Below are 230,686 nucleotides of genomic sequence, written 5' to 3' on the forward strand. Positions count from 1 at the left end.
GTTGATAGGCCAGATGTGGAAGCCCGGTAACGGGTGGAGCTGACTGGTACTAATAGGCCGAGGGCTTGTCCTCAGTTGCTCGCGTCCACTGTGTTAGTTCTGAAATAACGAACGGCCGTGTTTTGTTCCGGTGTTGGTTAATTTCATAGTGTTTCGGTGGTCATTGCGTTAGGGAAACGCCCGGTTACATTTCGAACCCGGAAGCTAAGCCTTTCAGCGCCGATGGTACTGCAGGGGGGACCCTGTGGGAGAGTAGGACGCCGCCGAACTCCTTTTAATAGTTAAGCCCCGTGCCCTTGTGGCACGGGGCTTTTCTGCGTTCCCGAACGGGCACCCGGTACCTGGTGTGCCTGCCGGCCAAGGCCCGTCCGGGCCCGGACGGGCCTTGGCGAGGGCCGGGTGATGGCATGTCAGGCAGTTTTGCGCACCCTCCGATTCAGGGTATGCTTTAGCTCGTTGCCGCAGGGCAGCAAGGCCCCAATAGCTCAGTCGGTAGAGCGTCTCCATGGTAAGGAGAAGGTCTGCGGTTCGATTCCGCATTGGGGCTCGTACAGACGAAAGGCCCCCACCGTGTGGTGGGGGCCTTTCGCGTATCAGGTAGGCCCAGAATTCTGAGTGCGCGCCGCAGCCGGAGATGACATGCTCCACGCATGTCGCTCATTGACGTGTCTTCCGAGGTCTCCATCGCGTACGAGAGCTTCGGGGACCCCGAAGACCCCCCGGTTCTGCTCGTGATGGGTTTCGGGGCACAGATGCTCGCCTGGCACGAGGACTTCTGCCGGGCGCTCGCAGACCGTGGCCGCTACGTGATCCGGTACGACAACCGCGACTGCGGGCTGTCCACCAAGTTCGACGATTACCCCGTGGACATGGGCGCGTTCATCGCGGCCGTCACCTCGGGCGACATCCCCGCCGCCCTGGCGATGGTTCCCTACCGGCTACGCGACATGGCCGATGACGGTCTCGGTCTGCTCACCGCGCTCGGCATCGAACGCGCGCACGTGGTCGGTGCCTCGATGGGCGGGATGATCGCGCAGACAATGGCAATCGCTTGCCCGGAGCGGGTGCTCTCCCTGACGTCGATGATGTCCTCGACCGGCGAGAGCGAATACGGGACAGCCGGCCCGGAGGCCCAGGCGGTCCTGTTCAGCCCGAAGCCCGCAGACCGTGAGCGATATGTCGCGGCGGCGGAGAAGGAGCTCGTGTGGGCCTCCAAGCGGTACGGCGATGCCGTGGCGCTGCGGGAGCTGGCGGCCGACAGTTACGACCGCTCCTACTACCCCGCGGGAATCGGGCGACAGCTCGGCGCGATGGTCCTCAGCGGTTCACGCGCGGACGCGCTCCGAGAACTGCGCACGCCGACGCTGGTGATCCACGGACTGGACGACACCCTGATCGACCCCGGCGGCGGGAGGCGCACCGCAGAGCTGGTACCGGGCGCCGAACTGCTGATGATCCCCGACATGGGCCACGACCGCCCCCGTGAGCTCTGGCCCCGCCTCATCGACGCCTTGGTGGCGCACACCGGCTGAGCAGGCCGTTACCGGCACCCGTTGCCCCGCGCGCCGTACCGGTCCTACCGGTCCGCAGAACCGCCCGGCAGAGCCCGACCCGCCTGGGGCTCCGGGACGCGCATCGCCAGGATGGCCATGTCGTCCGAGGCCGGGTCCGCGGCGAACCGCTCGACCGCCCGCAGAATACGTGCCGCCACCGCGCCGGCCGTCAGGCCGGTACAGGTGGCCAGTACGTCCGCCAGACCGTCGTCGCCGAGCATCCGGGTGCCCTCACGGCGTTCGGTGACGCCGTCGGTCACGCACAGCAGGACATCGCCCGGATCGAGAGTCACCGTCTGCTCGTACAGCTCCAGGTCCTCGATGACGCCCAGCAGCGGCTGCGGGTCGGCCGCTGCCTCGACCGACCCGTCCTGGCGCAGCCGCAACGGCAGCGGGTGGCCCGCGCAGACCACCTTCAGCAGCGCGCTGCCGTCCTCCTGGGGCCACAGCTCCCCGTACAGCAGGGTCAGGAAGCGGCTGCGGGCTCCCTCGTCGAGGATGGCGGCGTTGAGCCGCTCCAGGACGGCGGGGCCGCCGAAGCCCTCACGTGCGAGCAGGCGCAGGGCGTGGCGGGCCAGGCCCGTCACCGCTGCGGCCTCGGGACCCGTTCCGCAGACGTCACCGATGGCGAACCCGTAGGCGCCGTCCTGGATCGGGAAGACGTCGTAGAAGTCGCCGCCGACCTCGTTGCCCTCGCCGGCTGCCCGGTAGATGACCTCGATCTCGACATTGGGCACGTCCGGCAGGCCCGGCGGCAGCAGGCTGCGCTGCAGGGACTGGCTGATCGCCATGCGCTCCGAGTAGAGGCGGGCGTTGTCGAGTGCCAGGGCCGCCCGGCGGGACAGGTCCTCGGCCAGTTCCAGGATCTCCTGGCGGAAATGGTCGTCGGACGGTTTGCCCAGCGTGAGCATGCCGATGACGCGGTTGCGGGCGACCAGCGGAAGGACCACCGTCTCCCCGCCGACCGCGGCCGCGGTCGCGAGCGTCGTACGGATGCCCGCGCCCAGGCTGCCCGCGTCACCGAGGCCGATGCTGCGCATGGAGGTGCGCAGGGCCGCCTGATGGGCCGCCTCGGAAGGGGCCGACCAGGAACGGGCGCCGGGAGCCGGCACCGGGTCGGGCGGGGCGATCTTGGAGAGCAGGGCCTTGAGGCCGTCGATGAGCTCCTCGTCCTCGTGCAGCACGTACGAGAGGTACGGGTCCGAGGACTGGTCGGCGATCGTGTAGACGGCGCACCAGGTGGCCAGGGTGGGGACCGTCATCTGGGCCATCAGGGCCAGGGTCTGGTCGCGGTCGAGCGTGCCCGCCAGGAGGTCCGATGCCTCGACGAGGAAGGAGAGGGAACCGCGCCGCAGCCGTTCCAGTTCGCCCAGGCGGGCCGACTCGACGGCCAGCGCGATCCGGTCCGCCGCGAACTGGAGGCGCAGGGCCTCCTCGTTCGAGTACCGGCCCGCCGCCTCCGCCGCGACGCCCAGGGAGCCCGTCAGACGGCCCTCGACCTTCAGTGGGACGGTGACCACCGAACGCATACCGGTGTTACCGAGGAGCGGGACGGCGCCCGGGACGGCGTCGAGGTCCTCGTGGACCGCGGGCATGCGGGCCGAGCCGTACCGCCCGGTGCCGGCCTCCACGGGGACGCGGGCGAAGCGCTGGCGGGCTGAGGGCAGGCCGGTCGTGGCCCGTACCTCCAGCTCGGTCTCGTCGTCGGTGGCCAGCAGCAGGAACGCCGCGTCTGCGTCGAGCATGTCGCGGGCCCGCTCCACGGTGCGCTGGAGCAGGCCGTCGAGGTCGTCGGGGGCTGGGGAGCCGATGAAGACCTCGAAGGGGTCCGTCTTGCGGCTCTCCGTGCCGGCGTCGGTGACGGGCGTGCGCACCGGTGACTGGAGCACCGCCCGCTCGTAGTCGCGGACCAGGAGGCAGACCGTCGACGGTTCGCCCTGGGTGTCCCGTACGCGCAGGTGGGAGCCGTAGACCGGGATCGTGCGGCCGTCGGCGCCCCGGATGCCGTAGCTGCCCTCCCAGCGGGAGAGACGGAGCGCGTCGGCGATGCCGGTGTTGGTTCCGGGGGTCTGCGGCCAGGCGGTGAGGTCGGTGAGCTGCTTGCCGACGACCTGGTCCGCCGCGTAACCGAACAGGTACGCGGCGTCGTCGTTCCACGCGGCGATGGCGCCGAGGCTGTCGATCTGGACGACGGCGACCCGAACACGTTCGTCGGTGACCGGGAGCAGGCCGACGGGGAGCAGTGGGCCCGCGGAACGGATGCCCACCGGGCGGTCGGGGAGGTCGAGCTGGAACCAGACGTGCTTGTGCGCGGGGGAGTACTCGACGCCCCAGCGCGAGGCGAGCGCGGCGCACAGCAGCAGACCGCGGCCGCCCTCCCGGTCCGGGCTGCCGAAATCGGGACCGGTCGACTGGAGCGGGATCTCCCGTTCCGGATAGTGGTCCGAGATCTCGACCCGGACGCCGTCCTCCGTACGAAGGCACAACACATCTGCGGCGGTGCCCGCGTGGACCACCGCATTGGTGACCAGCTCGCTGGTGAGGACGACGGCATCGTCGACGACGTCCGTGTATCCCCATCCCTGGAGGGTGTCGCGGACAAAGGCGCGGGCGGTCGCGACGGAGCGCCCGACCGGGTCGAAGGTGGCAGCCGCGCGCGCCGTGATCACAGCACTCCCCATATGGTGTCTCGTCGCTTCCCCGAGTCCTGTGCCCGTTTTTAGTTGCTTCGATTCGCTTGCCAGGCTAGACGCTCCGTTCGCGTACCGGGTACACGAGGGCGGACTTCTGGCAAGGACGGACGGATACGGGCCTGTGACCGGACAAGTGTGGGCTTCCCAACAGAGGTATGTGGGGCAACCATTGGACGTTCCACCCCGACCGGGTCCGGCCTGGTAGGTTTCAACGATTTGACGTCCGCATAGTCACCCGTCAACGGTGGGCTGTGGCGGTGAGCCATTGAGGATCTGGGCAAGCTCCCAGAGAAGCACCGAGCGATACGGTCAACCCTGCGGGAGGGACACGGTGGAGTCTGGCGTGGCGGCGCGGGGAACAGGCACGCGCACTAAAGGCGGACAGTCCGTGAAGAAGCAGCGCAATGGAACCATCGAAGTCGACGCGGCAGCGCTCAACAGACTGCTGGCCGGTCTGGTGGCCATGCGTGACGGGAATTTCCGCAGGCGCCTGACAGTCTCCGGCGACGGTGTGATGGCGGAGGTCGCCGCCGTCTTCAACGAGGTCGCCGACCGCAACGTCCATCTCACGGGTGAGCTCGCCCGGGTACGACGGGTGGTCGGGCGCGAGGGCAAGCTCACCGAGCGGCTGGAGACCGGCGCCTGCGAAGGGGCCTGGGCCGCCGCGATCGACGCTTCCAACGAGCTGGTCGACGATCTCGCGCGACCGGTGTCGGAGGTCGGGCGGGTGCTGTCGGCGGTGGCCGACGGTGACCTGGAGCAGCGGATGGAGCTCCGCTCGCACACCACCGACGAGACGGTACGGCCGCTGCGCGGCGAGTTCCTGAAGGTCGCCCGTACGGTCAACAACCTCGTCGACCAGCTGGCGGCGTTCACCGAGCAGGTGACGCGGGTCGCGGTCGAGGTGGGGACCGAGGGCAAGCTGGGCGGGCAGGCCCAGGTGCGCGGCATGTCCGGGTCCTGGAAGGACCTCACGGACTCCGTGAACACCATGGCGTACCGGCTGACCGCGCAGGTGCGGGACATCGCCCTGGTGACGACGGCGGTCGCCAAGGGCGACCTGTCGCGGAAGGTCACCGTCCATGTGGCCGGCGAGATGCTTCAGCTGAAGAACACCGTGAACACCATGGTCGACCAGCTGTCGTCGTTCTCCTCCGAGGTGACCCGCGTCGCCCGCGAGGTGGGCACCGAGGGCGAGCTGGGCGGGCAGGCGACCGTGCCGGGCGTGGCCGGTGTGTGGAAGGACCTGACCGACTCCGTCAACACGATGGCGGGCAACCTCACCTCCCAGGTGCGCGGCATCGCCGAGGTGACGACGGCGGTCGCCAACGGCGACCTGTCGCAGAAGGTCCGGGTGAGCGCGCGCGGCGAGGTCGCCCAGCTCGCCGAGACCATCAACCAGATGACCGAGACGCTGCGCACCTTCGCCGACGAGGTCACGCGAGTGGCGAGCGAGGTCGGCGGCGGGGGTGTGCTCGGCGGCCAGGCGCAGGTACCGGGTGCCGCCGGGACGTGGAAGGACCTCACCGACTCGGTGAACACCGTCTTCCGCAACCTGACGACCCAGGTGCGGGACATCGCGCAGGTGACCACGGCGGTGGCCAGCGGTGACATGACGCAGAAGGTCACGGTCGACGTGGCCGGCGAGATGCTCGAACTCAAGAACACCGTCAACACGATGGTCGACCAGCTCCAGTCATTCGGTTCCGAAGTGACCCGGGTGGCCCGGGAGGTCGGCGTCGAGGGCCGGCTGGGCGGCCAGGCGGAGGTGCCCGGTGCGGCCGGTACCTGGAAGGACCTCACGGACTCCGTGAACACGGCGTTCCGGAACCTGACGGGCCAGGTGCGGGACATCGCGCAGGTGACGACGGCGGTCGCCAACGGCGACCTGTCGCAGAAGGTCACCGTCGATGTCGCGGGCGAGATGCTCGAACTGAAGAACACCGTGAACACGATGGTGGCGCAGCTGTCGTCGTTCGCGGATCAGGTGACGCGGATGGCGCGGGACGTGGGCACGGAGGGCCGCCTCGGCGGCCAGGCGCGCGTCGACGGCGTCTCCGGTACGTGGAAGGAGCTCACCGACTCCGTCAACTTCATGGCGGGGAACCTGACCTCCCAGGTGCGCCAGATCGCCCAGGTGACCACCGCGGTCGCGCGGGGCGACCTGTCGCAGAAGATCGACGTGGACGCGCGCGGCGAGATCCTGGAGCTGAAGAACACCATCAACACGATGGTCGACCAGCTCTCCGCCTTCGCCGAGCAGGTGACCCGGGTGGCCCGCGAGGTGGGCACGGACGGGCGGCTCGGCGGCCAGGCGCAGGTGCCCGGCGTGGCCGGGGTGTGGCGGGACCTGACCGACTCGGTGAACGGCATGGCGGGGAACCTCACCGCTCAGGTCCGTAACATCGCGCAGGTCGCCACGGCGGTGGCGCGCGGTGACCTGTCGCAGAAGATCGACGTGGACGCGCGCGGCGAGATCCTGGAGCTGAAGAACACCCTCAACACGATGGTCGACCAGCTCTCGAACTTCGCGGAGCAGGTGACCAGGGTCGCCCGCGAGGTGGGCACGGAGGGCATTCTCGGCGGTCAGGCCGAGGTGCAGGGCGTGTCCGGTACGTGGAAGGACCTCACGCAGTCCGTCAACGGCATGGCCAACAACCTGACCCTCCAGGTCCGCAACATCGCCGAGGTCACCACCGCGGTCGCCAAGGGCGATCTCTCCAAGAAGATCACCGTCGACGCCAAGGGCGAGATCCTCGAACTGGTCACGACCGTCAACACGATGGTCGACCAGCTGATGAACTTCGGTGACGAGGTGACGCGGGTCGCCCGGGAGGTGGGTACCGAGGGCATCCTCGGCGGCCAGGCCCGGGTGCGCGGGGCCACGGGCATCTGGAAGGACCTCAGCGAGAACGTCAACCTGATGGCCAACAACCTGACCAGCCAGGTGCGGAACATCTCCCGGGTCTCCTCCGCCGTCGCCAACGGCGATCTGACGAAGAAGGTCACCGTCGAGGCTCGCGGTGAGGTGGCCGAACTGGCGGACACCGTCAACACGATGGTGACGACCCTGTCCTCGTTCGCGGACGAGGTGACGCGAGTCGCCCGCGAGGTGGGTACCGAGGGCGAACTGGGCGGCCAGGCACGCGTCCCCGGGGTCGCCGGTACCTGGAAGGATCTCACCGAGTCCGTGAACTCGATGGCGTCCAACCTGACCGGTCAGGTGCGCCAGATCGCCACCGTCACCACGGCCATCGCGAAGGGCGATCTCACCAAGAAGATCGACATCGATGCCCGCGGTGAGATCCAGGAGCTGAAGAACACCATCAACACGATGGTCGACCAGCTGTCCTCGTTCGCCGAGCAGGTCACCCGGGTGGCCCGCGAAGTGGGTACCGAGGGGCAGCTGGGCGGCCAGGCACGGGTCCGGGGCGTCGACGGCACCTGGCGCGACCTCACCGAGTCCGTGAACGAGATGGCAGGCAACCTGACCCGTCAGGTGCGCGCCATCGCGGCCGTCGCCACCGCGGTGACCCGCGGCGACCTCAACCTGAAGATCGACGTGGACGCCGCCGGCGAGATCCAGGCCCTTCAGGGCAACATCAACACGATGATCGCCAACCTGCGCGACACCACGGCGACCAACAAGGAGCAGGACTGGCTCAAGGGCAACCTCGCCCGGATCTCCGGCCTGATGCAGGGGCGGCGCGATCTCGACGACGTGGCCTCACTGATCATGAGCGAGCTGACCCCGGTCGTTTCCGCGCAGCACGGCGCGTTCTTCCTGGCCATGGCCACCGGCGACACCGACGCGCTGGGTGCCGAGGGCGACAAGGAGGGCGCGTACGTGCTCCGGATGCGGGGCAGCTACGGCTACTCCGCCGGCTCCATGCCGACGTCCTTCCGGCCCGGTGAGACGCTCATCGGCACGGCCGCGGAGGAGAAGCGGACGATCCAGGTGGACAACGTCCCGCCGGGCTACCTGAAGATCTCCTCCGGCCTCGGTGAGGCGCCGCCCGCGCATGTGATCGTGCTGCCGGTGCTCTTCGAGGGGAAGGTGCTCGGAGTGATCGAACTGGCCTCGTTCCAGCCGTTCACCCATATCCAGCGGGACTTCCTCAACCAGCTCGCCGAGATGATCGCCACGAGCGTCAACACCATCAGCGTCAACACGACGACCGAGAAGCTGCTGGAGCAGTCCCAGGAACTGACCGAGCAATTGCGCGACCGTTCCCAGGAGTTGGAGAACCGGCAGAAAGCCCTCCAGGCGTCCAACGCGGAACTGGAGGAGAAGGCCGAGCTGCTCGCCCAGCAGAACCGCGACATCGAGGTCAAGAACACCGAGATCGAGGAGGCGCGACAGGTCCTGGAGGAGCGCGCCGAGCAGCTCGCGGTCTCGATGCGCTACAAGTCGGAGTTCCTCGCCAACATGTCGCACGAGCTGCGTACGCCGCTCAACTCGCTGCTCATTCTGGCCAAATTGCTGGCGGACAACGCCGAGGGCAACCTGTCACCGAAGCAGGTGGAATTCGCCGAGACGATCCACGGCGCGGGGTCCGATCTGCTGCAGCTGATCAACGACATCCTCGATCTGTCGAAGGTCGAGGCGGGCAAGATGGACGTCAGCCCCACCCGGATCGCGCTGGTTCAGCTGGTCGATTACGTGGAGGCGACATTCCGGCCGCTCACCGCGGAAAAGGGCCTCGATTTCTCCGTCCGGGTGTCGCCGGAACTGCCGGCGACGCTGCACACCGACGAACAGCGGCTGCTCCAGGTGCTGCGCAACCTCCTGTCCAACGCGGTGAAGTTCACCGACAGCGGTGCTGTCGAGCTGGTGATCCGGCACGCGGGGGCGGAGGTGCCGAACGCCATCCGCGAACAGCTGCTGGAGGCCGGTTCACTGCGTGACGCCGACGCCGACCTGATCGCGTTCTCGGTGACCGACACCGGAATCGGGATCGCATCCAGCAAGATGCTGGTGATCTTCGAGGCATTCAAGCAGGCGGACGGCACGACCAGCCGCAAGTACGGCGGTACGGGCCTCGGCCTCTCCATCAGCCGGGAGATCGCCCGCCTGCTGGGCGGCGAGATCCACGCGGCGAGCGAGCCCGGCCGGGGCTCGACGTTCACGCTGTACCTGCCGCTGCACCCGAGCGAACTCCCGCCGCAGGGCTACCCGCAGATCGGCCCCGGGCCCATCGAGATGCACGGTGCCCCGGTCGGGGGCGGGCGGCTGCCCGAGGCCGGTCAGGGGCTCGGAGAGAGCTTCCAGGACTTCGGACGGGAGATGGACCGCCAGGGGGGCGGCCACGATCAGAGCGGCGCGGCAGGGCTGTTCAGGCGCCGCCGCAAGGCTCTGGACGGCTCCGGGCAGCAGCCCGCGCTGCCGGCGGCCCCCGCGGCCTCCCAGGCCGCCCAGAGCGCCCCGCAGGAGCCTTGGACGCCTGCGGTCCAGGAGGAGCCCGAGGTCCGCAGGACCTACCGGTTCAGCGGCGAGAAGGTGCTGATCGTCGACGACGACATCCGGAACGTCTTCGCGCTCACCAGCGTGCTGGAGCAGCACGGGCTGGCGGTTCTGTACGCGGAGAACGGGCGCGAGGGGATCGAAGTCCTCGAACAGCACGACGATGTGACGGTCGTGCTGATGGACATCATGATGCCGGAGATGGACGGCTACGCGACGACATCCGCCATCCGCAGGATGCCGCAGTTCGCGGGGCTGCCGATCGTCGCGCTGACGGCCAAGGCGATGAAGGGCGACCGGGAGAAGGCGATCGAGTCCGGAGCCTCCGACTACGTCACCAAGCCGGTCGACCCTGATCATCTTCTTTCCGTCATGGAGGGATGGATGCGCGGAGAGTGATCGCCGATTGAGCGAATCAATGATGATTTGTTGATCGAGTCTGTCCGAAGTGGTGTGGGAGCGCGGTTTCCGGGGAACCTTTTGGTCTCTCGCCGCGTTTCTGGTATGTGCACAGTGACATCGCGGTGACAGGGTGTGGTGACGGGCGGGGTGCGGCTACCATGACCGGCACAAGGACGGACGGCGTAAGGGAGTCGTCCCTTGGGGCGGCGCCCGGTGCAATTCCGGGGCGAGGAGGACGGGCCATGGTGCCGAAGGCCAAGATCCTCCTGGTCGATGACCGGCCGGAGAATCTGCTGGCGCTGGAGGCCATCCTCTCTGCGCTCGATCAGACACTGGTGCGGGCATCGTCAGGGGAGGAAGCGCTCAAAGCGCTGCTCACGGACGACTTTGCGGTCATTCTGCTGGATGTGCAGATGCCGGGCATGGACGGTTTCGAAACCGCCGCGCACATCAAGCGGCGGGAACGGACCCGGGACATCCCGATCATCTTCCTCACCGCGATCAATCACGGTCCGCATCACACCTTCCGGGGTTATGCGGCCGGCGCGGTGGACTACATCTCGAAGCCGTTCGACCCGTGGGTGCTGCGTGCGAAGGTCTCGGTCTTCGTCGAGCTGTACATGAAGAACTGCCAGCTCCGGGAGCAGGCGGCGCTGCTGCGGCTCCAGCTCGAAGGCGGCGTGCCCGCCGGTGCGAACCACGAGAAGGAGCCCGCCGGCCTGCTGGCCGAACTCTCCGCACGGCTCGCGGCCGTCGAGGAGCAGGCCGAGGCGCTGTCCAAGCAGCTCGACGACGAGTCGGCGGACGCCGGAGCGGTGGCCACCGCCGCCCATCTCGAACGGAAGCTGACCGGGCTGCGCCGGGCGCTGGACGCCCTGGAGCCCGGCACCAACGGCGGACCGGCCCCACTTCCCTCGTAACGCGTCGGGTCCCCGCCCGTACCGCCCTTTCCCGTCCGGTGTCTTCACGCCCCGACGGTGGCAACTGGCCTCCGGGGTGGGCCGGTCGGTGGTCCGGGTGCGGTGCGGGACGGATGAGGGCGCGTCAGTTCGGGTCCTCCGCAGGGCGACACGGTCGGGTGAACGGGCACGCGCACGTGTTCACGGCCGCGGACACCGGTAACCTCGGCCCATGGCCTCACGTACGTCCGGCAAGGGTTCCCAGGGCACGGCGGGCACCGCGAAGCGCGTCGGCGGTGGCCCGGGTCCGGCGAAGAAAGCCGCGCCCGCGAAGAAGGCAGCTGCCAGGAAGGGCGCGCCCCCGAAGAAGGCGGTGGCCAAGAAGGCGGCCGCTCCCAGACCGGCGCCCTCGCCCACCGGCGGTGTGTACCGCCTGGTGCGCGCTGTGTGGCTCGGTGCGGCACACGCCATCGGCGCGATGTTCCGCGGCATAGGGCGCGGCGCCAAGGGGCTCGACCCCGCGCACCGCAAGGACGGTGTCGCACTGCTGCTGCTCGGCCTCGCGCTGATCGTCGCCGCCGGCACCTGGTCGAATCTGCGCGGTCCCGTCGGCGACCTCGTCGAGATGCTCGTCACCGGGGCCTTCGGCCGGCTCGACCTGCTCGTACCGATACTGCTGGGCGCCATCGCCGTACGGCTGATCCTCTATCCCGAGAAGCCCGAGGCCAACGGCCGGATCGTCATCGGACTGTCCGCGCTGGTCATCGGGATCCTCGGTCAGGTCCACATCGCCTGCGGATCACCCGGGCGCGAGGACGGCACCGAGGCCATGCAGGACGCGGGAGGGCTGATCGGCTGGGCCGCGTCCAAACCGCTGATCTTCACCATGGGCGAGGTGCTCGCCGTCCCGCTGCTCCTGCTGCTCACGGTCTTCGGGCTGCTCGTTGTCACGGCGACCCCGGTGAACGCCATTCCGCAGCGGCTGCGGCAGCTCGGTGTCTGGCTGGGCATCGTCGACCCCGTGTACGACCCCGACGCGCAGGACGAGAGCGACGACGAGCGGTACGACGAGCAGTGGCGCGAGGCGCTGCCGGCCGGCTCCCGGCGCTCCCCCCGGCGTTCCGCTGCGCCCGAGCCGTCCGAGGTGTACGACACCGATCAGGTCGAGGCCGAAGCCCTCGCCAAGCGCCGCAGCCGGCCGCGCCGGCCCTCCGCGCAGCCCGCGATGAACCGCACCATGGACGCGGTGGACGTCGCCGCCGCCGCTGCCGCCGCGCTGGACGGCGCCGTGCTCAACGGCATGCCGCCCTCGCCCGTCGTCGCGGACCTCACCCAGGGCGTCTCCGTGGACCGTGAGCGCACCGGCACCCCGGTGCCGGGGGCCAGGGAGGCCGAGCCCGCCCGGAGGCCCGGGGAGAAGGCGTCCTCGCCCTCCGGTGGCGTACCCGACCTGACCAAGCCGGCGCCCGAGCGGTCGGAGTCGCAGCCGCTGCCGTCCCGCGCCGAGCAGCTCCAGCTCTCCGGCGACATCACGTACTCACTGCCCTCGCTCGACCTGCTGGAGCGCGGCGGCCCCGGCAAGACCCGCAGCGCCGCCAACGACGCGATCGTCGCGTCGCTGACCACCGTCTTCACCGAGTTCAAGGTCGACGCGGCCGTCACCGGTTTCACCCGCGGGCCCACGGTGACGCGGTACGAGGTGGAGCTCGGCCCGGCCGTGAAGGTCGAGCGGATCACGGCGCTCGCCAAGAACATCGCGTACGCCGTCGCCAGCCCGGACGTCCGGATCATCTCCCCGATCCCGGGGAAGTCCGCGGTCGGCATCGAGATCCCCAACAGCGACCGCGAGATGGTCAACCTCGGTGATGTGCTGCGCCTCGCGGACGCCGCCGAGGACGACCACCCCATGCTGGTCGCACTCGGCAAGAACGTCGAGGGCGGCTACGAGATGGCCAACCTGGCGAAGATGCCGCACGTCCTGGTGGCCGGTGCGACCGGCTCCGGAAAGTCCTCCTGCATCAACTGCCTGATCACCTCCGTGATGATAAGGGCGACCCCGGAGGACGTCCGGATGGTGCTGGTCGACCCCAAGCGCGTCGAGCTGACCGCGTACGAGGGCATCCCGCACCTGATCACGCCGATCATCACCAACCCCAAGAAGGCCGCCGAGGCCCTCCAGTGGGTCGTGCGCGAGATGGACCTGCGCTACGACGACCTCGCCGCGTTCGGGTACCGGCACATCGACGACTTCAACCACGCCGTGCGCACCGGAAAGCTCAAGACTCCGGAGGGCAGCGAACGGGAGCTGTCGCCGTATCCGTACCTGCTGGTGATCGTCGACGAGCTGGCCGACCTGATGATGGTGGCTCCGCGTGACGTCGAGGACTCGATCGTCCGCATCACCCAGCTGGCCCGGGCCGCCGGTATCCATCTGGTCCTCGCCACCCAGCGGCCGTCGGTGGATGTCGTCACCGGTCTGATCAAGGCGAACGTGCCCTCCCGGCTCGCCTTCGCGACCTCCTCGCTCGCGGACAGCCGGGTCATCCTCGACCAGCCCGGAGCCGAGAAGCTCATCGGAAAGGGCGACGGGCTGTTCCTCCCGATGGGGGCGAACAAGCCGACCCGTATGCAGGGCGCCTTCGTCACCGAGGACGAGGTCTCCGCGGTGGTCCAGCACTGCAAGGACCAGATGGCCCCGGTGTTCCGCGAGGACGTGGTCGTCGGCACCAAGCAGAAGAAGGAGATCGACGAGGACATCGGCGACGACCTGGATCTGCTCTGCCAGGCCGTCGAGCTGGTCGTCTCGACCCAGTTCGGATCCACCTCGATGCTCCAGCGCAAGCTGCGGGTGGGGTTCGCCAAGGCAGGCCGGCTGATGGACCTCATGGAGTCCCGGAACATCGTCGGACCCAGCGAGGGATCCAAGGCGCGCGACGTCATGGTGAAGCCGGACGAGCTCGACGGGGTGTTGGCGCTGGTTCGCGGGGAAACCGGTTCGTGAGGGTTTTGCGGGCAACCGTTTCGCCGGGTCGTACGTCAAGTTGAAGGGAGGGACAGCAGGATGTCCTTCCGCGGGGCTGTCCGGCGAATCAGGCTCTGTTCGAATCTGATGGCGTACAAAGTGCTCCCTCCCGGTTGCCCCACCCTTTCTCACCCCCCCTAGACTGAACATCCAGCAGGTGGCTCACGCTCGAAAGGCGCCCCCGTGTCCATCGGCAACTCCCCCGAAGACGACCGGCCTTCGATCGGTCGAGTGCTCCAGCAGGCTCGTATCGCCGCAGGTCTCACGGTCGAAGAGGTCAGCACGTCCACCCGGGTGCGCATCCCCATCGTGCACGCGATCGAGGACGACGACTTCTCCCGCTGCGGCGGTGACGTGTATGCGCGCGGCCACATCCGTACGCTGGCACGTGCCGTCGCCATCGATCCGGAACCGCTGGTCTCGCAGTACGACGGCGAGCACGGCGGCCGTCCCTCGCCCACGCCGGCGGCTCCGCTGTTCGAGGCCGAGCGGATCCGTTCCGAACCCCGGCGGCCCAACTGGACCGCCGCCATGGTCGCGGCGATCGTCGCCGTGGTCGGGTTCGTCGGCTTCACGTTCTTCAAGGGCGGCGACGACTCCCCGACGGCCGGCCAGGTCGCCGAGGGCCCGACGTCGGCCAAGACCAGCCCCAAACCGGCGAGCAGCAAGCCCGCCGACCCCAAGCCGGCCCCGTCCGACAGCGCCATCGCCGCGGCGCCGCAGGACAAGGTGACGGTCAGGCTCAGCGCCACTCAGGGCAAGAGCTGGATCTCCGCCAAGGACCACAACGGCCGGCTGCTCTTCGACGGGCTGCTCCAGCAGGGCCAGTCGAAGACGTTCCAGGACAAGGAGCGGGTCGACCTCGTCCTCGGTGACGCCGGGTCGGTCGAGCTCTTCGTCAACGGCAAGAAGGTCGAGGACCAGTTCCAGCCCGGTCAGGTGGAGCGGCTCTCGTACACCAAGGGTGACCCCGAGGTCGGCTGACCTCGCTGCTCCACGGTGCACGCCCTGCGGCGAGCGCCCGGCCATCACGCCGGGTGCTCGCCGCTTTGTCACTCCCTGTAACCGTGGAACCTGCACGCGGGGGCCAGTGCCGGGACAAAGTAGTCTTGAGCCCATGCCCGAACGCCGTACCGTCGCCCTTGTCACTCTTGGCTGCGCCCGTAACGAGGTGGACTCGGAGGAGCTCGCAGGCCGCTTGGCAGCGGACGGCTGGGAGCTCGTCGAGGATGCCTCCGATGCCGATGTCGCCGTGGTCAACACCTGTGGATTCGTCGAGGCCGCCAAGAAGGACTCCGTCGATGCCCTGCTCGAAGCCAATGATCTGAAGGACCACGGCCGAACCCAGGCCGTCGTCGCCGTCGGCTGCATGGCCGAGCGCTACGGCAAGGACCTCGCCGAGGCCCTGCCGGAAGCGGACGGAGTCCTCGGATTCGACGACTACGCAGACATCTCGGACCGCCTCCAGACCATCCTCAACGGCGGAATCCACGCCTCGCACACCCCGCGCGACCGCCGCAAGCTGCTCCCGATCAGCCCGGCCGAGCGCCAGGACGCCACCGTGGCCCTGCCCGGCCACGCCCAGGAGGCCGTACCGGCCCCCGCCGACCTCCCGGAGGGCGTCGCCCCCGTCTCCGGCCCCAGGGCACCCCTGCGCCGCCGACTGGGCACCAGCCCCGTCGCCTCGGTGAAGCTGGCCTCCGGCTGCGACCGCCGCTGCTCCTTCTGCGCCATCCCGTCCTTCCGCGGCTCCTTCATCTCGCGCCGCCCCTCGGACGTCCTGGGTGAGACCAGGTGGCTGGCCGAGCAGGGCGTCAAGGAGGTCATGCTCGTCTCCGAGAACAACACCTCCTACGGCAAGGACCTCGGTGACATCCGGCTGCTGGAGACGCTGCTCCCGGAGCTCGCCGACGTCGACGGGATCGAGCGCATCCGGGTCAGCTACCTGCAGCCCGCCGAGATGCGGCCCGGCCTCATCGACGTACTGACCTCGACGCCGAAGGTCGCGCCCTACTTCGACCTCTCCTTCCAGCACTCGGCCCCCGGCGTGCTGCGCGCGATGCGCAGGTTCGGTGACACGGACAGCTTCCTGGAGCTGCTGGACACCATCCGGAGCAAGGCGCCGCAGGCCGGTGCCCGCTCCAACTTCATCGTCGGCTTCCCCGGCGAGACCGAGGCGGACCTGGCGGAGCTGGAACGGTTCCTCACCGGTGCGCGTCTCGACGCCATCGGCGTCTTCGGCTACTCCGACGAGGACGGCACCGAGGCGGTCGGATACGGCAACAAGCTGGACGCCGACACCATCGCGGAACGGCTGGCGCACATCTCGCAGCTGGCCGAGGAGCTGACCTCCCAGCGCGCCGAGGAGCGCGTCGGAGACACGCTCCAGGTGCTCGTCGAATCGGTCGAGGCGACCGAGGACGAGTCGCGTGCCGTGGGCCGCGCCGCCCACCAGGCTCCCGAAACGGACGGCCAGGTGCTCTTCACCGCACGCGAGGGACTCGTCCCGGGCCGTATGGTCGAGGCAAAGGCAGTGGGCACCGAGGGAGTCGACCTGGTGGCCGAATGCCGTGAGCTTGCGGAGGTGGCCAGATGACCGGAGCGCCGGCATCCGCGACAGGGGGCTCCGGCGCTACGCCGGTCCGCGGCGGGAAGCTGGGCACTGCGGCCGTCAACCAGGCCAGCCTGTGGAACATCGCCAACCTGCTCACCATGGCGAGGCTGGTGCTGGTCCCAGGCTTCGTCATGCTGCTGCTCCACAACGGCGGATACGACCCTGCGTGGCGCTCCTTCGCCTGGGCGGCCTTCGCCATCGCGATGATCACCGACCTGTTCGACGGGCATCTGGCTCGCACCTACAACCTGGTCACCGACTTCGGGAAGATCGCCGACCCGATCGCCGACAAGGCGATCATGGGCGCCGCGCTGATCTGCCTGTCGTACCTGGGCGATCTGCCCTGGTGGGTCACGGGCGTGATCCTCTTCCGCGAGCTCGGCATCACCGTGCTGCGGTTCTGGGTGATCCGGCACGGGGTGATCCCGGCCAGCCGCGGCGGGAAGATGAAGACGCTGTCGCAGGGCATCGCCGTCGGGATGTACGTCCTGGCGCTCACCGGACCGCTGGCGACGCTGCGGTTCTGGGTGATGGCGGTGGCTGTCGTGCTGACGGTCGTCACCGGTCTGGACTACGTGCGCCAGGCCATCGTGCTGCGCCGCCAGGGGCTCGCGGCGGAGCGGTCGGCCGCGGCGCAGGAGGCCGTCGAGGCGGCTGCGGAGGCGCCCGGGGGCGCGGACAGGGTCTCCGGAGCCCCGGGGACCCGTGGAGCGGCGGAGGCCGAGCGGTGACAGTCGCGGCCCGGGTGCTGCGACTGCTCGTCGAGCGGGGGGAGACCCTGGCAGTGGCGGAGTCCCTGACCGGCGGCCTGGTGGCCGCCGAGTTGACGTCCGTACCCGGTGCCTCGCACTCCTTCCGCGGGTCGGTGACGGCCTATGCGACCCCCCTCAAGAGTGAAGTCCTGGGTGTGGATCCGGCCCTTCTCGCGTCGCGCGGCGCGGTGGACCCCGAGGTGGCCCGCCAGATGGCCGCAGGCGTACGCCGGGCCCTCGGATCCGACTGGGGGCTGGCCACGACCGGAGTAGCCGGCCCCGAGCCGCAGGACGGCCGGCCGGTGGGAACGGTCTTCGTCGCAGCCTGTGGGCCTGATGGTGAGGCGAAAGTGGCCACACTGCGGTTGAACGGCGGACGAGCGGACATCCGTAATGAGAGCGTACGGAGCGTGCTCGATCTGCTCTGCGGCGAACTCTGCGGGTACGCGAGCGCACAGCATACGGAACAGATCGGGGGGAATTGATGTTTGCAGCCCTGAGTGAACACGACATCGCTCCCCGCACGGCCGCGGCGCTAGGCGGTACGGTGGGGCGTGAAGGATGCGGCTACGCGGTCCGAGGAGGGAGCCACCGATGATTCTGCTCCGTCGCCTGCTTGGTGACGTGCTGCGTCGGCAGCGCCAGCGCCAAGGCCGTACTCTGCGCGAAGTCTCCTCGTCCGCCCGAGTTTCGCTCGGCTATCTCTCCGAGGTGGAGCGGGGGCAGAAGGAGGCATCCTCCGAACTGCTCTCCGCCATTTGCGACGCGCTTGACGTACGGATGTCCGAGCTCATGCGTGAAGTGAGCGATGATCTGTCGCTGGCTGAACTGGCCGAGTCGGCAGCAGCCGGCGACCCGGTACCCGTACCGGTGCGCCCCAGGCTCAATTCCGTCTCTGTTTCTTCGGTGGCGGGTGTGCCGACGGGACGGGTGACCATCAAGGCGCCTGCGGAAGCGGTGGATGTCGTCGCCGCCTGACCCGCTCGGTTCGGTCTGAAACCGGAGCCCCGGTCCGCCCCTCGGGGGGAGGCCCGGGGCTTCTGCGTGTGTTGTCCGCGTAATGGCGGGCAGGCGGTCTGTGTGAGACCGGGGAACGATCTCGACCAGAGACTCCCCGGATGACCGTTTTGCTTCGTTTGTGCCATCGTGGGTGGTGCTGAACGGAACGGATACAGATCGGAGACGTGCATGTCTGTGGTGAAGAGCCCGCTGTCCGAGGCCGACCTCAAGTCTGTCGGCGGTGCGCTCCAGGGCGCCCTGGTGGATCTCGTCGACCTCTCGCTGGTCGCGAAGCAGGTCCACTGGAACGTGGTGGGGCCACGCTTCAGGTCCGTGCACCTTCAGCTCGACGAAGTCGTCGACACCGCCCGCCAGCACTCCGACACGGTGGCCGAACGGGCCTCCGCGCTCGGCGTCAATCCGGACGGGCGGTCGGGGACGATCGCCAGGACCACGGCCATCGACTCCGTGCCCGAGGGCTGGGTCAAGGACGTGGACGCGGTACGGACGCTGGTCGACGCCCTCGGTGTGGTGATCGGCCGGATGCGGGAGCGGATCGAGGTGACCGGCGACCCGGATCCGGTCAGCCAGGACATTCTGATCACGCTGACCGCTGATCTCGAGAAGCACGCGTGGATGTTCCAGGCCGAGAGCGCCTGAGCCCGCCCCCTGCCCCCCATCCGAGTTTCCCCTTCATTCGAGGAGTCACCATGACCGACGGAAGCCAGAAGGACAAGATCACCGGCAAGGCCAAGGAGGCCATGGGCAAGATGACCGGTGACCGCCGCAAGGAGGCCGAAGGCAAGGCGGACCAGGCGAAGGGCAAGACCAAGGACGCCATGGGCGGCGCCAAGGAGCGTGCCGAGGGCGTCAAGGACTCCCTGACCGACGACGACAAGAGCTGAGTCCCGGACGCGGAGCCCCCACCGGAAACGGTGGGGGCTCCGCTCTGGATGCGGCCCCGGCGGAGCCGGGTGAGACTGCGAGGGTGTGCGACTGCGCCGTGCGCGCCGGTACTGCACCGGTGCGCTCTCCCGTTGGGTGATCAGACCGGACATATTGCCGGGAGGTACTGGGCTCGGCCGGAGGAGGCAGCCATGGTACGGCGATGGGTACCGGCGCTCGTTCTCAGCGGTGTGTGGTGGTGGGCCGTGCTGCGGCTGCTGCTGGAGCCGGCGCACGCCGGAGTGGTCGAGGGAGCGGTGGCGGCGGGCGGCTGGGGGCTGAGTCTCCTGCCGGTGCACGTGGCCGCGACCGCCAGGCCGATCGGCATATTCGACGCGGGAACCGGCCTGCTGCGACGGTGCGCCGCGGGGGTGCGGTCCTGGTGGGCCGGCGCGGTGGCTACCAGGGCATGGCGACGCCGCCGTTCGGGCGGAGGATCTGACCCGTCATGAAGGCCGACGCGTCGGACGCCAGATGCAGCACCGTGTGCGCCACGTCCATGGGCTCGCCGACCCGGCCCAGCGGCGAGATCCGGACCATGGTGGCCTCCGCGCGCCGCTGCTGCTCCGCGTCGTGGCGGGCGGTCATGGGAGTGCGGACCCAGCCCGGCGCGACGGCGTTGACCCGAATGGCGTGCGGCCCCAGTTCGGTCGCCAGGGTCTTGGTCAGCTGGACCACCGCCGCCTTGGCCGTGCTGTAGCAGAGCAGTCCGGGGCTCGCGGAGTCGACCGCACCCGAGGCCATGGTGATCAGCGACCCGGGGGCCCCGCGCGCGAGCATGGTGCGGGCCACTTCCTGGCAGGCGTACAGGACGCCCTTGAAGTTGACCGAGAGCACCCGGTCGAGGTCCTCGTCGGCGGTCTCCAGGACGCTGCTCGTGTGCATGATCCCGGCGACGGCGGCCAGGATGTCGAGATCCCCGGCGGCCGCGACGGCGGCCCGGACCTGATCGCGGTCGGTGACATCCAGCGGGTGCGTGTGGGCTTCGCCACCTGCCGCGTTGATCAGCTCCAGGGTCTCCCGCAGGCCCTTGGCCTCGAGATCCGCGCAGTGGACGGCTGCACCCGCCTCCGCGAGCAGAACGGCGCAGGCGCGGCCGATGCCGCCCGCCGCGCCGGTGACGAACGCGGATCGGCCGGTGAGGTCGTACGCGGCAAGGGACATGACCGGACCGTACGACTGAATCTGACGGCCCGTCAACTATGGGGTGGGGCCGGATTGACAGCGTGGACACCAGTAGGCGGGGCGGGCGTCCTGCTCCGCCGTACGGATGGGCGTTCCGCAGCGCAGGCAGGGGCGGTGGGTCCTGCCGTAGACCCAGAGGTTCTCGCCCGTGCGGCCGGTGCGGAACGGCTGCCCCGTGGTGGTGCGGGGGCGTGCGCCGGTGGTGGTGATCCGGACCGGGCGGGCGCGGTTGGCTTCGAGGAGCTGGTGGGCGGTGCTCACCAGGAGCGCGGCCGTGGCGGCGGGCAGATCGCCGATGGGGAGCCAGGGGGTGGCACGGGCCAGGAAGCACAGCTCGGTCTTGTAGATGTTGCCGATGCCGGCCAGGTTGCGCTGGTCCAGGAGAGCCTCGCCGAGCGGCCGGGCGGGGTCGGCCAGGAGATTGCGCAGCGCCTTTGCGGCGTCCCAGTCGGGGCCCAGGAGGTCGGGGCCGAGATGGCCCACCGCCTGCTCCTCGTCGGCGGTGCGCAGGAGTTCCAGGACCGGGAGGCGGTAGCCGATGGCCGTGTGGGCGGTGTTGGCGAGGACGGCGCGGATCTGGTGTGCGGGGCCGCCGCGCCAGCGTTCGCCGGGGCCGTAGATCCGCCAGGCGCCGTCCATCCGCAGGTGGCTGTGGAGGGTGAGACCGCCCTCGAAACGGGTCAGCAGATGCTTGCCGCGTGAGAGGGCGCCGAGCACGGTCCGGCCGGTGAGGTCGGCGGTGGCGAACCGGGGGACGCGGAGGTCGGACCTGGTGAGGACCTGACCGGCGAGCGCCTGGTGCAGACGCCTGGCGGTCTGCAGGACGGTGTCTCCTTCGGGCATGCCTCCATGATGCGCGGGATTCGCGGCAGTGGGCGGGATGGGAAGGTCCGTGGTGTGCGCGGTGGGTGTGGGCTTTCGTGGGAGCGGGAGCGGGAGACGGTGGTCGGGCTCGGGCTCGGAGGCCGGCTCAGGCGCGTAGGCGCAGGCCTCTCGGGGTGGCGAGGAAGCCGGCCGACTCCAGTGTGCGGCCCAGCGGCGAGGTCAGTGCCGAGGCGCCGTTGGTGCGCTCCACCGTCACCGTGCCGAGTGCCCCGGCGCGGGCGGCCTCGGCCAGAGCGGCGGCGGCCGCCCGCAGCGCGGGGTCCTCCGGATCGGTCGGCCAGGCCAGCAGCGTCTTCCCGCCGCGCTCCATGTACAGCGTCAGCTCGCCGTCGACCAGGACCACGAGGGAGCCCGCCTTTCGGCCGGGTTTGTGCCCGGCCCCGTCCGGTGGCTCGGGCCAGGGCAGCGCCGCTCCATAAGCATTGGCCGGATCGGCCGCCGCGAGGACCAGGGCGGTGGGAGCCAGGCCCGGTTCCTTGCGGTCGCGGGCGGTGGAGGCCGCGCGGAGGCGGTCGACCGCGCCGTCCATCGCGAACTGTGCGGCCCCCAGCCCCTCCACGACGTAACCTCGGCGCGCCTGCCCGTTGTCCTCGAAGACCGACAGCACGCGGTACGCGGCGGAGAAACCGCCCTCGACGCCCTCGGCCTGGACCGCGCCGCGCGTCACCACACCGTGCCGGTCCAGCAGGGTGCGGGCCAGTGCGTGGGCCCGGTGCGTGGGTTCGGGTTCGACGGCGGGCAGCAGCGACCAGCGGCCCGAGACCGTGGGCGGGCCGTTGCGGGAGGTTGGACGGGCCGAGGCCGTCAGCGAGCCGTAACGGCCGCGCGGCACGTTCCTCCGGGCGCGGTGCGCGGTCGATCCGGCGGTGCGGCCCGAGCCCAGCAGGGAGCGCAGCGGTGCGAGGGTGTCGTTGGTGAGCCGGCCCGACCAGGTGAGGTCCCAGAGGGCGTCCGCGAGCTGCGGATCGGTGCAGTCCGGGTGCGTGGTGGCCCGGACCTGATCGGCGATCTGGCGGAAGAAGAGCCCATATCCGCCGTTGAGGGTGGTGAGTACGGATTCGTGCAGCGCGCTGAGTTCGAGCGGACGCGGGGGAGCCAGCAGCAGGGGGGCGCTGTCGGCCGGATACAGGGAGAGCCAGCCGTCCTTGCCGGGGAGGGCGCCCGCACCGGCCCAGACGACCTCGCCGGTGGTGGTGAGTTCGTCCAGCAGCGCGGGGGAGTAGCCGGAGACGCGGCCGGGCAGCACCAGCTTCTCCAGGGCCGACGCGGGCACCGGAGCACCCTGCAACTGCTCGATGGCGCGGGCCAGTCCGTCGATTCCGCGCAGGCTGTTGCTGCCGAGGTGCTGCCACTGGGGCAGGAAGCCCGCCAGGGCGGCGGGCGGGACCGGCTCCAGCTCATGCCGGAGCGCGGCGAGCGAGCGGCGCCGCAGCCGGCGCAGCACCGTGGCGTCGCACCACTCCTGGCCGATGCCGGCGGGGTGGAACTCCCCCTGGACGATCCGGCCGGAGGCAGCCAGGCGCTGCAGCGCGCCGTCGGTGACCGCCGTGCCGAGACCGAAGCGGGCGGCCGCAGCGGTGGAGGTGAACGGGCCGTGCGTACGGGCGTAGCGGGCGAGGAGGTCGCCGAGGGGGTCCTTCACCGGTTCGGTGAACGCCTCGGGGACGCCGACGGGGAGGGCCGTGCCCAGCGCGTCGCGCAGCCGGCCGGCGTCCTCGATCGCCGCCCAGTGCTCGTCACCGCCGATCCGGACCCGGATGGCCCGGCGGGCCGATGACAGCTCCCGCGCCCACGGCTCCTGCGCCCCGCGCTCGGCCAGCTCGGCTGCGGTGAGCGGGCCCAGGACCCTCAGCAGGTCGGCGACGCCCTCGATGTCCTTGATCCGGCGGTCCTCGGCCAGCCACTGGAGCTCCCGCTCCAGCTCGGTCAGGACGTCCGCGTCCAGCAGCTCGCGCAGCTCGGCCTGGCCCAGCAGCTCGGCCAGAAGGTGCGAGTCGAGGGAGAGCGCGGCCGCCCGCCGTTCGGCGAGGGGCGAGTCGCCCTCGTACAGGAACTGTGCGACGTAGCCGAACAGCAGCGAGCGCGCGAAGGGTGAGGGCTCCTGGGTCGTCACCTCGACCAGGCGGATCCGGCGTGCTTCCAGATCGCCCATCACTTCGGTGAGCCCGGGGACGTCGAAGACGTCCTGGAGGCATTCGCGGACCGCTTCCAGGACGATGGGGAACGAGCCGAACTCGGAGGCGACCTGGAGGAGCTGTGAGGCCCGCTGGCGCTGCTGCCACAGAGGGGTGCGCTTGCCGGGGCTGCGGCGGGGCAGCAGCAGTGCGCGGGCCGCGCACTCGCGGAACCGGGAGGCGAACAGGGCGGAACCGCCCACCTGGTCGGTGACGATCTGCCCGATCTCGCCCTGGTCGAAGGCGACGTCGGCGGCGCCGACCGGGGGCTGATCGCTGTCGAGGGCGAGGTTCGGCGGGGCGGCTGCCCCGCCGCCGGATTCGGGTGACCGGTCCTGGTCCACCGGATCGAAGTCCAGGAGATCCAGGCCCATCATGTCGGCGTCCGGCAGCCTGAGGACGATGCCGTCGTCGGCATGCATGACCTGGGCGTCCATCCCGTACCGCTCGGCGAGACGGGCGCTGAGCGCCAGCGCCCAGGGGGCGTGCACCTGGGCGCCGAAGGGTGAGTGCACCACGACGCGCCAGTCACCGAGCTCGTCCCGGAAGCGCTCGACGAGGATCGTCCGGTCGTCCGGCACATGACCGCAGGCCCGGCGCTGCTCGTCGATGTAGGCCAGCACGTTGTCCACGGCCCAGGTGTCCAGGCCGGCGGCCAGCAGTCTTTCCCGCGCGGCCCCGGGGGACAGCCCGCCGAGCTCGCGGAGGAAGGCGCCGAGGGCCCGGCCCAGCTCCAGCGGGCGGCCCAGCTGGTCGCCCTTCCAGAACGGCAGCCGTCCCGGAACGCCGGGCGCGGGCGAGACCAGGACCCGGTCGCGGGTGATGTCCTCGATCCGCCAGGACGTGGTGCCCAGCGTGAAGACGTCCCCGACCCGGGACTCGTAGACCATCTCCTCGTCCAGCTCACCGACCCGGCCGCCGCCCTTCTTCGGGTCGGCGCCCGCGAGGAAGACCCCGAAGAGCCCTCGGTCGGGGATGGTGCCACCGGAGGTGACGGCGAGCCGCTGGGCGCCCGGGCGGCCCGTGACCGTGCCGGCGACGCGGTCCCAGACCACGCGCGGGCGCAGTTCCGCGAAGGCGTCGGACGGATAGCGGCCGGCCAGCATGTCGAGCACGGAGGTGAACGCCGACTCGGGGAGCGAGGCGAAGGGTGCCGCCCGGCGGGTCACGGCCAGCAGGTCGTCCGCCTGCCAGCTGTCCAGAGCGACCATCGCGACCAGTTGCTGGGCCAGCACGTCCAGCGGATTGGACGGGATCCGCAGCGCTTCGATGGCCCCCTCGCGCATCCGCTCGGTGACCACCGCGGCCTGCACCAGGTCACCCCGGTACTTCGGGAAGACGACACCGGTGGACACCGCCCCCACCTGGTGTCCGGCCCGGCCCACCCGTTGCAGCCCGGAGGCGACCGACGGTGGTGACTCCACCTGGATCACCAGGTCGACCGCGCCCATGTCGATACCCAGCTCCAGGCTCGAGGTGGCGACCACCGCGGGCAGCCTGCCCGCTTTGAGGTCTTCCTCGACCTGGGCCCGCTGCTCCTTGGAGACGGAACCGTGGTGTGCCCGCGCGAGCAGGGCGGGCGCACCCTTCGCGGCACCCGACTCGGCCATGATCTCGGCAGGTGAGTGGGCATCGGGCATCGTCTCGCCGGTGGCCCGCTCGTACGCGATCTCATTGAGCCGGTTGCAGAGCCGCTCGGCCAGCCGGCGGGAGTTGGCGAACACGATGGTGGAGCGGTGTGCCTGGACGAGATCGGCGATCCGCTCCTCCACATGCGGCCAGATCGACGGCTTGTCCGCCTGGTCCGCGGTGTCCGGGCCGGCGGCGGGGGAGCCGCCGAGCTCGCCCAGATCCTCGACCGGCACGACCACCGACAGATCGAACTGCTTGGTGGAGACCGGCTGGACGATCTCCACCCTCCGCTGCGGGGAGAGGAACCGCGCCACTTCGTCGACCGGGCGGACCGTGGCGGACAGGCCGATCCGGCGGGCGGGCCGGGGCAGCAGCTCGTCGAGACGCTCGAGCGACAGGGCGAGATGGGCGCCACGCTTGGTGCCCGCGACGGCGTGCACCTCGTCCAGGATCACCGTCTCGATCCCGGCCAGTGCCTCCCGGGCCGACGAGGTCAGCATCAGGAACAGGGACTCGGGCGTCGTGATCAGGATGTCCGGCGGCCTGGTCGCCATCGAGCGGCGCTCGGCGGGCGGGGTGTCGCCCGAGCGGATCCCCACCCGCACCTCGGGCTCCGGCAGCCCGAGGCGCACCGACTCCTGGCGGATCCCGGTGAGCGGGGAGCGGAGGTTGCGCTCCACGTCGACCGCGAGGGCCTTGAGGGGTGATACGTACAGCACCCGGCAGCGCTTCTTCGCCTCGGCGGGCGGCGGGACCGCCGTCAGCTGGTCCAGGGCGGCGAGAAAGGCCGCCAGGGTCTTGCCCGATCCGGTCGGTGCGACGACCAGTACGTCCGACCCCTCACCGATCGCCCGCCAGGCGCCCTCCTGCGCGGCCGTCGGCGCGCTGAAGGCGCCGGTGAACCAGCTTCGGGTCGCGGCGGAGAAGGAATCGAGTGCGGAGCCGGTCATGCCCCCATCGTGCACCCCGCCACTGACAACGGCCGCGAGCTGCGAGAATTCGGGTATGGCGGCAACCGCGGGACCGGGGGAGTGGGCGAGGCACTGGCAGTACCCGGAACTGCCCGACCTCGACCTGCTGAGGGCCCGCTACGTCCGCCATACCTTCCCGCGCCACAGCCACGAGGGCTATGTCCTCGGTGCCGTCACCCAGGGTGTCGAGGACGTGGCGCTGCCCGGCGGCATCGTCCACGCGGGCCCCGGCTCCGTCGTGATGATCAACCCCGAGGTGCCGCACACCGCCACGGCCGGCGTTCCCGAGGGGTGGGTGTACGCCACGATCTACCCGTCCGCACAGGTGATCAACGACATCGCGGCCGAGACGACGAGCCTGCGGGGCACGGTCGGCTTCACGGAGACCGACGTGAGCGATCCGTACGCGGCCCGCCTCATCGGTGAGGTGCACCGCGCGGCGGAGGAGGGCAACGCACTCGCCGCGGACAGCGTTCTGCGGATCATGGTCACGCGCCTGCTCACCCGCCACGGCAGCGCCCTTCCCGCCCTCGAACCCAGGGCGGCGGGGGTGCGGGACGCCGAGCGGGCCCGCGCCGTACTGGAGAGCAGGATGGCCGGGCCGCCCACTCTGGAGGCCCTCGCCACCGAGCTGGGCACCAGCCCGTTCGCCCTGCTGAGAGCCTTCAGGAAGCAGTACGGGATGCCGCCGCACACCTGGCTCACCGACGCCCGGGTCCGCCGTGCGCGCCGGATGCTCGACGCGGGCACACCGCCCGCGGTGGCGGCCGCCGAGGTCGGCTTCACCGATCAGCCGCATCTCAACCGTCACTTCACCCGGATCGTTGGCGTGCCGCCCGGCGCCTACCAGCGCGAACGTGCAAGAACGTACAAGACCCATCCTGAATCGCGCGGGTAGCGTTCCGGACGTGGCAGAACAGACAACACCTCAGCGAGCCGGTGAGCCGGCCGGCGGCAGCGTGATCACCGCCGGTGCCAAGCCGGACGCGGCCGTCGTACGGGACGCGCTCGGCGTCGGAATAGCCGTCGGACTCTCCGGCTTCGCCTTCGGCGTCACCTCGGCCGGCTCCGGGCTGAGCCTGCTGCAGACCTGCGCGCTCAGCCTGCTGGTCTTCACCGGCGCCTCCCAGTTCGCCCTGGTCGGCGCCCTCGCCGCAGGCGGGAATCCGTACACCGCGGCAGCAGGCGCCTTCTTCCTCGGCGTGCGCAACTCGTTCTACGGCCTGCGGTTGTCGCAACTGCTGGCCCTTCCGCGCGCCGTGCGCCCCTTCGCCGCCCACTGGGTCATCGACGAGACGACGGCCGTGACGCTGCCCCAGCCCACCCGGCGGGCTGCCCGGATCGGCTTCACCGTCACCGGGCTCACGCTCTACGTGCTGTGGAACCTCACCACACTGGTCGGTGCGCTGGGCGCCGAGGCGCTCGGCGACACCGACGCCTGGGGGCTGGACGCGGCCAGCCCCGCAGTCTTCCTCGCCCTGCTCGCGCCGATGCTGAAGACCACGACGGAGCGCGTCACCGCGGGGCTCGCGGTCGTCCTTGCCCTCGGTCTGCTGCCGATGCTCCCCGCCGGGGTGCCGGTACTGGTGTCCGCGCTCGCGGCGCCCGTCGTCCTCTTTGTGAAGGGACGCGGCAAGGGGCCGGGCCCGCAACACCCCGAGCACCCCGAGAACGCGCCGAGCGCGAAGGGCCTGCGCACGACCACGCCGGAGGACGGCCGATGAACGTCTGGATCGCCATCGCACTGACAATCGTCGGCTGCTACCTCGCCAAACTCCTCGGCCTCCTGGTGCCCGCCGGAGCCCTGGAACGCCCCGTCGTGCAGCGCCTCGCCGCACTGCTGCCGGTGGCGCTCCTGGCCGCCCTGACCGCGCAGCAGACCTTCGGCGACGGACAGCATCTGGTGCTCGACGCCCGGGGCGCGGGTCTCGCCGCGGCGGCGCTCGCGCTCGTCCTGCGCGCCCCCTTCCTTGTGGTGGTGGGCGCCGCCGTGGCCGTCACCGCCGCAGTGCGCGCCCTCGGGTGAACGCGCGCGGCGGGCGGGCCCGGGTCAGCCCAGGTGCCGCCCGTGCGCGCGCAGCGTCTGCAACGCCCTGAGCGTCACCAGGGGCCGCCCCTCCAGTGCGGTCCCCGGCGCCCATTGCCGCCAGGTCACCGGCCAGCCGCCGTCCGCCTCCTGCCCGGCCGCGAGATGGTCCAGCGACAGTTCCATCTCCGCATCGGTGAACCACCGGCGGGCGAGCGACTCCGGGGCGCGGGCGTAGTCGTACGGGAAGTGCTGCTCGCCCGGTGCGTAACCGGCCGCCACCGGGTACTGCGCCCGCTGCTCCGGATCCAGCACGGCGAGCCGCTGGTCGCGCACCAGGCGCCCCAGCCGATCGGCCGCCGCCTCGGCCCGTGACCGGTCCGGGGCGCCGTCGAGAAAGGCGACGGCCGCCTCGATCTCGTACGGATGCGACACCTGAAGGGCGTCGACGGCGGCCCAGCAGAAGTCGGTGGCCCGGAACAGCCAGGCATGCCACACCGCGTTGCGGTGCAGCAGCCCGACAACGGGACCGGTGGCCAGCAGCTCGGCCGGCGGGTCGTCGACGATCGGAATGAAGGGCGCGGCCGGATAGCCGCGTTGCGAGGGGAGCAGGGCGGGCAGCGCCCCCTCCTTCGTGGACACGTCCGTAAGGAAGCGGCAGATCCGCTCCACCCGGATCCCGTTGCAGCGGCCGATGGAGTCGAGGACGCTCAGCGCGTGGGCCGTGTGCAGCGGCTGGCTGACGGGCCCGCGCAGATCGGGTTCGAGCGCGTGACCGTACCCGCCGTCCTCGTTGAGATAGGCGGCCAGCGCCGTTTCCACGGCGTCGGCGCTTCCGTTCAGGAAGTGATGGGCGAACCGCCGCTGTTCGAGGACACGGGCCGTGAGCCAGATGAACTGCTCGGCACGGTTGAGGGGATTTTCTCCGGTTCCAGCCATGGACCGACCGTAAGCCGGTACGAGCTCCCGGCAAGGGCAGGCGGCCCGGCTGCACTCTCAGGAGCGGGATACTGATGGCATGCGGTTGACGATTTTCTGGGAACGGATGGCTGACCACTTCGGCGAGGGCTACGCCGACTCCTTCGCGCGCGACCATGTGATGGCCGAGCTCGGCGGCCGCACGGTCCATGAGGCACTGGCCGCCGGCTGGGAGACCAAGGACGTCTGGCGCGGAGTCTGCACGGCTGTCGGCATCCCCGCGGACAAGCGCTGAGGCGCAGTTCAGCGCCCTCCTCCGGAGGCCGGTTGTCCGGGGTGCGCGCCGGGGTGTCGCAGCCGTAGGCGAGACTGGTTCCGTGGCACCGACAGACGAGACCGCTCAGACCCAGCCGCCCCTCACCCCGCCCGTCCCGCCGGTCGAGCCACCGGCCCCGCCGTCGGGTGCCGGGCCGGTCCGCATGCCTGCCTGGCTGCCGCGTGCGATGGTGCTGGCCCTGGCGCTCTACGCCTGCTTCCGGCTCGGCAGCTGGGCGTTCGACCAGCTCATCGGGCTGCTGATCAATGTGCTGATCGCCTTCTTCCTGGCGCTCGCCATCGAGCCCGCGGTGAGCCGCATGTCTGCCGCCGGTATGCGCCGGGGCCTCGCCACCTTCCTGGTCTTCCTCGCCGTCCTGATCGCGAGCGTCGGCTTCGTCGTGATGCTCGGCTCGATGCTCGCGGGGCAGATCGTCGACATGGTCGACGAGTTCCCCAAGTACCTCGACTCGGTGATCAACTGGGTCAACCAGACCTTCCACACGGAGCTCTCCCGGGTCGAGGTGCAGGACAGCCTGCTGCACTCCGACTGGTTGCAGAAGTACGTCCAGAACAGCGCGACCGGTGTGCTCGACGTGTCGACCACGGTGCTCGGCGGTCTGTTCCGGCTGCTGACGATCTTCCTGTTCTCCTTCTACTTCGCGGCCGACGGGCCCCGGCTGCGCCGAGGACTGTGCTCCGTCCTCCCGCCCTCCCGCCAGGCCGAGGTACTGCGGGCCTGGGAGATCGCGGTCGCCAAGACCGGCGGATACCTCTACTCGCGCGGCCTGATGGCGCTCATCTCCGGAATCGCGCACTACATCCTGCTGGCGGCACTCGGAGTGCCGTACGCTCCGGCGCTCGCGGTCTGGGTCGGGCTCGTGTCGCAGTTCATCCCCACGATCGGCACCTATCTGGCGGGTGCCCTGCCGATGCTGATCGCCTTCACCGTCGACCCCTGGTACGCCCTCTGGGTCCTCGGGTTCGTGGTGGTGTACCAGCAGTTCGAGAACTACGTGCTGCAGCCCAAGCTGACCGCCAGGACCGTGGACATCCACCCGGCGGTCGCCTTCGGCTCGGTGATCGCGGGCACGGCGCTGATGGGCGCCGTCGGCGCGCTGATCGCCATCCCGGCGGTGGCCACGCTGCAGGCCTTCCTCGGCGCCTACGTGAAGCGGTACGACGTCACGGACGACCCGAGGGTGCACGGTCGGCACCAGTGGCGGCTCGGCGAACCGCTGGCGGCGCGGCTGCGCCGCTTCCGGCATGCCCCGGAGAACGGCGGCGGGCAGGGGCCGGACGCGGGCGAAGGGCCGGAAGAGGGCGAGGGGCCGGACGCGGGCCAGGGGCGGGGGCGGCCGCGATCCTGAGGCCGGCCCGAGGGGGTGCGGGTACCGATTCCGGTCCGCTGCGCCCGTATAGCGGCGGCTTGGGTGCGATGCCTGATGTGCGGCATTGTTCCGCCATTGCCCGATGTCGCAGCGCTATCCTGAGGGCGAGTCGGTGTGGCGTGGCGCGCTTGACACCAAAATCGAACATCCGTTCTCATGTGATTCCGGCCGGCTTTTGCCGGGCTCGACCGTGGAGTTGTCCACAGGCCGGGAGGACGTCGAGGCCCATTGTCAGTGGCAGGGGTTAGCGTCTGAGACGTGAAGCGATCGACTCAAGTAAATCGGGTGGAACCCATGGCAGGAAACGACCGCGAGAAGGCGCTGGACGCCGCACTCGCACAGATCGAGCGGCAATTCGGCAAGGGCGCGGTAATGCGCCTCGGCGAGCGGCCGAACGAGCCCATCGAAGTGATCCCCACCGGCTCGACGGCACTGGACGTCGCGCTCGGCGTCGGCGGCCTGCCGCGCGGCCGTGTGGTGGAGGTGTACGGGCCGGAGTCCTCCGGTAAGACCACGCTGACGCTGCACGCCGTGGCGAACGCGCAGAAGCTCGGCGGCACGGTGGCCTTCATCGATGCCGAACACGCCCTCGACCCCGAGTACGCGAAGAAGCTCGGTGTCGACATCGACAACCTCATCCTGTCCCAGCCGGACAACGGTGAGCAGGCCCTCGAGATCGTGGACATGCTGATCCGCTCGGGCGCCCTCGACCTGATCGTCATCGACTCCGTGGCGGCCCTGGTGCCCCGTGCGGAGATCGAGGGCGAGATGGGTGACTCGCACGTGGGTCTGCAGGCCCGGCTGATGAGCCAGGCGCTCCGGAAGATCACCAGCGCGCTCAACCAGTCCAAGACCACCGCGATCTTCATCAACCAGCTCCGCGAGAAGATCGGCGTGATGTTCGGCTCGCCGGAGACCACCACCGGTGGCCGCGCGCTGAAGTTCTACGCCTCGGTGCGCCTCGACATCCGACGGATCGAGACGCTCAAGGACGGCACCGACGCCGTCGGTAACCGCACCCGTGTCAAGGTCGTCAAGAACAAGGTCGCGCCGCCGTTCAAGCAGGCCGAGTTCGACATCCTCTACGGCCAGGGCATCAGCCGCGAGGGCGGTCTGATCGACATGGGCGTGGACCACGGCTTCGTGCGCAAGGCCGGCGCCTGGTACACGTACGAGGGCGACCAGCTCGGCCAGGGCAAGGAGAACGCCCGTAACTTCCTCAAGGACAATCCCGATCTCGCCAACGAGATCGAGAAGAAGATCCTGGAGAAGCTGGGCGTCGGTGTGCGGCCCGACGCGGCCCCCGCCGAGCCCGGAGCGGACGCGGCCGGCGCTGCCGCGGCTCCGGCCGACGCTGCCGCCAAGCCGGTGACCGCCGCGGCCGGCAAGACCAAGCCGGCCAAGACGGCGGCGGCCAAGAGCTAGACCGTGACGCGTCGTACGGAGTGGCCGGGCACCGCCGCCGAGTCCGGCGAGGGCCCCGGCCCCGAATCCGCCGCCGGACACACCACCGGATCCGGGTCGGAATCCGATCTCCCTCACGAACCGGCAGCGGGGGCCGGCCGGGGCAGGGGATCGGGCTCGGGCTCCGGGTTCGGTGAAGGGGGCGGGCGCCGTTCCCGGTCCCGTTCCAGAAGCAGCGGCTCCCCCTCCTCGTCGAGGGCCGAGAAGGGGGAGCCGCGAGACCCGGTCGAGCAGGCGCGGGACGTCTGTCTGCGGCTGCTCACCGGGACTCCCCGCACCCGCAAGCAGCTCGCGGACGCCCTGCGCAAACGGGAGATCCCGGACGAGGCCGCAGAAGCGGTGCTGTCGCGCTTCGAGGATGTCGGGCTGATCAACGATGCCGCGTTCGCCGATGCCTGGGTGGAGTCCAGGCATCGCGGCCGGGGGCTCGCCCGTCGCGCCCTCGTCCGTGAGCTGCGGACCAAGGGTGTGGACACGACGGTCATCGACGAGGCCGTCGGCCGGCTCGACCCGGATCAGGAGGAGGCGACGGCGCGCGAACTCGTATCCCGCAAACTCCGCTCCACACGGGGGCTGGACCGGGACAAGCGGCTGCGCAGGCTTGCGGGCATGCTCGCCCGCAAGGGATACGGGGAGGGAATGGCCCTGCGCGTGGTGCGCAGGGCGCTCGAAGAAGAGGGCGAGGACACGGAAGGGCTGGACGAGCCCTTCTGAGCGGCCGGGCCGACCGGCCCACAGCTCACCGGCCCAGTGTTTCCGCCGGGCCCGCCCGGGGGCCGGGTTCCTCTTTACTGCCCGGCGCGGGCCGCGCGGCTGATGGTGGCGTCGATCAGTGCGACGGCGTCCGCGGCGGTGCGTCCGGGGTACCGGTTCCAGGGCCCGATCAGCCCGGTCCAGCCCTGCGAGCGGAGCTCGGTGATCAGCCAGGCGCCGGCCCGGTCGACGGTGGCCGCCGAACCGTAGCCGAGGCGGTGCGCGGTGAGCATGGCACCGCACACACAGCGGGCGCCTCTCGCGTTGCGCAGCCGGTACGGGGTGTTCTGCCAGCCCCACTCGGTAAGGATCTGCCGTGCGTGGGCGAGATGGGTGGAGGGCCGGACCTCGGGCTGTCCGATGCGGCGCCAGGAGTGGAGCCGGTCGGGCAGTACCGCACCGAGCCGCCCGGGGAGCGGACGCTCGCGCGGCGCGGCGGCGGGCAGGGCACGGACGGTGTCCGCGATCAGCTGATCGACCGGCACGGACAGCAGGTCGCGCCAGTCGGCCGGGGCCGGGCCTGACGCTGTGGCTGGAGCGGGCCGGCCCGGATCAGGCTCCGCCGGGGCGGGATGCCCGGGGTCGGGGGCCGTGCGGTCCCAGCCCGTGACGATCTGCCGCCACGCGTCCGTGTCATGGAGACGAGCGACCTGAACGTCGAGCTCGTCAGGGGTCAGGGCAGGGGGCAGAGCTGTGGTCGGCATCGGTGCGGGCTCCCCGTCGTAGCGGCCTTGTCGTTGAGCCGAATGTCCGTCCCGTACGGAGATCGCTCCACCGGAGCGAGGCCATCCGGGTGTGTCGCGACGCATTCGGGCCGAAGAGGCCCCGGGGCGCGGGCCGGAGCAGGTTCCCCGCTGCGGGGGAAAGCCCCCGCACCAAGACGGCGGGACGCTCCAGTGCGCCGGCATCCATGCACGGAGCAGTGTGTGACGCACGCCCAAACAGCACGACACGGTCTGGGAAGTGGACCCGGACACGGCCTGGTCAATGGGCCCGGAAACGACGGCGGCTTGGGCAACGACACCGCGGACGACAACGGAAAAGAGACGGTCGCGTCATGATGCTGCGCTACGCACTGCGGACGATCGGACACCGCAAGGGGGGATTCCTCGGCGCGCTGCTGGCCCTCATGTGCGCCGCCGCCCTCGTCACCGCCTGCGGCACCCTGCTGGAGACCGGCCTGCGCGGACGTATCGCCACCGAGCGTTATGCCGGGACACCGCTCGTCGTCTCCGCCGATCAGAACGTCCATCAGACCACCGTCAAGCACAAGGGCAACGGAAAGACCAAGGTCAAGCACAAGGCGAAGCCCGTCGCCGAACGTGCCTGGCTTCCCGCAGGCGACGGCGACCGGCTGCGCGCACTGGAAGGCGTCCGCGCGGTCGTCCCCGAACTGACCTTCCTCGCCCGGCCGCTCGGCCTCCCCGGGGGCGACGGAGCGGCCGGGCCCGTCTCCTACGGCCACGCCTGGAGCTCCGCCCCGCTCACCCCGTTCGCCCTCACCGCGGGCCGCGCCCCGGCGGCATCCGACGACGTGGTGATCGACCGTGGCCTCGCCCGGCGGGCGGGCCTGACCACCGGTGACCGGCTCACCGTGCAGTCCACCCGGGCCCCTCGCACATACCGTGTCAGCGGCGTCGCGGCCCCGGAAGGCGGCGACCGGCTGCGGGAACAGACCTCCCTGTTCTTCTCCACGGCGGAGGCCGAACGCCTCGCGGCCCGGCCTGGCCAGGTCACCGCGTTCGGGGTACTGCCCGCATCCGGCACGGACATCGGCCGGCTGAAGCAGCAGGTCGCGCGGGCGCTCAAGGGAACGACAGCTCAGGTCGCCACAGGCGCCGACCGGGGGCCGGTCGAATTCCTGGACGCGGCGGGCGCCCGGGTCAAGCTCGTCTCCATGGGGGCGGCCATGGGCGGCACCTCGCTGCTGGTCGCCGTGCTCGTCGTCGTCGGCACCTTCGCGCTCTCCATCCAGCAACGCCACCGTGAACTGGCCCTGCTGCGCACCATCGCCGCCACCTCACGGCAGATCCGCCGCCTGCTCGGCCGTGAGGCGCTGGTGGTCGGTGCCGTCGCCGGTGTCCTGGGCGCGCTGGCGGGACTGCCGCTCGCCGCGTGGCTGCGGAGCCGATTCATCGACATGGGGGCGATCCCGGCGACCTTGGAGCGTACGGCGGGCATCTTCCCGGCCTGTGCCGCGCTGGCCGTCACCCTCGTCGGCGCCTGGGCCGCCGCCCGGATCTCGGGCCGTCGCATCGCCCGGCTCCGGCCGGCCGAGGCCATGGCCGAAGCCGCGGTCGAGCGCGCCCGCCCCGCCCGCGCGCGGACCGTCGCCGGTCTGGTCCTGCTCGTCGGCGGCGGCGTGCTGGTCGCCGTACTGAGCATTCTGCGCACCGAGGCCGCCTCGACACCCGTCACCTTCCTCGCCGTGGTGGTGCTGGCCACGTCGGTCTCGCTCCTGGGTCCCCACCTGGTCCGGGCGGCCTCCGTCGTGCTGGGGCTGGTGCTCCGGCCTGCCGGGCCCATCGGGAAGCTGGCCAACGCGAACATCCGCGGGAACTCCACCCGGATGGCCTCCGTCGTCACCCCGCTCACCCTGCTCATCGGCATGACGTGCACGGTGCTGTTCATCCAGCCGACGCTCGGGGACGCCGCCCTGGCCCAGGCCCGGGAGGGCACCCGCGCGACCTGGGTGCTGGGCGCGCAGGGCTCCGGTGTCCCGGCCGCCGCCGTCGACGCGGTGCGCGCGACGCCCGGTGTCACCGCAGCCACGGAGGTCGTCCGGACCACGGTCCGGGTCGGGCTCGACAAGTACCCGGCCCAGGGCGTCACCTCGGCCGGACTCGCCCGCACCTGGGACCCCGGGGTGACAAGCGGTTCGATCGCCGCGTTCACCGCGGATCCGCGCGCCGCGGCGATCAGCGAACTCGCCGCCGACCGGCTCGGCCTCCACACCGGCAGCAAGCTGGACCTGCACCTCGGCGACGGAACGCCCGTCGCCCTCACCGTCGCCGCCGTCTACCAACGAGGCCTGGGATTCGGTGATCTGACGCTGCCGCACGACCTGGTCGCCCAGCACATGGACAACCCCCTGGCCGCCACCGTCCTGGTCTCCGGAGACCCCTCCCGCAGCGAACTGACAGCATCCGTAAAGAAGTTCCCCGGAATCGCGGTGCTGGCCCCGACGGCCGCCGACCGGCTCCAGGCGGACCGGCAGCAGAGCAACGCCGAGGTCAACTACCTCGCCATGGGTCTCGTCCTGGCCTTCACCGCCATCGCGGTGGTCAACACGCTCGCCATGTCGGTGTCCGAGCGGCTCAAGGAGTTCGCGCTGCTCCGGCTGGCCGGGGCGACGCGCCGCCAGGTGCTGCGGATGCTCCGTATCGAGACCCTGTCGGTGCTGCTGATCGCCGCCGTTCTCGGTTCCGGGATCGCGCTCGCCGTGCTGACCGCGTTCAGCATCGGCATGACGGGCAGTGCGGCGCCCGCCGTTCTGCCGCTGGTGTACGCGACAGTGGTGGGCGCCGCGGCGCTGCTGGCCCTGACCGCCACGGCACTGCCGGGCCGCATCGCGCTGAAGGCCCGCCCGGTGGAGGCGGTCACGGCGGGTCAGTGACCGGGGGCGGACCCACCCAGTTCCGGCGCCCCGGGCGGGGCTCCCGGTCACACGTCGACCGGGAGCCCCGCCGCGCGCCAGGCCTGGAAGCCGCCGGCCAGATCGGTTGCCCGGTACAGCCCGAGCCGGTGCAGGGACTCGACGGCGAGGCTCGACGCGTAGCCCTCGTTACAGATCACCACGACCTGCAGTCCGTGGCTCACCGCCTCCGCCGCGCGGTGGCTCCCCTGCGGGTCCAGCCGCCACTCCAGCTCGTTGCGCTCGACGACCAGCGCCCCCGGGATCAGCCCGTCCCGCGCGCGCAGCTCCGCGTAGCGGATGTCGACGAGCAGGGCCCCGCCGGCGGCCGCCGCGCGGGCCTCCTCGGGCCCGAGCCGCTCGTATCCGGACCTGACCCGTTCCAGCAGCTCGTCGATCCCCACCCGCTGCGTACTGTCCGGCTGTGTGCCGTGTGCTCCCGTGGCTTCGTGCGGTGTATGGCTCACTGCCAGTCCTCCGGGCTTTCGGTCTGTTCGAGGCGGAGTACCGCGCCCGTGCGGCTGTAGCGCCGGATCTGCGGAAGCGGCGGGTAGTACGCGTGGACGGAGACGGCGTGTTCGGCGGTGGACTCGTTCAGCACCTCGTGCACATGGTGCCTGCCGAACGCCCTGCCCTGACCCGCAGTCAGCTCCCTCGACCGGTCGATGTCCTCGGTCAGTTCGAGGGTCTTCCACCCGTCCGTCGGCAGCCGTGCCGCGAGCGAGTGTTCCTTGAGCGTGCCGCTCGCGGAGAGGAAGGCGCCGATCGAGTCGGCGTGGTCGTGCCAGCCGGTGCCGGTACCGGGCGGCCAGCCGATCAGCCAGGCCTCACTGCCGCCCGGTCCGTCGAGCCGGATCCAGGTGCGGCCCTCGGGGTCCAGAGGGAGCGAGGCGATGAGGGCGGCGTCCGCGGCGGTGCGGCGGACGAAGTCGAGCAGTTCCGCAGCCGTCGGGCCGGAGGCCGGAGTGCGTACGGAAACCGGGAGCTCGGAGGCGGGAGTTGCGGGCACGGGGACAGGAGAAACAGACACAATGGGCCGTCCTGAGAGTTCGCGTGGATGTCCTGCCATACGTCATGACGCACGGCGGAGCAGAAGAAGGCGATTCAGCAGGACGGGCGACACACGCAGCCCGCATAGCGGAGCAGGTCCATATGGACCCTCCGCCACAGGCGCACATCGGTGTCGGTCATGTTCCGGAGTAGACCATGTGCGCCCGCGGGGGTCAATTGATGTCTGCGGTGCGGTCGGAGCGTTCGGACGTGCGGGCCGCACCGCCGCGCGCCGCATCGGCCGCCGCGCGGAGCTCCGCGGGCCGTACCCCGCTGAACGACTCCGCCAGGTGACCGTCCGGCCTGACCAGCAGGACGGTGTGCGCGGACGCCCCCGGATAGCTCTCCGCCACCAGCAGCTCACCCTTCACCGGCAGGGCGTCCACCGCCTCGACGAGCCGGGGCATCACTCCGGCCCCCATCCAGTGCCGCCGGTCCCATACTCCAGTACCGGGGGCCACCAGGACGACCAGTAGCCGCCCCTGCCCCAGCCGTTCGCGGAGCCGCACACGGGTGCCGTCCGGAGCCGTCACCCGCACATCGGCCACCGGCGCACCGGGGGGCGTACCCACGGACGCATGCGCCTCGGCGCGCGGGGGCGCAAGGGGGGACAGCGCGTAGGAAGGGGGCGCACCCAGGGGGCCGCCGCCCAGATGCCCGTCGGTGAGCAGCGAATCGTGCCCCCGTGCGCTCCCCGGGACCAGGGTCCGCAGCCCTCCGCCGCCCCGCAGTATCGGCAGCGACTGGTCGGCGGCGCGCAGCCGTGCGGCGACCGCGGCCCGGCGCTCGGCCTGGTAGCTGTCGAGGAGCACGTCGGACGCGCCGTGGTGCCAGGCCAGCGCCAGCTTCCAGGCGAGGTTCTCGGCGTCCCGCAGCCCCTCGTCCAGCCCCTGGGTGCCGAGCGCGCCCAGCAGATGTGCGGCGTCCCCGGCGAGGAAGGCCCGCTTCACCCGCCAACGCCGGGCGAGCCGGTGGTGCAGCGTGTAGACGCCGGTGTCCAGCAGCTCGTACGGGGGTGTCTCGCCGCACCAGCCCGCCAGGGTGTCCCGGACCCGGGCGACCAGGACGTCGGGCGTGACGAGCTCGCCACGTGGCGGCAGCAGCCAGTCCAGCCGCCAGACGTCGTCCGGCAACGGCCGCGCGGTCACCTCGGCGCCGCCCGAGCGCCACGGCGGCAGCCGGTGCAGCACGGCCTCGCCCGGCCAGGGCAGTTCGGTGCGCAGGGCGGCGACGGCATGCCGCTCCACCGCCGTACGCCCCGGGAAGCGGATGTCGAGGAGCTTGCGCACGGTGGACCGCGCCCCGTCGCAGCCGACCAGGTAACTCCCGCGCCACCAGGTCGAACCGGGCTCCCTGGTGTGCACGGTGACCCCGGCCGGGTCCTGCTCCAGCGTGTCGACGCGGCTGTGCCGTGCCGTCCGTACGAGGCTCTGCGAGGCCACCGCGTCCCGCAGTCCGCGCACCAGGGCGTGCTGCGGGACATGGACCGGGGCGGCCGGCGGATCCCCGGACGGCGTGCCCTCACCGAGCGGCAGTTCACGTACCAGCTGCTTGCGCCGCAGGGACCGCCAGCCGGACCAGCGCAGGCCCTCGTCCTGGAGCGTCTTGCAGCCGAGCCGTTCCAGCAGGGCCGCGGTGTCCTCGCGGAGCACCACCGTGCGGGCAGGCCGCGTCTCCTCCTTGCCGGGGTCCTCGTCGAGGAGCACGGAAGGCACTCCCTGCGCGGCGAGGGCGAGCGACAGCACCAGGCCGACCGGCCCGGCACCGACGATGATCACCGGGTCCACGGCGCGGCCCCCGGAACGTGTGCGGTCGGACGCGTGGCGGCGCACGGGCGGAGCGGGCGGGCCGGGGCGGCCCCGGAGGTCGGGGACGGCGGCGACGGAGATGCGGCGGCGTAGGGGGCTCGGGGCGCGATCACAGAACGTATGCAACCTACTGCCGGTGCTTGCGTCAAGTGACGCCGGAACGCGGCGAGGGGGGGGGGGGGGGGGGGCCCCCCCCCCCCCCGGGCCCCCCCGGGGGGGGGGGGGGCCCCCCCGGCCCCCCCCCCCCCCCCCCCCCCCCCCCCCCACGTGGGCGGTGCGGGGGGGGGGGGGGGGGGGGGGGGCCCTACCCCCGCCCGCCCCCCCCCCGCGGGGGGGGCGGGGGGGGGGGGCGGGGGGCCGGGGGGGGGGGGGGGGGCCCCCCCCCCCCCCGCCCCTCGGGGACCTCTGTTGATCAGCCGTCAGGCAGCGTGTCCGTCATCAACGTTGAGCGACGGCGCACCGATCGTCTCCAGGTCGCCCCCCGGGCCGGTGCCCACGACCGCGCCCGTGCTCTTCTTCGCGCGCCGGAGCCGCTGCTCCAGCCAGCTCGCGAACGAGGTGAGGGTGAAGTTCAGCGCGATGTAGATCACCGCGATGATCGTGAAACACGCGATGGTGTTCGCACCGTAGTTCGCGGCCATCGGCCGGGCCGAGGCGAGCAGCTCGGGGAAGGTGAGCACCGCGCCACCGAGGGCGGTGTCCTTCACGATCACCACGATCTGGCTGACGATCGCGGGCAGCATGGCCGTGACCGCCTGCGGCACCAGAACGAAGACCATGGTCTGGCCCTTGCGCATGCCGATCGCCTTGGCCGCGTCCGTCTGCCCCGAGGGGAGCGTCAGGATGCCGGCCCGCACGATTTCGGCGAGCACCGATGCGTTGTAGAGCACCAGACCGGTGACCACCGCGTACAGCGGGCGGGTCTCCGTGTCGATGTCGGTGTACTCGGAGTACACCTGGTTCGCGATGATCATCAGGATCAGTACCGGGATGGCGCGGAAGAACTCCACGACCACGCCGGACGGCGCCCGCATCCACCGGTGGTCCGAGAGCCGGCCGATCCCGAACAGCGCACCCAGTGGCAGCGCGATGATCAGGGCGAAGAACGCCGCCTTGATCGTGTTCTGGAAGCCCGGCCATATGTACGTCTGCCACGGCTGGGAGCTGGTGAAGAACGGCTTCCACTTGATCCAGTCGAGCTGGTGCTTGGAGGCGAGACCGTCGTACACCCACCACACCACGGCCGCGGCGACGAGCACGAACAGGACGGTGTAGAGGATGTTGCGCCGCTTGGCGCGTGGCCCCTGGGCGTCGTAGAGGACGGAGCTCATCGCTTCACCGCCACCTTCTTGCTCACCCAGCCGAGGATGAGGCCGGTCGGGAGGGTCAGGACGACGAAGCCGAAAGCGAAGACGGCCGCGATCGAGATCAGCTGGGCCTCGTTCTCGATCATGCTCTTCATCAGGTACGAGGCCTCCGCGACACCGATCGCCGAGGCGATGGTGGTGTTCTTCGTCAGCGCGATCAGCACGTTGGAGAGCGGATTCACGACCGACCGGAATGCCTGCGGAAGGATGACCAGCCGCAGTACCTGGGTGAAGCTCAGACCGAGAGCGCGTGCCGCCTCGGCCTGGCCGACCGGCACCGTGTTGATGCCGGACCGCAGTGCTTCGCACACGAAGGCGGCCGTGTAGAGGCTCAGGGACAGCACCGCGAGCCGGAAGTTGATGTCCTTGAAGTCGCTGGCTCCCAGACTGGTGCCGAGTGTCTGGAAGAGGCCCAGCGAGGAGAAGAGAATGATCACGGTCAACGGAATGTTCCGGATCACGTTCACATAGCCGGTCGCGAAACCGCGCATCAGGGGGACCGGGCTGACCTTCATGCCGGCCAACAGCGTTCCCCATATGAGGGAGCCGAGGGCGGAGTAGACGGTGAGCTGCACCGTTGTCCAGAACGCCCCAAGCAGGTCGTAACCATCAAGAAAGTCGAACACGATCTCCCGCGCTTCCGCGTGTAGGAGGGCACGGCGCGCCGCCGTCAGTGGCGGCGCGCCCGGTCAGCCCTGCTTCACTTGACGACGTTGCCGATCTTGGGGGCGGGCTCGTTCTTGTAGTTCGCCGGGCCGAAGTTGGCCTTCACGGCCTTCTCCCACGAACCGTCCGAGACCATCTTGGTCAGCGCGTCGTTGATCTTCTTCTTCAGGTCGGCGTCGCCCTTCTTCAGGCCGATGCCGTAGTTCTCGTTGGTCATCTTGAAGCCGGCCAGCTTGAACTTGCCCTTGTTGGCGTCCTGCGAGGCGTAGCCGGCCAGGATGCTGTCGTCCGTGGTCAGCGCGTCAACGGCCTTGTTCTCCAGGCCGGTCAGGCACTCCGAGTAGCCGCCGTACTCCTGGAGCTGAGCCTTCGGGGCCAGCGTGTCGTGGACGTTCTGCGCCGAGGTCGAGCCGGCGACGGAACACAGCTTCTTGTTGTTCAGGTCCTTGGGCGACTTGATGGTGCTGTCGTCCGCGCGGACCAGGATGTCCTGGTGGGCGAGGAGGTACGGACCCGCGAAGTCGACCTTCTTCAGCCGCTCGTCGTTGATCGAGTACGAGGCGGCGATGAACTTCACGTCACCGCGGTCGATCGACGTCTCGCGGTCGGCGCTCTTGGTCTCCTTGAACTCGATGTTCTTCGCGTCGTAGCCGAGTTCCTTGGCGACGTACGTGGCGACATCGACGTCGAAGCCCGTGAACTTGCCGTCCGGGGTCTTCAGTCCGATACCCGGCTGGTCGATCTTGATACCGATGGTGATCTTCTTGCCGCCGCCCGAACCGGACTCGTCGTCCTTCTTGTCGGAGCCACAGGCGGTGGCGGCCATGGCGAGGGCGAGCACGGCGGCCGAGGCGGCGGTGACCTTACGAAGCTGCATGGTGAAATTCCCTAGAGTTGACGCGATGTGCGTGATCAGCCGGCCCGGAAACCGGCGCTGAAGGCTCCATCAGTGGTGAAGGATCTTCGACAGGAAGTCCTTGGCCCGGTCACTGCGCGGGTTGCTGAAGAACTGGTCGGGCACGGCCTCTTCGACGATCTTTCCGTCCGCCATGAAGATGACCCGGTTCGCCGCGGAACGGGCGAAACCCATCTCATGGGTGACGACGACCATGGTCATTCCCTCGCGGGCGAGCTGCTGCATGACCTCCAGCACCTCGTTGATCATCTCCGGGTCGAGCGCGGAGGTCGGTTCGTCGAACAGCATGACCTTGGGGTCCATCGCCAACGCCCGTGCGATCGCCACACGTTGCTGCTGGCCACCGGAGAGCTGTGAGGGGTACTTGTCGGCCTGCGTTCCGACACCCACCCGGTCCAGCAGCGAACGCGCCTTGTCCTCGGCCGCCTTCTTCTCCGTCTTGCGGACCTTGACCTGGCCCAGCATCACGTTCTCGAGCACCGTCTTGTGGGCGAAGAGATTGAACGACTGGAAGACCATGCCGACATCGGCACGCAGCCGCGCCAGCTCCTTGCCCTCCTCGGGCAGGGGCTTCCCGTCGATCGTGATCGCGCCCGAGTCGATCGTCTCCAAGCGGTTGATCGTGCGGCACAGCGTGGACTTCCCGGACCCCGAAGGCCCGATGACGACCACGACCTCGCCGGAGGCGATCGTCAGGTCGATGTCCTGGAGCACATGCAGCGCGCCGAAGTGCTTGTTGACGTTGCTCAGCACGACCAGGTCGCCGCCGGCCGCGGGTGCAGCGTCCTCGGCGCCCTTGGTCACTGAAACTCCGCTCATCGGCTTTTTGCTCCGTCCTCCTCGGTTGGCAAGGACCTTAGTGACGCAGTGCGACCAGCGTCATTACATCTGAGCGGAAATTGAGCATAACGATCCGGCCGCAACCGGACACTCCGCGTGAACGGGACGTCACGCGGGCCGTCCGGGCGTACCGGGTGCATAACGGAAACATCGATGCAACCGGCAGGCACTTGACTGGCGCACCGGTCATCGGAGTGGATGCCTTGGTACACCCCGACGTGAAACGCCTCGATACGGGGAAGTGACCAGGGGCGTACGCGACCGCACCGAACCCGCGACCCCGGAGAGGGGGCCCATGAGACTGCTGCTCGTCGAGGACGACAACCACGTCGCCGCCGCCCTGTCCGCCATCCTCGGCCGGCACGGCTTCAAGGTGGTGCACGCCCGCAGCGGCGAGGAGGCCCTCCAGGCGCTCCTCCCCACGGACGCGGAACCCTTCGGCGTCGTGCTCCTCGATCTCGGGCTGCCCGACCAGGACGGCTACGAGGTGTGCGGGAAGATCCGCAAGCGCAGCTCCGTACCGGTGATCATGGTGACGGCGCGGGCCGACGTCCGCTCGCGCATCCACGGGCTGAACCTCGGCGCGGACGACTACGTGACCAAGCCGTACGACACCGGCGAGCTCCTCGCCCGTATCCACGCCGTCAGCCGGCGCAAGCCCGCCGCCGAGGACACCGGGCCCACGCCCGTCGCCGCGCTGCGCCTGGGGCATGTGCACATCGAGCTGCCCACCCGGCGGGTCAGCGTCGACGGCAGCGAAGTCCAGCTCACCCGCAAGGAGTTCGACCTGCTCGCGCTCCTCGCCCAGCGGCCCGGGGTGGTGTTCCGCCGGGAGCAGATCATCAGCGAGGTCTGGCGCACGAGCTGGGAGGGGACGGGGCGCACGCTCGAGGTGCACGTCGCATCCCTGCGCGCCAAGCTGCGCCTGCCCGCACTGATCGAGACGGTGCGCGGGGTCGGCTACCGCCTCGTCGCCCCGTCCGCGTAGAGGCGTACGTCTCCGGTGCGCACCAGGCTGCTTCCGCTGCTCATCGTCCTCATGGCGAGTGTCCTGCTCGCACTGGGCTTCCCGCTGGCCGTCAGTGTGGCCGCCGCCCAGCAGCAGGGCGTCGTCATCGACCGCATCGACGACACGGCACGCTTCGCCGCACTCGCCCAGTTCATCACCGAACGCACCCACGGCTACGACGAGCGGCAGCGCACCCTCCAGACCGAACTGGAGACGTACGACTCGGTCTACGGCATCCGGGCGGGGGTCTTCTACCGTGACGACTCAGCGATGGCGAAGGCCCCGGCGACCTGGCGGCTGCCCGTCGAGGGGGAGGGCCGTGAGGCGTTCAACGAGGCGCTGCTCGGCCGTCGCAGCCACGATCCGCCGCAGGTCTGGCCCTGGCAGGACGGCCGGGTGGTCGTCGCCTCGCCCGTCGTGCGCGACGGTGACGTGGTGGCCGTCGTCGTCATCGACTCGCCCACCGCGCAGATGCGTTCCGACACCCTGCGCGGCTGGCTGCTGATCGCGGCGGGCGAGGCGGTCGCGATGCTGGTGGCCGTCGGCGCGGCGATCCGGCTCACCGGCTGGGTCCTGCTCCCGGTGCGGACCCTGGACGTGGCCGCCCACGACATCGCCAGCGGCCGGATGCGATCCCGGGTGGCGGCCTCCGGAGGGCCGCCGGAACTCAGGCGGCTGGCCCGCTCGTTCAACGAGATGGCCGACAACGTCGAGGACGTGCTGGAACAGCAGCGCGCCTTCGTGGCGGACGCCTCGCACCAGTTGCGCAATCCGCTGGCCGCGCTGCTGCTGCGGATCGAGCTGCTCGCCCTCGAACTTCCGGAGGGCAACGAGGAGATCGCCTCCGTGCGCACCGAGGGAAAGCGGCTCGGCCAGGTCCTCGACGATCTCCTCGACCTGGCCCTGGCCGAACACGCGGCGGCCGATCTCCAGCTCACCGACATCGGCGCCCTCACCGCCGAACGCGTCATGTCCTGGCGGCCGGTGGCCGAGGAGAAGGGCGTACGGCTCCGGGCGGACGGCACCCCCGCCGTCACCGCCTGGACGGACCCCATCGCCCTGTCCAGCGCACTCGACGCCATCATCGACAACGCGCTCAAGTTCACGCCCGCCGACGAGGAGGTCCGGGTCACGGTCGCCTCCGGCGGCGAAAGCGTCACGGTCGTCGTCGCGGACCGGGGGCCCGGCCTCACCGAGCAGGAGCTGGAGCGCGTCGGAGACCGCTTCTGGCGCAGCTCCCAGCACCAGAACGTACGGGGATCGGGCCTCGGCCTCTCCATCTCGAAGGCGCTCCTGGCCGCCGGCCGGGGCACCATCGCCTACGAACGCCACGAACCGCACGGCCTGCGGGTGACGGTGTCCGTGCCCCGCAACGCCCCGCACGGCTGATCCGGTCCGGCCGGACCCTGCGCGCAAGGTTCGGCAGGGCGGTGGAGCAGGCCGCTCAGGGCTTCACCGAGCGGTAGTAGCGCCTGGCCCCTTCGTGCAGCGGCAGCGGATCGGTGTAGATCGCGGTCCGCAGGTCCACCAGCTGCGCGGCGTGCACCTCGCGCCCGATCCGGTCCCGGCTGTCGATCACGGTCCGGGTGAAGGCCTCGGTCATCGCCGCGTCCGTACGGTCGGTGGTCACCAGCACGTTGGCGACCGCCACGGTGGGCACGGCCTGGCCCTGCTGCGCGTTGCGGTAGGCGTCGGCGGGCATCACGGCCGAGCGGTAGTAGCGGGTGGAGCCGCCGGCCGCCTGGAGCTGCTTGATCAGCTTGTCCTCAAGCGGGACCAGCCGGATCGCGAGCCGGTCCGAGAGATCCGCCACCGCGGTGGTCGGCAGCCCGCCGGACCAGAAGAACGCGTCGATTTTGCCGTCCTCCAGCAGCTTGGGGACGGTGTCGATGCCGGCCGGTATCGCCGAGACGTCGTTGACGGGGTCCAGACCCGCGGCGGTGATCAGCCGATCGGCGACCAGACGCACCCCCGACCCCGGCTGCCCGACCGCGACCTTCTTGCCGCGCAGGTCAGAGGCCTTCCGGATGTCCGAGCCCCGGGCCACGACCAGCTGCACGTAATCGTCGTACAGCCGGACACAGCCACGCAGCCGCTCGGCGCCCGGTTTCCCGTCCCGCAGGTACGTGGCCACGGCGTCCGTGGTCGCGATCGTGAAGTCGGCCTTACCGGTCGCCACCCTGGCGAGGTTCTGCTGAGATCCCTCGCTGGTCTGCAGCTCTATCGACACATCGGGCAGATCCTTGGCCAGCGCGCCCTTCAGCCGCTCCCCGTAGCGCTGGTAGACGCCGCTGCGCACGCCGGTGCTGAACGACAGGCTCCCGGTCGGTGCGGGGTCCCCGAGCGGGAGCAGCCACCACAGGAGCAGCCCGAGCACGACGACGAGGGCGGCGCCCGCCCGCAGGGAGCGACGCCGGCCGATTCGGGACAGTGCCGCCGGGAGCATGGCGGCGATCCTGCCAGGTCATTCCCGGCCATGGCCAGGGGTGCCGGTGGATCTCCGGCCGTCGCGGCGGCCGGGAGATCCGTGCGGGAGCCGTCCGGGAACCATCCGGAAACCGCCCGCGACGGGAGGTGTCCGGGCAGCGCCTACCCTTGTCGCATGAGCAGCGGCAACCGGAGCGAAGCAGTGGACGTCAGAAAAAGCTACGAGGTGCGTACCTACGGGTGCCAGATGAACGTCCACGACTCCGAGCGGCTGTCGGGGCTGCTTGAGGACGCCGGCTACGTACGGGCCCCCGAGGGCTCCGACGGGGATGCCGACGTCGTCGTCTTCAACACCTGCGCGGTGCGGGAGAACGCCGACAACAAGCTCTACGGCAACCTCGGCCGGCTCGCCCCGATGAAGACGAAGCGCCCCGGGATGCAGATCGCGGTCGGCGGCTGCCTCGCGCAGAAGGACCGCGACACCATCGTCGCGCGCGCCCCCTGGGTCGACGTCGTCTTCGGTACGCACAACATCGGCAAGCTGCCCGTGCTGCTGGAGCGTGCCCGTATCCAGGAGGAGGCGCAGATCGAGATCGCCGAGTCCCTGGAGGCGTTCCCCTCGACGCTGCCCACCCGCCGTGAGTCCGCCTACGCGGCCTGGGTCTCCATCTCCGTCGGCTGCAACAACACCTGCACCTTCTGCATCGTCCCGGCGCTGCGCGGCAAGGAGAAGGACCGCCGGACCGGCGACATCCTGGCCGAGATCGAGGCCCTGGTCGCGGAGGGCGTCTCCGAGATCACCCTGCTCGGCCAGAACGTGAACGCCTACGGCTCCGACATCGGCGACCGCGAGGCGTTCTCGAAGCTGCTGCGCGCCTGCGGGCGGATCGAGGGCCTGGAGCGGGTCCGCTTCACCTCGCCGCACCCGCGCGACTTCACCGACGACGTGATCGCCGCGATGGCCGAGACGCCGAACGTGATGCCGCAGCTGCACATGCCGATGCAGTCCGGCTCGGACACGGTCCTGAAGGCGATGCGCCGCTCGTACCGGCAGGAACGCTTCCTCGGCATCATCGACAAGGTGCGCGCCGCGATGCCCGACGCCGCGATCTCCACCGACATCATCGTCGGCTTCCCCGGTGAGACCGAGGAGGACTTCCAGCAGACGATGCACGCCGTACGGGAGGCGCGCTTCGCCAACGCGTTCACCTTCCAGTACTCCAAGCGCCCCGGCACCCCGGCCGCCGACATGGAGGGCCAGATCCCCAAGGAGGTCGTCCAGGAGCGGTACATGCGCCTGTCCGTCCTCCAGGAGGAGATCTCCTGGTCGGAGAACAAGAAGCAGGTCGGCCGCACGCTGGACGTCATGGTCGCGGAGGGCGAGGGCCGCAAGGACGGTGCGACACACCGCCTGTCCGGCCGCGCCCCCGACAACCGCCTCGTGCACTTCACCAAGCCGGACCAGGACGTACGGCCCGGCGACGTGGTGACCGTCGAGATCAGCTACGCGGCCCCGCACCACCTGCTCGCGGAGGGCGCACCCGTCGGGGTCCGGCGGACCCGGTCGGGCGACGCCTGGGAGAAGCGCAACGCCGCCTCCGCCGCCAAGCCCGCCGGCGTGATGCTGGGCCTGCCCGGCATCGGCGCCCCGGCACCGCTGCCCGCCGCCTCGGCCCCGGGCTGCGGCTGCGACTGACAGCGGTGGCGGGCGGCTGCGGCCGACGGCCGGGCGGCGCCCAGCCAGTACGCTGCCCACCATGCTTGTCGCCGCCGCTGTCTGCCCCTGTCCGCCCCTGCTGGTTCCCGACGTCGCCGCCGGTGCCGCGCCCGAGCTCGACGCCGCGCGGACCGCGTGCACCGACGCGCTGGGTGTGCTGGCCGCCTCCCGGCCGGATCTGCTGATCGTGATCGGCCCGGCGGACCTCGCGGGCCGCGGGCCCCATCCCGAAGGCGCCACGGGCTCCTTCAAGGAGTTCGGCGTCGATCTCCGGGTACGGCTCGGGCGGGACCTGGACCCGGTCGCCGACCGGCCGCTCCCGGCGTCGCTCGCCGTCGGTGCCTGGCTGCTGGCCCGTACCGGGTGGGCGGACGCGCCGGTCGAGGCGCTGGGCGTGGGGGAGCCGCTGGAGACGGCACGCTGCACGGACACCGGGCGGGCGCTGGCCGCGCGGGCGGACAGGGTGGCGCTGCTGGTGATGGGTGACGGCAGTGCCTGCCGCACGCTCAAGGCCCCGGGCTATCTGGACGAGCGCGCCACCGAGTTCGACGCGGCGGCCGCGCGGGCCCTGGGGGCGGCGGACACCGGTGCGCTGATCGCGCTGGACGAGGCGTTGGCATGCGAACTGAAGGCCGCCGGCCGCGCCCCCTGGCAGGTGCTCGCGGGGGCCGCGCAGGGTGCCGGACTCGACGGCCGCCTGCTGTACGACGACGCGCCGTACGGCGTGGGCTACCTGGTCGCCGCCTGGTCCTGACCCCCGGCGCCCCGGCGGGGTGCCGGGGCCGCGACGAGACCCGGCCGGCCCGCGGTCTCCCGTCCACGACACCCGACACACGACGGCCGCGGAGCTGCGCGCTCCGCGGCCGTCACGGTGTCCTGCCGGACCGGGGTCAGGAAGCGGGCGGGGTGGTGCCCCCGTCCTTGTGGGACAGCTTCTCCACCGCGTCCTTGGCCTTCTGGGTACCGGACACGATCTTGTCGCTGTACTTGCCCTTGGTCTTCTCGTCCACCGTCCGCGCGGCCTTGTCGAGCCCCTGGTCGATCTTGCCCCCGTGCTGCTGCGCGAGGTCGCTGACCTTGTCCTTCGCCGGGCTCAGCTTCGCCTTCAAATTGTCCATGAAGCCCATCGGACACCTTCTCTGCTGGGGGAGTGCGTGCGCGCCTTCTCTGAGGCCCGGGTACCCACCGTGCTGCCGCACACTCCCCGAACCATGAGAAAACGCCCATATGTGCTGGTTATTTTACTTGACGGGCCGTCCGGACGCGTCGCTGTCCCCGCCGCCGCGTCCGCCGTTCGGGAACGGGCCTCCGGGTTTGCGAGACTGTGCCAGTGAGAAGCCCAGCTCCCGCACCGCGGGTCATCGCCGTCGTCGGTCCCACCGCAGCCGGAAAGTCCGACCTGGGGGTGTTCCTCGCCCAGCAGCTCGGGGGCGAAGTGGTCAATGCCGACTCCATGCAGCTCTACCGGGGGATGGATATCGGCACCGCGAAACTGACGATCGAGGAGCGCGGGTCCGTCCCGCACCTGCTGCTGGACATCTGGGACGTCACCGAGGCCGCCAGCGTCGCCGAGTACCAGCGGCTGGCCCGCACCGAGATCGACCGGCTGCTCGCCGAGGGCCGCACCCCGGTCCTGGTCGGCGGCTCCGGGCTCTACGTGAAGGGCGCGATCGACGCCCTGGAGTTCCCCGGTACGGACCCCGGCATCCGGGCCGCGCTGGAGGCGGAGCTCGCGGAACGGGGCTCGGGCGCGCTGCACGCCCGGCTCGTCGCGGCCGACCCGGAGGCGGGCCGCGCCATTCTGCCGAGCAACGGGCGGCGCATCGTCCGGGCCCTCGAAGTCATCGAGATCACAGGCAAGCCCTTCACCGCCAACCTCCCCGGTAACGATGCGGTCTACGACACCGTCCAGATCGGCGTCGACGTGGCCCGCCCCGAACTCGACGAGCGCATCGCCCTGAGGGTCGACCGGATGTGGGACGCGGGACTGGTCGACGAGGTGCGCGCGCTGGAGGGACGGGGGCTGCGGGAGGGGCGCACCGCCTCCCGGGCACTCGGCTATCAGCAGGTGCTCGCCGCGCTGGCCGGGGAGTGCACCGAGGAGGAGGCGCGCGGCGAGACGGTGCGCGCCACCAAACGCTTCGCGCGCCGTCAGGACTCCTGGTTCCGCCGCGACCCGCGCGTCCACTGGCTGAGCGGCGCCGCCGAGCACCGCCGGGAACTCCCGGGCCAGGCGCTGGCGTTGGTCGAACGAGCGGTTACAGCCTGATCACGTGATGGCATCGGGAAGCCCTGCCCGTCAGTTCGGCGAGCTGCGGCGTGCCATCATCGAGCATCGATCGACCAGTGGAGTCCGAGTTGGGAGGGCGCGTGGCGATGGAGGCCGGCCCTCGCGACACAGAACAAGACGCACCGGACACGCAGCACGAGGCAGGAAGCTTGAGCCCCGACGGGCCCGATGAGCTCGATGTGACCCCCGAGGTCCAGGTCGAGCTGCGCCCCGCCCGCCGGCTGCGTATCTGGCAGCTCGCGCCGATCGTCACGCTCGCCGCGATGGGATCGCTCATGTTCGCCTTCCCGCTCGCCTTCGAGTTCGGCGACGGCGGCGCGGTCGTCGCCATGCTAGGGCTGCTGATCAGCTGCTGCGCCGCCGGCTGGGGAATGATGGCGGCCCGCCGCGTCGGACACACCTGGCCCGGCCTGCCGTCCAGGGGCTCGGGCGAGCGACCCGACTGGCGCGTGATCGTGCTGTACGTCGCGGTGTGCGCGGCACTGGTCGCGCTGGCCGTGTGGCGCGTGGCGCGGCTGCGTTCCTGAACGGCGACGGCCGGCCGCGTTCCTGATGGCTGCGGGCCGGCCGCTTGGGCCGGCGCCGCCGGGCCGGGCGGTTTGCGGCGCTGTCGGCGTCTCCTCGTACAGTTGTCCCGTGACCACCTCGCAGATCGACTTCCTCAAGGGCCACGGCACCGAGAACGACTTCGTGATCGTTCCGGACCCGGACAACGCCCTCGACCTGCCCGCCTCCGTTGTGGCCGGGCTCTGCGACCGCCGGGCCGGCATCGGCGGGGACGGGCTGCTGCACGTCGTGCGGTCCGCCGCCCACCCCGAGGCGCGGGCGATGGCGGACGAGGCCGAGTGGTTCATGGACTACCGCAACGCGGACGGCTCGATCGCCGAGATGTGCGGCAACGGCGTACGGGTCTTCGCCCACTACCTCCAGCGCTCCGGCTCGGTCGAGGAGGGCGATCTCGCGGTCGCCACCCGCGGCGGCGTGAAGAAGGTGCACCTCGCCAAGGACGGCGACATCACCGTCGCCATGGGGCGCGCGCAGCTCCCGGCTGCCGGGGTCACGGTGACGGTCGGCGGACGGGGCTGGGACGCCCGCAACGTGAACATGGGCAACCCGCACGCGGTCGCCTTCGTTGAGGACCTGGCCCACGCCGGTGACCTGTTCTCCGAGCCGTCCTTCGGCCCGGCCGAGGTCTACCCCGACGGGGTCAACATCGAGTTCGTCGTGGACCGGGGCCCGCGCCATGTCGCGATGCGCGTCCATGAGCGCGGCTCGGGCGAGACCCGGTCCTGCGGCACCGGCGCCTGCGCCGTCGCCGTCGCCGCCGCCCGCCGGGACGCGGCCGATCCGGCGGTGACCGGCACCCCGGTCACGTACACCGTCGACCTCCCCGGCGGCACGCTGGTGATCACCGAGCACCCGGACGGCGAGATCGAGATGACCGGACCCGCCGTGATCGTCGCAGCGGGCAAGATCGATCCGGCCTGGCTCGAAACGCTGAACGGATAGCGCTTCGCTCGAATGGGTGATCCGTTTCACGCTGGGCGAGAGCTGGACTCCGCCACGTGGTGGGGTCGGTAGCATCAAGCACCGGCCCGGAGGCGCGACCGCACCTTTCCACCGCCGGTCGACGTCGCCGGAGGTGCCCCATGAGCGCAGAGGCCACCAACCCAGGTGCTCCCATCCGCAGGCGGGGCCGTCCCCGGATCGACCTCCGCAGACTCGGGCGGGTCGCCCTGCTCGGCCCGGTCTCCCGGGACCGGCTGCCGGACGCCATCGGCCATGTGGCCGAGGCGCACCGGGCCCACCATCCCGACGCCGACCTCACCGTCCTGCGCCGGGCCTACGTCCTCGCGGAGACCTCGCACCGCGGACAGATGCGCAAGAGCGGCGAGCCGTACATCACACACCCCCTGGCGGTGACGCTGATCCTGGCGGAACTCGGCGCCGAGACCACCACGCTGACGGCCTCCCTGCTGCACGACACGGTCGAGGACACCGAGGTGACCCTCGACCAGGTGGGGGAGCAGTTCGGTGACGAGGTCCGCTATCTGGTCGACGGCGTCACCAAGCTGGAGAAGGTCGACTACGGCGCGGCGGCCGAGCCCGAGACCTTCCGCAAGATGCTGGTGGCCACCGGCGACGACGTCCGGGTGATGTCGATCAAGCTCGCCGACCGGCTGCACAACATGCGCACGCTCGGCGTGATGCGCCCCGAGAAACAGGCCCGGATCGCCAAGGTCACCCGCGACGTCCTGATCCCCCTCGCGGAACGGCTCGGCGTGCAGGCGCTCAAGACCGAGCTGGAGGACCTCGTCTTCGCGATCCTCCACCCCGAGGAATACGCACGCACGTACGCCGTCATCTCCGCCGCCACCCGAGGGGCGGACCCGCTCACCGCCATCGCCGGCAACGTCGCCTCGGTGCTGCGGGAGGCCGGCATCCCCGCCGAAGTCCTCGTCAGGCCCAGGCACTTCGTCTCCGTGCACCGGGTCAGCATCAAACGCGGCGAACTGCGCGGCACCGACTTCGGCCGGCTGCTGGTCCTCGTCGGGGAGGACGCCGACTGCTACGGCGTCCTCGGTGAACTCCACACCTGCTTCACGCCGGTGATCTCCGAGTTCAAGGACTTCATCGCGGCCCCCAAGTTCAACCTGTACCAGTCGCTGCACACCGCCGTGGTGGGGCCCGAGGGCGAGGTCGCCGAAGTCCTCATCCGCACCCACCGCATGCACAAGGTGGCCGAGGCGGGCGTCATCGCCCTCGGCAATCCGTACGCCGCGGACAGCGGTGCGCAGAGCGCCGAGCCGGCCGACGGCGAACGGGCCGACCCGACCAGGCCCGGCTGGCTGTCCCGGCTCCTGGAGTGGCAGCAGTCCGCCACCGACCCCGACACCTTCTGGACCACGCTCCGCGCCGACCTCGCCCAGGACCGCGAGATCACTGTCTTCCGCACCGACGGCGGCACGCTCGGCCTGCCCGTGGGCGCCAGTTGCGTGGACGCCGCCTACGCCCAGTACGGGGACGCGGCGCACAGTTGTATCGGTGCCCGGGTGAACGGCAGGCTGGCCACGCTCGGCACCGTGCTGGGCGACGGCGACACCGTGCAGCTGCTCCTGGCCGAGGACGCCGCGTCGGGGCCCTCGCCCGGCTGGCTCGACCACGCCAGGACCCCCACCGCCCGGATCGCGATCACCGGCTGGCTGGACGCCCACCCGCAGGACGCCGAGGCCGCGCCCGCCGACCCCAGGCCCGGACCGCAGCCCGCGCCGCCCGGATCCACCGGCCCCGCCGGCCGCGCCGCGAGCGCACTGGTCAACCGGGCGGACGCCACCGTACGGCTGGCCGGCTGCTGCACCCCCGTACCGCCCGACGACGTCACCGGCTTCACCGTGCGCGGCGGCGCCGTAGCCGTCCACCGGCTCACCTGTCCGGCAGCGGCCCGCATGGAGGCCGTCGGCCGGGTACCGGTCGCGGTGAGCTGGGGCGAGGCGTCCGAATGCCGGGTGACGCTGGTCGCGGAGTCCTTCGGACGGCCCCGGCTGCTGGCCGACCTCACCGAGGCCATCGCCGGGGCGGACGCGGCGATCGTCTCCGCCACCGTCGAGCCGCCCAGCGAACAGCGGGTGCGGCACACCTACACCCTGCAACTCCCCGACGCCGCGGGGCTGCCAGCGCTGATGCGCGCGATGCGCGACGTACCGGGGGTGTACGACGTGAGCCGTGCCCAGCACCCGGCCGCCGTTCTCTGACCGAGGCGGCCTCCGGCCGGGGCCGGTGCTGCCCGCCGCGACGGATCTCGTTCGAGTGGTGCGGTGCGCGCCGTCCCGTGGCGGGCGGGGCGACGCTGGTAGCCGTAGTCCATGCCGTTCCTCTCCCGCCGCCTGCGGGCCGCTCTGCTGGCCACCGCGTCGGCCGCACTCGTCGCCGCCACCCTGCCCGCACCGGTGCCGCTCGGCATCGGTGACCCGCTCTTCCCCCACCTCGGCAACCCCGGGTACGACGTACTCGCCTACGACCTCGGCCTCGACTACCGGGGCAGCAACAGCGAACCGCTCGAAGCCGTCACCACGATCGACGCGCGGACGACCGGGCCGCTGGACCGGATCAACCTCGACTTCACCCGCGGCACCGTGCACTCGGTCGCGGTCAACGGCCTGCGCGCCGACTACACGGTCCAGGACGAGGACCTGATCATCGAGACGCCCGGCCGGCTCCCGGCCGGGGTGCCGCTGCGGATCACCGTCCGGCACACCAGCGATCCCCGGGGCGAACGGAACAGCGGCGGCTGGGTGCGGACGGCCGACGGACTCGTCATGGCCAACCAGGCCGACGCCGGGCACCTGGTCTTCCCCAGCAACGACCACCCCGCCGACAAGGCGTACTTCACCTTCCGGATCACCGCCCCCGCGGACCGGACCGTGGTGGCCAACGGGGTGCGCACCGGACGAACCGGGCACGGCGGCCGCACCACCTGGACCTACCGCACCGAACACCCGATGGCCACCGAGCTCGCCCAGGTCAGCATCGGGAAGTCCGCGGTCGTGCGGCGGACCGGACCCCACCGGCTGCCGGTCCGTGACGTCGTGCCGGCCGCCGACCGGAAGCGGCTGGAACCGTGGCTGAGCAAGACTCCCGGCCAGTTGGAATGGATGGAGAAGCAGGTCGGCCGCTACCCGTTCGAGAACTACGGGGTGCTGATCGCGGACGCCGACACCGGCTTCGAGCTGGAGACCCAGACCCTGTCGCTCTTCGAACGCCGCCTGTTCACCGATCCCCGCTTCCCCGAGTGGTACGTGGACTCGGTCATGGTCCACGAGCTGGCCCACCAGTGGTTCGGTGACAGCGTCTCGCCGAAGACCTGGTCCGATCTCTGGCTCAACGAGGGACACGCCAGCTGGTACGAGTCGCGCTACGCGGAGGAGCACGGCGGCAGGACGCTCGAACGCCGGATGCGCGACGCCTACACCTACTCGGACGCCTGGCGCGCCGACGGCGGGCCGCCCGCACGGCCCGACGCACCGGCCCCGGGCAAGAAGATCAGCCTGTTCCGGCCAGTGGTCTACGACGGCAGCGCACTGGTCCTGTACGCGCTCCGCCAGGAGATCGGCCACCACGCCTTCGACCTGCTGGAGAGGCTCTGGGTACGCAAGCACCGCGATTCCAACGCCGCCACCCCGGACTTCATCCGGCTGGCGTCCCAGGTCGCGGGACGCGACCTGGCGGCGTTCTTCGACGGCTGGCTGTACCGGACGAGCACGCCCCCCATGCCCGGCCACCCGGACTGGCACACCGCGGCACCGGCGGGCGGCGGGAAGACGTGACAGGCCGGGAAAACCGGCAGTGACGGGCCGGAAAACCCGGGTGACGGGCCGGGCGCTCCGTGCAACCATCGACAGGTCGCCGCAGCGGCCGGACCGGAGCGTTCCCGTGCGGGAATCATCCGGGAGGGTCACGCGTTGTGACTGTTGCAGACCACTCCTACCGACGTAAGGATCCAATGACCTCCTCTTCTTCCCTTCCCCAGGACGCGCAGGATGCGCAGAGCGCCACGGAGAACGTGACCGAGAGCCTCACCGAGCCCCTTCGGGCCGACGCCCTGATGGAAGAGGACGTCGCCTGGAGCCACGAGATCGACGGAGAGCGCGACGGCGAACAGCTCGACCGCTCCGAGCGTGCCGCGCTGCGGCGAGTGGCGGGCCTCTCCACCGAGCTCGAGGACGTCACCGAGGTCGAGTACCGGCAGTTGCGCCTTGAGCGTGTGGTGCTGGTCGGTGTCTGGACCTCGGGCACCGTGCACGACGCGGAGATTTCGCTCGCCGAGCTGGCGGCTCTGGCCGAGACGGCCGGAGCCCAGGTGCTCGACGCCGTCTTCCAGCGTCGCGACAAGCCCGACGCGGCCACCTACATCGGTTCCGGCAAGGCCCTGGAGCTGCGCGACATCGTCCTCGAGACCGGGGCCGACACCGTCGTCTGCGACGGTGAGCTCAGCCCCGGCCAGCTGATCCACCTGGAGGATGTCGTCAAGGTCAAGGTGGTCGACCGGACCGCCCTGATTCTCGACATCTTCGCCCAGCACGCCAAGTCCCGCGAGGGCAAGGCGCAGGTCTCGCTGGCGCAGATGCAGTACATGCTGCCGAGGCTGCGCGGCTGGGGTGCCTCGCTGTCCCGTCAGATGGGCGGCGGCGGTTCCAGCGGCGGTGGCGGCATGGCGACCCGTGGCCCCGGTGAGACCAAGATCGAGACGGACCGGCGCCGGATCCGCGAGAAGATGGCGAAGATGCGCCGGGAGATCGCGGAGATGAAGACGGGCCGCGAGATCAAGCGCCAGGAGCGCAAGCGCAACAAGGTGCCTTCGGTCGCCATCGCGGGCTACACCAACGCCGGCAAGTCCTCCCTCCTGAACCGGCTGACCGGTGCGGGCGTGCTGGTGGAGAACTCCCTGTTCGCCACCCTCGACCCGACCGTGCGCCGGGCCGAGACGCCGGGCGGCCGGATCTACACGCTGGCCGACACCGTCGGGTTCGTGCGGCATTTGCCGCACCACCTCGTCGAGGCGTTCCGTTCCACCATGGAGGAGGTCGGTGAGTCCGACCTGATCCTGCACGTGGTGGACGGCTCGCACCCGGTGCCGGAGGAGCAGCTGGCCGCAGTGCGCGAAGTGATCCGCGAGGTGGGCGCGGTGGACGTGCCCGAGATCGTGGTGATCAACAAGGCGGACGCCGCGGACCCGCTGGTGCTCCAGCGGCTGCTGCGCATCGAGAAGCACGCGATCGCGGTATCGGCCCGGACCGGCGCCGGCATCGACGAGCTGCTCGCGCTCATCGACGCCGAACTGCCGCGCCCCTCGGTCGAGATCGAGGCGCTCGTTCCGTACACCCAGGGCGCAGTCGTCTCCCGGGTGCACGCCGAGGGCGAGGTGATCTCCGAGGAGCACACGCAGGAGGGCACCCTGCTCAAGGCGCTGGTGCACGAGGAACTGGCTGCGGAGCTCTCCACGTTCGTACCTGCGGTGCACTGACCGCAGCGCGGCACTGCAAAGGCCGACGGCCCGCCCCCTGCGCAGGGGGCGGGCCGTCGGCCTTTGAGTTGCGCGGTCGTTACCGACCGGCGAACTTGTCGCTCATCATCGTGAAGATCTGCTCGGCGCCCTGGCCCAGGTGGGGTCCGGCCAGCCAGCCCGAGGTCACCGGGCCGATGGAGGTGTTGGAGACCAGCGCCAGCTTGCCGTCGTCGCCCTCGCTGAACCAGCCGCCGCCGGACGAACCGCCGGTCATGGTGCAGCCGATGCGGTACATGGTGGGGGTGCTGGGACTGATGGAGAGCCGGCCGGGACGGTCGACGCACTTGTGCATGATCAGGCCGTTGTAGGGCGGGGCCGCCGGGTAGCCCCAGGCGCCCATCGCGCTGATCTGCTTGGCCTCGGGGGCGTCGAAGTTGACCGCGAGGGCGTTGCCCACGGTCTCCTCCAGGGACTTGGTGCCGTTCTCCGGCTTCACGTGCAGCACCGCGTAGTCGTACGGCGCGCCCTCACCGCCGGTGGGGCCGCCGCCGGCCAGCCACTCGCCCGAGGTGGTGGCCCAGTCGGCCCAGTAGGCGCCGTACGGGGCGATCTCCTGGGGCTGTGCGTTCTGCAGCGCGGCGGCGTCCTTGCCCTTGTCGTTGTACGCGGGGACGAAGACGATGTTGCGGTACCAGCCGCCCTTCGAGCCGGCGTGGACGCAGTGCCCGGCGGTCCACACCAGGTTGGACCTGCCCGGATTCTTCGGGTCCTTCACGACCGTGCCCGAGCAGACCATGTGGCCCTCGGGGGAGTCGAAGAAGACCTTGCCGACCGGGGCCGCGTAGTCGTGGTACGGCGTCTTCTCGCGCTCGGCCGTGACCGGCTTCGGCTCGGGGTCGCTGACGCCCTGACCGCCGGAGAGGTCACCGGCGGACATGGTCTTGGCCGGGTCCTTGGCGGACTTCATCCGGTCGGGCTTCCACAGCCCGTCGATGACCGGGTTCACGAAGTCCTTGGCCTCACGCAGCCATGTGGCCTTGTCCCAGTTCTTCCACTCGCCGTTCTTCCACTTCTCCGGGTCGACACCGTGCTTCTTCAGCGTGTCGGCCAGACCGGCGGACAGGCCGCCGTCTGCGGCACTGGCGGACTCGGTGGCGGCGGGCTTGTCGGCAGCCTTGTCCTCGCTCGGACCGCAGGCCGTGGCGGTCAGCGTCAGTGCGGCGACGAGCCCGGTGGCCGCGAGCAGTGGACGTATGGATCGCATGGAAAGAGATTCCCCCTGAAATCTGAAACTGGCATGAACGTGTCATGTGACGTGACCGCGTCATGCGTAACGCCGGTCGACCCGGCTGTCGGAGATGATGCGGACCACCCTATGACGGCCCGGACCGAGGCCCTGCCCCGGTCCGGGAACTGATCGTCGCGAGGGCCGTCACCCGCGCCTGTGCGGGGGACGGCCCGTCGCTACCGACCCGCGTACGTCACTGTCCCGCGTACTTCTTGCTGACCGAGTCGTAGACGCCCTTGGCCTCCTTGCCCAGGCGCGGTCCGGCCAGCCAGCCGGCCGTCACCGGGCCGATGGAGGTGTTCGAGACCAGCGCGGGCTTGCCGTCCTGGCCCGCGGCGACCCAGCCGCCACCGGAGGAGCCACCGGTCATGGAGCAGCCGATGCGGTACATCGTCGGGTCGTCCTTGGTGAGCGAGAGCCGGCCCGGCTTGTCCTTGCACTGGAAAAGCTGCTGACCGCCGTACGGCGGGGCGGCGGGGAAGCCGGTGGCCGTCATGTCAGCGATCTTCGGCACGGCCGGGGCGTTGAAGTCGACCGGCAGCGCCGAACCGACCGTCTCCTCGAGGGACTTTCCGTCCGAGCCCTTCTCCGGCGTCACGTGCAGCACCGCGAAGTCGTACGGAGCGCCCAGCCCGCCGACCGAGGCACCCTGGTCGATCCACTGGTCGGAGGTCTGCGCCCACGCGCCCCACCACACGCCGTACGGGGCGACCTTCTCCTTGGGCGGGTTGTTCCGGAGCTCATCCGTGGACAGGCCGCTGTCGTTGTACGACGGCACGAAGGCGATGTTGCGGTACCAGCCGCCCTTCTTGCCGGCGTGGACACAGTGGCCGGCGGTCCACACCATGTTGGACTTGCCGGGGTGCGCCGGGTCCTTCACCACGGTCGCCGAACAGACCATGGAGCCCTCGGGGCCGTCGAAGAACAGCTTCCCGGACTCGGCGGCGTTGGCGTGGAACGGCGTCTTCACGCCCACGGCCCGGACCGGCGCCGGGGTCGGGTCGGTCACTCCCTCGTCACCGGAGATGTCGTTGTCGACGGGCTTCTCGGGCGACTTGTCGGCGTCCCGCATCCGGTCCGGGTCCCAGAGGCCCGCGATGATCGGATTGACGAAGTCCTTGGCCTCACGCAGCCACTTGTCCTTGTCCCAGTTCTTCCAGTCGCCGTTCTTCCACTGGTCGAGGTCGATCCCGTGCTCCTTGAGCCGGTCCTTCACATCGTCCGGGACGGTGATCTTGTTGTCCGACGTCTGTCCGGCGGAGCTGCCGCTCGGCTCGGCGCTCGCACCGTCGTCGCCCGGCCCGCAGGCGGTCGCGGTGAGTGCGAGTACGGCGGCGACCGCCGCCGTCGCGAGCACGGGAGAGGAGGGGCGGCGGGCGCGCCCCCCACGGCGTGCGGTGGCTGCTGGTCGAATGAGTCGCATCTGGTGATCCCCCTGGGACTTCGTAACTCAACGCTTCTGTACTGCACTGCACTTGCGCACGGTGCGCCGCACTTCGTCACGGCACACCGGTCACTGCCCGGATGGCGCTCCGGGACTGCTTCACAGGCGCCGCGGCCGCCGGGCAGCTGTCCCGGAGGCTCGGCGCGGTCCCCCACTATGCCGGTGCCGGTGTTGACGGTGTACGGCAGGGGCATGGTTCCGCTCCGCAAGGATCTTCGGACTTACCCGTGATCCTCCGCGTCCGGCGTCGTTGGTACGTACGGGGGACACAGGGACAGAGTTCACCCCCGCAGCCCGTCCCTGCGCAATCGTGCTGACGTGCAACGCAACTGTTACAGCGGGAGGATCAAGAGCCGTGGCCGTGACCGAACCAGCTCCGGCGGCACCGCCCGCGGCGTACGAGGGAATCCTGCGCCGCCAGGCAATGCGGGAGTCTGCCGCCCGCACCTACGCCAGGTCGCTGCCGATCGTCCCGGTACGTGCCCGCGGGCTGACCATCGAGGGCGCGGACGGCCGACGCTACCTCGACTGCCTCTCCGGAGCGGGGACGTTGGCCCTCGGGCACAACCACCCGGTCGTCCTGGAAGCGATCAAAAAGGTCCTCGATTCGGGCGCACCCCTGCACGTCCTCGACCTGGCCACCCCGGTCAAGGACGCCTTCACCACGGAGCTGTTCGCCACGCTGCCCCGTGAGTTCGCGGACAACGCGCGGATCCAGTTCTGCGGCCCGGCCGGTACGGACGCCGTGGAGGCGGCGTTCAAACTGGTCCGCGCCGCCACCGGGCGCAGCGGCCTGCTCGCCTTCACCGGCGCGTACCACGGCATGACGGCGGGCGCGCTCGCGGCGTCCGGCGGCGCCGAGGACGTGCGGGTGACCCGCCTCCCGTTCCCGCAGGACTACCGCTGCCCCTTCGGAATCGGCGGCGAGCGCGGCGCACGGATCGCTGCGCGGTGGACCGAGACGGTGCTGGACGACCCCAAGAGCGGAACACCCGCGCCGGCCGGAATGATCCTGGAACCCGTGCAGGGGGAGGGTGGCGTCAACCCCGCCCCGGACGGCTGGCTGCGCCGGATGCGGGACATCACCGCGGCACGGTCCATCCCCCTGATCGCTGATGAGGTCCAGACCGGCGTCGGCAGGACCGGTGCCTTCTGGGGTGTCGAACACAGCGGGGTCGTTCCCGATGTGATGGTGCTCTCCAAGGCCATCGGCGGCTCCCTCCCGCTCGCGGTCATCGTCTACCGCTCCGAACTGGACACCTGGCAGCCCGGCGCGCACGCGGGCACCTTCCGAGGCAACCAGCTCGCCATGGCGGCGGGCACGGCCACCCTCGCCCACGTCCGGGAGAACCGCCTGGCCGAGCGGGCCGGAACCCTCGGCGCCAGGATGCTGGCGAGCCTGCGCGCACTCGCCTCGCACCACCCGTGCATCGGCGACGTCCGGGGCCGGGGCCTGATGATCGGTGTGGAGCTCGTCGACCCCGAGGCCGCCCCGGTGGACGGAGGGAGCGAGGCCCCGCCCGACCCCGTACTCGCCGTCGCCGTACAGCAGGAGTGCCTGCGCCGAGGCCTCATCGTCGAACTCGGCGGTCGTCATTCCACGGTCGTGCGTCTGCTACCTCCCCTCACGCTCACCGACGAACAGGCAACGGCGGTCATCGACCGCCTCGCCGATGCCATGGCAGCAGCGGAGCGCTCACCGCACCGACGGACCCCGACCGGGTCGATCCGCTGACCCCGGACACCATCACAGGAAAGACCGCCGTGAACCCCACCCCCGCGCCCGAGGCCGACGGCCCTCCCTCCGCCCACCGAGGAGAGGCCGCAGCAGCCGGTCACCTCGCCGCCGAGCCGCCCACCGTGCCGCGCCAGAAGGAGAAGCCGCACGGTCACTGGCACGCCTCCAGGGCAACGCCCGCCTGCCCGGCACCGGCCGCCGACCCCCTGGACCACCCGGACCCGCTCCAGGCCGCGGACGCCGCCGGCATCGAGAACCTGCTGCGCTGCTGGGTCCGCGAATGCGACCTGCCCCGGCCCGACGGGGAGACCCTCCGCATCCCGCTGCCCGCAAGCGGCGCCGCCCTCCTCGTCCCCGTCCGCCACTGGTCCGCCACGGGCTGGCACCGCTTCGGCGTACCCGTCCTGGCGCAGGCCCCCGACGCGGCGCCCACCGTCGACGCCGTCACCGTCGCCGCACTCCTCGGCCGCGAGGCCGACCACAACGAGGGCGCGGACATGGTGGGCCGGGTGGCCGACTCGGTGCGGCGAACCGCCGTGTTCATCGAGACACGACGCCGCCGCCCCACCGCACCCGCCGAGGCCGACCTCTTCCTCGGCGCGGAGCAGTCACTGCTCCTGGGACACCCGCTCCACCCCTCTCCCAAGAGCCGCGAAGGCCTCTCCGACTCCGAATCACGCCTCTACTCACCCGAGTTGCACGGCTCCTTCCCCCTCCACTGGATGGCCGTGGACCGGTCCGTACTGGCAGCGGACTCCGCATGGACCGACCAGGGCCGCCCGGTGCCGGCGACTGAACTCGTGGCCCGGCACGCCAAGGGGCTGCGATTCCCCGAGCACACCGCGCCGATCCCACTGCACCCCTGGCAGGCCAGGGAGCTGGCTAACCGGCCCGAGGTCGCCGCCCTCCTCGACGCCGGACTCGTGCACGACCTGGGGCCCTACGGAGAGCGCTGGCACCCCACCTCTTCGGTGCGCACCGTGCAGCGGCCCGGCGTCGACACCATGCTGAAACTCTCCCTCGGCCTGCGCATCACCAACTCCCGCCGTGAGAACCTCCGTAAGGAACTCCACCGGGGTGTGGAGGTCCACCGTCTGCTGCGCAGCGGGCTCGCCACCCAGTTGCACCTGGCCCACCCCGGCTTCGACATCGTCCGGGACCCCGCGTGGCTCGCGGTCGACTCCCCGGACGGCGAGCCCGTCCACGGCTTCGACGTCATGCTGCGCCACAACCCGTTCGGCCGGCACGACGACGCGGTCTGCGTCGCCGGACTCACCGCGCCGCGCCCCTGGCCGGACCGGGCGGGCATGCACTCACGCCTCGCGGACATCGTCTGCCGGCTCGCCGCCGCCACCGGACGGACCACGACCGCCGTCGCCGCCGAGTGGTTCCTGCGCTACCTCGACCGGGTCGTCCGGCCGGTGCTCTGGCTCGACGCGCACGCCGGGGTCGCACTCGAAGCCCATCAGCAGAACACCCTGGTGGTACTCGACGCCGAAGGCTGGCCGGTCGGTGGCCGTTACCGCGACAATCAGGGCTACTACTTCCGTGAGTCACACCGCGCGGCCCTTGAGCGCAGGCTCCCCAGCATCGGATCGGTCAGCGACACCTTCGTCTCCGACCCTGTCACCGACGAGCGCTTCGCGTACTACCTCGGTATCAACAACGTGTTCGGACTGATCGGAGCGTTCGGTGCCCAGCAGCTCGCGGACGAACAGATGCTCCTCGCCGCCTTCCGCCGGTTCCTGGGAGCGGCAACCGGGCTGGGCTCCCCGCTCCCCGCACATCTGCTGGAGACACCGCGGCTGCGCTGCAAGGCCAACATGCTGACCCGGCTGCACGGCCTCGATGAACTCGTCGGCCCGGTCGACACCCAGTCCGTCTACGTCACCATCGCCAACCCCCTCCGCGGCTGAAGGAATCCCGCCGGGTGCCCGAAGGAACCTCGTCGTCCGAAATTGCTGAGAGAGGAGAGCACCACCGTGCCTCCCGCCGATGCGCACGCCGAACCCGGTACCGGCCCAGCTCCCAGGGCCGGTACGGGTGCCGAGGAAACCCTGGATCCGCAGCTCGCCGATGAACTCCTCGCCTTCCTGGCGCAGGACATATCCGGCGCGCCCGGCACACCGCCCGAATGGGGACCCGTCACCACGCCGGCCGGCGTCTTCCAGCTCGTCCCCGTACGACTGGAGCGCGACCTCGCGGTGATCAGCCGCTGGATGAACGACCCCGCCGTCGCGGCCTTCTGGGAACTCGCCGGAGCCGAAACCGTCACGGCGGATCACCTGAGGTCCCAGCTCGACGGTGACGGACGCAGCCTCCCCTGTCTGGGGGTGCTGTCAGGCGTCGCCATGAGCTACTGGGAGATCTACCGCGCCGACCTTGACCCGTTGGCCCGTCACTATCCCGCCCGCTCGCACGACGCCGGCATCCACCTCCTCATCGGTGAAGCCGGCAACCGCGGCCGTGGAGTCGGCGCCCTGCTGCTCCGGGCCGCCTCCGACCTCGTACTCGACAGCCGCCCCCTGTGCACGCGAGTCGTCGCCGAACCGGACCTTCGTAACACCCCTTCTGTCTCCGCCTTCCTCAATGCCGGATTCCGCTTCTCCGCGGAGGTGGAACTCCCGGAGAAGCGGGCCGCGTTGATGATCCGCGACCGAGCCCACCGCGCCCTGCTGTGAGCCAACCGCTGCCTTGTCCGCACCGCTCGAAGCCCATCGGTTCCATCCCGAGGAGTCCCCGTGCCCACATATCCCGCGAGCCATGATTCAGCGGAGTCGCCCGCGCTGCTCAGCACTCCAGAACTGAACCGGGCGGTGTGGGACCGAGCCGCCGCCCGGATGCTTGCGAAGATGCTCGGCGAATTCGCCTACGAGGAAGTCATCGAGCCGGTCGCGCGGTCCGCCGGGGGCGATACGTACACCCTCGTGCTGGACGACGGCGGCAGTCTGATCTTCACCGCCGGCCGCGGGGTCTACGGCAGCTGGCGGGTCGCCCCCGACTCGATCCGTGAGGTGAGTACCGCCGAGACCGAGGCGCACGCCCTCGGCGAACCCCCCGCCGCTCATGCAGCGCCGGCCGCGGCGGAAACCCCCGTCGGCACCCCCTTCCGCGACCCGCTGCTCTTCCTCGCCCGCGCCCGCCGCCTGCTCGGGATCGACGGCGCCACGCTCGGGCACCTGGTCCGCGAGCTCACCACCACGCTCACCGCCGACGCCCGCCTCGATCACAGCGCGCTCACCGTCTCCGAACTGGCCGGCCTCGACTACGCGGAACTCGAAGGACACCAGACCGGCCACCCCTGGATCGTCGCGAACAAAGGACGCCTCGGATTCTCCGCCACCGACGCGTCCCTCTTCACTCCCGAGGCCCGCAAGCCGGTCAGGCTGCCGTGGATCGCGGTCTCCTCCCGGATCGCCGCCTACCGGGGCGTGAACTCGCTCGCCACCGCCGAGCAGCTCTACGCCACCGAGCTCGACCCGGCGGTCCGCGAGTCCTTCGCGGCGGCCCTGCGTGCCCGGGGCCTCGCCCCCGACGACTACTACTGTCTGCCCGTCCATCCCTGGCAGTGGGACGAATGGATCGTGCCGCTGTTCGCCCCGGCCATCGCCGCGGCCGACATCGTCCCCCTGCACGCCGACCCGGACCTGCGGCTGCCCCAGCAGTCCATCCGTACCTTCGCCAACCTGGAACGGCCCGACCGGCACACCGTCAAGCTGCCGTTGTCGATCCTCAACACACTGGTCTGGCGCGGACTCCCGACCGAACGCACCCTCGCCGCCCCCGCAGTCACCGGCTGGGTCCAGGGGCTGCGCGACAACGACCCCTTCCTGCGTGACACCTGCGGTGTCATCCTGCTGGGAGAGGTGGCGTCGGTCACGGTCGAGCACCCGCTGTACGACCACCTTCCCGAGACCCCGTACCAGTTCAAGGAGATCCTCGGCGCGATCTGGCGCGAACCGCTCCTCCCGCGTCTGGTGCCGGGCGAGCGCGCCCGCACCCTCGCCTCGCTGCTGCTCACCGACCCGCAGGGCCGCGCCTTCACCGCCGAGCTGGTCGCCCGCTCGGGGCTGGCCCCCACCGCGTGGCTGAGCCGGCTGTTCGCCGCGCTGCTCCCGCCGCTGCTGCACTTCCTCTACCGCTACGGCACCGTTTTCTCGCCGCACGGAGAGAACGCCATCGTCGTCTTCGACGGCCAGGACGTGCCCGTCCGGCTGGCGATCAAGGACTTCGTGGACGACGTGAACATCAGTGCCAGGCCGCTGCCCGAGCACGACAGCATGCCGGACGACGTGCGCCGTGTCCTGCTGACAGAGGAGCCCGGCTTCCTCACCCAGTTCATCCACTCCGGACTCTTCACCGGAGTCTTCCGGTTCCTCTCTCCGCTCTGCGAGGAGCAGCTGGGCGTCCCGGAGACCGAATTCTGGTCACTCGTCCGGGCGGAGATCCTGCGCCACCACGCCCGCTTTCCCGAGCTGAAGGACAGGTTCGAGATGTTCGACATGCTGACGCCGCGCATCGAACGCCTCTGCCTGAACCGCAACCGCCTGCATCAGGACGGTTACCGGGACCGGCCCGAGCGACCGCACGCGGCGATCCACGGCACCGTGGCCAACCCGCTCCATCCCTCCGCGTGAGGCCGGGAGTGATCGCCGCTGTCAGTGGCGCCCCGTAGGCTGGTCGGGCTATGACGAAGCCATCCCTCCCCGAGCTCCTGCACGCCGCCGTGACCGCCGTCGGCGGTACGGAGCGACCCGGTCAGGCCGCCATGGCCGACGCTGTCGCCACGGCCGTGGACGACCGATCCCATCTGCTCGTCCAGGCCGGCACCGGCACCGGCAAGTCGCTGGGCTACCTGGTGCCCGCCCTGGCGCACGGCGAGCGTGTCGTGGTTGCCACGGCGACCCTGGCCCTCCAACGCCAGCTGGTGGAGCGGGACCTGCCGCGTACGGTCGACGCCCTGCATCCGCTGCTGCGCCGCCGCCCCCAGTTCGCGATGCTCAAGGGCCGGTCGAACTACCTCTGTCTGCACCGCCTCCACGAAGGAGTGCCGCAGGACGAGGAGGAGGGCCTCTTCGACCAGTTCGAGGCCGCGGCACCGTCGAGCAAGCTCGGCCAGGACCTCCTGCGGATGCGGGACTGGTCGGACGAGACGGAGACCGGCGACCGTGACGACCTGACGCCGGGGGTCTCCGACCGGGCCTGGGCGCAGATCTCCGTGTCCTCGCGCGAGTGCCTGGGCGCCACCAAGTGCGCGTACGGGGCGGAGTGCTTCGCGGAGCAGGCCCGTGAGCGGGCGAAGCTCGCCGATGTGGTGGTCACCAATCACGCGCTGCTCGCCATCGACGCCATCGAGGGCGCTCCGGTGCTCCCGCAGCACGAGGTGCTGATCGTCGACGAGGCCCACGAGCTGGTCTCCAGGGTCACCGGTGTGGCCACCGGCGAGCTCACCCCCGGCCAGGTCGGCCGCGCGGTGCGGCGCGCCGCGAAGCTGGTCAACGAGAAGGCCGCGGACGCGCTGCAGAGCGCGTCGGAGGGTTTCGAGCGCGTGATGGAGCTGGCGCCTCCCGGCCGTCTGGAGGAGGTGCCCGAGGATCTGGGCTACGCGCTGATGGCCCTGCGTGACGCCGCGCGCACGGTGATCTCCGCCCTGGGCTCCACCCGGGACAAGTCCGTCCAGGACGAGGACGCCGTGCGCAAGCAGGCGCTGGCCTCGGTGGAGACCATTCACGGCGTAGCCGAGCGCATCACCCAGGGGTCCGAGTACGACGTCGTCTGGTACGAGCGCCATGACCGCTTCGGTGCCTCCGTACGGGTCGCCCCGCTCTCCGTCTCCGGACTGCTGCGCGAGAAGCTCTTCGCGGACCGCTCCGTCGTCCTCACGTCGGCCACGCTGAAGCTCGGCGGCGATTTCAACGGGGTCGGCGCGTCACTCGGGCTCGCCCCCGAGGGCACCGCCGGTGACGACATCCCGCAGTGGAAGGGGCTCGACGTCGGCTCGCCCTTCGACTACCCGAAGCAGGGGATCCTGTACGTCGCCCGGCATCTGGCGACGCCCGGCCGGGAGGGCTCCCGCACCGACATGCTGGACGAGCTGGCTGAGCTCGTGGAGGCCGCGGGCGGCCGGACCCTCGGGCTGTTCTCCTCCATGCGGGCCGCCCAGGCGGCGGCCGAGGAGCTGCGGGGCCGGCTGGACAGGCCGATCCTGCTCCAGGGCGAGGAGACGCTGGGGGAGCTGATCAAGAATTTCGCGGCCTCCCCGGAGACCTGTCTCTTCGGCACCCTCTCGCTCTGGCAGGGGGTGGACGTTCCGGGCGCGAGCTGTCAGCTGGTGGTCATGGACCGGATTCCGTTCCCGCGTCCGGACGACCCGCTGATGAGCGCGCGCCAGAAGGCGGTCGAGGAAGCGGGGGGCAACGGCTTCATGGCGGTCGCGGCGACACACGCCGCACTGCTGATGGCACAGGGCGCCGGCCGGCTCGTCCGTGCCACGGGAGACAAGGGAGTCGTCGCGGTCCTCGATCCGCGTCTCGCCAATGCGCGGTACGGGAGCTATCTGCGCGCCTCGCTCCCCGACTTCTGGTACACGACCGACCGCAATCAGACACGTCGCTCGCTGGCGGCGATCGACGCCGCCGCGAAGGCCGAGGAGAAGTAGTCCCGCACGGGACCCGTCCGAGCCCCGGACACGCGCACGGCCCCCGGACATACGGATGCGCCCCCCTGGACGTACGGATGGGGCTCGGAGATCGGCTGTACCGATCTCCGAGCCCCATCCATGAGCCCCGTCCGTGCGGTGGAGACGTCACACTCGCCGCAGCACCGCCACGACCTTGCCGAGGATGGTCGCCTCGTCGCCGGGAATCGGCTGGTACGCGGAGTTGTGAGGGAGCAGCCAGACATGACCGTCCTCGCGCTTGAAGCGCTTGACCGTGGCCTCGCCCTCCAGCATCGCCGCCACGATGTCGCCGTTCTCCGCGACGGGCTGGCGTCGGACGGTGACCCAGTCCCCGTCGCAGATCGCCGCTTCGATCATCGAGTCACCGACGACCTTGAGAACGAAGAGCTCTCCGTCACCGACCAGCTGGCGGGGGAGCGGAAAGACGTCCTCCACGGATTCCTCGGCGAGGATCGGGCCACCGGCCGCGATCCGGCCGACCAGCGGCACATACGAGGCCGCAGGCTTCCCGGTGGTGTCCGTGGGCTGCGTGCTGGGCTGATCCGAACCGCGCACCTCGTACGCCCGGGGGCGGTGGGGGTCGCGGCGCAGGAAGCCCTTGCGTTCCAGAGCCATCAGCTGGTGCGCGACGGAGGACGTACTGGAAAGGCCCACCGCCTGACCGATCTCCCGCATGGACGGGGGATATCCCCGTCGCTGCACGGAGTCCCGGATGACCTCGATCACTCGCCGCTGGCGGTCCGTGAGCCCCGAGCTGTCCGCCCGGATTCCTGGAGGACGCCCGGGAAGCGAGCGCGCTGGGCGCGCGGGCTCGGGCCCCTCCGTGTTCGTGACTGAGTCATTCATGGCATGCACCGGCTCGAGTCGGCTCTGGGAGCGGTCCTGGGCAGTGATGATGGCACTGTCTGCGGTGGTGGTCACGTCGGCCCCTCTCGAATGGTCTCCCTAGCTGCACAACGGTAGTAGCTTTCGAAAGGTTGCGCCAAACACACGTTCGAGTGAAAAACAAATAAAAGTCTGTTGGGTGTTCGTTGCTGGGTGTATGAGCGAAGCCGGTAGGTGCGTTGCCCGCTGTCGGGTCGAACGGCATTTCGGACTATTACGGTAGCGGCCGCTGTCGCGGAGTTGCCGCGCGGGGTCGCCCCCCGACCCTCCGTGTCCCCCCGGAAGCCGCCGCCCCGCAATCGGTGGCGCCACATGCTTCCCGTACCCTCTTGCTCGGTCGTACGCTGCCTTCCGGCCGCCTTGGACGCGCGACACGCGCTAGGGCCGAATGCGCGGCCAAACCCAAGATCTAGTGGTTGGATTGTCGCGACCACCCAGAAGTTGTGGTCCCCGTCCATCGGGGGTGTGGTCATCGCCTATGCTTGAGACCGCTTCGAGGGCCCGTCACCGGGCCTGAAGAGGCTATTCAGTCGTGCTGTGAAGGAGGGTTGGGAGCCATGCACTGCCCCTTCTGCAGGCACCCCGACAGCCGGGTCGTCGACAGTCGCACCACCGACGACGGGACCTCGATCCGACGGCGTCGCCAGTGCCCCGACTGTTCCCGCCGTTTCACGACGGTGGAGACCTGCTCGCTCATGGTGGTCAAGCGCAGCGGAGTCACCGAGCCCTTCAGTCGCACCAAGGTCATCTCCGGCGTGCGCAAGGCGTGCCAGGGGCGGCCGGTCACCGAGGACGCCCTCGCCAAGCTCGGCCAGCGGGTCGAGGAGGCGGTGCGCGCCACCGGCAGCGCCGAGCTGACCACGCACGATGTGGGCCTGGCCATTCTCGGCCCCCTGCAGGAGCTCGACCTGGTCGCGTACTTGCGGTTCGCGTCCGTGTACCGGGCGTTCAACAGCCTTGAGGACTTCGAGGCCGCCATCGTGGAACTCCGCGAGCGGCAGCCTCCGGTAGAGGAATGCGGGACCGGCGAGACCCTCGAGGTCCCCGTTCCCGCCGTCGCCGCCGACTGAGCGGCGCAGGCCGGCCGCCGCCGGTCCACGGACCGGCGGCCGGGCGGCACACAGACCTGCTCCGGATGCCCCGAGCGGCGTCCGAAGTACCAGACACACACTGTGCCCGGGGAAGTTCTCGGCACTTCAGGGCGTTTTTGCCCACATATGGGAGGCGGCATGACAGAGACGGCGAGCGGCCCGGCACGAGGTTCCCGCAACAAGGGAGCCAAGTCGACTGCGACCAAGCAGGGCCTGCGTATCGAGCGCATCCACACCACCCCCGGCGTGCATCCGTACGACGAGGTCGTGTGGGAGCGCCGTGACGTCGTCATGACCAATTGGCGCGACGGCTCGATCAACTTCGAGCAGCGTGGCGTCGAGTTCCCCGACTTCTGGTCGGTGAACGCGGTCAACATCGTCACCAGTAAGTACTTCCGCGGGGCTGTCGGCACCCCCCAGCGTGAGACCGGTCTGCGACAGCTGATCGACCGGATCGTGAAGACGTACCGCAAGGCCGGCGAGGACTTCGACTACTTCACCTCTCCGGCGGACGCGGAGATCTTCGAGCACGAGCTGGCGTATGCCCTCCTGCACCAGATCTTCAGCTTCAACTCGCCGGTCTGGTTCAACGTGGGCACGCCCCAGCCGCAGCAGGTCTCCGCCTGCTTCATCCTGGCCGTCGACGACTCCATGGAGTCGATCCTCGAGTGGTACAAGGAAGAGGGGATGATCTTCAAGGGCGGTTCCGGCGCAGGCCTGAACCTCTCCCGCATCCGCTCCTCCAAGGAGCTCCTCTCCTCCGGCGGCAACGCCTCCGGCCCGGTCTCCTTCATGCGGGGCGCCGACGCGTCCGCCGGAACGATCAAGTCCGGTGGCGCCACCCGTCGCGCGGCCAAGATGGTCATCCTCGACGTCGACCACCCCGACATCGAGAACTTCATCGAGACCAAGGTGAAGGAGGAGGAGAAGATCCGCGCCCTGCGTGACGCGGGCTTCGACATGGACCTGGGCGGCGACGACATCACGTCCGTCCAGTACCAGAACGCGAACAACTCGGTCCGGGTGAACGACGAGTTCATGAAGGCCGTCGAGGCCGGCGGGAAGTTCGGGCTGCGCGCCCGGATGACCGGTGACGTCATCGAAGAGGTCGAGGCCAAGTCCCTCTTCCGCAAGATGGCCGAGGCCGCCTGGGCCTGTGCCGACCCCGGCATCCAGTACGACGACACGATCAACCAGTGGCACACCTGCCCCGAGTCCGGCCGGATCAACGGCTCGAACCCGTGCAGTGAGTACATGCACCTGGACAACACCTCGTGCAACCTCGCCTCGCTGAACCTGATGAAGTTCCTCAAGGACGACGGCAAGGGCAACCAGTCCTTCGAGTCCGAGCGCTTCGCCAAGGTCGTCGAGCTGGTCATCACCGCGATGGACATCTCCATCTGCTTCGCGGACTTCCCGACCCAGAAGATCGGCGAGAACACCCGCGCCTTCCGTCAGCTGGGCATCGGCTACGCCAACCTCGGCGCCCTGCTGATGGCGACCGGCCACGCGTACGACAGCGACGGCGGCCGCGCGCTCGCCGGCGCCATCACCTCGCTGATGACCGGCACCTCCTACCGTCGCTCCGCGGAGCTGGCGGCGGTCGTCGGCCCGTACGACGGCTACGCCCGTAACGCCGAGCCGCACCAGCGCGTCATGAAGCAGCACTCCGACGCCAACGCGGTGGCCGTCCACGCGGACGACCTCGACAACCAGATCTGGGCCGCCGCCACGGAGGCCTGGCAGGACGTCATCCGCCTCGGCGCGAAGAACGGTTTCCGTAACGCGCAGGCCTCGGTCATCGCGCCCACCGGCACCATCGGTCTCGCGATGTCCTGCGACACCACCGGCCTCGAGCCCGACCTCGCCCTGGTCAAGTTCAAGAAGCTGGTCGGCGGCGGCTCGATGCAGATCGTCAACGGCACCGTGCCGCAGGCGCTGCGCCGCATGGGGTACCAGGAGGAGCAGATCGAGGCGGTCGTCGCCCACATCGCCGAGAACGGCAACGTGATCGACGCGCCCGGCCTGAAGCCCGAGCACTACGAGGTCTTCGACTGCGCGATGGGCGAGCGTTCCATCTCGGCGATGGGCCACGTGCGCATGATGGCGGCCATCCAGCCGTGGATCTCCGGCGCGCTCTCCAAGACGGTGAACCTGCCGGAGACGGCCACCGTCGAGGACGTCGAAGAGGTCTACTTCGAGGCGTGGAAGCTGGGCGTCAAGGCGCTCGCGATCTACCGCGACAACTGCAAGGTCGGCCAGCCCCTCTCCGCGAAGACCAAGGAGAAGGAGAAGGAGGCGGTCACCGCCAAGGCCGAGGACACCATCCGTACCGCGGTCGAGAAGGTCGTCGAGTACCGCCCGGTCCGCAAGCGTCTGCCCAAGGGCCGTCCCGGCATCACCACCTCCTTCACGGTGGGCGGCGCCGAGGGTTACATGACGGCGAACTCCTACCCGGACGACGGTCTCGGTGAGGTCTTCCTGAAGATGTCCAAGCAGGGTTCGACCCTCGCGGGCATGATGGACGCCTTCTCCATCGCCGTCTCGGTCGGTCTGCAGTACGGCGTCCCGCTGGAGACGTACGTCTCGAAGTTCACCAACATGCGCTTCGAGCCGGCCGGTATGACGGACGACCCGGACGTGCGGATGGCGCAGTCGATCGTCGACTACATCTTCCGCCGCCTGGCGCTCGACTTCCTGCCGTTCGAGACCCGCTCGGCGCTCGGCATCCACTCGGCCGACGAGCGTCAGCGCCACCTCGACACCGGTTCGTACGAGGCCTCGATGGACGAGGACGAGCTGGACGTGGAGAGCCTGGCCCAGTCCGCACCCGTGCGGCCGGCCGAACCGCTGAAGGCGGTCGCCCCCGTACGTGAGGCGGAGAAGCCGGACACGAAGACGGCGCACACCTCGGCGGAGCTCGTCGAGATGCAGCTGGGCATCAGCGCCGACGCCCCGCTCTGCTTCTCCTGCGGTACGAAGATGCAGCGCGCCGGATCCTGCTACATCTGCGAGGGCTGCGGCTCGACCAGCGGTTGCAGCTGATCCGGGCGGTATGAGGCACGACGGCTGAGCCGCGGACAGCGGCCGGCCTCGGGGCGGGAAGATCTCTCGGAGGTCTTCCCGCCCCGTCCCGTATCCGGAGGGTTACGCTCCGGACGGGCGGTTCCCCATCGTCGCGGCGAACGAGTCGGCGTCCCCGTCGAAGCCCCGTACCGTGTCGTGGAACTGCCAGGCCCCCGTGGTGTCCCGGACGAACTCGGCGACCACGGCCGCTGTCGCGCCGCCGACCGAGGAGAAGTCGTTCTCGGCCAGAATGTCGTAGCCCTCGCGGACCTGTACGGCGGTGTTCTCAACGGCGTCGAAGGTCTTGTGCCCGTCGCGCTGCTGTATCGCCACACCTACGACGACCCGGGTGTACGACTCCGAGAGCCGGTCCAGCTCCAGGGTCATCACCTCGTCGTACCCCAGCCCCTGACCGGTCCGGCTGTCCCGGTCGAGCGTGATCGTGCCGTCGGGCGCACGGCTGTCGAAGTGGACGAGGTAGGCGGGGCTGCCGAACGGCTCCTCGGTCGAGTAGGTCGCCGCGATGATGTCGAGGTCATTGGGGGAATCGCCCTGAGGGCTGGGATCCCACTTGACCCTCACCTCCACCTTCTCGATGTCCTTGTTGGGCGTGCTCATCGGACTTCCCTCCTTCGCCCGCCGGGCCGTCGCCCCGGCTCTGTCACCAGATCATCTCCGCAACTGTCGGTGAAACCAACCGGCTTGGCCAGGGGCGGCGGAATCGGGCCACCGCGGGAACCGGGCACCCCGGTACGGAATCCGCTGCGGCGGACCGTGCCGACCGCGCCTCGGCCGGTTCCGGCGCACTCCACGAGAGCGTGACCCACGCCACGTCCGGCACCCGTACGATGGGGCTGTGCTGGTCAAGTGGATTCGCTGCAATGTGGTCGACCGTCGCGGTTTCGAGCGGGGGCAGCGCAAATGGGCGGGGCTGCTGGGGGAGCCGGGGTTCAGGGGGCAGGGTGGTGGCTGGAGCCGTGGCCGGCCGGAGGTGGCGCACGTCTTCGCGTTCTGGGAGAACCGGGTCTTCTACGACTCGTTCATGGCACGCGGGCACGACGCCCTGGCCGCCGCGCAGTCGGGTACGTGCAACGACATACAGGTCAAGCTCTTCGAGTACCGCTTCGACGTGAAGACCGGCTTCGAACCCGGTTTCACCGACGCGGACGTGCTCAGGGTGGCGCACAGCAAGGTCCACGAGGACCGGGTCGAGCACTTCGCGCTGATGCAGCAGCGGGTGTGGAATCCGGCGATGGCCGGGTCGCCCGGGATGCTGCGAGGCGTCTTCGGAGAGGCGCCGGGGCACGAGTTCCTGGTGCTCTCCATGTGGCAGTCGAGCGCCGAACGCGGCAAGTACCGCGCGGGCAGTGTCGACCGGCTCGCGCAGCGTGCCCAGACCGAGGACGATGTCGCGGCGCTCTCCGGTGACGTCGTGCAGCTCGAACCGTCGTGGACGGTGTGAGCGGACCCGGCGCCCGAGCGAGCTGCTTCCGTTCCGCGCGACGGTAGTCACCGGTCACTCACGATTCATCCGGCGGCCGGGATCCGGCCGATCGCTCGAACGCGGCGACCGGGGGACAGCGCTTAGGGTCGGTACATGGCAAGACCGCAACGCATTGTCCTCGTCCGCCACGGCGAGTCCGAGGGAAATGCCGATGACACGGTGTACGAACGTGAGCCCGACCATGCGCTCAGGCTCACCTCGACAGGGCTGCGGCAGGCGCGCGAGACCGGGGTGGGGCTGCGCGAGCTCTTCGACGGCGAGCAGGTCAGCGTGTATGTCTCGCCCTACCGCCGGACGCACGAGACGTTCAGGTCCTTCGGCCTCGACCTCGAACGCGTGCGGGTGCGCGAGGAGCCGCGGCTGCGCGAGCAGGACTGGGGAAACTGGCAGGAACGGGACGACGTCAGGCTGCAGAAGGCGTACCGGGATGCCTACGGACACTTCTTCTACCGCTTCGCGCAGGGCGAGTCCGGGGCCGATGTGTACGACCGGGTGGGAGCCTTCCTGGAGAGCCTGCACCGGAGTTTCGAGGCCCCCGACCACCCGCCGAACGTCCTGCTGGTCACACACGGTCTGACCATGCGGCTGTTCTGCATGCGCTGGTTCCACTGGTCCGTGGCCGAATTCGAATCTCTCTCGAATCCCTGCAACGGGGAATCCCGGACGCTGGTGCTGGGAGAGGACGGGCGCTACACACTTGACCGGCCGTTCGAGCGCTGGCGTACCCCTGAGCCGTACGGCATCACCGGATAGAGTGGAACCGATGACCGAATCGGCTTCCGACCAGCGCTTCGAACGCGCCCTTGCCAGCCTGCGCGGCCTCTCCGTGGGAGACGCCCTGGGCTCACAGTTCTTTGTGCCCGCCAACTATCCGCTCCTGAAGGACCGCTCCCTGCCCCCGGGGCCATGGCAGTGGACCGACGACACGGAAATGGCCTGTTCGGTCGTGTCCGTGCTCGCGGAGCACGACCGTATCGATCAGGACGCGCTCGCCAGGTCCTTCGCGGTGCACCACGATTTCGACCGAGGCTACGGTCCCGCCGTGAACCGCCTGCTCAGGCTGGTCCGGGAGGGCGGGGACTGGCGCCGGCTGGCCTCCGCGCTGTTCAACGGCCAGGGTTCCTGGGGCAACGGCTCGTCGATGCGCATCGCCCCGCTCGGTGCCTGGTACGCGGACGACCCCGAGCAGGCCACGCACCAGGCCGAGATCTCCTCGTACCCGACCCACCAGCACCGGGAAGCGGTCGTGGGCGCCATGGCCGTGGCGGCGGCCGCCTCGCTCGCCGCGTCGCCCACCGGCCCGCCGAAGCCGGCCGACCTTCTCGACGGCGTCATCGCGCTCGTACCGCGCAGCGCGGTCGGCGCGGGGCTGCGCCGGGCCCGCGACATGCTCGACTACCGCGACGCCGGCACGGTCGCCGCGGTCCTCGGCAACGGCCGTCGTACCAGCGCGCACGACACCGTCCCCTTCGCCCTCTGGTCCGCGGCCCGCAGCCTCGGCGATTTCGAGGAGGCCTTCTGGGTGACCGCGCAGGCGGGCGGGGACGTGGACACGACCTGCGCGATCGTCGGCGGGGTGGTCGCGGCGGGCGCGGCCGGTGCGCCACCGGCGGACTGGACCGCGAAGACGGAGCGCCTGCCCGACTGGACGGCTCGGTAGCAGCGGCGCGCCGCACCCGACTGTCACGGTACTGCCACAGCGATTCCCCATTCGGCCGACGACGGTAACGGGGGGTTACTCTTTCGGCCACGCCGCCCTCGGTGATCATTACGACGGGCGCGCACCGAAAGAGACGCCGGGGGGCCGCGCGCTGCCCAGGGCTCGCGCGGGCGGACCTCGGTGGGGAGGGGTCCCATGTCCGATCACAGATCTGAATCGTCCCGGCCCGAGCGCGTGCCGGGACCGGCGGAGCCGGCGGATCCGCCCGGACCGGCCGGGGCGAGATCGCCCGAGCCGGTCCCGGCCGGGGTACGGATGTCCAAGCCCGTACCCGCGCCCGCGCAGTCCGGCACGCCGGGCCCCGCCGTGCCGGAGCCGCCCGAGGTGCCGGCCTACGCGCGGCAGCCGCATCCGCGGCAGCCGCCCTCGCCCTCGGGACGTGCCGGGCGGCAGTCGTCCTCGGAACTCACGAAGATCCGCCCGGCCGCACCCGGGGTCATCCCGGCGGCCACGCTCTGGTCCGTGCTGGCCACGGCGCTGCTCAGTGCCCTGCTGCTCGGCGACGGGATCGGACTGAATCTGCTCCTCGTGGCGGTGCCCGCGGCACTCGCGGCGTACTTCGCCGCACAGGCGGCCGGTCGCCGGCTGCGTCCGTGGACCGCCGTCTGGGCCGTCGGCGGCCTCTCGCTCCTCGCGGTCCCGGCCCTCCGCGACGCCGGCTGGCCGGTCTTCCTCGCCGTCGTGTCCGCCGTGGCGGTGAGTTCGCTCGCACTGCACGGCAGCCGGGGCTGGCTCGGGATCTTCCTCGGGTCGCTGGGACTCCTCACCTCCGTCGCCGGATCGCTGGGCTGGGGAGCCCACGGGGTACGCGACCGGATGGCCGACTCCCGTGGGCGCTGGGGCGTCGCGTTCCGCTCCACGGTCGCCGCCGTCGTGCTGCTCATCGTGTTCGGGGCGCTCTTCGCGAGCGCCGATGCCGCGTTCGCCGACGTACTGGGGAGCCTGATCCCCGATGTGTCCCTGGGCGAGGGCCCGTGGCGGCTGTTCCTCGGCGTGATCGGACTCGTGGGTGCGCTCGCGGCCGCCTACACCGCCGCCGCGCCGGTGCGGTGGGACGCGCTGGCCGTACCCCCGGGGCCGGCACGCGGCCGGCTGGAGTGGGCGCTCCCGCTGATCGTCCTGAACCTGCTCTTCGCCGGCTTCCTCGCCATCCAGCTCACGGTGCTGCTCGGCGGCTACGACAAGGTGATGGCCGAGACCCGTCTCAGCTATGCGCAGTACGCCCGTGAGGGCTTCTGGCAACTGCTCTGGGCCACCGTTCTCACACTGCTCGTCATCGCCCTCGCGCTGCGCTGGGCACCGCGCGGCGGAGCACGCGACCGTACGCTCGTGCGGTCCGTGCTCGGCACGTTGTGCCTGCTCACCCTCGTCGTCGTCGCTTCCGCGCTCCGGCGCCTGGATCTGTATGTCGATGCCTACGGTCTGACCCGGCTGCGCATCTCCGTGGCGGCGGTGGAGCTCTGGCTCGGCGTGGTCCTCCTGCTGATCATGGCGGCCGGGGTGTTCGGCGCGAAGATGCTTCCGCGCGGCGTCGCGGTGAGTGCGGCCGTCGGCGTCCTGGCCTTCGGGCTGGCCTCACCGGACGGCTTGATCGCCGAGCAGAACGTCCAGCGGTACCGCGATGACCACTCGATCGACATCCAGTACCTCCGCGGCCTCTCCGCCGACGCGGTGCCGGCCCTGGACACGTTGCCGGAGCCGCTGCGTTCGTGCGCCCTCGACGAGATCCAGCGGACGCTGCGTGACTCGGACGCCCCCTGGTACGCGACGAGCTGGGGCGAGGCGCGGGCCCGGGACATCCTCGGCGACTGGGATCCCGGAGCGCGGGTCCGGAACTGCCAGGAGCTCGGGTCGGGCGATCAGGGGAACGACCGGGGCGGCGACGGCAACGGCGGGGCCGGCGGCGGTGACTCGTACGATCCGTACGACCCCTACTGATCTGACCGCCTGACCGGTTGAAGGGCCGACGGGAGCCGGACACACCGTCCGCACGGACGGTGTGTCCGGTACGTCTGTCCGCACGGCGGCCGCGCGTTACGCGGCCGGCCCTCCCGCCGAGGCCTTCCCGCTCAGCGCGTCCAGGTCGCTCTTGCGTACCCGGATCACCAGGGCCGCGGTCAGCAGGGCGAGGGCCGCCATGGCCACCGCCGCCATGAACGCGGTCGAGATGCCCTGGGCGAGTACCTGGTGCCCCCAGCTCCCCGGCAGCTCCCGGGTCCTGGCGAACTCCGCCTTCTGACCGGGCGAGGCCTTCGCCAGGAACTGCGGAACCTGCTTCTCCGCCTCGTTGCGGCTCGCCGTGCCGAAGACGGTGACCAGGATCGAGAGCCCCAGCGAACCACCCACCTGCTGGCTCGCGTTGAGCAGGCTGGACGCCGCCCCCGCCTCGTGCTGGGCGACGCCGGAGACCGCGGTGAGGGTGAGCGTCACGAAGTTCAGCCCCATGCCGACGCCGAAGAGCAGCATCGGTCCCAGTACCCCGGCCACGTAGGAGCTGTCGGAGGATATGAACGTGAGCCAGCCGAGGCCCAGACCGGTGAGCGCCGCGCCGGTGACCATGAAGGGCTTCGGTCCGAGCACCGGAAGCAGCCGCTGCGAGACCCCGGCCCCGGCGGCGATCGCGACTGCTACGGGCAGGAACGCCAGGCCGGATTCGATCGGGGTGTAGGCCAGGACGTTCTGCACGAACAGCACGATGAAGAAGAACATGCCGAGCATGGCGGCGGCCAGGCTGAGCATGATGACGTACGTTCCGGAGCGGTTGCGGTCGGCGAACATCCGCAGTGGCGTGATCGGCTCCTTCGCGCGCATCTCGATGAGGACGAACGCGGCGAGCAGCACCACCGCGGCGCCGAACGAACCCAGCGTGAGGGAGTCGCTCCAGCCCGCCTCGGACGCCCGGATGAACCCGTACACGAGCGAGGCCATGCCGAGGGTCGAGGTCAGGGCTCCCGAGATGTCGAAGCGGCCCGGGTGCCTGTGCGACTCGTTGATGTACAGCGGGGCCAGTGCGGCGATCAGGATGCCGATCGGCACGTTGACGAAGAAGACCCAGCGCCAGTCCAGCCATTCGGTGAGCATTCCGCCCGCCAGCAGGCCGATCGCGCCGCCACCCGCCGAAACGGCGGCGAACACGCCGAAGGCGCGGTTGCGCTCCGGGCCCTCCGGGAACGTGGTGGTGATGAGGGCGAGCGAGGTCGGTGAGGCGATGGCGCCGCCGACGCCCTGGAGCGCGCGGGCCGCGAGCAACTGCCAGGGCTCCTGGGCGAATCCACCGAGCAGCGAGGCCAGGGTGAAGAGCAGGATGCCCGCCATGAAGACCCGGCGGCGGCCGAGGATGTCCCCGGCACGGCCGCCGAGCAGCAGCAGCCCGCCGAAGGTGAGTGTGTAGGCGCTGAGGACCCAGGAGAGGTCGGTGGTCGAGAAGCTCAGGGCGTTCTGGATGTGTGGGAGTGCGATGTTGACGATCGTGGCATCGAGCACAACCATCAACTGACAGGCGGCGATGACGGTCAGGGCGATCCCCGGGCGGCCCTGCCGGCGTGCCGGGCTCGGTGCGTCCTGAATCTCTAACTGAGAGGTTGTCACTATGGTTCCCCCACAAGTGAATTAGTGAACGGATCCGTTCACTGTCCTGGCAACGGTAGTGAGTCCCCTTCAGTGAACGCAAGCGTTCACTGAACCCACTGTTGCCCGGTCATGTCCGGATCCGCCGTCCCGGCCGGGGACCGCCCGGTCCCGTCCGGCCTGCGTGCCGCCCTGTTCCGCCGTGCCCGTCCGGCCGGTGCGGGTGCGGCGAACCCGTTTCGATGGAGAGAAGCCCATGGACAGTTCGCGATCGGCAGCCGCCGCTCGGCCGCCGGTGGTGTCCCTTCGCCGCCGGGGATCCGTGCTGGAGCGCGCGATTCTCGAAGCCGCCCTGGAGCGGCTGAGCACGGTCGGCTGGAACGGGCTCACGATGGAGGGAGTCGCCGCGGGTGCCCAGACCGGGAAGGCGGCGATCTACCGGCGATGGCCCTCCAAGGAGGATCTGGTCGCCGACGCGTTGCGCCGTGCGCTTCCGGCGATGGGTGAGGCGCCCGACTCCGGCAACATCCGTGACGACCTCTATCAGCTGTGCCGGACGCTGCGGGACGGCATGCTCTCCAAGTCCGGCGCCGCGCTGCGGTCGGTCCTTCACGAATGTGACGCGAGTACGGCCGAACGTTTCCAGTCGGTGATCCTCAACGGCGTGATCACGCCGTCGACCGAACTCATCAGGGAAGTGGTGAGCCGTGGGGTCGACCGGGGCGAGGTCCGATCCGACGCCTTGCGGGGGATGGCCTTCGACGTGATCCCCGCGATGATGATGTATCGGAGCAAGGTGTGCGGCAGCGAATGGAGCGACGGTGACATCGCCGAGTTGATCGATCAGGTCGCGATGCCGTTCTTCCGCTCCGGCGCCCGCTGACCCTCCTCGCCGCAGGCGGTCCGGGGCGCCTCCCCGCGACTGCGTCGTGACCTGTCCTCCGGTGCGGCAGCGGACGGCGGCGGCAGGCATGTGCCCCCGGGGTGTTCCCGGCCGCCGCATCGGCGTACGCTTGCTGGCGCCATGCCGTATGAACCACCCACGCACACCGTCGAGCGCTCGCTGCGCGCCACCACCGGTGCCAGGACCGTCGCAGGTGTCGACGAGGTCGGGCGCGGAGCGTGGGCGGGTCCGGTCACCGTGTGTGCCGCCGTCACCGGTCTCCGCAAGCCGCCCGCCGGGCTCACCGACTCCAAGCTGATCAGCCCCAGGCGCCGCGCGGAACTCGCGCCGTTGCTGGAGGGGTGGGTCACCGCGTTCGGTCTCGGCGACGCCTCACCGCAGGAGATCGACGAGCTCGGGATGACCGCCGCTCTGCGGCTCGCGGCCGTCCGTGCCCTGGAAGCGCTGCCGGTACGTCCGGACGCGGTGATCCTCGACGGCAAGCACGACTACCTGGGCTCGCCCTGGCAGGTCCGTACCGTCATCAAGGGCGATCAGTCCTGTGTGGCGGTGGCGGCGGCCTCGGTGATCGCGAAGGTCCGCAGGGACGCGATGATGGCCGAACTCGGCGCGGAATCCGGTGAGTACGAGGACTTCGCGTTCGGTGCCAATGCCGGCTATCCGTCCCCCGTACACAGGGCCGCACTGGAGGAGCGGGGCCCCACGGCCCATCACCGCCTCTCGTGGTCCTACCTGGACGCGCTGCCCAGGTGGCAGCACCTCAAGAAGGTCCGCTTCTCCGCCGAGGCGGCCGCACTGGAAAGCGGGGGCCAGCTCGGCTTCGACTTCTGATCGCACACACGTACCCACCCGCTGATGTCTTGTGCGTCAGCGTTTGATAGACAATCACCCATGCCTCTCATCCCCGAGGAGCCTCAGATTCACGAGAGCGCCCAGGGTCCCCGCGTCACTCCGGCCACCGGCCGCACCGCGTCGACCCCTCGTCCCGTACCCGGCCCGCGTACAGCGGCCACGCCGCGCCCCGGTCGTCCGGGTCCCGGCCCCGCGAGGCCCGCGCCGCAGGCGCAGCGCCCGCACCCCACTCCCGCAGTCCGGCCCCAGGCCGCCGCGCCGGAGAATCGTTCCGCACCGCAGCTCCGGCTGATCCCCGCCCCGGCCGACGGCGCGCTCGCCGCCGCCGACGAGGCGGTCGACCTGCTGCTCGACTCAGGTCGGGCTCCCGGCGACATCCTGGTGCTCACCACGGCTGAGCAGCACCCGTGGGCGACGCACGAACTGTCCTTCGGCGAGGCCGCCTACTGGGCTCAGCACGAAGCCGGCGACGACGTGTTCTTCGCCGGAGCCGCAGCCGCTGACCGGGTGAAGCCCCGGCCGGTGGTGATCGTCGCGGTCAACGGTGCCGTCGATGACGCCGCCACTCGCGCGCTGACCACCGCGCGGCAGAACGCCGGAGCCCTCCTGATCGTCTGCGGTGACCCGCAGCCGGTCAACGCGGCGCTCGGCGCGAGCGTCTGACCGCAGCGCCGGCGCGAACCCGTGCTGTCGCGGCCTGTTGATCACGCGTGTCGTGATGCCGCGGTCTGTCGGTGACGGCGGCCGTGGTGACGCGGTCGGTCCGTGACCGGGCCCGCGGCGAACGGCCCCTGTGGTGACCCGGCTGCCCGAGAGGGCGGCCGGGGTCCACGGCCGGGGTCAGCGGGCCGCGCTGCGGTGCAGGGCCTGGGCGGCCCCGCCGCCGGTGCGCGACGGGGCCGGATCCTGGTCCGGTGCGGTGTCCGCGAGAGCGGTCGGGCGGGAGGTGGAGCTGGGGTGGCGTCCGCCCCGGCCCTCGCCCAGCACCTGCCAGCCGCCGGTGGTCAGCGTGATGTAGGCGCCGCACCTCAGGCCGTGCAGGGTGCAGGCATCCCGCAGCCCCCACATCCACGCCCCGTCCTCCTCCGTCCAGCGCTCGTCCCCCTCGCGGCAGTAGAGAAGCACCGCCGTACGGACGGGGGTACGGCGGCGGAGATCGTGCGGGATGACCCGGCGCAGGTGTGCCAGCAGTGAGTTACGGAATTCCCAGCCGTCAGCCGTCACCGAGCGGCGGGCGAACGAGGCGCTGGCCGTCAGGCGTTCCTCGTGGTCGAGCACGGCTACGACGGCGGTCGCCGGAGTCGGACGGTGTCTCGCGTGCAGGCCGCTGACGACCTCACGCGGGCTGCGCAGCAGCGGTATGCCCGCCGCGGCCCACTCGGCCGGTTCGAGTATCCGGGCAAGCCGGTTGGCGGAGTCGGCGGCTGCCGACATCGAAGTGGCTGCGGACGGAGCGAATCCGAAGGTCACGGTCCTCCCTTCGCATACGCGCCCACGATGCGGGCAGGGTCGGGTGAGGGCGCGCCGCGGCACAGCCCTTCCGGGCCGCGAAAGAACTGTGCGGGGAGCGAGTCCAATTCTCCCTGGCGTATCGGCAGGCGGCAACGAGCAATTGGGGCAGCTGACGGTAATCAGCTGGAATGACACGGATATCCCTGCCCAGTCGGGCCCCGGATGACGCCACCTGTCACGCCTGAACCAGCGAGGACCAGCAGAAACACCGCGTCAGCTCCAGGCCCACGACGAACGTCCCGTGCGGCGCCCGGACGCGATGCGCGCTGCCGGCCGGGGGCATCCGGATTCCGTCGGCCTCCGGTGCGCGGCGTTGAGGGCCGGGCCCCGGCGCCCTCGATTCACGCAGCGAGGCGCACCCTTCGTGATTTTCCCGTCACGGTGGGTGGATTCGCTGATTGTCAGTGCCATCGGGTTGCATGGGGGTATGGACGCACTGGAGCTACGCACCGAAGCCGACGCCATCCTCGCCGAGCTGATCGGCGCCCCGGGAAGTTCGGCGCGGTTGCGGGAGGACCAGTGGCAGGCGGTGGCGGCCCTGGTGGAGGAGCGGCGTCGCGCGCTTGTGGTGCAGCGCACCGGTTGGGGCAAGTCGGCTGTGTACTTCGTGGCCACCGCGCTGTTGCGCCGGAGCGGGGCAGGCCCGACGGTGATCATTTCCCCGCTGCTGGCGTTGATGCGCAACCAGGTCGAGTCGGCGGCGCGGGCGGGTATCCGGGCGCGCACCATCAACTCGGCCAATCCCGAGGAGTGGGAAACGATCTACGGAGAGGTGGAGCGCGGCGAGACCGACGTTCTGCTCGTGAGTCCGGAACGCCTCAACTCGGTGGACTTCCGCGATCAGGTACTGCCGAAACTCGCGGCGACGACTGGTCTGCTGGTCGTCGATGAAGCGCACTGCATCTCCGACTGGGGTCACGACTTCCGCCCGGACTACCGTCGGCTGCGCACCATGCTCGCGGAGTTGCCTGCGGGGGTTCCGGTGCTGGCCACGACGGCGACCGCGAACGCGCGGGTGACGGCGGATGTGGCGGAGCAGCTGGGCACGGGGGGCGGGGACGCTCTGGTTCTGCGTGGCCCGCTGGACCGGGAGAGCCTGCGGCTGGGCGTGCTGGAGTTGCCGAATGCCGCACATCGGCTGGCGTGGCTGGGGGAGCGGCTGGGAGATCTGCAGGGGTCGGGGATCATCTACACGCTGACGGTTTCCGCGGCGGAGGAGGTCGCCGCGTTCTTGCGGCAGTGCGGATATCCGGTGGCCTCCTATACGGGCAAGACGGAGAACGCCGAGCGGCTGCAGGCGGAGGAGGATCTGCTGGCGAACCGGGTGAAGGCCCTGGTCGCCACGTCCGCGCTCGGGATGGGCTTCGACAAGCCGGACCTCGGTTTCGTGGTGCACCTGGGGTCACCGTCGTCTCCGATCGCCTACTACCAGCAGGTGGGGCGCGCGGGGCGTGGTGTGGACCATGCGGATGTGCTGTTGCTGCCGGGCAAGGAGGACGAGGCGATCTGGGCGTACTTCGCCTCGGTCGGTTTCCCGCCCGAGGAGCAGGTGCGACGCACGCTGTCGGTGCTGGAGGAGGCGGGTCGTCCGTTGTCGCTGCCGGCGCTGGAGCCGTTGGTGGATCTTCGGCGTTCGCGTCTGGAGACGATGCTGAAGGTCCTGGACGTGGACGGGGCGGTCAAGCGGGTCAAGGGCGGCTGGACGTCCACAGGGCAGCCGTGGGCGTACGACGCGGAACGGTACGCCTGGGTTGCGAAGCAGCGGGCTGCGGAGCAGCAGGCGATGCGGGACTACGTGGCCACCACTGGGTGCCGGATGGAGTTCCTGCAGCGGCAGCTCGACGACGAGAAAGCGGTGCCGTGCGGTCGCTGTGACAGGTGCGCCGGTCCTTGGCTGGACCCCGCTGTCTCTTCCGCCGCCCTGGCGACGGCGACGGGCGAGCTGGACCGGCCCGGGGTCGAGGTCGAGCCCCGCAAGATGTGGCCGACCGGCCTCGCCTCGGTCGGCATGGACCTCAAGGGCCGTATCCCCGCAGCGCAGCAGGCAGTCACCGGGCGTGCGCTGGGCAGGCTGTCGGACATCGGCTGGGGCAACCGCCTGCGGCCACTCCTGTCGGCGCAGGCAGCCGATGGGCAGGTTCCTGACGACGTGCTGAATGCCGTCGTCACGGTGCTGGCGGACTGGGCCCGCTCCCCGGGTGGCTGGGCGAGCGGCTCTCCTGACGCGGTGGCGCGGCCCGTGGGAGTTGTCGCCATGCCGTCCCGCACCCGCCCGCAGCTGGTCGGCTCGCTGGCCGAGGGCGTGGCCCGGGTCGGCAGACTCCCGCTTCTGGGCAGTCTGGCGTACACCCCGAACGCCGATGAGTATGCGGCGCACCGCAGCAACTCCGCCCAGCGGCTGCGGGCCCTGGGCGACTCTTTCGCCGTGCCCGCGGAACTCGCCGCCGCCCTGGTCGCCACCCCCGGCCCGGTCCTGCTCGTCGACGACTACACCGACTCCGGCTGGACCTTGGCCGTTGGCGCACGTCTTCTGCGCCAGGCCGGCGCGGCCCAGGTGCTGCCGCTCGTCCTCGCTCAGGCCGGGTAGCTTCAACCATCCTTGTGCCGGTCCGGGACCTGGGGCGCTGTGCGGGGGCGGCGTCGTACGCCGCCCCCGCACGGGGTCAGTGCGAGGTCAGCCGGCGGCGACGTTTTCCGCGACCCCGGTCTCCGGGGCTGCCTCGTCGTGGGGCCGGCGGGGTGCGGTGTTCTCCGGGCCCCGCAGGGCGACGTAGACGACCAGTACGGCCATGACGGCTGCGCCGGTCCACATGGCCTGCTGCCAGCCCTCGACGAAGGACTGCTGCGCGGCGTTGACCAAGTCGTGGGCGTGTGAACCGGTGCTGGGTGCCACCTCGACGGCGGTGGCGATGCCTTCGCGGGCGGTGTCCGCGGCGCCCGCGGGAATGCCGTCGAGCTTGCCGTCGATGGCGCTGCGGTAGCCGTTGGCCAGGAGCGCGCCGAGCATGGCGACACCGAGAGCCGTGCCGAACTCGCGGGTGACATCGTTGAGCGCGGAGGCAACGCCTTGCTCGGCGCGGGGCAGGGAGCTGGTGATGGCCTCGGTGGAGGGCGTCATCGACAGGCCCATGCCGATGCCCATGGCAAGCATCCCGGCCAGGATGGACAGGTAGCCGCCGTCCACGGATACGAACACGGCCATCAGGGCCAGGCCGAGGGTGGCCAGTGCGACGCCCACGGTCATGGTGGAGCGGGCGCCGATCCTCCCGGCCATCTTGGGCGCCAGGCCGGAGGCCATCATCATCATGACGGCCATCGGCATCATCGCCACGGTGGACAGCAGCCCGGACCAGCCGAGTACGGCCTGGAAGAACGGGAAGAGGACGACCGCGATACCGGCCTGGACGCCGAAGACGACGAGCAGGGTGACGGAGCCGCCGGCCAGGCCGCGCTCACGGAAGAGACGTACGTCAAGCAGGGCCGCGTCGCGTCGGCGCAGCTCCCAGGCCACGAAGGTGATGGCGGCGATGACACCGACGGCCAGGCTGATCAGGGTGACGGGGGCGGTCCAGCCGCGTTCCGGGCCTGTCTGCAGGACGAGGATGAGGCCGATCACGGCGATGGTGGAGACCAGTGCGCCGATGGTGTCGAAGGAATGAGATGAGCGTTCGCGGGAGTTGGGCACTGATTTCAGCGTCATCGCCAGCGCGATGAGAGCCAGGACCACGGGCAGTACGAACAGCCGGCGCCAGTCGGCGACGTCGACCAGCAGGGCGGAGAGGAACATGCCCAGGATGCCGCCGCCCCCGGCGACGCCGGTCCACACGCCGACCGCCTTGCCTCGTTCCTTCTCGGGGAAGGTGGAGGTGATGACGGCCAGCGTGATCGGCATGATCATCGCGGCGCTGATGCCGGCTGCCACGCGAGCGCCGATCATCACCGCGGCCGACGGGGCCAGTCCCGCGACGACGCCGGCGGCACCGAAGATGATCAGCCCGGTGATCAGCATGGGCTTGCGGCCCAGGCGGTCACCGATCGCACCGAGCGGCAGCAGCAGGGCAGCCAGGGCGAGGGTATAGATATTGATGATCCACAGAACGGTGCTCTGCGAGGCACCCCACTCGACGGCCATGTGCGTCTGGGCGACATTCAGCCCGGACACCGATGCGATGACGGCCATCAACGCGATCGAGACGGCGATCAGGATCGCGCGGAGCTGACGCGCATCCGGCGCGCCCGCGCCGTCCACTGGCATGTCCTGCGCCTGGGGAGGCCGATTGGTGCTCATGAGTTCCTTCCAAAAAGGCCATGGGGAGTCAGCGCCGGGACAGAGCCGGTCGGTGAGACGGGGACTTGTTCGCCGCCCTGTCCCCCGGATGGCGGGCGCGCGGTTCTTCAGCAGCGGGGCCCGGGCGCCTGGCCGGTGGCCTTCTGTGCGGCGGCGAGCACGGCATCGGTGTCATGGCGGCGGCGGGGGCGTTGCGCGGGGTGCCGCTGTCGATCACGACGACGGAGCGGCGCGAGCGAACCGGCATCAGTGCGCCGTCCAGACCTGCGGCGGCGCCGCCGCCGATCACCACTGCATCCACGGTCTCGGTGGGCGTGTGTCGCTCTCGTAGCGGGAAGTCTGCGCAGACATGTCGCGCCCTTTCGTCGTACGTGGCCCCCCGTGCTGGACCATCTGCGTTCGACGTTAAACCCGCGTTGCATCAAGGGCATATCATTTTGCCTATGACGCAAGACGATGGACAGCTGGACAGCCTCGTACGCAAAAGGATCCGCGCGCTGCGCACCGCGCATGGCTGGTCACTGGAGGAGCTGGCCACCCGCGCCAACCTCAGCCAGTCCTCACTGAGTCGTATCGAGAACGGTCAGCGCCGCCTCGCACTCGATCAGCTGGTCACCCTCGCCCGCGCGCTGGACACCACCCTGGACCAGCTCGTGGAGAACGCCGCCGACGATGTCGTCGTCAGCCCGACGATCGACGGCGCGCGCGGCCTGATGCGCTGGCCCGTGAAGGGCGACCCCGGTATGAGCGTGATGCGTCAGCGGATGACCGGCCCGCCGCCCGACAACCCGGCCCGCATGCGCGCCCACCCCGGCCGTGAATGGCTGGTGGTGCTGTCCGGTACCGCCATCCTCATGCTCGGCCACCGGCGCTTTCGCGTCGAGACCAACCAGGCCGCGGAGTTCCCCACGATGATGCCGCACGCCATCGGCGCCGAGGGCGGACCGTGCGAGATCATGGGCATCTTCGACCGCGACGCCCGCCGCGGCCACCAGAAGGACGCCGGTGCCGACGGCTCGGAGGCCGATTGCGGCAGCGCCCGGGGTCCCCGCGAATAGCGGGCCGCAGTCGACGGCAAGCATCTGAGCGGTGACGATCCCCGAGCGGGATCGGCACCCCGCTGACCACGGACGCGGGGCCGGAAAGAGTCCACGCACCGGCGGTGCTGGGACTATGGGTGCACCTGCCACCAGCGGGCCGCCTCAGCGCGAGCCACTTCGGTGTCGTACTGACGCGCGTCGAAATGGAACTCTGGTGGAGGGGAGGGTTCGCCCGTGTGCGCCGCCCTCGGAACCACCCAGTCCGACCACTTCACGATCTCCCCGAATCGCTGCACGGTCACGGACAGGAAGCCGCAGCAACCGCCGGTGCACTCCGGTTCTCCCAGCTCCAGGCGGCGAGCCTCGTTGGTCGCCCGCAAAGGGCTGGGCCGCCCCGCCGGGAGCAGATCGGCGGCGTAGGGCCCGCGGCCGCCCTCACCGACAGCCCCTTCAACGATGTCCTCGCTGCTGACCCGGAGCCGCACCTGAGCCGCGAACCGGTTTCCCGGCGGCAACACCTTGATCTCCAAACGATCGAACATCAGACCACCTTAGAAGCGTGCTGATGTCTGCGTGCCGCCCGGTCGGCGTCCGAATTCCACCCGTCGCACGGTGGGCCAACCTGCGGACCTCTTTGTCAGTGAACCCGGTCGCTCCTCGGTCCGACGTCTTTGGTCTTCATCGGAGTTCCGTCCGGGGCGAACGGGTGCTGGAAGGCGAAGGCGTGCGGTGCGGAGCCGTGCTCGTCGAGGTGTTCCAGCCTCGAAACCCCGTCCTGCCAGGTGGGGATCACGCCGTCGGAGACCCACCAGAACGCGTAAGGCGGGTGTCCAGTCCTCTCGAACCAGTCGTAACGCCTGTTCAGCGCTGCACGGTGCAGACCGGTGTAGATGGCGTCGAAGGCGGGGCGCAGGCCGGTCCAGAGTGAGAGGGTCGCGGCCAGGGCGGTGGTTTCCGCGGTACGGCCCTTGCCGTACCAGGTCGGTACGGCGAACTCTCCCCATGTACCCCAGTCCAAGTCGAAGTGCGAGCCCTGATCACCTTCTGCGGCTTGTGCATGAGCAAGGTATCCGGGGTGCTGGCTGATCTTCTGGTAGATGGCATCGGCGCCGTCGTGGAACTCGCGTGTGAGGGGTGCGGGGTCGGCGAGAGGTGCCTTCAGGACGCCGAATGTGTACAGAACAAGATGGGGCATGCGTCTCTCCCTGGTGGGGTGTGCCTGCGGTGGTCCCGGTTCGGTGGCCTATGCATGGGGCGAGGGCTTGTGGGGCGTAAGCAACTCCTCTCGTCGCAGGCGGCCTACCTGAAGTAACCTCTATGCGACCGTGTGTGACCGCCGAAGCCCAGGAGAAGGTAGCTGCCTGTGCGGGCGATGTCGAAGTTGTGTTTTTCCCGTCTAAGTGGCTTCTTGTCCAGGTCCTCGCGGGGCCGGGGGAGTGGCGCTGCCTGCCGTAGTGGAAGTCCGCATGGCCCGGCAGCCGCGGAGAGGTGGCATCGAAGGCTGGTGTGCCGTGGGGACGTAAGCGGCGTCGGCCGAGGTGGATGACGCGAGCCGGCCGACGTCATGTCGCTGTCCACCGCACTGCTGCAGGCCGCCCGCACCGGCGCCAACGACAGCGGCGACGAGCGGACGTTACTGCTCGAGAGGCTTCCTTTTTTGCGTTCGGCCGCGGCTGCCGCACGGCGGCGGTCGCCGCCCGTGCCGCTGCTGGGCAGTCTCGTTCGGGCCGTCATGCGGTGCGGACTGTTCGGAACGAGATGGTGCTGGTCAACCGCTTTTCAATAGTCAGGTGAACGTACTATGGTTGATCGCGGCAGAGCCGTGCGGGAACCGACCCTGCTCATACTCACGGTTCTGGCCGACAGGCCCAGACACGGCTACGCGCCGGCTCAGGAAGTGCTGACGATTCCTCAGGGCCGCGTGCGGCTGCGCACCGGGACGCTCTACGGGTCCATCGAGCGCTTTCAGGGGGAAGGCGTGATTGGTTCCTTCGCGCTGGAGTGGATCGCGGGGAGGCCCCGGCGTACGTACACGCTCACGCGCACCGGTCGAAACGGCCTCGCCGCAGAGGTTCGGCGCATCACTGCCGGCGCTCGCGAGGCCACCCGACGCCTCAAGCAAGCCATAACCGAACCGACCGGAGCCCCCGCATGACTGACGCCCGGCACTCCTCCCGTGTCCTGTCTCTCTACCCACGCCGATATCGGGCAAGCCATGGCGCCGAGATCCTGCAGATGTACCGGGATGCCGTGGAGGGCGCCTCAGCGACTGCCGCACATCTTGAGCAACTGGACATCGCGGCACACGCGTTGCGTGTGAGGACGCATACCGGCTCCAGCCACCGGGCCGGCCGCTTCCTGGTGGCCACGGCTCCGTACGCCCTGGCGGCTGCCGGGGCGATCGCCGCCGCCGGGCTGACCGCCGCCGTGGCGGACGCAATGCGTGGCGGGAGCGCGGCCGGTTTGGATCCCCTCGGCACAGCGGTCTACATGGCCGTGCTGGCAGCCGGAGCGGTTGCCTGCCTGGGGCGTTGGCCGATGTCCCGGGTACTCGCGGCGCTCTCCCTCACGGCGCTGATTGCAGGGGCCCAGGGATCCGCCTGGCTCATCCCGCTGTTGGCCCTCGTGGTGGTGATGCCCGCAGGGGTCGTACCAGGCAGAGATGACCGTCGGCCGGCTGCGGCCTACGCCGTCATCACCTGGCTGCCATCCCTCTGTGCGGCGCTTTCGGGCGACAGGAACTTCTTTCTCGGAGCGATCCAGCAACTCGGTCCCGTCATGCTGCTGATCGTCATCCGCACAGCGGCCCCGGGCGCCCGCCCCCGGCACATCCTCGCGATCCTGGTGGCCGGCGCCCCATGGGTCACGTCAGTTACCGGCTCACCGATCGGTGCCGCCATCGTCAGCACCGCCCTCGCCATCGCCTGGGGAGCCGGACGCCTGTCCCGCAGGCGGTTTTCTGTCGCAACCTAGAGCGGCCGTCTCGTTCGATCACGGAGCCGACCACGAGGAGAGGCCTGCGATGTGCGGTCCGGCCAGGTAGACCGTGCCGAGCCGGAGCGGGCCCAGCACCTTTTCCGGCTCGCCCGGCTCGCCCCGCCACTGGTCCTCAGCCCTCCGGCACGGAGCCGGCCCAAGCCCCTGCACTCTGCACGGTCTGCGATGGTCATGAACCCATGCAACCCGATGGGTACGACAAACCGCGAACGACCGCACGACCCCTGTGGATAACTTATCCACAGGGGGTCGCGGATTCCTGCCCGGCACGAGACCGTCATCGCATGAACAAGCACCACGAATCCACCGGTCCGTCCGACGAGCAGCAGATCACCCTGCGAGGCCCGGCCGAGCTGGCCGACGCACTCCCGTATCTCATGGGATTCCATCCGAACGACAGCGTGGTCATGGTCGCTTTGCACGGTGGCCGGGGCCGCTTCGGCGGGCGGCTCAGGCTCGGTATTCCGCAGTCCGCGCAGGAGTGGCCATCGGTTGCCGAGCAGCTTGCGGAGTGCCTGATCAAGGGGAGCGAGCGGCGTGGCGACCGGCCCGACGCGATCGTCATCTTCCTCTGCCAGGATCCCGCCGGCGCAGAGACCGGCAACCAGGTCATGGAGCGGCTGCGGCCCTTCGCCCAGCGACTGCGCACCGCTTGTGGCGCACTGGACGTGCCGGTGCTCGAGGCGCTCTGCATCGCCGGCGACCGCTACTGGTCCTATTGCTGCCCCGACGCCCGGTGCTGTCCGGTCGATGGCACTCCGCTGGTCGTGCCGGGCACCTCGGTCATGGCTGCGGCAGCCACGTACGCGGGCGTTCAAGTGCGCGGGTCGCTGCGTGAGATGGAGGCGAGGCTGGCGCCCCTGGCAGCTGCGGCGGCCAGGGAGCAGCAGCAGGCGCTCGACCGGGTGGGGGCTGCGCTGCTGCCGAAGCTGCTCGATGAGGAAGGGCGCAGGGAGCTCGGCGGATCCACCTTGAAGCTCGCCCGGGAGCTCATGAAACGCCTCGGGGCGACGCCTGCGGCGATGCCCTCGCTGTCCGACCTCAACGACGACCGGCTGATCGGTCATGAGGAGGCCGCCGCGGTGATTCTCGGCCTCCAGGACCGGGAGGTCCGTGACCGGGCCGCGGAATGGATGGAAGGGCCCGAGGCGGAGTCGGCGCTGAGGCTGTGGCGAGCTCTGGCCCGCCGTTGTGTCGCGCCGTACGTCGAGCACGCGGCGGCTCCGCTGACCCTGGCGGGCTGGGTCGCGTGGTCCACCGGTGACGAGCCGGCCGCACGGGTCGCGCTGGGCCTCGCGCTGCGGCTGGACCCCGGGTACACCTTCGCCCAGCTGCTGCACGAGGCCTGCAACCAGGGCCTCGACCCGGAGACGCTGCGGCGCTGCCTGCGCGGCGAACGCGCCACGCGGACGGTACGGCGGGGCCATCGCACGGGACGGGTCGCGGGGGCCCGTTCCGTACGCGCTCAGGCGGCCGGGCAGCGCGGGACGCGGCAGGGTCCCGCCGGGCCCGGAGCGACCGGCCGGCGCCGCGCCGGACAGGGCCGTCAGCCCCGGACGCTCGGCCGTCGGGGGGCCAGGACCCGCCGATGACGGCAGGCGCGGTATGGGCCCCCGGCCGCTGGGCCCCGAGGCGCGGGGGAGCGCGGGGCGGCGTGCGGCCGGGGCCATGCGAGCCGGTGTCGGGACGGATGAAGAGCGCGACGAAGGGAGTGTTTATCGTCAGGCAGACGACTATGATCACGACATGCCGCCCTACGACCCGTCGACCTTCCCGCCCTTCGCTGTCACAGTCGACCTGGTCGTGCTCACAGTGCGCCGTCACGCGCTCTGCGCGCTGGTGGTGCGACGAGGCGAGTCACCGTTCCAGGGCAGGTGGGCGCTGCCCGGCGGCTTCGTCAAAGCCGATGAGGACCTGGGCGCCGCCGCGGCGCGTGAGCTCGTCGAGGAGACCGGGCTCTCCGCGCACGACGCTGCGGTTCCGGCCGTCGGGAACGGTGCTCATCTCGAACAGCTCGCCACCTACGGCGACCCCGGGCGCGACCCGCGGATGCGGGTCGTCAGCGTCGCCCATCTCGCGCTGGCACCTGACCTGCCGGCCCCCCGGGCGGGCGGGGACGCGAACAGTGCGCGCTGGGCGCCTGTCGGGGACCTGCTCGGACCCGAGGGCGGATTCGGCCGCGACGGCGAACGCTCGGCGCCGTTGGCCTTCGACCACGCGCGGATCCTGGCCGACGGGGTGGAGCGGGCCCGCTCCAAGATCGAGTACTCCTCGCTCGCCACCGCCTTCTGCCCGCCGGAGTTCACGGTCGGCGAGCTGCGCCGGGTGTACGAAGCGGTCTGGGGCGTCGTGCTCGACCCGAGGAACTTCCACCGCAAGGTGACGGGCACCCCCGGCTTCCTGGTGCCCTCCGGCGGCACGACCACCAGGCAGGGCGGGCGCCCGGCGCAGCTTTTCCGGTCGGGCGCGGCCACCGTACTCAACCCGCCGATGCTCCGGCCCGAGGTCTGATCCCTGCGGCGTCGGGCTCGTCCACGCCCGTGCCGTACGAGCGGTGCGTGCCTGTATCCGGGGTGAGGTGAAGGGGCGCGGCAGCCGCCTCGAGCCGCGCGCAGGCAGGCCGGAACGCCGTGGACGCGGCATTGCGCGGAAAGTCCTATATGTCGGGTTATCTTTCTGCGGTACCCACTGCCGTCGAGCGGTCTCACCTCGTGCGAGAGAAGCGATGCTCCAGGCCATCGGACTCACCAGCGCCCGCCACCGCGGACTACCGCCCGCCGTGGACGACCTCACGTTCGAGGCCCGCTCCGGCCGCGTCACCGCTCTCCTGGGCGCGCGGGGCTCCGGTAAGACCTCGGCCTTGCGGCTGATGCTCGAACTCGATCCGGGCCGGGGAATCACCTACTTCCGCGGCAGAGCTCTGCACCGTGTCGCGCACCCCGCCCGTGAGGTGGGAGTGGTCCTCGGGGACGTGCCGGGCCACCCGGTCCGAACCGCCCGGGGGCAGCTCCGCATGCTGTGCGCCGCGGCGGGCGTCCCGGCGTCCAGGGCCGACGAACTGCTCGACACCGTCGGCCTGGCCGGGCTCGGCGACCAGCGCATCGCGTCGCTCTCCCCGGGTATGGACCGGAGGCTGGCCCTCGCCTCCGCGTTGCTCGGCGACCCGCACACGCTCATCCTCGACGAACCCACGGAGGGCCTCGACGCGCGGGAGGCCGACTGGCTGCACGGGCTGCTGCGGGCTCATGCCGCCAGGGGCGGCACGGTGCTCTACACCACCAGTGACGCCAAGGAGGCCGCGAGGTCGGCGGGGCAGGTGGCCGGGCATGTGGTGTCCATCGATGCCGGGCGGCTCATCGCCGACCAGGACGTCGCGGAGTTCGCACGCACCCGGCTCCGTCCCCGCGTCGCGGTCCGTTCCCCGCACGCCGCCCGCCTTGCCGCGATCGTGAGCCGCGAGGCACGGGCGGCCCGGCGTTCCGTCGAGGTCGTCACCGAGGCGAGCAGCAGCCGGCTCTCCGTCTACGGCAGCAGCTGCGCGGAGATCGGTGACACGGCGTTCCGGCACGGGCTTCCCGTTCACCAGCTCGCCGACGAGATCGGAGACACCGGCCCGGCCGCAGGTCACACGGCTCCGGGGGGCCCGGCCCACCGCACAACCGGGCGGGGCGGCACAGGGACCGGCTCCACCGCGCACGCCACCACCACCGCGCATGCCACCACCGACACGGCGCACCCCACCACCCCCGCTGCCCCCGCGGTGAAAGCCGCCCTCACCGCGAGCGCCGCGCACCCCACCACCCGCGCCGCGAGAGCCGCGCACCCCACCACCCCTGCCGGGCCGGGTCTTCCGCCGCCGATCAAGCGGCGGCCCGCCCGTGGTCCGCTGCGTCCGGTGCGTTACGAACTGCGCCGCCTCTTCGGGGTCAGGACGACGACCCTGATCATGGCCGTCGCCCTGATCGCATCGGCCGGGATCTCCGTACTGCTCGCCCGCGACGGCCGTACGCCGTTGCCCAACGTGCTTGCCGCCTGGCCCTCCCTGCTTCCGCTGCCGCCCGCCGCGATCTGTGCGGGGCTGCTGGGGGCGCTGTCCTTCGGCGACGAGTTCCGCTATCCCGCTCTCGCCGCCGGGCGCGGCACCGTGCCCCGCCGCCTCGGGCTGCTCCTCGCCAAGCTCGCGGTGTCCGCCGGCGTCGCTCTGCTGCTCGCCCTGCTCGTCGTGCTGGCCTCTGCGGCGTCCCTTCGCCTCGTGTACGGCGGGGACTTGCTCCGGATTCCGCCGAATGTGATGTCGCTGGCCGTGAGTTGGTCGGGCCTGACCATCGGCTGCGCCTGGGCCGGGCTGCTGGCTGCCGGGGTGTTCCGGGTGACGGCGGCGGGTGTGGCCGCGGTGCTCGCCGTTCCGGTACTGATGGTTCCGCTCGTCCAGAGGATCCCGAAGGCTCCGACCGTGCGTTCGACGACCGGACTTCCGGGGCGGCTGCGGGAGCTGGTCTGGCCGCAGTGGCCGCACGAGACGGACCGGTGGGTACTGGCCGCGATGCGGGTCGTGGAGCATCCGGTGGGAACCGCATTGGCCCTGTCGTTGTCAGTCCTCATCTGTGCGTATCTGTTCACCAGTGTTCGCGGCAGGGTGCGTTGGTGATCACGGGGTGGCGTCGGAACGCCAAAAGTCCCACAACTCCAGTTGAAATGCCCGTTTTGCGACGATAAGGCGTCAATTGGGAAGCGGGTGCCGATCACCCTTTCGTGTGCTTTTCACCAAAGACCTCAAGGGGTGGCTGAGCCGCGCCGACAAAGGATGCGTGAGTACCCTTGCGCACACCATGATGACCGCCGCCCGCACTGCCGACTCCGGCCTCGCCGGCTCGGGCGAACTCGACCGTTACCCCTACGCGGAGACGCCGGCCGGCGAGCGTGCCGCCATTCGTTCCTGGGGCGGTACCGACAATGAGCTCGGCAGGGTGGGCCGGCGGGGATCGGCCAGCCGTGGCCGAGGCCTCCACGGCCAACTTGTCCAGCAGCTGGGACAGATGATCGTTTCCGGAGATCTGGGCGCGGACCGCCCCTTGGTGCCGGAGGAGATCGGTCAGCGTTTCGAGGTCTCCCGCACCGTCGTGCGGGAGTCGCTGCGCGTGCTGGAGGCGAAGGGGCTGGTGAGTGCCCGGCCCAATGTGGGTACCAGGGTCAGGCCTGTCAGTGACTGGAATCTGCTCGACCCCGACATCATCGAATGGCGCGCCTTCGGCCCGCAGCGCGACGACCAGCGTCGTGAGCTCAATGAGCTCCGGTGGACGATCGAACCCCTCGCCGCCAGCCTCGCCGCGGGCCACGGCCGGGATGATCTTCAGCAGCGCCTTGCCGACATGGTCGAGATCATGGGGCACGCACTCGGACAGGGGGATGTGATCACCTGCGCCCGCGCCGACGCGGAGTTCCACGCCCTGCTGATCCAGGCCGCGGGCAACCGCATGCTGGAGCACCTCTCCGGCATCGTCTCCGCCGCCCTGCATGTCTCGGGTGGCCCGGTGACCGGTTGTGACCGCCCGAACGAGGGATCGCTCGGCCACCACGCGCGGATCGTCGAGGCCCTCGCGTCAGGCGACTCCGCAGGCGCCGAATCGGCCATGCGCCAGCTGCTCGTGCTCCCGCTGGAGGCGGAGTCGGCCGAACCGGTGGTGCCGGCCCCGCGCGAGCGCGAGCACTGAGCGCTGCACTTGGCGGGTGTACCGGCCGTGTGCCGCCGGGCCTCCGCGGTCCGGCGGCATAATTGTGGGGGGATGCCCCTCGTGGTCGCGTTCGTCGGAAATGGGGTGTGACTCGGGCCACGCGGATTGGGCGTAACACTCCTCGAAACAGCGCGATGACTTAAGAGGTGACCGCCGCGGAAGGAATACAGCAGCCACTCAGTGCGCTGTGCAGTTCTGAGGCATAGCCCGCGCCGTCGGCACACTCCCAGCCGACGGTCGTCGGTTCAGCCCTCTCCGGGGCCGGGCCGGAAGCCGTTTCCATCGTTCCGAGAGGTTGTTCGTGTCGGCCAGCACATCCCGTACGCTCCCGCCGGAGATCGCCGAGTCCGAATCTGTGATGGCGCTCATCGAGCGGGGAAAGGCTGATGGGCAGATCGCCGGCGATGACGTGCGTCGGGCCTTCGAGGCTGACCAGATTCCGCCAACCCAGTGGAAGAACGTTCTGCGCAGCCTCAACCAGATCCTCGAGGAAGAGGGTGTGACGCTGATGGTCAGTGCCGCGGAGCCGTCCAAGCGCGCCCGCAAGAGCGTCGCAGCCAAGAGCCCGGTCAAGCGCACCGCCACCAAGACTGTCGCGGCCAAGACCACCGTGACGCGTACCGTCGCGGCCACCGCCGCTCCGTCCGCCGAGACCGTGGACGTGGTGGCCGATGACGCCACCGCGGCCGCCCCCGCGAAGAAGGCGGCAGCCAAGAAGACGGCTGCCAAGAAGACCGCCGTGAAGAAGACGGCGGCCAAGAAGACCGCGGCCAAGAAGGCCGGCAAGCAGGACGACGAAGCCCTCGACGGCGACGACGCAGCCGAGGAAGTCAAGGCCGGCAAGGGTGAGGAAGAGGAGGGCGAGGGCGAGAACAAGGGCTTCGTCCTCTCCGACGACGACGAGGACGACGCACCTGCGCAGCAGGTCGCCGTCGCCGGCGCCACGGCCGACCCGGTCAAGGACTACCTGAAGCAGATCGGTAAGGTCCCGCTCCTCAACGCCGAGCAGGAGGTCGAGCTCGCCAAGCGCATCGAGGCGGGCCTGTTCGCCGAGGACAAGCTGGCGAACTCCGACAAGCTCGCGCCGAAGCTCAAGCGCGAGCTGGAGATCATCGCGGAGGACGGCCGCCGCGCCAAGAACCACCTGCTGGAGGCCAACCTCCGTCTCGTGGTCTCGCTGGCCAAGCGGTACACCGGCCGCGGCATGCTCTTCCTGGACCTGATCCAGGAGGGCAACCTCGGTCTGATCCGCGCGGTCGAGAAGTTCGACTACACCAAGGGCTACAAGTTCTCCACGTACGCCACCTGGTGGATCCGTCAGGCGATCACCCGCGCCATGGCCGACCAGGCCCGCACCATCCGTATCCCGGTGCACATGGTCGAGGTCATCAACAAGCTCGCGCGTGTGCAGCGTCAGATGCTCCAGGACCTGGGCCGCGAGCCCACCCCGGAGGAGCTGGCCAAGGAACTCGACATGACCCCCGAGAAGGTCATCGAGGTCCAGAAGTACGGCCGCGAGCCGATCTCCCTCCACACCCCGCTGGGTGAGGACGGGGACAGCGAGTTCGGTGACCTCATCGAGGACTCCGAGGCGGTCGTCCCGGCCGACGCGGTCAGCTTCACGCTCCTCCAGGAGCAGCTGCACTCGGTGCTCGACACCCTTTCCGAGCGTGAGGCCGGTGTGGTCTCCATGCGCTTCGGTCTCACCGACGGACAGCCGAAGACGCTGGACGAGATCGGCAAGGTCTACGGGGTGACGCGTGAGCGCATCCGGCAGATCGAGTCGAAGACCATGTCGAAGCTGCGTCACCCGTCGCGTTCGCAGGTGCTGCGCGACTACCTCGACTAGGTCGGGGAGTATCCGGAACGAGGGCCCGCATCCCACAGGGATGCGGGCCCTCGGCCTATGTGGGGGTGCGGATCGGCGTCGGCGGAATGACTCTGGGTAGGCATGGTCCATCACAGAGTCAGGAGTACGTATGTCCCGTACCGTCGTCCGCACCATGACCGGGGCGCTCGCCCTCACCGCTGCCGCGGCCGTGATACCGCTTGCGGCCCCGGCCTCGGCCGTCGCGGACAGCATCGTCATCGGGGGGCAGCCCGCTCATGTCAAGGACAGCCCGTGGGTGGTGGCGCTCTCCAGTCGCAGCCGGTTCGGGGATGCCCGCGCCGGCCAGTTCTGCGGCGCCGTGGCGGTGGAGCCGAAGAAGGTGCTGACGGCCGCGCACTGCCTCAGCAGTGAGGCGCTCGGGAGCGATGTCAGCCAGGTGCAAGATCTGCGGATCATCTCCGGCCGGGACGAGCTGAACGGCTCCGGCGGCAAGGAGATCGCGGTGAGCGGTACGTGGGTCAACCCCGGGTTCGACGCCACCACCAACAGCGGGGACGTCGCGGTGCTGACCCTCGCCGAGGCGCTGCCCGAGCAGGACGTGATCCCGATGGCCCAAGCCGGTGACGACGGGTACCGGGCGGGCGCCGCCGCGGTCGTCTACGGGTGGGGGGACACCACGGGTAACGGTGACTACGCCTCGTCACTCCGGTCCGCGAATGTGAGCATTCTGCCGGACAGCTCGTGCGAGGAGGCCTACCCGGGCGGCGGGAACGGCACGTACGAGGCCTCAGCGATGCTCTGTGCGGGCGAACCGCAGGGCGGGTACGACGCCTGCCAGGGCGACAGCGGAGGCCCTCTGGTGGCCCATGGGCGGCTTGTGGGGCTGGTCTCCTGGGGGGCGGGCTGCGGTCGGGCCGGGAGCCCCGGGGTCTATACGCGGATCTCCGCCGCCATCGAGTGGATTGCGGACGCCGACTGACCGTCGCGGCTCCGAGTACGAGAACGGGCGGCTCCCTCCGGTGGAGGGAGCCGCCCGTCGGTCGGTACGGGACCGGCCCCTGGCTCGTCGTGGATGCGAGGTGTCAGTGTTGTTCCTCTTCGGCGGCTTGGGCCTGCACGGCCGTCAGCCGATCCGTCTCATCCTGTATTTCCGCGGCGATCTTCTTGAGTTCCGGCTCGAACTTGCGACCGTGGTGGGCGCAGAAGAGCAGTTCACCGCCACTGATCAGGACGACGCGCAGGTATGCCTGGGCGCCGCAACGGTCACAGCGGTCTGCTGCGGTCAGCGGGCTCGCGGGGGTCAGAACAGTAGTCACGTCGCCTCTTCTCTAGCTCGACGAGCTGTCGTACCAGGGTCAACATCCAACCAGGCCGAAAACGTTCCCGCTCGTGGCTTTTCTTCGAAACTTCTTCTCGGGATGGCTGTCTGTTGCCGGTTCGCGGCGAATGTGCCGTATTGCGTGGCGCTACGGTTTCGCGTTGCTTGTCTTGGTGGGTCCGTCCGGACGGCTGGCTTGCCGACTTGTTCATGAGGACGTGCCCGGAGCCTAAATGGTTCATGCCTGGAAGGGAACGTGATGTGCACGTCACTCAGACGAGGGATCGAACGTGCATGCGAGGCTGGACTACTGTGAGGGTTCTCCTGGGGTGGCGTTACACCCGCTCTACCAGGCCTCGGTACCCTCTCAGCGGCAACCGAAGCCGAGCCCGTTACCCACTGGGCCCCAAATGAAATTCAGCGAGGAGCGAACCGCGTGACCGCCGATACGTCCGTGCCGTCCACTGCGCTGCTGACCGGAGCAGACCAAGACGGTTCCAACTACACCGCGCGGCATCTGCTCGTACTCGAGGGGCTCGAAGCGGTTCGCAAGCGCCCTGGTATGTACATCGGGTCCACCGACAGCCGCGGCCTCTTGCACTGCCTCTGGGAGATCATCGACAACTCCGTCGACGAGGCTCTCGGCGGTTACTGCGATCACATCGAGGTCATCCTCCACGACGACAACTCCGTCGAGGTCCGCGACAACGGCCGAGGTATCCCCGTAGACGCGGAGCCCAAGACCGGCCTGTCCGGTGTCGAGGTCGTGATGACCAAGCTGCACGCCGGAGGCAAGTTCGGCGGTGGCGCGTACGCGGCCTCCGGCGGTCTCCACGGCGTGGGCGCCTCCGTCGTGAACGCCCTCTCCGCCCGGCTCGACGTGGAGGTCGACCTCCACGGCGCGACCCACTCGATCAGCTTCCGCCGCGGGGTCCCCGGCATGTTCACCGAGCAGGGGCCGGACAGCCCCTTCGACCCGGCCAGCGGGCTGCTCAAGGGCAAGCGGGTCCCGAAGGCGCGCACCGGTACCAGGGTGCGGTACTGGGCCGACCGGCAGATCTTCCTCAAGGACGCCAAGCTCGATCTGGACAGGCTCCACCAGCGGGCCCGCCAGACCGCCTTCCTCGTCCCCGGTCTCAGCATCGTCGTGCGCGACGAGCGGGGTCTGAACGGGGAGGGCAAGACCGAGGAGACGTTCCGCTTCGACGGCGGGATCAGCGAGTTCTGCGACTACCTCGCCCAGGACAAGGCCGTCTGCGACACCCTGCGCCTTTCCGGGCAGGGCACGTTCAAGGAGACCGTGCCCGTCCTCGACGAGCGCGGCCACATGACGGCCACCGAGGTCACCCGGGAGCTGGTCGTCGACATCGCCATGCGCTGGGGCACCGGCTACGACACCACCCTCAAGTCCTTCGTCAACATCATCGCCACCCCCAAGGGCGGCACCCATGTGACCGGCTTCGAACGCTCGGTGACCAAGACGGTCAACGAAGTGCTCCGTTCGGCGAAGATCCTTCGCGTCGCCGAGGACGACATCGTCAAGGACGACGCCCTGGAGGGCCTTACCGCAGTCGTGACCGTGCGGCTGGCCGAGCCCCAGTTCGAGGGGCAGACCAAGGAGGTGCTCGGGACCTCCGCGGCCAACCGGATCGTCGCCAACGTCGTCGCCAAGGAGCTCAAGGCCTTCCTGACGTCCACCAAGCGCGATGCGAAGGCCCAGGCCAGGGCGGTCCTGGACAAGGCGGTGGCCGCCGCGCGCACCCGGATCGCGGCCCGCCAGCACAAGGACGCGCAGCGCCGGAAGACGGCCCTGGAGTCCTCCTCGCTCCCCGCGAAGCTCGCCGACTGCCGCAGTGACGACGTCGAGCGCAGCGAGCTGTTCATCGTGGAGGGCGACTCCGCGCTCGGCACCGCCAAACTGGCCCGGAACAGCGAGTTCCAGGCCCTGCTGCCGATCCGCGGCAAGATCCTCAACGTTCAGAAGGCGTCCGTGTCGGACATGCTGAAGAACGCCGAGTGCGGCGCGATCATCCAGGTCATAGGAGCGGGGTCGGGGCGGACCTTCGACATCGACGCCGCCCGCTACGGCAAGATCGTCCTGCTGGTCGACGCCGACGTGGACGGCGCCCACATCCGGATCCTGCTGCTGACCCTCTTCCAGCGGTACATGCGGCCCATGGTCGAGGCGGGGCGGGTCTTCGCCGCGGTGCCCCCGCTGCACCGGATCGAGCTTGTCCAGCCGAAGAAGGGCCAGGACAAGTACATCTACACGTACTCGGACAACGAGCTGCGCCAGCGGCTGCTGGAGCTCCAGCGCAAGAACGTCCGGTACAAGGACTCGATCCAGCGCTACAAGGGTCTGGGCGAGATGGACGCCGACCAGCTGGCGGAGACCACGATGGACCCGCGCTTCCGCACCCTGCGGCGGATCAACATCGGCGACCTGGAGTCGTCCGAGCAGGTCTTCGATCTGCTGATGGGCAATGAGGTGGCGCCCCGCAAGGAATTCATCACCAGCTCGGCCGCCACACTGGACCGCTCGCGCATCGACGTCTGAGTCCGTGGCCGGCGCACGACCGGCCCGCACGACACCGGAGCCGTCGTCTCCACCCCTGGGTGCAGACGGCGGCTCCACCCACGTTCAACCCCTGGGCCGATCCCCTGACCTGGCCGTTTCCGTAGCGTCGGAGTCGAAGAACTTCCCGCCATTCGGAGGCTCCCATGTCCGGGCTCGTCAATGTCCTGGTGATCGTCGCGGTCATCGCACTCGTAGTGGTCCGCCAGTGCTCGGCCCGCCGGATCTCCGGCGACCGGCGCTGGTGGGTCCTGCCCGGTGTCCTGTTCGTCATGGCGCTGCGCGAGCCCGGACTGGTGGACCAGCACCACGAGACACTCTCCGTGCTCGTCCTGGGAGCCGAGCTCGCCGTGGGGCTGGTGATGGGCGCGGCCTGGGGATGGACGGCCCGGCTCTGGCGTGCGGAGGATGGCTCCCTGTGGAGCAAGGGGACCAAGGCCACCGGCTACGTCTGGGCCGGGGGCCTGCTGCTGAGGGTGGCCCTCTACGGGGCAGCAGCGGCGCTGGGCGTACATCAGGGCAGCTCCGCCCTGATGATGGCCCTCGCGCTGACGCTGCTGGTGCGTGGCGGGGTGCTGGTGCGGCGGGCCGCCGGGATACCGGCGTCGTACGGTGTGACCGCTGACCGCGTGCCGCTCCGGCAGGCATGGAAGGACCGTGTGTGACACCCGCTTCGTGGACGAGCTGGCCTTCACGGGAGGCTCTCTCTCGGGAGAGGAGAGCCCGCTCACGGATCGTCATCGCGTGGTCCGTCCGGGCCGGGCTGCTCACCCTGATGCTCTGGGGGACCTTCACCGGCGGGCTGTTCGAGCCCTGGGAGATCGGGGTCGGCCTGATCGGGGTGCTCGGCTGCGCGGTGCTCGCGGTGGCCTTCTTCCGGACCAGTCTGGAGAACCGGCTCTGGCTCTCCCTGGGTGCGCTGGCCCTGCTGATGGTGGCTGCGTTCGGGGCACAGGAGGCCGGCGCCACGGTGCCGGCGGTGGTGCTCTGGTGCGGCTGCGCGGTCACGGCTCTGGAGCGGCTGCCGCTGGTGGCGGGAATCCCGTCCACGGCGGTGGCGCTGGGCGCGTACGCGGTGGTGGACACCGACAACTGGCTGTCCACGGCCGTGACCACGGCGGGGCTCTGCCTCGCGGGCTATGTGCTGCGCCTGGACGCCGAGGCCCGGGGCAGCGCGCGACGGCTTCTCGCTCAGGAGCGGGCCGCGCGGGTCGCGGAGGCCGAGACGGCGGCCTTGGACGAGCGGTCCAGGATCGCCCGGGAGATCCACGACGTGCTCGCCCACAGCCTCTCCGCTCAGCTGGTCCACCTGGAGGCGGCGCGGCTGCTGATCGAGAGGGAGCCTGCGGGGGAGTTCCGGGACAACGTCCTGCAGCGGGTCGTCGCGGCCCGCTCCATGGCCCGTGAGGGGCTCGCGGAGACCCGTCAGGCGCTCTCCGCCCTTCGCGGCGAGGTCTCGCCGGTGGAGGACTTCCTGCGGCAGCTGGTGGCCGGCGAGCCGGCCGAGGTCAGGGTGGAGGGGAAGCGCCGGACGCTGACCGCCGAGGCCTCGCAGACGGTCCGGCGCGTCGCACAGGAGGCGCTGACCAACGTGCGCAAGCACGCGCCGGGGGCCAGGGTGCGCATCCGCCTGCAGTACCTGCCGGACGGGATCGCGCTGGAGGTCAGCGACCGGGGCGGCAGAAGTCCTGAGACCGACCTCGCTGTCAGTGGCTCCGGATACGGTCTGCTGGGAATGCGGGAGCGCGCCGAACTGCTCGACGGCACGCTGGAGGCCGGTCCCGGCGAGGAGGGGTTCGTGGTGAGTCTGCGGGTGCCCGCGTGAGCGCGCGGGTGGTGGTGGCCGACGACCAGTCGGTGGTGCGCGAGGGAATCGTCATGCTGCTGGGCCTGCTTCCCGGGATCGAGGTGATCGGGTCGGCGAAGGACGGCGAGGAGGCCGTCGCCCTGGTCGCCGAGCACTCGCCGGACGTGGTCCTGATGGACCTGAGAATGCCTCGGTGCGACGGTGTGGAGGCAACGCGCCGGATCCGCAAGGACTATCCCGCCACCCAGGTCGTGGTGCTGACGACCTTCGCCGAGGACGACTCACTCTTCCCCGCACTCAGGGCGGGCGCCCGCGGCTATCTCACCAAGGACGCCGGGGGCGACGAGATCGTGCGGGCCATCGAGGCGGTCCTCTCGGGCGAGGCCGGGCTCTCGCCCGCCGTGCAGCGCCGGCTGCTGGAGCAGGTCACCACGGGGCCGTTGCCACCGGCCGGGGCCGGCGAGCCGGAGCTTCCCGACGGGATGACCCCCCGTGAGGCGGAGGTGCTCGTCCTGATCGCCGAGGGGATGTCCAACGCGGAGATCGCCCGCGGCCTGCACATTTCACAGGCCACCGTGAAGAGCCACATCAACAACCTGTTCGCCAAGGCGGGGCTCCGCGACCGGGCCCAGGCGGTCCGCTACGCGTACGTTCGAGGGCTCGCACGGCCGCCCGGCACATCCTTCACCTGAAGAGGTGAAGTCTCGCGAATGAAGTGCCCGGGATCTTCCCGATCTGCCCATTCTTGGGTACGCGGCCGAAGTGGTCCGTGGACAAGGGGAGTTGTTCGGTGGAGAAGGAAGCAGGGCGCGAGTCGGCAGCGATGCGGCTCGACGACCCGTGGTACGACGCGCTGGCCTCCGGTTGGGGGGAACTGGACGGTACGGGAAGCTTCGCGCCCGCCGGGGCGGCTGACCCCGTGGTGCCGCAGCGCGGCCGCAGTGCGGCGGACATCTATCTGGAGGTACAGCGGAGCGAGGCCTTCCAGGAGGTGCGGCGCCGGTACCGGCGCTTCATCGTGCCCGCCACCCTCGCGTTCTTCGTCTGGTACCTCGCCTACGTGGTCATGGCGGTCACCGCGCCCGGCCTGATGGCCAGACCGGTGGCCGGGGCCGTCAACGTCGCGATGGTCGCGGGACTCGGGCAGTTCCTCACGACGTTCCTGCTCACCGGCGCGTACGCGCGGCACGCTCGGCTGCGCAGGGACCGGGCAGCGCTCGATCTGCGCTGGGAGACGCAGGAGATGACGCGGGGGGCCGGGCGTTGAGCGGCAATCACCAGACCCTGGCGCTCGTGCTGTTCAGCGTCTTCATCGCCGTGACGCTCGGCATCACCACCTGGGTGAGCCGCAACCGGCACGGTTCGGCCGAGGAGTTCTACGCCGGCGGCCGGCTGTTCTCGCCCATGGAGAACGGTTTCGCCATCGCGGGCGACTACATGTCGGCCGCGTCCTTCCTCGGCATCTCCGGCCTGATCGCCCTCTTCGGCTACGACGGCATGCTCTACTCGGTCGGCTTCCTGGTGGCCTGGCTCGTCGTGCTGCTGCTCGTCGCGGAACTCGTCCGCAACTGCGGCCGGTTCACCCTGGCCGATGTGGTGGCGGCGCGGATGGCGGAGCGTCCGGTCCGGATCGCGGCGGGCACGTCCTCCGTCACGGTCTCCGTGCTGTACCTCGTGGCGCAGATGGTGGGCGCGGGCAGCCTGGTGGCGCTGCTCCTCGGCGGCACGAGCGGTGCCGCCAGGTCCTGGACCGTCATCGGCGTCGGCGCGCTCATGGTGATCTACGTGTCGCTCGGCGGTATGCGCGCCACCACCTGGATCCAGATCGTGAAGGCCGTCCTGCTGATGGCGGGCACGATCGTGCTCACCGTGCTCGTACTGCTCCACTTCCACGGCAACATCAACGAGTTGCTCAACTCCGCCGCCGACCGCAGCGGGAACGGGAAGAAGTTCCTCTCGCCCGGCCTCCGGTACGGCGGCAGCTGGACGGCGCGCGTCGACTTCATCAGTCTCGGCCTGGCACTGGTGCTCGGCACGGCCGGACTGCCGCACATCCTGTCGCGGTTCTACACCGTGCCGACCGCCCGTGCGGCCCGCCGCTCGGTCGTCTGGTCCATCGGCCTCATCGGCAGCTTCTACCTGATGACGATCGTGCTCGGATTCGGTGCGGCGGCGCTGGTCGGCACGGCGGACGTCCGGGCCTCGAATCCCGCCGGGAACACCGCTGTTCCCCTGCTGGCGCTGGTGCTCGGCGGCGGTGAGGGATCCACCGGGGGGACGATCCTGTTCGCCGTGGTCGCCGCCGTGGCCTTCGCGACCATCCTCGCGGTCGTCGCCGGAATCACGCTGGCCTCCTCGGCCTCCGTGGCCCACGACCTCTACGCCTCCCTCCGCCGCCCGGGCTCCAAGCAGCGCAGCGAGGTGGCTGTGGCCCGGGTCGCCGCCGCGGGGATCGGGGTGGCCGCCATCGGGCTGGGCCTGCTCGCCCAGGACCTGAACGTGGCATTCCTGGTGGGCCTGGCCTTCGCGGTCGCCGCATCCGCGAATCTGCCCGTGCTGCTCTACTCACTGTTCTGGCGGAACTTCACCACGCGCGGCGCGGTCTGGTCGGTCTACGGAGGGCTGATCCCCGCCGTGCTGCTCGTCGTGTTCTCCCCGGTCGTCTCGGGCAGCGCCACCTCGCTCTTCCCCGGTGTGGACTTCCAGCTCTTCCCGCTGGAGAACCCGGGTCTGGTCTCCATCCCGCTGGGCTTCCTGGCCGGCTGGCTCGGCACGGTCACCTCGCAGGAGCCGCCGGACGCGGCCAAGCACGCGGAGACGGAGGTCCGCGCACTGACCGGCGCCGGCGCCGTCTGAAGCCCAACTCGCGCAGGGGCGGCGGGAGCGCGCCCGCACAACCAGGAGCAGCGTGGCGAGTTGCGTGTCGAGGGGTGCCGGAAAGAGACTGGCGACGAGTACGGTGGCGCCGTCGGCGATGGTCGGCCCGCATGAGCTGTACCTGCGGGAATCATCGCCGGTACCGCCGAGGGGGCACGGTGTTCCGGAGGCGCGCGGTTAGCACGCTCGGCGTGGAAACGGTGCACGGCATTCCGGGGTTTCGCGAGATTGTCTCGTTTCCCACTCCACGCAATCCGCTTGCGCTTCTTGCGCTAATCTTGCACACATGACGCGACGACTTGCTCAGGTGGCACAGAAGGTTGGAGTCAGCGAGGCCACGGTCAGCCGGGTGCTCAACGGCAAGCCAGGAGTCTCCGATGCCACGCGACAGGCCGTCCTGTCCGCGCTGGACGTGCTCGGGTACGAGCGGCCGACCCAGTTGCGCGGCGAGCGGGCCCGGCTGGTCGGGCTGGTCCTGCCCGAGCTGCAGAATCCGATCTTCCCCGCCTTCGCCGAGGTGGTCGGGAGCGCGCTCGCCCAGCAGGGCCTCACGCCCGTCCTGTGCACCCAGACCAAGGGCGGCGTCTCCGAGGCGGAGTACGTCGAGCTGCTCCTCCAGCAGCAGGTCTCGGGCGTCGTCTTCGCCGGTGGGCTCTACGCCCAGACCGACGCCCCGCACGATCACTACAAGGTGCTGGCCGACCGGAAGATCCCCGTCGTCCTCATCAACGCGGCCATCGACCACCTCGACTTCCCGGGCATCTCCTGCGATGACACCGTGGCCGTCGAACAGGCCTGGCGCCACCTGGTGTCGCTCGGCCACGAGCGCATCGGTCTGGTGCTCGGCCCCTCGGACCACGTGCCCTCGCAGCGCAAGCTGGCCGCAGCCCGGGTGCTCGCCGAGGAAGCCGGTACGACCATGCCGGACAAGTGGGTCGCCAGGGCGATGTACTCGCTGGAGGGCGGGCAGGCGGCCGCGATGCGGCTGCTCGACGAAGGGGTCACCGGGTTCATCTGCGCCAGTGACGTGCTGGCCCTGGGAGCGGTGCGCGCGGCGCGCCGCCGCGGCCTCTCGGTGCCCGCCGACGTCTCCGTCGTCGGGTACGACGACTCGGCGTTCATGAACTGCACCGAGCCCCCGCTGACCACGGTGCGCCAGCCGATCGAGGCGATGGGGCGGGCGGCCGTCGAGCTGCTCTCCGTGCAGATCGGAGGGCGTACCGTGCCGTCCGACGAGCTGCTCTTTGAGCCCGAGCTGGTGGTGCGCGGCTCCACGGCCCAGCCCCCGCGCAACGCTTCCCGCTGACCGTCGGGAATTTGCGCCCCGCGAACGGTCTATTGCGAAGGTGACTCCGTGGCATCGGGCAGCGGCCGGGGCGGCCGCGGTCCGGTGTACTCGCCGACGGGACGCATCCGCAGTGGGCGCTCCTCGTACTCCTCCAGGGCGTGCGCGATCCACCCCGCCGTGCGGGAGATCGCGAAGACCGTCTCGCCCGCCTCCGGGGCCATGCCCGAGGAGACGGACAGCACCGCGAGCGCCATGTCGACGTTCGCGTGCAGCGGGGCATGGCGCGCGGCCGTGGTGGCCACGTCACGGGCCGCGGCCAGCGCCGGCGCCGCCCGCGGGATCTCCGCGAGCAGGGCGAACAGTGCGGTGGCCCGAGGGTCCTCGCCGGTGTAGAGCCGGTGCCCCAGCCCCGGTACCCGGCGGCCGGTACGCAGATGGTCCGTGACCACCGGGGCCGCGCCGCCCCGCTCCAGGGCCTCGGCCAGCATCCGGTGCGCCAGTCCGCTGGCCGCGCCGTGCAGCGGCCCCTCCAGGACCCCGAGCCCTGCCGATACCACCGCGTACGGGTGGGCCCTGGCCGAGGCCGCGACCCGGGCCGCCAGGGTGGATGCGGCCAGGTCGTGGTCGATCAGCAGCCCGAGTGCGGTGTCCAGCACCTCGAGTGACGCCTCGTCGGCCGGGCGTGCGGTGAGTCTCGGCCACAGTTGACGCGCCAGCCCGGAAGCGGCCGAGGCGCCTGCGTCCCCGTCCGGGCCGCTGCCGTCCCGGGAACCGCCGGCCGTCGGCAGCGCGCCCACCAGGGTGGGGATCAGGCTCCGCGCGCCACCCAGCACCGCCTCGCGCGACAGGTCGAAACGCAGCGGATCCGCCGCGGCCGCCGCGACGACCGCCACCCGCAGCCGGTCCGTCGAGCCGCTGTGCGCCGGCAGCGCGCCGACCGCCCGGCGCGCCGCGGCCAGCGCCTCGTACGGGGCCGTGAAGTGTGCGCCAGTGTGCAGCTCACCGGTCCAGAGCCACTCGGCGATCTCCTCGTAGGTGTGGCGCCGGGCCAGCTCCGTGGCGTCCACGCCCCGGAAGCAGTAGCGGTCCCCCTCGATGAGTGTGATGCCGGTCCGGAAGGTGAACTCCCCGCCGGGAGAGGTCATTTCCCGGCGTCCCGTGCGCCGTGCCAGGGCGTCGACCTCCGCCGCGTCGAACGTGCTGCCCCGCCCGCCGGGTGCGCGGTTGCTGCTCAGCTGGCCCCGGCTCACGTACGCGTACACCGTCTCGGGCTTCACGCCCAGGCGCTCGGCCGTCTCCCGGGTGGTGAGCCGATGCGCCGTGCGCTCCGAGCTGTCGCCCGCGCCCGCTTGATCCGTCATGGTGCTCACCGTATCCATATTGATTCAATCAATATTGACAGACATTGAGTCAAGCATGGACAGTCGAATCAATGTCAAGAGTCGCAGCACCGGAATGTCCCTGGAGGAAGCAATGACGACCATGACCGGCTCAGCACCGCTCGACGTCCCCCGAGGCCTGGCGGGTGTCGTCGTCACCGACACGGCCCTCGGCGATGTCCGGGGCCGCGAGGGCTTCTACCACTACCGGCAGTACTCGGCGATCGAGCTGGCGCAGAACCGCAGCTTCGAGGACGTCTGGTACCTGATGACCGAGGGCGAGCTGCCCGGCCCGGCCGCCCGCGCCGACTTCGCCACCCGCACCGCCGCACTGCGCCGGCTGCCCGCGGAGGTAAGCGACGCCCTGCCCGCCATAGCGCGCGCCGGCGCCGTGTCCGGCCCGCTCGCCGGACTCCGCACCGCGCTCTCGCTGCTGGGCGCCTCGGCCGGATTCCGCCCGGCGTACGACATCGACGCGGACCGGCGCCGCGCCGACGCGCTGACCGCGTGCGCCGCGGTCCCCACCGTGCTCACCGCCCTCCACCGGCTCGGCCGGGGCCTCGTACCGGTGGAGCCGCGCGATGACCTGCCGTACGCGGCCAACTACCTCTACATGCTCACCGGTTCCGTACCGGACGACGCCCGGGTCCGGGCTGTCGAGCAGTATCTGATCTCCACCGTCGACCACGGCTTCAACGCCTCGACCTTCACCGGCCGGGTCGTCGCCTCCACCGGCGCGGACATCGCCGCCTGCCTGGTGGCGGCCGTCGGCGCGCTCTCCGGACCGCTGCACGGCGGTGCGCCGAGCCGGGCCCTGGACACCCTGGACGCCATCGGGACCCCCGACCGCATCGACGCATGGATCCGCGAGCGGGTGCTCGCCGGTGACCGGATCATGGGTTTCGGACACCCCGTCTACCGCACCGAGGACCCCCGCTCGCGCATGCTGCGCTCCATCGCCCAGAGCTTCGGCGGCCCGCTCGTCGACTTCGCGGTCGAGGTGGAACGGCAGGTGGAGGCCATCCTCGCGGAGCTGAAGCCGGGGCGGGAACTGCACACCAACGTGGAGTTCTACGCCGGAGTGGTCATGGAGCTGTGCGGGCTGCCGCGCGAGATGTTCACGCCGACGTTCTGCTCGGCGCGGGTGGTCGGCTGGAGCGCCAATATCCTGGAGCAGGCGGAGGACTCCAAGATCATCCGCCCGGCGGCCCGCTACATCGGCCCGCCCCCGCCGCAGCCGGTCCCGGCCGCCTGACATCCCCGGAAGGCCCCGTTGAACCCGTCGTCACCGCCCCGCAGCCGGCAGATCCCGGTCATCGTCCTCGCCGGATTCCTGGGATCCGGCAAGACGACGCTGCTCAACCACCTGCTGCGCCATCGCGCCGGAAACCGGATCGGCGTGATCGTCAACGACTTCGGGTCCATCGAGATCGACGCCATGACCGTGTCCGGACAGGTCGGCTCGACCGTCTCGCTCGGCGGCGGCTGCCTGTGCTGCGCGGTCGACGTGAGTGAACTCGACACCTACCTGGAGACCCTGACCCGGCCCGCCGCCCGCCTCGACGTGATCGTCATCGAGGCGAGCGGCCTCGCCGAACCCCAGGAACTCGTACGGATGCTGCTGGCCAGCGACAACCCGCACATCGTGTACGGGGGACTGGTCGAGGTGGTCGACGCCGCGGAGTTCGCCGCCACCCGGGAACGCCATCCGGAGATCGACCGCCATCTCGCCGTCGCGGACCTCGTCGTGCTGAACAAGACGGACCGGGCCGGGGAGGCCGACCGGCAGCGCGTCCGGGAGGCCGTCGCGGGCACCGGCAGCACGGCGGCCATTGTCCCCGCCAGCTACGGACGCATCGACCCCGAACTGCTCTTCGACCCCGCGCTGCGGCCGGACTGCGAGGAGAAGGCGCGTCAGCTGACCTTCGAGGACCTGTACCTGGAGGAGCGGGCGGCGGAGTCGGGCGAGGAACACGGGGACCATCCGCACGCGGCGTACGAGAGTGTCGACTTCACCTCCGACGTGCCCATGGACCCCCGTCGGCTGATGGCCTTCCTGGACTCCCGGCCGGAGGGTCTCTACCGGATCAAGGGGTACGTCGACTTCGGCGCGGGCGACCGTGACAACGCCTACGCGCTCCACGCTGTCGGCAGGTTCCTGCGGTTCGCCCCGCAGCCCTGGACCCGCCGCGGCCCCCGGCTGACGCGGCTCGTGCTGATCGGTTCCGGGATCGACGCACGCGCCCTGCGCAAGGAGCTGGAGGGCTGCCGCACGCCGGGGGAGCCGGGGCGGGAAACGGTGCGGGACGCCGCACACGAGCGGTCCATGTGGGGCGTCCTGCGGTACGTGCAACAGCCCGGCGACGACGACACGTAGGCGCGCCGCCGCCGGGCCTGCGGCCTACACGGGGCCGGCGATCACCGCGACCGGGGACTCCAGCGGCGTCCCCGAACCGTCGCGCCGGGGGTCGGGCTCGGGCAGCGTGGCCGGTGTGCCGTTCTTCTGCGCGGCGCGGGCGGGAACCGGGCCCGCCCAGGCGAACGTCAGCACGTCCTCGCCCTTCAGGAACCGCTGACAGCGCACCCCACCGGTGGCCCGGCCCTTGCGCGGATACTGGTCGAACGGGGTGAACTTGCAGGTCAGCGCGGAGTCGTCGAGCGTGCCGTTCGAACCGGCGACGGTGAACACCATGGCGTCCGAGGCCGGATCCACCGCGGCGAAGGAGAGCACCTCCGTGCCGTCCGTGAGCTTCACGCCCGCCATACCTCCGGCCGCACGTCCCTGCGGGCGCACCTGCGCCGCCGGGTAGCGCAGCAGCTGGGCGTCCGAGGTGATGAAGACCAGGTCCTCCTCGCCGGTGCGCAGTTCCACCGCGCCGGCGATCCGGTCACCGTCCTTGAGGGCGATGACCTCCAGCTCGTCCTTGTTGGCCGGATAGTCGGGCACCACACGCTTCACGACCCCCTGCACGGTGCCGATCGCCAGCCCCGGCGAGGACTCGTCGAGGGTCGTGAGGCAGACGACCTCCTCGTCCGCGTCCAGAGTCAGGAACTCCGCGACCATCGCCCCGCCCGAGAGGTTGGGCGCCGCGTGGGTGTCGGGCAGCTGCGGCAGATCGATCACCGCGAGCCGCATCAGCCGTCCCGTCGACGTCACCACGCCGACGTCGCCGCGTGCCGTGGCCGGCACGGCCGACACGATCACGTCGTGCTTGGCGCGCTTGGCACCCTCGTCGAAGACGATCGGCTCACCGTTGGCCGTACGGGCCAGCAGACCGGTCGAGGACAGCAGCACCCGGCACGGGTCGTCCGCTACCTCCAGCGGCACCGCGGCGATCTGCGAACCGGCCGACTCCAGCAGCACCGTACGCCGGTCGGTGCCGAACTTCTTGGCGACCGCGGCCAGCTCCGTGGAGACCAGCTTGCGCAGCTCGGTGTCCGAGTCGAGGATCGCGGACAGCTCGTCGATCTCGGTGTTGAGCCGGTCCTGCTCGCTCTCCAGCTCGACCCGGTCGAACCGGGTGAGCCGGCGCAGCGGGGTGTCCAGGATGTACTGCGTCTGGACCTCGCTCAGCGAGAAGTGCTCGATGAGCCGGTCCTTGGCCTGTGCCGAGTTGTCGCTGGACCGGATGAGCCGGATGACCTCGTCGATGTCGATCAGCGCGACGAGGAGGCCCTCGACCAGGTGCAGCCGGTTGCGGCGCTTGGTCCGGCGGAACTCGCTGCGCCGGCGCACCACGTCGAAGCGGTGGTCGAGGTAGACCTCCAGAAGCTCCTTGAGGCCCAGGGTGAGCGGCTGTCCGTCGACCAGCGCCACGTTGTTGATGCCGAAGGACTCCTCCATCGGCGTCAGCTTGTAGAGCTGTTCCAGTACGGCCTCGGGCACGAAGCCGTTCTTGACCTCGATGACCAGGCGCAGTCCGTGCGCGCGGTCGGTGAGGTCCTTGACGTCCGCGATGCCCTGGAGCTTCTTCGCCGAGACCAGGTCCTTGATCTTGGCGATCACCTTCTCCGGACCGACGCTGAAGGGCAGTTCGGTGACGACCAGGCCCTTGCGGCGTGCGGTGACGTTCTCCACGGCGACGGTCGCACGGATCTTGAACGAGCCGCGCCCCTTGGCGTAGGCGTCCTTGATGCCGCCGAGGCCCACGATCCGGCCACCGGTCGGCAGGTCGGGGCCGGGGACGAACCGCATCAGGGTGTCCAGGTCCGCGCCCGGATGCTTGATCAGGTGGCGGGCGGCGGCGATGACCTCGCCCAGGTTGTGCGGCGGCATGTTGGTCGCCATGCCGACGGCGATCCCGGTCGTGCCGTTGACCAGGAGGTTCGGATAGGCGGCCGGGAGGACCACCGGCTCCTGCTCCTGGCCGTCGTAGTTCGACTGGAAAGCGACGGTCTCCTCGTCGATCGACTCCGTCATCAACGACGTCGCGTCGGCCATCCGGCACTCGGTGTACCGCATGGCGGCCGGCGGGTCGTCGTTGCCGAGCGAGCCGAAGTTTCCGTGCCCGTCGACGAGAGGGAGCCGCATGGAGAACGGCTGTGCCATCCGCACGAGCGCGTCGTAGATCGACGCGTCCCCGTGCGGGTGCAACTTACCCATGACCTCGCCGACGACACGGGCGCACTTCACATAGCCGCGGTCCGGGCGCAGGCCCATCTCGTTCATCTGGTACACGATGCGTCGGTGCACCGGCTTCAAGCCGTCACGGGCGTCCGGCAGGGCCCGTGAGTAGATCACCGAGTACGCGTACTCAAGGAAGGAGCCCTGCATTTCGTCGACGACGTCGATGTCGAGGATCTTCTCCTCGAAGTCGTCCGGCGGCGGGGTCTTCGTGCTGCGGCGGGCCATCGCGGCTGCGACTCCTTCACGGATTCAAGTTCGGGCAACCTCAGGTTCTGACGCGGACCATTGTGGACCGCCGCACTGACAACTCCGACCTCGACCCGTCCCAAAGGCGGTTCCCGACCCGTTCCGAGGGGGGTTCCGGGCCCGTCCCGAGGGGGTGGGGACCATCTTTTCCGATGACTTGCTCGGCACGGGAACTTCGCCAGGCGTCGGTGCGCTTGCTTACAGTGGCAGGTCTCGCATCACATCCAGTATCGCGATCGAAGGGACGTACATGCCCATGGGTCACACGGCCACAGCCCAGGCCGGCTCCGGCGGCTTGACAGCGACCGAGCACCGTCTGGCCAACGGCCTGCGCGTGGTGCTCTCCGAGGACCATCTGACCCCGGTCGCCGCGGTGTGCCTCTGGTACGACGTCGGCTCGCGCCACGAGGTCGAGGGACGCACCGGTCTGGCTCACCTTTTCGAGCACCTGATGTTCCAGGGCTCGGGCCAGGTCAAGGGGAACGGCCACTTCGAGCTGGTGCAGGGTGCCGGCGGCTCGCTCAACGGCACCACCAGTTTCGAGCGGACCAACTACTTCGAGACGATGCCCACGCACCAGCTGGAGCTGGCCCTGTGGCTCGAGGCCGACCGGATGGGCTCGCTGCTCGCCGCGCTCGACGAGGAGTCCATGGAGAACCAGCGCGACGTCGTCAAGAACGAGCGCCGCCAGCGCTACGACAACGTCCCGTACGGCACCGCCTTCGAGAAGTTGACCGCCCTCGCCTACCCGGAGGGCCACCCGTACCACCACACCCCGATCGGGTCGATGGCGGACCTGGACGCGGCGACCCTCGAGGACGCGCGGGCCTTCTTCCGTACGAACTACGCGCCGAACAACGCGGTGCTCTCGGTCGTCGGTGACATCGACCCCGGGCAGACCCTCGCCTGGATCGAGAAGTACTTCGGCACCATTCCCTCGCACGACGGCAAGCAGCCGCCGAGGGACGGCACGCTGCCCGAGGTGATCGGCGGTGAGCTGCGCGAGGAGGTCCGCGAGGAGGTCCCGGCGCGGGCGCTGATGGCCGCCTACCGGCTGCCGCACGACGGCACCCGCGAGTGCGACGCGGCGGATCTCGCGCTGACCGTGCTGGGCGGCGGCGAGTCGTCCCGGCTGCACAACCGGCTGGTCCGCCGCGACCGGACGGCCGTCGCGGCCGGATTCGGGCTGCTGCGGCTGGCCGGCGCGCCCTCGCTCGGCTGGCTGGACGTCAAGACGTCCGGCGGCGTCGAGGTGGCGCGGATCGAGGCCGCGGTCGACGAGGAGCTCGCCCGGTTCGCCGAGGAGGGCCCCTCGCCCGAGGAGATGGAGCGCGCCCAGGCCCAGTTGGAGCGCGAGTGGCTGGACCGGCTCGGTACGGTCTCCGGCCGCGCCGACGAACTGTGCCGGTTCGCCGTGCTGTTCGGTGACCCGCAGCTCGCCCTGACCGCCGTGCACCGGGTGCTCGACATCGGCGCCGAGGAGGTCCGGGCGGCCGCCAGGGCCCAGCTGCGGCCCGACAACCGGGCGGTGCTGGTCTACGAGCCCGTCGAGTCTGCGGAGCCCGCAGAAGAGGCGGGGACGGACGCCGCCACCGACACCGACGCGCACGAAGGGGCGGACAAGTGAGCGACACTGCCGCGACTGGAGTTTCGATGGAGTACCACCCCCAGCCCGCCCCCGGGACGGCCAGGCCCTGGGCCTTCCCCGCCCCCGAGCGCGGCGCCCTGCCCAACGGCCTCACGGTGCTGCGCTGCCACCGCCCCGGCCAGCAGGTCGTCGCCGTCGAGGTCTTCCTGGAGGCCCCGCTCGACGCCGAGCCCGAGGGCCTGGACGGGGTGGCCACGATCATGTCGCGCGCCCTGTCCGAGGGCACCGACAAGCACAGCGCCGAGGAGTTCGCCGCTGAGCTGGAGCGGTGCGGAGCCACTCTGGACGCCCACGCCGACCACCCCGGCGTCCGGGTCTCCCTGGAGGTTCCCGCCTCCCGCCTCGCCAAGGCGCTCGGCCTGGTCGCCGAGGCCCTGCGGGCACCGGCCTTCGCGGACAGCGAGATCGAGCGGCTGGTGAACAACCGGCTCGACGAGATCCCGCACGAGCAGGCGAACCCCGCCCGGCGCGCGGCCAAGCAGCTCTCCAAGGAGCTCTTCCCGGCCACGGCCCGCATGTCCCGGCCGCGCCAGGGCACCGAGAAGACCGTCGAGCGGATCGACTCCGCGGCCGTGCGCGCCTTCTACGACGCCCACGTCCGTCCGTCCACCGCGACCGCGGTGGTCGTCGGTGACCTCACCGGCATCGATCTGGACGCCCTGCTCGCCGACACCCTGGGCGACTGGTCGGGCAACACCGCCGCGTCCCGGCCGGTCCCGCCGATCACCGCCGACGACACCGGCCGGGTGGTGATCGTGGACCGCCCCGGAGCGGTGCAGACCCAGCTGCTGATCGGGCGGATCGGCGCCGACCGGCACGACAGCGTCTGGCCGGCCCAGGTGCTCGGCACCTACTGCCTGGGCGGCACGCTGACCTCCCGGCTCGACCGGGTACTGCGCGAGGAGAAGGGCTACACCTACGGCGTACGCGCCTTCGCCCAGGTGCTGCGCTCCTCGGCCCGGGACTCCGCCTCGGGGGCGACCGGCGCCGCGATGCTCGCCATCAGCGGATCGGTGGACACGGAGTCCACCGGACCGGCGCTGGAGGACCTGTGGAAGGTGCTGCGGACCCTGGCCGCCGAGGGCCTGACGGACGCCGAACGCGAGACGGCCGTGCAGAACCTCGTGGGCGTGGCACCGCTGAAGTTCGAGACGGCCGCGTCCGTCGCGGCCACCCTCGCCGACCAGGTCGAGCAGCACCTCGCTGACGACTACCAGGCGCAGCTGTACGCGCGCCTCGCCGAGACCGGCACGGTCGAGGCGACGGCAGCCGTGGTCAACGCCTTCCCGGAGGACCGCCTCGTCACGGTCCTGGTCGGGGACGCCGCGCAGATCGAGGAGCCCGTCAGGGCTCTCGGCATCGGAGAGGTCTCGGTCGTCACCGGCTGAGCCGCCACCGCCCCCGACTGCGGGGCGGGAGCGGGGCCCTGGCGGGTCGTCTGCCGCCAGGGCCTTCCTTTTTGCCCGCTTTGGTGGAGAGGTTGCCTGTCTGCCCTGTGGGATGCGCTACAAAACCGCCTGTCCGTTTGGTGCGGGGAAGTACCCCCGCTTAGCGTCGGCCCGGCTGTCCGTCACTCGTATGCCGCATCCGCGACGTACCGGGCAGTCATCGCCGAGTCCCCGTCAGGCGCGAGCCCGGGGAGCCGGGGACCCACACAGTCCCTGGGGTGAATCGGATGACCGTGCCTCGACGAGGCCGGGGATCCGTAGGAGACCTTCCTGCTCCGAACCCGTCAGCTAACCCGGTAGGCGAGAAGGAAGGAAAGGACCAGCCACTTCATGGCGTTCACCCGTGCCACGGGGAAGCACCGTGCCCCGAGCCGTATGACGTGCCGGGGCGCGAGGGCCGTCGGTATCGCGACCCTGGCCACCACCGGCGTCATCGGATCCCTGGCCTCCCCGGCCCTCGCCGCGGACACCGGGGCCCCCGCCGCAGGCGACACCGGCCTCTCCCAGATCATCGCCATCGAGGGCGGCCTGGCCGCCCGGATCGACGCCCAGGCGGACGTGCAGCGGCACCAGGCCGACGCCGCCGAGGCGAAGGCGGAAGCCGAGGCGAAGGCGAAGGCCAGGAAGAAGGCCGAAGCGAAGAAGAAGGCCGAGGCCGCCGCCAGGGCCGAGGAGGCCCGCGAGAGCGAGGCGCGCGCCGCCCGCTCCGCCGAGCGCGCCCGGCTGGGCGCCTTCCAGCTGCCCGTCGCGGGCTCCTATGTGAGCACCGGCTACAAGTCCAGCGGCTCCCTGTGGTCCTCCGGCAGCCACTCCGGCATCGACTTCCACGCCGCCTCCGGCACCTCCGTCGTCGCCGTCGGCGCCGGTACGGTCGTCGAGGCGGGCTGGGGCGGCGCGTACGGCAACAACATCGTGCTCCGGATGACGGACGGTACGTACACCCAGTACGGCCACCTCTCCTCGATCGACGTCTCCGTCGGCCAGAGCGTCGGGCGGGGACACCGGATCGGACTCTCCGGCTCCACCGGCAACGCCACCGGGCCGCACCTCCACTTCGAGGCCCGCACCACCCCCTCGTACGGCTCCGACATGGACCCGGTCGCGTATCTGCGCGCCCACGGCGTCAGCGTCTGACCGGCACGCGGCACCTCACCGAAGGCCCCGGCGTCGCGCCGGGGCCTTCGGCCGTACCCGGCCGCCGGAACGCCGTCCGGCACCCGTTCCCGAACGCCTCCGGGGTCAGAAGATATTCATGAATTTCGGCCCGGCATCGGAAATGCGTCCGCATTGCAATAGAGTCACAGGACAGGCGTCGATCGGCCGCGTTTCGCGGGGATTAAGGCGGAGGTTCGGACATGCGCATTCCGGCGCATTCGGTATGCACGGCAATCCGTGACGACATCGTCTCCGGTGTCTTCGAACGCGGCAGCCGGCTCACCGAGGAAGTGCTCGCACGCCGTTACGGGGTCTCCCGCGTCCCGGTGCGCGAAGCGCTGCGCACCCTGGAGTCCGAGGGCTTCGTCGTCACCCGCAGGCACGCCGGGGCCTGCGTCGCCGAGCCCGACGAGCAGGAGGCGGCGGACCTCCTGGAGGTCCGCATGCTGCTGGAGCCGCTCGGTGCGGCACGGGCCGCCCAGCGCCGCACCGACGCCCACCTCAAGGTCTTGCGCGGTCTGGTCAGGCTGGGCCAGGAGCGGGCCCGCCGGGGCGAGGGCGAGGACCTGCGCTCACTGGGCGGCTGGTTCCACGAGACCCTCGCCCAGGCCTCCGGCAGCCCCGGCCTGATCGCGCTGCTCACCCAGCTACGGCACAAGATCGCCTGGATGTACGCGGTCGAGCAGCCGGCCCGCCCCGCAGAGGCGTGGGCCGAGTACGGGGCCATCGTGGACGCCGTGGCGCGCGGCGACGCGGAACGGGCGAGGGCGCTCGCCGCCCAGCACGCCGAGCGGGCCACCGTCGCGCACCGGCTGCGCCGCCCCGGCCGGCCGGGAGGCGCAGCCGCACCCCCGGCGGCCCGGGTGAGGACTTCGCAACATGCCGTAAACACCCCCGGCGGCCGACATTAACAATTACGCCGTATACAAGGAGCGGCTATTCGGCGGGGCATTCTTTCTGCTGCCCGTTTCGCCGAATCTTCGCCGCCCTGCATTATTCGCGGCGGCCTGCCCGATGGAAAGCATTCCCGTACAAACGAAAGAGCCGCGGCACCCGGTCGGGGGTGCCGCGGCTCTTTCGCGGGAAATCCTGGCGGTCGTGGCCGCTGGGTCAGACGGTCTCCGGGAGCTCGTCGAGCCCCTCGGCGACCAGCTTGGACAGACGGTCCAGAGCGGCCTCGGCGTCGTCGGCGTCGGACGCGAGGATGATCTCCTCGCCGCCCTGGGCGCCGAGCCCGAGCACCGCGAGCATGGAGGCGGCGTTCACCGGGTTGCCGTCGGCCTTGGCGATGGTCACGGGGACGCCGGAGGCCGTGGCGGCACGGACGAAGATGGATGCGGGGCGGGCGTGCAGGCCCTCGGCCCAACCGACGTTGACGCGGCGCTCAGCCATGGTTCTGCCCTTCACGAATCAATGGTTGTCTAGACCAGTCTCTCATGCGGTGCGCGATGCTCCGGCCGACCCGCGGACCCTCCGCGGCCCGGTCCCGCCGGCGGCCGGCCACCCCCAGACTGCCCCGGCCCCGCCCCCCACGCGACCGCTGACGGAGCCGTAGGCTTTGCCCATGGAGCCCTCTGTGGAGCAGAGTCCGCATCACGCCTACCCCGGTCACTGGGAGGCCGACGTGGTGCTCCGTGACGGCGGCACCGCCCGGATCAGGCCGATCACCACGGACGATGCCGAACGGCTGGTCAGCTTCTACGAGCAGGTCTCCCCGGAGTCGAAGTACTACCGCTTCTTCGCGCCCTACCCCCGGCTCTCCGCCAAGGACGTCCACCGCTTCACCCATCACGACTACGTCGACCGGGTGGGGCTCGCCGTCACGGTGGGCGGCGAGTTCATCGCCACCGTCCGCTTCGACCGGATCGACGCCACGGGCCGGCCCGCCTCCGCCCCGGCCGACGAGGCCGAGGTCGCCTTCCTCGTGCAGGACGCGCACCAGGGCCGGGGCGTCGCCTCCACGCTGCTCGAACACATCGCGGCCGTCGCCCGCGAGCGCGGCATCCGGCGCTTCGCCGCCGAGGTGCTGCCCGCCAACAACAAGATGATCAAGGTGTTCCGGGACGCCGGGTACACCCAGCAGCGCAGCTTCGAGGACGGCTCCGTCCACCTCACCCTGGACCTCGAACCCACCGCCGAGTCGCTCGCCGTCCAGCGCGCCCGCGAGCAGCGGGCCGAGGCGAGGTCCGTGCAGCGGCTGCTCGCCCCCGGCTCCGTCGCCGTCATCGGCGCCGGGCGCAACCCCGGCGGGGTCGGCCGCACAGTCCTGCGCAACCTCCTGGGCGCGGGCTTCACCGGCCGCACCTACGCGGTGAACAGCGCCTACGCCGCCGATCAGGCCACCATCGACGGGGTGCCCGCCCACCGCTCCCTGGGCGGGATCGGCGAACCGGTCGACCTCGCCGTCGTCGCCGTACCCGCCGAGCGGGTGCCCGAGGCCGTCGCGGACTGCGGGGAGCACGGCGTCCAGGGGCTCGTCGTCCTGTCCGCCGGATACGCCGAGTGGGGCGCCGAGGGCCGCGAACGCCAGCGCGAACTGGTGCGCCAGGCCCGCTCGTACGGCATGCGCATCATCGGCCCGAACGCCTTCGGGGTCATCAACAACTCCGAGGCGGTCCGGCTGAACGCATCGCTCGCCCCGGAACGGCCCGCGTCCGGGCGCATCGGCCTGTTCACCCAGTCCGGCGCGATCGGCATCGCCCTGCTCTCCGGGCTCTACCGGCGCGGCGCGGGACTCTCCACCTTCATCTCGGCCGGGAACCGCGCCGACATCTCCGGCAACGACTTCCTCCAGTACTGGTACGAGGACCCGGACACCGATGTCGCCCTGCTGTACCTCGAATCACTCGGCAACCCCCGCAAGTTCACCCGCCTCGCCCGGCGTACCGCCGCCGTGAAGCCGGTGGTCGTGGTGAAGGGTGCCCGGCACAGCGGCTCCACCCCGCCGGGTCACGCCGTACCCATCAGCCGGATCCCGGACGCCACCGTCTCCGCGCTGATGCGGCAGGCGGGCGTGATCCGCGTCGACACGGTGACGGAGATGGTCGACGCGGGCCTGCTCCTCGCGGACCAGCCGCTCCCGGCGGGCGGCCGCGTCGCGATCCTCGGCAACTCCGAGTCCCTCGGGCTGCTCACGTACGACGCCTGCCTGGCCGAGGGGCTGCGCCCGCGTCCGCCGCGCGACCTCACCACCGCCGCCACCCCGCAGGACTTCCGGGACGCGCTGGCCGAGGCGCTGGCCGACGAGGGCTGCGACGCGGTGATCGTGACGGCGATCCCCTGGGTGGGCGAGGACGGCGAGGCAGAGCAGGGCGACGGCGAGGTGCTGGCCACCGCCCTGCATACGGCCGCCGCCGCAGGACCGGCCAAGCCGGTGGCCGTCGTCCATGTGGAGATCGGCGGCCTCGCGGAGGCCCTGGCCGCGGCCACCAGCACGGTGGCCCAGCAACGCCCCGCCCAGGCGCCGCCCCCGGCAACGCCCACCACACCACCCCCGGCGGCCCCCGCCCCGCCCGGTGGACCGGACACCGAGCCCGCGGCGACCGCCCCCGGGGGAGCCCGCGCCACCGGCCGGATCCCCGCCTACCCGGCGGCCGAACGCGCCGTTCGCGCGCTCTCCGAAGCCGTGAAGTACGCCCAGTGGCGACGCCAGGCGGCGATCCCCGGCAAGGTCCCCGAGTTCCTCGACGACACCATCGACGAGCCGGGCGCCGCGGCCCACATCGAGGCCCTGCTCGGCGAGGACCCCGATCCGCGCGGCAGGCCGCTGTCGCCCGACGAGGCCCGCGAGCTGCTGGCCCGCTACGGCATCACCGTCCGGCCGACGCTGCCCGCACCCGACACGGAGGCGGCCGTCGCCGCCGCCGCGCGACTCGGCTACCCGGTCGCGCTGAAGACCACCGCACCCCACCTGCGCCACCGCGCCGACCTCGGCGGCGTCCGGCTGGACCTCGCCAACGAGTCGGCGCTGCGCCGCGCCTACGGCGAGCTGACCGAACTGCTGGGCAAGCCCACCGAGCTCCGGCCCGTGGTGCAGGCCATGGCCCCGCGCGGGGTCGACACCGTCGTACGGGCCACGATCGACCCGGCCGCGGGCGCCGTCCTCTCCTTCGGCCTGGCGGGCGCGCCCTCCGAGCTGCTGGGCGACACCGCCCACCGGCTGGTCCCGGCCACCGACCGGGACGCCGCCGAGCTCATCCGCTCGATCCGGGCCGCCCCGGTCCTCTTCGGCTGGCGCGGCTCCGCGCCCGTGGACACCGCCGCCCTGGAAGAACTCCTGCTCAGGGTCTCGCTGCTGGTCGACGACCACCCCGAGGTGGTCGCCGTCGCCCTGGAACCCGTCGTGGTCGCCACCCAGGGGCTGACGGTCCTCGGGGCGAGCGTCCGGCTCTCGCCGCCCCCGGCCCGTACCGACCTCGGCCCCCGCCGGCTCTCCAACTACTGACCGCCCCCGTCCGTGCCGCCCCGGACGGCCGTCCGGCGCGGGGCGGGCGGGACGTCCCCGGCAGCCACCAGCCCCCCGTAGGATGGTCCGTATGGCTAAGACCGGTACGACGACTCAGGGGCTGCGCGCGGCGATCGAGCGCAGTGGCTACTACCCGGCCCTCGTGGCCGAGGCGGTGGAGGCCGCCGTCGGCGGTGAGCCGGTCGCTTCGTACCTGGTGCACCAGGAGACCACCTTCGACTCCAACGAGGTGCGCCGGCACGTCACTGTCCTGGTGCTCACGGACAACCGTTTCGTCGTCAGCCACACCGACGAGCAGAACGCCGACACCAGCTCCCCGACGCCCTACGCCACCACCTCGACCGAGTCGGTCAAGCTCGACCGGATCTCCTCGGTCGTGGTGAGCCGCGTCGTGGCCAACCCGGAGAAGTACGTCCCCGGCACGCTGCCCCGCGAGGTCGTCCTGACCATCGGCTGGGGCGCGGTCTCCCGGATCGACCTGGAGCCCGCCGCCTGCGGTGACCCCAACTGCGAGGCGGACCACGGCTACACCGGCAGCTCCACCGCCGACGACCTGAGCCTCCGGGTCAGCGAGGCCGGCGACGGCCCCGACACCGTGCGCCAGACCCTCGCCTTCGCGCAGGCGCTCTCGGAGGCCACGGCCGCGACCGCCTCGGCCGACCGCTGATGGCCCAGCCGGCCTGGCAGGACCCGGAACCGCTCGGCGTCGACACCGCCCCCGTGCCCGAGTACGGCAGCGGCTCGCTGGCCGATCTGCTGCCCACGCTCGTCGCGGGGCAGGGCGTGCCGGGGTTCACGCAGGCGATCGCGGAGCTCACGCCCGCCGACCGCAACTGCGTCTTCCTCATCGACGGCCTCGGCTGGGAGCAGATCAGGGCCCATCCCGACGAGGCGCCCTTCCTGTACTCGCTGCTGCCCACCTCGCGCGGCGGCACGGGACGCCCGATAACAGCCGGTTTCCCGGCCACCACCGCGACCTCGCTGGCCTCGGTCGGTACCGGACTGCCCCCGGGCGAGCACGGCCTGCCCGGGTACACCGTGCGCAATCCGGCGACCGGCGCGCTGATGAACCAGCTGCGCTGGCGGCCCTGGGCGGAGCCCAAGGTCTGGCAGCCGCACCCCACCGTCTTCACCCTGGCCGACGCGGCCGGAGTACGTACCGCGCAGGTGTCCGCGCCCGCCTTCGAGCAGACGCCGCTCACCAAGGTCGCGCTCAGCGGCGGCTCGTTCCTCGGCCGGCTGACGGGCGAGGACCGGATGGACGTCGCGGCCCAGCGGCTGGCCGCCGGTGACCGCTCGCTCGTCTACACCTATTACAGCGAGGTCGACGGCATGGGGCACCGCTTCGGCGTCGAATCCGACGCCTGGCGCGGCCAGCTGATGCACGTCGACGGACTGGCCAGGCGGCTGGCGGAACAGCTTCCGCCGCGCTCGGCCCTGTACATCACCGCCGACCACGGGATGATCGACATCCCGTTCGACGAGCGGTCCCGGATCGACTTCGACGAGGACTGGGAGCTGCGCGCCGGTGTCGCGCTGCTCGGCGGCGAGGGCCGCGCCCGCCATGTGTACGCCGTCCCGGGCGCCGAGGCCGATGTGCTGACGGTCTGGCGCGAGGTGCTCGGCGAGCAGTTCTGGGTGGCGAGCCGGGACGAGGCGGTAGCGGCGGGCTGGTTCGGCCCCCGCGTCGACGAACGGGTCGTCGGCCGGATCGGTGACGTGGTCGCGGCGGCCCGTGACGACGTCGTGATCATCGCTTCCGACAACGAGCCCCACGAGTCCGCGATGGTGGGCATGCACGGTTCGATGACCCCCGTCGAGCAGCTCGTCCCGCTCCTCGAAGTACGCTCCTGACCTCGGTCATCCGACCCTCCCCGCCCGTCCCGAAAGGTGCTCGACCCCTCATGCCCGAGTTGGTCTTCTTCTCCGGAACCATGGACTGCGGGAAGAGCACACTCGCACTCCAGATCGGGCACAACCGGTCGGCGCGGGGCCTGGAGGGTGTGATCTTCACCCGGGACGACCGGGCGGGGGAGGGCAAGCTCTCCTCCCGGCTGGGCCTGGTGACGGACGCGGTCGAGGCGGACGAGGGGATGGACCTGTACGCGTACGTGGTGGCCCGTCTCTCCAAGGGCGCCAGGGTCGACTACGCGATCGTGGACGAGGCGCAGTTCCTGGCCCCGGACCAGATCGACCAGCTGGCCCGCGTCGTGGACGACCTGGAGATGGACGTCTTCGCGTTCGGGATCACCACGGACTTCCGTACGAAGCTGTTCCCCGGTTCGCAGCGGCTGATCGAGCTGGCGGACCGGGTCGAGCAGCTGCAGGTCGAGGCCCTGTGCTGGTGCGGAGCCCGTGCGACGCACAACGCCCGCACGATAGAGGGCGAGATGGTCGTCGAGGGCGCCCAGGTGGTGGTCGGTGACGTGAACCGCCCGGCGGGCGAGGTCGGTTACGAGGTCCTGTGCCGCCGTCACCACTCGCGCCGGGTGACCGCCGCGTCCGCCCGGGCGGGGGCGCTGTCGCCCGATGTACTGCCGGTTTCGTCCGCTTGATTCCGGTTGGGTCTGTCGCACGTCCACCAGCTCGGGCAGCGCCTCTGTTGGGCTCGTGACTCCTGACCGCCGATCGCGGTACCGCCTCAGGGGGTGGGCGGGTCAGTGCCGTCGAGGCGGGCCGACAGCCGGCGCGCGGCGCCGACAACCGCTTCCACCGTCTGCGGCAGCGCTTCCGGCGGCAGACGGAACACGGGGGCGGAGACGTTCAGTGCGGCGATCACGCCGCCCCGGTGGTCGTGCACGGGGACGGCGACCGCGATGAGTCCCGGTTCCATCTCCTCGACGGCCACCGCGTAGCCGCGTGCCCGCTCGGCACGCAGCCGTTCCAGTACGGCCGGCACCTCGCGGGGCGCCGCTCCCGTGCCCGGCAGCGGCACGTCGTCCCCGGTGGCCAGGAGCGCCGCAACCTCCTCGTCGGGCAGCCCGAACATCAGGGCGCGGCCGGCGGAGGTGCAGTTCAGGGGCGACATGCGTCCGATCCATTCATGTGCCTGAAGTGCGCGTGAGGTGCGCTCGGTGAGCACCGTGACCACACTGTGCCCCGACAGGACCGTCAGATAGGCGGGCTCGCCGACCCGGTGCACCAGCTCCCGCAGCACCGGCGGGGCCTCACGGTGCAGCCGGTCCTCGCCCGCGGAAGCGGCCAGCGCCAGCAGCTGACGGCCGATGCGGTAACGCAGGGTGTGTGGGTCCCGCTCGATGAACCCTTCCTGCGCCAGGACCTTCAGGGTCCGGGAGACCTGGGTCTTCTCCCGGCCCACGGCCCGGGCCACTTCCTGGACACCCATCGGCCCTTGCCCGAGAGTGCGCAGGACGTCGAGTGCGCGGTGCACGCTGCTGAGGTTCTCGCCGGCCATGCCGTCACCTTGCCAGCCGCGTGCGTATGCAGCAACTCGGGTTGTCGCATTCGCACGACCATCTCTATCGTCGGTGGACATGTGTGGAATAGCGGCAATTCACAGTCCTGACGGAGACATCGCCACCGAGTGCAGCGGTGCCGGAGCGGAGGGGATGCTCGACCGCCTGGCCCATCGCGGCCCCGACGACAAGGGTGTGCGTACCGTCGGCGGACACAGCTGGCTCGGCCACCGGCGCCTGTCCATCGTCGACCTGGACGGCGGACACCAGCCGCTCGGCGGTACCGGCGACAGTGACTGGTCGCTCGTGTGCAACGGGGAGATCTACAACCACCAGGCGCTTCGCCAGGAGCTGCCCGCCGAGACCTTCGGCTCCTCCTCCGACTCCGCCGCGGCCCTCGCGCTGCTGCGCACCGACGGGCCCGGGGGACTGCACCGGCTCCGCGGAATGTGGGCGCTGTGCGCGGCCGCACCCGACGGCCGGTTCGTCGCCGCCCGCGACTCCATCGGGATCAAGCCCCTCTACTGGGCGCGCACGGAGACCGCCGTGCACTTCGCCTCCGAACTTCGTGCCTTCGCTCCTGAGGTGCAGCGGCACGCCGAGATCTTTCCGCCCGGCTGCTGGTGGACTCCGGACGACGGGCTGCACCGCTTCGCCGACGGGGTCCCCGAGCGGACGCAGGCCCCGGACTGGGACGGCGTACCGCGCCAGGAAGTCGAGAGGGCCACCTACGAGTCCGTCGCGGACTCCGTCCGGCGCCATCTGATGGCTGACGTCGAGGTCGGGGTGTTCCTCTCCGGCGGTCTCGACTCCAGCGTGGTCGCCGCCGTCGCCGCCGAGGTGTACGCGCGGCAGGGGCGCCGGCTGAAGACCTTCGCTGTCGGAACACCGGACTCGCCGGACCTGTCGGCCGCACGCGAGGCCGCCGCGTTCCTCGGCACCGAGCACTACGAGGCGGTGCTCGAAGCCGACGCGCTGACGGCGGTGGTCGACCACGTGGTCGCGTGCGTGGAGTCCTTCGACGCCAGCCTCATCCGCAGCGCGGTTCCCAACTGGTTCCTGTCCGAACTCGCCTCGCGGCACGTGAAGGCGGTACTCACCGGCGAGGGCGCCGACGAACTGTTCGCCGGTTACGGCTACTACCACGAGCAGCACGCGGCCCCGGAAGACCTGGACGCCGAACTCCGCCGCACCGTCGAGTCGTTGCACGGACTCAATCTCCAGCGTTGCGACCGCGTCACCATGGCGCACGGTCTGGAGGCCCGGGTGCCGTTCCTGGACCGCGGGGTCATCGCGCACGCGATGTCGCTGCCCGCCGGCATGAAGATGCTGGAGGAGGACGGCATGGAGAAGGGCCACCTGCGCCGTGCCTTCACCGGTCGCCTGCCGGAGCACCTGCTGTGGCGGCGCAAGGAGCAGTTCGGTACGGGCAGCGGCGCGCAGGGAGTGCTCAGCCCGCTGGGGGACGACCGAATCACGGCGGACGAGTTCGCCGCAGCGCTCGCGCAGGACGGCGCACCGCAGCTGCGCAGCAAGGAGGAGCTCGGCTACTACCGCATCTTCCGCGAGGCTCTGCCGGGGGTCCGCCCCGACGCCGTCCTCACCCGCTTCGCGACAGCGTGAGCGCCGGCCCCTCCATACCGTTACGGGCCCCGGAGCGGTGACCCCGGCCCTGCGTGACGCGAGCTCAGTGGCTGTCCGCCGGTGCACCGCGGAAGGTGCGCCGGTAGGCGAGCGGCGATACACCGATGACCGCGTGCAGGTGCTGGCGCAGTGACGTACCCGTGCCGAAGCCGACGTGGGCGGCGACGTCGTCCACCGGAAGATCGGTTGATTCGAGCAGCTGGCGTGCCCGCGCGACTCTCTGCTGGATCAGCCACCGCCCCGGACTCATGCCCACCTCCTCACCGAAGCGGCGGGCGAAGGTGCGCAGGCTCATGCGTGCGTGGTCGGCGAGCCCGGCCAGGCTCAGCGGCTCGTGCAGGTGTTCCAGGGCCCACTGGCGGGTGGCGGCCGTTCCGTTCGCGGAGGCCTCGGGTACCGGCTGATCGATGTACTGGGCCTGCCCGCCGTCCCGCCACGGCGGGACCACGCAGGCGCGCGCGACGCGGTTGGCGATGTCGCTGCCGTGGTCCTTGCGCACGAGATGCAGGCAGACGTCGACGCCGGAGGCGGCACCCGCCGACGTCAGTACGTCCCCGTCGTCGACGAACAGCACGTTGGGATCGAGCGCGATGTGCGGGAACCAGGCGTGGAACGCGCGGGCGAGCGCCCAGTGCGTCGTGGCCGGCCGGCCGTCGAGCAGACCGGCGGCCGCGAGGACGAAGGCACCCGTGCAGATCGACACGATGCGCGTCCCCCTCGGCACGGACGCGAGGGCCGCTGCGACCGGTGCCGGTACCTCCCGGGTGATGAGCGACGTGTCGAAGGGCGGGATCACCACGGTGTCGGCCGTGGCCAGCGCCTCCGGGCCCCATTCGACGCCGACCGAGAAATCGGAGTTGGTGCGCACCGGACGCCCGTCGACGGTGCACGTCACGACCTCGTACAAGCCCTCCGCGGATCCGAAGACCCGGCTGGGAATGCCCAGCTCGAACGGGTAGACGCCGTCCAGGGCGAGAACGACGACGCGGTGCACATGCCCCATGGCAGAATCCTGTCGAAAGATGGCAATCATGCCATGGTAAGGGACGGCGGGCTCCGCGACGCTGGATGCATGAGCCAGACCACTTCGCACCACCCGGACTCCGCCACCATGCGCGCCATCAGCCAGGACACCCATGGAGGCCCGGAGGTCCTCCGGGAGATCCGGCTGCCGAGGCCCGTGCCCGGCCTGAGCGAGATCCTGGTCGCCGTCCGCGCGGCCGGCGTCAACCCGACCGACTGGAAGCACCGGTCCGACGGGCTCTTCCTGGACACCCTTCCCAAGGTCCTCGGCTGGGACGTCTCCGGGGTCGTCGAGGCCGTCGGTTACGGCGTCACGCTCTTCAAGCCGGGCGACGAAGTCTTCGGTATGCTCCCCTACCCGTACGGGGCCGGCTCGCACGCCGAGTACGTGGCCGCCCCCGCCCGGTCCTTCAGCCACAAGCCCGCATCCATCGACCACCTCCAGGCTGGAGCTCTGCCGCTCGCAGCCCTCACCGCGTACCAGGCGATCGTGGACACCGCGGACGTCCGCCCCGGACAGCGGGTCCTCATCCACGCAGCCGCCGGCGGCGTCGGCCACCTCGCGGTCCAGATCGCCAAGTTCCGTGGCGCGTACGTCATCGGCACCGCCAGCGCCCCGAAGCACGACTTCGTCCGTTCGCTCGGTGCCGACGAGGTGATCGACTACCGCTCGGTCGACTTCGCCGAGGCGGTCGCGGATGTCGACATGGTCCTCGATCCGCTCTCCGGCGACACCCGGGTCCGCTCCCTCGACGTCCTGCGTCCCGGCGGCGTCCTCGTCTCGCTCCTGCCGGGAACCGACCCGGGCGAGGCGGCGAAGGCGGCGGCCCGGGGCGTCCGCGTCGAGACCCTCCTGGTCGAGGCCGACCACGCGGGGATGAACGCCGTCGCCGCCCTCGTGGAGGCGGGCTCGCTGCGCGCCCGCATCGAGGCAACGTTCCCGCTCGCCGAGGCGGCCAAGGCCCACGCCCTCGGTGAGACGGACCGCACCACGGGCAAGATCGTCCTGGTGGTGGAGGGGCACGACGCCTCGTGACTCACACGGCGAGCAGGCCCAGCCCGCCACACGTGCGCGCCTCGAAGGACTCGACGCGCCGGGCCTGTTCGTCGGTGAGCACGTCGCACACCCAGTCCCAGTGCAGCGCCACCCGGTCACCGGGGCGGACGCCGTCGATCAGCGTCCGCCCGCCGGCCGCGAGGCGCACCGTCTCCTCCCGCCAGTCGCCGGCGGCGGTCCCGGTCCCGTCCCAGACCAGCGGGCGGGACCGGACGGTCGCCACCTCGCCGCCGCCCGTGAGCACCACGCCCGTCCGGATGCGGCAGCGGTCCAGGACGGACAGCGCGGTCGGGTTCCCGTCCGGCCGGAGCATCCGCGCCCACGGGTACACCTCGAACACCTGGAAGCTGTGGTGGGCCAGCGCCCGCCCCGCCGCCTCCCGCCAGGTGCCGCCCAGCTGACCGCGGAACCGGTCGGTCAGCCGCTCGACCAGGGCGGCCGGATCGGCACGGTCCAGCAGCTCGTTGCCGATCCAGTAGGCCTCGACCACCCGCACATCGAGCGGGTCCGGGATTCCGGCCGCCTCCGCGAGGAACTGGAGATAGCACCAGGCCCCCTCGAACTGCCGGGCCCGCCGCTCGATGCCCGCGGTCTCCTCCCGGCGCAGGAGCGCCGCCGCGTCGGCCGGGCCGCAGTAGCCGAGCTCGTTGGGCGGGTAGGCGTATCGCGCGAACAGCAGCGCGCCCTCAGCACTCACCCGGCGGATCCTCGGTAGTCGTTCGCCACGGTCTCAGCAGATCCTCGGCAGCTGCTCACCGATCGGCAGCCCGATCACCCGGCTCCCGCCCAGGCCCGTCCGCGCCACCACCATCCCCGCGTGGTCCGGCACGCAACCACCGATCGAGCACGCGGACCGGCCCAGCGGATGGGCCCGCATCGCCGCCAGCACCCGGTCCGCGTCCTCGGCGGGAACGATGGCGATCAGCTTGCCCTCGTTGGCCACCTGGAGCGGGTCGAGCCCGAGCAGGCTGCACGCGTCCCGCACCTCGGGCGGCACCGGCAGCAGCCGTTCCACCAGCTCGATGCCCACCTCCGAGGCGCGGGCGATCTCGTTCAGCGAGGCGGAGACGCCCCCACGGGTGGGGTCCCGCAGCACATGGACATCGGCACCCGTGGCGAGCATGGCGGCGACCAGCCCGTGCAGCGCGGCCGTGTCGCTCTCGACCGCCGTGCCGAACTCCAGGCCCTCGCGGCAGCTCATCACGGCCACACCGTGCACCCCGATGTCGCCGCTGACGAGCACGGCGTCGCCGGGACGGGCCCGGCGCGCGTTGATGTCGACGCCGGCCGGCACCACACCGATGCCCGAGGTGTTGAGGTAGACACCGTCACCGCTGGCCCGCTCCACGACCTTGGTGTCCCCGGTGACCAGGCGCACGCCGGCGTCCTCGGCGGCCCGGCCCACGGCCTGCGCGATCCGGCCGAGGACGCTCAGTTCGGTGCCCTCCGCCAGGATGAAGGCGGTCGACAGGAACAGCGGCGTCGCACCGGACATCGCCAGGTCGTTCACCGTCCCGTTCACCGCCAGGTCACCGATCGACCCGCCGGGGAAGAACATCGGCTTCACCACGAACGAGTCCGTCGAGAAGGCGATCCGGGTACCGGCGCCGACCGACAGGACGGCCGAGTCACCGAGTTCGGCGGCGGCCGCGGCCCCGTACGCGGGCAGGAACAGGTGCTCGATCAGCTCACCCGACATCGCGCCGCCGCCGCCGTGGCCCATCACCACGGTCGGGACGTCCCGCAGCGGTACGGGGCACGACCACCCCTCGAAGTCCAGCCCGGCCTGTCCCGGCAGCGCGCCCGGAACCCCGCTCGCCACGTCCGTCAGGTCCTGCATCGCGTCAGTCACTTCGCATCGACCAGTTCCAGGCGGCGGTGGGTGTAGTAAGCGGCGCAGGCGCCCTCGGACGACACCATGGTCGCGCCGAGCGGATTGCGCGGCGTGCACTCCTTGCCGAATGCCTCGCACAGGTGCGGCTTGATCAGACCCTGGAGGACCTCACCCGAGCGGCAGAGCGACGACTCGGCGGTGTGGATGTCCGTCACGTCGAACCGCTGCTCCGCGTCGAACTCGCGGTACTTCTCGGCGAGCCGCCAGCCGCTGCGGGGGATCGCCCCGATGCCGCGCCAGGTCCGGTCCGTCACCTCGAAGACGTCCGCGAGCATCTTCATGGCGGGCGCGTTGCCCTCGTCGCGTACGGCCCTGGGGTAGGCGTTCTCCACCTCGTGGCGGCCCGATTCGAGCTGGAGGACGGTCCGGCGGACTCCTTCGAGGATGTCCAGGGGTTCGAAGCCGGTGACCACGATCGGCACCTTGTACTTCTGCGCCAGCGGCGGGTATTCGGCCGTCCCCATCACACTGCACACATGGCCGGCGGCGAGGAACGCCTGCACCCGGCAGGCCGGGGACTCCATGATCGCGGCGATCGCGGGCGGCACCAGGACGTGGGACACCAGCAGCGAGAAGTTCCGCACGCCGAGCTGCTTGGCCTGGTACACCGTCAGCGCGTTGGCGGGGGCGGTGGTCTCGAACCCGATCCCGAAGAAGACGACCTCGCGGTCCGGGTTCTCGCGGGCCAGCTTCAGCGCGTCCAGAGGTGAGTACACGACGCGAACGTCGCCGCCGGCGCTCTTGACGGAGAACAGGTCCTGGCTGCTGCCGGGCACCCGAAGCATGTCACCGAACGAGCAGAAGATGACGCCGGGGCGGGCGGCGATCGCCAGCGCGCGGTCGATCATCTCCAGCGGGGTGACACAGACGGGACATCCCGGACCGTGGATCATCTCCACGCCCTCGGGCAGGAGCTGATCGATGCCGTGCCTGATGATCGAGTGGGTCTGACCGCCGCAGACCTCCATCATCGCCCACTTGCGCGTGGTGGCCGCGTGGATCTGGTCGACCAGCTTCTTCGCGAGGTCGGGGTCGCTGAACTCTTCGAGGTACTTCACCGGCCGGCTCCTTCGGGTGACGTGCTCTGCTGTGCGGCGAGTTCGAAGCCGTCCCCGAACTCCTCGGCGAGGATGCCGAGCCGTTCGAAGTTGGCCAGGGTGTCCAGGGCGGAGGCCTCGTCGAGGCGCTGGATGGCGAAGCCGACGTGCACGATGACGTACTCACCGACGGTCACATCGGGGATGTACTGGAGGCAGACCTCCTTGCGCACCCCGCCGAAGTCGACCTCGGCCATCACGGTGCCGTCGACTTCTGCGGTACTGAGGACACGCCCCGGAACAGCCAGACACATGGTTCCTCTTCTCTGTGGGTCCCTCGGGGTACGGGAGGTGCGAGGCGGTCAGCCCGCCGCGGCGATCATGAGCTGGCCGAGCGCGATCCCGCCGTCGTTCGGCGGCAGCAGCCTCGGCCTCAGGACGGTGAAACCCCGCTCGGCCAGGCCGCGCTGCGCCGCTTCGAGCAGTACCGCGTTCTGGAAGACACCGCCGCCCAGAGCCACGGTGCCGAGACCGGTGTGCGTACGGCAGTGGTCCGCGAGCTCGGTGATCAGCGCGGCGACGGACGCGTGGAAGCGTGCGGCGACCAGCCCGGCGGGGACGCCCGCCCGTACGTCCGACACCACGGCCCGCACGACCGGGCCCGGGTCCGCGACCGAGGGCTCCTCGCCCGCGCCGGGCCGGATCCCGAAGCGGTAGGCGTCCTCGGGGGCCGCCGGGACACCGTGGGCGCCGCGGGCCGCGCCCTCCAGCTCCATGGCGGCCTCCGCCTCGTACGCCACCTCGTGCCGGAGGCCGGCCAGGGACGCGACGGCGTCGAAGAGCCGGCCCATGCTCGACGTGGGTACGCAGCCGAATCCGGTGGCGAACTGATGTGCCAGCACCTCGCGTTCGGCGGGCTGGCACGCGGCGACCGGGGGCAGGTCCCCGTCCCAGGGGATGCCGGCCGCGTGCAGGTGGGCGAGGGCCATCCGGTACGGGCGCAGCACACTCGCGTCGCCCCCGGCCAGCGGTACGTAACCCAGGTGCGCGGCCCTGCGGAAGGACGCGTAGCCCGCCACCAGGACCTCGCCGCCCCAGGCCGCCCCGTCGTCGCCGTGCCCGGTGCCGTCGAAGGCGATGCCGATCACGCGCTCGTCCTTGCCAAGCCCGTGCTCGGCCATCACGGAGGCGATGTGCGCGTGGTGGTGCTGGACCGTGCGGACCGGCCGCCCGGCCGCGTGCGCGCGGGCCCAGCCGGCCGAGTGGTAGCCGGGGTGCCGGTCGGCCACCAGCTGGGCGGGCGCCACCCCGGTGAGGTCTTCCAGGTGCTTCTCGGTCCTGGTCAGCGCGTTGACCGTGGACAGGTCGTCCATGTCGCCGATGTGCTGGCTGAGCCAGGCGTAGCGGCCCTCGCCCAGGGCGCAGGTGTTCTTGAGGTCGGCGCCCACGGCGAGCGTCGGCTCCACCTCGAAGGGCAGCGCGATCGGCAGCGGCGCGTATCCGCGAGAGCGGCGGACCGGCAGCTCGGCGCCGGCCACCCAGCGGCTGACCGAGTCGTCGCACGGCACGTGGATGCGCCGGTCGTGCCGCAGCCAGCCGTCCACCAGCGGGGCCAGCTCGGTCAGTGCGGCCTCGTCGTCCGTGACGATCGGCTCGCCCGACAGGTTGGCCGACGTCATCACCAGCGCGTCCGGCCCCGGCCGGTCGTCGCCGATGCCGAAGAGCAGCACGTGCAGGGGGGTGTACGGAAGCAGCAGCCCGAGGTCGGGGCTCCCGGGCGCCACGGCGGCCGACACACCGGACCCTGCCCCGTCCCCGGAGAGCCGGGGCAGCAGAACGATGGGCCGACGGCCACCGGTCAGGAGTTCCTCGTCCTGGGCCGTCACGGTCACCAGCTCCCGTGCCACGTCGAGCCCGGCCACCATGACCGCGAACGGCTTGCCGCCGCGCCGCTTGCGCCGGCGCAGCTCGGCCACGGCCGCGTCGTCGCGGGCGTCGCACACCAGGTGGTAGCCGCCGAGCCCCTTGACCGCGAGGATCCCGCCATCGGCGAGCAGCTCCCGGGCGCGGCGCAGCGCCTCCTCGTCGCGGCAGCGGGACACCCCTTCGCCGCCGACCAGTTCGAGCCGGGGCCCGCAGTCGGGGCACGCGATCGGCTGGGCGTGGAAACGCCGGTCGCCCGGGTCCTCGTACTCCGCCCGGCAGGCCCCGCACATCTCGAAGTCCGCCATCGTGGTGGCGGCCCGGTCGTACGGGAGGCCGGTGACGATCGTGAAGCGTGGGCCGCAGTGCGTACAGGTGATGAACGGGTGGCGGTGGCGCCGGTTCGCCGGGTCGGCCAGCTCGTCCAGACACTCCCGGCAGGTCGCGGTGTCCGGCGAGACGAGCGTCCTGGCCCGGCCGCCACCGCCGGACTCCTCGATGGTGAAGCCCGTACCGCCGCGGGTCGGCCGCTCGCTGGTGCGCACATCCACGACGACCGCGAGCGGCGGGGCGTCGGTACGGAGCCGGCGGCCGAACTCCTCCACCGCGTCGGCGTCCCCCTCGACCTCGGCGAGCACCCCGTCGCCGGTGTTCGTCACCGTGCCCGTGAGCAGCAGCTCGGACGCGGTGACGTAGACGAAGGGCCTGAAGCCCACGCCCTGCACGACCCCGCACACCTCGAACCTGCGCCGGACGCGCTCGGCCCGGCCCCGGCCCATCATCTCCAGACCCGACAGCGCCTCGCGTGCCTTCGCCCGGTCGATCAGCTCGACGGCGAAGCCCATGTGCAGAAGCACCCAGTCGTCGCGACCGGGTGCCTCGTCGAGCATGCCGATGTTGACGCGGCGCCTGGCGCCCTCCACATCGACCAGAGCCAGCTGGCCCGCATACCCGTCCACGATCTCCACGACGCGACCAGGAATGCCCAGGCACATGATCAGGATCTCCGGGGTTCGGCGCCTTTCACGGACGCGGTGGGTACGGGCGGCCGGTCCGGCACGAGCTGTCGGACCAGGGTGTGCACTGTCTGGACGGCCTCGGGCAGCGCGTTCTCGACGGCTTCGCTGAGCCCGATGCCCTCCTCGACTCCGGCGGGTGTGCAGCCGACGAGGTAAGTGAGCGGAAGAGTACCGCCCAATTGATCCAGGTTTGCAAGGACAGCGACCGGATTCATCCCATGAGCGTCGAATTCACCCGTACCGAGGTCCTCCGCGCCGATGCGCAGCACGGTCAGCTCCCCGGGCGCGCCGCCACCCGGGTAGGCGTCGACCAGCACCAGCGCGTCGTACCCGTCCAGCAGGTCGTACGCGAGGTGCATGCCGCGGATGCCGTAGTCCACCACCCGCGCCTGCGGCGGCAGTCCGCCGTCCCGGGCCAGCCGGCGGACCGCCTCCGGGCCGAACCCGTCGTCGCCGAGGAACAGATTGCCGATGCCGGCCACCAGTACCCGCGTGGCCGTGCCCGGTTCGCTTGTCGTCGTCATCGGTGGAGGCGGCTCACATCGACCGGATGCGCAGATAGCGGCGGACGTCGGGGATCGACTTGACGCCGACGCACACGGCGACCAGCGCCACGGCCGCCGCCACGCCGGCGGTGATGATGCCCAGGGTCTTCACGATCGGTTCTCCTCTCGGTGCCGCGCCGTCTCCTGGACGGTCAGCGGGGTCAGTTCGTCGGGTGCGAAGTAGAAGTAGCGGCCGTACCAGTCGTGCAGGTCCGACGCCGGGTCGTCGACGAGGACCAGGGCGACGTGCGTGCCACCGTCCACGTCCGAGAGCACCGCGGTCACCCGGGCCACCTGGCCGGCGAAGAACAGGTCCTGCGCGTCGGCGCGCCGGGACGGATGGACGCGCACCAGGCTGTCCTTGGCCACCCGGACCCCGTCGATCACCACCGCGTCGCTGTCCGGCCGCACCGAGGCATCGGCCGCCGGGTCCCACCACGGGGCGCCCGCGGTGTCGAAGGCGGCGGACTCCACGTCGTCCGGGGGACGCGCCTCGGCCTCGGGCCGGGGCAGGTGCGGGTCGCGCAGCAGCCCGTGCAGTTCCTGGAGCGCCGAGGGAGACATGCCGTCGCACCGGTCGATGATCTCCCGGGCGCGCGGGTCGGTGGCCCGCGCCTCCGCCTTCTCCGCCTCCGTCATGGTCATCACCCGGAGGGTCAGGATCTCGTCGATCTCGGTCGAGTCGAACAGGGCGCCGGGGCTCTGCTCGGCGACCTCCGGGTAGTCGTACAGGATGATCGGCGCCCCGAGCAGGACGTCCGTCGTCCCCTTCGGGCCGGCGAGCACCGGCCAGCACCTGTTCTGCCGGCAGCGCCCCGCGGCGGCCGCCGCCCCGGCGGGCGGTTCGAGCAGCGAGACGAACTCCGCGTCGTGCGCCCGCAGCAGCAGATGCGCGCCGATCAGCGAGGACCGGATCGCGGCGTCCTTGGTGGCCACCGGCTCCTGGTGCTCGTTGCTCACCGCCACCGAGAGGCGCGTGCACCCGTCGTCCACGACGGCCTCCGTACGGATGCGGACCGCCAGCGGCAGCCGCCGCCGCACGATCCGGCCCACCACCGCGCCGTGCGCGTCGGTGAGCGGCTCGCTGTCCTGCCCGCCGGAGACCTCGTGGACGGTGTCCACCGCCTCACCCAGCGGCAGCGCGGCCAGCACGATCTCCCGCTCGACCGCCTCGTCCCACGACAGCACCTCGGCCCCGTCCACGGTCAGCCGCTCGACCGGCTCCTCCACCCCGTCCGCGTCCCGGCTCCGCACCTCGCGGACCTGGAGCTGGAGGAAGCGCAGATGCACGGTGACGGCGGCCGGCCCCTCGTGCGGTGCCAGCAGGACCTGGGTCTCCATCCCCGGCTGCTCACCGAAGCTCGCCGCCGAGGCGTTCGGCGGGCCGAGCACCCCGAACTGCCAGCGCGAGCGGTTCTTGTGCGAGCTCGCGCGGTACGGGTAGAGCAGATAGCCCTCGTACAGGACGGCGTCCGCGATCGAACGCACCTGGTCAAGGCTCACAGGACCACCTCTTCCGAACCCGCCCGGTCAGGGCTCATCGCGGGACCGCCTCGTCCGGGAGCGCCGGTCCGACGCCCACAGGACCCATCTCGTCGTGTCCGGCCAGGAGTGCCTGGACCGTCTCGTCCCAGCTGATCAGCCCGCGCCGGGCCCGGAAGTCCGCGAAGCGCGCCAGCACCTCGTGGTCCAGCCTGATCCACCCGGTGTTCGGGAAGTGCGCGGCCACCATGCGGCGCCACACCTCGACCGGCATGGCGTAGCGGGCCTCGCAGTCCCACGGCACCTGCTCGACCCCGAAGCCCTTGCTGCCGCGGGTGAAGACCGTGCCGGAGAACATCAGGGCGAGCGGCACCGAACCCTCGCCCAGGGCGTGCAGGTAGCGGGAGCCGATCACATCGAAGTCGTAGGTGCAGGGCAGCGCGAGATCGACCTCTGCCGACCCGCTGAACCCCTGCACCGTGGTGTCGCAGCTCATCCACTGGAACGGTTTCAGGGTGTCCGTCCAGCGCTCCCGGCCGCCGAACAGGGCGTGCAGACCGCTCTGTTCGGCATCGTCGTAGTGGCGCCGCTGCGGTTCGATACGGACCTGGCAGTGCAGCGCGACGGCGTGGATGCGCCGCCCCGTCCGCTCCTCGATCCGCAGCCTCGCCGTCAGCTGCGGCGAGGCCGCGTACGGCTCGGCGAACATGTCGAGCACGGAGAACGCGAAGTCGTTCACGGCGCCCCGATCCCCGCGGCGGGCCGGCTGCGGTCCGCCACCCGGGCGAAGAAGGCGTCCATCGCGGTGCGCGCCTCGGAGCCGCCGTCGAAGCCCCGCCACAGCGTGCGCAGCTGCCCCACCAGTTCGTAACAGGCGTCGATCGGCACCAGATGGCACGACCCGCCGCCCCCGGCCGTGCGCCGGATCAGCAGCGCCTCGACATCGGGACGCAGGCCGGCCAGCTCCGGGCTCGCCTCGACGACGGCCTCCCAGGCGTCCAGCGGCAGTTCCGACTCGGTGGCCCCGGCCGGACCCGGATAGAACGCGACCATCCGGTCCTGCACGGAGTTGCGGAAGAGGAAGGCGAGCCCGACCGGGATCTGCAGCTCGTCCCAGGCCCGCCCGTCCACGGTCAGCCCGGCGAAGTGCAGATAGCGCTCGGGCACCGCCCGGTAGCGCAACTGCGCCCCCTCGTCGGTGAACAGCAGGTAGCAGGCCCGGCAGCCGCACATCAGGGCGCGGCTGTCGAGGTTCACCACATGGGAGTGCTCCTGGCCGATCGGCTCCGCGCACATCTCGCAGCGCTCCCCGGCGGCCGGCTGCGGCCGGTCCCGGCTGAGCCGCAGCAGCGTCGACGCCGGGGACGCGGAACGTCCTGCCGCGATCACGGCGCCACCGTCACGGGCACCGACACGGAGACCTCGCCGCCCTCCGAGAGCAGCGGCAGCGGGGCCAGGTGGGCGCCGTCCTCGTCGAGGCAGACACCCGCCCGCCGCACGTCGTAGTGCGCCCGGCAGCCGGCGCAGCGCAGGATCGCGTCGCCCGAGCCGCCGCCGAGCCGCCGCGCCAGCGCCGCACCCTCGAACGGCCGCTCGCAGCGCGCGCACCGGTCCTCGAAGGCGAAGAGATCCCCGCCCACCCGGCAGGCCACCACCGGCATCCGGCCGACCTCGACCCGGGCCACGGCGCCGGACTCAAGACCCGACAGCTCCGGGACGACCTCCCAGGACGCACCGTCCCCGGGAGCCGCCCCGGCGTCGGTGTGCAGCCGCGCGAACAGCGAGTCCACCGGCACCAGCGGCTCCGCCGCCCCGGACTCCTCGGCGGCGGTCTCGACCTCGATCGAGGTGATCTCCGGAGCCGCCGCCTCCACCGCGCCCTGCACGGCCAGCTTGAGCGTGACCGAGGACGAGGGGCAGCCGTCGCAACTGCCCAGCAGCCGCAGCCGGACGGTGCCCTCGGCGGTGACGTCGAGCAGTTCGACGTCACCGCCGTGCGAACCCAGATAGGGCCGCACGCTCTCCAGCGCCTGCTCGACCCGTCTCTCCACGCCGTACGGGTGCAGCCCGTGTACCAGCAGGACACTGGCCACGAGATCGTCACCGGCCAGCGCGGCCAGCACACCCTCGTCCAGCCGCCCCTGCTCGTGCACGAGGTCGAGCAGCCGCTCGAGGCCCGCGCCGTAGAAGTCGACGACCAGCCGCACCAGTTCCTCGCTGCGCTCGCGCGCGACCGCGCCGCCCGAGCCGCTGGCGGCGATCAGGGTGTCGATGCGGTCACCGGTGGTCCGCCAGTCGGGCGCCGGCGGTGTCTCCTGCTGCGCCATCACTCGCTGCCCGCGGACTGGGTGGGGGAGTGCAGGAGTTCCAGCTTCTTGCCCTCGCCGAGATACATGTGCACGCCGCACGGCAGACAGGGGTCGAAACTGCGCACCGTGCGCATGATGTCGATGCCCTTGAAGTTCTCCCGGTCGTTCTCCTCGAAGATCGGCTGGCCCTGCACGGCGTCCTCGTACGGGCCGGGAGTGCCGTAGGTGTCGCGGGGGCTCGCGTTCCACGGGGTCGGCGGGTACGGGTGGTAGTTGGCGATCTTGCCGTCCCGGATCACCATGTGGTGCGAGAGCACTCCGCGCACCGCCTCGGTGAACCCGCAGCCCACGCCCTCCTCGGGCACCTCGAACTTCTCCCAGGTCTTGGTGTTGCCGGACCTGATCTCCGCGAGCGCCTTCTCCGCGAAGTGCAGCGCGCAGGCGGCGGCGTACGCCTGGAAGTAGCTGCGCGCCCGGTTGCGCTCGATGGTGTTGCTCCACTTCGGGACGTGCCACTCCAGCTCGACCGGGCCCTTGAGCGCGGTCTTGGGGAGGTTGATCTTGACGCTGTGGCCGGTGGCCTGGATGTAGCCGATGTCGACCAGGCCGGCCAGCGCGGTGGTCCACAGCCGGGCGAGCGGCCCGCCGCCCGTGTCGAGCGCCAGGTAGTCCTTGCCGTCGAACCACCGCGGCGACATGACCCAGCTGTACTTGTCGTCCAGGTCCCGCTTCTGGGGCTGCGGGTTGGTGTGCTGGTTCCACGGGTGGCGCCGGTCGACCGGATTGCCGAGCGGGTCGTGGGACACGAACGTCTCCTGCTCGTCCCAGTCGTTGTAGTACGACGAACCGAGCAGGATCCGGATGCCGAGGTTGATCTCCACCAGGTCGGTGGTGACCAGCTTCCCGTCGACGACGACACCGGGGGTGACGTACATCTTCCGGCCCCAGTTGGTCATGTCCTTGTACTCGAAGTTGCAGTGGTCCGGGTCCTGGAAGGAGCCCCAGCAGCCCAGCAGGATGCGCCGGTTGCCGACCTGCTCGTACCCGGGCAGGGCCTCGTAGAAGAAGTCGAAGAGGTCGTCGTGCATCGGCACGACCTTCTTCATGAACTCGACGTACCGCTGGAGCCGGGTGATGTAGTCCGTCATCAGCTGGATGGTCGCCACGGTGCCGACGCCGCCGGGGTACAGGGTGGAGGGGTGGACGTGCCGCCCCTCCATCAGGCAGAACATCTCCCGGGTCATCCGGCTGACCTGGAGCGCCTCGCGGTAGAACTCGCCGGTGAACGGGTTCAGCGACCGCATGATGTCGCCGATGGTCTTGTACCCGTGGGCCTCGGCGTGCGGGGACTCGGTGCGGTTGGCCTGCTCCAGCACCCCGGGGTTGGTCTCCGCGACCATCTTCTCGCAGTAGTCGACCCCGACCAGGTTCTCCTGGAAGATGTTGTGGTCGAACATGTACTCGGCGGCCTCGCCGAGGTTCACGATCCATTCGCCCAGGTGCGGCGGCTTCACCCCGTACGCCATGTTCTGCGCGTAACAGGAACAGGTGGCGTGGTTGTCACCGCAGATTCCGCAGATGCGACTCGTGATGAAGTGCGCGTCCCGCGGGTCCTTTCCCTTCATGAAGACCGAATAGCCGCGGAAGATGGAGCTGGTGCTGTGGCACTCGGCCACCACCTTCTGCTTGAAATCGATCTTCGTGTAGATGCCCAGGCTGCCGACGATCCTGGTGATGGGATCCCACGCCATTTCGACCAGGTCGTTCTTTCCCTGGCCTCCCCGGGCACCCTTGTGCTGCGTCGCGGTCATGTGCGCCGCCTCATCTTTCTGTCCGTTGCGGTGATTTGCGCGGTCACTTACCAGGTGCGTGTGGCGCCGGTGGTGAGTTCCCTGCCGGGCTTACGCCATTTCGGTTCGCGGTCCAGGGTGTGGGTGGTGATACGGCGCAGCCGCCGCATCGTCGACCCGTACAGCCCGACCGCGTTGGTCGAGAGCTTTCCGCCCGGGGGCTCGTCCATGAACGGCATGAACTTGTCGGGGAACCCCGGCATGGTGCAGCCGATGCAGATGCCACCGACGTTGGGGCAGCCGCCGATGCCGTTCATCCAGCCGCGCTTGGGCACGTTGCACTTGACCGTCGGGCCCCAGCAGCCCAGCTTGACGATGCACTTGGGCGAGCCGTACTCCGTCGCGAAGTCGGCCTGCTCGTAGTACCCGGCGCGGTCGCAGCCCTCGTGCACCGTCGACCCGAACAGCCACGCCGGCCGCAGCGCGTCGTCGAGCGGGATCATCGGCGCCTGCTCGGTCGCCATGTAGAGCAGGTAGGTGAGCGTCTCCGACAGGTTGTCCGGCTGGATCGGGCAGCCGGGGACGCACACGATCGGGATCCCGGCCTTGGACTTCCAGTCCCAGCCCAGGTAGTCGGGCACCCCCATCGCGCCGGTCGGGTTGCCCGCCATGGCGTGGATGCCGCCGTACGTCGCGCAGGTGCCGACCGCGACGACCGCGGTGGCCTTCGGGGTCAGCCGGTCGAGCCACTCGCTGGTGGTCATCGGCTGGCCGGTCGCGGGGTCGTTGCCGAATCCGCACCAGTAACCCTCGTCGTGCAACTGCTCGTTCGGAATGGATCCCTCGACGACCAGGACGAACGGTTCCAGCTCTCCGCGGTCGGCCTTGAAGAACCATTCGAGGAAATCATCGGCACCGCCGTTGGGGCCGCACTCGAAATCGATGAGCGGCCAGTGGACGGCGATCTTCGGGAGTCCGGGAAGGGCGCCGAGCGCGATCTCCTCGATGCTCGGCTGAGTGGCGGCGGTCAGCGAAACGGAATCGCCGTCGCAGCTCAGTCCCGCGTTGATCCACAGAACGTGGATCAGGGTGTCCTCCGCTTTTACCGCTTCCTCTGTCGGCATGAAGGTGCCGCCTTTCAGGATGACGGCCCACCGGCCATCGGCCCCCACGGATGGGTACGCGCACATTGCTACCATCACGCCTCGTTTCGGGCGGACCGGCAACACGGGGAATTCCCGGCCCGCCCCATTCCCAGGGGCCGAATGACCGCAGGCCGTGGACCGGTCGGGTGATCCCGCCGGGCACCGGTCCGGTCGGACGCGGGCGGAAGCCGCCGTCGCCCTACGGTCGGGACCACCCCAGGAAGGACGAGGCAACCGGTGCACGAGCTGGCCATCACACAGAGCGTCGTCGACTCGGTGTGCGAGCGCGCCGAGGGGCGTCCGGTCCGCACGGTCCGCGTCCGTGTCGGTGCGCTCACCGCCGTGGTGCCCGACTCGATGCGCTTCTGCTTCGGCCTGGTCACCGAGGGAACGGCCGCCGAGGGCGCCGAGCTGGAGATCGAGCAGCGGCCCGGCGCCGGCCGCTGCCGAACCTGCGCTGTCGAATTCACCCTGACCGACCTGATTCTGCTGTGTCCCTGCGGCAGCGCGGATGTGGAGATCACATCGGGACAGGAACTGCAGATCGTCTCCATGAGAGTGGGCTGAACCATGTGCGGCACCTGCGGTTGTTCCGAGGAGTCCGGCGGGACCCGGATCACGATGCTGCGGGAGGACGACGAACCGGATCACGGACATCCGCATCCGCACGCGCACCCGCATCCGCACGCCGGCCCTCAGCCGGGCGGCGCCGTGGAGACCGTCACCATCGAGCAGAAGGTCCTCGCCAAGAACGACCTCCTCGCGGAGCGCAACCGGACATGGATGACCGGGCGCGGCGTCGTGGCCGTGAACCTGATGAGCTCACCCGGCGCGGGCAAGACCACCCTGCTCGAACGCACCATCACCGATCTCGCCGGCCGCCGCCCGGTGGCCGTCATCGAGGGTGATCAGGAGACCAGGCTCGACGCCGACCGGATCGGCCGCACCGGCTGCGCCGTGGTGCAGGTGAACACCGGGGCGGGCTGCCACCTGGACGCGGAGATGATGCGGGACGCGCTCACCGCGCTGTCGCCGGCCGAGGGCTCGCTGCTCATGGTGGAGAACGTCGGGAATCTGGTCTGCCCGGCCCTGTTCGACCTGGGCGAGCGCGCCAAAGCCGTGATCATCTCGGTCACCGAGGGCACGGACAAGCCGCTGAAGTATCCGTACATGTTCGCCGCCGCCGACCTGATCCTGATCAACAAGGCCGATCTGCTGCCCTACGTCGACTTCGACGTCGAGCAGTGCACCCGGCACGCGCGCTCGGTCAACCCGGACGTGCGCGTACTGACGGTGTCCGCGACGACCGGCGAGGGCCTGACCCACTGGTACGACTGGCTCGCGGCGCAGCACTAGGGCGCGGGGACGGGCGGGGGCGGCAGCTGTCGCCGCCCCCCCGCCCGTCCCCGCCGCGTCAGCGCTTCGCGGACCGCACGATCGTGAAGGCGGCGCCCTCGGGATCGGCGACCGTGGCCAGCCTGCCGGAGGCGCCCTCCCTGGGCGCCTGGAGGATGTGCCCGCCGAGCTCCACCACCTGCTGCGCGGCCTCGTCGGTGTCCGCGACCTCGAAGTACGTCATCCAGTGCGGGCCGCGGTCCCTCGGCAGCCCGTGGCCGACGCCGTGCAGCGAGGCCACCGGGCGGCCGTCCAGGTGCAGGGTCTGGTAGTCGAAGTCGGCCGAGACCACGGCCTCCGTGGCGTAGCCGAAGACCGCCTGGTAGAACTTGGCGACCGTCGCCGTCTCCCGGGTCACCAGCTCGTTCCAGACCGGCATCCCGGGCGCTCCGGCCGTCGAGGTGCCGACGTGCCGGCCGGCCTGCCAGATCCCGAAGACAGCCCCGCCGGGGTCGGAGGCGATGGCCATCCGGCCCGCGTCGCCCGCGTCGAGCGGCCCGACACCGACCGTGCCGCCGCAGGCACGGATCGCCTCCGCCGTGAGATCGGCGTCGTCGGTGGCCAGATACGTCGTCCAGGCGATCGGGAGGTGGCGGTCGGGAGAGAGCTGCCCGATGCCCGCGACCTCCTCGCCGTCGATCAGTGCCCGGACGTACGGGCCCAACTGCTCCGGGCCCGGTCCGAACTCCCAGCCGAACAGTTCGGCGTAGAAGTTCTGGGTCGTGTCCAGGCCATGCACGATCAGGCTCACCCAGCAAGGTGTTCCGGGTGTACGCCGAGCGGCAGCCTCGGTCATCGTCACTATCTCCTCGGACCATCGTGGTGGCCGTACGGGGGAACGGGGCCTGCGCGCCGTCGTGCGGTACGGGATGTGTACGCCCCGTGCAGATGCTCGCACCACCCGGCGCCCGATGCGCCCCGGCCGCGCCGCACTTTCCGTGATCTCGACGGACGAGGTTCCGCTTTGTGCCGGTACGACCATTTCGTCGTTGTTACGGGTGGGCAGGCCACTGCGCGAGGATGGCTCCCATGAAGCCCATCATCTCCGCATCCGAATGTGTGAGCGAGTCGGCAGGGCCTCGGCCGCCGGTGCTCCTGGACGTACGTTGGCAACTGGGCGGCCCGCCCGGCCGGCCCGACTACGAGGCCGGGCACATCCCCGGGGCGGTCTTCGTCGACCTGGAGGGCGAGCTCGCCGCCCCGCCGGGCAGCGGCGGCCGTCATCCGCTTCCCGACCCGGCGGAATTCGGTGCGGCGATGCGCCGTGCCGGGGTCCGCCGGGACAGTTCGGTGATCGTGTACGACGGCGGCCAGGGGTGGGCGGCGGCCCGCGCCTGGTGGCTGCTGCGCTGGACGGGGCACCGGGATGTCCGGGTGCTGGACGGCGGTCTCGCGGCCTGGACCGGCGAGCTGTCCAAGGAGATCCCGGTCCCCGTCGAGGGCGATTTCGTTCCCGGGCCGGGGGCGCTGCCGCTGCTGGACGCGGACGGCGCGGCGGCCCTGGCGCGGTCGGGCCTGCTGTTCGACGCGCGGGCCGCCGAGCGCTACCGGGGCGAGGTGGAGCCGATCGACCGGGTGGGCGGGCACATTCCCGGCGCGGTCTCGGCCCCCACGACGGAGAACGTCGGGGCGGACGGGCGCTTCCTGCCCGCCGAGGTGCTGGCCGCACGCTTCGCGGGGCTGGGCGCACGCTTCGCGGGGCTGGGTGCCGAACGGGGCGCTTCGCAGGTCGGCGTCTACTGCGGATCGGGGGTCTCCGGCGCGCACGAGGTGCTGGCCCTGGAGGTCGCCGGGTTCACCGCCGCGCTCTACGCGGGCTCCTGGTCGCAGTGGTCGGCCGACGAGTCCCGTCCGGTCGCGACGGGCCCCGAACCCGGCTAACGGTACGGCCGAGCGTGACCGGGACGAGGGGGTCCGGCCACGCGGCGTGACCGGGCCCGTACGTGCTCGCGTACGGGCCCTCGTCATGCCTCGGTCAGTCCTGCTTCTTGCGGCGCGTGCCGAAGACGATCTCGTCCCAGCTGGGCACCGCGGCACGGCGGCCCGGCCGGACGCCGTCCGCCTCGGCCTGGCGGTCGGTCGTCCCGGTCAGCCGGTCGCGGTGACCGGCCACCGCGCGGGGCATCAGCACGTCCGCGTAGGCGGAACCGGCGCCCGCGGAGGCCGCCGGGGCGGGCGGCTCCTCGGCCTCCGGCTCCTGCGCGGCGGGTTCGATCGCCGGGGGCTCGGGCGGTGCGGGGCGCTCCGGTACGACCATGTCGCCGCGGAAGCTGGGTACGGCCTCCAGGAGGCTGGTCAGCGAGTCGCGTTCGCTCGCGGTGACCCCGCCGACGCGCTCCTCCGGCTCCGGGGCGGGCGGCGGTGCGGGGCGCTCGATCTGCCGGTCCAGGGCGCGGTCCAGCGGCCGGTCGCGCGGCAGCCGGGCGATCCGGGGCACGAACGGGAAGCTCGGTTCGGGCGCGGCGACGTCGTCGGTCTCACCGATCAGCGAGCGCGCCTCGTCGTCCACGGCCTGGACGAGCCGGCGCGGGGCGTCGTACGTCCAGCTCGCGGAGTGCGGTTCACCCGCGACCCGGTACACCAGGAGGACCTCCCAGGTGCCGTCGTCGCGGCGCCACGAGTCCCACTGGACGGTTTCCCTGTCGGCGCCGCGCAGCAGGAGGCGCTCCTGCACCGCCTCGCCGAGCTGGGGGCCGGTGTTCTCGCCGGGGCGCCGAACCGGGGTCTTCCGGGCCCGCTCGGCCATGAAGGCGCGCTCCGCGAGTACGGGGCCCTCGAAGCGGCGGACGCGGTCGACCGGAATCCCGGCGAACTGGGCGACTTCCTCCGCCGATGCGCCGGCTCGTATCCGGGCCTGGATGTCCCGGGGGCGGAGGTGGCTCTCCACCTCGATCTCGATCTGGCCGAGCCGCGCGCGGTCGTTGCGCACGGCGGCTCGCAGCCGCTCGTCGATCGGGAGGGTGTACTCCGTGCTGTCTGCAGCCTTGAGCACCAGTCGTGTGCCGTCGTTGGAGACGGCCACGACACGCAGTTCGGGCATGGGGACCTCCCGGGTGGTGCCTGCCGACGTCACGTGCGTCGCTGCTTCCGCTAGTCGAGTGTGACCTGCCCGGGTGCAGCCTGCCACAACATTGCCGTGTTGCCCGGCGTGTCGGGCGTGAGCCCTTGATCGCCGGTATGACACGGTGACCTCTTGCGCAACACAAAGTGACCGTTGGTCACTCCGCGTAGCCGGCCCCCGTGCGATGCCGCGGCGCCGCCGGATCGAGTGCCTCCTTCGGCCCCCTCCCGAAGGTTCCGGACTTCCACGCGGGAGTCCGGCCCCAGGGCTCGCCACAGTACTCCATTCGGGCCACGTGGGTGGACCGCCGTGCCGCCGAAGTTCTCGTGAGGTACGGGAGTTGAGCCGCCACACCGGAGGCGGGATGACCCTCCCGCGTGTCCTGCTTCACAGAATCACCGTAAGCGGAACTATCGGCTTCGCTCAAATGTCCCTTCTTGTTGCATGGTGGGAGCGATGTCAATCAAGGGCTGGAAATGGTGCAGAAGCCGGAAAGTGACATAGAACCCAGAGAAAGGCGGCTCGATCTCAGCCTGCCCCAGGTCGCGGGCAGTGCCGTCGCAGCGGTCGCGGCGGCGGTGGCGGCCTCACAACTCGGCGTGTACGGAACGATTCTCGGCGCCGGGGTGATGAGCATCGTGGCCACCTGCGGGGGCTCGGTCTTCCAGCACTTCTTCCGTCGTACGGGTGAGCAGATCCGCGAGGTCACCGTCCAGGTGAAGCACCCGGACCGCGAAGTGATCGTGCACACGCGCCAGACGCGTGATGCCGGCGACACGGACGGGACGTGGGGGACTCCCGAGACGCGGGTAGCCGTGCGGGAGGCGGCAGGCTCCGCCGACGCCGCCGCGGTGCCGCGCGCGACGGACGCCACGGCGGTCCTGCGCGCGGTCGACGCCACGACGGTCCTGCGCCGGGCGGACGCGACGGCCGGGCCCGAGGAGGCGGACGCCACCACGATGCTGCGTGCCGTGGACGCCACCACCGTCCTGCGCAAGGCGTCCGGCGACCCGGGGCGCACACAACTGATCGGAGCGGTCGACGCAACCCGGCCGCCCGGGACGGTCACCGGGGCCGGTGACGAGGAGTTCTCGCAGGCGACCACACACGGCACCCGGATCCGCGGCTGGAAGCGCTCGGCGCTCGGCGCCGCGGTGGTGTTCGCGGTCTCGATGGCCGGGATCACCACGTTCGAGCTGGTCTCGGGCAACGACCTGAGCGGCGGTCAGGGAACCACCGTGGGCTCCGTCGTACGCGGCGAGCGCGGCTCCGCGCCCGCCGACCCCGCCCCGTCGCACAGCACCGGCCCGGGCCAGGACCGGCCCGACCCGGGCCAGGGCGGCAGCTCGACTCCCGGCACCGGCCAGGAGCCGGGCGGACAGAGCCGGAGCCCGGAGACGGACCGGGGCGAGAGCCCGGCGGCGGACCCGACACCCACGCCCACCCCGTCGGACTCCGCGGACGGCACGGACCCGTCGCCCACGCCCACCCCGTCGGCGACCGACGACGGCGCCGGCACCGCCCCCGACCCGGCGGACACGGGCAGCGCCCCGGCGCAGGACAACCCGCCGGCCGGCACGGACACCGGGGAGTGAGCCCGGGCGGCGGTCAGTCGCCCAGGATCCGGCGGAGGTAGTCGTTGGCGAAGAGGCGGTCCGGGTCCAGCCGGTCCCGGACCGCGGCGAACTCCCCGAAGCGGGGGTACACCCCGGCCAGGTACCCGGCGTCACGGGTGTTGACCTTGCCCCAGTGGGGGCGGCCCTCATGGGCGGTCATGATCCGCTCCACCGGCGTGAAGTACGCCTGGTAGGGAGTGCCCCGGTACAGGTGGACGGCGATGTACGCGCTCTCGCGGCCCGAGGCCGTGGAGAGCGCGATGTCGTCCGCGGGGGCGGTACGCACCTCCACCGGGAAGCTGATCCGCAACGGTGAACGCTCCACCATCGCCCTGACCTCGCGCAGCGCCTCCACGGCCGCCTCGCGCGGCAGGGCGTACTCCATCTCCACGAACCGCACCCGGCGCGGACTGGTGAACACCTTGTACGGGATGTCCGTGTAGGTGCGGGCCGACAGGGCGCGGCTGGAGAGCCTGGCGATCGAGGGGATCGTGGCGGGTACCGCCCGGCCGAGCGCGCAGGCCGCCTGGAAGATCCCGTTGGAGAGGAGCTCGTCCTCGATCCAGGCGCCGACCTTTCCGGGCGGGGCGGCGGGGCCCGCGCTGCGGTTGTTGCGCTTGGTGTTGCAGTTGCCGGTGTGCGGGAACCAGTAGAACTCGAAGTGCTCGTTCTCGGCCACCAGCTGATCGAAGTCGGCCGTGACCCTGTCGAAGGCCATCGGTTCCTCGCGGGCGGTCAGCAGGAACACCGGCTCCACGGCGAAGGTGATCGCCGTGATGACGCCCAGGGCGCCGAGCCCGATCCGGGCGACGGCGAACACCTCCGGGTTCTCGGTCTCCGAGCAGCTCAGCACCGTGCCGTCCGCCGTGACCAGCTCCAGGGCGCGGATCTGCGCGGATATCGACGCCGAGTCCCGGCCGGTGCCGTGGGTACCGGTGGAGGTTGCCCCGGCGACCGTCTGATCCATGATGTCGCCCATGTTGGTGAGCGAGAGGCCCTCGCGGGCCAGCGCGGTGTTGAGGCGCTTCAGCGGGGTGCCGGCCTCGACGGTCACCGTCATCGCCGCCCGGTCTATCTCCCTGATGCCGGTGAGCAGCTCGGGGCGTATCAGCAGCCCGTCGGTGGCCGCGGCCGCGGTGAAGGAGTGACCGGTGCCCACCGCCTTCACCTTCAGGCCGTCCTCGGACGCCCTGCGCAGCTCCTCGGCCAGCTCGTCCACGGAGGCGGGCGACACGGTCCGTACCGGACGGGCGGTGACGTTTCCCGCCCAGTTACGCCACGCGTTCGTCGCCGTCCGTGCGTAGGTGTCGGTCATCTTCCCCGCGCCCTTCCGTAGGAACCGGCCCACTGAGCCGGCGGTACCCCAGGAACGCCACCGCAGCCGCGATCGCCCCCGCCACCGCGGGCACCGCGTACCCCGCCTCGGCCCCGGACGCGTCGACCACCCAGCCGGCGGCCGAGGAGCCGAGCGCCACACCTACGGCGAGCCCGGTGCTGGTCCAGGTCATGCCCTCGGTCAGTCTCGTGCGTGGTACGTGCTGTTCGACGAGAGCCATCGTGGTGACCATCGTCGGTGCGATGGCGAGGCCCGCGACAAAGAGCGCCACGGCCAGGAACGGCAGGCTCCCGGCCAGTTGGAGGGGGATCATACTCACGGCCATCGCACACACTCCCACCAGCCACCGGGTGGACGGCCTGCCCTTCAGGTGCAGCAGCCCGAACACCGCCCCGGCGAGGCAGGATCCCAGCGCGTACACGGCCAGCACGAGGCTCGCGGCGCCCTTGTGGCCGCGCTCCTCGGCGAAGGCCACCGTCACCACGTCGATCGCCCCGAAGATCGCACCGGTCGCCACGAAGGTGACCACGAGGACCTGGAGGCCGCGGGAGGACAGCGCGGACCCCCTGGTGTGGAGCGCGTGCGGGTGCGGCACCGGCTCGGTGGCCCGCTGCGCGGTCAGCCAGAAGACGCCGACCAGCAGGAAGCCGGCGGCCAGCAGCGGGCCCGCCTCGGGGAACCAGGCGGTGGAGAGCCCGATCGAGATGATCGGGCCGAAGATGAAGCACACCTCGTCGACGATCGACTCCCACGAGTACGCGGTGTGCAGCTGCCGGGCCGAGCCCCGGTAGATCTCCGCCCAGCGGGCCCGGACCATCGAGCCGACGCTGGGGACGCAGCCGGCGCCGGCCGCGAACACGAACAGCGTCCAGTCCGCCAGCCCCTGCTGCGCACAGACCAGCAGGCCGGCCACGGATGCCAGGGCGACGAGGGTCACCGGGCGCAGCACCCGGCGCTGTCCGTACCGGTCGACCAGCCGGGAGACCTGCGGCCCCGCCACGGCGGCGGCCATCGCCAGCGTCGCGGAGAGCGCGCCCGCCAGCCCGTACCGGCCGGTCAGCTGGGAGACCATGGTCACCACGCCGATGCCCATCATGGACAGCGGCATCCGGCCGAGGAAGCCGGCCGAGGAGAACCCCTTGGAGCCGGGGGCGGCGAAGATCGCGCGGTAGGGACTGGGCACGGGGTACTCCGGTACGCGTGGTGCGGTCACACGCGGTGTCAGGGGTGAATACGGCTTGCACAGCTTACGACCTCATCCACGTCCGCCGACGGGGCCATGGGCGGGAGCGGCGGGGCCCCGGACCCGGGGGACGGCGGGCGCGCGGGGCGGATGTCGGTGGGAGCGGCACAGGGGGCGGGTGGCAGGATCGATGCCATGTCCGATCTGCGTGAGCCCGCTCCCTACGACGCCCTGCTGCTGCTCTCCTTCGGGGGTCCCGAAGGCCCGGAGGACGTGGTCCCGTTCCTGGCGAACGTGACCCGCGGCCGGGGTATCCCCGAGGAGCGGCTGAAGGAGGTCGGCAAGCACTACTTCCTGTTCGGCGGCGTCAGTCCGATCAACGGCCAGAACCGGGCCCTGCTCGACGCCCTGCGCAAGGACTTCGCGGACCACGGACTCGACCTGCCGGTCTACTGGGGCAACCGCAACTGGGCGCCCTACCTGACCGACACCCTGCGCGAGATGGCCGGGGACGGACGCCGTCGCATCGCCGTCCTGGCGACCAGCGCGTACGCCTCCTACTCCGGCTGCCGGCAGTACCGCGAGAACCTCGCCGAGTCCCTGGCAGTCCTGGAGGCAGAGGGGCTGCCGGTGCCGCGCGTCGACAAGCTGCGGCACTACTTCAACCACCCCGGCTTCGTCGAGCCGATGGTGGACGGCGTGATCGCCTCCCTGGCCGGTCTGCCCGAAAACGTGCGGGCCGGGGCGCACCTCGCCTTCACCACGCACTCGATCCCCACCTCGGCGGCCGACTCCTCCGGCCCTGCCGAGGCGCACGGCGACGGCGGTGCGTACGTCGCGGAGCACCTCGACGTCGCCCGGGTGATCGTCGAGGCCGTCCGCGAGCGGACCGGGGTCGAGTACCCCTGGCAGCTGGTCTACCAGTCGCGCAGCGGCGCCCCGCACATCCCGTGGCTGGAGCCCGACATCTGCGATCACCTGGAGCTGCTGCACAGCGACGGAGTCCCCGCCGTGGTGATGGCGCCGATCGGCTTCGTCTCGGACCACATGGAGGTCCTGTACGACCTCGACACCGAGGCCACCGCGAAGGCCGCCGAGCTCGGCCTGCCGGTCCGCCGGTCCGCGACGGTCGGCGCCGACCCGCGGTTCGCCGCGGCGGTGCGCGAGCTCGTGCTGGAGCGCGCCGCGGCCGAACAGGGCCGAGGCCCGCAGCGGTGCGCCCTCGGGGCGCTCGGGCCGAGCCACGACCTCTGCCCGGCCGGCTGCTGCCCGGCCCGTACGGCCAGGCCCGCCGCGGCGGGCGCCGACAGCCCGTACGCGTAGCACCCCCGTCCCCTCACCCCCCTTGGGAGCGCCGTGACCGACCCCCTGCTGTCCGAACTGCTCGACCTCGCCCTGGACGTCGCCCACCGGGCCGGCGCGCTGCTGCGCGACGGACGCCCCGCCGACCTGGGGGTGGCCGCGACCAAGTCCAGCCCGGTCGACGTCGTCACCGAGATGGACATCGCCGCCGAGAAGCTGATCACCGGCTTCCTGTCCGAACGCCGGCCCCACGACGGCTTCCTCGGGGAGGAGGGCACCAGCTCCGAGGGCAGCAGCGGCGTCCGCTGGGTGATCGACCCGCTCGACGGCACCGTGAACTACCTGTACGGGTTGCCCACCTGGGCCGTCTCCGTCGCCGCCGAACGGGACGGCGAGCGGGTCGTGGGCGTGGTGGAGGCCCCGATGCGCGGGGAGACCTACCACGCGGTCCTCGGCGGCGGCGCGTACGCGAAGGGCGGAGCCTACGGGGACTGCGCCGCACTGCGCCGCCGGCCCGCCCCGCCACTCGACCAGGCGCTCGTGTCGACCGGCTTCAACTACGTGGCCGCCGTCCGCGCGCACCAGGCCGAGGTCACGCGGGTGCTGGTCCCGCAGGTGCGCGACATCCGGCGCGGCGGATCGGCCGCGATCGACCTCTGCGACGTCGCCGCCGGCCGCCTCGACGGCTACTACGAGCGCGGCCTCCACCCCTGGGACCTGGCGGCCGGCGACCTGATCGCGCGGGAGGCCGGCGCGCTCACCGGCGGACGGCCGGGGACGCCCGCCGACGGCGGTCTGACGGTGGCCGCGTCACCGGGCGTGTTCGAGCCGCTGCAGGCCCTGCTGGAGGAACTCGGCGCCTGGCACGACTAGGGCGTGTCTTGGAAGTGGCGTCGTCCGCCCGCCGGGCAGACGGGACTTTCAAAGCACGCCCTGGGCAGGGCGCCGGATGCCCGCAAGCCGCTGTGCGGGCCGTGGGCGGTACCGGAACGAGGAAGGCCCCGCCCGGTGCCGGTACGGCACCGCGGGGCCTTCTCGTGACGGCTCAGACGCTTGTGGCGCCGATATGGACTCCGTGCTCCGCGGCGAGGCGGTGCAGATCCTCCAGCTCGCTCTGCTCGACGTCCGCGAGGAAGTCGTCGCCCGTCTCGCGGGCTTTCGTGAGGTCGGACTCGGTGGTCTGGATGCGTTGCAGCAGACCTGCGGTGAAAGCGTCCATGAGGCGCCCCCTCATCGTGGGTCGGTGGCACGGGGGTGTGCCCGGGTTTCCCTCCGCCGAAGCGGTAGGGCGGGTGATCACGCGTCCTCCGGGGGACGGAGGGGCCAGTGGCACGCCATAAACGAGACGTGATCGCGGGTGTGAATTCGTCCTCCCCAGCCCGACCCTCAGAGAAACCTCAACTGGCCCGGAAAACCGCCGCCTTCCGGGAAGCCGCAGGTGGGACCGCGCCGTCTTACCGCCGGTTTATACGCGTTACGGGCAGGATGGAGGCGCACAGGCCGGGTCCGGGTGCGGCCCGGACCACGGGCCACCGGTCCGATTCGAACGTTCCGCCGGTTCCTTTCGGACACCGCGCGGCTCCGTTGTGGAAGTTCTAAGGAAGGAAGCGCCGTGCGCGTACTCGTCGTGGAGGACGAGCAGCTGCTCGCCGATGCGGTGGCCACCGGATTGCGCCGGGAGGCCATGGCCGTCGATGTCGTGTACGACGGTGCGGCGGCACTGGAGCGCATCGAGGTCAACGACTACGACGTCGTGGTGCTGGACCGGGACCTCCCCCTGGTGCACGGCGACGACGTGTGCCGCCGGATCGTCGAGCTGGGCATGCCGACCAGGGTCCTCATGCTCACCGCCTCCGGAGACGTCAGCGACCGGGTGGAGGGACTGGAGCTGGGCGCCGACGACTACCTCCCCAAGCCCTTCGCCTTCAGCGAGCTGACCGCACGGGTACGGGCCCTCGGGCGCCGCACGACGGTCGCGCTGCCGCCCGTCCTGGAGCGCGCCGGGATCAAGCTTGACCCGAACCGCCGCGAGGTCTTCCGGGGCGAGCAGGAGGTCCAGCTCGCACCCAAGGAGTTCGCGGTGCTGGAGGTCCTGATGCGCAGCGAGGGCGCCGTGGTCTCGGCCGAGCAGCTCCTGGAGAAGGCCTGGGACGAGAACACCGACCCGTTCACCAACGTCGTCCGGGTGACCGTCATGACGCTGCGGCGCAAGCTCGGCGAGCCGCCGGTGATCGTCACCGTGCCCGGCTCGGGCTACCGGATCTGACGCCGGTGCCCACCGTCCCGCCGCCCGCGACGGCGCCACCCAAACCCACCTGGGAGCCCAAGCAGCAGGAGCCCCCGTACCCGTGGCTGCGCCCGACCATCCGGATACGCCTCACCCTGCTGTACGGCGGCATGTTCCTGATCGCGGGCATCCTGCTGCTGTCGATCATCTACATGCTCGCCGCGCAGGCCCTGCACGTGGGCAGCGAGCTGCCGTTCGAGATCGTCGACGGCCACGTGTCCAGCAAGATCTGCAACCTGCTGGGGGAGGGGAGCTCGCCGAGCTCCGTCAACGCGGCGATGAACTCCTGTGTGAACCACCAGCGCCAGCAGGCGCTCGACACGCTCCTCAACCGGTCGCTGCTGGCCCTCGTGGGCCTGAGCATCATCGCCTTCGCGTTCGGATACGCGATGGCGGGGCGGGTGCTCTCGCCGCTGGGCCGGATCACCCGCATCGCCCGCCGGGTGGCCGGCACGGACCTGTCCAGGCGCATCGAGCTGGACGGCCCCGACGACGAGCTAAAGGAGCTCGCGGACACCTTCGACGACATGCTGGACCGGCTGGAGCGGGCCTTCACCGCGCAGCAGCGGTTCGTCGGGAACGCGTCGCACGAGCTGCGCACGCCCCTGGCGATCAACCGCACGCTGCTGGAGGTCCACCTCTCCGATCCGCAGGCGCCCCCGGAGCTCAAGCAGCTCGGCAAGACGCTGCTGGCCACCAACGAACGCAGCGAGCAGCTGGTCGAGGGCCTCCTGCTGCTCGCCCGAAGCGACAACCAGATCGTCGAGCGCAAACCCGTCGACCTGGCCGAGGTCGCCTCGCGCGCCCTCGACCAGACCCGGGCCGAGGCCGAGGCCAAGGACGTGGAGATGCGCGGCGAACTGGTTCCGGCCGTGGTCCAGGGCAACGGTGTGCTGCTGGAGCGGATCGCGCTGAACCTCGTACAGAACGCGGTGCGCTACAACGTCCCGGACGGCGGCTGGGTCGAGGTCACCACCGCGCTCCTGCCGGGCCAGGCCGTACTCGTCGTCTCGAACACGGGGCCGGTGGTGCCCGCCTACGAGATCGACAACCTCTTCGAGCCCTTCAGGCGGCTGCGTACGGAGCGGACAGGCAGCGACAAGGGGGTGGGGCTCGGCCTGTCGATCGCGCGGTCCGTCGCGCGCGCTCACGGAGGCCGTATCATCGCGGAGCCCCGCGAGGGCGGTGGTCTTGTGATGCGCGTCTCACTGCCTGTCTGACAGGCCGGGCGAAGCGATTTTCGCGAAGATTATTTTGTTCGCTTTGAGCGGAATTTTCGGGACCCGCTCCCGAGTGACCCGTGTGTGATCGATCACAAGAGCGAATTTCGGGCCGTCCACGCTCCGTGATCAGGGCCCGCACCGGAAATTCGGCAAAAGTCGGGGTTTTCGGGGGCCATTATCACGGGAAGTACACGGGGTGGTGCCGGTCAACGGCGCCGCCCGGACCGTGTACGGTCCCCATCGCCACCCAAGCCGATCACTATCGAGCGGTCCTTTTGGGTGTCGATTGAGTAACAGACCTTGATGTGAGGCAAAATCTCCGCCTCGGGTCGGGCACAAGTCCGGCCTCTCACGCGTTACGTGCGCTGAGACACCGCAGACACCCAGAGGGGGAGAGCGACATGGCAACGGATTACGACACCCCACGAAAGACCGACGACGACGTCGATCAGGACAGCCTTGAAGAGCTCAAGGCTCGTCGGAGCGACAAGACGGCCTCGGCCGTCGATGTCGACGAGTTCGACGCGGCCGAAGGACTGGAGCTGCCCGGCGCAGACCTGTCCAACGAAGAGCTGGCCGTAAGGGTCCTGCCCAAGCAGGCCGACGAATTCACGTGCATGAGCTGTTTCCTCGTGCACCACCGCAGTCAGCTGGCCCGCGAGAAGAACGGCCAGCCGATCTGCCGCGACTGCGACTGAGGTCCGGTCGGCCGTGGCAGGGAACACACCGTTCCGGAAGCGGCGCCCCCGGCGCGGAAAGCAGTCGGAGGCGTATGAGGGCGGTACCGGCCCGGCAGAAGGCCTGACAGCGCCTGCCGAGCCGTCCGCCCTGCCACCCTCGCCGGGCGGACAGGACGAGGAGCGGGGCCTGCCGGCCTCGCTCGAAGCAACGAACGCAGCGAATGCAGCGGACGCAGCCGAAGCGGCCGCGGAAGTCGACACGGCCGACAGGGCCGAACAGGTCGACAGGACGGAGCCCGTGACCGGGGCAGGCCGTCTGAAATCAGTGAAACGGGGCGTACGCAAGGGCGGGGAGAGCGCACGGGCGGCGATCGGTCATATCGCGGACCGGATCATCGACATCGCTCCCCGCGTCCCTGTGCGCGATCTCGCCACCCTGCGCAAGCAGTTCCCCGGCCTCGGGCCCGAAGAGCTGGCCGACCGGCTCATCGCGGGCGCCGGCAAGGCCACCGCCACCGTCGGCGCCGGAATCGGTGCCGCGGCCATGATGCCCGTACCGCCCGCCATGCTCGCCGAGCTGGCCGCGGAGATCACCGGCGTGGCCGCGATCGAGATGAAGCTCGTCGCCGAACTCCACGAGGTGTACGGACTGCGCCCGCCGGGCGGCATCCCCCAGCGCTCCACCGCCTACCTGACCTCCTGGACCGAGGAGCGCGGTATCGACGTCACCCGTCCGGTGACCGTCAACGCGGCACTCGGCGGCCAGATGAAGCGCGAGCTGCGCCAGCAGATCATGAAGCGCACCGTGCGCGATCTGCCGAACCTGATTCCGTTCATGATCGGCGCCACCGTCGGCGCGGTGATGAACCGCCGCGACACCAGAAGGCTCGCCGAACGCATCAGGAAGGATCTGCGCGAGCGCCAGGTCCCCTGGGACCGGCTGCCCGAGCTGCCGCCTCTGGAGCGGCCCGCGCTGCCCTACGAACCCCCTCAGGGGGATCCGCCGGACAGCGCCGAAAGACCCTAGGGTCTCAGGCCCGCACCGCCGCCTTCAGCGCCGCCACCAGTGCCTTCGGCTCACGTGTCGACAGATAGACGTACGGGGTCGGGTCCTCGGGATCGGTGACCTTCACCCGCACCGCCGTCGGGATGTAGCTGCGCAGCAGCATGAAGGCCCGGGTGTCCGCCTTGTACGAGCGCCAGGCGCGCGCCTCCTCGGCCTCCAGGACCTCGGCCTCTCCGAGCGCCGAGACCGGGATCCGCGCGTCCCCCGCCACCAGGGCGTCGCCCACCACCCGGATCCGGACGGAGCCGTACGAGCTCACCACCACGGCTGACGCGACCGTGCCGCCGACCAGGCCGGCGAGCAGCGGCAGGGTGCCCAGGGGAAGCAGCATCAGCGCGCACGCGATGCCGAACAGCAGGCAGATCACCCACCAGGAACGGGGTGCGGTGAGGCGTTCGTCGAAGGGCGGGGCGGAAGGCTGCATGAGCCCAAGCTTGGCACGGCGCGACCTGCGGGTACCCGCGCGGGTAAGGTCTGCGGCTGTGAGTGGAACATCTGCGGCTCTGAAGCCCCCGGCCGACGCGGTGAAACCGGTCCGGCATCCCGACGCGCCGGCCCCCGGCGAACTCCTCGGCGCGCACTACGAACACTGTTTCGGCTGCGGCGAGGGACAGCCGCACGGGCTGCACCTCCAGGCGAGGGCCGGCGAGGGCGTCGAGGTCACCGCCGAATTCACCGTGCAGGCGGCCCACCAGGGCGCCCCCGGCCTCGCGCACGGCGGGGTGCTGGCCACCGCGCTCGACGAGACGCTCGGCTCGCTGAACTGGCTGCTGCGGGTGATCGCGGTGACCGGACGGCTGGAGACCGACTTCGTCCGCCCGGTGCCGGTCGACACGGTGCTGTTCCTGGACGCCGAGATCACCGCGGTGCACGGCCGGAAGATCTACTCCAGGGCCACCGGCCGGATCGGCGGCCCGGACGGGCCCGTGGCGGTCCGCGCCGAGGCCCTCTTCATCGAGGTCAAGGTCGACCACTTCATCGAGAACGGCCGCCCGGCCGAGATCCAGGCGGCGATGGCCGACCCGGACCAGGTCAAGCGGGCCCGCGCCTTCGAGGTGAACCCCTGATGCGCCATCCCGTGGACGTGCTGATCCGCCGGACCGACCCGGACGTGCCGATTCCGTCCTACGGTCACCCCGGCGACGCCGGAGCCGACCTGGTGACCACCGAGGCCGCCGAGCTGGCGCCGGGCGAGCGGGCCGTGCTGCCCACCGGGGTCTCGATCGCGCTGCCCGACGGGTACGCCGCGTTCGTGCACCCCCGGTCCGGGATCGCCGCGCGCTGCGGAGTCGCACTGGTGAATGCCCCGGGGACGGTTGATGCCGGGTACCGTGGAGAGATCAAGGTGATCGTCATCAATCTCGACCCGCGCGAGTCCGTGCGGTTCGAGCGGTTCGACCGGATTGCCCAACTGGTCGTGCAGCAGGTCGAGAAGGTGCGCTTCCACGAGGTGTCGGAGCTTCCCGGTTCGGCGCGGGCCGAAGGGGGCTTCGGGTCCACCGGCGGTCATGCCGCCGTTGATGTTGATGGCGTCCGGGGCGGGGTTCCCCAGGGCGGGAACAGCTACGCTTCGGTCGAATCCGACCGGGAAGGACAGTGACGTGTTCGGACGTCGCAAGGACAGTGGTTCCGCCGAGGACAAGGCGGACGAAGGGCGCGAGGCCGAGCAGGTCGTCGACGAGCTCGATGACGCCGACGCCGCCGAGGGCGGATCGCGTCGGATGAACCTTCCGCCGGCGCCGCGGCCGGACGGGCCGTGGGACATCGAAGAGGTCTCCCAGCCCGGCGAGGGCCGGGTCGACCTGGGCGGCATCTTCGTGCCCGGTGTCGAGGGCATGGAACTGCGCGTCGAGGTCGCCGGTGACGCGATCGTCGCCGCCACCGTGGTGCTGCGCGACAGCGCGATCCAGCTGCAGGCCTTCGCCGCCCCCAAGAAGGAGGGCATCTGGGGCGAGGTCCGCGACGAGATCGCCTCCGGCATCACCCAGCAGGGCGGGATCATCGACGAGGTCGAGGGCCCGCTGGGCTGGGAGCTGCGCGCGCAGGTCCCCGTACAGCTTCCCGACGGCGCGAACGGCGTGCAGCTGGTCCGCTTCGTCGGCATCGACGGCCCGCGCTGGTTCCTGCGCGGTGTGATCTCCGGCCAGGGTGCCGTGCAGCCGGAGGCCGCCGGCCTCCTGGAGACGGTCTTCCGGGACACCGTGGTGGTCCGTGGCGACGGCCCGATGGCCCCGCGCGACCCGATCGTCCTGAAGCTCCCCAACGACGCCCAGATGGTGCCCGAGGGCGTGCAGCAGGAGGAGCAGGAGAGCTCCAAGTTCTCCGGTGGCATGGCGGGCCTGCAGCGCGGCCCCGAGATCACCGAGGTGCGCTGACCCGCACCCGTAAGCACCGGCCGGGGGGCCGTACCCCTTCCCAGGGGTACGGCCCACCGGCTTTCGCGTGTCCGGCGGTTTCGCGCCGTCCGGGGGAGCGCGGCCCGTATGGGGCGCGTATCGGGCACGTACAGGCGCCGTCAAGGGCCGGCCCATCTCCGTATGGAAGGCATCAACGCAGGTCAAAGCGGTGCCTGCGGCGGGTTTGCTCATGAGGTCCGAGAAATCCGCACCTCATCCAGGAGCACCCGATGGCCGATCTGGCCTTCGTCGTCACCACGATCGCGGTCTTCGCGCTGGTGGCATTCATCGCCAAGGGGGTGACGAAGCTGTGACCGCCGAAAACGTGGTCGGCCTCGTCGTGGCCGTCGCCCTGCTGGGCTATCTCGTCCTCGCCCTCCTGTACCCGGAGAGGTTCTGAGCCCGATATGAGCCCCGTCCTCGCAGGCGTGCTCCAGCTGCTCGCGCTCGTCGTGGCGCTGGGTCTGGCGTACCGCCCGCTCGGTGACCACATGGCCCGCGTCTACACCTCGCCCCGGCATCTGCGGGCCGAGAAGTGGATCTACAAGGCCATCGGCGCCGATCCGAACACGCAGATGCGCTGGCCCGCCTATCTCCGCGGCGTCCTGGCCTTCTCCGCCGTGAGCGTCCTCTTCCTGTATCTGCTGCAGCGGCTCCAGGGCTCGCTGCCCGGCTCCCTCGGCTTCGTCCCGATCGACCCCGACCAGGCGTTCAACACGGCGGCGTCGTTCGTCGCCAACACCAACTGGCAGTCCTACTCCGGCGAGCAGGCCATGGGCCACGTCGTGCAGACCGGCGGCCTCGCGGTGCAGAACTTCGTCTCGGCCGCCGTCGGCATCGCCGTCGCGGTGGCGCTCGTTCGGGGCCTCGCCGCCACCCGTACCGGTGAACTCGGCAACTTCTGGACCGACCTGGTGCGCGGCACCGTGCGCATCCTCCTGCCGATCTCGGTGATCGGCGCGATCGTGCTGGTCGCCTGCGGGGTGATCCAGAACTTCTCCGGCATTCACGAGGTCGGGCAGTTCATGGGCGGTTCGCAGCAGTGGAACGGCGGGGCGGTCGCCTCCCAGGAGGTCATCAAGGAGCTGGGCACCAACGGCGGCGGGTACTTCAACGCCAACTCGGCCCACCCCTTCGAGAACCCCAACGGGCTCTCCAACCTCTTCGAGATCTTCCTGATCCTGCTCATCCCGTTCGCGCTGACCCGCACGTTCGGCAGGATGGTCGGCTCACTCAGGCAGGGCTACGCGATCCTGGCCGCCATGGGCGTCATCTGGCTCGGCTTCACCGCGCTGATGATGTGGACCGAATTCGCCCACCACGGGCCCGCGTTCGATATCGCGGGCGGCGCCATGGAGGGCAAGGAGAACCGTTTCGGCATCGGCGGCTCGTCCCTCTTCGCGGTGGCGACCACCCTGACCTCGACCGGTGCGGTGAACTCCTTCCACTCCTCCTACACCGGCTTCGGCGGGGGCATCACGATGCTCGGCATGCAGCTCGGCGAGATCGCCCCCGGCGGCACCGGCTCCGGACTCTACGGAATGCTGATCATGGCGGTCATCGCCGTGTTCATCGCCGGCCTGATGGTCGGCCGTACGCCCGAGTACCTCGGCAAGAAGATAGGCACCCGCGAGATCAAACTCGCCGCCTGCTACATCCTGATCACCCCGGCCCTGGTGCTCGGCTTCACCGCCGTCGCCGTGGCCCTGCCCACCCCGGCCGACTCGATGACCAACACCGGCGCGCACGGCTTCTCCGAGATCCTGTACGCCTACACCTCGGGCGCCAACAACAACGGCTCCGCGTTCGCCGGACTGGCCGCGGACACCCCGTGGTTCAACACCACGATCGGACTGGCGATGCTGCTGGGCCGGTTCCTGCCCATGGTGTTCGTCCTCGCGCTGGCCGGCTCGTTCGCCGAGCAGCGGCCCGTACCGGCGACCGCCGGCACGCTCGGCACCCACCGGCCGCTCTTCAGCGGGCTGCTGGTCGCCACCGTCATGATCGTCGCCGGTCTGACCTACTTCCCGGCCCTGGCTCTGGGCCCACTGGCCGAGGGGCTGGCGTCATGACCCTCCGTACGAAGCAGGAGGACGAGATGTCCACCGTCACACCGGTCGGCGCACCGCACCGGGACACTCCGTCCGGACGCGGCCCCGAAAAGCGCGTCGGTGCCGGTCTGTTCGACCCCGGCATGATGATCGCGGCGTTCCCCGACGCGATACGCAAACTCCATCCCCGGGTGATGATCAAGTCACCGGTGATGTTCGTGGTGCTGATCGGCTCGGTGCTCACCACCGTGCTGGCCGCCATGGACCCGGGGGACTGGTTCGGCTGGGCGATCACCGTCTGGCTCTGGCTGACCACGGTCTTCGCCAACCTCGCTGAGGCGGTCGCCGAGGGGCGCGGCAAGGCCCAGGCCGACACCCTGCGCCGGGCCAGGACGGACACCGTCGCCCGCCGGCTCACCGGCCGGAACGAGGAGCGGACGGCCGGCACCGAACTGCGCGTCGGCGACCTGGTGGTCTGCGAGGCCGGCGACATCGTCCCGGGCGACGGAGACGTCGTCGAGGGCGTGGCCAGCGTCGACGAGTCCGCGATCACCGGCGAGTCCGCACCGGTCATCCGGGAGTCCGGCGGCGACCGCAGCGCCGTGACCGGTGGTACGAAGGTGCTCTCCGACCGCATCGTCATCAAGATCACCACCAAGCCGGGCGAGACGTTCATCGACCGGATGATCGCCCTCGTCGAGGGCGCCGCCCGGCAGAAGACGCCCAACGAGATCGCGCTGAACATCCTGCTCGCCTCGCTGACCATCGTCTTCCTGCTGGCCGTGGTCACCCTCCAGCCGTTCGCCGTCCACGCCGGCAGCGAGCAGTCCATGACCGTGCTGGCCGCACTGCTGGTCTGCCTGATCCCGACCACCATCGGCGCGCTGCTCTCCGCGATCGGCATCGCCGGCATGGACCGGCTGGTGCAGCGCAACGTGCTCGCCATGTCCGGACGCGCCGTCGAGGCCGCGGGCGACGTCTCGACCCTGCTGCTCGACAAGACCGGCACCATCACCCTCGGCAACCGCCAGGCCGCCGGGTTCCTCCCGGTCGCGGGCGTGACGCAGGCCGAGCTGGCGGACGCCGCCCAGCTCTCCTCACTGGCCGACGAGACACCGGAGGGCCGCTCCGTCGTCGTCCTGGCGAAGGAGGCGTACGGGCTCCGGGAGCGGCATCAGGGGCAGCTGGCCACGGCGGACTGGGTCGGCTTCACCGCCCGGACCCGGATGTCCGGCGTCGACCTCGACGGCCGCCGGATCCGCAAGGGCGCCACCGGCTCGGTCACCGCCTGGGTCCGGGAGCGCGGCGGCACGGTCCACCCGGACGTCGCCGCGCTCACCGACCGGATCTCCCGCGAGGGCGGTACGCCGCTGCCGGTCGCGGTCGACGACGGGGACGGCGCCAGGGTCCTGGGCGTCATCCACCTCAAGGACGTCGTCAAGGAGGGCATGCGCGAGCGGTTCGACGAGCTGCGCCGGATGGGCATCCGCACGGTCATGATCACCGGCGACAACCCGCTGACCGCGAAGGCCATCGCCGAGGAGGCGGGCGTCGACGACTTCCTCGCCGAGGCCACCCCCGAGGACAAGATGGCCCTCATCAAGCGGGAGCAGGCCGGCGGCAGGCTCGTCGCGATGACCGGCGACGGGACGAACGACGCGCCCGCGCTCGCCCAGGCCGACGTCGGCGTGGCCATGAACACCGGGACCTCGGCCGCCAAGGAGGCCGGGAACATGGTGGACCTGGACTCCGACCCGACCAAGCTCATCGAGATCGTCGAGATCGGCAAACAGCTGCTGATCACCCGGGGCGCGCTGACGACCTTCTCCATCGCCAACGACGTCGCGAAGTACTTCGCGATCATCCCCGCCATGTTCGCCGTGGTCTATCCGGGCCTGGACCGGCTCAACATCATGGATCTGTCCTCGCCCCGGTCGGCGATCCTTTCCGCCGTGGTCTTCAACGCGCTGATCATCGTCGCGCTGGTGCCGCTCGCCCTGAAGGGCGTGCGCTACCGGCCGGCGGGCGCCGACTCGATGCTCCGGCGCAACCTCGGGATCTACGGGCTCGGCGGCCTCGTCGCCCCGTTCATCGGCATCAAGATCATCGACCTGATCATCTCCCTCATCCCCGGAATCGGCTGACCTGCCATGAACAGCTCCGTAGCAAACTCCGCCCGGCCGCTCTGGGCCGGACTGCGCGCCCTGCTCGTCCTCACCCTGGTCTGCGGCGTCCTCTACCCGCTCGCCGTCACCGGGGTCGCCCAGGGCCTCATGCCCGGCCGGGCCGACGGCTCCGAGACCACCGCGAACGGCGAGACCGTCGGCTCCCAGCTCATCGGGCAGCGCTACGACCTGCCGCTGAAGAAGGGCCAGGAGACCCCTGACCCCGACCTCAGGTGGTTCCAGCCGCGCCCCTCCAACGGCCTCGGCACCAACAGTGTCAACACCCGGTACTCGCTGCTCGTCTCCGGCGCGACCAACCGCTCCGGCGACAACAAGGAGCTGATCGACTGGGTCACCGCCGCCAAGGCCGCGGTGGTGAAGGACAACTCCGTCCCCGGCCACCCGGTGCGCCCCGACCAGGTGCCGGCCGACGCCGTCACCTCGTCCGGCTCCGGGCTCGACCCGGACGTCTCCCCGGCGTACGCACGGCTCCAGGCGCGCCGGGTCGCCGAGCGCAATCACCTGGACCCGGGGCGGGTGGCGAAACTGGTGGACCGGCACACCGACGGCCGGATCCTCGGCTTCGCGGGCGAGCCGCGGGTCAACGTCCTCCGGCTGAACATCGCCCTGAAGCAGCTGGTGAGCCCCGCCCCCGGGCGCTGACCGCACACGATGCCCGGGTCCGGCCGCCGCGCCCGGACCCGGGCATTGCCCGTTCCCGGGCCTCCCGCACATACTGGCGGCCGACAGGACCGAGTACGTACGGGGAGCGACATGACCGAGAGCATCGACGCGGCGGGCACCGGCGGGAAGGGCGGCACGACCGTCGCGGAGCGGCCCATGGTCCGGATCGAGGACCTGCACCGGTCGTACGGCTCGGGCGCCGCCGCCGTGCACGCGCTGCGCGGGGTGTCCTTCGAGGTGCCGCGCGGGGAGCTGATCGCGCTCAAGGGCCGCTCCGGCTCCGGCAAGACCACCCTGCTGAACCTCGTCGGCGGGCTCGACAGCCCCGACAGCGGCCGGATCACCGTGGACGGCACCGACCTGTCCTCCCTCGGCGAGAACGGGCTGCTGGAACTGCGCCGCGACCGGATCGGCTTCATCTTCCAGTCGTTCGGCCTGATCCCCATCCTGACGGCGGCGGAGAACGTCGGCGTGCCCATGCGGCTGCGCAAGGCCGATCCGCGCGAGCGCGAGGAGCGGGTGTCGCTGCTGCTCTCCCTGGTCGGCCTCGCCGACCACGCCGCCCAGCGCCCCGGCGAGCTCTCCGGCGGCCAGCAGCAGCGGGTGGCGATCGCCCGCGCGCTCGCCAACAAGCCCGCCCTGCTGATCGCGGACGAGCCGACCGGCCAGCTCGACGCGGAGACCGGCCTCGCGGTGATGGAGCTGCTGCGCGCGGTCGTGCACAGCGAGGGCGTCACCGCGCTCGTCGCCACCCACGACGCCCAGCTGCTCGGCCTGGCGGACCGGGTCCTGGAACTCAGCGACGGGCACATCGTCGAGCACCCCTGATCCGCTCCCCGGCCCGCCCGGGAGCGGACGACCACGCCCCGGGCGGGCCGGGGAGCGGCATCAGAATTACGTCAATACGGTCCGCTCCAGCACCCCCCGCCCGATATGCCGGAAATTCACGAGGTAGCTTCGACAGAGGCTGCCGCATCGGCCGCAGCCGGGTTTCGGAAAGACAATGGGGCCATGGCGCGCGGCAAACTTCGGATCTACCTCGGTGCGGCACCGGGCGTCGGCAAGACGTACGCCATGCTCTCCGAGGCGCACCGCCGGGTGGAGCGGGGCACCGACTGCGTCGTCGGCTTCGTCGAGCACCACGACCGCCCGCGCACCGAGGTCATGCTGCACGGCCTCGAACAGACCCGCCGCCGCGAGATCGAGTACCGCTCCGCGGCCTTCACCGAGATGGACGTCGACGCGGTCCTGGAACGGGCCCCCGCCGTCGCCCTGGTGGACGAACTGGCGCACACCAACGTGCCCGGCTCCCGCAACGCCAAGCGCTGGCAGGACGTCGAGGAACTCCTCCAGGCCGGCATCGACGTGGTCTCCACCGTCAACATCCAGCACCTGGAGTCCCTCGGTGACGTCGTCGAGTCGATAACCGGCGTACGCCAGCGCGAGACCGTGCCCGACGAGGTGGTCCGCCGCGCCGACCAGCTCGAACTCGTCGACATGTCGCCCCAGGCGCTGCGCAGGCGGATGGCCCACGGCAACATCTACAAGCCCGACCGGATCGACGCCTCGCTCTCCAACTACTTCCGCCCCGGCAACCTCACCGCCCTGCGCGAGCTGGCCCTCCTCTGGGTGGCCGACCGGGTCGACGAATACCTCCAGCAGTACCGGGGCGAGCACAACATCCGCACCACCTGGCAGGCCCGCGAACGCATAGTCGTCGGGCTCACCGGCGGCCCCGAGGGGCGCACCCTCATCCGCCGCGCCTCCCGCATGGCGGCCAAGGGCTCCGGCAGCGAGATCCTCGCCGTCTACATCGCCCGCAGCGACGGACTGACCTCGGCCTCGCCCAAGGAGCTCACCGTCCAGCGCACGCTCGTCGAGGACCTCGGCGGCACCTTCCACCACGTCATCGGCGACGACATACCCTCGGCGCTCCTGGAATTCGCCCGGGGCGTGAACGCCACCCAGATCGTCCTCGGCTCCAGCCGCCGCAAGGCCTGGCAGTACATCTACGGGCCCGGCGTCGGCGCCACCGTCGCCCGCGAGTCCGGCACCGACCTCGACGTCCACATCGTCACCCACGACGAGGTAGCCAAGGGCCGAGGCCTGCCCATCGCCCGCGGCGCCCGGCTCGGCCGGGCCCGCATCATCTGGGGCTGGATCGTCGGCGTGGGCGGCCCGGTCCTTCTCGCAGCTCTCCTCAAGGGCCTGGAGAACGGCCCGGGGCTCGCCAACGACGTCCTGCTCTTCCTCTTCATGACCGTCGCCGCCGCCCTGCTCGGCGGGCTGCTGCCGGCCCTGGCGTCGGCAGCCGCGGGCTCGCTGCTGCTGAACTACTGGTTCACCCCGCCCACCCACACCCTGACCGTCCAGGACCCCGAGAACTTCGTCGCCATCGTGATCTTCTTCGCGGTGGCCGTCGCGGTGGCCTCCGTCGTCGACCTGGCCGCCCGCCGCACCCACCAGGCCGCGAGACTGCGCGCCGAGTCCGAGATCCTGTCCTTCCTGGCCGGCAGCGTGCTGCGCGGCGAGACCACCCTGGCCGCGCTGCTCGACCGGGTCCGGGAGACCTTCGGCATGGAGTCCGTCGCGCTCCTCGAGCGGCAGAGCGACGTCGACCCGTGGACGTGCGCCGGGAGCGTCGGGCCGGGGCCCGTCGCCCGGCCCGAGGAGGCCGATGTGGACATGCCCGTCGGCGACCACATGGCCCTCGCGCTCTCCGGCCGGGTGCTGCCCGCAGAGGACCGCCGGGTGCTCGGTGCCTTCGCCGCCCAGGCCGCCGTCGTACTGGACCGCCAGCGCCTCGTCGGCGAGGCCGAGGAGGCGCGCAGGCTCGCGGAGGGCAACCGGATCAGGACCGCGTTGCTGGCCGCCGTCAGCCACGACCTGCGGACCCCGCTCGCCGCCATCAAGGCCGCCGTCAGCTCCCTGCGCTCCGACGACGTCGCCTGGTCCGAGGACGACGAGGCCGAGCTCCTGGAAGGGATCGAGGACGGCGCCGACCGCCTCGACCACCTGGTGGGCAACCTCCTGGACATGTCCCGGCTGCAGACCGGCACCGTCACCCCGCTGATCCGCGAGATAGACCTTGACGAGGTCGTGCCCATGGCCCTGGGCGGGGTGCCCGAGGACAGCGTCGACCTGGACATCCCCGAGACGCTGCCGATGGTCGCCGTCGATCCCGGGCTGCTGGAGCGGGCCGTCGCCAACATCGTCGAGAACGCCGTCAAGTACAGCCCCGACGGCGACCGCGTCACGGTGGCCGCCAGCGCGCTGGGCGCCCGCGTCGAGCTCCGGGTGGCCGACCGCGGCCGGGGCGTCCCAGACGACGGCAAGGAACGCATCTTCGAACCCTTCCAGCGCTACGGCGACGCCCCGCGCGGCGCCGGCGTCGGCCTGGGCCTCGCCGTGGCCCGGGGCTTCGTGGAGTCCATGGGGGGCACGCTGGACGCCGAGGACACCCCCGGCGGCGGCCTCACCATGGTCCTGACCCTCAGGGCGGCCTCGGGACACGTCCCGGTCGCCCCCGACCTGCCCGCGCGGGTCACCTCATGATCCGCGGTGAACTCCACGGAGAGCGCCGCGGCCCCGACGTACAGCAGAAAGGCAGGACCGAGATGACCCGGGTGCTTGTGGTCGACGACGAGCCGCAGATCGTACGCGCCCTCGTGATCAACCTGAAGGCGCGCAAGTACGAGGTGGACGCCGCGCCCGACGGAGCGACCGCCCTCCAGCTCGCCGCCGCCCGCCACCCCGACGTCGTCGTCCTGGACCTCGGGCTGCCCGACATGGACGGCGTCGAGGTGATCAGGGGACTGCGCGGCTGGACCCGGGTGCCGATCCTGGTGCTCTCCGCCCGGCACACCTCCGACGAGAAGGTCGAGGCGCTGGACGCGGGGGCCGACGACTACGTCACCAAGCCGTTCGGCATGGACGAGCTGCTGGCCCGGCTGCGGGCCTCGGTGCGCCGCGCCGAGCCCGTCGGGCAGGACGGCGGCGACCAGGCCGTGATCGTCGAGACCACGGGCTTCACCGTCGACCTGGCCGCCAAGAAGGTCCAGCGCGAGGGCCGGGACGTACGGCTCACCCCCACCGAGTGGCACCTGCTGGAGGTACTGGTCCGCAACAGCGGCCGGCTGGTCAGTCAGAAGCAGCTGCTCCAGGAGGTCTGGGGGCCGTCGTACGGCACCGAGACCAACTATCTGCGGGTCTACATGGCGCAGCTGCGGCGCAAGCTGGAGGCCGATCCCTCGCACCCCCGGCACTTCGTCACCGAACCGGGCATGGGCTACCGCTTCGAGCGCGCCTGACGTCAGCCGGGCGCCTCTCCCCGTAACTCGTTCGAGTGGGACGGTGGCCACCCGCCACCACCCCCGGGGACCGGTACCCTTCGGTTATGAGTGCTGTTCCTCGATTCGAGAAGGCCGGGAAGGCCGAGCGGCCGTCCGGGCGCTTCCGCCGGATGCTCGACCGGCTCTCCACGTCCCAGGAGGACCTGGAGTGCGAGGAGCTGGCGGAGGACTCGCACGCCTCGGGATGCACCCGGATCTCCGAGTGCAGCGACCGCCAGATCGTGAAGGTCACTGGTACCTTGCGGACGGTCACCCTGCGACCGCGCGCCGGAGTGCCCGCCCTGGAGGCGGAGCTCTTCGACGGCACCGCTCCGCTGGACGTGGTCTGGCTCGGCCGCCGCTCGATCGTGGGCATCGAGCCGGGCCGTAAGCTCATCGCCTCGGGCCGGATCTCCATGAGCCACGGGCGCCGGGTGCTGTTCAACCCCAAATACGAACTCCGACCGCTCGGCAAGGAGTAGCCGGTGACGTCTCTTGACAAGCCGACGTCCGACACGGACCCCACCACCCGCACCGACCAGCAGGAGGCCGACGCGAAGGCGGTCACCGAGGCCGCGCTCTTCGAGGCCTTCGGTGGCATCCGGGGCATGGTGGAGACAGTCCTGCCGGGACTGCTCTTCGTCACGATCTTCACCATCGACAAGAACCTCACGTACTCGGCCGTCGCGGCCGTGGCGGTGTCGCTGGTGCTCGTGGCCGTCCGGCTGATCCGCCGGGACACCGTCAAGCACGCCTTCAGCGGCGTATTCGGTGTGGCCTTCGGTGTCGTCTTCGCGAAGATGACCGGCAACGCCAAGGACTTCTACCTCCCGGGCATGATCTACACGCTCGGACTGGCCCTCGCCTACCTGGTCACCACGGTGGCGGGACTGCCGCTGATCGGCCTGATCCTGGGCCCGGTCTTCAAGGAGAACCTCTCCTGGCGCACCAGGAACCCGGGCCGCAAGAAGGCCTATGCCAAGGCCAGCTACGCCTGGGGACTGATCCTGCTCGCCAAGTGCGCGATCCTCTTCCCGCTGTACTGGTGGGGTGACACCACCCAGTTCGGCTGGGTCCTGGTGGCGCTGAAGATCCCGCCGTTCCTGCTCGCGGTCTACCTCACCTGGGTCTTCCTGGCCAAGGCGCCGCCGCCCATCGACGTCTTCGCCGAGATGGAGGCCGAGGAGCAGGCCGAGAAGGACCGCAAGGCCGAGCAGACCCGCGCGGCGGCCGCCGAGGCGGCCCGCGGCCAGGAGTACTGAGGCTCGCGTATCACGTGAAGGGGCCCGGTAGCGCCACTGGCGCTACCGGGCCCCTTTTCCGTGTGTACGCGCGTCAGCTCTCCGGGTCCCCCCGGCGCACCGACAGCAGGTCCTCCAGCTGCTCCTCGCGCGCCTGGGCCGCCACGAACAGCAGCTCGTCACCGGCCTCCAGGGTCTCCTCCGTGCTCGGCGTCAGAACCCGCTGCCCGCGGATGATCGTCACCAGCGAGGTGTCCTCGGGCCACGCCACCTCCCCGACCTGGGTGCCGGCCAGCGCCGACTCCGGGGGCAGCGTCAGTTCGACCAGGTTGGCGTCACCGTGGCTGAAGCGCAGCAGCCGGACCAGATCACCGACGCTCACCGCCTCCTCGACCAGGGCCGACATCAGCCGCGGGGTCGAGACCGCCACATCGACGCCCCAGGACTCGTTGAACAGCCACTCGTTCTTGGGGTTGTTCACCCGGGCGACGACCCGCGGCACGCCGTACTCCGTCTTGGCGAGCAGCGAGACGACCAGGTTGACCTTGTCGTCGCCGGTCGCGGCGATCACGACGTTGCAGCGCTGCAGCGCCGCCTCGTCCAGCGAGGTGATCTCGCAGGCATCCGCCAGCAGCCACTCGGCCATCGGCACCCGCTCCACCGAGATGGCGGTCGGCGCCTTGTCGACGAGGAGCACCTCGTGGCCGTTCTCCAGCAGCTCGGCCGCGATGGAACGGCCCACCGCACCGGCCCCGGCAATCGCGACACGCATCAGTGACCGCCCTCCTCAGGGCCCTCGGCGAAGGCCGCCTCGACCTTCGCGATCTCGTCCGTACGCATCATCACGTGGACCAGATCACCCTCCTGCAGCACCGTCTGCGACGACGGCAGTATGGCTTCGCCCAATCGGGTGAGGAACGCCACGCGGACGCCCGTCTCCTCCTGCAGCGTGCTGATCTTGTGGCCGATCCAGGACGGGGTGGTGTGCACCTCCGCGAGCTGCACACCGCCGCTCGGGTCCCGCCACAGCGGCTCGGCGCCCGAGGGCAGCAGCCGGCGCAGCATCTGGTCCGCGGTCCAGCGCACGGTGGCGACCGTGGGGATACCGAGCCGCTGGTACACCTCGGCGCGCCGGGGGTCGTAGATCCTGGCCGCGACGTTCTCGATGCCGAACATCTCGCGCGCCACCCGGGCCGCGATGATGTTCGAGTTGTCGCCGCTGCTCACCGCCGCGAACGCACCGGCCTCCTCGATCCCCGCCTCGCGGAGGGTGTCCTGGTCGAAACCGACCCCGCTGACACGGCGGCCGCCGAATCCGGAGCCGAGGCGCCGGAATGCGGTGGGGTCCTGGTCGATGACGGCGACCGTGTGCCCCTGCTGCTCCAGGGTCTGCGCGAGAGCGGCTCCCACTCGCCCGCAGCCCATGATGACGATGTGCACCTTGCGCCTACCTCGCAGTCCTGGTCGTCCGGCTGACCTGCGAAAACACCCTGCTCACACTCTTTCCTCGGCTGGCCGGGCAAACAATGGGGCAACGGTTCGTCCCGTTGCCCAGGATGAGCTTATGCGGCGCCGGGTACGTTGCCTCATTCGAGTGTCCTTTCCCCGGGGCCGCGATGGCAAAGGGGCGGCTCGCGGACTGTTCCGGTGCGTTTTCGAGGGTCACGGCGCAAGGATTGCGTTAAGGATTTCGTGGCTTTTCCGTCCGAGTGCAGGAGATTCAAGTGATACGGGGGTGGTGCGTGGGCGGGCCCCATACGGAACCCTTACGATCCACAGCGTGTCCAAACTGACCGACGTGCCCAAACGGATCCTGATCGGACGGGCCCTGCGCAGCGACAAGCTGGGGGAGACACTCCTCCCCAAACGCATCGCCCTGCCCGTCTTCGCATCCGATCCGCTGTCCTCGGTGGCCTACGCGCCCGGAGAAGTCCTCCTGGTGCTGTCCATCGCAGGCGTGTCGGCGTACCACTTCAGCCCGTGGATCGCGGTCGCCGTCGTGGTCCTGATGTTCACCGTCGTCGCCTCCTACCGGCAGAACGTGCACGCGTACCCGAGCGGCGGCGGCGACTACGAGGTCGCGACCACGAACCTCGGCCCGAAGGCCGGACTGACCGTGGCCAGCGCCCTGCTGGTCGACTACGTCCTCACCGTCGCCGTGTCGATCGCCTCCGGGGTGGAGAACCTCGGCTCCGCGATCCCGTTCGTCGTCGAGCACAAGACGGCCTGTGCCGTCGCGGCCATCGTGCTGCTCACGGTGATGAACCTGCGCGGCGTGAAGGAGTCCGGGAAGCTCTTCGCGATCCCCACGTACCTCTTCGTGGCCGGCGTCTTCATCATGATCATCTGGGGCGCCTTCCGAGGGCTCGTCCTCGGCGACACCATGCACGCCCCGACCTCCGGCTACACGATCAAGGCCGAGCACCAGGGCCTGTCCGGCTTCGCCCTCGTCTTCCTGCTGCTGCGGGCGTTCTCCTCCGGCTGCGCCGCCCTCACCGGAGTCGAGGCGATCAGCAACGGCGTCCCCGCGTTCCGCAAGCCCAAGAGCAAGAACGCCGCGACCACCCTCGCGGCGATGGGCCTGCTGGCCGTCACCATGTTCTGCGGCATCATCGGGCTGGCCATGGCCACCGATGTGAAGATGGCCGAGAACCCGGCGAAGGACCTGATCAACAACGGCTCCCCGGTCGGTTCGGGCTTCGTCCAGGACCCGGTGATCTCCCAGGTCGCGGCCGCCGTGTTCGGTGACGGAACGTTCTTCTTCGTCATCCTCGCCGCGGCCACCGCACTCGTGCTCTTCCTGGCCGCGAACACCGCGTACAACGGCTTCCCGCTGCTCGGCTCGATCCTGGCCCAGGACAGCTACCTGCCCCGCCAGCTGCACACCCGGGGCGACCGGCTCGCCTTCTCCAACGGCATCGTGCTGCTGGCCGGCGCCGCGATCCTGCTGGTCGTCATCTACGGCGCGGACTCGACCCGGCTGATCCAGCTCTACATCGTCGGCGTGTTCGTCTCCTTCACCCTCAGCCAGACCGGCATGGTGCGGCACTGGAACCGTCACCTGCGGGCCGAGAAGGACCCGCTCAAGCGCCGCCACATGATCCGCTCCCGCGCGATCAACACCTTCGGCGCCTTCTTCACCGGCCTGGTGCTCGTCGTCGTCCTCGCCACCAAGTTCACTCACGGTGCCTGGGTCGCGCTGCTCGGCATGGTGATCTTCTACGGCACGATGACCGCCATCCGGAAGCACTACGACCGGGTCGCCGCGGAGATCGCCGCCGACGAGACCCCGTCCGACGAGAGCATCAGGCCCTCCCGGGTCCACTCGATCGTCCTGGTCTCCAAGCTCCACCGCCCGACCCTGCGCGCGCTCGCCTACGCCAAGCTGATCCGCTCGGACCACCTGGAGGCGCTCTCCATCAGTGTCGACCCGGCCGAGACGAAGGCCCTCAGGGAGGACTGGGAGCGGCGCGGCATCAACGTGCCGCTGAAGATCCTCGACTCGCCGTACCGCGAAGTGACCCGCCCGGTGATCGAGTACGTGAAGGGCCTGCGCCGGGAGAGCCCGCGCGACGTCGTGAGCGTGTACATCCCCGAGTACGTCGTCGGCCACTGGTACGAGCACCTGCTGCACAACCAGAGCGCCCTGCGGCTCAAGGGCAGGCTGCTCTTCACCCCGGGTGTGATGGTCACCTCGGTCCCGTACCAGCTGGAGTCCTCCGAAGCGGCCAAGAAGCGCGCCCGCAGGCGTGCGGACTGGACCGCCCCGGGCTCGGTGCGCCGCGGCCCGGTGGAACGCAGGTCCAAGGAGCACTCGCACAAGGGCTGACCGGCATCCGCTGTTCCGGTCCGCTCCTCTCCGCTCCTTTCCTGTCAGATCCCGTCCTGGTAAGCGGCCGTACGACACCCACGTAGACTCGTAGGTTGTTGTCCGGCCGTTCGCCGTTCGCCTTTACCCCTTGATCTCTGGAGCCCTCCCCTCATGCAGAACGAATCCACTTCGCCGCAGACCGGGGAGACGCAGGCCGCACAGGCGCAGGCGGAAGAGTCTCTGGTGGGGCAGGAGTACCAGGTCGAGGTCGGCCCGGTCGCACACGGCGGCCACTGCATCGCCCGGACCGCCGAGGGCCAGGTCCTGTTCGTCCGCCACACGCTCCCCGGCGAGACGGTCGTCGCCAGGGTCACCGACGGCACGGCCGGCGCCCGCTTCCTGCGCGCCGACGCGGTGCAGATCATCGAGGCGTCCAAGGACCGCGTGAAGGCCCCCTGCCCGTTCGCCGGCCCCGGCAAGTGCGGCGGCTGCGACTGGCAGCACGCCAAGCCCGGCGCCCAGCGGCGGCTCAAGGGCGAGGTGATCGCCGAGCAGCTCCAGCACCTCGCGGGCCTCACCCCGGAGGAGGCCGGCTGGGACGGCACCGTCGTGCCGGCCGAGGGCGACAAGCTCCCGCCGGGCGAGGTCCCGGCCTGGCGCACCCGCGTCCAGTACGCCATCGACGAGGACGGCCGGGTCGGCCTGCGCAAGCACCGCTCGCACGACATCGAGATCATCGACCAGTGCCTGATCGCCGCCCCCGGCGTCGCCGAACTGGGCATCGAGAAGCAGGACTGGCCCCAGATGGCCACGGTGGAGGCCATCGCCGCCACCGGCTCCAACGACCGCCAGGTCATCCTCACCCCCCGCACCGGCGGCCGCCTGCCCCTGGTCGAGCTCGACAAGCCCGTCTCGGTCCTGCGCGTCGACGAGCACGACGGCGGCGTCCACCGCGTCCACGGCCGGGGCTTCGTCCGCGAACGCGCCGACGAGCGCACCTACCGCGTGGGCTCCGGCGGCTTCTGGCAGGTCCACCCGCAGGCCGCGTACACCCTGGTCAAGGCCGTCATGCAGGGCCTGATGCCGCGCAAGGGCGAAATGGCCCTCGACCTGTACTGCGGCGTCGGCCTCTTCGCCGGCTCCCTCGCGGAACGCCTCGGCGACAAGGGCGCGGTCCTCGGCATCGAGTCCGGCAAGCGCGCGGTGGAGGACGCCCGCCACAACCTCAAGGACCTGGAGCGGGTCCGCATCGAGCACGGCAAGGTCGACCAGATCCTGCCCCGCACCGGCATCACCGAGGCCGACCTGATCGTCCTCGACCCGCCCCGCGCGGGCGCCGGCAAGCAGACGGTCAAGCGCCTCGCCGCCCTCGGCGCCCGCCGCATCGCGTACGTGGCCTGCGACCCGGCGGCCCTGGCGCGGGACCTGGCGTACTTCGCGGAGGGCGGCTACAAGGTGCGGACGCTGAGGGCGTTCGACCTGTTCCCGATGACTTCGCATGTTGAGTGTGTTGCTGTTCTAGAGCCAGCAGAGAAGGGCGTCTGACCTGCCATTTTGTAGTTCCGGTGAGCTTGTTCGATCTGCTTACGAGGCTTGGACGGGTACACCGTGTGGAGTGCGTTGCGCTACTTGATCTGCCCCTGAAGCGATGCTAGCGCGACGCCTCGGTCTTCCGGCCTGAAGCTGGCTGGCTCCGTTCTCGCTCAGCGTCTATGGCCCTTCAGTGACACGGCCTCGGACGACTGGGACGGGCGGAGGCCAGCGAGCCCTTCTCGGCGGAGCCGGTCATCGACATCGGGGCGGCGAAGAAGTGCAGGGGGTTCGGTGACGGAGCCCGGCTCATGTTGGCGTCGAGGACGTGGGGGAGCGGCCCGAGCCTGACACCGAGTTTCTCGGCGCTCTCGCGGCGGATCGCGGTGTGCGGGTCGTCCGCGTCGAGCAGTCTGGCCGCCGCCTCGATGAGCCCTGGGACGTGAGGTCGACGACGCGGTGCCGCCGTCGAAGGCGGGCATCGACGCCGCGGATGCCGCCGGACCGACCGAGTTCGAAGAGCGGGTACGGAAGGTGTACGGTCGGCCGGTCGCGAAAGGCGCTGGCCGGACGACGACCTGCGACCGGGTCGCAGTACGGAAGGACATCGAGCACGGGCAACGTGTGATCGCCGGGGCCTGGCGGCGCGTCGCCACCGGCACGACCGCGAAGCCCCGCCTCGGACGGACCACGCTCCACCGGGCCACCGACTGAGCCGACACGCAGCCTTGAGCCGCGCGTCCCAGTCGACTGCATCCTGGAGAACTACGTCAAACTGGATGCCGAACCCCCGGACCCGGACTGCGCGGTGCCGTCCGGAGTCCGACGCAAGTGGCCGTTGCCGCCACGCCAGGACCGGGTGTGGTCACCCCTGACCATCGTGGCAGGGAAGAAGCTGGCTGCGGGGTCGGCGTTTGCCACACGATCGTTCCAGTGGGTTTCATCGCTCTCTCCATCAGCGCCGATACCGATGAACATGCAATGATCCTTGCCGTGTTTCGTCCAGCTCAGGGCCCGGATGGAAGAGGGGGGAACAGGGATGTCGTTGCGTGACCTGGTCCGCGACGAGGCGATGGCGCAGATGACTCCGGCGGAACGGTTGGCTCAACTGAGCTCCGCACGGCTGTACTTCCAGCGGCCGGAGAGCCCCGGTTTTTTCGTGTCCGAGACGGTTGATGGTCCGATCGTGCCGGTCTTCACCTCCTGGGAGGGGCTGGCTCTTTTCGCGGGAGTGTGCGAGTGGGCGTCGACCACAGCCGAGGACCTGGTAGATCTGCTGCCTGAAGGGGTGCGGGCCCTGGTAGACCCGTTGGGTTCAAATCCGTTCTTGTTGGAGACCTCGATGCTGGAGGAACTGGCAGAGGTGGAGGGGGAGTAGACATGACAGGGGGCGGAGCGGATGGGCCTGCGCCGGGGGACGGCTACAGGATCGAGATCGCCGGGGTGCGCAAGATCATGAAGCCGATGGAGGAATCCGTTGTCGCGGCGCACAAGATCAAGAATGACTGGATGTCCATGGCCCAGGGCATCCAGAACGCGGCCACCATCGACATCGAGAAGCCGGCCAAGGACGTGTTGTCCGAGTGGGGCTTCGGCATGGGGCGGCTCGCCGAGCACGCCGACTCCATCGTCGAAGGGCTGAGGCAGGCCATCGCGGCCTACATGATGGCGGACCTGCTGCAGGTCAAGCACTTTGCACCGACCGAGGACAACATCGCCAAACTCCCCTTCGGTGAACACGGCCTGCGCGCGTGGAAGAACGGAGACAGACCTCATTTCGATCCGCCTCCCGAGATCTACCAGGAGCCGTGGCTCGACAGCGGTAGCGGCGGTGGTGACGGTACGGCCGTCGCGGGCGATCCGCCCAGCAATCCTCGCTACCGCGTGGCCGGTGAAGGCGGTGAGGGCTGGGTGGTCGACGGCGGTGGAAAGGGCCCTGTCGCATGACGCAGAAGGACGCCATCGACGGCGGCGCTTATGAGCGCATACCCCCGCATGCCGAGCCCGATGAAGTCATACCGGGTAAACCCGAGAAACTTGACGACCTGGTCATCAAGCTCCGTGTCTATGCGGACGCGTTCAAGGACGGCTACGACAAGCTGACCGACTTGTCCCTACTGCCGTGGACCGGCGCCGCGGCCGACACCTTCCAGGACGCGAGCAAGCGTCTGCCGAGGGAGCTGGAGTCGGCCCGTAAGTACTTCACCTCCGCGGCGGGCGCTCTGGACGCCTACGCTGACAAGCTGCGGTCCGTGCAGAGGCGGGTCAAGCCGATCATCGAAGACGCGGACGAGGTAAGGGCTGCGTCGAAGAAGTACTGGGAGAATGTCAGGGCCTACAACGCTGCTGTCGACCGCGGGGATGACACGCTGCCCGAGCGGCCGCCGGACGACGATCCCATTACCGGGCTGAACTCTTGCTACAGCCGGCTCGACAAACTGGAGAGCGAGCTGCAGGGCGTCGTCGACCACTCCCGGGCCAAGCTGGTCAAGGCTGCTGAGAAGGCTCCCAACGCGCCCGAGGGATGGAACCGCTTCAAGAAGGGCGTCGGGGACTTCTTTGGCGGCATGGGCGACAGCGCCAAGGACATGTGGAAGCAGTTCGAGTACATGGCTGAGGACGGTCCCGGTGGCGCCAGCCTGCAACTGGCGGGCGTGATCGACGGCGCTGCTTACGCCGCGAACCATCCCCAGGAGTTCGCCAAGGCCGTCACCAACTGGGATGAGTGGCAGCGGAACCCCAGCCGTGCTGCCGGCCAGCTCAGCCCGGATCTGCTGCTAGCCCTCGCCACCGGCGGCGGTGGCGCCCTGCGGAAGGGAGCCTCGACGGCCAAGACTGCCGCTCAGAGGCTGGCGCGACGCGAGCGGGCGCTGCGTCGGGACGGCAGCGCCGCCAAACGTGCCGATGGCGAGCCGAACAAGCACGACAAGTGCACCAAGGAGAAGTGCGGAGAGGGTGAGCCGGTCGACGTCGCAACCGGCGAGATGTTCATGTCCGCCACGGACGTCAGTCTGCCGGGCACCCTGCCGCTGGTTCTGGAGCGGCATTACGTCTCCGGACATCCGTGTGGCGGTTGGTTCGGTCCTACCTGGGCGGCCACGCTCGACCAGCGCCTGGAGCTGGATGACGCCGGACTCGTCTACATCGCGGCCGACGGCATGGTGCTGCGATACCCGGTCCCGGAGCCGGAGACCCCCACCCTGCCCGCCTCCGGACCGCGCTGGCCGGTGCACTGGGACGGCAAACGGGACGGTACCTTCACCCTCACCGTCCCGGAGGAGAACCGCCGCCTGCACTTTGCCCGGCTCCCACTGGGAAGCCCGGAACTTGCGCTCCACGCGATCACCGATCGCAGCGGTGGGGGTGATCGCATCGACTTCGTCTACGACGAGCGTGGCGCCCCCATTCGGATCACCCATTCCGGCGGCTACCACATCGCCGTCGACACCGACACAGCCCTGCATCGCGTCACGGCCCTGCGTCTCCTGCATGGCGATCAACTTGAGCACAGCGCCCGGCTCGTCGCCTTCTCCTACGACGCCAGCGGCGACCTGACCGAGGTCGTCAACTCCACCAGCACACCGCAGCTCTACCGCTACGACGAACACCGCATCACGTCCTGGAAGGACCGCAACGGCACCGCGTTCGCCTACGTCTACGACCACCGCGGTCGCGTCCTGCGGACCCTGGGACCGACCGGCATCCTCTCGGGCCGCTTCCACTACGACGACGCCCATCGCACCACTCGCTACACCGATTCTCAGGGCAACGTCACCACGTACGTACTCAACGAGGCGTACAAGGTCGTCGAGGTGACCGACCCGCTGGGCCACACCACCCGCACCGAATGGGACGAGACCAACCGGCTCCCCCTCACCGTCACTGATGCACTCGGCCACACGACGCGGTACACATACGACGAGGACGGGAACCTCACCCATGTCGAGCGTCCGGACGGAAGCAGCGCCGAGGCGGTCTACGACGAGCAGGGCCTCCCGCTGGACATCCGCGAGCCCGATGGTGTGGTCTGGCGCCACACCTACGATGGCCGCGGCGCACGCACGTCCACCACGGACCCGACGGGCGCCACCACGCACTGGACGTACGACGCGGCAGGTCATCTCGCCTCCGTCACGGACGCGCTCGGGCGCACCACGACAGTGACGACGGGTATCGCGGGGCTCCCGGTGACGGTCACCGATCCCTTGGGGCACACCACACACGTCCGCCGCGGCCCCCACGGCCGCGCCACCGCCATCACCGACCCGCTGGGCCGCACCACTCGGTTCGGCTGGACCATAGAGAGCAAACCCGCCTGGCGCGAGCACCCCGACGGCACTCGCGAGGAATGGAAGTGGGACTGCGAGGGCAACCTCGCCAAACACACCGACCAGGCCGGTCATACCACCGAGTACGCCTACACCCACTTCGACCTGCCCGCCACCCGCACCGACCCCGACGGCGCCCACTACGCCTTCGCCTACGACACTGAACTGCGCCTGGTGTCCGTCACCAACCCCCAGGGACATGAATGGCGCTATGAGTACGACGCTGCCGGCCGCCTGGTCGCCGAGACGGACTTCAACGGGGCAGCCCGTTCCTACGAACGAGACGCGGCGGGCCGCCTCACCGCTCGGACGAATGCGCTTGGCCAGACGCTGCGGTACACACATGACGCGATGGGGCGAGTGCTTACCCAGCGCGACGAGACGACGGACGAGCTGACGACCTTCGCCTACGGTACGCGAGGGGCTCTCGCCCGCGCCTCCAGCAGCGACGTGGTCCTGACCCTGGAACGGGACCCCCTGGGCCGTGTTCTGGCAGAGACGGTCAATGGCCGCACGATCGCCTCCACCTACGACGCGGTGGGTAACCGTCTGACGCGCACGACGCCGTCCGGGTCGGCATCAACATGGACGTACGACGCCGCTGACCGGCCCCTGACCCTCACGACGGCGGACAACACCCTTACCTTCACCCATGACGCCACCGGTCACGAGACGCAACGTACCGTCGGCGGTGTCACCCTCGGCCAACGCTGGGATGACACCGGTCGAATCACCGCACAGACGGTTACTTCCGCCGCCGATGACCTCATCCAGTACCGCACCTACGCGTACCGGCCCGACGGCTACGTCACTCAGATCCGCGAACTGACGTCCGGTACTCGCAACTTCACCCTGGACCCGGCGGGCCGGGTCACAGGTGTGCAAGCGCACGGCTGGACCGAGCGTTACGCCTACGACGCGGCCGGGAACCAAACCCACGCCTCGGTGCCAGGCCAGGGAGCCTCGGGTGAGCGGGAGTTCACCGGAACCCTGGTCCGCAAGGCGGGTCGCACCGTGTACGAACACGATGCCGCGGGCCGCCTGATCCGCAAGACCCGGAAGCTGCTCAACGGTCAGACTCGGACGTGGGCCTACGCGTGGAGTGCCGAGGACAGGCTCACGCGGGTCGTCACGCCGGACGGCGCGACGTGGACGTACTCCTATGACCCTCTGGGCCGCCGCATCGGCAAGACGGACCAGAAGGGCGCGACTCTCACCTTCACCTGGGACATGACCCGCCTCGCGGAACAGGCCGCTCGGGACGGTGAGACCTGCACGTGGGACCACGCTCCGGAGACTCACCGCCCCCTGACCCAGACGGTCGGAGAAGCGGGAACCGCGTGCTTCCGTGTCGTGGTCACGGATGCCACAGGAACGCCCACCGAACTGCTCACCACGGATGGCGAGGTGACGTGGCAGCACAGGACCACCCTCTGGGGAATCCCTGTCCCCGCCCCCTCAGACGCGGAGACCTGTCCCCTCCGCTTTCCGGGCCAGTACGCAGACCCCGAGAGCGGCCTGCACTACAACTACTTCCGGTACTACGACCCGGAAACGGCTCGATTCCTCACCCCGGACCCGCTTGGTCTCACTCCTTCGGACAACCACCATGCGTATCCACGAAACCCGATCCGGCTGACCGATCCGCTCGGACTGGCTCCCTACGACCTCGAACCCGAGTCGGAGAAGATCGCGGACCACGCCAACGGCGAAGCGCTCCGCCCCGACGGCAACGGAACGCACTACGTGCGAGGAGTCGACCCCAAGGCCCTGAAGTTCTACGTCGACGGAGTGATCAACGATCGCATACCCAACATCGAACCGAAATACGGACTGCGAAATGGTCGAGAGGCATTCTGGGACCCGGACAAGGAGGCCGTGGTCATCGTGGACGGTGACGGGGGCACCGTGTTCACCCCCAAGAATGGATACTCCTACTTCGAGGAACTGGAATAAGAGGAGCGGTATGTCCGAGCAAAATCTCCGCAGCGTCAGTCTCTCCTACTCGGAGTTCACGAGGCTTTACTTCCTGACGCGTGAACTCAATGAGTTCCCCGCCGAGAGACTGCAGGGTTTCGGATGCGATGCCGAAGAACTGGGTGATCTGTTGTCGCGGCTCAGGAGCGCTCGTCGGAAGTCCAAAGAGTATGGGGAAGCCAGCCGTTTGACACTTGTCTTCTCGACGGCGCTCCCTGAATCGGACGCCGCACCAGTTCTTGCCACCGACGGAGACACCGACCCTTCTGCGGCGCCCGCCCACATGACCGTCACCGTTCCCGCGAGCGTCGCGCAGTGGTGGGCCCCTGCGGCGCGCTGGATCCTCCATGCTCACAGTCCGCGGGAGATGTCCCTTCGCACTGGCTACTCAACCGATGAGCTGCGCGAAGCACTGGAAACCTTGCCGGACTGAGACCCATTCGTGCCTGGCCTTCTCACGGAGAAGCGCCGACGGAGGGCCGGGTGGACATTGAGGCTGAGGGCGGTCTGACCGCCGCTGGAGGTCAGTCGGTCAGGGCCGCGAACGCCGGCGGGGCGGCGCGAGCGTTTACCGCTGGCTGGCGTTGGGCGGAGGCCAGTTCATTCCTCGGCTGTGACGCTCGTTTGACGCTCTTGGAGTCTGTGGGGTCCTTCGGCGGGCCACAAATGGCCGCTGACCTGCAAATACGTCAGATCCTCCCTTTCTGACGTCTTCCCGATGACTTCGCACGTTGAGTGCGTGGCGATTCTGGAGCCGGTGAAGAAGGACGACTGACCTGCGGTTTTCTGGTGTGGCCGGTGTTTGACGGATTATGCCGACCTGTTTTCGGGTGGGCATGATGTGGGGAACGCCATCGGACTGCCGAATGCTTCTGACCTGCGGTTCTGTGGATGGTGTGTTGGACGATGGATTCACTGCCCCGATCTTCGCGGGGCAGTGAGAGATCACTTCGACGCTCATCTGACGCTAATTCTGACGGGGCGTCATGCCTGTCCGGTAGTGCTCGTGGTCGCTTGGGATCGGTGGTGCCGGGCCTCGAACTCTTCGAGTGGAGGTCCCACTGGACGGCGAGGCGTTCGACCTGGTCAGCGTCTCGCCCGGCTCGGCCTTGAAGGAGCCGACGGAGGCGGTCGCGCAGTGTCCAGCAGCCGATCCTCGCAGGGGATGGAAACGTATTGCGGCCGCAGTGCTGTGATGAATCAGTCCCGAGCCCTGCTTGATTCCCCGCCGGCGCAAGGCGGTCTTCAGTGCGTCGAGTGGGGATCTGTGCGCATGTGAGTGGCGAGCTGCCATCCGGCGGTACGGACTCGGGGGCCTGGCGACGACGCTCGCAAATCCGCCTTTGGCGCTGTGCATGCGGGCACGGGTCTGCCAGGCTAGACCGCACCGTGAGCCCCATCCGTCCGTTGTCCGTAACACCGCTGGATATTGGTGTGAGCGGCATGCCGAGAGCAGCCCGACCGTGGCCCTGGACCAGAGGCGACGGCTATCCGGCCGATGTGACGTACAACCGTTTCGGCTCCGCCAGAACGGCACGTGCGCCGTCGAAGTCGGCGAGTCTCGCGGCCACCGTGGCGGTGGCCAGCCGCAGGGGGAGCGCTGCCGAGAACTTCAGCCCGTGGACTGCGCGCGGGTCGACGTCCGGAAGGACCATCGCCGGAGCTGCCGCGGCGGCCTCGATCGCGGAGCGCCACATGACGTGTGACAGATCCTCCCGCAGCCGCAAATAGCAGTCCGTCGGGCGCTGAACCGGATCGGCGATCGATGACAAGGTTGCGCCCAGCGTCGCGTTGGCGCGGTATCCGGCCCACGTCCACCAACGAACGTCGTTGCCCTTCCGGGCCACAAGTGTCCCAGCGGGATGAACGATGTGTGGCCCCTCGGTTTCACGCCACTCCTGAAGGCAGACGTCGGCCCGCCGGGTGAGCGAGACGACCGGGTCGGCTCCGAGAAGTACTTCTCGCATGGCACGGGTCAGTGCATGGGAGAGCCCCATGAATGTGCCGCTCGACCATTTGGCGATCCCTCCGCCGTCGACCGGTTCGACGAAGACCCGCTTGCGCCCCCAGTCGATGAAGGTCACCTGCCAGCTGCGACCGGCCAGCAGCAGCCTCCGCGGGCCCGGCCGTTCCTCGGTGAGTACGGAGGGATCCATCTGGCCGATCTCGGTGCGCCCGGACAGGACGGTGAACTGCGGTGGTGCGGTGAACGACGCGGTCAGCTCGATGAAGTGCCGTCGACCGAAACGGCGTTCGGCCTCAGGCCCGATGAACAGCATTCCGTCGTCGGTGTCGAGGAAGCCCTCGTCCGTCAGATGGCGCAGGATTGGAGCGGCCGAGCGGTCGAAGGGAGCGAGGCCGTTCCACTGCTCGGGCCAGAGCTGGTCACCCAGTTTGTGTTCCTGAAGTGTGGCGGCCAGCAGCTGCTGAGCCACGAGGTGGCGGGGCTCGGGTGGTGCCACAACGGGTTCGACCCATCCGCGCCCCCAGAGCAGGAGTAGCCCCGCGGCTTGCAGGAGCGTGTCCTTGCGGGTGGCCAGGAAGAGACAGTTGCGCTGAGTACCAGCTCTGCGTCCGGTGCGGCCGATGCGCTGGAGGAACGAGGCGACGGTGCTCGGGGAGTCGATCTGGATGACCCTGTCCAGGTCGCCGACGTCGATGCCCAGTTCCAAGGTGGACGTGGACACGATGACGCAGTCCCGTGCCTCGGCGAACGCCTGCTCCGACCTGGCTCGCTCGTCGGCCGAGAGCGAGGCGTGCGACAGGAACACCGTGACCTCACGCGCCCGCAGCGCTGCCCCCAGCTCCTCCACCTGACGCCTGGAGTCGCAGAACACGAGCCGTTTCTCGCCCCTGTGCAGGGCCGCGATCACCTTGGCGGCGTTGCCGAGGGAGCCCACGTAGTCGAGCTCCACGTCTCCCGGTGGCGGCACTGCGGCCAGCATGCCGACGGGCTGACCAGAGGTGGTGGCGGAGGCTTTGGGGAGATCCGCAGCCACCACCCGGCCGGGGCGCTTACCCGCACCCGATCCCTGCAGCCAGGTGAGCAGTTGGTGGGGATTGCCGACGGTCGCGGACAGCCCGATCCGCTGGATGGGCTGCCCCGTGACTCGCTCCAGGCGTTCGAGCACGGCCAGGAGATGCCAGCCGCGGTCGTCGCCGGCGAAGGCGTGCACCTCGTCCACGACGACGGCCCGAACGCCTCCCAGCAGGTGTGCGTGATCGGTCTTCACGCCGATGAGCATGGCCTCCAGGGACTCCGGCGTGGTCAGCAGGATGTCGGGCCTCCCGGTGCGGATGCGTCTGCGCTGGGACTCCCTGGTGTCACCGTGCCAGAGGGCAGCGGTGCGCCCGAGCCACTGCGCGTACCCGTCGATCCGCGTCACCAGGTTGTTGAGGAGTGCCTTGAGCGGACAGAGGTAGAGAACCGAGGTGCCGGTCCAACCTTGGATGGTCATGGCCGACAGGATCGGCAGGCACGCGGCCTCGGTCTTTCCACCGGCAGTGGGAGCGAGAATCACGATGTCCTCGCCGTCCATCACCGGGTCGATCGCAGCGCGTTGGAGCGGTCGCAGATCGGGCCAGCCCAGGGTGTTCACCACGTGATGCAGGACGACGGGATCGAGCCGGTCGACGGGGTCCGCTCCCTGCGCCATCACAGCTCCAGATCGATGCCGTCGGCGGACGATGCGGCAGCCAGATTCCGTTCCACGGCAGTGAGTTCACTGCCCGCAACCGTCAACCGGTAGTGCTGCCGGGGGTCGAAGTCCTCGAACTGGTCGATGCGGTCGAGGACGTCACCGACGAGCTTCTTCAGGAAGAGCCGGGGCGCCACACCGACCTTGCCGCCGAGCGCCCCGCCCACCGCCTGGGCGAGGTCGGCGACGTAAGTATCGTCGGCCAGGGCCTTGATCCGGTCGGGAGCCGAGGCACCGGCTGCGTACAGGTCTCGGATGGTGATTCCGAGACCCGTCAGGGAATCCTGGGTGAATCCTGACAGGCGCAGCTGGACGGCGCGGGGGTTGTCGAAGCGGGGGTCGGTGGTGAAGTCGGTGGCGAGGCGCTGGGCGAGCGGCGCGAGCCGCTGGACACCCTGCTGCCCGTCGTAGAACGCGGGGGTTCCGGTGATGACCAGGTAGAGGCCGGGGAAGCGGCCCGAGTGGACCTCGTCGATGAGCTGCCGCAGGGCGTTCAGAGCTTTGTCGCGGGCGTCCGACCGTACGCGCTGCAGTGTCTCCACCTCGTCGAGTACGACGAACAGCCCTCGGTGTCCGGAGTCCCGCAGAACGGTCAGCAGCCCCTGCAGGAAACCCAGGGCCCCGAAGTGATCCAGGTCGCCGCGCACTCCCGCGGACCGGCGGGCCGCCGCGGCCACATGGGGCTGGCCGCCGAGCCAGGCGAGGATGGCCGCGGCCGTCGGTTCGTCGCCTTCTACGAGTGCGGACCGGTAGCCGCGGAGTGCGCTGGCGAAGGACGGGGCGTGCCGCGACACCTCGGTCAGTCGGGCGGCCAGGAGTTGCTCCACCTCGCTGCTCAGGTCGTCCTCGTCGGCCCCGGCGGCGAGTGCGTCCTCCTCCAGTGCGTAGAACCAGGTGTCCACCACCGGGCGGAGCGCGCTCGGAGGGAAGCTGGAGGTGGACAGTCGTTCGGTGAGGCGCCGGTAGACGGTTTCCAGCTTGTGCAGCGGCGTCTCTGTCTCGGAGACCTGGATCTCGGCCACGGCGAAGTTGCGCTGCTTGGCGCGCTCGCCGAGCCAGCGGGTGAAGAACGTCTTGCCGGATCCGTACTCACCCCGGACGGCTTTGAACACCGAGGCGCCCGAGGCGACCGCGTCGAGCTCGGCGTCGAGCGCGGACTCGAATCGGTCGAGGCCGGTGGCGAGCAGGTCCAGGCCGCTCTCCGGAACGGCGCCGCGCCGCAGGGCGTCGATCGCGGTACGCCGCCGGACGGCGGAGACAGCTGAAGAGCGAGGGTCGGTCACCGGGCCATTGTCCCATCGGCCCGGTGACTCTCGACCGGCTCCCGCGTCATCTGCGGGGCAGCGGTCCGTAACCGAGGGCGGTCGTCAGGTGGGCGACGAAGTCGCTGCTCTTGGCGGTCTTGTCGGGACTCCATTGCCGTTCGTTCTGGAAGCTGTCGAACTGTTCCTTCAGCGACTTCCAGAGGGACAGCAGGCGGATGGTGGTGGGGAAGGTGCCTTCCCGGGCCGCGTTGTTCAGCTCCTGGGGCTTCCCGAACGCCCTGCCCACGAGATCGACGGCGCCGAGCATGGCGAGATGGAAGCGAAGGTTCGTGTGCTCCGAGCGGGAGACGAGGTCGGGTGCCACCTGAAAGAAGGCGTCGATCTGCCACTGCGCCATTGCCAGCCACAGGTAGACCGGCAGTTCGGTCTTGTCGGAGAAGACGCGCCGGTAGTCGGTGTCCGACTTCAGCAGGCTCGACGGACGGGCGCGGGCGTAGTCGGGCCGGCCGAGGCCCATCGCCATGACGGACTGGGCGAGCAGGGGGATGCTGATGATCCGGTCCGCCGACTTGCCCTGGTTGCGGTAGAAGTTCTTGCGCCGGTCGTAGAACCAGTCGTGCTCCAGGAAGTACGACTCGATCTGCCGTTGGATGTCGTCCGTCGCCCGCAGGGATGCCACGGGCACACTCGTCTGCCGGTTGGTCGCCCGGATCACGGCATCCCGCGCTGCCTGGTCGGCAGTGACGAGGATGCGCACCTGCACCAGCCTCTCGAACACCGCCGCACCTGGATCGGTCGCGTACAGGCCGCTGAGCGTCTCATGCAGCGTGTACGAGGTCTGGAGGCCGTTCACGATCTGTACGTCGGACAGGCTCATCCGCTTGCCGATCGAGGTCGCCTGCGAGCACACGATCGTGATGCCGTTGTTGAGCCACCAGAACTCCGGCGCGTCTGGCTTCTGGAGGGACGCGGTGATCTCCCGGTTGACCTCGACGTTCCCCTGATAGTCGCGGACGTTCCAGTCGAAGATGTGGGTCTGTATCGCCCCGGTCTCCTCGCTCAGGAAGTCGATGTACTCGCCCAGGGCGACCAGCGCGATGTGGCTGGTGCCGTGCGTGATGCTCTCCCGGTACGGGAGTTCCAGGGTGTACGAGGGCAGGGTGCTGGCACGCTTCCACAGCTCCGCGGGCCCGAGAAACTCCACCTCGCCCGTGGAAATCGCGAAGGCGTTGGAGAACTGTGCCTCCAGGATCTTGCCTTTCGCCTGCACCTTCGGGTGCACTTCGCCCGCCTCGCCGCGCGTCACGTACGAAAACTTGATCAGTACCGTGGGGTGGCGGGTGAGGAGCTTGGTCAGGGCCCTGCGGAACATTCCGAACCGGGCGAGCAGGTCGTCGGAGTACAGCAGCCCGACCACGGACTCGTCGACCTCCATGTCCAGGAGGTTCGAGCAGGTGGAAGCCACCTTGTCCAGCGCGACCTCGGAGAAGCCGGTGCTGGTTTTCGCCTGGACGAGCCACAGCGTCAGCTGAGATCCCGCCTCCACGCCCGTGGCGGCGAACTGAGGGGAGAAGATCTCGCTGTCCTCGTGGAGCAGCCTGCCACCGAGGAAGACGTACACCCCATCGATGCCGCCGTCGTCCGAGCCACCGATCACACCGGCCTCGATCTCCTCCTCGGAGAGGCCGTAGCCGTGCAGGGCGTGCTCGGCCGCGAACCTTTCGAAGGTGGCGTCGAAGGACAGCGGAACGGTGCGCGCGTTCCGCTGCTCCTCGATCATCGCGTTGATCAGTACACGATCGTTGGCGCTCATGGCCCCCCGGTCCGTTCATGAGGTGCGGCTCTCACCGCTCTGTCAGCTGAGATCGAACTGGTCGCGCAGCAAGGAGAGATCGAGACGGATCGTCCGACCGTCCGGAAGCGTCTCCAGGACCTGCACGCCGTCGTAGTTGAGCAACTGCCGCAGGATGGCGGCGAAGCCGTCCGCCCGGGTGGCCGGGTACTCGACGCGCTGGGCCAGGGCCGTGACGGGAAGGGTGCCCCCCGCATCGACCAGGGCCCGGATCGCGCGGTCCACCTTGTCCATCGGCGGCTTCCGTGCCAGCAGGCCGATCTGTCCCTGGAACGCCTCGGCTGCGAAGAGGGCCTCGACGAGAGCGTCGTCGGGATCCACCAGTGCCTTCTTCACGAGTGCTTCCTCACCCTCACCCGCGGGCACCAGGGCGACATCGAACAACGAGTCGTGCGTCCTGGCCAGGTCAGCCTGTTCCTTCTTCGGCTGCTGGCGGTTCTGCCGCTTCTGCGCAGGAGCCGGTTCGGGTGTGGCCGCCACGACCGGACGGGGTGTCTGCTCGTCGAGGAGCCACCAGGTCGGACGCTGATCCCCCAGCTCCCGCCAGGTCGGAGGAGGGGTGGCTCCGAACGGCAGAAAGGCAAGGACCGGAATGGTGAACTCCGCAAGGGATGCCCCGCCGTGATAGCCGGCCTTCCGGGCCGTGTACCTGGAATCGGCATCCCACAGCGCGACGATCGACCCGCCGGGCTCCGGCGCGACCACCCGGTGCCCGCGCAACTCGACCTCGGCTGCCGCCATCCTGCCGCCCTCGGCCCGGTGGCGGGCCGACTGCGGCGACTCGGTGTCGACCTTCACGCCGTGCCGGTCCACCACATGCCCGTGGTCACTGGTGACCAGTACAGCCATGCCCTGCCCGGCGGCGACGCGCAGCAGGTCCAGGAGAGCGGGAACGTGCTCGGCCTGCCAGGCGCCGTCGCCGAGCTTCTGCTCCTTGGCGAGCCGGTCGTCGATGGCGTTGAGGACGACTGCCACGTGCGTACGGCCGTCCATGAGCGCTTCGGTGAGCGCGGGCCCGAAGGTCGCCCCCGCGCTCTCCGCCCGCAGGTCGTCCTTGTGGAACACGGCGGCGGGCGCACCGCGCCAGAGTGCCAGGCCGGGGAACAGCTGGGCCTCGTCCTTCTGCGACCCCTGCATCAGCCTTCCAGCGAAAAGTGACGTACGGGAGACCGCGGTCAGCGTCGGCAGGGCCGCGGCCATGGCGCGGCGACGTGGGGCACCTTCGTCCATGGGATCGAACTCGGCCCAGGACGCTCGTAGTTCCTCGCCCAGTTCGGTGGCTATGGCCGCACTCATGCCGTCCAGTACGAGGAGGAGGATCCTCCGGTCGGCGGCGCTCTGGACGACCGGCTTCACGGTGCGCTCCAGGAAGGTCTCCACCGTCAGCATCGCACCGGGCTCGGTACCCGCGGCCGTCCAGATCGCGAGAGCGCGGGCGAAGTCGCGGTCGATCTCCTGCCGCCGTGCGCGTACACGAGCGACGAGCACGTCGTATGCGGCCTTCAACACAGCATCGGGATCCCCGCCGGCCTCGATGTGTTCAAGGGCGCGGTCCACCCACCCGGTGTCGGCGAGATGGCGCTGTATGGCGGCGTAGACCGAGGGAGCGTCGACGGCCGGTTCGCTGGCCAGCCACTGGGCCAGCCGCTGGGCCATGCGTGTGCGCTCGACGCGCGCTCGTACGTCCGGCCCGTCCCCACGCCGGTGCTCGCCCAGGGCACGGACCGCGGCAGCGAGCGGTTCCGCCCGGCCGGCCGAGAGCGCCCGCCCCACGGAGGTGAACCTGGCATCCAGGCCCGCCGGCAGCACCGGGCTCTCCTGGGCCGCTGATTCCGCGCCGAACTGTCGGATCAGTGCCGAGGCGCGCTCCAGGACGGTGTCGGTGATCCTCCGGGCCTCGCGGGCTTCGTCCGCTCCGTCGCCACCGCCCCTGGCGGTCCGGGCCAGGAGCCCGACGACGTATTCCTCCGCCGCCCGCCCGAATGCGGCTGCGAGGGTGTCGAACTGTTCGCCTTCAGCCGGTCGCCGCTCCCCGAACCAGCGCTCCGCGCGACCGCGTGCCGTGTACGTGGACGCATTCGCCGAGGCATGACACCACAGGGCCGCGCACACCAGGCCGAACGCGGCCGCGTCGGCCCCGTGTTCCGCCTCGACGAGGGCGAGGAGCGCCCGCCCGGCGAGCCCGGCCTGATCCTCCTCACTGAGGAACTCCGCGAGCCCCGAGCGCTCGGGGGCCCGCAGCTCAAGAAACCTCTCGGGGCGGCCGGGAGTCAGCGACCAGTCGAGCAGCGTATGCGTGTCCAGGCTGCCGGCCGCCGCGGTGTGATCCTGCGCCGCCGATTCGTCCTCGTACGGGCCGAGCCGAAGCCGGCGCAGCGACAGGGCGGAGAGCGCCGTGCGCCGCGAGAGCATGCCGCCCGCCAGACGGGGCCAGCGCTTGGGCGGAGCGGCGTCGAGGAGCGCCTCAGCAGCCCAGTTGTCCTCTTTGAGCCGGGGGTCGACCTGATGAGCGCCGAACGCGTCCCGGACCACGTCCCAGCTGTCCACCGCGTCGATGCGCTGCTTGTGGGAACGGGCCAGGATCGCCGGGTCCAGTTCGTTCTGCTCGCGATCGGTGAGGACCACGAGTACGGCAGGGCCTGTGGCCCGGTCCGCGAGATGGTCGAGCAGCAGCTCGTGCACGGCGAGTGGGGACAGCGCTGCCACGACGCGGGCGGACTGCCCGTCGCCCCAGACCGGTTGGGCCGGACCGTCCCACTGCGGTGCGGAACGCAACAGGACGGCTCTGCGCTTGCCCCGGCCCACGAGAGCATCGGCGAGGGACGACTGGGCGGACAGGTACTGGGTGATCGTCGCGAGGTTCAACCGCACCGCGACCGTGCTGGTCGTCACCGCGCTCATGCCTCGACTGCCCGCCAGGTGATCTCGATGGTGGCACCGGGCTCCTGTGCCGCCAACTCTGCGAGCTGTGACTGAAGTTCGGCCACGGCTTGCACCGCAGGTGTACGGCTTCCGCCCGAACGCCGCACTCGGCCGGTACTGGTGGCCCCCTCGGCGGAGCTGGTCGAGGACGAGGACCCCTCCTCCGGCACCCGCGGATGGCGGGAGGGCGTATCCAGCGGCACGTCACCCGGACCGGGTGCAGGAGGAACAGGCGGGGGCGGCGGGGTGACCGTCGCCCGGTTCCGCTTGACCAGCGCGAGGACCTCGCGCTGAGTGCGGGCCAAAGCGTCCTTGAGGTCGTTGGTCCGCTGGTCGCTGCGGGCGGCATTGCGCAGGGACTCGAGCAGTGCCGCGCCCTCGGGGCCCTCGGCGGTGGCCAGGTCGAGGGTGGTCCACGATGCCGAGTCCAGCGCCCGGGCCACCGCCCCGGCCTGCTTGACCGAGGTCCCGAAGCGGTCCGCGCTGACGCCGCCGAAGTCGAAGGCGGCCAGCGCCTCCACCGTCTTCTTCGCACCTGCGGCACCCTGGCCGGCCGAGCGCGTGAGGACGTCCAGAAGATCGACGGCCCGGCGTGCGATGGCGAGCCGGCCGGCCTCCACGGTCTCGTCCAGCTGAAGGAAGGCGGCATGCCGCTCCAGCTCGGTCACGAGCTGGCGAGCCTCTTCCCGGTAGGCCCCGGCTTCCTTGGCGATCTGGCGGGCGAGCTGGTTCACCATGCGGCCGCGTCGCAGCGCCGGCGCGGGTACACCGAACACCGTCGTGAAACGCCGGCGGGCAGCCTCCCAGACCTCCTCCGACGGCAGCGGCTGGCTGCGCAGCGCATCCTGGTCCTTGATTTCGTGGAGTCCGGGCGCAGGGTCGAGAGGAATGCCCGCCCGCACCCACACCCGGTCGTCCATCTCGGCGAACGAGGCCACCACGAGCCGGGAGAGGAAGGCCGGCAGTCCGCGCGGATTCGGCCGGTCCGTCCAGTCGGTGAGTGTGATCAGACTGAGGTCCCCGGTCACCCCCTGTTCGCGGGCGAGCTTCTGGAAGTGGTCCGCCCAGTAGCGCGACACCTCGAAATAGGCTTCCTTCTGCTGGCCGAGCCGCAGCTGGCCGGCCACCCGCCGCATCAGGTTCCGGTCGGCGGCCGGGACCTCGGCCCGCCCGTCACGGGCCTCGGAGGCTGCCTGGACGTGTCCGAACACCTTCTTGGCGTCGGCCGGCTTGACGACGGTGCCGTTGCCGTCGGGGTCGAGGTCCGGGTGGTCCGGGTACTGGCTCGCGAGCAGCTTGCCCGCGATGTGCCGGATCCCGTCGCGCAGCGACTGGCCGAAGGAGAGCGTCAGCCCGTCGACCGCACGCAGTGACTCCAGGTGGTCGCCGAACCCCAGCTCCACGTCGGTCGCCTTCTTGTCGGCGAGCCCGTAGGCCTGCTTGAAGGCGGCCTTGACGTTCTTGAGCAGGGACTCCCGCTGGGTTTCGAGCAGCCCCTTGGCACTGGCCCGGTTGTCGGGGTTCAGATGGACCGCGTACTGACCGTTGAACCGCTGTTCGTCCGCGAGCGCCTTGTCGATCACGACCAGCCGACGGAAGTCGGCGTACCGCTGGCTGGAGAGGTGGGTGGGCAGCCAGGCGACGGTACGCGACGGCTCGCCCTGCTTCTCGCGGAGCCGCCGCATCCGGTTGGCGTCCTCGACCGGCCCGTACTCGCTCTCGTCGAAGGGCAGGTCGATCGCGATCCGCCAGCGACCGTCCAGCTGCGGCATCAGGTCGTGATCCGCCAGCTCGTCCTCGTCCGCGACGTTGCCGAAGATCACCTCGACACTGCGGTCCGTGCCCCGCCAGACGAAGTTCAGCTCGTCGATCAACTGGCCTTGCGTGATGCCGAGCTCCTCGGCGAGCAGCCGCTTGGCGAGGGCGCTGCGGCTGCCCGGGTTGTCGTTGACGTTGGCGTTGGCGATGACCGAGTCCACGTCGACCCCGGAGAGTTCGAGACGGACACCCGGATTGCTGTCGGTGCCGGTCTCCTTGATCTCGGGGAAGCGGCCCGCCCACTCGGCCACCTTGTTCTTCAGGATGCCGTACTCGCGGCCGGGGATCGGGGCGACCACCGAGCCGTAGTTGAGGGCGGACAGCCGTCGGATGGTCAGGTCGGAGAGAGCGGGCACACTGGGCGCGAGCGCGGACAGCAGCAGCGTGCCGACGATGCGGTTGTCGCCGACGAACAGCTTGACCCGGCCGCGCAGTTCCTGGTCGGTGAGGCTGTCGGGACGGTTGGTGTACTGCTCGATGTCCTCCTCCGACACGTTGTGCGTGAGGAGGAGGTACGGGCGCAGCTTGGTCCGGTAGAGCTTGTCCGCGGCCTCGAAGACCACCTTCAGGCTGTTGGTGAAGGGCTTGTCGCCGCCGGCCGTGATCAACGGGTACAGGTCGCCGACCGGGATCAGGTCGCCCAGGCGCAGCTCGGCTCGGTGATTGGCGAGAAGCTGACCCATCAGCTTCATACCGGTCCGGTTGCGCTGGAGTGCCGAGGACACATGGACGAGGGTGTCCATGAACGCCGGGGAGAACGGGTACGTCAGCCGGAAGCTCTCCTCGTCGGCCCCGATGCCGTCCGCGCCGCGGTCGGAGCCGAGGAGGGTGTCCCACACCTCTTGGCGGACCTTACGGGTCTTGTCGAACTCCGCCCTGACCAGGGCAGCTGCCTCGCCGTCCTTGGGCTGGAGCAGACGGGCATGCGCGATCAGGGGAAGGTTGCGGTCCTCGAGCGTGATCTTGTCGAACCGGCCCGAGGCCAGATTGAGCGTGTCCTGGATGGAGGACTCCGCCGCTCCGGACACCTCCTCGCCGACCAGCTCGCGCAGATCGCGCTGGCGGGCGATGAAGGAGACCACCGGGATGGCGCGACGGGCGTCGCCGCCCTCCACGAAGTTCGTGATCTTGCTGGCCTCGCGGGCCACGAACTTCTCCTCGTGGATCAGCGTGGCCAGCCACAGGATCAGCTCGTCCAGGAAGAGGACCAGCCCGTCGTAGCCGAGCCCCTTGGCGTGCTCGGCGATCACGGAGAGACCGGCGTCGAGCGAGATGAACCCGTGCTCGTTCTCGGCGGCGTTCTTCGCGAAGCCGGGCAGCAGATTCGTACTCGCGTCGCGCACCAGCCGCGCCCGCAGCTCGGGCGGCGTGGACGGGCGGACGAGGTTGAGTGCCTGACCCGCCTCGTGCACCTCCTCGGCGGCGAGCGCGGTGTCGAGGAGGTCCGGCGTCCACGTCCAGGTGAGGGACTCGCCCCACTCGTCGCCATCGTCCTCGGCCGCCACGGCCTCGGACTCGTCCACCGAGGTCAGGCCCGTGATGACGGGCCCGTCGCCCATGCTGGCCCGCATCGCCCGGATGTCGTCGAAGAGGGCGTCCGTCCGGTACACCTGCGGCGTCGGAGCCTCCGGGTGCAGCTTCTTGACGTGGGTCACGTACCCGCCGAGCACCCGCTGCTCCAGCACCTTCGCCCCGAGCATGTGGTACGGCACGAGCAGGAATTTCTTCCCGTCCGTGCCGAGCCACTCGTGCTTCGTCAGTACGGGGTCGAGGTCCTCGCGGGCCCGGGCCGCCGGGCTGCCGCTGAGCAGGGCGTGCAGCACCGCCATGAAGTGCGACTTACCGGAACCGAACGAGCCGTGCAGGTACGCCGCCTTGGACGTCCGTCCGTCGAGCGCGGACCGGATCAGGCCGAGTGCCTCGTCGAAGTTCTCCAGCAGCCGCTCGGTCACCACGTAGTCGCGGAGCGCGTGCTCGGCGCCCTCGGGAGTCGTCGCCTCCGAGAGCTGGAGCACGAAGTCCGAAGTGGAGATGGACTCCTTGATGTCGATGACATCGCGGAGCAGGGGCGGCTGCTGGGCCATTGACGATCTCACTCTCCGGCGGGACTGGTGTTCTGGCTCACGATCGTATGGCGTCGGTCTGACATCGGATGACCCTTTTCAGACACCGGACGTCACACCATGGCGGCTTCCGCATCGACGCCCGAGGCCGGGTGAACGAGGGCGCGCAGTTTGTCCCGCGTCTCAGGATCGGTCGAGTAGATGACCGTGCCGACCATGCCCCGAGTGAGCAGCACCTTGTAGGTGTTGCGGATGAGCCTGTCGACGTGGGCGTCCGGGGTCGCCTTGGTGAAGGACGGATCCTTCGACGCGCTCCGGTTCACCACCCAGCGGTCCGTGCGCCACACCAGGTCGGGTCCGATGATCACGCCCGACCAGTCGTACTCGAAACCCTGCGCCGTGTAGACGCAGCCGACCTGGCCGAAACCGGCCGGATCGGTGGCCCACAGGGGAGCCGGCGGCGCCCCGAGCACCGACCGGTCGCCGTACAGGTTCCACGGCCGCGCCCACTCACCGATGACGACATCGGCGGGCAGCGACGGCAAGTCGGGGGTGACCTTCGTCGTCCACTTCCAGCAGTAGCCGGCCGACATGCGCGCGCTGTAGCCGTCCTCCTTACGGCGTGCGACGAGGAAGTCCTCGAGCTCCTGGGGACCGTCGGCAGTCAGCAGCCGTACCTTGCCGTCCGGCTCCCAGAGGGCCGGGTCGCCGCCCTCCAGGCCGAGAAGGTCGGCGACCCACTTCACGTACGCGTCGCTGCCGCCGCAGCGGAACTGACCGCCCAGCTCCACGACAGCGCAGTCCACCCCCTGCTCGGCGGCGGCCCGCTCGATCTCCTCCTTGGTCCCCATCTCGCCGGGCCGCACCACCTGGTGCTGGTCGAGCAGGAACACCGGCACCCTGGCCGCGTCGATCAGCTCCGCCACCTGCGGGCGGTCGGTGCGCAGCGCGGCCTTGGTGTAGCGGTTGGCGGAGGTCAGCCGAAGCCGGTGCGCCTCGTCGCAGATCAGGACGTCGAGGTCGTTCGGCTCGGCCTCCATGAAGCTGTTGAAGTACTTGAACAGCCGCTGCACTTCGGGCTTCCGGGCCCCGGCGACCTTGCGCATCGTCTTGGTGAACGACTGCGAACCGGTCGCGTGCAGGGCGGTCTCCCCGCGCCGGTACAGCTCTCCGAGGAGCGACAGAGCGATCACGCTCTTCCCGGATCCGGGCCCCCCGGTCACCACGATCACCTGCTTGTGGTTGGACCGCTTGGCCTTGCGCACGGCGGACAGCACCATCTCGTACGCGAGCCGCTGCTCCGCGACGAGCACGAACTGCTCCCTGTCGCGGATCTCCGCCGCCGCGACAGCCATCAGCTGCTTCGACGGCCGCACCTTGCCCTGGAGCAGCGCATCGGCCGCCTCAGCGCCGGGCTTCGGGGCGAGCCGAGAGCGCAGGAAGTCGAGGAATGCGCCGCGCTGCTCCCCGGTGTACATCCGGCCCTGCTGGTCCTCCGTGACTTCTCGCAGCCCGGCGATCCTGGACTCGGTCGCGTTGTGGAGGAACGCCACTCCGGCAAGGGACTTCGGCATCCGCTCCAGTGCCCCGTTGAACGACAGCAGATACTCGCAGTAGCCCCGGACCTGCTCGATGGGGTTGAGCACCGGCTGCGCGTACGCGTCGATGCGGCACAGCAGCGGCTCGTCCTCCTCCGGGTAGGCCGCGCTCCACTGCTTGAGTTCCACGACCACGTAGGACGGTTCGCCGGTCGTCGGATGCCCCCCGGCGATTATGGCGTCCGCGCGCTTGCTGGTCAGGGGCAAGGAGTACTCCAGCATCACCTCGACGTCACCGAGACCCGCTTCGACCAGCGCGTTGGTGAGGGCGGGGATGCTGCGCTCCCAGGACCGCACTTCGGAGGCTCCGGGGCGGCGGCCGTGCTGGTGGACGAAGTTCTCGATCAGATGCAGCGCCAGCGACCCTTCGAGGATGCGGGCGGCCACGGACGCCGCGGACTCACGGAACAGCAAGAAATGCCCCCAGGCAGCACGAAGTAGCTCGTGCGGGTGGGGGCATGTCCTCTGAATGTCCGCTGAAGCGGAGCGGAAGCCCGGCGGGCCGCGATGATCCTCGACATCCTAGGTCAGTGTGTGGATCACGTGGAGGGGGATTCCGGACTCCGCACGCCGTGTGCGGTGGCTCAGCGGCCCTGTCTGCTGCGTGCGTTGACCTCGGCGAGGAGTGCGCTCAGCAGCTCGTCCTGGCTCATGGGCCGCAGGTGACTCGGGTCCGCGTCCCATTCCCGCCCGCCGCCGAGTGGTCGGAGCCGGCAGTACGGTCCGTGGTGGGTCATGACACGTCCCACGCGGTCGCGGGAGGTGTCACGGACGGCCTCCCCGATGGCGGGGATCGCCTCGTCCTTCACCGGGCGATCCCGTTCATGATCACAGTGGCGAGTGCGTGGGCGACGGGCGCGGAGCAGACTCCGAGGTGGACGAGCGCGTACCGGGCCTCGCCCTCGCGGTCTTCGCCCCAGGGGGTACGGATGTCCATGGCGGGGAGCTGGACGCCCGCCTGGGTGAGGGCGGAGGCGAGTGCGTCGCGGGCGTCCAGGGCCTCCTTGATCTTGAGGGAGGTGGCGTCAGTGGTCGGGCTGCCGACCGGTCGCTGCTGCTTCGTCATGGGTGCTGTCTCCTCGTGGGCTTCCGTTGTTTCCCTGACCCGGTGACATGCGGTGAATTACTCTGCGTAGTCCGGGTATTACGAGGATGCGTCCGGATGTCGGTGCCTACGCCGTGGAATGGGGATGGGCTCCCCGCAGCACGGCGGTGGTTCCACACCTTCCACACCCGCCCGCGCGAACGCCTCGGAGGGGAGCGCCATGCCGCAGCGTCGAGTGATCAGTGGCCGAAGCCAGGAGCCACGCCAACGGTTCGCGGAGGAGCTGCGGATACTCCGGACGGGCAGCGGGACGAGCCTGCGGCAGCTTGGTGACCGGCTGGGCTGGGACTGGTCGTTGTTCGGGAAGATGGAGAAGGGCGAGACGCTCGGTAGCCCGGAGGTCGTCCAGGCACTCGACACGCATTACGGGACGCCGGGGTTGTTGCTGGCGCTGTGGGAGCTTGCGGCGGGGGACAAGTCGCAGTTCCGGGAGCGGTACCGGCGGTACATGGCGCTGGAGGCGGAGGCGGTGAGTCTGTGGCACTTCGCGGTGAGTGTGCTGCCGGGGTTGTTGCAGACGCGCGGCTATGCGCGCGAGTTGTTGGCTGCGGGTGGGTTCAGCGGGGACGACCTGACGCGGCAGGTGGACGCGCGGATGGGGCGCCAAGACCTACTTGAGGGGGAGGGCGCACCGCCGTTCCGGACGATCCTGTCGGAGGCGGCCTTGCGGACGGCACTGCGGGATGCGGCGGAATGGCGGGAGCAGCTTGAGTACTTGGCCAAGGTTGCCGAACGGCCGAATCTGACCCTTCAAGTGCTGCCGCAGGGCGCGGGGTTGCATGGCTTGTCGAGCACGGACGTCTGGTTCCTGCGGCTGACGGACGGCCGTACCGTTGCATACACGGAGCATGGATATGGAGGCGAGCTCTTCGAGGGAAACCTCGCGGTGGAGCGCATGCAACGTGCGTACGATGCGATGCGTGACCTGGCGCTTTCTCCGGCCGAGTCGCAGAAATTCGTCCTGTGCATGTTGGAGGAACTGCCGTGCGATCCATCGACCTGAGCGCCGCAGCCTGGCGCAAGAGCAGCCACAGCAACCAGGACGGTGGTGCGTGTGTCGAGGTCTCTGACGACTTCGCCTCCGTTGTCCCGGTGCGGGACAGTAAGAACCCTCTCGGTCCGGCGCTCGTGTTCCAGGCTGGTGGGTGGTCTTCATTTGTCGAGGCGGTCAGGGACGGGCGCCTGAGCGTCTGAACGGACAGCAACGGCCCCCGCGATCGGTCCAGATCGTGGGGGCCGTCGGCGTACTCGGGGGGCTACTTCTTCGTCGTACGACGTCCTCGGGTGGCGGCAGCCGGGCGCCAGGCGCGCAAGTCGTCGTCCGTGAGGCCGTGCCTGCCCTGTTCCATCTGCCGGTCGCCCTCGAAGAACTTGGCCGGGGTCGGGGCGAAGACCGGGTCGGACTCGTTGTGCCACTGGTCCAGCCACGGCTGGAGTTCCAGCAGCCCCGCCAGGAAGGGCGTGACCTCTTCGTCGGTCAGCGCCTCATGGGTGGCAATGTACGTGTCGAGCGCGTACGCCTGCTCCCGGTGATCCCAGCCGGCCCAGCCATACAGGTCGGGCGTGGCCGCGTTGGTCTGTCCGTACGAGATGAACCGCTCCTTGGGCACGTCCAGCTTGCCGCGCGCTCGCCAGAAGGAGGGGCGCAGGAAGTCGGCCGAGGTGTACTTCGGTGGTACGGGAATGGTGTCCCGGATCTTCCGCTTGGCCGGCTCGTCCTCGGCGGCGTCTTCCTGGCGCTGGAGGTCCCAGACGTGTTCCCAGTCGGCGCGCTTCTTCAGCCCGGCGGGCTTGTAGCGGAGGGCGGAGAGGAACGGTACGTGCTCGTCGGTCATCAGCTCGGCGACGACGGCGGGCAGTTCCTTGCGGGGCGCGTAGATCTTGGCAACGGAGACGAAGTCGTCGTCGCGGGAGAGGTTGTCCGTGAGCCGGGAGAGCGTGATGAGGGCGGGCATGCCGTTCTCGTCGAACCAGTGCGCCCGGTCCTCGATCCGGTCGAGCAGCCAGGCCCGAAGGGCCTTGTCCTGGAGGGCGTCCCATCCCTCGGTGGCCCAGCGTCGCTTGTACTCGGGCCGCTCGATCATGCCGATGGCACGGGACGACTCGATGGCATCAATCCGCTTCTGGACGATGGCGCGGTAAGCGGCAGGCCAGCGGGCGGGGATCTCGGTGATGGGCGTGGACCCGTGCCGCTTGAACCACTCGTCGCTGGCTTCACGTGCGGCAACGCGGCGGGCAAGCACGATCTCGAAGGCGCGCTCACCGAGGGCCAGTTCAGGGATGTCGGGCGAGTTGGGGTCCTCGGAGGCGCGCAGGTCCTCGGCGTGCAAGTTGTAGAGCGAGTACACCTGCCAGTCGAGTTCCTCCTGAAGAGCGACCATCCGGGCACGGGTGGAGCACCAGGTGGCACTGGCTCCATGGAGGCTCGTCGTCTTGGGGGTGGCTTCGGCTGCCACCGCGAAAGGGCTGGCATCAGCAAGCCCTTTCGCGAGCGTATCCAGAGCGGTGCCAAGAGGGGTGGGATACGCGGTAGGTAGGGGGAATTCCTCCAACTTGGTGCCGGTGAACTCGAATCGGTGCTCCCAAAACTCGTCGGAGATGCCGCCGCCGATTCCACCGTTGCCCTTGGACTGGCTCACTTGCTTGAGCCAGAACCCGGCAGTGGAGCTGTTGAGTAGCCCAAGCAGCCGCAGATGGTCCGCCTCACTTGCCTCCTTGCGGAGCTTGATCACTGGTGCGTGGCGGTTAAAGACGTTGCCACCTCGGTCGAGGCTAAAGTGGGGGTGTGTAGAAACTGATGCAAAAATGAGCGAAAGCGGTGTCTCGTAGCGGTTTGGTACCCAGCGATACCAAGTCCACCATGGCTTCCCTCGCTCCTCCTGGCTCTTCCCGTCGAAGTCCTTGGTCGAGCGAAGGCAACTACGTGCCGGCCAGAGAACGCGCGCCCATGATGCCTGCTCGTCGTATGGAAGTGGTTCGCGAGCGTCGTCGTAGGGAACCAAAGCGCTCTCGTAGGAGGCGGTTACCCAGTCGCGAACAACCTCCCCGGTAATGAAAGTCTTTGAGAGCGGGGCAGGTACGCGTTGACGTCGCAGAGCGTCAGCCGTGGAAATGAAGGCATCATCTTGACCAGGGAAGCTCGCGAACCCGATTTCGCGGGGCAACATGGAGGCGAGACTGGCGTCTGATCCAGATTGAATTGTCTCGTTCAATTCCAGACCACCGTCTGCCAACACCCAGGGCTGTTTTCCGAAGTATCGTGTGCGTCCCAAGTCGCCCACGGAAACCCACTGGCTAGCGGATCCTGGGTCATCAATCTGCTCGACGATTGCGCGCCAAACGTGTCCATTCTCGGGGTGCTCCGGCGCCGACGGCTCACCCTGGACGCTACGCACCGTTCGAATCGTTTCGGAGCGCCGATTCCCCCCGCGCCGCTTACCCACGAGGATGACAGTCGGTGTGCCATGCCCGGGAATGTAGGCCCCCGATGTGTCAATGACCTCGGTCAGCTCCACCTCATGGCCAAAGTACGCCTCGATGAGCCTTGTTCCGAACTCCCGCTTCATGAACGAGTTTGCCGTGATCTGGCCAACCAGTCCGTACCCACGTCCGCTCTCGGCCTCGCCCGCCTTGACCAGCTCGAAGAACCGCTGGGCGAACGGCACGGACAACGCGTACTTCCCTGTGCACGCTTCGTACAGCCCCCGATAGAGCTCGTTGAGCTTCTTGTCCTTCACCGTGATGTACGGCGGGTTTCCCACCACCACGTGATACCGCCCCGGCTCCAAAATCCCAGGGTGCTCGTGCACATCCTCCGTCTCGTACTTGAAGTCCGCGAGCTCGTCCGCGCCCTCTTCCTCCAAGTCGTCGAACAGATTCCCCTGCTTGTGCCGGTGCTTGATCAGCGAGTCGCCCACCGCCAGGTGAATCGGCCACTCATACGTCGCGGCCTCCCGCAGCGTCCGAACCCCACTCGCAGCCATCGCCGCCACCAGCAACCGGAACCGCGCAATAGCCACCGCGAACGGGTTCAGGTCCACCCCGTGCACCGAGTCCAACGCCGCCCGCACCCGCTCGTGCAGATCGCGCCCCGGCTGCCCGTCCCCCCACAGCCGCACCAGCCTCCGAAACGCCCCCAGCACGAAGTGCCCCGACCCACACGTCGGGTCGATCATCTTCAGGCCCTCGTAGCCGAACTCCCGTACCGCCGGGTCCATCGTCCGGTCGAGGATGAACTCCTCCACGAACTCCGGGGTCTGGAGCAGCGCGTACGTCTTCCGGGCCGCCTCGCTCAGGTCCTGGTACAGGTCACCCAGGAACCGGGTGTCCCAGCCCTCCGTACCGTCGCCGTCCTCCTCCAGCACATCCGTGAAGTCGTGGACGAGCACACCCGCATCGTCCCGCTCACGCCAGAAGTCGACCAACTCCCGTGCACCGTCGTGCGACAGCGGAATCTGGTACAACGGGTTGTGCCGCTGGTCGAACAGCAGCCGCCCCGCCTGTCCCGCACCCAGCTCCTCGAAGGCGTGCTCAAGCCAGCCCCGGTACGTCGGGTCCTCCGACGTCGACAGGTAGTCCTCGTACCGCGCCAGCGCCAGGTCCCGGCGGTCCGGCTCCGGAGCCGTCAGGTACGGCTCCGGGATCAGACCGTTGTCCTCGGTGAAGCGGACGAACACCGACCCCAGCACCCACGCCACCGCGACCTGCGTGACGCGCTCGTCCAGCCACGTGTTCCACGTCGCCGCCGTACGGCCCAGCTTCCGCGCCCGCTCGTACTCGCCCTTCAGTCGCGCGCCGACCTCCGCGACCGCCTTCACCTGCTTGCCGAGGTCCGTCTCAACCGCTTTGACCTGTTGCTTCAGGTCGTTCAACAGGGCTTTGCGGTCGATCACTTGTTGTCTCCCTCGGTTCCATCCAGCTGCACTGCACCTGACCGGTGGGCGTTCTTCACCCACGAGTCGGGAAGTTCGATCCATTCGCCCAGGCCGGCCTGGTACGCCACGGCCACGGACCCCAGCCGAGGCTCCCGCGCCGGGTCCGGCTGCGGTGCCAGCAGCCACAGCCCCCGCCCGCCCTGCCGCGCCGCCTCGCCCAGCCGGTCCAGGACACCCATCGCGTCGTACCGGGCGAACACGCCCGCCTCCGTCAGGAGGACCGGCCCCCTTCCCGCTTCCGGCTTCAGGAGCTCCCGCACGCGCGGCTCCACCGTGCCCCAGGCCGTCGTCGCGTACTCGGCGAACTTCAGCGCGCCCCGCGAGCCCGGTTCGGCGACATCCGCCTTCAGCAGGGTCTCCCAGGTCGGCTTGGTGGCCGGCGGGACGAGGGAGTGCATGGACTCCAGGAAGAGTTCGGTCACCGAGACCGGCTGGGCGCCGATCCGGGCGGCGGTGAGTTCCCGTACCGCGTCGACCGTACGGCCGTGGTGCACGGTCAGGACCCGGTAACCGTCCTGCCGCGCGGAGGAGATGAGTCGCTCGTCGGCGCGGACCGCGTCCGCGAGGAGTGGGTCGTCCGAATACCGGGTCACCGCGCCGGTGTCGGTGGTCTGGCGCCAGGCGCCGCTCGTCAGGTAGCTGGACGCGCTGTCCATCCGCGTGGGCAGGTAGCGCAGGGTCTTGGTGTCCTCGCGTGTGGACAGGGTGAGTTCGAAGCCGGCGTCGCGCAGGGCCTTGGTCAGGGGGCCGCCGGTCGGCAGCTCGTGGGCCGAGCCGCCCCGGCCGTCCGGGATGACGAGCTCCGGGAAGCGGGCTCGTACGAGCTCGTGGATGTCCTCACCCGTGAGGCCCGGCTGACGGGCCTCCGGCACGCCCGGGATCAGTCGGACCAGGCCGGCCTGGGTGAGCCGGAGGGCCCGTACCAGGGGCAGGTCGCGGGGGTAGATCTCCAGGCGCGGTGTGGCCGCCGCGTTCGCCGAGGCGGCGGCGGCCAGTTCGACGAGGCGCCGTTCGTCCCATTCCACCAGGCCGGGCGGCGGGGTGAGCGCGCCCATTTCGTTCAGGACCGTGGTCGCGGTCGGCAGGGTCCCCTGGCGGGTGAGCCGGTCGGCCGTCCTGCCCAGGCGCATCGCGTAGTCGAGCAGGCCCGGTGCCGTCGGGGTGTCCGGGGCGTCGCCGTCCCGGACGTCCAGGGCGAGCAGGCCCGCGGCAAGCGAGTCCTCCGTGGCCCTGCGGTTGGGATGGTGCTGGAACTCGGCCTCCTCCGGCTCGAGTTGCTCCACCTCCACCACGGCCCGTACCGCTGCCAGTGCCAGTGCGCGACGCTGTTCACGCTCGGAGAGCTGCGTACCGCGCCGCACGGCGAGGGCGTCGGCGATCTCGACGGCGGAGGCGACGCGGCCGAGCCCCGCGAGGAGGTCCATGATCTCCTCGCGCAGAGCCTTCACCGCCGGGAGCTTCTTCCAGCGCTTTCGCTCCTCCTTCAGCATCTGCGGGATACGTCCCGCCGACAGATGGAGGGCCTCCGCCACGTCCTTCTGTTTGGGCCAGACGCCGATGTCGGGCAGTTCGCCGCGCTCGTCGGGCAGCCGGAGAAGGAGCCGGACCATCTCGACCTTGTTGCTGTTGGAGCGGTTGTTGTTCAGCTCCGGCACGAAGATCGTGGCGAGGGTGTCCAGGCTGACCGAACGCAGTGCGTGCCCTGTCAGGCCGCCCGCGCCCTCGCTCGCGGCGAGTGCGCCGAGCACTGCCGACTCGGTCACAGTGAGCTGAGCGAGCTCTTCCTTGGCTTCGGCCCGGCCCTTCGGGGTCAGCGGGGAGAGGGGCGCCTCGCTCAGCAGCCTGCCCCACTGGCGCTGACGGCGCTGCACCTCGGTGCGGGTCTTGGTGCCGAGGCCGGGGGCGTTGAGGAGCTTGCTGCGGCTGTAGTCGAGGAGGCCGCCGACGGTGGTGATGCCAAGTCCGTACAGGAAGGACTCGGCGGCCGGGGTGAGGCCCGCGGACGACAGGTGCGTGTCCCGGGTGACCGCCGCGGCCAGCTTGTCGCGCTGCTGGTCGGCGGTGAGGGGTTCGGCATCCGCGATGACGGGCCCGCCGCCGGCCGGGGTCTGCTCGACGACCGGCTCGGGGTGGCGGGAGCGGTGGCTGGACGGCACCGTCTGGGAGGCGTCGAGGAAGATCTTCCGCCAGGCGTCCCGCATCGGCTTGAGCTCGGGGAAACGCTTGGACGCGTCCCGGTGCAGGGCTTTCTGGAAGAAGGCCACCAGGCCGTCCCGCACGGCGGGTTCGAAGGCGTCGGCGGCGACGGCCGCGTGCGGGACTTCCTTCTGGTCCGTCATCCGCGGCAGCACGGTACCGTCGCCCCACTTGGGCAGCTCGCCGGAGGCCATCTGGTGCAGAGTGACCGCGACGGCGTACCGCTCGGCGTGCGAGTCGTACGCGGTACGGGTCAGGGTGCCGATGAACGGGTCGAGATACCCCTCAGTACCGGCCTCGTACTCCTTCGCCGGGTAGCCCGCCAGCGAGAAGTCGATCAGGACCAGCTCGCGGGTGCGGTTGGGGCGGATGCGGATGGCGATGTTGTCCGGCTTGATGTCGCGGTGCCAGACGCTCTCGCCCTCCAGGAAGTCGACGGCGCCGAACAGGTAGTCGCCGTATGCCTCCAGCTGGTCCATCTGGAGCCGGCCCCGCTCGCGGAGCTGGCGTGCGACCGTCTCCTCGCGGCGACGGGGCCGGGTGCGGGTGCCGGTCTCGGCGGCCTCGGCAGCGTCGTCGGAGGCCTCGCGTTCGTCGCCGACGTACTCCAGGACAAGGACGGTGCGGCCGGCGATGCGCAGCGGCTCCGGCTCGACGAGCCGGATCACCCGGGAGTCCGGGCGCAGCCGGCCCATCACCTCGGCCTCTTGGACCAGCACGTTGCCGCGGCTGTCCGAGAGACCCACCTTGAGCACCGCCAGCGGGCGTGTCCTGCGCGCCTCCGCCTCCAGGTCGCGTACGAGGAACGCCCGGCTGGTGGACCCGGTGCCGAGACGGCGGCGGACTTCCCAGCGACTGCCGAGCACGTCACCCGCCACGGCCTCCAGCGGGTCCTTCTCGGGGGTCTCCACTTCAGCTTCGGCTTCGACAGGTGCGGACGTCGGCGCCGTCAGGCCGTCCTCGACCAGCTCCAGCATCTCCAGGAACTCGTCCACCGAGGACAGGCGCTGACCCGGCCGGTATGCGGTGGCCGCCTGCACCAGTTCGTCGATGTCCGGGGACATCCCGTCCACGAGGGAACTGGGACGCAGGCCCTCACCCGCCTCCAGGCGTGCGAGCAGCTCGGCCTGGCTCGCCGCCGGAGCCTTGCCCGTGACCAGCAGATAGGTGAGGACTCCGAGACCGTACACGTCCAGGTAGACGGGGTCGGCGCTGAGAGCGGTCAGCTCGGGGGCGAGATAGGGGTCGGAACCTTCGGACAGGTGCATCGCCGACAGGGCTGTGGGCGCGAAGCGGGTCATGCCCTGGCCTGTGCCACCACTCGAGCCGGAGCCGGAGCCGCGCTGCGTGGCGATCTGCCAGTCCGAGATCTCCAGGCGGGGGGTGAGCCAGGCGGCGTCCTCGCCGACGGCGTGCCCCTGGCGGCCGCGGTCCCGCGGGATGACATGAACGGAGCGGGCGGCCAGCGCCCGGTGGTGGATCCGGCTGGAGTGCGCGGACCGCATCGTCTCGGCGAGCTGGCGGACGAGTGCCATCCGGCCGAGGATGTCGAGCTTCTTGCCGTGCTGGAGCAGGTACTCGTCGAGGCGGAGGGTGTGCGGGTGGTAGTCGAAGATCAGAGCCGGCCCTGCGGAGTGCCCGGACGGGAAGTACTGCTTCAGCCCCACGACTCCGGGGTGGCGGAACCGCTGGAGTACCGCTGCCTCGCGACGGGCGGCGTTCTCCACCGAACGCCGGAGGGTGGCGTCCGAGCCGCGCTCGCTCAAGTAGACACGGACGCGGGCGATCTCCGGCAGTTCTGTGTGGCCGGCCCGGTAGTCGGCCCATGTCGGACCGGAATCGAAGGACTTCCGCTCGAGCTGGTAGGGGCCGACCTTGTATTCGGCTTCGCTGCGCCGGATGCCGATCCGGTCGAGTGCTGTCTTGATTTCGCGCGAGTCGATAGCCGTGATCCGGCGTCTTTCGTCGCGCGGCGGCTGCTGGAGCATGGCCACCAGCTCGGCGACGGTATGGACACCGTTCTGGTCGTGCGCCGGCAGCCGGACCCGCAGGCCGCCGTCGGTGAAGCAGACCGCCTCGCCCACCCACACCCGCCTGCCGTTCTGGCCGAGCAGCGTGGCCAGCTCCTTCGCCTTCTTGTTGACCAGGTGGAGGGGATTTCCGTGGGGACGACGATGACCGCCGGGGGTGGTCTGGATCCAGGTGCCGTTCTCGCTGGTCACGGAGCCGTGCCAGTCCTTCAGCTCGATCATGCATACGCCGCCGGGGGCGACGACGAGCAGATCGACCTCGCGGACGTGTCCGGTGTTCGCGGTGAAGGTGAAATTCGACCAGGCCCGCCAGGGGTCGGAGTCCGGCAGCTTCTCCCGGATGGCTTCCAGACCGCGGTGCTCATGGTCGAACTCGGACTCGGTGACCGTGGTCCACCGGCCTTCCCGCATGTGCTGTCCCCGCCCTTTGATTCCGTGCCGAGTGGGTGTCCGCTCCCGGGCACCCGTGCCGTTCCACCGCCGGCCCGACCAGGTCGCAGACCTCGTGAATCCTAACCGTGAGCGCTGACACCGGAGGTGTCCTCGATGAAGCCGCGGGGGCATGGGGATGATTACCGAAGGGTCGGCACTAAGTCCCGAACTGGCTATATCTGGGTAAATGGGACGTTATCTTTGCGCTCTGGCTGCGAGGCAGTCCGGGGGCGTCGGGGTCCCACTGGGCGCGGCTGGGTGACCGCGCCGCCCTCGAGCGTGGCGACCTGGTCACCTCTGGCGTCCTGGTCGCAGGCGCAGGTGGCGCATCCGATAGTGGCGGGGGAGATCTACCCGGCCGGGTGCCTGCTTGTGAGGGTGTTGGAGCCGGTCATGCGCCCCGCCCCGTCGTAGCCGAGGGTGGCGTCGGGCGTGCCATCCGAGTAGCCGATCTTGGTGAGCAGGCCGCTGGCGTAGTCCAGCCAGCCAGGCCGAAAAGGCGTCATTCCGTGAAATGCCGACGGGGTAGACCCTGAAGAAGGGGAGCCAGGGCACGGGCACAGCCAAGGGGGAGCCGTCATGTCCGGACCGTCGTACGTTCCCGTCCTGTCGGCGGCGCCGCATGCCATCGCGGCGTACCGGCAGTTGAGTCCGGGTGTTCAGGGATCGGTGGTGCCGCTCTGGAACCTTCCGCCGCGTCATGGGTCGGTTCGCGACGTACTCGTCGCACACACACGGCGCGAAGCGCATGCTGTGAGCAGAGTGCAGCGCCATCATCCGGCCTGGATCGATACCCCCTTCGCAGGGGAGGTCCAACTGCGGGTCTTCATGTCCGTGCTGGCCGACCTCGGTGAGCTGAGCGCACTGCGTCCGGTCACCGGGCCCGACCGTCCTGAGTTCCAGCAGACAGCCGCGCTGGAGGCTGCGCGGCGCAGCGGGAGCGGCGTCGGCATACGGGTGGCACTGCCGGGCGAGTGGGACGATCACGCAGCCCACGCTGTTCGCGCCCTGCTCGCCCGCCTGGACCCTGCCGACGAGGCGGATCTCCTCCTCGACCTGGGTGCGGTCCTGGGCGATCGCCCCGATGCAGGAAAGGAGGCACTGCGTGCGTTCGATGCGCTGATGCCCCTGACGCCCTGGAGGACCGCAGCCTTTCTGAGCGGTGGGTTCCCGTCCGTGACCGCGAAAATGCTGGAGGAAGGATTGCGGGCCGAACCTCGCACGGACTGGCTCGTCTGGCGTGAGCTGACCGCCGCCGCCCGCGGCTATGTCCCGTGGCTCAGCTTCGGCGACTACGGCATCCAATCCGCCCGGGTCATCGCACGCGAGCCGTCCGCGGGCGGGGGCGGCCCCGCCTGGGGCGTGCTTCGCTACACCACCGCCGAGTCGTTCGTCCTCGCCAAAGTACTTGCGCGAGGCGAGGACCGGACCGCCGTGAACCGGGCGGCGGCCCGCCAGCTGCTTGAACTGCCTGACTTCCGGGGCGCGGTGGCCGGTGCAGGCGAGAGCTGGCTGAGGGACTGCGCGTGCGGCTACGGAACTAAGGGCACCGGCAATGCCTCCGTCTGGCTTCGCGTCGGCAACGTCCAGCACATGACCTACGTCGTGCGGAGCCTGCGGGAATGACGGCGCCCCTCTGCCCCTGTTCGGCTACCCGACGCATCAGCTGAACAGTGGCTCCAACACTGCCTCGCCGGCCAGGATCCGCCATGCCGGGACCCGGACAGTCCGGGTTACCGGCCCGGCCTTCGCCCCGGCACCACCGGACGGAAGCCCGGTCAATAGATCGGCCCGTGCGTGGGTCAGCCGCAGGTGCCGGGCCGGATCCTGGTTGTTGCGGGGGCCAGGATCGATCAGCACAGCGGTGTTCGTGCCGTCCACGGTGAACAGCAGATCCACGGTCTGCCCACCGACGACGGCCGCACGTTCCAGATCGGTGATCCCGCGTTCCCCCAGGTACTCCTGGAGCCGGTCCGCGAGTTCTTCGCGCACGCCGGAGACCCTCTCCGCCCTGACCGCGGTGTCCTGGCCGGCGTACGCGTCCGTGCGCAGCACCGCCGACCGCTCGGCGAGCAATGCGGGCAGCCCTGCCTGTTCCTGCCAGAACGCGTGACTGCCCACGGTGATCAGCTGAGACTTCGCCCGGGTGACGGCAACGTTCCACAGATTGACCTGACTCGCCACCCAATGCGCCGTAAGCGGAGGGGTGTTGTCGGTTGCTACCGGGCTCAGGACCATGACATCGCGCTGCCCGCCCTGAAAGGCGTGCACGGTTCCCACCCTGACCCGCTCGTTGTCCGGCCAGAAGCGGGCGAGCGCTTCCTTCTGGGCCCGGAAAGGCGTGACAACACCGACCGTCGCATCCGGCGGAAGCCGCAGCAGTAGCTCGTCCACCGTCTCCCGCACCCGCCCCGCCTCCGCCGCGTTGCGCCATGACTGGCCGCTGCCACCCCGCGCCGACTCACCGTGGGGCACGTCCGCCCACCCCAGCACCGGTGCCGGGTCGTTCCTGCCGAACGGATCGGAAGCCGGTACCTGCCTGCGGACGTCAGTGAGGACCTGCAACTGTCCCGCGTAGCAGTAGCCGTTGACGATGTCCGCGATGGCTGGATGGCAGCGGTAGTGCTCGTCGAGCAGCAGCGCTGACTCACCGTGCTGTGCGGCCGCGTGGTACGACGCGTACACGTGGTAGGCGAGCCGGTGGTCCTCCAGCTGTGCGGCGCTGAGCCCGGCCCGCACCCGCGCCTGCCGTTCCTGCTGCGCCGTGATGCCGGGGATGTGTCCGAGCTGCATGGGGTCACCGATGATCAGTGCCCGCTTGGCTCGGAAGAGCAGGGGAAGGACGCGTTCGTCGCCGGTTCCGGTGCGGCGCCGGCCGACCCGTCTTCATGCAGCTGGGTCCGGTCGTCCCCCGGCCGCTGAAGGACAAGAGGCGCCCTGACATTCGGCGCTGGCTGGTTCCGGACGTGTTCCAGCACTGCGGAATCACCGACCCGGCGACGGCACGGACACACCCCGCCTGTACGACTCTGGTGACCCGGAACCGGTTCGGCCGTGCCGTGATGGGGCTCGTGAACGGCCTGGCCTACGGCGGTGTGCTCCAGGCCGGACCCGTCGTACGGAGCCCCAGGAGCCCTGAGGACCCGGAGATCGTCCTCATCGACACCGACGGGCTCCACGAACTCGCCCATGTCCATCTCACGGGCCCGAGCAAGGGCTGGTGGCCCGCGGGCCCCCTCATCTCCCGGGCCCTGATCGACCTGCACGGCGGGGACGGGGAGACCACGGGCGTCGTGACCCCGTACGGAGACCAGGCCGAGGCCACACTGGAGGCGCTTCGCGACATCGAACGGGACGGTGGTCCGAGCGCCGATGTCGGGTGGGGTTTTGCGGCGGGGTAACGATGCGCGGGCGTGTTCCGGTCCGGTCGGATGGAGGTTCCTACGCCGTACCGTCCGACCGGGGGATCACGCCCGCGCCATGCCATCGTCTCTCATCCCCGCCCCTCCGGTGGGGGCCACGGTCCCTCGAAGGCCGGCCCGCAGCCGTGGGGCAGGTGGGCCACCACCAACGCGGCCGCCTCATGCGGTGTGAGTGACTCGCCCAGGACGCGCGGCGACATGCCCAATGGCGCGTACACGGTGCACGATTGTGCGTCGCCCACGATGAACGGCAGGTCGTTGCTCCACGGGAACTGCGTGTTCCGGTGAAAGGTCAGCGCCCCATGGCTCGGAAACGGGAAAAGGACCCGCAGTCGAGGTTCGGTGTAGGCCGCCTCTATGACCGCGGGATTTCCCCGTCGTGCCGTGGGATGCCTCTCCACCAAGAGCCGCCAGGTCGTCTCGACACTCGTCTCCTCAGTCACTCCGCGATCATGACGCCGGGACTCGGCCAGGGCAACCCGCTCCACCCGGTGGCCCACCGTCCCCCGGTGGACATCGCCGCGGTCGTGGCGGCCTGCCTGCTGGAAGCCCGGCACGTCTGCGGCGTGTACGAGTTGACCGGCCCGCAGGTGATCACCCCGCGCCCGCAGGTGACGGCCATCGCCGCCGCGCTGGGCTCACCGGTGGGTTTCCACGGGCTCACCCGCGACGAGGCCAGGGCCGCCATGTCCCGGAGCATGCCGGCCGAACTCGCCGACGACGCCCTGGACATCCTCGGCTCCCCGAGCCCGGCAGAACCGCGCGTCAGCCCGGACGTCCAGCGGGTCCTCGGCCGCGCCCCGCGTCCCTTCGACGACTTGGGCCGCACGCAACGTCGCCGCGTTCCGCGGAGAGGCCGTCTGATGCAGCGGGACCGCCGCTCGTTGGCGTGGTGGACATCATCGGGCACCACACCGGCGAACCGGGGCTGAGGTTCCTCGGCTTCCAGGGCCGGCCCGTGCCCTCAACCGGGCGACGACGGCGGGCTGACCCGGCTCACCCACTGCCCGGACGGCGCCCAACCGGCGGTCCGGGCGGTGCTGGCTTACTTCGACCTGGCCGAGTCGCGACCCGGACGGCCGCGTCCGTGCGGCAACCCGGACTGCCGGCTGTGAGCCCTGAGGCCATGCGGGCCGGTCACGTCGACCGGCGCTGACGCCCCCACCGCAGATCGGCTTCGGAGGGCGGGAGCACCGGGGAACCCGGACGCGCCTGGTGAGCTGGGCCAGGTGGTTTCCGCTGCTGACCGCCCGGCAATCATCCTTCCAACCGTGCGGCGGAGGGGATGGCAGTGACTGAGATACTGAGCAACACTCCTGTGGCAAGAGGTAGTTGGACCAAAAGGCACATGAGGCAACCACCCTCCGCGAACACAGCCCGGCTGGCGCCGGAGGACACCTTGCCCGCGCCCTCGCCCGAACCTGGCGCCCACCAGGATTCCGAAGCTCGGCAGAAGGCCATAAACGGAGAGCGCAGCCCGCTTGTGGCGATGGCCCAGATCGTCGGTCGGAACCTCCTGGCCAACCGGCTGGAGAAGAAGCGGGTGGAGGCGCATCAGGCGGAGCCGCGCTGGAGCGTGCGGCGGGCTTCCGACACCGCCGAGCACTACCTGGACGAGGTGGCCCGGCACTGCGTCGGCTCGTGGAAGTTCGACGCTCGCAGCCAGGCCGAACTGGTCGGCGCGGTGCCGGACCTGGAAACTCCTCTTCGCCAGATGGTGGACGCCTGCGCCGCCATGCGGGAATCGGACCTGTTGTGGACCAGGCTGGAGGCTGGCCGGCTCATCGAACCGGCGCTGCTTTCCGCATATCGGATAGAAGCACTCGTCGCGTCCTCGTTCCGCATTTTTCCGGCACGGGCGGATCTCCCCTGGATGGGGATGAGAGTCACCTCGCAGCAGAGAGCACGGGGGCTGGAGCGTGCGGTCGCCGGCATCGGCGAGGCGATCGGATCCTGGCACACGTTCGCGTTCACCAATCCGGAGGCCATCGAATACAGCCGTCGGCTCGAAGCCCTCGCAGCCAACTTCGGGGCAGAGGCGCAGACTCAGGAACTGACCCTGCGGCGCGAGGAGTGCCTCACGCTCGCGACCGCCGCGAAGATCTCCAGGAACGAGGGACGAGAAGCCCTGCGTCGCCTGTCCGCCGCGCTGGACGCACTCGAGTCGACCCTCTACCGAGGCGTCCTCGGCGAGGAGCAGCCTGACTGAGGACCGGACTCGCATCGGCCGGCCAGTGGCTCTGTTCACAAGAACGCGTTCTCGTGAACAGAGCTCGGCGAAGACGGCGAGGCCGAAGTCGATGATCTTCGGACCGTTGGGGCCGAGCAGAATGTTCGCCGGTTTGAGGTCCCTGTGCAGCAGTCCTTGGCTGTGGACTCCGGCCAGCGCTTCGGCAAGGGTCGCTCCGAGCGAAGCGGCCGCCAGGGGCGACAGAACACCCCGGGTGTCGAGGAACCGACGCAGGTCTGGACCCTCCACGTACTCGGTCGCGAGCCACGGCTGCTCCGACTCCGTGTCGGCCTTCACGAACGAGGCGATGCGCGGTCCCCAGATCGTCTTGAGGACCTCGATCTCCTGGGCGAACCGCTGCCGCGTCTCCGAATCGACGACCGTGGGTTTGATCACCTTCACCGCGACGGCCTCACCGGCGGCGGACTCGCCGAGGTAGACCTGGCCCATGCCGCCGTGGCCGATCCGTCCCAGGAGCGTGAACCCGCCCAGCTCGGCCGGATCGTCCGGGCTCAGCGGCGTTGCGTTCACTCCGGTCCCCACCTCGAAGGTCTGCCGAAGGCCGTGCGATGGTCATGTGCGTACGGCCAGATGGTCGCGTGCGTACGGCCAAGGGTATCGGCGGTATCCGACATCAGGTCCGGTTCGGGGCAGGCCGCCCATGCCCTGGGCGGATACAGCCCGCAGGCGATCGAGGAACGCCCCTTCTCCGGCTTCGTCCTGCCCTCCCGAGCCGATCGGGACGGGATGAATCGGTCAGGTAATTCGGTCTCTTTCCGTGTTCGCCGCACTTCAGGGACAATGGCGGCGATGACTGTCACCGCCCCCAGAGCTTCCACCGGCCCGCCTCCCGAGCCGTCGGGCTTCGGCCCCTTCGCTCACCTCACCGTGCCGAACACCCCGCTCTACCGCCAGGTGATGCGGGCGTTCCTGAAGGCCAAGGAACGGTTCGCCGTCCACCTACGGCCCGAGGACGTGCACACCGCACTGCCGGCGGACATCCGTCCCGCCGAACTGGACGCCGTCGTCGGCGCGCTCGACAAGCTCGTCGGCTGGGGCAATCTGCGGGCGGATCCCGACACCGCCCGGGTGACCGCGGTCGAGGACTTCTACCGCAAGCGGTTCATCTACCAGCTCACGCGGGAGGGGGAGGCGGCCGAAGAGGCGCTGTCCGTCTATGACGAGGCGCTCGGGCGGCGCGGTGCCCTCCAGGCCGTGGCCCTGCACGACATCGTCACCCAGCTTCGCGCCCTTCTCGTCCTGGCTGCCGAGGAGGAGCCGGATCCGGCCAAAACGCATCTGGCGCTCGACGCGCTGGCCAGCCGGTTCGCCGCGCTCGCCGACAACGCCCGGGCCTTCATGGGGTCGCTCCAGCAGACCATCGACCTGCACGATGTCGAGGAGGCGGTCTTCCTCGCGTACAAAGACCGGCTCATCCAGTACCTGGAGCGGTTCATCCAGGATCTGATCACGCTGGGCGGGCGGATCGCGCGGCTGATCCTGGAGCTGGAAGAGGACGGGCGGGTGGAGCCCCTGCTCCGGGCAGCCGCCGGGCGGGAAGCCGTCGACGCCTCACCGGAAGAAGCCGCGAACGCGGAGCGGGAGATGTACGAGCGGTGGGGCGCCCGCTGGTCGGGGCTCGGCGCGTGGTTCATCAGCCGGGACGGGCGCGAGTCGCAGGCCAGGCTCCTGCGCGGCCGGGCACTCGGCGCGATTCCCCAGCTCCTCGCCGTCGTACGAGCGCTGAACGAGCGCCGGGCCGGCCGCTCCGACCGGTCGGCCGACTTCCGTACGCTGGCGCGCTGGTTTGCCGAGGCACCCGACGACGACGCCCGGCACCGGCTGTGGCGGGCCGCCTTCGGCCTCTATCCGGCCCGGCACCTCACCGTCGACGCCGACACCCTTGCCGCCCGAGCGGCGCGGCCCGTCCCGGCCGCCACCCCATGGGCCGGGGCCGAGCCCTTGCGTATCAGCCCACAGCTACGACGCACCGGCAGCTACGAGCGACGCGGCAAGCCCCGCAAGGTCGAGGACCGCGAGGAGCAGCGGCGCCTGCTCACCGAGACCGCCGCCGAGCAGTCCGCCGAAACGGCCGCCGCCCGCGCCAGGCTCGTCACCCATGGCGTCACGCGCCTGTCCGGTCTCGGCGAGCTCGACCCGGCCTCCTTCGGGCTGTTCCTCCAACTGCTCGGGGACGCCCTGGCCACATGGCGGCCCGGCATGCGGCACACCGCGACCACCAGCAACGACGGCTCCATGGAGATCAGACTCACCGCACTCGCCGACGGCACGACCGCCGAGATCCGCACCCCCGGTGGAGTCTTCAGCGGCCCGGACCACCTCATCGAGATCGTCGACCTGACGGACGGAGACGGTCCGATGGACGGAGACGTTCTGACGGATGGAACACCCCGACGATGACCACGCCACTTGCCGAGGTCCTGGACGGCCAGCACGCCGCCGAACTGCGCAAGGCGGCCCGCGCCCTGCTCAAGCGGCCACTTCTGCTCGCGCGCGGGCGGTACGCCGACGAGTTCCGCCTCGCCCGCCGGCACGCGTCGGAGCTACGGGAGTGGTTCGACCGCAACACCGGCTGGGCGCTCCAGTCGGACACCGAAGCCGCCCGGCTGCGCAAGAGTCCCGGTGTCCTCACCAACCCCACCCACCCCGCGCGGGACACGACCCGCGGTGCCACCCCCTTCACCCGACGCCGCTACGTCCTGCTCTGCCTCGCCCTCGCCGCCCTCGAACGCGGCGAGGCCCAGATCGCGCTGGGGCGCCTCGCCGACCGGATCGTCCTCGACGCCGCCGACCCCCGACTCGCCGCGACGGGGATCGAGTTCGCCCTGGAGCGCCGCGACGAGCGCCTCGATCTCGCAGCCGTCGTACGGCTGCTGCTCGACCTCGGCGTGCTGCGGCGGGTCGCGGGTGAGGAAGAGGCCTACGTCAGCGGGGCGGGCGACGTCCTGTACGACGTCGAACGCCGTGTCCTCGCCGGGCTCCTGGCCTCCCGCCGCGGCCCCTCCACCGTCCACGCCGAAGCCTTTCACGACCGGCTCGCCGAACTCGTCGCCGAAACCGCCCTGGACAGCGACGAGCTGCGCTTCCGCGCCATGCGCCGCTCGCTCACCCGCAGGCTCCTTGACGACCCGGTGCTCTACTACGACGACCTGAGCGACGCCGAACTCGGCTACCTCACCCGGCAGCGCGGCTTCCTCACCGCCCGGATCACCGACCTGACCGGACTGGTCGCCGAGGTGCGGGCCGAGGGGATCGCCATGGTCGACCCCGAAGACGACCTCACCGACCTCCGCATGCCCGAACAGGGCACCTACGGCCACATCACCCTGCTGCTCGCCGAGCACCTGGCCGCCGCCGACGGCCCCGTCGATCTCGGCGAGCTCGCCCTCCGAGTCCGCGAACTCGCCTCCCAGCACGGCGGATTCTGGTCGAAGTCCGCCCGGGAGCCAGGCATGGAGACCGAGCTCGTCGAACAGGCCGTCGCCCGGCTGGCCGCACTCGGCCTGATCTCCCGTACTCCGTACACGGTCGTGGTGCGACCCGCCCTCGCCCGGTACGCGGTCGGCGAGACCGTCATCCGCGAACCCGGCTCCGCCCCCGTGCCTCCGCAGCGAAAGGCCACCTCGTGACCCGCCTTCCCACCCCGCGGCGTTCCCGCTGGCAACCCCTGCGCATCGGGCTCGTCGACCTGTTCCACTACGACGTGGAGGAGTTCCGCTTCCGGGACGGGCGCCTGCTGCTGCGAGGCAACAACGGCACCGGTAAGTCCAAGGTGCTCGCCCTGACCCTGCCGTTCCTGCTCGACGGCGACCTCAGTCCGCGTCGTGTCGAACCCGACGGCGACCCGGGCAAGCGGATGGAGTGGAACCTGCTCCTCGGTGGCGAGCACCCGCACACCGAACGACTCGGCTACACCTGGATCGAATTCGGCAGGCTCGACGACGCGACCGGCGAGCAGCACGTCCGCACGCTGCTGTGCGGGCTCAAGGCCGTCAGCGGGCGGGGCATCGCCCGACACTGGTACGCCGTCACCCGCCAGCGCGTCGACCACGGCTCCACCGAACGCACGGAGGAGACCTTCCGGCTTCTCGACGCCACCGGTACGGCCCTGTCCAGGGACCGCCTCGCCGAGGCCGTCGCCGGGCACGGCACGGTGTACGACCAGGCCAAGGCGTACCGCAGGGCAGTCGACGAAGCACTCTTCGGCCTCGGAGAGCAGCGCTACGCCGCCTTGGTCGACCTGCTCATCCAACTGCGCCAGCCCCAGCTCTCCAAGCGGCCCAACGAAGCCGCTCTCTCCCGCGCCCTCACCGAGGCGCTGCCGCCCGTGGACCAGGCCGTCATCGCCGACGTGGCCGAGGCGTTCCGCTCCCTGGACGAGGAGAAGGACGAGCTGGCCGCCGCGTCCGCCGCCGAGCGAGCCGCCTCCGCCTTCCTGGAGCACTACCGGCGGTACGCCCGGATCGCCACCCGGCGCCGCGCCCGGCTCCCGCGCGCCGAGCACTCCCGATACGAGCGGGTGCAGCGAGATCTGGCCGAGGACCAGGAGCGCCGGACCCGCGCCGAGGAGCAGCGAGCGGCGGCCGAAGAGGAGATCAGCTCCCTGGCCGAGACCGGGGAACGTCTGCGGGCCCAGGAGGCAGCGCTGCGCGAGGCGCCCGAGATGCGCGACGCCCGAGAGCTGGAGCACGCCGCCCAGGCCGTGACGCGAACCGGGCAGGCGGCGAACCGGGCGCGGGAGGACCAGCAGCAGGCGGACGCCCTTCACACCAAGGCCCTCGGGCGGCTCGGCACCGCCGACAACCGGCTGCGTGCGGCGCGGGGCCGCGCTGCAGAGACCTGTGCCCACGTGCGGGAGCAGGCAGCCGCCGCGCACGTCGCCGTGCCGGCGGACGACCTGCTGCCCGAGCCCGAATCGCGGCGGGCCGTCGAGGAAGCCACGGACCGCGCCCGGCGGGCGCTCGGCCACATCGAGGGCCGCCTCGAAGGGTCCGAGCAGGCCGCCGCCGAGCACCGCCGGGCGTCGGGCCGTCTCGACGAGGCGGAGACCGACCTCGCGCTGGCTGCCGAGACGCACGGCGAGGCGGAGGAGAGCGCGGCGCGGGCGGGCCGGGCCCTCCTGGACGACGTACGCGAACGCGCCAACGCCTGGAAGGAGCTGTCCTACGCCGACGCGACGGGCCTCCTGGACGAACTCCAGGAGTGGACCCGCCACCTCGACGGCCCCTACCCGGCGCGGGTCTCGGCCACCCGGGCGCACACCGCCCGCTCGGTGGACCTCGCCGACCAGGCGGCCGAAGCCGCCCGCGAGACCACGGAGCTGGCAGAGCGCACCGCCGAGGCCCGCCGCGAGCTCGCCGCACTGGAAGCAGGCACCGGACGCGCACCCCAGCCCCCGGCGACGCGCACCCCCGGCCTGCGCGAAACGCTTCCGGGCGCGCCGCTCTGGCGCCTGGTCGACTTCCGTGACGAACTACCCGAAGCCGACCGTGCCGGGCTCGAAGCGGCGCTCGAAGCCTCCGGCCTCCTCGACGCCTGGGCGCTGCCCGACGGCTCCGCCCTCGCCGCGGACGGACACGATGTCCTTCTCTCCCCGTCGAACGGACCGGTGAGCGGCCCCTCGCTGGCAGACGTGCTGTGCCCGGCCGTGGACCACGGAGATGGGCAGGCCGCTGTCCTGGACGAGACGACGGTGACCCGACTGCTGGCCGGCATCGGCCTCGACGGCGGGGGAGGAGCCACGACATGGGCTGCACCCGACGGGCGCTTTCGGGTCGGTGCGCTCACCGGTACGTGGGCCAAGCCCGCGGCCACGTACATCGGCGAGGGCGCACGCGAAGCCGCCCGCAGGGCTCGCGTCGCGGCGCTCGGCGTCGAACTCGCCTCCCTGCGCGAGGAGTCGGAGAATCTCACGGCTCGGTCAGCGGCCATCGTGGCACGCCGGCGCACGCTCGACGCCGAGCTCGCCGACGTCCCCGACGAGTCGCCGCTCACCAGGGCACACGCGCTCGTGAGCGCCGCCGCCGAGACTGTACGCAAGGCCCGTGCCCGGTACGAGGGGCGTGCCACTGAGGTCGGTGAGGCGGCTGAGCTCGCCGAGCGGGCCGCCGCCGAGCTCGCCGAGGCCGCCACTGATCTGGGGCTGCCCGCCGACCGGGCCGGACTCACCGCCGTACGCCACGCCCTCGGCTCCCTGGCCACCGCGCTGGCGGCCCTGTGGCCCGCGCTGCGTGAACAGGCGGACGCCGCACGGCAGGTGGACGACGAGCGTGCCGAGGCGGCCGAGGTGCAGCAGCGGGTCGTCGACCTTGCCGAGCGGGCCGAAGAGGCGGCGCGCGAGGCGGCGGCGGCCGATGAGCGGCACCGGACTCTGCGTTCCACCGTCGGCGCCGCCGTCGCTGATCTCCAACGGCGCCTCGCCGAGACCACCGAGGCACAGCGGATCTGTGAGACCGGCCGGAAGAAGGCCGGGCAGCGTCACGCCCAGGCGGACCGGGAGGCGAGCCGGGCCGAGGGGCGGCTCGAGCAGCTGGAGAAGGACCTCGCCGAAGCCGTCGACGCACGTGCGCAGGCCATCGCCGCGCTCCAGCGCTTCACGGCCACCGGCCTGGTCGCGGTCGCGCTGCCCGAGGTCACCGTCCCCACCTCTGACGACGGCCACTGGGCCGCGACCCCGGCCATCGCGTTCGCCCGCGCCATCGACTCCGGCCTGTCGTCCGCCGACGACACGGACGCCGCCTGGGAACGCGTACAGCGCCGACTCAGCGAGGAACTCAAGACCCTGCAGGACACCCTGTCCCGGCACGGGCACAGCGCTTCCGCCCGCATGCTCGAGTACGGCATGGTCGTCGACATCGTCTACCAGGGCCGTGAGCGTGCCGTACCCGAACTCGCCGAAGCGCTCGCCACGGAAGTGGGCGAGCTCACCCGCATCCTTTCCGCTCACGAACGCGAGATCCTCGAGACCCACCTGATCACCGAAGTCGCCGGCACCCTCCAGGAACTCATCGGTGCCGCCGAGCGACAGGTGCGGGACATGAACACCGAACTGGAGGATCGCCCCACCTCCACCGGGATGAGACTCCGGCTGGTATGGCGGGCCTCGCGCAAGGCCCCGTCCGGACTGGCCCAAGCCCGCGAGAGGCTGCGCCAGTCCGCGGACGCCTGGACTTCGCAGGACCGCGCGGCGGTGGGCGAGTTCCTCCAGGCCCAGATCGCCCGCCAGCAGTCCGACGACGGCTCGGGCAGCCGGCTCGATCACCTCACCGCCGCGCTCGACTACCGCTCCTGGCACGAATTCGGTGTCGAACGCCACCAGCACGGGCGCTGGGTCCCGGCCACCGGCCCCGCCTCCGGCGGTGAACGCGTCCTTGCCGTGTCCGTACCGCTGTTCGCCGCCGCCTCCTCCCACTACGCCAGCGCGGGCAGCCCGCACGCGCCCCGCCTGGTCACCCTGGACGAGGCGTTCGCCGGCGTGGACGACGACTCCCGAGCCAAGTGCCTCGGTCTCCTGAGCGCTTTTGACCTCGATGTGGTCATGACCAGCGAACGGGAGTGGGCCTGCTACCCGCAGGTGCCCGGCATCGCCATCGCCCAACTGTCCCGGATCGACGAGGTGGCGGCTGTCCTCGTCACCCGGTGGGAATGGGACGGCACACGACGGCAGCGCCGCGAGGACCCCGTACGGCACGCGCTCCAGGACGCACCCGGCGTGGCGGAGCCCGAGCCGCTATGGAGCTGACCGCTGGGCCCGAGCCCGGCACCGAAGCAGTCGACAGCCCACGGCTCGCCAGGCTGCTCGGCACACCGGACCTCTCCTGGCTCGTCGAACGAGCACGCAGACGACTGGTGGCCGGGCAGCCCCTGACCGGTTCCGTGTCCCTGGCCGATCCCACTCCGGCCCAGCGAACGGCGGCCGAACGGCTTCTCGCCCGGGCCCCCGGTGGCGGCAGGTCCCTGACCGTACGGCTAGAGGCGGTCGACGCCGTACTGCGCCGTTCGGGCGCAAGCCCGAACGGCCTCGCCGCTGCGGTCGCTCTGCTCACCGGGCCTGTCACGTCGCTCGTCCAAGCCCGCCAGGAGGAGGAGGCCGCGTGGAAGCGGGCGCACGCCCCGCTCGATGAGCTCGTCGCTACGGTCCCCGCGTTCGCGGAGTGGGCGGCCCTTATACGAGCAGACGGCCTCGCGCGGCGCCTGGGCCGCACTCCAGATGTCACGTTCGGCCTGCTCACCGGCGTGTGCACCGCTCTGCGGGCACTCCCCGCCGCCCCGGTCGTCTCGCTACCTGCCTTCGCCGCCCGGGTCCTCGGCTGGGCTCACGCCCTTGACGACGGCACACCGCTGGCCACCCTCACTCTGTCCGGGGCCCGTGCGCTGACCGGTTTCCACGATGGTCAGGGCGCCGAATGGCGACGTGAGGCCTGGGCCGCGGTGGGGCTGTTGCGGGACGATCTGTCCTCGACCGTCCTGACCCTGAACCTGCGCGGCACCCCGGCCCTGGACCACCTGGCCGAAGACGGCGAACCCTGTGTGCTCACCCTTCGCCAGCTCACCCGCAGACCTCCTGCCGTCGCCGATCCCGTGGTGCGGATCTGCGAGAACCCGACCGTCCTCGCGGCTGCGGCCGACATGCTCGGCCCTGCCTGCCCGCCCATGGTCTGCCTCCAAGGCCAGCCTTCCGCGGCCGCCCTCACACTGCTCCGGGGGCTGCACGACCACGGAGCGACCCTCTATTACCACGGGGACTTCGACTGGGGAGGGCTCCGGATCGCCGGCGTCCTTCGCCGCCGCGTCCCCTGGCTGCCCTGGCGCTACACGGCCGCGGACTACCGCGCCGCCGTGCTCCGCTGTGCCCAACCTCCGTTGTCATCGCTCGTCAGCACCCCGACGGAGACCCCCTGGGAGCCCGAACTCGCTACGGCCGTCGCCGAACTCGGTGTTCGTCTCGAGGAGGAGAGGGAGCTGGAGCTGCTGTTGTCCGATCTCACGTGAGGATCGTGACCGTCCGGCTGGCCGAGCAGCAGGTCACCGCGTCGGGGCGTAGGGCCCGAGACCGGCCTCCACTACAACTCCTCCCGGCACTACGACCCGGAGGCCGGCCGCTACACCTCCCCCGACCACCTCCGCCTCGCTCCGGCGCCGAACCCCGTCAGCTACGTGGACAACCCGAACACCGCGGCGGATCCGCTGGGACTCCATGCCCAAGTACCCGAAGGAGGAGAAGGCACAGAAGCGGATCGACAGGATTCTGGACGGGATCGCAGAGAGGGCAGAGAACGGTGAGATCGACAAGCCTCCCAAGTACCAAGGGGACACCCGACATGCCTTCACCGACGAACGGGTCCTGGACATCCTGAAGAACCCCGATGCTGTGTACCACTCGTCCGGCACGGCAGGTAACTTCATCTTCCGGAAGGACCCGCTGAATACGCCTGACGGCACGTTGCCCGGGTGGGCCCGCTGAAGGGGGAGCCGTCCGGGTGGGCAGTCGTGCTCCCGCTCGGGCCGGATGGCCAGGTTGACCGCGGTACGGCGGCATACTGAGCCGACATGGTGGGCGCGTCCGGGAGGCGGGCACCGACATCGGACGCGTCCAGCCCCGCGACTCGCCTTCGGGGCTGAGCTTGACTCTGTCGAGGATCTTGGAGTTTCCCAGTGGGCCTGCATGATCAGCGGGCATGCTCGGGTGGTTCCGATGACCGATGCAGCTGTCGAGGTGCCCGTTGTCCCTGCGCCCGCGTTCTGGTGAGCACGTACCGTCTCTGACTGCGCAGATCGCGCGGGCGAGCAACCCAGGTGGTACGACGGCGATATGGGTGCGCGATCGACTGGACGGGCTGTGGTGCGACGAGGACTTCGCCGACTGGTACCCGCGTGACGGACGCCCGGGTCTCTCGCCTGCCCAACTGGCCACCGTCTGTGTGCTGCAGTTCCTGCTCGGCCTGTCGGACCGGCAGGCGGCCGAGGCGGTCCGCTGCCGCATCGACTTCAAGTACGCGATGGCCATGGAGCTGGACGACCCCGGCTTCCACCACAGCGTGCTGGCCGATTTCCGCGACCGTCTCGCCGAAGATGACCGTGCTGACCGACTCCTCGACCTCGCGCTGGCCCGCCTCAAGGAGGCCGGACTGGTACGCGAGCGCACCACGCAGCGCACCGACTCCACCCACGTCCTGGCCGCGGTGCGCGACCTGACCCGCCTGGAGCTGATCACCGAGGCGGTCCGCGCCGCACTCGAAGAAGTCGCCGGCACAGCCCCTCACCTGCTGGACGAACTGGTCGACGAGGACTGGGGACGCCGCTACGGGCGGCCAGTCCGCCTGGGCAAGAACCCCACTAAGCCCAAGACCAGGATCCTTGCCACCGGAAACGATGCCGTCCGGCTCCTGGAACACCTCTACCAGCACGGAGCGGACCGCACGTCCGGCCCTCGCGTCCAGGCCCTGCGCCAGATCATCGTGCAGAACTACCACCATGACGCCGCAGGACACCTGCGCTGTCGCACCGCCGAGACGGAAGGCGGGCCCGGGCTGCCGCCCTCGTCCCGGGCGGTCGTCTCGCCCTACGACACCTCGGCCCGCTATGCACGCCATGGACACATCATCAGCTGGAAGGGGTTCTCCGCTCACCTGACCGAGACCTGTGCCCCCGGCCCCAACGTGATCACGGACGTGGCCACCACCGCGGCCACCACACACGACAGCAAGGTCCTGCCCGGCATCCACACGCGCCTGGCCCGTCGCGGCCTGCTGCCCGCCGAGCACCTCGTCGACAGCGGCTACACCTCCCTGCCCCACCTGGAACAAGCCGCCCGTGAACACCAGGTCACCGTCACCGGACCACTGCCGGGCAACCCCACCCGCCAGCACCGCCGAGGCGAGGGCTTCGCCCGGGACGACTTCCACATCGACTACGACCGTGAGCAGGTCACCTGCCCTCAGGGGCAGGTCAGCGCGGGCTGGCACGGCCCCTATCCGACCTCCTCGCCCACCGCGGCCCCGCTGATCGTGGCCAGGGTCACCAAGAGTCAGTGCCGGCCCTGCCCGGCCCGTGCTCGGTGCACGAGCACCGCCGACAGCGCCCGCACTGTGGGCTTTCCCCCGCGAGAGCTCCGCGACCTGCAACTTCGCGTCCGTACCGAGCAGCAGACGTCCGAGTGGAAGGCTCGCTATGCGGTCCGCTCCGGAGTGGAGGGCACGGTCAACGAGTTTGCCCACGGCCACGGCATGCGGCGCTGTCGCTACCGAGGGCAGGGAAAGGCCCACATCCAGCACGTCCTGACCGCCATCGCCGTCAACATCGAGCGCCTCAGCAGACTGCCACCGGCCGAGGACGCATCCGCACCCCGCCGACCGACTGCCTTCCAGAACTACCTCGACCAGCGCGAGCTACCCCGACCGAAATCCTGGCGAACCCTGGGCACCTGACCTCGACAGCTCCAAGATCCCCGACAGAGTCAAGCTTCGAGGCCGTCGGGAAATCCGCCACCCTGCGCGCCGCGTACGACGCGACCCGCCTCGGCGGCACGGTCTGCCTGGTCGGCGCCGGATCCCGCACCGACCTGCCCGACATCAGCATGGCGGAGCTGGTCATGAGCGAGAAGGCGATCCTGCCCTCGTTCTACGGGGGCGACGACATCCGGCGCACCTACGCGACGATCATCGACCTGTGGCGCGCGGGCCGCATCGACCTCGACTCCATGATCACGCACCATGTCCCGCTCACGGACATCAACGAGGCGATCCGGCAGATGCACACCGGTGAGGCGCTGCGCACCGTCATCGACATCGCCGGGTGACGTCGCCGCAGGGGGCCGGGCGGCCGGACGCGACCGCGGCGCACCGCACGGCCCTTGCCCGCAGGACCCGCGCCGTTCACTCGAACAGCTGACCCGCCTCGCGGCCCACAGCGCCCACGGGGAGCGTGGCTGTCAGCCGACGAACTGGCCCACTGCACTCCGGCGCCCTGAACGGGCGGGCCCCGGCCGCCGCGGGCACGAGGAGCTGTCATGGCCCGCACGCCCAAGGACGCGACGCCCGCAACCGCAAGAGCCAACCGTGCAGCCGCCGCCCGCTACGCCATGGACGACCGGCAGGACTTCGCCGACAACGACCGCGGGTTCATCGCCCCGTTCCCCGACAGATTGTACGCGGCCGACGGCCGCGTCATCTTCGACGCGAGCCGGTTCGACTACATCGCCGACGACGCCCCGGCCCCCGACACGGTGAACCCGAGTCTGTGGCGCCAGTCGCAGCTCATCCGCAAGGGTGGCCTGTACAAGGTCGTCGACGGCATCTACCAGGTGCGCAACAACGACATCGCGAACCTCACCGTCGTCGAGGGCGACACCGGACTGGTGATCGTCGACTGCATGGCTTCGGTCGAGGCGGCCACGCAGGGCATGGCCATGATCCGCGAGCACGTCAGCGACAAGCCGGTGGCCGCCGTCATTTACACGCACACCCACATCGACCACTACGGCGGAGTCAAGGGTGTCGTCAGCGCAAAGGACGTCGCGTCCGGCAAGGTGCCGATCATCGCCCCGGGCACCATTGCCTCCTTCGACAAGCACGCTATCGGCGAGAACGTGATCGCGGGCAACGCGATGTCCCGCCGGGCGTCGTACGCCTTCGACAGCCTGCTCGACTACTCCGCCACCGGCTGCGTGACCTGCGGCATCGGCATCACGACCGTGCCGGGGGTGACGGTCTCGTACATCTCGCCCACGGACCCGATCACCGAGACCGGCGCCAAACGCGACCTGGGCGGCCTCGAATTCGAGTTCCTCTACGCCCCGGACACCGAGGCCCCGGAGGAGATGCACATCTGGATCCCGCAGCTGGCCGCCCTCACCTGCGCCGAGAACGCCAACCACTCGCTCCACAACATCCAGACCCTGCGCGGTGCCCGCACCCGTGACGCCCGCAACTTCGCCCGCTACCTCGACGAGACGCTGGAGCGCTGGGGCGACGAGGCACAGGTGCATTACGGCCCGCACACCTGGCCGGTGTGGGAGAACGAAGCGGTGACCTCCTTCCTGGCGTCACAGCGCGACACCTACAAGTACATCCACGACCAGGCGCTGCGCCTCGCGAACAAGGGATACACGCCCCTGGAGGCAGCCGAAGTCATCGAGCTGCCGGCGGAGCTGGGCCGCAAGTGGTTCAACCGCGGCTACCACGGCACGCTGCACCACGACGTCCGCGCGGTGTTCACCAAGGAACTCGGCATGTGGGACGGCGACCCCGTCTCCCTCCACCCCCACCCGCCGACCGAGTCGGCCCGCCGCTTCGTCGACCTGATCGGCGCGGACCAGGTCATGGCCGAGGGGCAGCGGGCCCTCGACGCGGGCGACTACCGCTGGGCGGCCCAGATCCTGCACACTCTCGTCTTCGCGCAGCCGGACAACCGGGCGGCCCGCGACCTCCAGGCCGACGCGTACGAGCAGATGGGCTACCAGGCCGAGGGACCGCAGTGGCGCGGCATCTTCCTCACCGCGGCCAGGGAACTGCGCGAGGGTGTCCAGCCCGCCACATTCGCCACGGCCAGCCCCGACACGATCTTCGCCATGCCCATCGACATCCTCTTCGACTACGCCGCCGTCCACCTGATCGGCGACAAAGCCGCAGAGGCCGACCTGCGCATCGACTTCTCCTTCAAGGACAGCGACGAGACATGGACGATGTGGGTCGCGCGCGGCGTCCTCAACGCCCGCCGCGGCGCGTCCCCCGACACGCAGCTCACCGTCACGGGAACCAAGGCGGCCCTGGTGAGTGTTCTGCTGAACCCGGCGAGCGCGGCCACGCTCGCCGAGTCCGGGAAAATCCGCCTCGACGGCGACGGCACCGTTCTGCCGGCGCTGGCCGAGCTCATCGACACGTTCGACCCCAACTTCGACATCGTGACGCCCTGAATGAGGCGTGCTCACGCCCGGCGGCCGGCGCGACCGGCTCGCGGCTCTCAGCCGCGTACCTGACGGCCAACGTTGAGGCCGGCTCCGGCCTCGCCTGTGTGAAGTCACTCCCCGCCACGACGTTCCGCTCAGCCGTCGACATCGTCGAAGGCGTCCACTGCCCCATCCCCAAGAGGAGCCTCTGACAGGCCAAGGTGTGGATGCGCCGCCCTGAACTGGGCTTGTTCCGCTTTGACGGGCACCATGGGTGTGGTGGTCAGGCTGCGAGCCGTCGCCTGCGGTGCCGGGCCAGCAGCCCGGCGGCCCGCATCTGTTTCGCGATGACGCATCACGTGGAGTGCGCGGCGATCATGGAGCCGGTGAAGAAGGACGACTGACCTGAGGTTTCGCTCCGGCGCATAGGGTGTGCGTTGCGGGCGATACCTGACGCTGAAATGACGCTCGCGACGCTCGTTCTGATGGGCGACAGGAGCCTCTTCGGGCAAG

Annotated in this window: 178 protein-coding genes, 1 tRNA gene, 2 rRNA genes, 7 pseudogenes and 1 riboswitch; of the genes and pseudogenes, 120 read left to right on the forward strand and 68 right to left on the reverse strand. The window is 70.5% G+C overall.

Features of this window, described 5'->3' with window-relative positions:
* From ACGFU6_RS08585 to ACGFU6_RS08600, 4 genes are all read left to right on the forward strand, one after another.
* Positions 1–73, forward strand: a 23S ribosomal RNA gene (locus ACGFU6_RS08585); the annotation flags it as partial.
* Positions 74–152: 79 nt separating this feature from the next.
* A 5S ribosomal RNA gene (gene rrf / locus ACGFU6_RS08590) occupies positions 153–269 on the forward strand.
* A 205-nt stretch (positions 270–474) separates the two neighbouring features.
* Positions 475–547: transfer RNA gene (locus tag ACGFU6_RS08595), tRNA-Thr, on the forward strand.
* A 103-nt stretch (positions 548–650) separates the two neighbouring features.
* Positions 651–1,532: an alpha/beta fold hydrolase gene (locus tag ACGFU6_RS08600; RefSeq protein ID WP_393609085.1), complete on the forward strand. Its 882-nt coding sequence runs from the start codon at positions 651–653 to the stop codon at positions 1,530–1,532.
* A 44-nt stretch (positions 1,533–1,576) separates the two neighbouring features.
* Here the strand turns inward: ACGFU6_RS08600 and ACGFU6_RS08605 are convergent, their stop codons facing one another.
* Complete coding sequence (locus tag ACGFU6_RS08605) at positions 1,577–4,234, reverse strand: SpoIIE family protein phosphatase (protein WP_393609087.1); 2,658 nt, start codon at positions 4,232–4,234, stop codon at positions 1,577–1,579.
* A gap of 400 nt (positions 4,235–4,634) precedes the next feature.
* Between ACGFU6_RS08605 and ACGFU6_RS08610 the strand changes: the two genes are divergently transcribed.
* The 11 genes from ACGFU6_RS08610 (at position 4,635) to ACGFU6_RS08660 (ending at position 19,795) form a co-directional block, all read left to right on the forward strand.
* Positions 4,635–10,109, forward strand: coding sequence for a HAMP domain-containing protein (locus ACGFU6_RS08610; RefSeq protein WP_393609089.1), 5,475 nt, complete (start codon positions 4,635–4,637; stop codon positions 10,107–10,109).
* A gap of 245 nt (positions 10,110–10,354) precedes the next feature.
* Positions 10,355–11,032 (forward strand): two-component system response regulator, encoded by a 678-nt coding sequence (locus tag ACGFU6_RS08615; protein WP_123526892.1) that lies wholly within the window; start codon positions 10,355–10,357, stop codon positions 11,030–11,032.
* Positions 11,033–11,243: 211 nt separating this feature from the next.
* Positions 11,244–14,012, forward strand: a complete 2,769-nt coding sequence (locus ACGFU6_RS08620; protein WP_393609090.1) for a DNA translocase FtsK — start codon at positions 11,244–11,246, stop codon at positions 14,010–14,012.
* Between the two features lie 204 nt (positions 14,013–14,216).
* The gene (locus ACGFU6_RS08625; RefSeq protein WP_393609091.1) at positions 14,217–15,017 is read left to right on the forward strand and encodes a helix-turn-helix domain-containing protein; all 801 of its coding nucleotides are present in this window, start codon (positions 14,217–14,219) and stop codon (positions 15,015–15,017) included.
* 133 nt (positions 15,018–15,150) lie between these two features.
* Positions 15,151–16,629, forward strand: coding sequence for a 30S ribosomal protein S12 methylthiotransferase RimO (rimO, locus tag ACGFU6_RS08630; RefSeq protein WP_393609092.1), 1,479 nt, complete (start codon positions 15,151–15,153; stop codon positions 16,627–16,629).
* Positions 16,626–17,378, forward strand: coding sequence for a CDP-diacylglycerol--glycerol-3-phosphate 3-phosphatidyltransferase (gene pgsA, locus ACGFU6_RS08635; RefSeq protein ID WP_393609094.1), 753 nt, complete (start codon positions 16,626–16,628; stop codon positions 17,376–17,378). Before rimO ends, pgsA begins: the two co-directional genes overlap by 4 nt.
* Positions 17,375–17,884, forward strand: a complete 510-nt coding sequence (locus tag ACGFU6_RS08640; protein ID WP_393609096.1) for a CinA family protein — start codon at positions 17,375–17,377, stop codon at positions 17,882–17,884. The genes pgsA and ACGFU6_RS08640 overlap by 4 nt, the downstream gene beginning before the upstream one ends.
* A gap of 109 nt (positions 17,885–17,993) precedes the next feature.
* Complete coding sequence (locus ACGFU6_RS08645) at positions 17,994–18,377, forward strand: helix-turn-helix domain-containing protein (RefSeq protein ID WP_024492760.1); 384 nt, start codon at positions 17,994–17,996, stop codon at positions 18,375–18,377.
* Positions 18,378–18,587: 210 nt separating this feature from the next.
* Positions 18,588–19,058, forward strand: coding sequence for a Dps family protein (locus ACGFU6_RS08650; protein ID WP_393609097.1), 471 nt, complete (start codon positions 18,588–18,590; stop codon positions 19,056–19,058).
* 50 nt (positions 19,059–19,108) lie between these two features.
* Complete coding sequence (locus ACGFU6_RS08655) at positions 19,109–19,303, forward strand: CsbD family protein (protein WP_393609099.1); 195 nt, start codon at positions 19,109–19,111, stop codon at positions 19,301–19,303.
* 192 nt (positions 19,304–19,495) lie between these two features.
* On the forward strand, positions 19,496–19,795 hold the full coding sequence (locus ACGFU6_RS08660; protein ID WP_393609100.1) for a hypothetical protein: 300 nt from the start codon (positions 19,496–19,498) through the stop codon (positions 19,793–19,795).
* Here the strand turns inward: ACGFU6_RS08660 and ACGFU6_RS08665 are convergent.
* The 3 genes from ACGFU6_RS08665 to ACGFU6_RS08675 form a co-directional block, all read right to left on the reverse strand.
* Positions 19,743–20,507, reverse strand: a complete 765-nt coding sequence (locus tag ACGFU6_RS08665; RefSeq protein ID WP_393609102.1) for an SDR family NAD(P)-dependent oxidoreductase — start codon at positions 20,505–20,507, stop codon at positions 19,743–19,745. The two genes, ACGFU6_RS08660 and ACGFU6_RS08665, sit on opposite strands and share 53 nt — an antisense overlap.
* Positions 20,508–20,543: 36 nt before the next feature.
* A complete protein-coding gene (locus ACGFU6_RS08670) occupies positions 20,544–21,371 on the reverse strand; it encodes a DNA-formamidopyrimidine glycosylase family protein (RefSeq protein WP_393609104.1) in 828 nt (275 codons plus the stop codon).
* 127 nt (positions 21,372–21,498) lie between these two features.
* Positions 21,499–26,169, reverse strand: coding sequence for a DEAD/DEAH box helicase (locus tag ACGFU6_RS08675; protein ID WP_393609105.1), 4,671 nt, complete (start codon positions 26,167–26,169; stop codon positions 21,499–21,501).
* Positions 26,170–26,224: 55 nt separating this feature from the next.
* Between ACGFU6_RS08675 and ACGFU6_RS08680 the strand changes: the two genes are divergently transcribed.
* Genes ACGFU6_RS08680 through ACGFU6_RS08690 form a run of 3 tightly spaced genes read left to right on the forward strand, consistent with a single transcriptional unit; the run spans position 26,225 to position 28,216 of the window.
* Positions 26,225–27,088, forward strand: a complete 864-nt coding sequence (locus ACGFU6_RS08680) for an AraC family ligand binding domain-containing protein (protein ID WP_393609107.1) — start codon at positions 26,225–26,227, stop codon at positions 27,086–27,088.
* Between the two features lie 10 nt (positions 27,089–27,098).
* Entirely contained in the window at positions 27,099–27,914 is an 816-nt protein-coding gene (locus tag ACGFU6_RS08685) for an AzlC family ABC transporter permease (protein ID WP_393609109.1), read from the forward strand.
* Positions 27,911–28,216 (forward strand): AzlD domain-containing protein, encoded by a 306-nt coding sequence (locus tag ACGFU6_RS08690; RefSeq protein WP_393609111.1) that lies wholly within the window; start codon positions 27,911–27,913, stop codon positions 28,214–28,216. The genes ACGFU6_RS08685 and ACGFU6_RS08690 overlap by 4 nt, the downstream gene beginning before the upstream one ends.
* Before the next feature lie 24 nt (positions 28,217–28,240).
* On the opposite strand, the gene ACGFU6_RS08695 is transcribed toward ACGFU6_RS08690, so the two are convergent.
* Positions 28,241–29,155 (reverse strand): hypothetical protein, encoded by a 915-nt coding sequence (locus ACGFU6_RS08695; protein ID WP_393609113.1) that lies wholly within the window; start codon positions 29,153–29,155, stop codon positions 28,241–28,243.
* A 79-nt stretch (positions 29,156–29,234) separates the two neighbouring features.
* Between ACGFU6_RS08695 and ACGFU6_RS08700 the strand changes: the two genes are divergently transcribed.
* The 4 genes from ACGFU6_RS08700 to recX all read left to right on the forward strand — a co-directional run bounded on the left by ACGFU6_RS08700 (position 29,235) and on the right by recX (position 33,018).
* Positions 29,235–29,429, forward strand: a complete 195-nt coding sequence (locus ACGFU6_RS08700) for a DUF3046 domain-containing protein (RefSeq protein ID WP_123526908.1) — start codon at positions 29,235–29,237, stop codon at positions 29,427–29,429.
* A 184-nt stretch (positions 29,430–29,613) separates the two neighbouring features.
* Positions 29,614–30,819: an AI-2E family transporter gene (locus ACGFU6_RS08705; protein WP_393609731.1), complete on the forward strand. Its 1,206-nt coding sequence runs from the start codon at positions 29,614–29,616 to the stop codon at positions 30,817–30,819.
* Between the two features lie 315 nt (positions 30,820–31,134).
* Positions 31,135–32,265, forward strand: a complete 1,131-nt coding sequence (recA, locus tag ACGFU6_RS08710) for a recombinase RecA (RefSeq protein WP_393609114.1) — start codon at positions 31,135–31,137, stop codon at positions 32,263–32,265.
* A 3-nt stretch (positions 32,266–32,268) separates the two neighbouring features.
* The gene (recX, locus tag ACGFU6_RS08715; RefSeq protein WP_393609116.1) at positions 32,269–33,018 is read left to right on the forward strand and encodes a recombination regulator RecX; all 750 of its coding nucleotides are present in this window, start codon (positions 32,269–32,271) and stop codon (positions 33,016–33,018) included.
* 74 nt (positions 33,019–33,092) lie between these two features.
* Here the strand turns inward: recX and ACGFU6_RS08720 are convergent, their stop codons facing one another.
* Entirely contained in the window at positions 33,093–33,761 is a 669-nt protein-coding gene (locus ACGFU6_RS08720; RefSeq protein WP_393609117.1) for a hypothetical protein, read from the reverse strand.
* A 353-nt stretch (positions 33,762–34,114) separates the two neighbouring features.
* Here ACGFU6_RS08720 and ACGFU6_RS08725 point away from each other — a divergent pair, with 353 nt between their 5' ends.
* Entirely contained in the window at positions 34,115–36,673 is a 2,559-nt protein-coding gene (locus tag ACGFU6_RS08725; protein ID WP_393609119.1) for an FtsX-like permease family protein, read from the forward strand.
* A 47-nt stretch (positions 36,674–36,720) separates the two neighbouring features.
* On the opposite strand, the gene ACGFU6_RS08730 is transcribed toward ACGFU6_RS08725, so the two are convergent.
* From ACGFU6_RS08730 to ACGFU6_RS08765, 8 genes are all read right to left on the reverse strand, one after another.
* Complete coding sequence (locus ACGFU6_RS08730) at positions 36,721–37,158, reverse strand: rhodanese-like domain-containing protein (protein WP_393609120.1); 438 nt, start codon at positions 37,156–37,158, stop codon at positions 36,721–36,723.
* Entirely contained in the window at positions 37,155–37,760 is a 606-nt protein-coding gene (locus tag ACGFU6_RS08735; RefSeq protein WP_393609122.1) for a cysteine dioxygenase, read from the reverse strand. The genes ACGFU6_RS08730 and ACGFU6_RS08735 overlap by 4 nt, the downstream gene beginning before the upstream one ends.
* A 35-nt stretch (positions 37,761–37,795) precedes the next feature.
* On the reverse strand, positions 37,796–37,882 hold the full coding sequence (locus ACGFU6_RS08740) for a putative leader peptide (RefSeq protein ID WP_311307652.1): 87 nt from the start codon (positions 37,880–37,882) through the stop codon (positions 37,796–37,798).
* A 32-nt stretch (positions 37,883–37,914) separates the two neighbouring features.
* Entirely contained in the window at positions 37,915–39,528 is a 1,614-nt protein-coding gene (locus ACGFU6_RS08745) for an FAD-dependent monooxygenase (protein WP_393609124.1), read from the reverse strand.
* Between the two features lie 440 nt (positions 39,529–39,968).
* Positions 39,969–40,880: an amino acid ABC transporter permease gene (locus tag ACGFU6_RS08750; protein WP_393609126.1), complete on the reverse strand. Its 912-nt coding sequence runs from the start codon at positions 40,878–40,880 to the stop codon at positions 39,969–39,971.
* Entirely contained in the window at positions 40,877–41,542 is a 666-nt protein-coding gene (locus ACGFU6_RS08755) for an amino acid ABC transporter permease (RefSeq protein WP_393609128.1), read from the reverse strand. The genes ACGFU6_RS08750 and ACGFU6_RS08755 overlap by 4 nt, the downstream gene beginning before the upstream one ends.
* Positions 41,543–41,616: 74 nt before the next feature.
* A complete protein-coding gene (locus ACGFU6_RS08760; protein ID WP_393609130.1) occupies positions 41,617–42,459 on the reverse strand; it encodes a glutamate ABC transporter substrate-binding protein in 843 nt (280 codons plus the stop codon).
* 69 nt (positions 42,460–42,528) lie between these two features.
* On the reverse strand, positions 42,529–43,317 hold the full coding sequence (locus ACGFU6_RS08765) for an amino acid ABC transporter ATP-binding protein (RefSeq protein WP_123526919.1): 789 nt from the start codon (positions 43,315–43,317) through the stop codon (positions 42,529–42,531).
* Between the two features lie 316 nt (positions 43,318–43,633).
* On the opposite strand from ACGFU6_RS08765, the gene ACGFU6_RS08770 reads away from it, so the two are divergent.
* Together ACGFU6_RS08770 and ACGFU6_RS08775 are read left to right on the forward strand one after the other, a co-directional pair.
* Complete coding sequence (locus ACGFU6_RS08770; protein WP_390091893.1) at positions 43,634–44,326, forward strand: response regulator transcription factor; 693 nt, start codon at positions 43,634–43,636, stop codon at positions 44,324–44,326.
* Between the two features lie 15 nt (positions 44,327–44,341).
* On the forward strand, positions 44,342–45,736 hold the full coding sequence (locus ACGFU6_RS08775) for an ATP-binding protein (RefSeq protein WP_393609133.1): 1,395 nt from the start codon (positions 44,342–44,344) through the stop codon (positions 45,734–45,736).
* A 55-nt stretch (positions 45,737–45,791) separates the two neighbouring features.
* Here ACGFU6_RS08775 and ACGFU6_RS08780 read toward each other — a convergent pair whose 3' ends face one another.
* Complete coding sequence (locus ACGFU6_RS08780) at positions 45,792–46,793, reverse strand: TAXI family TRAP transporter solute-binding subunit (protein ID WP_393609134.1); 1,002 nt, start codon at positions 46,791–46,793, stop codon at positions 45,792–45,794.
* 156 nt (positions 46,794–46,949) lie between these two features.
* On the opposite strand from ACGFU6_RS08780, the gene miaB reads away from it, so the two are divergent.
* On the forward strand, positions 46,950–48,470 hold the full coding sequence (gene miaB, locus ACGFU6_RS08785; protein ID WP_393609136.1) for a tRNA (N6-isopentenyl adenosine(37)-C2)-methylthiotransferase MiaB: 1,521 nt from the start codon (positions 46,950–46,952) through the stop codon (positions 48,468–48,470).
* 61 nt (positions 48,471–48,531) lie between these two features.
* Positions 48,532–49,245, forward strand: coding sequence for a class III extradiol dioxygenase subunit B-like domain-containing protein (locus tag ACGFU6_RS08790; protein WP_393609138.1), 714 nt, complete (start codon positions 48,532–48,534; stop codon positions 49,243–49,245).
* A 136-nt stretch (positions 49,246–49,381) separates the two neighbouring features.
* Here ACGFU6_RS08790 and ACGFU6_RS08795 read toward each other — a convergent pair whose 3' ends face one another.
* Complete coding sequence (locus ACGFU6_RS08795) at positions 49,382–49,618, reverse strand: antitoxin (protein WP_390091898.1); 237 nt, start codon at positions 49,616–49,618, stop codon at positions 49,382–49,384.
* 203 nt (positions 49,619–49,821) lie between these two features.
* Between ACGFU6_RS08795 and miaA the strand changes: the two genes are divergently transcribed.
* From miaA to hflX, 6 genes are all read left to right on the forward strand, one after another.
* Entirely contained in the window at positions 49,822–50,760 is a 939-nt protein-coding gene (gene miaA / locus ACGFU6_RS08800; protein WP_393609140.1) for a tRNA (adenosine(37)-N6)-dimethylallyltransferase MiaA, read from the forward strand.
* A 107-nt stretch (positions 50,761–50,867) separates the two neighbouring features.
* Positions 50,868–51,308 carry a hypothetical protein gene (locus tag ACGFU6_RS08805; protein WP_393609142.1) on the forward strand — a complete coding sequence of 147 codons (441 nt, stop codon included), beginning with the start codon at positions 50,868–50,870 and terminating at the stop codon, positions 51,306–51,308.
* 109 nt (positions 51,309–51,417) lie between these two features.
* Positions 51,418–52,290, forward strand: a complete 873-nt coding sequence (gene dapF, locus ACGFU6_RS08810) for a diaminopimelate epimerase (protein ID WP_393609144.1) — start codon at positions 51,418–51,420, stop codon at positions 52,288–52,290.
* 140 nt (positions 52,291–52,430) lie between these two features.
* Positions 52,431–54,533, forward strand: a complete 2,103-nt coding sequence (locus ACGFU6_RS08815; RefSeq protein ID WP_393609146.1) for a RelA/SpoT family protein — start codon at positions 52,431–52,433, stop codon at positions 54,531–54,533.
* Positions 54,534–54,644: 111 nt separating this feature from the next.
* Positions 54,645–56,105 (forward strand): M1 family metallopeptidase, encoded by a 1,461-nt coding sequence (locus ACGFU6_RS08820; RefSeq protein ID WP_393609148.1) that lies wholly within the window; start codon positions 54,645–54,647, stop codon positions 56,103–56,105.
* A gap of 176 nt (positions 56,106–56,281) precedes the next feature.
* A complete protein-coding gene (gene hflX / locus ACGFU6_RS08825) occupies positions 56,282–57,802 on the forward strand; it encodes a GTPase HflX (RefSeq protein ID WP_393609149.1) in 1,521 nt (506 codons plus the stop codon).
* Between the two features lie 79 nt (positions 57,803–57,881).
* Here hflX and ACGFU6_RS08830 read toward each other — a convergent pair whose 3' ends face one another.
* Both ACGFU6_RS08830 and ACGFU6_RS08835 read right to left on the reverse strand, forming a co-directional pair.
* A complete protein-coding gene (locus ACGFU6_RS08830; protein WP_393609151.1) occupies positions 57,882–59,048 on the reverse strand; it encodes a trypsin-like serine peptidase in 1,167 nt (388 codons plus the stop codon).
* A 217-nt stretch (positions 59,049–59,265) separates the two neighbouring features.
* Complete coding sequence (locus ACGFU6_RS08835; RefSeq protein WP_393609153.1) at positions 59,266–60,495, reverse strand: trypsin-like serine peptidase; 1,230 nt, start codon at positions 60,493–60,495, stop codon at positions 59,266–59,268.
* Between the two features lie 376 nt (positions 60,496–60,871).
* Between ACGFU6_RS08835 and ACGFU6_RS08840 the strand changes: the two genes are divergently transcribed.
* The 5 genes from ACGFU6_RS08840 (at position 60,872) to ACGFU6_RS08860 (ending at position 68,912) form a co-directional block, all read left to right on the forward strand.
* Positions 60,872–62,251 (forward strand): diaminobutyrate--2-oxoglutarate transaminase family protein, encoded by a 1,380-nt coding sequence (locus ACGFU6_RS08840; protein ID WP_393609154.1) that lies wholly within the window; start codon positions 60,872–60,874, stop codon positions 62,249–62,251.
* Positions 62,252–62,280: 29 nt separating this feature from the next.
* Positions 62,281–64,170 (forward strand): IucA/IucC family protein, encoded by a 1,890-nt coding sequence (locus ACGFU6_RS08845; RefSeq protein WP_393609156.1) that lies wholly within the window; start codon positions 62,281–62,283, stop codon positions 64,168–64,170.
* A 66-nt stretch (positions 64,171–64,236) separates the two neighbouring features.
* Positions 64,237–64,935 carry a GNAT family N-acetyltransferase gene (locus tag ACGFU6_RS08850; RefSeq protein WP_393609157.1) on the forward strand — a complete coding sequence of 233 codons (699 nt, stop codon included), beginning with the start codon at positions 64,237–64,239 and terminating at the stop codon, positions 64,933–64,935.
* Between the two features lie 60 nt (positions 64,936–64,995).
* Positions 64,996–66,891 carry an IucA/IucC family protein gene (locus ACGFU6_RS08855; RefSeq protein ID WP_393609159.1) on the forward strand — a complete coding sequence of 632 codons (1,896 nt, stop codon included), beginning with the start codon at positions 64,996–64,998 and terminating at the stop codon, positions 66,889–66,891.
* 50 nt (positions 66,892–66,941) lie between these two features.
* A complete protein-coding gene (locus ACGFU6_RS08860) occupies positions 66,942–68,912 on the forward strand; it encodes an ATP-dependent DNA helicase (protein ID WP_393609161.1) in 1,971 nt (656 codons plus the stop codon).
* Between the two features lie 147 nt (positions 68,913–69,059).
* Here ACGFU6_RS08860 and lexA read toward each other — a convergent pair whose 3' ends face one another.
* Complete coding sequence (gene lexA / locus ACGFU6_RS08865) at positions 69,060–69,854, reverse strand: transcriptional repressor LexA (protein ID WP_123462787.1); 795 nt, start codon at positions 69,852–69,854, stop codon at positions 69,060–69,062.
* A 521-nt stretch (positions 69,855–70,375) separates the two neighbouring features.
* Between lexA and nrdR the strand changes: the two genes are divergently transcribed.
* Both nrdR and ACGFU6_RS08875 read left to right on the forward strand, forming a co-directional pair.
* Entirely contained in the window at positions 70,376–70,888 is a 513-nt protein-coding gene (gene nrdR / locus ACGFU6_RS08870; RefSeq protein ID WP_123526939.1) for a transcriptional regulator NrdR, read from the forward strand.
* A gap of 159 nt (positions 70,889–71,047) precedes the next feature.
* Positions 71,048–73,954 carry a vitamin B12-dependent ribonucleotide reductase gene (locus tag ACGFU6_RS08875; protein WP_393609164.1) on the forward strand — a complete coding sequence of 969 codons (2,907 nt, stop codon included), beginning with the start codon at positions 71,048–71,050 and terminating at the stop codon, positions 73,952–73,954.
* Between the two features lie 102 nt (positions 73,955–74,056).
* Here ACGFU6_RS08875 and ACGFU6_RS08880 read toward each other — a convergent pair whose 3' ends face one another.
* Positions 74,057–74,593 carry a TerD family protein gene (locus ACGFU6_RS08880; RefSeq protein ID WP_393609166.1) on the reverse strand — a complete coding sequence of 179 codons (537 nt, stop codon included), beginning with the start codon at positions 74,591–74,593 and terminating at the stop codon, positions 74,057–74,059.
* 238 nt (positions 74,594–74,831) lie between these two features.
* Between ACGFU6_RS08880 and ACGFU6_RS08885 the strand changes: the two genes are divergently transcribed.
* From ACGFU6_RS08885 to ACGFU6_RS08900, 4 genes are all read left to right on the forward strand, one after another.
* Positions 74,832–75,437 carry a YdbC family protein gene (locus ACGFU6_RS08885; RefSeq protein ID WP_393609168.1) on the forward strand — a complete coding sequence of 202 codons (606 nt, stop codon included), beginning with the start codon at positions 74,832–74,834 and terminating at the stop codon, positions 75,435–75,437.
* Positions 75,438–75,572: 135 nt separating this feature from the next.
* A complete protein-coding gene (locus tag ACGFU6_RS08890; protein WP_393609170.1) occupies positions 75,573–76,232 on the forward strand; it encodes a histidine phosphatase family protein in 660 nt (219 codons plus the stop codon).
* A 10-nt stretch (positions 76,233–76,242) separates the two neighbouring features.
* Positions 76,243–77,139, forward strand: a complete 897-nt coding sequence (locus ACGFU6_RS08895; protein ID WP_393609172.1) for an ADP-ribosylglycohydrolase family protein — start codon at positions 76,243–76,245, stop codon at positions 77,137–77,139.
* Between the two features lie 195 nt (positions 77,140–77,334).
* A complete protein-coding gene (locus tag ACGFU6_RS08900) occupies positions 77,335–79,137 on the forward strand; it encodes a DUF4153 domain-containing protein (protein ID WP_393609173.1) in 1,803 nt (600 codons plus the stop codon).
* Positions 79,138–79,233: 96 nt separating this feature from the next.
* Here the strand turns inward: ACGFU6_RS08900 and ACGFU6_RS08905 are convergent, their stop codons facing one another.
* Complete coding sequence (locus tag ACGFU6_RS08905) at positions 79,234–80,787, reverse strand: MFS transporter (protein WP_393609175.1); 1,554 nt, start codon at positions 80,785–80,787, stop codon at positions 79,234–79,236.
* 235 nt (positions 80,788–81,022) lie between these two features.
* Between ACGFU6_RS08905 and ACGFU6_RS08910 the strand changes: the two genes are divergently transcribed.
* From ACGFU6_RS08910 to ACGFU6_RS08920, 3 genes are all read left to right on the forward strand, one after another.
* Positions 81,023–81,649: a TetR/AcrR family transcriptional regulator gene (locus ACGFU6_RS08910; protein WP_393609177.1), complete on the forward strand. Its 627-nt coding sequence runs from the start codon at positions 81,023–81,025 to the stop codon at positions 81,647–81,649.
* 141 nt (positions 81,650–81,790) lie between these two features.
* Positions 81,791–82,501, forward strand: a complete 711-nt coding sequence (locus ACGFU6_RS08915; RefSeq protein ID WP_393609179.1) for a ribonuclease HII — start codon at positions 81,791–81,793, stop codon at positions 82,499–82,501.
* Between the two features lie 60 nt (positions 82,502–82,561).
* On the forward strand, positions 82,562–83,185 hold the full coding sequence (locus ACGFU6_RS08920; protein WP_393609181.1) for a hypothetical protein: 624 nt from the start codon (positions 82,562–82,564) through the stop codon (positions 83,183–83,185).
* A 177-nt stretch (positions 83,186–83,362) separates the two neighbouring features.
* On the opposite strand, the gene ACGFU6_RS08925 is transcribed toward ACGFU6_RS08920, so the two are convergent.
* The gene (locus ACGFU6_RS08925) at positions 83,363–83,992 is read right to left on the reverse strand and encodes a hypothetical protein (RefSeq protein ID WP_393609183.1); all 630 of its coding nucleotides are present in this window, start codon (positions 83,990–83,992) and stop codon (positions 83,363–83,365) included.
* Positions 83,993–84,461: 469 nt separating this feature from the next.
* On the opposite strand from ACGFU6_RS08925, the gene ACGFU6_RS08930 reads away from it, so the two are divergent.
* Positions 84,462–86,621: a RecQ family ATP-dependent DNA helicase gene (locus ACGFU6_RS08930; RefSeq protein ID WP_393609185.1), complete on the forward strand. Its 2,160-nt coding sequence runs from the start codon at positions 84,462–84,464 to the stop codon at positions 86,619–86,621.
* Positions 86,622–86,708: 87 nt separating this feature from the next.
* Here the strand turns inward: ACGFU6_RS08930 and ACGFU6_RS08935 are convergent, their stop codons facing one another.
* Entirely contained in the window at positions 86,709–88,322 is a 1,614-nt protein-coding gene (locus ACGFU6_RS08935; protein WP_393609186.1) for an MFS transporter, read from the reverse strand.
* Positions 88,323–88,494: 172 nt separating this feature from the next.
* Positions 88,495–88,673 (reverse strand): annotated as a pseudogene (locus ACGFU6_RS08940) (NAD(P)/FAD-dependent oxidoreductase); the annotation flags it as partial.
* A 92-nt stretch (positions 88,674–88,765) separates the two neighbouring features.
* On the opposite strand from ACGFU6_RS08940, the gene ACGFU6_RS08945 reads away from it, so the two are divergent.
* Entirely contained in the window at positions 88,766–89,380 is a 615-nt protein-coding gene (locus tag ACGFU6_RS08945) for a helix-turn-helix domain-containing protein (RefSeq protein WP_393609188.1), read from the forward strand.
* A gap of 113 nt (positions 89,381–89,493) precedes the next feature.
* On the opposite strand, the gene ACGFU6_RS08950 is transcribed toward ACGFU6_RS08945, so the two are convergent.
* Together ACGFU6_RS08950 and ACGFU6_RS08955 are read right to left on the reverse strand one after the other, a co-directional pair.
* On the reverse strand, positions 89,494–89,904 hold the full coding sequence (locus ACGFU6_RS08950; RefSeq protein WP_393609190.1) for a hypothetical protein: 411 nt from the start codon (positions 89,902–89,904) through the stop codon (positions 89,494–89,496).
* Positions 89,905–89,999: 95 nt separating this feature from the next.
* Entirely contained in the window at positions 90,000–90,557 is a 558-nt protein-coding gene (locus ACGFU6_RS08955; protein WP_393609191.1) for a DUF3291 domain-containing protein, read from the reverse strand.
* Between the two features lie 606 nt (positions 90,558–91,163).
* Here ACGFU6_RS08955 and ACGFU6_RS08960 point away from each other — a divergent pair.
* The 8 genes from ACGFU6_RS08960 to ACGFU6_RS08995 all read left to right on the forward strand — a co-directional run bounded on the left by ACGFU6_RS08960 (position 91,164) and on the right by ACGFU6_RS08995 (position 100,901).
* Complete coding sequence (locus ACGFU6_RS08960; protein WP_393609192.1) at positions 91,164–91,517, forward strand: PadR family transcriptional regulator; 354 nt, start codon at positions 91,164–91,166, stop codon at positions 91,515–91,517.
* Positions 91,518–91,678: 161 nt separating this feature from the next.
* Positions 91,679–92,335 (forward strand): hypothetical protein, encoded by a 657-nt coding sequence (locus tag ACGFU6_RS08965; protein ID WP_393609194.1) that lies wholly within the window; start codon positions 91,679–91,681, stop codon positions 92,333–92,335.
* Between the two features lie 308 nt (positions 92,336–92,643).
* A complete protein-coding gene (locus ACGFU6_RS08970; protein ID WP_393609196.1) occupies positions 92,644–93,951 on the forward strand; it encodes a DUF4192 domain-containing protein in 1,308 nt (435 codons plus the stop codon).
* Positions 93,952–94,105: 154 nt separating this feature from the next.
* Positions 94,106–94,870 (forward strand): NUDIX domain-containing protein, encoded by a 765-nt coding sequence (locus tag ACGFU6_RS08975; RefSeq protein ID WP_393609198.1) that lies wholly within the window; start codon positions 94,106–94,108, stop codon positions 94,868–94,870.
* Positions 94,871–95,084: 214 nt separating this feature from the next.
* Complete coding sequence (locus tag ACGFU6_RS08980; protein ID WP_393609199.1) at positions 95,085–97,007, forward strand: ATP-binding cassette domain-containing protein; 1,923 nt, start codon at positions 95,085–95,087, stop codon at positions 97,005–97,007.
* A gap of 181 nt (positions 97,008–97,188) precedes the next feature.
* Positions 97,189–98,070, forward strand: a complete 882-nt coding sequence (locus ACGFU6_RS08985) for a FadR/GntR family transcriptional regulator (RefSeq protein ID WP_393609732.1) — start codon at positions 97,189–97,191, stop codon at positions 98,068–98,070.
* 322 nt (positions 98,071–98,392) lie between these two features.
* Positions 98,393–99,940, forward strand: coding sequence for an RNA polymerase sigma factor (locus ACGFU6_RS08990; RefSeq protein ID WP_123527930.1), 1,548 nt, complete (start codon positions 98,393–98,395; stop codon positions 99,938–99,940).
* A 130-nt stretch (positions 99,941–100,070) separates the two neighbouring features.
* A complete protein-coding gene (locus ACGFU6_RS08995; protein WP_393609200.1) occupies positions 100,071–100,901 on the forward strand; it encodes a S1 family peptidase in 831 nt (276 codons plus the stop codon).
* A 103-nt stretch (positions 100,902–101,004) separates the two neighbouring features.
* Here the strand turns inward: ACGFU6_RS08995 and ACGFU6_RS09000 are convergent, their stop codons facing one another.
* Entirely contained in the window at positions 101,005–101,238 is a 234-nt protein-coding gene (locus ACGFU6_RS09000) for a hypothetical protein (protein ID WP_024489001.1), read from the reverse strand.
* A gap of 438 nt (positions 101,239–101,676) precedes the next feature.
* Here ACGFU6_RS09000 and ACGFU6_RS09005 point away from each other — a divergent pair, with 438 nt between their 5' ends.
* From ACGFU6_RS09005 to ACGFU6_RS09035, 7 genes are all read left to right on the forward strand, one after another.
* Entirely contained in the window at positions 101,677–103,797 is a 2,121-nt protein-coding gene (locus ACGFU6_RS09005) for a type IIA DNA topoisomerase subunit B (protein WP_393609201.1), read from the forward strand.
* Between the two features lie 164 nt (positions 103,798–103,961).
* Positions 103,962–104,480, forward strand: a complete 519-nt coding sequence (locus ACGFU6_RS09010) for a DUF1453 domain-containing protein (protein ID WP_393609202.1) — start codon at positions 103,962–103,964, stop codon at positions 104,478–104,480.
* Positions 104,477–105,640, forward strand: a complete 1,164-nt coding sequence (locus tag ACGFU6_RS09015) for a sensor histidine kinase (protein WP_393609203.1) — start codon at positions 104,477–104,479, stop codon at positions 105,638–105,640. The genes ACGFU6_RS09010 and ACGFU6_RS09015 overlap by 4 nt, the downstream gene beginning before the upstream one ends.
* Positions 105,637–106,314, forward strand: coding sequence for a response regulator (locus ACGFU6_RS09020; protein WP_393609204.1), 678 nt, complete (start codon positions 105,637–105,639; stop codon positions 106,312–106,314). The genes ACGFU6_RS09015 and ACGFU6_RS09020 overlap by 4 nt, the downstream gene beginning before the upstream one ends.
* A 131-nt stretch (positions 106,315–106,445) precedes the next feature.
* Positions 106,446–106,889 carry a DUF485 domain-containing protein gene (locus tag ACGFU6_RS09025; protein WP_393609733.1) on the forward strand — a complete coding sequence of 148 codons (444 nt, stop codon included), beginning with the start codon at positions 106,446–106,448 and terminating at the stop codon, positions 106,887–106,889.
* Positions 106,886–108,478: a cation acetate symporter gene (locus tag ACGFU6_RS09030; RefSeq protein WP_393609205.1), complete on the forward strand. Its 1,593-nt coding sequence runs from the start codon at positions 106,886–106,888 to the stop codon at positions 108,476–108,478. The genes ACGFU6_RS09025 and ACGFU6_RS09030 overlap by 4 nt, the downstream gene beginning before the upstream one ends.
* A gap of 307 nt (positions 108,479–108,785) precedes the next feature.
* Entirely contained in the window at positions 108,786–109,805 is a 1,020-nt protein-coding gene (locus ACGFU6_RS09035; RefSeq protein ID WP_393609207.1) for a LacI family DNA-binding transcriptional regulator, read from the forward strand.
* 29 nt (positions 109,806–109,834) lie between these two features.
* Here ACGFU6_RS09035 and ACGFU6_RS09040 read toward each other — a convergent pair whose 3' ends face one another.
* On the reverse strand, positions 109,835–111,148 hold the full coding sequence (locus ACGFU6_RS09040; protein WP_393609209.1) for a citrate/2-methylcitrate synthase: 1,314 nt from the start codon (positions 111,146–111,148) through the stop codon (positions 109,835–109,837).
* Between the two features lie 112 nt (positions 111,149–111,260).
* Between ACGFU6_RS09040 and ACGFU6_RS09045 the strand changes: the two genes are divergently transcribed.
* Complete coding sequence (locus tag ACGFU6_RS09045) at positions 111,261–112,421, forward strand: citrate synthase (RefSeq protein ID WP_393609210.1); 1,161 nt, start codon at positions 111,261–111,263, stop codon at positions 112,419–112,421.
* A gap of 18 nt (positions 112,422–112,439) precedes the next feature.
* On the forward strand, positions 112,440–113,543 hold the full coding sequence (locus ACGFU6_RS09050; protein ID WP_393609212.1) for a CobW family GTP-binding protein: 1,104 nt from the start codon (positions 112,440–112,442) through the stop codon (positions 113,541–113,543).
* A gap of 24 nt (positions 113,544–113,567) precedes the next feature.
* Here ACGFU6_RS09050 and ACGFU6_RS09055 read toward each other — a convergent pair whose 3' ends face one another.
* Positions 113,568–116,018: a DNA topoisomerase (ATP-hydrolyzing) subunit A gene (locus ACGFU6_RS09055; RefSeq protein WP_393609214.1), complete on the reverse strand. Its 2,451-nt coding sequence runs from the start codon at positions 116,016–116,018 to the stop codon at positions 113,568–113,570.
* 271 nt (positions 116,019–116,289) lie between these two features.
* Here ACGFU6_RS09055 and ACGFU6_RS09060 point away from each other — a divergent pair, with 271 nt between their 5' ends.
* From ACGFU6_RS09060 to ACGFU6_RS09075, 4 genes are all read left to right on the forward strand, one after another.
* A complete protein-coding gene (locus ACGFU6_RS09060; RefSeq protein WP_393609216.1) occupies positions 116,290–117,666 on the forward strand; it encodes a M16 family metallopeptidase in 1,377 nt (458 codons plus the stop codon).
* A gap of 26 nt (positions 117,667–117,692) precedes the next feature.
* A complete protein-coding gene (locus ACGFU6_RS09065) occupies positions 117,693–119,075 on the forward strand; it encodes a M16 family metallopeptidase (protein WP_393609217.1) in 1,383 nt (460 codons plus the stop codon).
* A 211-nt stretch (positions 119,076–119,286) separates the two neighbouring features.
* Positions 119,287–119,453, forward strand: a riboswitch (cyclic di-AMP (ydaO/yuaA leader).
* Positions 119,454–119,465: 12 nt separating this feature from the next.
* Positions 119,466–120,269 carry a M23 family metallopeptidase gene (locus ACGFU6_RS09070; RefSeq protein WP_393609219.1) on the forward strand — a complete coding sequence of 268 codons (804 nt, stop codon included), beginning with the start codon at positions 119,466–119,468 and terminating at the stop codon, positions 120,267–120,269.
* 221 nt (positions 120,270–120,490) lie between these two features.
* Positions 120,491–121,201, forward strand: coding sequence for a GntR family transcriptional regulator (locus tag ACGFU6_RS09075; protein ID WP_393609220.1), 711 nt, complete (start codon positions 120,491–120,493; stop codon positions 121,199–121,201).
* Positions 121,202–121,400: 199 nt separating this feature from the next.
* On the opposite strand, the gene ACGFU6_RS09080 is transcribed toward ACGFU6_RS09075, so the two are convergent.
* Positions 121,401–121,682: an HPr family phosphocarrier protein gene (locus tag ACGFU6_RS09080; protein ID WP_123526973.1), complete on the reverse strand. Its 282-nt coding sequence runs from the start codon at positions 121,680–121,682 to the stop codon at positions 121,401–121,403.
* A gap of 172 nt (positions 121,683–121,854) precedes the next feature.
* Between ACGFU6_RS09080 and ACGFU6_RS09085 the strand changes: the two genes are divergently transcribed.
* The 4 genes from ACGFU6_RS09085 (at position 121,855) to ACGFU6_RS09100 (ending at position 127,310) form a co-directional block, all read left to right on the forward strand.
* Positions 121,855–124,734, forward strand: coding sequence for a GNAT family N-acetyltransferase (locus ACGFU6_RS09085; RefSeq protein ID WP_393609222.1), 2,880 nt, complete (start codon positions 121,855–121,857; stop codon positions 124,732–124,734).
* A 91-nt stretch (positions 124,735–124,825) separates the two neighbouring features.
* Complete coding sequence (locus ACGFU6_RS09090) at positions 124,826–125,422, forward strand: DUF5998 family protein (protein ID WP_123526975.1); 597 nt, start codon at positions 124,826–124,828, stop codon at positions 125,420–125,422.
* Entirely contained in the window at positions 125,422–126,609 is a 1,188-nt protein-coding gene (locus tag ACGFU6_RS09095) for an alkaline phosphatase family protein (RefSeq protein ID WP_393609224.1), read from the forward strand. The genes ACGFU6_RS09090 and ACGFU6_RS09095 overlap by 1 nt, the downstream gene beginning before the upstream one ends.
* A 50-nt stretch (positions 126,610–126,659) precedes the next feature.
* Complete coding sequence (locus ACGFU6_RS09100) at positions 126,660–127,310, forward strand: thymidine kinase (RefSeq protein WP_393609226.1); 651 nt, start codon at positions 126,660–126,662, stop codon at positions 127,308–127,310.
* 86 nt (positions 127,311–127,396) lie between these two features.
* Here ACGFU6_RS09100 and ACGFU6_RS09105 read toward each other — a convergent pair whose 3' ends face one another.
* Positions 127,397–128,170: an IclR family transcriptional regulator gene (locus ACGFU6_RS09105; RefSeq protein ID WP_393609228.1), complete on the reverse strand. Its 774-nt coding sequence runs from the start codon at positions 128,168–128,170 to the stop codon at positions 127,397–127,399.
* 79 nt (positions 128,171–128,249) lie between these two features.
* On the opposite strand from ACGFU6_RS09105, the gene asnB reads away from it, so the two are divergent.
* Positions 128,250–129,794, forward strand: a complete 1,545-nt coding sequence (gene asnB, locus ACGFU6_RS09110; RefSeq protein ID WP_393609230.1) for an asparagine synthase (glutamine-hydrolyzing) — start codon at positions 128,250–128,252, stop codon at positions 129,792–129,794.
* A gap of 64 nt (positions 129,795–129,858) precedes the next feature.
* Here the strand turns inward: asnB and ACGFU6_RS09115 are convergent, their stop codons facing one another.
* Complete coding sequence (locus ACGFU6_RS09115) at positions 129,859–130,818, reverse strand: GlxA family transcriptional regulator (RefSeq protein WP_393609231.1); 960 nt, start codon at positions 130,816–130,818, stop codon at positions 129,859–129,861.
* Between the two features lie 108 nt (positions 130,819–130,926).
* On the opposite strand from ACGFU6_RS09115, the gene ACGFU6_RS09120 reads away from it, so the two are divergent.
* On the forward strand, positions 130,927–131,874 hold the full coding sequence (locus ACGFU6_RS09120; RefSeq protein WP_393609734.1) for an NADP-dependent oxidoreductase: 948 nt from the start codon (positions 130,927–130,929) through the stop codon (positions 131,872–131,874).
* Position 131,875: 1 nt separating this feature from the next.
* Here the strand turns inward: ACGFU6_RS09120 and ACGFU6_RS09125 are convergent, their stop codons facing one another.
* Genes ACGFU6_RS09125 through ACGFU6_RS09185 form a run of 13 tightly spaced genes read right to left on the reverse strand, consistent with a single transcriptional unit; the run spans position 131,876 to position 145,018 of the window.
* Positions 131,876–132,592 carry a DUF6390 family protein gene (locus tag ACGFU6_RS09125; RefSeq protein WP_393609233.1) on the reverse strand — a complete coding sequence of 239 codons (717 nt, stop codon included), beginning with the start codon at positions 132,590–132,592 and terminating at the stop codon, positions 131,876–131,878.
* A gap of 33 nt (positions 132,593–132,625) precedes the next feature.
* Positions 132,626–133,735 (reverse strand): hydrogenase expression/formation protein HypE, encoded by a 1,110-nt coding sequence (gene hypE / locus ACGFU6_RS09130; RefSeq protein ID WP_393609735.1) that lies wholly within the window; start codon positions 133,733–133,735, stop codon positions 132,626–132,628.
* An 8-nt stretch (positions 133,736–133,743) separates the two neighbouring features.
* A complete protein-coding gene (gene hypD / locus ACGFU6_RS09135; RefSeq protein WP_393609235.1) occupies positions 133,744–134,847 on the reverse strand; it encodes a hydrogenase formation protein HypD in 1,104 nt (367 codons plus the stop codon).
* Positions 134,844–135,140, reverse strand: coding sequence for a HypC/HybG/HupF family hydrogenase formation chaperone (locus ACGFU6_RS09140; protein ID WP_123526981.1), 297 nt, complete (start codon positions 135,138–135,140; stop codon positions 134,844–134,846). Before ACGFU6_RS09140 ends, hypD begins: the two co-directional genes overlap by 4 nt.
* A 48-nt stretch (positions 135,141–135,188) precedes the next feature.
* Positions 135,189–137,744, reverse strand: coding sequence for a carbamoyltransferase HypF (hypF, locus tag ACGFU6_RS09145; protein ID WP_393609237.1), 2,556 nt, complete (start codon positions 137,742–137,744; stop codon positions 135,189–135,191).
* Between the two features lie 2 nt (positions 137,745–137,746).
* A complete protein-coding gene (locus ACGFU6_RS09150) occupies positions 137,747–138,292 on the reverse strand; it encodes a hydrogenase maturation protease (protein ID WP_393609238.1) in 546 nt (181 codons plus the stop codon).
* A gap of 13 nt (positions 138,293–138,305) precedes the next feature.
* Positions 138,306–138,425: a DUF6893 family small protein gene (locus ACGFU6_RS09155; RefSeq protein ID WP_393609240.1), complete on the reverse strand. Its 120-nt coding sequence runs from the start codon at positions 138,423–138,425 to the stop codon at positions 138,306–138,308.
* Positions 138,422–139,816 (reverse strand): hypothetical protein, encoded by a 1,395-nt coding sequence (locus ACGFU6_RS09160; RefSeq protein WP_393609241.1) that lies wholly within the window; start codon positions 139,814–139,816, stop codon positions 138,422–138,424. Before ACGFU6_RS09160 ends, ACGFU6_RS09155 begins: the two co-directional genes overlap by 4 nt.
* A 34-nt stretch (positions 139,817–139,850) precedes the next feature.
* Positions 139,851–140,534, reverse strand: a complete 684-nt coding sequence (locus tag ACGFU6_RS09165) for a DUF6084 family protein (RefSeq protein WP_393609243.1) — start codon at positions 140,532–140,534, stop codon at positions 139,851–139,853.
* The gene (locus tag ACGFU6_RS09170) at positions 140,531–141,184 is read right to left on the reverse strand and encodes a DUF5947 family protein (RefSeq protein WP_393609245.1); all 654 of its coding nucleotides are present in this window, start codon (positions 141,182–141,184) and stop codon (positions 140,531–140,533) included. The genes ACGFU6_RS09165 and ACGFU6_RS09170 overlap by 4 nt, the downstream gene beginning before the upstream one ends.
* Entirely contained in the window at positions 141,181–142,122 is a 942-nt protein-coding gene (locus ACGFU6_RS09175; protein ID WP_393609247.1) for a NifU family protein, read from the reverse strand. The genes ACGFU6_RS09170 and ACGFU6_RS09175 overlap by 4 nt, the downstream gene beginning before the upstream one ends.
* On the reverse strand, positions 142,122–143,915 hold the full coding sequence (locus tag ACGFU6_RS09180) for a nickel-dependent hydrogenase large subunit (RefSeq protein WP_393609249.1): 1,794 nt from the start codon (positions 143,913–143,915) through the stop codon (positions 142,122–142,124). Before ACGFU6_RS09180 ends, ACGFU6_RS09175 begins: the two co-directional genes overlap by 1 nt.
* Before the next feature lie 47 nt (positions 143,916–143,962).
* On the reverse strand, positions 143,963–145,018 hold the full coding sequence (locus ACGFU6_RS09185) for a hydrogenase expression protein HypE (RefSeq protein WP_393609251.1): 1,056 nt from the start codon (positions 145,016–145,018) through the stop codon (positions 143,963–143,965).
* 258 nt (positions 145,019–145,276) lie between these two features.
* On the opposite strand from ACGFU6_RS09185, the gene ACGFU6_RS09190 reads away from it, so the two are divergent.
* Positions 145,277–145,606, forward strand: a complete 330-nt coding sequence (locus tag ACGFU6_RS09190; RefSeq protein WP_123526989.1) for a hydrogenase maturation nickel metallochaperone HypA — start codon at positions 145,277–145,279, stop codon at positions 145,604–145,606.
* 3 nt (positions 145,607–145,609) lie between these two features.
* Positions 145,610–146,395, forward strand: coding sequence for a hydrogenase nickel incorporation protein HypB (gene hypB / locus ACGFU6_RS09195; protein WP_393609253.1), 786 nt, complete (start codon positions 145,610–145,612; stop codon positions 146,393–146,395).
* Between the two features lie 58 nt (positions 146,396–146,453).
* On the opposite strand, the gene ACGFU6_RS09200 is transcribed toward hypB, so the two are convergent.
* Positions 146,454–147,230 carry a VOC family protein gene (locus ACGFU6_RS09200; protein WP_393609255.1) on the reverse strand — a complete coding sequence of 259 codons (777 nt, stop codon included), beginning with the start codon at positions 147,228–147,230 and terminating at the stop codon, positions 146,454–146,456.
* Between the two features lie 233 nt (positions 147,231–147,463).
* On the opposite strand from ACGFU6_RS09200, the gene ACGFU6_RS09205 reads away from it, so the two are divergent.
* The gene (locus tag ACGFU6_RS09205) at positions 147,464–148,315 is read left to right on the forward strand and encodes a sulfurtransferase (RefSeq protein WP_393609257.1); all 852 of its coding nucleotides are present in this window, start codon (positions 147,464–147,466) and stop codon (positions 148,313–148,315) included.
* A 94-nt stretch (positions 148,316–148,409) separates the two neighbouring features.
* Here the strand turns inward: ACGFU6_RS09205 and sepH are convergent, their stop codons facing one another.
* Entirely contained in the window at positions 148,410–149,474 is a 1,065-nt protein-coding gene (gene sepH, locus ACGFU6_RS09210; protein ID WP_393609259.1) for a septation protein SepH, read from the reverse strand.
* Between the two features lie 497 nt (positions 149,475–149,971).
* Between sepH and ACGFU6_RS09215 the strand changes: the two genes are divergently transcribed.
* The gene (locus tag ACGFU6_RS09215; protein ID WP_393609260.1) at positions 149,972–151,090 is read left to right on the forward strand and encodes a hypothetical protein; all 1,119 of its coding nucleotides are present in this window, start codon (positions 149,972–149,974) and stop codon (positions 151,088–151,090) included.
* 13 nt (positions 151,091–151,103) lie between these two features.
* On the opposite strand, the gene ACGFU6_RS09220 is transcribed toward ACGFU6_RS09215, so the two are convergent.
* Positions 151,104–152,426 carry a D-arabinono-1,4-lactone oxidase gene (locus tag ACGFU6_RS09220; RefSeq protein WP_393609262.1) on the reverse strand — a complete coding sequence of 441 codons (1,323 nt, stop codon included), beginning with the start codon at positions 152,424–152,426 and terminating at the stop codon, positions 151,104–151,106.
* A complete protein-coding gene (locus tag ACGFU6_RS09225; protein WP_393609264.1) occupies positions 152,383–153,630 on the reverse strand; it encodes an MFS transporter in 1,248 nt (415 codons plus the stop codon). The genes ACGFU6_RS09220 and ACGFU6_RS09225 overlap by 44 nt, the downstream gene beginning before the upstream one ends.
* 195 nt (positions 153,631–153,825) lie before the next feature.
* Here ACGFU6_RS09225 and ACGFU6_RS09230 point away from each other — a divergent pair, with 195 nt between their 5' ends.
* Positions 153,826–154,953: a ferrochelatase gene (locus tag ACGFU6_RS09230; RefSeq protein WP_393609266.1), complete on the forward strand. Its 1,128-nt coding sequence runs from the start codon at positions 153,826–153,828 to the stop codon at positions 154,951–154,953.
* Between the two features lie 33 nt (positions 154,954–154,986).
* Complete coding sequence (locus tag ACGFU6_RS09235; protein ID WP_393609268.1) at positions 154,987–155,805, forward strand: inositol monophosphatase family protein; 819 nt, start codon at positions 154,987–154,989, stop codon at positions 155,803–155,805.
* Between the two features lie 172 nt (positions 155,806–155,977).
* Here the strand turns inward: ACGFU6_RS09235 and ACGFU6_RS09240 are convergent, their stop codons facing one another.
* Complete coding sequence (locus ACGFU6_RS09240) at positions 155,978–156,151, reverse strand: hypothetical protein (protein WP_185092415.1); 174 nt, start codon at positions 156,149–156,151, stop codon at positions 155,978–155,980.
* Between the two features lie 393 nt (positions 156,152–156,544).
* Between ACGFU6_RS09240 and ACGFU6_RS09245 the strand changes: the two genes are divergently transcribed.
* From ACGFU6_RS09245 to ACGFU6_RS09260, 4 genes are all read left to right on the forward strand, one after another.
* A complete protein-coding gene (locus tag ACGFU6_RS09245; protein ID WP_024490544.1) occupies positions 156,545–157,198 on the forward strand; it encodes a response regulator transcription factor in 654 nt (217 codons plus the stop codon).
* A 5-nt stretch (positions 157,199–157,203) separates the two neighbouring features.
* Positions 157,204–158,439, forward strand: a complete 1,236-nt coding sequence (locus ACGFU6_RS09250) for a sensor histidine kinase (protein ID WP_393609269.1) — start codon at positions 157,204–157,206, stop codon at positions 158,437–158,439.
* A 404-nt stretch (positions 158,440–158,843) separates the two neighbouring features.
* Positions 158,844–159,140, forward strand: coding sequence for a DUF4193 domain-containing protein (locus ACGFU6_RS09255; protein ID WP_003965732.1), 297 nt, complete (start codon positions 158,844–158,846; stop codon positions 159,138–159,140).
* A 13-nt stretch (positions 159,141–159,153) separates the two neighbouring features.
* The gene (locus ACGFU6_RS09260) at positions 159,154–160,149 is read left to right on the forward strand and encodes a hypothetical protein (RefSeq protein WP_393609270.1); all 996 of its coding nucleotides are present in this window, start codon (positions 159,154–159,156) and stop codon (positions 160,147–160,149) included.
* Positions 160,150–160,153: 4 nt separating this feature from the next.
* Here the strand turns inward: ACGFU6_RS09260 and ACGFU6_RS09265 are convergent, their stop codons facing one another.
* On the reverse strand, positions 160,154–160,612 hold the full coding sequence (locus ACGFU6_RS09265) for a DUF3093 domain-containing protein (protein WP_393609272.1): 459 nt from the start codon (positions 160,610–160,612) through the stop codon (positions 160,154–160,156).
* Between the two features lie 58 nt (positions 160,613–160,670).
* Between ACGFU6_RS09265 and ACGFU6_RS09270 the strand changes: the two genes are divergently transcribed.
* From ACGFU6_RS09270 to ACGFU6_RS09325, 12 genes are all read left to right on the forward strand, one after another.
* Positions 160,671–161,255 (forward strand): PaaI family thioesterase, encoded by a 585-nt coding sequence (locus ACGFU6_RS09270; RefSeq protein ID WP_123527002.1) that lies wholly within the window; start codon positions 160,671–160,673, stop codon positions 161,253–161,255.
* Positions 161,255–161,788, forward strand: coding sequence for a dUTP diphosphatase (gene dut / locus ACGFU6_RS09275; RefSeq protein WP_393609274.1), 534 nt, complete (start codon positions 161,255–161,257; stop codon positions 161,786–161,788). Before ACGFU6_RS09270 ends, dut begins: the two co-directional genes overlap by 1 nt.
* A 1-nt stretch (position 161,789) precedes the next feature.
* Complete coding sequence (locus ACGFU6_RS09280; RefSeq protein WP_393609276.1) at positions 161,790–162,563, forward strand: DUF3710 domain-containing protein; 774 nt, start codon at positions 161,790–161,792, stop codon at positions 162,561–162,563.
* A 331-nt stretch (positions 162,564–162,894) separates the two neighbouring features.
* On the forward strand, positions 162,895–162,984 hold the full coding sequence (gene kdpF, locus ACGFU6_RS09285; RefSeq protein WP_037777601.1) for a K(+)-transporting ATPase subunit F: 90 nt from the start codon (positions 162,895–162,897) through the stop codon (positions 162,982–162,984).
* Between the two features lie 7 nt (positions 162,985–162,991).
* A complete protein-coding gene (gene kdpA / locus ACGFU6_RS09290) occupies positions 162,992–164,656 on the forward strand; it encodes a potassium-transporting ATPase subunit KdpA (protein ID WP_393609278.1) in 1,665 nt (554 codons plus the stop codon).
* A gap of 26 nt (positions 164,657–164,682) precedes the next feature.
* Positions 164,683–166,779 (forward strand): potassium-transporting ATPase subunit KdpB, encoded by a 2,097-nt coding sequence (gene kdpB / locus ACGFU6_RS09295; protein ID WP_393609736.1) that lies wholly within the window; start codon positions 164,683–164,685, stop codon positions 166,777–166,779.
* Between the two features lie 6 nt (positions 166,780–166,785).
* Positions 166,786–167,463, forward strand: coding sequence for a potassium-transporting ATPase subunit C (locus ACGFU6_RS09300; protein ID WP_393609280.1), 678 nt, complete (start codon positions 166,786–166,788; stop codon positions 167,461–167,463).
* Positions 167,464–167,574: 111 nt separating this feature from the next.
* Positions 167,575–168,312, forward strand: coding sequence for an ABC transporter ATP-binding protein (locus tag ACGFU6_RS09305; protein WP_393609281.1), 738 nt, complete (start codon positions 167,575–167,577; stop codon positions 168,310–168,312).
* 183 nt (positions 168,313–168,495) lie between these two features.
* Entirely contained in the window at positions 168,496–171,039 is a 2,544-nt protein-coding gene (locus ACGFU6_RS09310; protein ID WP_393609283.1) for an ATP-binding protein, read from the forward strand.
* Positions 171,040–171,101: 62 nt separating this feature from the next.
* On the forward strand, positions 171,102–171,794 hold the full coding sequence (locus ACGFU6_RS09315; protein WP_123527934.1) for a response regulator: 693 nt from the start codon (positions 171,102–171,104) through the stop codon (positions 171,792–171,794).
* An 86-nt stretch (positions 171,795–171,880) separates the two neighbouring features.
* The gene (locus ACGFU6_RS09320; RefSeq protein WP_363025965.1) at positions 171,881–172,297 is read left to right on the forward strand and encodes an OB-fold nucleic acid binding domain-containing protein; all 417 of its coding nucleotides are present in this window, start codon (positions 171,881–171,883) and stop codon (positions 172,295–172,297) included.
* A 3-nt stretch (positions 172,298–172,300) separates the two neighbouring features.
* Positions 172,301–173,077 (forward strand): DUF3159 domain-containing protein, encoded by a 777-nt coding sequence (locus tag ACGFU6_RS09325; protein WP_393609284.1) that lies wholly within the window; start codon positions 172,301–172,303, stop codon positions 173,075–173,077.
* A 73-nt stretch (positions 173,078–173,150) separates the two neighbouring features.
* On the opposite strand, the gene ACGFU6_RS09330 is transcribed toward ACGFU6_RS09325, so the two are convergent.
* Both ACGFU6_RS09330 and ACGFU6_RS09335 read right to left on the reverse strand, forming a co-directional pair.
* Positions 173,151–173,828, reverse strand: a complete 678-nt coding sequence (locus ACGFU6_RS09330) for a TrkA family potassium uptake protein (protein ID WP_363030636.1) — start codon at positions 173,826–173,828, stop codon at positions 173,151–173,153.
* Entirely contained in the window at positions 173,828–174,496 is a 669-nt protein-coding gene (locus ACGFU6_RS09335) for a TrkA family potassium uptake protein (protein ID WP_024490560.1), read from the reverse strand. The genes ACGFU6_RS09330 and ACGFU6_RS09335 overlap by 1 nt, the downstream gene beginning before the upstream one ends.
* 340 nt (positions 174,497–174,836) lie before the next feature.
* Here ACGFU6_RS09335 and ACGFU6_RS09340 point away from each other — a divergent pair, with 340 nt between their 5' ends.
* Complete coding sequence (locus ACGFU6_RS09340) at positions 174,837–176,885, forward strand: APC family permease (RefSeq protein WP_393609287.1); 2,049 nt, start codon at positions 174,837–174,839, stop codon at positions 176,883–176,885.
* 153 nt (positions 176,886–177,038) lie between these two features.
* On the forward strand, positions 177,039–178,412 hold the full coding sequence (locus ACGFU6_RS09345; RefSeq protein ID WP_393609289.1) for a class I SAM-dependent RNA methyltransferase: 1,374 nt from the start codon (positions 177,039–177,041) through the stop codon (positions 178,410–178,412).
* Positions 178,413–178,662: 250 nt separating this feature from the next.
* Here the strand turns inward: ACGFU6_RS09345 and ACGFU6_RS09350 are convergent.
* A pseudogene (locus tag ACGFU6_RS09350) lies at positions 178,663–178,830 on the reverse strand (GDP-mannose pyrophosphatase); the annotation flags it as partial.
* Positions 178,831–178,856: 26 nt separating this feature from the next.
* On the opposite strand from ACGFU6_RS09350, the gene ACGFU6_RS09355 reads away from it, so the two are divergent.
* The 5 genes from ACGFU6_RS09355 (at position 178,857) to ACGFU6_RS09375 (ending at position 185,135) form a co-directional block, all read left to right on the forward strand.
* The gene (locus tag ACGFU6_RS09355) at positions 178,857–179,111 is read left to right on the forward strand and encodes a hypothetical protein (RefSeq protein ID WP_393609291.1); all 255 of its coding nucleotides are present in this window, start codon (positions 178,857–178,859) and stop codon (positions 179,109–179,111) included.
* 325 nt (positions 179,112–179,436) lie between these two features.
* Entirely contained in the window at positions 179,437–179,775 is a 339-nt protein-coding gene (locus ACGFU6_RS09360) for an SseB family protein (protein WP_393609293.1), read from the forward strand.
* Positions 179,776–179,777: 2 nt separating this feature from the next.
* Positions 179,778–180,344 carry a hypothetical protein gene (locus ACGFU6_RS09365; protein WP_393609295.1) on the forward strand — a complete coding sequence of 189 codons (567 nt, stop codon included), beginning with the start codon at positions 179,778–179,780 and terminating at the stop codon, positions 180,342–180,344.
* The gene (locus tag ACGFU6_RS09370) at positions 180,341–184,681 is read left to right on the forward strand and encodes a DUF6531 domain-containing protein (RefSeq protein WP_393609297.1); all 4,341 of its coding nucleotides are present in this window, start codon (positions 180,341–180,343) and stop codon (positions 184,679–184,681) included. The genes ACGFU6_RS09365 and ACGFU6_RS09370 overlap by 4 nt, the downstream gene beginning before the upstream one ends.
* A 10-nt stretch (positions 184,682–184,691) precedes the next feature.
* The gene (locus ACGFU6_RS09375) at positions 184,692–185,135 is read left to right on the forward strand and encodes a hypothetical protein (RefSeq protein ID WP_393609298.1); all 444 of its coding nucleotides are present in this window, start codon (positions 184,692–184,694) and stop codon (positions 185,133–185,135) included.
* 1,054 nt (positions 185,136–186,189) lie between these two features.
* Here the strand turns inward: ACGFU6_RS09375 and ACGFU6_RS09380 are convergent.
* The 8 genes from ACGFU6_RS09380 to ACGFU6_RS09415 form a co-directional block, all read right to left on the reverse strand.
* Positions 186,190–188,358 carry a DEAD/DEAH box helicase gene (locus ACGFU6_RS09380; RefSeq protein ID WP_393609300.1) on the reverse strand — a complete coding sequence of 723 codons (2,169 nt, stop codon included), beginning with the start codon at positions 188,356–188,358 and terminating at the stop codon, positions 186,190–186,192.
* Complete coding sequence (gene brxD, locus ACGFU6_RS09385) at positions 188,358–189,683, reverse strand: BREX system ATP-binding protein BrxD (RefSeq protein ID WP_393609302.1); 1,326 nt, start codon at positions 189,681–189,683, stop codon at positions 188,358–188,360. The genes ACGFU6_RS09380 and brxD overlap by 1 nt, the downstream gene beginning before the upstream one ends.
* Positions 189,684–189,729: 46 nt before the next feature.
* Entirely contained in the window at positions 189,730–191,478 is a 1,749-nt protein-coding gene (locus tag ACGFU6_RS09390) for an AIPR family protein (RefSeq protein WP_393609304.1), read from the reverse strand.
* A 42-nt stretch (positions 191,479–191,520) separates the two neighbouring features.
* Positions 191,521–194,418, reverse strand: coding sequence for a BREX-2 system phosphatase PglZ (pglZ, locus tag ACGFU6_RS09395; RefSeq protein WP_393609306.1), 2,898 nt, complete (start codon positions 194,416–194,418; stop codon positions 191,521–191,523).
* Entirely contained in the window at positions 194,415–198,341 is a 3,927-nt protein-coding gene (locus ACGFU6_RS09400; protein WP_393609308.1) for a phage resistance protein, read from the reverse strand. The genes pglZ and ACGFU6_RS09400 overlap by 4 nt, the downstream gene beginning before the upstream one ends.
* 92 nt (positions 198,342–198,433) lie before the next feature.
* Complete coding sequence (locus ACGFU6_RS09405) at positions 198,434–200,332, reverse strand: DNA/RNA helicase domain-containing protein (protein ID WP_393609309.1); 1,899 nt, start codon at positions 200,330–200,332, stop codon at positions 198,434–198,436.
* Between the two features lie 170 nt (positions 200,333–200,502).
* Positions 200,503–200,727 carry a hypothetical protein gene (locus ACGFU6_RS09410; protein ID WP_393609310.1) on the reverse strand — a complete coding sequence of 75 codons (225 nt, stop codon included), beginning with the start codon at positions 200,725–200,727 and terminating at the stop codon, positions 200,503–200,505.
* The gene (locus ACGFU6_RS09415) at positions 200,724–200,984 is read right to left on the reverse strand and encodes a hypothetical protein (RefSeq protein WP_393609312.1); all 261 of its coding nucleotides are present in this window, start codon (positions 200,982–200,984) and stop codon (positions 200,724–200,726) included. Before ACGFU6_RS09415 ends, ACGFU6_RS09410 begins: the two co-directional genes overlap by 4 nt.
* A 199-nt stretch (positions 200,985–201,183) precedes the next feature.
* Between ACGFU6_RS09415 and ACGFU6_RS09420 the strand changes: the two genes are divergently transcribed.
* Positions 201,184–202,026: a helix-turn-helix domain-containing protein gene (locus ACGFU6_RS09420; RefSeq protein WP_393609313.1), complete on the forward strand. Its 843-nt coding sequence runs from the start codon at positions 201,184–201,186 to the stop codon at positions 202,024–202,026.
* Positions 202,008–202,217 carry a DUF397 domain-containing protein gene (locus ACGFU6_RS09425; RefSeq protein ID WP_393609315.1) on the forward strand — a complete coding sequence of 70 codons (210 nt, stop codon included), beginning with the start codon at positions 202,008–202,010 and terminating at the stop codon, positions 202,215–202,217. The genes ACGFU6_RS09420 and ACGFU6_RS09425 overlap by 19 nt, the downstream gene beginning before the upstream one ends.
* A 62-nt stretch (positions 202,218–202,279) precedes the next feature.
* Here ACGFU6_RS09425 and pglX read toward each other — a convergent pair whose 3' ends face one another.
* The 3 genes from pglX to ACGFU6_RS09440 all read right to left on the reverse strand — a co-directional run bounded on the left by pglX (position 202,280) and on the right by ACGFU6_RS09440 (position 211,121).
* A complete protein-coding gene (gene pglX, locus ACGFU6_RS09430) occupies positions 202,280–205,915 on the reverse strand; it encodes a BREX-2 system adenine-specific DNA-methyltransferase PglX (protein ID WP_393609317.1) in 3,636 nt (1,211 codons plus the stop codon).
* A complete protein-coding gene (gene pglW / locus ACGFU6_RS09435; protein ID WP_393609319.1) occupies positions 205,912–210,594 on the reverse strand; it encodes a BREX system serine/threonine kinase PglW in 4,683 nt (1,560 codons plus the stop codon). Before pglW ends, pglX begins: the two co-directional genes overlap by 4 nt.
* A 371-nt stretch (positions 210,595–210,965) precedes the next feature.
* Complete coding sequence (locus tag ACGFU6_RS09440) at positions 210,966–211,121, reverse strand: hypothetical protein (protein ID WP_393609320.1); 156 nt, start codon at positions 211,119–211,121, stop codon at positions 210,966–210,968.
* Between the two features lie 73 nt (positions 211,122–211,194).
* Here ACGFU6_RS09440 and ACGFU6_RS09445 point away from each other — a divergent pair, with 73 nt between their 5' ends.
* Positions 211,195–212,241, forward strand: a complete 1,047-nt coding sequence (locus ACGFU6_RS09445) for a beta family protein (RefSeq protein WP_393609322.1) — start codon at positions 211,195–211,197, stop codon at positions 212,239–212,241.
* A gap of 36 nt (positions 212,242–212,277) precedes the next feature.
* Here the strand turns inward: ACGFU6_RS09445 and ACGFU6_RS09450 are convergent.
* Positions 212,278–213,459: pseudogene (locus ACGFU6_RS09450) on the reverse strand (DEAD/DEAH box helicase); the annotation flags it as partial.
* Positions 213,460–213,503: 44 nt separating this feature from the next.
* On the opposite strand from ACGFU6_RS09450, the gene ACGFU6_RS09455 reads away from it, so the two are divergent.
* Positions 213,504–214,016, forward strand: coding sequence for a hypothetical protein (locus ACGFU6_RS09455; RefSeq protein ID WP_393609324.1), 513 nt, complete (start codon positions 213,504–213,506; stop codon positions 214,014–214,016).
* A gap of 92 nt (positions 214,017–214,108) precedes the next feature.
* Here the strand turns inward: ACGFU6_RS09455 and ACGFU6_RS09460 are convergent, their stop codons facing one another.
* Complete coding sequence (locus ACGFU6_RS09460) at positions 214,109–214,594, reverse strand: DUF6193 family natural product biosynthesis protein (RefSeq protein WP_393609326.1); 486 nt, start codon at positions 214,592–214,594, stop codon at positions 214,109–214,111.
* Between ACGFU6_RS09460 and ACGFU6_RS09465 the strand changes: the two are divergent.
* Positions 214,544–214,901 (forward strand): annotated as a pseudogene (locus ACGFU6_RS09465) (NmrA family transcriptional regulator); the annotation flags it as partial. The gene ACGFU6_RS09460 and the pseudogene ACGFU6_RS09465 sit on opposite strands and share 51 nt — an antisense overlap.
* Before the next feature lie 625 nt (positions 214,902–215,526).
* Positions 215,527–216,246 (forward strand): hypothetical protein, encoded by a 720-nt coding sequence (locus ACGFU6_RS09470; protein ID WP_393609751.1) that lies wholly within the window; start codon positions 215,527–215,529, stop codon positions 216,244–216,246.
* Between the two features lie 69 nt (positions 216,247–216,315).
* Here ACGFU6_RS09470 and ACGFU6_RS09475 read toward each other — a convergent pair.
* Positions 216,316–216,810: pseudogene (locus ACGFU6_RS09475) on the reverse strand (serine/threonine-protein kinase); the annotation flags it as partial.
* Between the two features lie 267 nt (positions 216,811–217,077).
* Between ACGFU6_RS09475 and ACGFU6_RS09480 the strand changes: the two are divergent.
* From ACGFU6_RS09480 to ACGFU6_RS09520, 9 genes and pseudogenes are all read left to right on the forward strand, one after another.
* Positions 217,078–218,688, forward strand: a complete 1,611-nt coding sequence (locus ACGFU6_RS09480) for a TIGR02677 family protein (protein ID WP_393609327.1) — start codon at positions 217,078–217,080, stop codon at positions 218,686–218,688.
* Entirely contained in the window at positions 218,685–219,917 is a 1,233-nt protein-coding gene (locus ACGFU6_RS09485) for a TIGR02678 family protein (RefSeq protein ID WP_393609329.1), read from the forward strand. The genes ACGFU6_RS09480 and ACGFU6_RS09485 overlap by 4 nt, the downstream gene beginning before the upstream one ends.
* Positions 219,914–224,029: a TIGR02680 family protein gene (locus tag ACGFU6_RS09490; RefSeq protein ID WP_393609330.1), complete on the forward strand. Its 4,116-nt coding sequence runs from the start codon at positions 219,914–219,916 to the stop codon at positions 224,027–224,029. Before ACGFU6_RS09485 ends, ACGFU6_RS09490 begins: the two co-directional genes overlap by 4 nt.
* Positions 224,020–225,279: a TIGR02679 family protein gene (locus tag ACGFU6_RS09495; RefSeq protein ID WP_393609331.1), complete on the forward strand. Its 1,260-nt coding sequence runs from the start codon at positions 224,020–224,022 to the stop codon at positions 225,277–225,279. The genes ACGFU6_RS09490 and ACGFU6_RS09495 overlap by 10 nt, the downstream gene beginning before the upstream one ends.
* Before the next feature lie 66 nt (positions 225,280–225,345).
* Positions 225,346–225,570 (forward strand): annotated as a pseudogene (locus tag ACGFU6_RS09500) (RHS repeat-associated core domain-containing protein); the annotation flags it as partial.
* Positions 225,485–225,751 (forward strand): hypothetical protein, encoded by a 267-nt coding sequence (locus ACGFU6_RS09505; RefSeq protein WP_393609333.1) that lies wholly within the window; start codon positions 225,485–225,487, stop codon positions 225,749–225,751. The pseudogene ACGFU6_RS09500 and the gene ACGFU6_RS09505, both read left to right, overlap by 86 nt.
* A gap of 352 nt (positions 225,752–226,103) precedes the next feature.
* Positions 226,104–227,714 (forward strand): IS1182 family transposase, encoded by a 1,611-nt coding sequence (locus ACGFU6_RS09510; RefSeq protein WP_393609335.1) that lies wholly within the window; start codon positions 226,104–226,106, stop codon positions 227,712–227,714.
* A gap of 35 nt (positions 227,715–227,749) precedes the next feature.
* Positions 227,750–228,085, forward strand: a pseudogene (locus ACGFU6_RS09515) (zinc-binding dehydrogenase); the annotation flags it as partial.
* A gap of 210 nt (positions 228,086–228,295) precedes the next feature.
* Positions 228,296–230,200: an alkyl/aryl-sulfatase gene (locus ACGFU6_RS09520; protein ID WP_393609337.1), complete on the forward strand. Its 1,905-nt coding sequence runs from the start codon at positions 228,296–228,298 to the stop codon at positions 230,198–230,200.
* Positions 230,201–230,686 lie beyond the last annotated feature (486 nt).

The organism is Streptomyces sp. NPDC048462, assembly GCF_043200175.1.
Classification (GTDB): Bacteria; Actinomycetota; Actinomycetes; order Streptomycetales; family Streptomycetaceae; genus Streptomyces.

Bases quoted from the DNA above. Each gene is read 5' to 3' on its own strand.
- ACGFU6_RS08600 (WP_393609085.1), top strand. From the start codon at position 651: ATGTCGCTCATTGACGTGTCTTCCGAGGTCTCCATCGCGTACGAGAGC.
- ACGFU6_RS08605 (WP_393609087.1), bottom strand. From the start codon at position 4,234: ATGGGGAGTGCTGTGATCACGGCGCGCGCGGCTGCCACCTTCGACCCG.
- ACGFU6_RS08615 (WP_123526892.1), top strand. From the start codon at position 10,355: ATGGTGCCGAAGGCCAAGATCCTCCTGGTCGATGACCGGCCGGAGAAT.
- ACGFU6_RS08620 (WP_393609090.1), top strand. From the start codon at position 11,244: ATGGCCTCACGTACGTCCGGCAAGGGTTCCCAGGGCACGGCGGGCACC.
- rimO (WP_393609092.1), top strand. From the start codon at position 15,151: ATGCCCGAACGCCGTACCGTCGCCCTTGTCACTCTTGGCTGCGCCCGT.
- pgsA (WP_393609094.1), top strand. From the start codon at position 16,626: ATGACCGGAGCGCCGGCATCCGCGACAGGGGGCTCCGGCGCTACGCCG.
- ACGFU6_RS08645 (WP_024492760.1), top strand. From the start codon at position 17,994: ATGATTCTGCTCCGTCGCCTGCTTGGTGACGTGCTGCGTCGGCAGCGC.
- ACGFU6_RS08650 (WP_393609097.1), top strand. From the start codon at position 18,588: ATGTCTGTGGTGAAGAGCCCGCTGTCCGAGGCCGACCTCAAGTCTGTC.
- ACGFU6_RS08655 (WP_393609099.1), top strand. From the start codon at position 19,109: ATGACCGACGGAAGCCAGAAGGACAAGATCACCGGCAAGGCCAAGGAG.
- ACGFU6_RS08660 (WP_393609100.1), top strand. From the start codon at position 19,496: ATGGTACGGCGATGGGTACCGGCGCTCGTTCTCAGCGGTGTGTGGTGG.
- ACGFU6_RS08665 (WP_393609102.1), bottom strand. From the start codon at position 20,507: ATGTCCCTTGCCGCGTACGACCTCACCGGCCGATCCGCGTTCGTCACC.
- ACGFU6_RS08670 (WP_393609104.1), bottom strand. From the start codon at position 21,371: ATGCCCGAAGGAGACACCGTCCTGCAGACCGCCAGGCGTCTGCACCAG.
- ACGFU6_RS08675 (WP_393609105.1), bottom strand. From the start codon at position 26,169: ATGACCGGCTCCGCACTCGATTCCTTCTCCGCCGCGACCCGAAGCTGG.
- ACGFU6_RS08680 (WP_393609107.1), top strand. From the start codon at position 26,225: ATGGCGGCAACCGCGGGACCGGGGGAGTGGGCGAGGCACTGGCAGTAC.
- ACGFU6_RS08690 (WP_393609111.1), top strand. From the start codon at position 27,911: ATGAACGTCTGGATCGCCATCGCACTGACAATCGTCGGCTGCTACCTC.
- ACGFU6_RS08695 (WP_393609113.1), bottom strand. From the start codon at position 29,155: ATGGCTGGAACCGGAGAAAATCCCCTCAACCGTGCCGAGCAGTTCATC.
- ACGFU6_RS08700 (WP_123526908.1), top strand. From the start codon at position 29,235: ATGCGGTTGACGATTTTCTGGGAACGGATGGCTGACCACTTCGGCGAG.
- ACGFU6_RS08705 (WP_393609731.1), top strand. From the start codon at position 29,614: ATGCCTGCCTGGCTGCCGCGTGCGATGGTGCTGGCCCTGGCGCTCTAC.
- recA (WP_393609114.1), top strand. From the start codon at position 31,135: ATGGCAGGAAACGACCGCGAGAAGGCGCTGGACGCCGCACTCGCACAG.
- ACGFU6_RS08720 (WP_393609117.1), bottom strand. From the start codon at position 33,761: ATGCCGACCACAGCTCTGCCCCCTGCCCTGACCCCTGACGAGCTCGAC.
- ACGFU6_RS08725 (WP_393609119.1), top strand. From the start codon at position 34,115: ATGATGCTGCGCTACGCACTGCGGACGATCGGACACCGCAAGGGGGGA.
- ACGFU6_RS08735 (WP_393609122.1), bottom strand. From the start codon at position 37,760: ATGGCAGGACATCCACGCGAACTCTCAGGACGGCCCATTGTGTCTGTT.
- ACGFU6_RS08740 (WP_311307652.1), bottom strand. From the start codon at position 37,882: ATGACCGACACCGATGTGCGCCTGTGGCGGAGGGTCCATATGGACCTG.
- ACGFU6_RS08750 (WP_393609126.1), bottom strand. From the start codon at position 40,880: ATGAGCTCCGTCCTCTACGACGCCCAGGGGCCACGCGCCAAGCGGCGC.
- ACGFU6_RS08760 (WP_393609130.1), bottom strand. From the start codon at position 42,459: ATGCAGCTTCGTAAGGTCACCGCCGCCTCGGCCGCCGTGCTCGCCCTC.
- ACGFU6_RS08765 (WP_123526919.1), bottom strand. From the start codon at position 43,317: ATGAGCGGAGTTTCAGTGACCAAGGGCGCCGAGGACGCTGCACCCGCG.
- ACGFU6_RS08770 (WP_390091893.1), top strand. From the start codon at position 43,634: ATGAGACTGCTGCTCGTCGAGGACGACAACCACGTCGCCGCCGCCCTG.
- ACGFU6_RS08780 (WP_393609134.1), bottom strand. From the start codon at position 46,793: ATGCTCCCGGCGGCACTGTCCCGAATCGGCCGGCGTCGCTCCCTGCGG.
- miaB (WP_393609136.1), top strand. From the start codon at position 46,950: ATGAGCAGCGGCAACCGGAGCGAAGCAGTGGACGTCAGAAAAAGCTAC.
- ACGFU6_RS08790 (WP_393609138.1), top strand. From the start codon at position 48,532: ATGCTTGTCGCCGCCGCTGTCTGCCCCTGTCCGCCCCTGCTGGTTCCC.
- ACGFU6_RS08795 (WP_390091898.1), bottom strand. From the start codon at position 49,618: ATGGGCTTCATGGACAATTTGAAGGCGAAGCTGAGCCCGGCGAAGGAC.
- ACGFU6_RS08805 (WP_393609142.1), top strand. From the start codon at position 50,868: ATGGAGGCCGGCCCTCGCGACACAGAACAAGACGCACCGGACACGCAG.
- ACGFU6_RS08815 (WP_393609146.1), top strand. From the start codon at position 52,431: ATGAGCGCAGAGGCCACCAACCCAGGTGCTCCCATCCGCAGGCGGGGC.
- ACGFU6_RS08820 (WP_393609148.1), top strand. From the start codon at position 54,645: ATGCCGTTCCTCTCCCGCCGCCTGCGGGCCGCTCTGCTGGCCACCGCG.
- hflX (WP_393609149.1), top strand. From the start codon at position 56,282: ATGACCTCCTCTTCTTCCCTTCCCCAGGACGCGCAGGATGCGCAGAGC.
- ACGFU6_RS08830 (WP_393609151.1), bottom strand. From the start codon at position 59,048: ATGCGATCCATACGTCCACTGCTCGCGGCCACCGGGCTCGTCGCCGCA.
- ACGFU6_RS08835 (WP_393609153.1), bottom strand. From the start codon at position 60,495: ATGCGACTCATTCGACCAGCAGCCACCGCACGCCGTGGGGGGCGCGCC.
- ACGFU6_RS08860 (WP_393609161.1), top strand. From the start codon at position 66,942: ATGACGAAGCCATCCCTCCCCGAGCTCCTGCACGCCGCCGTGACCGCC.
- nrdR (WP_123526939.1), top strand. From the start codon at position 70,376: ATGCACTGCCCCTTCTGCAGGCACCCCGACAGCCGGGTCGTCGACAGT.
- ACGFU6_RS08875 (WP_393609164.1), top strand. From the start codon at position 71,048: ATGACAGAGACGGCGAGCGGCCCGGCACGAGGTTCCCGCAACAAGGGA.
- ACGFU6_RS08880 (WP_393609166.1), bottom strand. From the start codon at position 74,593: ATGAGCACGCCCAACAAGGACATCGAGAAGGTGGAGGTGAGGGTCAAG.
- ACGFU6_RS08890 (WP_393609170.1), top strand. From the start codon at position 75,573: ATGGCAAGACCGCAACGCATTGTCCTCGTCCGCCACGGCGAGTCCGAG.
- ACGFU6_RS08895 (WP_393609172.1), top strand. From the start codon at position 76,243: ATGACCGAATCGGCTTCCGACCAGCGCTTCGAACGCGCCCTTGCCAGC.
- ACGFU6_RS08900 (WP_393609173.1), top strand. From the start codon at position 77,335: ATGTCCGATCACAGATCTGAATCGTCCCGGCCCGAGCGCGTGCCGGGA.
- ACGFU6_RS08910 (WP_393609177.1), top strand. From the start codon at position 81,023: ATGGACAGTTCGCGATCGGCAGCCGCCGCTCGGCCGCCGGTGGTGTCC.
- ACGFU6_RS08915 (WP_393609179.1), top strand. From the start codon at position 81,791: ATGCCGTATGAACCACCCACGCACACCGTCGAGCGCTCGCTGCGCGCC.
- ACGFU6_RS08920 (WP_393609181.1), top strand. From the start codon at position 82,562: ATGCCTCTCATCCCCGAGGAGCCTCAGATTCACGAGAGCGCCCAGGGT.
- ACGFU6_RS08930 (WP_393609185.1), top strand. From the start codon at position 84,462: ATGGACGCACTGGAGCTACGCACCGAAGCCGACGCCATCCTCGCCGAG.
- ACGFU6_RS08935 (WP_393609186.1), bottom strand. From the start codon at position 88,322: ATGAGCACCAATCGGCCTCCCCAGGCGCAGGACATGCCAGTGGACGGC.
- ACGFU6_RS08945 (WP_393609188.1), top strand. From the start codon at position 88,766: ATGACGCAAGACGATGGACAGCTGGACAGCCTCGTACGCAAAAGGATC.
- ACGFU6_RS08950 (WP_393609190.1), bottom strand. From the start codon at position 89,904: ATGTTCGATCGTTTGGAGATCAAGGTGTTGCCGCCGGGAAACCGGTTC.
- ACGFU6_RS08955 (WP_393609191.1), bottom strand. From the start codon at position 90,557: ATGCCCCATCTTGTTCTGTACACATTCGGCGTCCTGAAGGCACCTCTC.
- ACGFU6_RS08960 (WP_393609192.1), top strand. From the start codon at position 91,164: ATGGTTGATCGCGGCAGAGCCGTGCGGGAACCGACCCTGCTCATACTC.
- ACGFU6_RS08970 (WP_393609196.1), top strand. From the start codon at position 92,644: ATGAACAAGCACCACGAATCCACCGGTCCGTCCGACGAGCAGCAGATC.
- ACGFU6_RS08975 (WP_393609198.1), top strand. From the start codon at position 94,106: ATGCCGCCCTACGACCCGTCGACCTTCCCGCCCTTCGCTGTCACAGTC.
- ACGFU6_RS08980 (WP_393609199.1), top strand. From the start codon at position 95,085: ATGCTCCAGGCCATCGGACTCACCAGCGCCCGCCACCGCGGACTACCG.
- ACGFU6_RS08985 (WP_393609732.1), top strand. From the start codon at position 97,189: ATGATGACCGCCGCCCGCACTGCCGACTCCGGCCTCGCCGGCTCGGGC.
- ACGFU6_RS08995 (WP_393609200.1), top strand. From the start codon at position 100,071: ATGTCCCGTACCGTCGTCCGCACCATGACCGGGGCGCTCGCCCTCACC.
- ACGFU6_RS09010 (WP_393609202.1), top strand. From the start codon at position 103,962: ATGTCCGGGCTCGTCAATGTCCTGGTGATCGTCGCGGTCATCGCACTC.
- ACGFU6_RS09025 (WP_393609733.1), top strand. From the start codon at position 106,446: ATGCGGCTCGACGACCCGTGGTACGACGCGCTGGCCTCCGGTTGGGGG.
- ACGFU6_RS09035 (WP_393609207.1), top strand. From the start codon at position 108,786: ATGACGCGACGACTTGCTCAGGTGGCACAGAAGGTTGGAGTCAGCGAG.
- ACGFU6_RS09040 (WP_393609209.1), bottom strand. From the start codon at position 111,148: ATGACGGATCAAGCGGGCGCGGGCGACAGCTCGGAGCGCACGGCGCAT.
- ACGFU6_RS09045 (WP_393609210.1), top strand. From the start codon at position 111,261: ATGACGACCATGACCGGCTCAGCACCGCTCGACGTCCCCCGAGGCCTG.
- ACGFU6_RS09055 (WP_393609214.1), bottom strand. From the start codon at position 116,018: ATGGCCCGCCGCAGCACGAAGACCCCGCCGCCGGACGACTTCGAGGAG.
- ACGFU6_RS09060 (WP_393609216.1), top strand. From the start codon at position 116,290: ATGCCCATGGGTCACACGGCCACAGCCCAGGCCGGCTCCGGCGGCTTG.
- ACGFU6_RS09065 (WP_393609217.1), top strand. From the start codon at position 117,693: ATGGAGTACCACCCCCAGCCCGCCCCCGGGACGGCCAGGCCCTGGGCC.
- ACGFU6_RS09070 (WP_393609219.1), top strand. From the start codon at position 119,466: ATGGCGTTCACCCGTGCCACGGGGAAGCACCGTGCCCCGAGCCGTATG.
- ACGFU6_RS09075 (WP_393609220.1), top strand. From the start codon at position 120,491: ATGCGCATTCCGGCGCATTCGGTATGCACGGCAATCCGTGACGACATC.
- ACGFU6_RS09080 (WP_123526973.1), bottom strand. From the start codon at position 121,682: ATGGCTGAGCGCCGCGTCAACGTCGGTTGGGCCGAGGGCCTGCACGCC.
- ACGFU6_RS09085 (WP_393609222.1), top strand. From the start codon at position 121,855: ATGGAGCCCTCTGTGGAGCAGAGTCCGCATCACGCCTACCCCGGTCAC.
- ACGFU6_RS09090 (WP_123526975.1), top strand. From the start codon at position 124,826: ATGGCTAAGACCGGTACGACGACTCAGGGGCTGCGCGCGGCGATCGAG.
- ACGFU6_RS09095 (WP_393609224.1), top strand. From the start codon at position 125,422: ATGGCCCAGCCGGCCTGGCAGGACCCGGAACCGCTCGGCGTCGACACC.
- ACGFU6_RS09100 (WP_393609226.1), top strand. From the start codon at position 126,660: ATGCCCGAGTTGGTCTTCTTCTCCGGAACCATGGACTGCGGGAAGAGC.
- ACGFU6_RS09105 (WP_393609228.1), bottom strand. From the start codon at position 128,170: ATGGCCGGCGAGAACCTCAGCAGCGTGCACCGCGCACTCGACGTCCTG.
- asnB (WP_393609230.1), top strand. From the start codon at position 128,250: ATGTGTGGAATAGCGGCAATTCACAGTCCTGACGGAGACATCGCCACC.
- ACGFU6_RS09115 (WP_393609231.1), bottom strand. From the start codon at position 130,818: ATGGGGCATGTGCACCGCGTCGTCGTTCTCGCCCTGGACGGCGTCTAC.
- ACGFU6_RS09120 (WP_393609734.1), top strand. From the start codon at position 130,927: ATGCGCGCCATCAGCCAGGACACCCATGGAGGCCCGGAGGTCCTCCGG.
- hypE (WP_393609735.1), bottom strand. From the start codon at position 133,735: ATGCAGGACCTGACGGACGTGGCGAGCGGGGTTCCGGGCGCGCTGCCG.
- ACGFU6_RS09140 (WP_123526981.1), bottom strand. From the start codon at position 135,140: ATGTGTCTGGCTGTTCCGGGGCGTGTCCTCAGTACCGCAGAAGTCGAC.
- hypF (WP_393609237.1), bottom strand. From the start codon at position 137,744: ATGTGCCTGGGCATTCCTGGTCGCGTCGTGGAGATCGTGGACGGGTAT.
- ACGFU6_RS09150 (WP_393609238.1), bottom strand. From the start codon at position 138,292: ATGACGACGACAAGCGAACCGGGCACGGCCACGCGGGTACTGGTGGCC.
- ACGFU6_RS09175 (WP_393609247.1), bottom strand. From the start codon at position 142,122: ATGGCGCAGCAGGAGACACCGCCGGCGCCCGACTGGCGGACCACCGGT.
- ACGFU6_RS09180 (WP_393609249.1), bottom strand. From the start codon at position 143,915: ATGACCGCGACGCAGCACAAGGGTGCCCGGGGAGGCCAGGGAAAGAAC.
- ACGFU6_RS09185 (WP_393609251.1), bottom strand. From the start codon at position 145,018: ATGCCGACAGAGGAAGCGGTAAAAGCGGAGGACACCCTGATCCACGTT.
- hypB (WP_393609253.1), top strand. From the start codon at position 145,610: ATGTGCGGCACCTGCGGTTGTTCCGAGGAGTCCGGCGGGACCCGGATC.
- ACGFU6_RS09200 (WP_393609255.1), bottom strand. From the start codon at position 147,230: ATGACCGAGGCTGCCGCTCGGCGTACACCCGGAACACCTTGCTGGGTG.
- ACGFU6_RS09205 (WP_393609257.1), top strand. From the start codon at position 147,464: ATGAAGCCCATCATCTCCGCATCCGAATGTGTGAGCGAGTCGGCAGGG.
- sepH (WP_393609259.1), bottom strand. From the start codon at position 149,474: ATGCCCGAACTGCGTGTCGTGGCCGTCTCCAACGACGGCACACGACTG.
- ACGFU6_RS09215 (WP_393609260.1), top strand. From the start codon at position 149,972: ATGGTGCAGAAGCCGGAAAGTGACATAGAACCCAGAGAAAGGCGGCTC.
- ACGFU6_RS09220 (WP_393609262.1), bottom strand. From the start codon at position 152,426: ATGACCGACACCTACGCACGGACGGCGACGAACGCGTGGCGTAACTGG.
- ACGFU6_RS09230 (WP_393609266.1), top strand. From the start codon at position 153,826: ATGTCCGATCTGCGTGAGCCCGCTCCCTACGACGCCCTGCTGCTGCTC.
- ACGFU6_RS09240 (WP_185092415.1), bottom strand. From the start codon at position 156,151: ATGGACGCTTTCACCGCAGGTCTGCTGCAACGCATCCAGACCACCGAG.
- ACGFU6_RS09255 (WP_003965732.1), top strand. From the start codon at position 158,844: ATGGCAACGGATTACGACACCCCACGAAAGACCGACGACGACGTCGAT.
- ACGFU6_RS09265 (WP_393609272.1), bottom strand. From the start codon at position 160,612: ATGCAGCCTTCCGCCCCGCCCTTCGACGAACGCCTCACCGCACCCCGT.
- dut (WP_393609274.1), top strand. From the start codon at position 161,255: ATGCGCCATCCCGTGGACGTGCTGATCCGCCGGACCGACCCGGACGTG.
- kdpA (WP_393609278.1), top strand. From the start codon at position 162,992: ATGAGCCCCGTCCTCGCAGGCGTGCTCCAGCTGCTCGCGCTCGTCGTG.
- kdpB (WP_393609736.1), top strand. From the start codon at position 164,683: ATGTCCACCGTCACACCGGTCGGCGCACCGCACCGGGACACTCCGTCC.
- ACGFU6_RS09300 (WP_393609280.1), top strand. From the start codon at position 166,786: ATGAACAGCTCCGTAGCAAACTCCGCCCGGCCGCTCTGGGCCGGACTG.
- ACGFU6_RS09305 (WP_393609281.1), top strand. From the start codon at position 167,575: ATGACCGAGAGCATCGACGCGGCGGGCACCGGCGGGAAGGGCGGCACG.
- ACGFU6_RS09310 (WP_393609283.1), top strand. From the start codon at position 168,496: ATGGCGCGCGGCAAACTTCGGATCTACCTCGGTGCGGCACCGGGCGTC.
- ACGFU6_RS09315 (WP_123527934.1), top strand. From the start codon at position 171,102: ATGACCCGGGTGCTTGTGGTCGACGACGAGCCGCAGATCGTACGCGCC.
- ACGFU6_RS09320 (WP_363025965.1), top strand. From the start codon at position 171,881: ATGAGTGCTGTTCCTCGATTCGAGAAGGCCGGGAAGGCCGAGCGGCCG.
- ACGFU6_RS09330 (WP_363030636.1), bottom strand. From the start codon at position 173,828: ATGCGTGTCGCGATTGCCGGGGCCGGTGCGGTGGGCCGTTCCATCGCG.
- ACGFU6_RS09345 (WP_393609289.1), top strand. From the start codon at position 177,039: ATGCAGAACGAATCCACTTCGCCGCAGACCGGGGAGACGCAGGCCGCA.
- ACGFU6_RS09360 (WP_393609293.1), top strand. From the start codon at position 179,437: ATGTCGTTGCGTGACCTGGTCCGCGACGAGGCGATGGCGCAGATGACT.
- ACGFU6_RS09365 (WP_393609295.1), top strand. From the start codon at position 179,778: ATGACAGGGGGCGGAGCGGATGGGCCTGCGCCGGGGGACGGCTACAGG.
- ACGFU6_RS09370 (WP_393609297.1), top strand. From the start codon at position 180,341: ATGACGCAGAAGGACGCCATCGACGGCGGCGCTTATGAGCGCATACCC.
- ACGFU6_RS09375 (WP_393609298.1), top strand. From the start codon at position 184,692: ATGTCCGAGCAAAATCTCCGCAGCGTCAGTCTCTCCTACTCGGAGTTC.
- ACGFU6_RS09380 (WP_393609300.1), bottom strand. From the start codon at position 188,358: ATGGCGCAGGGAGCGGACCCCGTCGACCGGCTCGATCCCGTCGTCCTG.
- ACGFU6_RS09390 (WP_393609304.1), bottom strand. From the start codon at position 191,478: ATGAGCGCCAACGATCGTGTACTGATCAACGCGATGATCGAGGAGCAG.
- pglZ (WP_393609306.1), bottom strand. From the start codon at position 194,418: ATGAGCGCGGTGACGACCAGCACGGTCGCGGTGCGGTTGAACCTCGCG.
- ACGFU6_RS09400 (WP_393609308.1), bottom strand. From the start codon at position 198,341: ATGGCCCAGCAGCCGCCCCTGCTCCGCGATGTCATCGACATCAAGGAG.
- ACGFU6_RS09415 (WP_393609312.1), bottom strand. From the start codon at position 200,984: ATGACGAAGCAGCAGCGACCGGTCGGCAGCCCGACCACTGACGCCACC.
- ACGFU6_RS09420 (WP_393609313.1), top strand. From the start codon at position 201,184: ATGCCGCAGCGTCGAGTGATCAGTGGCCGAAGCCAGGAGCCACGCCAA.
- pglW (WP_393609319.1), bottom strand. From the start codon at position 210,594: ATGCGGGAAGGCCGGTGGACCACGGTCACCGAGTCCGAGTTCGACCAT.
- ACGFU6_RS09440 (WP_393609320.1), bottom strand. From the start codon at position 211,121: ATGACGCCTTTTCGGCCTGGCTGGCTGGACTACGCCAGCGGCCTGCTC.
- ACGFU6_RS09445 (WP_393609322.1), top strand. From the start codon at position 211,195: ATGTCCGGACCGTCGTACGTTCCCGTCCTGTCGGCGGCGCCGCATGCC.
- ACGFU6_RS09455 (WP_393609324.1), top strand. From the start codon at position 213,504: ATGCAGCTGGGTCCGGTCGTCCCCCGGCCGCTGAAGGACAAGAGGCGC.
- ACGFU6_RS09470 (WP_393609751.1), top strand. From the start codon at position 215,527: ATGGCCCAGATCGTCGGTCGGAACCTCCTGGCCAACCGGCTGGAGAAG.
- ACGFU6_RS09480 (WP_393609327.1), top strand. From the start codon at position 217,078: ATGACTGTCACCGCCCCCAGAGCTTCCACCGGCCCGCCTCCCGAGCCG.
- ACGFU6_RS09485 (WP_393609329.1), top strand. From the start codon at position 218,685: ATGACCACGCCACTTGCCGAGGTCCTGGACGGCCAGCACGCCGCCGAA.
- ACGFU6_RS09495 (WP_393609331.1), top strand. From the start codon at position 224,020: ATGGAGCTGACCGCTGGGCCCGAGCCCGGCACCGAAGCAGTCGACAGC.
- ACGFU6_RS09505 (WP_393609333.1), top strand. From the start codon at position 225,485: ATGCCCAAGTACCCGAAGGAGGAGAAGGCACAGAAGCGGATCGACAGG.
- ACGFU6_RS09520 (WP_393609337.1), top strand. From the start codon at position 228,296: ATGGCCCGCACGCCCAAGGACGCGACGCCCGCAACCGCAAGAGCCAAC.